Below are 230,686 nucleotides of genomic sequence, written 5' to 3'. Positions count from 1 at the left end.
CAACATCATCCCGGGCTTGGAAAAAGAGCTTGAAGGCCGCGCTGCTGGCGACAAACTGAACGTCAAAGTTGCCCCGGAAGAGGGTTACGGCGAAGTTCAGGAACAGCTGATGCAAGAAGTGCCGCGCGATGCGTTCCAAGGCGTCGAGAGCATCGAGCCGGGCATGCAGTTCCAAGCGCAAACTCAAGGCGGCCCGTTGATGGTTACCGTCAAGAAAGTCGAAGGCGACACCGTCGTTGTAGATGGCAACCATCCGCTGGCGGGTCAGCACCTCAACTTTGACGTTGAGATCGCGACCGTTCGTGAAGCAAGCCAGGAAGAAGTCGAGCACGGCCACGTGCACGGCGAAGGTGGCGTCGAGCACTAAACAGCTCGAAGCGATCAAGGGGCGGCCACTGGGCCGCCCTTTTTTGTGGGCGATAGGGTGCTAGTCGTTCGGAATCAGCACGAGCTGACCGTAGCGTACGCTACGCGATGACGTCACTTCATCGGAAAACTGCTTTAGTGCGCTCCCCTGCCCCTTCAATAGTGCCACTTCTAGGCAGCTATCGTGGTTGATGTGCACATGCAGCGTCGAGAGCGTTAAGTCGTGGTGATCGTGGGAGTGGCGGGTCAACCGTTTGGAAAGATCCCGCGCCGCGTGGTCGTATACATACACCAGCGCGCCCATGCACGGGGCTTCGGGCGCAACCTGCTCTTTGGCCTGCGTCAACCCACTGCGCGTGAGATCACGAATCGCCTCTGAGCGATTTTGATAGCCGCGCAGCGCCATCAGCGCATCGACCTCGCCTAACAGCTCCTCATCCAGCGTTACCGTTACCCGCTGCATACCCTCTCCTTCGCCGGTCTCTCATGGTGCATCGCCGCAACTTCCAGCGCTGTTAGTATGATGTTATTGTGAAAACATCATACTAACAGCCTAAAAGGTGACTCATGCGTCGCACTATCATACTGGCTCTGGCGGCCACATGCGTAGCACTAAGCACGCCAGCGTGGGCCAAAGACCAGTTAGTGCTCGCCATAGGCGGCGAACCGGAGCAGGGGTTCGACCCACTGCTCGGCTGGGGCCAGTACGGTAACCCGCTCTTTCAATCCACGCTGCTCAACCGAGGGCCGGATTTAACGCCCCAGCCAGGACTCGCCACGACATGGTCGCTGTCGGACGATCGTTTGACCTGGCGGCTCACGCTACGCACGGATGCCCGGTTTTCCGATAACACGCCGCTAACCGCAGAGGATGTTGCCTTCACGTTTAGTGCCGCCGCCAAAGCAGGCGGCAGAGCCGATCTCAGCGCCTTAGCGAGCGCCCGGGCCGTGGATGGCAATACCGTCGAACTGACTCTCAAGGCACCGCGCATTACGTTTATCGACCAGTTGATGACGCTGGGAATCGTTCCCCACGCCGAGCGAGACAATGGCTATGACGACGGGTACGGCAGACAGCCGCTGGGATCGGGCCCTTACCGGTTAGTCGAGTGGCAGGAGGGTGAGCAACTGATCGTAGAGCGCAACCCCTATTTTTACGGCCCTGCGCCGATCTTCGAGCGGCTAGTGTTCCTCTTCACCGATGAAGCTGCGACGCTCAGCGCCGCCCACGCGGGTCAGGTCGACCTGGCCGCCATCCCCCCGGCTCTGGCTGAGAACATTCCCGATCCGATGCGGCGGGTCATCATGGAGAGTGTCGATAACCGGGGCATTCTGTTTCCCATGCAACCAGACGAGGGCCAGCACGCCACCAACGGCGCCCCGATAGGGAATGACGTCACGTCCGACCTCGCCATTCGCCAAGCGATCAATCTCGCACTCGATCGGGAAACGCTTGTGGACGTAGCGCTGAACGGCTTTGGGCGACCTGCGTTTGGCCCTGCTGATGGCCTACCCTGGAGTCATGGGGATGAGCAACTCGCCACCCCTAACCTAGCCCGCGCGAACGCCCTACTGGACGAGGCGGGTTGGAAGCGCAAACAGGACGACGGGCTACGTTATAAAAACGGCCAACCGGCCCGCTTTCGTCTTACCTATCCCAGCAGCGACACCACCCGCCAACAGCTCGCTCAGGTGAGTGCCGAGATGGTGCGGCCGCTCGGCATCGAGATGCAGCCCACCGGCCGCCACTGGGACGAAATTCAACGGGAAGCCCTCCATCAAGATGCCATCGTGTTTGGTTTTGGCAGCCAAAGCCCTCAGGAGGTGTACTACCTCTTTCACAGTGCTCACGCCGGGGTCGGCTTCTATAACAGTGGCTACTACGCTAACGAGACGGTCGACCAACACCTGGAGGCAGCCCAAGCGGCGGCTAGCGCCGAAGACGCCTACCGGCACTGGCAAGCGGCCCAGTGGGACGGCACTACGGGCTATGGCGTACAGGGCGACACGAGCTGGGCGTGGATGGTCAATCTCGCTCACGTGTACGCCACCAACCGCTGCCTGGACCTTGGCGACCTGGGCGTTGCCCCGCACGGCCACGGCTGGCCGGTGACCGCCAATCTGCTCGAGTGGCGCTGGACGTGCGATTAGCGGTATGGCTCGCACACCGCCTTCTGCGGCTGATGCTCGTTCTGCTGTGCGTGGCCGCAGTGTCGTTTGGGTTGATGATGCTTTCCCCCATCGACCCGGTGGATGCCTACCTGGGCCCACAAATGGCTCAGGTCAGCCCAGAACAGCGGGCGCTGATTGCCGAGCGCTGGGGGTTTGACGCCTCACCAGCCGTGCAGTTTCGCCACTGGCTGCAGCAGTTGCTTAGCGGTGAGCTGGGCTGGAGTCATATCTACCATCAGCCGGTCAGCGATGTCATCGGCCAACGCGTTTATCGCTCGTTTCTCCTGCTGGGTGGCGCTTGGCTGCTCTCTCTTGCGTTGGGCATCTTGCTCGGCATCGCGGCTGGGAGCAACGAGGGCTCCTGGCTGGATCGTCTGATTAGCGGCTACGCCTACCTCACCGCGTCGACACCCACGTTTTGGCTTGCCATGCTGGCACTGCTGCTTTTTTCGGTCACGCTGGGGTGGACGCCTACCTGCTGCGCAGGGCCAACCGGCGTGCTGAGTCAAGAGGTCACGCTACTCACACGCCTTCATCACTTGCTGCTGCCTACCCTTACGCTGGCACTATTAGGTGTCGCGACCCTCACTCTTCACACGCGCGCCAAGATGGTGGCGTTCATGCGTTCAGACACTGCCCTTCACGCCTTTGCCCAAGGCGCTAGCCGTGTCGATATCGCCTGGCGCCACGGCCTGCGCCACGCCAGCCTTCCCGCGATTACTCTGGCGTTTGCTTCACTGGGCGAACTGTTTGGCGGTTCGCTCTTGGTCGAACATGTCTTTGCTTACCCAGGTCTTGGGCAAGCCACCGTCGCGGCAGGATTACGCAGCGACGTGCCGCTGCTGCTCGCCATAGCGCTTTTCACCGCCCTCTTCGTCAGCGTAGGGAATCTGGCGGCCGATGGGCTCTCTCGATTGACCGACCCGCGGACTCGGCGGAGCCATACCAATGAGTAGCCAGCCGCGTTTGATCGCGGCAGACTATGCCGCTTTACTGGCCCTGCTCGCCCTACTGCTACTTGGCAGCACCGCTTGGCTCGGGGATAGCCCGACACGGATGCAGTTCGCGGCGCGGCTGCTGCCACCCAGCCCCGAGCACTGGCTAGGCACCGATGCCCTCGGGCGTGAGGTTTGGGCGCGAACCCTGGCGGGGCTTGCCTTGAGTTTTCAGGTAGGGTTGAGCGCTGCCTTGCTGGGCACGCTGGTTGCGTTGAGTCTCGCCAGTCTTGCCATGCTGTCCCCCCTGCTGGATGCGTTAGTGAGCCTGCTGATCGATACGCTATTGAGCGTGCCACACCTGCTGCTACTGCTACTGATCGCCTTTGCGCTGGGTGGCGGCACGGAGGCGGTCATCATCGCCGTGGCGCTGACCCACTGGCCGAGCCTTGCCCGCGTACTCAGGGCCGAGCTACGCCACGTTCACCATGCGCCCTACGTGGCCATCTCCCGGGGGCTGGGTAAAGGTCAAGGGTTCATCATCAGCCGTCATTTGCTGCCTCATGTGCTACCCCACTGTCTCGTGGGCGCGCTTCTCCTCTTTCCCCACGCCATTTTGCACGAGGCCGCCCTGACCTTTTTAGGCGTCGGCCTCGACCCGACGCAACCCGCCATCGGCGTTTTACTCGCAGACGCGATGCGCTACCTGACCGGCGGCTACTGGTGGCTGGGGGTATTTCCAGGGCTGGGGTTACTGCTCATGGTGTTGGCGATTGGACGCTTCGCCTCGATGCTGCGCGAAGTGCTAGCGCGCTAGCGATTGTGACCAAGGAGTTTGCCATGTTGACCATCGACCGTCTGACCGTGCAGCTGCCTCACTACCCACGCTGGTGGCGGCGAGAGTGGACCTCCTGCATCGACTCACTGTCACTCCACTTACAAACTGGCGACGTGCATGCTGTCGTGGGGGCCTCCGGGGCAGGGAAAAGCCTATTGGCCTACGCCATTTTAGGGCTTCTGCCCCAACCGGCACGGGTCACCGGCGACGTGTTCTTCCAGGGGGAGAAACTGACACCGACCCGCCAGAAACGGCTGCGAGGCCATCAGTTGGCGCTCATTCCTCAGTCGTTGAACGCGCTTGACCCGCTCGCCCGCAGCCAGCATCAGGTGCGCTGGGCGGCCCAACGAGCAGGGCTCAGTCGCCCTGACGCTCAGCAGCGCGCCGATGGGCTACTGCGCCGCTACCAGCTCGACCACGCGGCGACTCACTACCCCCACGAGCTATCAGGCGGCATGGCGCGCCGAGTGCTCATCGCCATGGCCCAGGCGGGCAGCGCACGCTTGGTGATTGCCGATGAACCCAGCGTGGGTCTGGACCCCATCCAGCGCGATCGTGTGCTGGCAGCGCTCAAGGCGTTGGCGCGAGAAGGCAAAACGGTGCTGCTGATTACCCACGACCTGCGCCATGCGCTCACCGTGGCTGATAAGGTCACCGTTATGCGCCAAGGCCAAGCGCTGGAAACCGCACCTGCGCAGGCTTTCCAAGGCCAGGGCGAACAGCTGACGAGTGACTATGCTCGGGCACTCTGGCAGGCGCTACCGGATAACGCGTTCACCACATACGCCTCCCCACCTCAGCCCATGGAGCCAACGCTTGCTTGACGCCCATCAGCTATCGTTTCACTTTTCGCCACGCCAGCCGCTACTGGAGAAGGTCTCGCTACACCTGGCCCCTGGAGAGTGGCTCGGACTCAGCGGCGACTCAGGCGCAGGGAAATCGACGCTGGGCAAGCTGTTGGCAGGCCAGCTCACGCCCCATCAAGGCAGCGTGTGGGTAGATGGCTCGCCGCTGCCCAGACGTGGGCTACGCCCGGTGCAGTGGCTGCCGCAATCGCCGGAGCTGGCGGTCAATCCGCGCTGGCGGGTCGGTCAAATCCTCAAAGAAGCCTGGACGCCGCCCAGTGACCTGATGGCGGCATTTGGCATCGAGCCCGAATGGCTGACACGCTTTCCCAATGCTCTCTCGGGCGGGCAGCTACAGCGCGTGTGCGTGCTGCGCGCCCTCGCCCCTGGCGTGCGTTACGTGGTGGCCGATGAAATATCCACCATGCTGGATCCCATCTCGCAGCTAACGCTCTGGCAAGCACTCGACGGATACGCCAAGCGCCATGCCCTTGGCATCATCGTCATCAGTCATGATGCAGCGCTGCTCGACCGGCTATGCCACCGGCGCTACCACTTGGCCCACGGCCGATTAGGCACGACGCTCGAAGCGCCATAACCCCAGACCGATCACCAGAGTAACGCTCAGCAGCAGCCATGAGCCGATGGCCACGCCCTGCCACTGCGACCAACGCCAGAACGGCTCTAGCCAGAAACCGCCAACGCTCGCCCCCAGGTAGTAAAACACCAAATAGAGCGCCGAGGCGCTGCCTCGCGCCCCTCGGGCATAGCGCCCCACCCAGCTAGACGCCAACGAGTGGGCCATGAAAAAGCCGAAAGCGTTAATGGTCAAACCGAGAATGATGAGCGCCAGCGAGTCCGCCAGAGTAACGGCGGTGCCTAGCATGAGAATCACGATGCCCGCACTCATGCAGCTGGCGGGGGAAAAGCGCCCTGCCAACTTGCCTGACACTGTCGAGCCAAAGGTACCGCCTAGGTAGGTGAGAAAGATCAGTCCCAGGCCGCTCGCCGCCAGTTGATACGGCGCCTCCGCCAATCGGAAGGTGATGTAGCTATATTGATTGATAAAAATCAGGAAGTTGATACCGCCCAAACAATAGGCAGCGAGCAGCACGGGGGAGCGCAGATGCCCCAACAGATCCGTCACTGCATCGCGCAGGTGGAAGCGTTTAGGCACGAAGGCTTGGCTCTTGGGCAGCAACCGCCAAAAGAGCACACAGCCGACGACCGTCATGGCCCCTACCGCGAGAAACGCCGCCGTCGGCCCACCGATCGCCGCTGCCCCACCGCCCACGATACGCCCGCTGATCCCGCCTAGTGAGTTGGCGCCGATGTAGAGCCCCACGGCGCTCAGCAAGGCGGTTTTATCGAACTCGTCGCCCATCCAGGCAATCGCTACGGCGGGCAAGCCGCCGAGCACGAAGCCCTGCAGCAAACGCAGTACCAGTAAACTTTCGAAGGTCGGTGCAAAGGCTAGGGCAAGCGACAACCCGCCGGCCAAAAGAAGGGTGATGCGCATGATGCCTTCACGGCCAATCGCATCGGAGAGCGGTCCAAACACCAGCAGTGCCAGGGCCAACGAAAGGGTCGACACCGACATCAGCAAGCTGACGCCCAGTGTCGACACCCCGTAGGTCTCTTTGAGGCCCGGCAACAACGGTTGTGGCACGTACAGATTGATAAATACCAGGAACGACCCTAAACATAGAGCCGCCGTCGCTCGCCACCAGGCGCGCGTTTTTGCTTCAATCATGTCCTTTCCAACAGTAACCGACGCCGCCAGCGCGCATTTACGGCAGGAAGCGACTGCTTAGCTGGGCAAGGTTGGTCGGCTCCAAGGCACGACGCGACTGCCAGTAATAGCGCCGCCAATAGCTATTGTCCAAGCTGGAAATAATCACGCCTTTCGACGTGGACGCATGGAGGAAATAGCCATTTCCGACGTAAATGCCCACATGGTTGTAGCGTCCGGGTGGGCGGAAGAAGACCAGATCGCCCGCCTGCAGCTCTTGGCGGTCGATCGGGCGTCCCTCATGCACTTGATCGTAGGTAGAACGGGGTAGCTCAACATCAAAGGTATCGCGGAACACGTTTCTGACCAGGGCCGAGCAGTCGATACCACGTTCGGTGGTGCCACCAATGCGATAAGGCGTTCCCGCCCACCGCTGGTGCTGCTCTAACAGCGCTTGGCGCACCACTGTTGGTGGTGGCGTCTGCAAACTGCGAAGATGCGCATCAATCGGGTCAACGGGCGACATTTGAGGATCGGCTCCCTCCATGCCCGGAAGCGACATCGAGAAATAATCCTCGGGGGCTTCCATGCCCTGGCGCGAGGCGGAGCCTGCACAGCCAGCTAACAAAGCAACGACGACACAAACACTCACAACACGGACAGCGGTCACAGCGGGGTGTGGCGACGCAACCATGCGATTAACCTCGTGACAGAATGAAAAATGGAAAAGACCCAAGCATGAGAAAACTCATTTTTTACAAACCCTGGACTATAAGCCAGTTATCCTATGCTTGGCGAGTCTAATGTAAGATTCGCTGATCCCCGGGCAACGTATCGATATGCAGCGGCGCGAAATGGCGCGGCTTGTTGCCGGGAAAATCCAGGCTCGCCCAGGGGCCGGCAAGCACCGGCGCACCGCACAGCCACGCCACCAGCGCTTGACGAAACCCGGCCAAGAAACTCTCTCGCTCAGGCGTTTCGCCCATGAAAAACGAAAAGCCGGCGTACATGCCTGCCGCATACTCCTGCCAACCAGCATAGTGGTCTGCCGCCAACTGGTAGGCGCGGTCGAGCACGTTCGCAAACGCTGGCTTGTCAAGCCAACCTAGCTGCCGTGCCGCAATGGCAAGATCCACGAGTTGGGCAATATCCCAGGCGGCCATGTCAACGTCATTACAACCATCTTCGTTGGTGCTCACTCGGCGCAGACGCAGCAAGTGGTGACGCTCCTCTTCGCCGCAGTCGCCGGACTCCAATATGGCGATTTCCGCCGCCAACCGCTCCGGGTTGAGCGTATAGGGCGCGTAGTTGATCTGATACTCCTGACGGTCCCCAGCTTCCAACATGAAGGTCAAAAATTCCTGCATGTCGTCGGCACTGGTCAGGTGGTAGTGGCTCTCGACCCATTCGCGAATGTCGGCGCACTCGCGCGGACTTTCCAACTGCGGCTCGCTCCACACCGCGCTGTTCAGCGGCCCTACCAGCGACATCGCAGTGAAGTGGGTCAACGTTGGCCGCTCACCCGGCTCGCACCAAGCATCGGGGCGCCAATCCAACCAATGGAACAGGCTGCCTGGGTCTTCCAGATGCCACGCGATTTCATTGATCAACGAGTCATGCTCGGGCTCGGGCAGGCAGCTCTCCCAGGCAAACCAGGCCTCTAGCAGGCGTTTGGGCGTGGCATAAAAACGGCACAGGCAGCTGCGCAGGGCGCTGGCGTGCTGCATGAGCGGTTCGCGCTCGAACAGGCCGCTGTCGAGCGCCATGTGCAGGTAGAACGCAAACTTCTCGGCCATGTGAATCGTGGCGGCGTGACGACTGACCCCTTTCACCGCGTTACGCTGTTTTAGCTCATCAGGCGTGGGCTGGCCAAAGCGCGTTTGCGACGGAGGCAGTACGCCATGCACGGCATCTGCCGCGAGCTGGTTGAGGTGGTGCGCCTGGGCAGGAAGCCAGTAGCGCGCCAGCACCTGATGACCTTCATCCGCATGCAGGCCAAGTGAATCTTGTAGGTAGACGGCGGCATCCGCGCGGCGCTGCTCGGCTATCGGGGCCAAGGGATTGAGTTGACGCAGCATGACATCCGGCTCGCGTACGCCAGCCAGGGCGAGCAGCCAATGGTGAGCCGTGTTGCGCCAGGCCTTGATACGCGTGCGCGAGGATTGCCGCGTCGGCTCGTCTAAAAGTGCAGCCAGCGAGTGCTTCCAGGGACTATGGGCAGCGTGCATTAACAGCTTGTGGCGGGCGCTGGGTGTCATCCCCCGCCGATCGACGCCCTCGAAGAGGCTTTGCCCGCGCAGGTAGGCTTTCAGCACTGCGTGCCAGTCGTGGTAACGGCGCCCCACGAGATCAGCCGCATGGGCCGCTAGGTCGTCCGCTTCCGCCTGGCTTAGCCAGCCACAGCAGGCACCGGCCCAGGCGAGCTCCACTAGCCGCAGCCAGTCCCAGGCGGCCCACTCCAACGGCTCGCCCTGATTGACGAACGTCGTGAGCACCGGTGCGTAGGGAGCATCGTTTACTGCCCCCCGCTGCCACTCTTGACGCTGCGCGTGATCCATGGTCAGAAGCTCGCGGGCTTCGATATCCCAGCGCTGACGTTCACCTTGAGCGCTTAGCCAGAGCATCACTTCCAGTAGCTGCTCACGGTCGTAAATCTGCCAGACACGCTCCAACCACTGAGTGGCGTCGGGCCAATCAGCAGCGCTGGCCGGATAGCACATCACGGGGCGAAACAGAGCACCTAGCCGCCAAGGCTGCGCTTCGGCGGGCTGCGGCCAGAGCGATGTGGGAGCGTCGCGCTGGGCAAGCGCGGCATCCAGCGACTGCCAGGTCACTCCCTCCCCCTCGCTCTCCAGGTTGGACAGCGCTTGGCAAGCGTCGATGAAGCGGTCGTCGGCACCGGTTTCCCAACCTTTGGCCCCCAGCGCGCGACGTAGATCCGACAGCCACGCTCGCTGATCGCTGTAGTCCGACGTGATGCGTCGTATGAGATGGTGTGCCCAGTTCGTCGCCTGCGCTTGGCTCAACCAGCCCGCCGCGCCCGCCAGAGCGGCCCACTCCAGCGCACCCAGCAGCTGATCGGCACTGCCTGACGGTGCGCCCAATGCAAAAAACAGCTGATCCGCCAACGCGCCACGATCGGCAATACCCAGCTGCAGCAAGCGCTGTTCAGCCGCTACCGCATCCACCGCCAGTGGGTGCGGTGTAAAAGCCCAGTCACACAGCACCAGCTGTTGGGCCCACCAGGTATTTAGTGCGTCGACCAAAAGACACCTCGAACAAGAAGCAGAAAGCGATCAATGAAAACCGTACAAAATAAAGCAGCCTGATAAGGCTGCCCAAAGACGCATAGTGTAACGGAAACTATTGCCAAGACCGATAGCAGCCGCACAAAACAGCGCTGCCCGGCACAAAGGCCGGGCAGCGGGTACCACTTAGGGGGAGAAGCGCTAAGCGCTTTTGACTTTACTGATCACCCATAACAAGACCACCGCCCCAACGGTCGCCGTCACCAGCGAACCGATGAAGCCGCCCGCCTGCAGCCCCAGCAGACTAAACAAGAAGCCACCTACGAGGGCGCCGACCACCCCCACACCGATGTTACCGAGTACGCCAAAACCGCCGCCACGCATGATGTTGCCAGCGATCCAGCCAGCTAAACCACCAATGATTAACCACGCAATAAAGCCCATACTACCTCCTTGGTTTCACTCAGCTTGGGGTTTTACCTTCAAACTATTCTTCCACCTATGCTTGTCCTACCATAGCACACGGCGCTACTGTTCTGCCCATTTGTTGCCTTTGCCCACAAGGATTCCCTTATGATTCCCGACTCCCTTAAACAGCTACTTAGCCACGTTGATGGCCATCAACGGGCCCATTGGGAAGGCCGTGACGTCGCTCTCTTCAACATGGCCTGGGGGGAAATGGCGATCAGCCTTCAGGGCGCTCAAGTGCTGCACTTTCAGCCAGCAGACGACACCGGCTGGCTGTGGGTGACGCCAACGCCGCAGGCGCTACCGGGCGCGATCCGTGGCGGCATCCCGCTCTGCTGGCCCTGGTTTGCCGACGAGCGCTACGCCGATGAGAGCCCTGAGCGTAACGGCCCCTTCCATGGGCTTGCCCGCCACGCCATGTGGCGTCTGGACGCCGTTGACGACCACGCCGAAGGCATCGAAGTGCACCTGTCACCGGAAGAGCGCTTACATAGCCAGCTCACCGCCCGCGTGGTCATTCAAGCCAACGCCCAGCGGTTAAACGTTGAGATCATCAGCGAAAACATTGGCGATGCCCCGATCAAAACCAGCGGCGCACTGCATACCTATCTGGCCGTTAATGAGACGCACCAGTGCCGCTTAGAGGGCCTCGCGGGTGCGCGCTATTTGGATAAGCTGCGTGACTTTGCTGAATCTGAGCAACAGGGCACGCTGGCCATTCGTGGCCCCGTCGACCGTATTTATCATACCAATGAAGCGGTGCTGCTCAACGACGGCCAGCGCACGCTGCGCATCGGCAAGCAGTCCAGCGACTCCACGGTGGTCTGGCACCCGGATAGCGATCTGCCCAGCGACACGCCCGCCGACGCCGCCAAACACTTTTTATGCGTCGAGGCCGCCAATACTCGCCTTGATCCGGTTTGGTTGGTACCCGGGGCACAGCACCTGCTAGGGACGACAATAAGCCGCGGTTAATGATCGGTTCATCAAGGATTTGCTATGATCAGGCCATAAATATCCCCCCAAAGGAGAGACGATGGATCCACAGCAATGGCTGGAAGCAGCCACGCTTGCCTTTAACCTGATCGGCATGGTGGTGTGCTTGGTTGGCTTAACGCTTGCACAAAAAATGCAGCGCCGCTGGCCCGGCTATAGCCTCGCGGTCGTCGGTTTTATCATTGCGACCCTGCCCATGCTCTCCCAGCTTGTCTTGATGTGGCAGCGTTAACGCTCGACTACCTTGCCAAGATGCCCCACCCGATGAAGGAAGCGACAGGATGCGCCAGCCGTTAAGCCGCGAATTGAGCAACATCTTAGAGCGAAGCCGAGACCGGCAGCTGCGGCTGGCGGTAACGGGCCTTTCGCAAGCGGGTAAAACGGCGTTTTTAACCTCGCTGGTAAACCAACTACGCCATGCGGGCGTAGAAGCACAGTTAGACCTGCTACCGGTTGCCCGTGAAGGCCGCCTGCTAGGCGCGCAGCGTTTAAATCAGCCGGACTTAGGCGTGCCACGTTTCCCCTATGACCCCGGCATGGCCTCGCTGAGAGATACACCGCCGCGCTGGCCCGAGCCCACCCGCGGCATTAGCGAGCTGCGTTTACAGCTGCGCTACCGCCCTGCCCAACAGGGCTGGTTTACGCCGGATATCGCTCACCTGACGCTGGATCTGTTCGACTACCCCGGCGAATGGCTGCTGGATTTGCCGCTGCTGCAGCACGACTTCTATAGCTGGAGCCAGAGCCAGGCCCAGCACGAAGGCCCACACCGCCGGGCACTGTTTAGCGAATGGCTGGCCGAGGCAGAGCAGCTAGACCCCAGGGCAGAAGCCGATGAAGCGCAGCTCGCCACGCTTGCCGAGGACTACGCGTTGGGCCTGCGTCGCGCCAAGCAGGCGGGCTTCTCTGACCTGCAGCCGGGGCGTTTTTTGCTGCCCGGCGAGCTGGATGGCGCACCGGTGCTGCAGTTCTTCCCGCTGCCCGGATTAGATACTCCCAAAGAAACCCTCGACGCCCTGCCCGAATCGAGCCTCTACGCCACCCTGGCGGCGCGTTTTCGCTACTATCAGCAGCAGGTAGTTCGCCCCTTCTACCGCGACCACTTCCGCCGCTTTGACCGCCAGATCGTGCTGGTGGACGTGCTGGGCGCGCTCAACGCCGGGCCGGAGCGCTTTGAGGATCTTTCCCGCGCGCTGCAACAGCTGATGAAGAGCTTTGATTACGGCAAGCGCAGCCTGCTGACCCGCCTGTTCGCGCCGAAAATTGACCGCCTCGCCATTGCCGCCACCAAAGCGGACCACGTGACACCCGACCAACACACCCACGTGGTGCAGCTGTTAGAAGCGCTGCTGGCGGAGCCATTGAAAGACTTACGCTTTGCCGATATCCCGGTGAAAGCGCTGTCGTTGGCGGCCATTCGCGCCACCGAGGCCCGCGAAGTGCTTCATGATGGTAAGCGAACGCCAGCGCTGAAAGGCACCACGTTAGAAGGTGAAGACGTGCTGGTGTACCCCGGCGATGTGCCCAGCCGCCTGCCCAAAGCCGATTTCTGGCAGCAGCAAGGGTTTGATTTCCCCAGCTTCCGCCCGATGCCCGCCGATAGCGAGGCACTGCCCCACATCCGTATGGACGCCGCGATTGACTGGCTGATTGGAGACAAACTGACATGAGCAACCCTCAGCCCCGCCGCGACTTCCAAACCGAAGCGCCGCCCGAACCTACCCAGGAAACCCTGCGCCAGCATGAACGCTTTGCAGCGACTGAATCACACCAGCCGCTGGCGACCCAAGCCGAACTCAAAGCGTTGCCGGAAGAGACCCTTGGCGCGCCCCGCAAGCGCCGCTGGGGGTTAATGTTCGCCTTGGCAGGCGGTGCCACACTCGGCACGGTAGAGCTTGCAACCGGCATTCCTGACGCGCTGTCCCAGTCTCAGTGGATGGCGATGGCGTGGCAGCTGTTTGGGATTAGCCTGATTGGCTTGGGCGGCATATCGCTTCTCAAGGAGCTGGGCCGTTTGCGGCGCTTAAAGCGGCACGATCAGCTACGGGCCAACCTAGCCGAGCTTCCCCAGCGCTCCAGCCAGCAGGCCCAGGCGATGGCCGTTCAGTTAAAACAGCAGCTTGCACTGAGCAACGACGACCCGCACTGGCTGGCCTTTCAGCGGGCGTGCCAGCCTCACCATAGCGGTGAAGAGATTCAAACCCTGCTGCGCTACCACCTGCTAGCCCCCCGTGATCGGGAAGCTCAGCGGTTGATTACGCGCATGTCGGGGGAAACCGCCATCATGGTGGCGGTTTCCCCGCTAACTCTGGTGGATATGGCGCTGGTGGCGTGGCGCAGCCTTGCCATGGTGGATAGGCTGAGCCGCCTGTACGGCCTGGAACTTGGCTACGCCAGCCGCCTGCGGCTATTTCGCCACGTGCTGCATAACATGGCGTTTGCAGGCGCCAGCGAACTGGCTACCGATGCCAGCATGGACATGCTCTCGCTGGACTTGGCAGGCCGCCTTTCGGCAAGAGCCGGCCAAGGCTTAGCAACGGGGCTGCTGAGCGCCCGTCTCGGTATGCGCGCTCAGCGGCTGTGCCGCCCGGTGGCGTTTACACCAGAAGAGCAGCCTAAACTAGCCGATCTTCGCCAAGACCTCTGGCGGCAGATCAAGCGGCTAGATAAAGAGCCCGCCCCTGCCGCACGCAACAGCGATTAATACCGCTTACCCAGCGGCTCAAGCCAGCCGCTGCTCGGTTTCAGCATCGAACAGCACCGCCCGGGACATATCGACCCTCAGCGCCAAGCGCTCACCGGGCGACACCTCACACTTCGGCCCAACCCGCGCGGTAATCTCCTGCTCGCCCAGCGGCAGGCGCAGCAGAATATCGGCACCGGTCGGCTCCACCACACTCACCTTGGCTTCCAACAGCGTGCCTTCAGCTTGCTCGCTCAGCCGCACATCCTCTTCGCTGAAATGTTCAGGCCGCAGGCCGAGAATCACCGGCTTGTCGAGCTGCTCCACTAGCCCTGCCGTATGGCGGGCCGCTGGCCACGGCAGTAGCAGGTCGGCTTCGTCGGGGGTGGCAATGCGCAGTGCATAGCCATCGCCGTCGGCTTCCAGCGTAGCGCGGATGAAGTTCATCGATGGTGAACCCATAAAACCCGCTACGAACATATCCACCGGGTTGTTATAGACCTCATCAGGGCTGCCTAACTGCAGAATATGGCCATCACGCATCACCGCGATGCAGTCCGCCAGGGTCATGGCTTCTACTTGGTCGTGGGTAACATAGACGATGGTGGTGCCTAAACGCTGGTGGAGCTTTTTGATCTCGGTGCGCATATCCACGCGCAGCTTGGCGTCCAGGTTTGAGAGCGGCTCGTCAAACAGATAGACCTTAGGCTCCCGCGCCAGGGCGCGCCCCATGGCCACCCGCTGGCGCTGGCCGCCGGAGAGCTGGGCGGGCTTGCGCTCTAACAGGTGGGAGATCTGCAGCAGATCGGCCACCCGCTCCACGGCGGCTTCCCGCTCGGCCTTGGGCACTTTGCGCATCTCTAGGCCGAAGCTGATGTTTTGGCGTACGGTCATGCTGGGGTACAGGGCGTAAGACTGGAACACCATGGCAATATCGCGCTCGGCGGGGGTGCGCCAGGTGACGTCTTCGCCGTCGATATAAATATTGCCGCTGGTGACCGGTTCAAGGCCTGCGATGGCGTTCATCAGCGTGGATTTACCACAGCCGGATGGCCCCACCAGAATCAAAAACTCGCCGGAATCGATGGAGATGCTGACATCTTTCAGCACCCGCTCGCTGCCAAACTCTTTGCGTACGTTGTGAATCTCTAACGCTGCCATTATCAAAATCCTGTTCTAAGGGAGCTGGCAAGACACGCATTGGCACCGGTCAGATCACCCCTTGGCGGGGGCGCTGTAAACCCTTCCCTGGGCGCTACTTTCGCCGTCCTGGCGAAAGACCCCTGCTACGGGGAGATGCTGACCTCTACCTGCGACTGCCATGCACCTAGTTGTTATTAGCCCTTTACGGAGCCTGCCGTCAGCCCACGCACGAAGTATTTACCCGCCAGCACGTACACCACCAGGGTGGGCAGCGCGGCAATCATGGCGGCGGCCATATCGACGTTGTATTCGCGCACGCCGGTGGAGGTGTTCACCAAATTATTGAGCGCCACGGTCACCGGCTGGGTGTCGTGTGCCGAGAACGCCACGCCGAATAGGAAGTCGTTCCAGATTTGGGTGAACTGCCAAATCACCGAGACCACGATGATAGGGGCGGACACCGGCAGCAGGATGCGCCAGAAAATACGGAAGAATCCGGCACCGTCCAGCTTGGCCGCCGAGACCAGCTCGTTGGGAATGCCCACATAGAAGTTGCGGAAGAACAGCGTGGTAAAGGCGATACCAAACACCACGTGCACCAGGATCAGCCCCGCCCGCGAGCTGGAAAGCCCCAGCCAGCCCAGGGTTTGTGCCATGGGCAGCAGCACCACCTGAAACGGGATAAAGCAGCCAAACAGCATCAGCGCAAACACCAGCTCAGAGCCTTTGAAGCGCCATTTGGTCAGGGCGTAGCCGTTCAGCGCCCCTACGGCGGTGGAGATCAGCACCGCAGGAATGACGATGGCAAAAGAGTTCCAGAAATAACCGCCCACGCCTTCGCAGCGCATGCCGGTGCAGGCTTCGCCCCAGGCTTTTGTCCAGGGGGCCAGCGTTGGGTTTTGCGGTAACGACAGCAGCGTACCGGCGCTGATTTCGCTCAGCGGCTTAATGGAGGTCATCAGCATGACCACCAGCGGCAGCACGTAGAACAGCGCAGCGATGACCAGCACCGCGTACAGCACGCCCCGCCACAACTTGGCCGCAGGCGTTTGGCGACGAATCACATTAGCCATGTTTGCGGCTCCTTAATTCGGAGTAGAGGTAAGGAATCAGGATGGCCAGCACACCGCCGAGCATCAGCATGGCACTGGCAGAGCCCAGGCCGATTTGCGCGCGGTTAAAGGCGTGGGTGTACATAAAGGTGGCGGGTAAGTCCGTTGCATAACCCGGCCCGCCGCCGGTAAGTGCCACTACCAAGTCAAAACTCTTGATCGCAATGTGGGCCAGAATCATCACCGCGCTGAACACCACCGGGCGCAGGCAGGGCATGACCACCCGCCAGTAAATGCGCGGCAGGCTCGCGCCATCGAGCTGGGCAGCTTTAATAACGCTATCGTCGATACCGCGCAGACCGGCGAGAAAGAGCGCCATCACAAAGCCAGAGGCCTGCCAAACGGCGGCGATCACCAAGGTATACACCGCCATATCCGGATCAACGATCCAGTCGAACTCGAACGACTCGAAGCCCCAGCTGCGCACCATGGCCTGGATGCCTAGCTGCGGGTTCAGCAGCCACTTCCACACGACCCCCGTGACGATGAACGACAGCGCCATAGGGTAGAGATACACCGTGCGTAGCGCGCCCTCCTGACGAATCTTTTGATCCAACAGCATCGCCAGCAGCGCACCCAGCACTAAACAGATCACGATAAACAGCGTACCAAAGATCATCAGGTTGGTAGAGGCCACCCACCAGCGCTCGTTGGCCATCAGCCGCGCATACTGGCCAAACCCGACAAAGTCGTAGCTGGGCAGCATGCGCGAGCTGGTGAGTGATAGAACAAAGGTCCACAGCATAAAGCCGTAAACAAAAAACAGAGACACCGCCACCGAGGGTGCCAGCACTAGCCTTGGCAGCCAGGCCTGCAGCCGACCAGAGGCCGTTGGCCGCAACGCGGTGCGCGTTGGGGTTTCGCTCATGGGGAATTCCTCGCCAGTCAACCGCTAGCGCCGCCGTTGCGGCGGCGCTGGTTACGTACGTTCAGCGCGTGCTTGCGCTATTGCCAACGCTGCCGCGCTTAAAACGAAGCGGCTTCTGCGGCGCTGACCAGTCGCTGGGCAGCCTCTTCGGCGGGCATATCGGCGTCGTTGAAGTAGTTGGTCACAACGTCAAAGATAGCCCCCTGCACGTCGGCACGAACGGCCATACCATGGGCCATGCTGGGTACTAACCCCTCCTCTTCAGCGGTACGTTGGAAATCAGCCATCGACTGCTGGGCGCAGCTGTCGAACTCGCTCATATCCAGGTCAGGACGTGCGGGAATGGAGCCTTTGGCAAGGTTGAAGGCTTCCTGGAAGGTGGGCTCTAACACCAAGCGCGCTAGCGTGTGCTGAGCTTCACGCTCGGCATCATCGGTCACGCGGAACATCGCCAGGCTATCGATGTTGAAGGTAAAGGCGTCTTCGGTGCCCGGAGCGGCGGCGCACAGGTAGTCTTCACCGGCGGTCAGACCCGCGGCGGTGAATTCCCCCTTCGCCCAGTCACCCATCAACTGGAAACCGGCCACGCCTTCAATGACCATCGCGGTGGCAATGTTCCAATCGCGGCCCGGCATGCCTTCATCCATCAGCTCGCGCAGGCGTTTGAAGTCTTCCAGTGCGGCGACCATCTGCTCGCCGCCCAGTGCTTCTGGGTCGAGCTCCACCAGCGCCTGCTGATAGAACTCAGTGCCTTGGCTACCCAGCACCACGCTTTCAAACACGGTGGCGTCCTGCCAGGACTGGCCACCGTGGGCTAGCGGCACAAAACCCGCTTCACGAATGGCTTCCCCGGCGGCAAACAGCTCGTCTAGGGTGGTGGGCATTTCTACGCCAGCGGCTTCCAGCACGTCCGGGTTGGCCCACAGCCAGTTAACCCGGTGTACGTTCGCGGGCACGGCTACGTACTGGCCGTCGTAACGCATAATATCGGCCACAATCTCTGGTAACAGGTCGTTCCAGCCTTCGGCATCCGCCACTTCATTTAAGTCACCCAGCAGGCCAAGCTCGCCCCACTCCTGAATTTCCGGGCCTTTAATTTGCGCGGCGGAGGGTGGGTTACCTGACATGGCGCGGGATTTGAGCACCGTCATCGCGGTTTCACCGCCACCACCGGCTACAGCAAAGTCCTGCCAGCCGTAACCTTCGGCTTCGAGTAGCTCTTTGAGGACGTTGGCCGCGCGGGCTTCACCACCGGATGTCCACCAGTGAAGTACTTCTACATCGCTTGCTTGGGTAGTGCCTGCGGCCATGGCGGTGCCTGCCGCTAAGGCCAGTGCGAGGGCGGATTTTTTAAACGTGGGCAACTGCTTAATCAGCATGGGTAGCTCCTGCTATTGTTGTTATCGCGAACACCAGCCCTGAAAGGCTTGGCGGCTAGCGCTGTTGTAATGCCGTGACACACGCGGTGTAAAACGGCTTTTAGCAGAGTACGACAGCGAGCCGCATAACGGGAGTTACCGAGTCCTGCATAGTATTACAAGTCTGTAACACTTGATTGGCGAGGCAGCGTTAGCGTGGCCAATAAGCCGCCTGCGGGGTGATTAGCAAGGGTAATATCGCCCCCATGGGCACGGGCGATATGCCGGGCAATGCCTAGCCCCAGGCCGCTTCCACCGGTGTGGCGGCTTCTGGAAACCTCCAGGCGTACAAAGGGTGAAAACACGCGGCCAAGCTGATCCTTAGGGATGCCAGGGCCACTGTCTTGAATATGTAGGCGCACCACGCCCGCCTGCTCTTCCAGCGTTACCCTCGCCCGCTGGCCGTAAAACACCGCATTTTCTAGTAGGTTCGCCAAGCAGCGCTTCATCGCCAGCGGTTTGACCGTGAGTGGCGCCACCTGCCCTGCCACCTGCACTTCGCCCCCCTGCAAGCGCAGCGCCTCGGCCAGCTCGGCCGTTAGCGCGTTGAGATCCGTTGGCTGCGGCTCTTCATGCAGGTCTAACCCCTTGACCGAGGCGAGCGCGCCTTTGACCAGCTCGGATAGCTCATCCAGCGAGGCGCAGAAGCGTTCGCGCTGAAGCGGGTCATCGAGCATTTCAGCCCGTAAGCGCATTCGGGTAATCGGCGTTTTTAAGTCGTGGGAGATCGCTGAGAAGAGCCGCTCGCGCTCCTCCACCTGCTCGCGAATACGCCGCTGCATACGGTTAAACGCCACGGCGGTGGCCGCTACCTCCTTGGGGCCGCTCTCTTTCAGCGGCGGGCTGTCCAGGTCATCGCCGAGCTGACGTGCCGCCCGGGAGAGCCTTGCCAGCGGCCGCGTCACGCTGGTGATGCCCAATAGCGACAGCGCCAGCACGGTGAGTAGCACGACGATGCCCGCCAGCAGTCGCTCTTCTGAGAGCCAGCGGTACCCGCTGAAAATATCCGGCACGCCCAGCAGCGTGGCGACATAGAGCCAGGTATCCGGGGCAAGCTCCAGCTGCACCACCAGAATGGGCGGCGAAAGGGGTTCCATTAACAGGCTGTGCTGGCCCCAGCGGGGCGGCAGGTCGTAAAGCAGCACTTCATTATTGAAGACCCGTAGGGTTTCCGGGCGGGAGAACTCCACCACTACATCGTCAATCGAGAGCTGCTGGGTCAGAATGGTGCGCACGTTGTTCACCACCACCTCTTTTTCCGGGCCGCTGCCGATGTCCGCCACGGGAATACGCCGCTCGTTCACGCTAACAAAAAAGCGCGTACCGCCCATGCTGCGCAGCTGGTCGAGCACGATATGCCGATAGTCCACCGGCAGCGAACGGAAGAATTTCATGGTGGAGGCGATGCTAAACGCCATGTTGCTGGAGAGCTCATCGAGCTGTTCGAGCTGGCTGGCGCGCACCTGGGAGGTCCAAATGGTATAACTCGCCACCTGAGCGGCCAGCACCCCGGCAATCATAATAATGACGAAGCGCCCGCGCAGGCTGCCGGGCAGCCAGTGCGAGTGCCGTTTCAGCCAGCGTCTCCACGATGTCACGACGCCGCATCTACCCTGGCCGTGAGCACGTAGCCCGCCCCGCGTACGGTACGAATAAGCTGTGAATGCTGGGCATCTTCGCCTAACCGCTGGCGCAGCCGACACACGTGTACGTCAATCGAACGGTCCAGCGGCGGCGCATCGCGGCCACGGGTCAGGGTGTAGAGATCATCGCGAGTAATCACCTGGGTGGGGCGCTCTAAAAACACCTGGAGCAGCTGAAAATCTGCCCCGGAAAGCGCGGTGCGCTCGCCGGTGTGATCCACTAATTCCCGCGTCATTCGGTCGAGCTGCCACTCACCAAAGCGTACCCAGCGCGCTTCATGAGGGGCGGCCGCCGGGCGCGTGCGGCGTAGTACCGCTTTAATGCGCGCAAGCAGCTCGCGGGGATTGAAGGGTTTGCCGATATAGTCGTCGGCCCCTAATTCCAGCCCCAAGATACGGTCGGTATCGTCAGCGCTGGCGGTGAGCATGATGATGGGGGTGTCGTTGGTTTTGCGGAGCTCACGGCAGATGGTAAAACCGTCATCCCCCGGCATCATCACATCGACGATCAGTAAATCCGGCGTGTGTTCGGCAAGCTGTTGGTAGAGCGCATTCGCCCCCTCTGCGGTCAGCACGTGGTAACCGTGCCGCCCCAGGTAATCCGCCAGCAGCTCGCGAATTTCCGGGTCATCGTCGACCACCATCAAGGTCGCAGGCGTGGTTGTCATCGTGGAAAGCGCCCCTAAGTTATTATCGTTTTAAGGGCTAGATGATGGTGGAGCGCTCCGCCTACCGCAAGCGGCTATCGACTAAGGTGGCAGAGCGAAAATGACAGCGACAAATGCTAAAGCCCAAAGCGCTGCTTCAGGAATAACGCCACCGCTGCTTCGCCGTGGTGGCTGATCCGCTGGGCTTCTGGCACGCGATCGAACAGCGCCGGATGAGCGTTGGCCATAACCTGGGCCTCGCCTGCCAGGGTGAGCATTTCGGTGTCGTTGAGGTTATCGCCAAAGGCTAGGCAGTCGGCGGCGGTGAGCCCAAGCGACTCCAGCAACGCCGCTAGCGCCACGCCTTTATTCACCCCGCCCGCCATGATCTCTAGCGAGTCCACCGTAGAGTAGGTAATGTGCAGCCCATCGCCATGCGCCGCTTGGGCCTGAGCCTCCAATTCTGCGAGCGCGTCCGGGTCGCCTAAATAGAGCACTTTACCCACGCCGTTGGCGTCCATCTGCTCCGGTGGCACGACCTCATAGCGAAAGCCCGTCGAGGCGTGTAATGAAAGCAAGTGCGGCGCTTCGGCATCCACATGCCAGCCCGCTTCGCGGTAAAGGCTGAGGCGCACTTGGGGCGGCCGGGGTAAATGAATCAGCGTGTGGGCGTGATCCGGGTTGAGGTGCGACGCGCTCACCAAGCCATCGTCCGGGTCGTGGGTGTAAGCCCCGTTGGTGCTAATCAGGTGAGCAGGCACGCCCAGCTCATCGCGGAAGACGCGCATATCGTGGTAGTGGCGGCCAGAGGCCAGCGCCAAATGGTGCCCCTGCCGAACCAACTCTCGGAGCACCTCCACGGTGCTGTCATGTAACCGGTGGTCGCTGCCCAGCAACGTACCGTCCAGGTCGGAAACGATCAGGCGAGGGGTCATCAAAGCGCTCCTTGTGCGTTAGCAGGGTTAGCGTGGCAGTTCGCTCAGCTTAACCGATTCAGCCAACCGTAAGTAAGTCATTGACCTGCCGTCGCCGTCGCCACTTCCCCAGGGGCAACGATTGGCGCGGCCAGTGGGAATCCGTATAGTGGCAACCTACTCTCGCCAACTGATTGAACACATGCTTCAAAACAACTCCCTGCTTGCCCAGCTCAAGCAACAGATCCGTGAAACCACCCCGCGCGCTGAAGGGGTGATCAAAGCCACAGAAAAAGGCTTTGGTTTTCTTGAAACTGATAGCGGCGAATCCTATTTCGTGCCGCCCCCCGCCATGAAACAGGTCCTGCACGGCGACCGTGTGGAAGCCGTGATTCACGAGAACGGTGATAAAAAGTCGGTTGAGCCTGAAAAGCTTATTGAAGCCGGTTTAGACCGCTTCGTTGCTCGCGTGCAAAAGCGCGAAGGCCGCCTCGCGGTGGTGCCGGATCATCCCTCGATTCGCAACGTTCTAAAAGCACGCATCAAAAACAGCCTGGATGAAGACTCGATTGCCGACGGCGATTGGGTCGTGGCGCGTTTGGTGCGTCACCCGCTAAAAGAGAACGACCGCGGCTTCTTCACTCAGATTGATGAGCTAGTGGCCAAAGCCGATAACCCGGCCGTACCGTGGCGCGTGACGCTTGCTCGCCACGCACTGGAGCAAGAGTGCCCGGATGCCGGCAGCGACTGGCCGCTGCACGATGAAGGCCTGACGCGTGAAGACCTCACCGAGCAGCCGTACTTCACGATCGACGGTGAAAAAACCCGCGATATGGATGACGCGCTACACGTAGTGGCACGCCCGGAAGGCGGCTGGCAACTGAGCGTGGCGATTGCCGACCCCACCGCTTATGTGGAAGAGGGCCATGCTGCCGACCTGGAAGCCCGCGTTCGTGCATTTACCGTGTACCTGCCGGGCCAGAACGTGACCATGCTGCCCGAGCAGTTGGCGGATGACCTGTGTTCGCTGTGGGAAGGCCAAGAGCGCCCTGCCCTGGCCTGCACGCTGAACATTAACGCCGACGGCAGCCTGGGGGACTACCGCTTCTTCGCGGCCAACGTGAAGTCCCACGCTAAGCTGGTGTACGAGCGCGTCTCTGATTGGATTGAAGGCCAAGGCTACTGGGCACCGGCAGATAATATTGCTGAGCAGCTACACGCCCTGCGTGAGCTGACCGAAGCCCGTACCGCGTGGCGTAACGAGCACGCGCTGGTATTTAAAGATCGTCCTGATTACGTGTTTGATCTGGATGAAGCGGGCAACGTGCTGGGGATTCATACCGAAGACCGCCGCATTGCCAACCGCATGATCGAAGAGTCGATGATTGCTGCCAACGCCTGCTGTGCGGACTTCCTGGCCAGCCATATCGGCCACGGCATCTTCAACGTGCACCGCGCTTTCGAGCCGGAAAAAGCCGAAGCGGCACAAGAGTTCCTGGCGACTCAGGACATCGAAGTGGCTCAGGAAGCGCTCACCGAGCTTGCCCACTATAAAGAGCTGAAGCGTGCGCTTGAGAGCCGCGACGACGCTTGGCTGGATGCGCGCCTACGCCGTTTCCAGGGCTTCACCAGCATGTCGGCCCAACCTGGCCCGCACTTCGGCCTGGGTCTGCCCGCCTACGCCACCTGGACCTCGCCGATTCGTAAGTATGGCGATATGGTCAATCACCGCTTGATCAAGCGCGTGCTGAAGGGCGAGCAGGCACCGGCAGAAGCCAGCCAGCAGCTCACCGAGCAGCTCACCGAGCGTCGCCGCCTGAACCGCATGGCCGAGCGCGACGTGAAAGATTGGCTCTACGTGCGCTACCTGACCCCGGCCGCGCAGAATCAGGACACCTTCGATGCAGAGATCATGGCGATCAACCGTGGCGGCATGCGGGTTCGCCTGATCGAGAACGGCGCGACGGCGTTCGTGCCCGCCCCCTTGATGCACAGCGACCGCGATAAAGTGGTCATCGATGACAAAGAGGGCCGCATTCAGATCGAAGGCGAAGAGCGCTTCAAGCTGGGCGATAGCCTGCGCGTATCGCTCACGGAAGCCCGCGAAGAGACGCGCTCGCTGGTTGCCAAACCCGCTGCCTAAAACCACGGGGCATTTGCCAGCAAGCGCTAAACGCCACGGCCATGCCGTGGCGTTTTTATTTCCGCCGCGCGGTGACGTTGTCGCAGAACTGACTTATTTCTACCCTAAGGTAATTCGATGACACTCATGTGGCTCGGAGGTTACCTTGCACATCGCCGATGTGACCATGTTCCACGCCCCGGCAAGCGGCGGCGTTCGCACCTATTTACAGGCCAAGCATCGCGTCCTCTCGCGCACACCCAACCTCCGTACCAGCCTGCTGGTGCCAGGGGCTGAGCGTGATAGTTTGGGCGACCACCACACGCTACCAGCGCTGCATCTGCCTCTTGGGCAAGGCTATCGATTCCCGCTGCGCCGCCGCCCTTGGCGTGATGCCTTGGTAGACCTCTCCCCCACGCTAATCGAAGCAGGCGACCCTTACGTCACCGCTTGGGCCGCGCTGGAGGCTGGCCAGCGCTTGGGCGTGCCGGTGGTGGGTTTCTACCACTCCGATTTACCCCACTTGATGGGTGACCGCTTTGGCCGCCATGTTCGCCAACGGCTGATTCGCTACGTGGTGGACCTGTACCAGCGCTTTGATAGCGTGCTGGCTCCCTGCCACGCCATGGCCAACCGACTCACCGAGTGGGGCGTGCCCAACGTGCGCGTGCAGTCGTTAGGGGTTGATTTAGAGCAGTTTCACCCTTCACGGCGCGACCCCGGCTTCCGTACGGCCATGGGTATTCCTGCGGATAAAAAGCTGCTGATCTTTGTCGGCCGTTTCTCGCGAGAAAAGAATATCGACGTACTACTCGCCACCATGCGGGCGCTTGGCAGCGACTACCACCTGCTGCTAATGGGACCGGGCATGCCGACTCAAGTGCCTAGCAATGTCACAGTGGTCAACCGCTGCTGCGGTAGCCATGAAGTGGCCCGCGCGCTTGCCAGTAGCGATGCGCTGCTGCATGCGGGCACCCGCGAAACCTTTGGACTGGTGGCCCAGGAAGCGATGGCCAGCGGCCTGCCGGTGATTGGCGCGCGGGCGGGCGCGCTGATCGAGAACGTACCGCTGGGCGCGGGCGTGCTCTGCCAGCCGCTTGACCCTGACGCGATGACGGACGCCTGCTCCGCGCTGTTTAGCAACGATATTGCCGCCAGCGGACGCTACGCGCGCCATTTTGTGGAGCGCCAGTTTAGCTGGGACAGCGTCATTGGCTCGCTGCTGACGCACTATGTCGATCTATGCGGACTCGAACAGCCCGATGCCCGTGCCGTCCGCCGCTAACGCCCAACGGCTGCTGCGCTTTCGTCCGCTACACGGCGCTCTGCTGCTGGCTGCCCTGGTAGCGCCGCTGGTGCTCACATCGCTTGCAGGGGGCAGCCAAGCGTTTGAGCATGTGGCGCAGTTTCCCATTGGCCTACTGGTTCTGATGATCGCCATGGCGGCGCTGTGCTGGAACTTGAACGCTGCCCGGCTACGCCTGATGCTGAACGGCCGCGCTGGCCAGCTTGGGCAGCGGGGCGCGCTGGGCATCGAGCTGGCGGCGAAGTGCGCGCTCTGCGCCACGCCAGGCGGTAGCGGCGGCCCGGCCACTCTGCTGTTACTACTTGCCCAGCGGGGATTTTCGCCCTCAAAAGGCACCGCCGTATTTCTCATCGACCAGGGGTGCGACCTGCTGTTCTTTCTACTGATGCTGAGCGGTTTGGTGGCGATGTCGGTTTTCGGTGATGCCCAGTGGCCACACCAGGGCTTGGTTCAGCTCTCGTTACTGGGATTGGCGCTGTTAGCGGTGGGCGTCTCGCTGATGATGGGGTACTTACCCAGGCTGCTGCGTACTCGACGCCAGTGGCTGGCCTGGCTACGTCCTAGCCGCAGGCGCTGGCTGGTCCGGCGGCTGTTACGCTGTCGCCATGCGCTGCGTATGACGCTGGCGCTACCCAAAGCCACATTGGCAGCGATGCTGGCACTCACAACCCTACACTGGCTGCTGCGCTACAGCTTGCTTTACCTAGCGGTGATTGGCATCGGGGGGCATGCCGACTGGCTCTGGACGTTTTTAACTCAGATGCTGGCCATGGCCGCCAGCCAATTCAGCTTTCTGCCTGGCGGCGCAGGAGCGGCTGAAGTGGGGGTCGGAAGCCTGTTGCTTCCCTTGATGGGCCGGGAGCAGGCCGCTGCCGCCGTGTTGGTTTGGCGGCTGATTAGCTACCACTTGTATCTTGCCGCTGGCGCGCCGCTGCTACTGCTCTACAGCGCGCGACTGCTGCGTCAGCGCTAGCCACCTCACCGCTTGACTTAACCTCCTCAAACGCAAAAAGGGCACCCGAAGGTGCCCTTTTCAGCGTCACGAAGAAAGTGCGCGGCTTACCAGCCGGTCACTTCTTTCAGCGCGTCGCCAATTTGCGCCAAAGAACGAACGGTTTTCACACCGGCGTCTTCAAGAGCCGCAAATTTCTCATCGGCAGTACCTTTACCGCCAGAGATGATGGCGCCCGCGTGGCCCATACGCTTGCCAGGAGGTGCAGTGACACCGGCAATGTAGGAAACCACCGGCTTGGAAACGTTGGCCTTGATGTAAGCCGCGGCTTCTTCTTCGGCGGTGCCGCCGATTTCACCGATCATCACGATCGCTTCGGTTTTCGGGTCCTTCTCGAACATCTCCAGGATGTCGATGAAATTAGAACCCGGAATCGGGTCGCCGCCGATACCGACACAGGTAGACTGACCGAAACCGTGGTCAGTGGTCTGCTTAACGGCTTCATAGGTCAGAGTACCAGAGCGGGAAACGATACCAACGCGGCCCGGCTGGTGGATGTGACCCGGCATGATACCGATTTTGCACTCACCGGGAGTGATCACGCCCGGGCAGTTCGGGCCGATCAGGCGTACGCCCAGCTCGTCGCATTTTACTTTTGCGTCGAGCATATCGAGGGTCGCGATGCCTTCGGTGATGCACACGATCAGCTTGATGCCAGCGTTCGCAGCTTCAAGGATCGAGTCTTTGCAGAACGGTGCCGGTACGTAGATCACGCTGGCTTCTGCGCCGGTTTTCTCGACCGCTTCTTTCACGGTGTTGAAAACAGGCAGGCCCAGGTGCGTCTGGCCGCCTTTGCCCGGCGTAACACCACCGACCATTTGCGTGCCATAGGCAATCGCCTGCTCGGAGTGGAACGTGCCCTGGCCACCGGTGAAACCTTGGCAGATGACCTTGGTGTTCTTATCGATCAGGATGCTCATTACTTGCCCTCCGCTGCTTTTACAACCTGCTGAGCCGCGTCGGTCAGACTGGTAGCAGCGATGATGTTCAGACCGCTAGACGCCAGTTTTTCAGCGCCCAATTCAGCGTTGTTACCTTCCAGGCGAACGACCACCGGGACGTTAACGCCCACTTGCTCAACGGCACCGATGATGCCTTCAGCAATCATGTCGCAACGAACGATGCCGCCGAAGATGTTCACCAGAACGGCTTTCACGTTGTCGTCAGACAGGATGATCTTGAACGCTTCTGCGACGCGCTCTTTGGTCGCGCCGCCGCCAACGTCCAGGAAGTTAGCGGGCTTGCCGCCACTCAGGTTAACGATGTCCATGGTGCCCATAGCCAGGCCTGCGCCGTTCACCATGCAACCAATGTTACCGTCGAGGGCGACGTAGTTCAGTTCCCACTTCGCCGCGTCGGCTTCACGCTGATCTTCCTGGGAAGGATCGCGCATGGCCTGCAGGTCCGGGTGACGGTACAGGGCGTTGCTATCCAGGCCCAGTTTGGCATCCAAGCAGTGCAGGTTGCCTTCGTCAGTGATGACCAGCGGGTTGATCTCAAGCAGTGCCAGATCTTTGTCGTGGAACAGCTTAGACAGACCCAGGAAAATCTTGGTGAACTGCTTCACCTGATCGCCTTCCAGACCCAGCGCAAAGGCCAGCTCGCGAGCTTGGTAGGGCTGTGCGCCGACCAGCGGATCGATTTCAGCTTTGAGGATCTTTTCCGGCGTCTCTTCGGCGACGGTTTCAATCTCAACACCGCCTTCGGTAGAGGCCATGAAGACCACACGGCGGGTAGTACGGTCAACAACCGCACCCAGGTAGAGCTCGTCTGCGATGTTGGTGCAGGTCTCTACCAAAATTTTAGCAACCGGCTGACCTTTTTCGTCAGTCTGGTAAGTCACCAGGTTTTTACCCAGCCACTGCTCGGCGAAGGTTTTAGCTTCTGCCGGGTCTTTAATCAGCTTAACGCCGCCCGCTTTACCGCGGCCACCAGCGTGAACCTGGGCTTTAACCACCCACATGTCACCGCCGATTTTTTTGCACGCTTCTACTGCTTCTTCGGGAGTGTCCACGGCAAAGCCTTTGGACACTGGCAGACCATAATCAGCAAACAGCTGTTTGCCTTGATACTCGTGAAGGTTCATCGATTCATGCCATTGGTTGCATGTGACTCGAACGATGGTCAGCTGGCTCGACAGACTACCTGTAAAGCACTGATCATCCCCGTACTTTCAGTTTCCTACAAGCTACCGCGCAGGGCTGAAAGTGTTGCGCCACCTGACGGTGGCGCTTGGTTGTTGCTTAGCGAATTACTTACGCTTCTTACGGTTTGCCATATGAATCGCATGGCCTTCTACCGCAAGTGCCGCTTCGTGCACGGCTTCCGACATGGTCGGGTGCGCGTAGCAGGTCAGCGCGAGGTCTTCAGCGCTAGAGCCGAATTCCATCGCGATCACGCCCTGGGCGATCATTTCACCCGCGTGCTGACCCACGATGTGCATGCCGAGGATACGATCCGTTTCCGCATCGGCAATGATCTTGGCGCTGCCTTCGGTGGCGTTGTTCGCCATGGCACGACCGCTGGCCGCGAACGGGAAGCTGCCAGTTTTGACTTCGATGCCCTTCGCTTTGGCATCTTGCTCGGTCATACCCACCCACGCCACTTCCGGGAAGGTGTAGATTACGTTCGGGATGGTGTCGTAGTTCATCTCGGCTTTGTGGCCAGCGATGATGTCCGCCACCATGATGCCCTCTTCAGACGCTTTATGCGCCAGCATCGGACCGCGTACACAGTCACCGATGGCGTAAACGCCCGGCACGTTGGTGCGGCACTGGTCGTCGACGAAGATAAAGCCACGCTCGTCCAGCTCGACGCTTACACCGTCAGCGATCACGCCTTTGGTGTAGGGGCGACGGCCAACGCAAACGATAAGCTTGTCGAAGGTCATTTCCTGTTCGCCGTTGGCATCGGTGTATTTGACGACGACTTCGTCGCCTTTCGCTTCCGAACCGGTCACACGGGCGCCCAGTTTGATGTCCAGACCTTGCTTCTTGAGCAGTTTCTGGGTCTCTTTGGCAATTGCGGTGTCGACCATCGGCAGGAAGGAGTCCATCGCTTCCAGAACGGTCACTTCAGAACCTAAACGGTTCCAAACGCTGCCCAGCTCAAGGCCGATAACACCAGCACCGATAACGCCAAGACGCTTCGGCGTTTCCTGGAATTCCAGTGCGCCGGTAGAATCGACAATCAGGCCTTCGGTCAGCGGGGTCGGCGGAATTTCCACCGGTACGGAACCTGCTGCGATGACGATGTTGTCGGCGTCGTAAGTGGTGGTGTTGCCGTCGAGGTCGGTCACCTCAACCTGCTTGCCAGAAACCACTTTACCGGTCCCTTCGATGGCGGTAACGCCGTTAGCCTTGAACAGGCCAGAGATGCCGCCGGTCAAGTTCTTAACGATCTTGTCCTTGCGCGCCATCATCTTCTTGACGTCCATGGTGACGTCACCGGCTTCAATACCCATGTCGTCGAAATCGTGCTTGGCTTCGACGAACTTGTGCGACGCTTCAAGCAACGCTTTGGACGGGATACAGCCTACGTTCAAGCAGGTGCCGCCGTGTACGACCTTACCTTCTTTACCGATCCATTTTTCAACACAGGCGGTTTTCAGACCCAGCTGCGCAGCGCGAATAGCCGCTACGTAGCCACCAGGGCCTGCACCGATAACGATCACGTCAAACTTGTCAGCCATGTTGGCTCCTTTAGCTTGGTAGCCTCCTCCCGGTGGGATGACAGCGGGAAGGAGGCTGAGTGCGATTAACTAAGCGTGCTCATGAATAGCGAAGGCGGATCAGCGCGCTTCGTTATACGTCCAGCAGCAGACGAGCCGGGTCTTCCAACAGCTCTTTAATCGTAACCAGGAATTGTACCGCGTCTTTGCCGTCGATCATGCGGTGGTCGTAAGAGAGTGCCAGATACATCATCGGGCGAATCTCGACCTTGCCATTGACCGCCATCGGACGCTCCTGGATCTTGTGCATGCCCAGGATCGCAGTTTGCGGCGGGTTGATGATCGGCGTCGACATCAGCGAGCCAAAGATACCGCCATTGGTAATGGTGAAGGTGCCGCCCTGCATTTCGTCGATGCCCAGCTTACCGTCACGCGCCCGCTTACCAAAGTCGACGATCGTCTTCTCGACGTCGGCGATTTTCATGCTGTCGGTATCACGCAAAACCGGTACCACGAGGCCGCGATCCGTCGATACGGCCACACCGATATCTTGGTAGCCGTGGTAAACGATATCGGTACCGTCGATGGAAGCGTTGACATCCGGGAAGCGCTTGAGAGCTTCGGATGCGGCTTTCACGAAGAAGCCCATGAAGCCGAGCTTGGTGTCGTGGGCCTTCAGGAAGGTATCTTTGTACTGGGCACGCAGCGACATTACCGCGCCCATGTCCACTTCGTTGTACGTGGTCAGCATGGCAGCGGTCTGCTGAGCCTGAACCAAACGCTTGGCGATGGTTTGACGCAGACGGCTCATCGGCACGCGCTTCTCGGCACGCTCACCCTCGACCGCTGGCGCAGCAGCGGCTTTGGCAGGCGCAGAGGATTTGGCCGCTTTCTTGGCCGAGCCATCTTTAACGGCTTTCTGAACGTCTTCTTTCAGAATACGGCCGCCTTTGCCGGTACCTTCGATCTTGGACACATCCAAATCGTGCTCGGCCACCATTTTTCGTGCCGCCGGTGCGAGAATCTTATCGCCGACTTTCTCGTCAGCGCCTTCGTCATCGCTGCTGGAAGTATCGTTAGAAGCCGGTGCGCTAGCTTCATCGCTACCGCCACCTTCAACGAAGGTCGCCAGAATCGCTTCAGACTCTACTTGGCTGCCCTCTTCGGCCTTGATCTCTTGCAGCGCGCCGTCAGCCGGTGCTACGACTTCCAGCACGACTTTGTCGGTTTCGATGTCGGCGAGTACTTCGTCACGCTTGACCGCTTCGCCGACCTTCTTGTGCCACGTGGCGACGGTGCCTTCCTGGATGGACTCAGGGAAGCTAGGCGCTTTTACATCGTGCTTTTTACCGCCGCCAGCAGGCTTAGACTCTGCTTTTGATTCGGTTTTTTCAGCGCTGCTATCGCTAGAAGCGCTCTCTTTAGAAGAACTATCTTCTTTGCTGCCAGACGCGCTGCCTTCGCCAATTTTGCCCAATACTTGCTCAGACTCGACGGTCTCGCCCTCTTCGGCCATTACGTCGGTCAGGGTACCCGCTTCCGGTGCGACGACTTCGAGCACCACTTTGTCGGTTTCGATTTCAACAATCAGCTCGTCGCGTTCGACGCTGTCACCCGGCTTTTTATGCCACGCGGCCACAGTGCCTTCGGCAACGGATTCCGGAAAGGTTGGCGCTTTGATCTCAGTAGCCATGTCGTTTCCCTTATGTGTTCTCTAAACCCGGTGGGCGCTTATAGATTAAAAGCGTCTTCCACCAGCTGGCGCTGCTGTTCAGTGTGGACGGACATGTAGCCCGCTGCCGGAGCAGCCGAGGCAGGACGCCCTGCGAATTTCAACTCACGCCCAAGGCCGTCTTTCAACATATCGGCCACGGTACGCATGTGGTGCTGACTGGAGTACCAGGCGCCTTGGTTCAGCGGCTCTTCCTGACACCACACGATGTCTTCCACATTGGCATACGCCTGGAGCACTTCCAGAAGCTCTTCTTTCGGGAAGGGGTAGAGCTGCTCTAGACGAATGATCGCCGTGTCGTCACGCTCGTTTTCAGCGCGCCAGTTAGCCAAATCGTAGTAGACCTTACCGGCACACATGATGACGCGGGTGACGTTGTCGGCGTCGAGATTCGCTTGATCCGGCAGTACCATGTGGAACTTGCCGTGGGCGAGATCTTCCAGGCTCGACACTGCTTCTTTGTGGCGTAGCAGCGACTTCGGCGACATGACCACCAGCGGCTTGCGCAGCGGACGAATCACCTGGCGGCGCAGCAAATGGAAAATCTGCGCAGGCGTCGTCGGTACGCACACCTGCATGTTGTGCTCGGCGCACAGCTGCAAGAAGCGCTCTAAACGGGCTGAGGAGTGCTCGGGCCCCTGCCCCTCATAGCCATGAGGCAGCAGCATGGTCAAACCACACAGACGGCCCCACTTGGTTTCACCCGAGGAGATGAACTGATCCACCACCACCTGGGCGCCGTTGAAGAAGTCACCGAACTGCGCTTCCCAGATGACCAGGTCATTCGGGGCGGTGGTCGAGTAACCGTATTCGAACGCCAACACGGCCTCTTCCGAAAGGAACGAGTCGTGAATGGTGAAGCGCGGCTGACCATCGGACATGTTTTGCAGCGGCACGTAGGTCGAACCATCTTTTTGGTTGTGCACGACCGCATGGCGGTGGGAGAACGTCCCGCGACCTACGTCCTGGCCGGTGATACGGATCGGATGGCCTTGGTCCAGCAGCGTGGCGTACGCCAGGGTTTCTGCAAAGCCCCAGTTGAGCCCCATGCCGCCCGCCTGCATTTTGCGACGGTCTTCATAGATCTTGGCAACCTGGCGCTGAACGTCGACACCGTCCGGAATGTCGCACATCTTCGCGGCTAGCTGCTGAAGGCGCTTCATATCGAAGGTGGTGTCGGCATCGCCGGTCCACTCGTGGCCAAGGTACGGCGCCCAATCCACGAACAGCGACGTGTTCGGCTCTTGCACCAGGGCGTTGGCCACGTGGTTACCCGCCACGAGATCATCGCGATAGGTTTCCACCATCGCTTTGGCGTCCTCTTCCGAGATAACGCCCTGCTCTACCAAGCGCTGCGCGTAAAGCGTGCGCGAAGAGGGATGATCTTTGATCTTGGCGTACATCATCGGCTGAGTGCCTGACGGCTCATCCGCCTCGTTGTGACCACGGCGGCGGTAGCACACCAGATCGATCACGACGTCTTTCTTGAACTGCTGACGATAATCCAGCGCCACTTGGGTGGCGTGAATCACTGCGTCAGGGTCATCGCCGTTGACATGGAAAATCGGCGCCTGAACCATTTTGGCAATGTCAGTACAGTATTCCGTAGAGCGAGCATCCAAGGGGTTCGAGGTGGTGAAGCCCACTTGGTTATTGATGACGATATGCACCGTGCCGCCCGTTTTGTAGGCACGGGTTTGAGACATCTGGAATGTCTCCATCACCACGCCCTGACCGGCGAAAGCGGCATCACCATGGACGTTGATGGGCAGTACTTTGCTGCCTTCATCGTCGTTACGACGATCCTGGCGGGCGCGTACGGACCCTTCGACCACCGGCGCAACGATCTCCAGGTGCGACGGGTTGAACGACATGGCGAGGTGGACTTCCCCACCCGGTGACATGACGTTCGAGCTAAAGCCCTGGTGATATTTCACATCGCCAGAGCCACGCTCGATGACTTTCTTGCCATCGAACTCGTCGATCAGATCCGCCGGGTTTTTACCCAGGATATTGACCAGCAGGTTCAAGCGGCCACGGTGAGCCATGCCAATGACGACTTCTTTGGTGCCGTAGCCACCGGCGCGCTGAATCAGTTCGTCCATCATTGGCACGAACGACTCACCACCTTCAAGACCGAAGCGTTTGGTGCCTGGGTACTTGGACGCCAGGTAGTTTTCCAAACCTTCCGCTGCGGTCAAGCGCTCCAGTACGTGCTTACGCACATCGTCGCTGAACTTGGGCGCACTGCGGACAGACTCGAAACGACGCTGCAACCAACGCTTCTCTTCGGTATCGACGATGTGCATGATTTCGCAACCGATGGAGCGACAGTAGGTCTGCTCCAGCGCGTCGACGATGTCACGCAGCGGCGCTTTATCAATACCCAGGAAGAACGAACCGGTTTGAAACTCGGTGTCGAGATCAGCTTTAGAGAGCTGGTGGAACGACAGGTCGAGGTCGGGAACGGGGGTGGGATTACGCAGCCCAAGCGGGTCGATATTGGCCTTCTGATGGCCACGGAAGCGATAAGCGTTGATCAGCTGCAGGACTTTGACCTGCTTTTTGTTCTCACCGCTGTCGGGGGCGGCGGCTACCCGGCCCGGGCGGCTTTCACGGCCCAGTTGGTAGAACTGATCACGAATGGGGCTTAGTGGAACATCGTGGGAGGCACTGCCCTCAGGACGCGGCAGCTGGTCAAAATAGCTGCGCCACTCGTCTGAGACAGAATCAGGATCGGCGAGGTACTGCTCGTAAAGCGCTTCCACGTAGTGGACATTGCCACCACTAACGTGAGAGGAACGCCACATCAACTCCATTATGCCTTGTTGCATCTCTCGGTCACCCTGCACTGATGGGGTGGTATCGGCATCGCTGCATGCGCGCAACGACATCGCTATTGCCCTGCCGGCGGGGCGGGACGTTTGCCGGCGGCGCCGACCGAAGGCCGGAAGCCCTTGTTCATACACGTATTTGCGACGCGTTTCTCACTCAGTTCATGCTCAAAAGCCGGTACTTAAAGCACCGGCTTTTAAACTTGACTGGTCACGGTGCGACGCGTCGCCGCACCGTGACAGCCCCTATGATAACAAGCGAAGCGCTACGATTTAAGTAGCTTTATGCTGCAACTTACGTGGTAGACGCTTTTTCTTCATAGGATTAAGTAGTTACGTTGCGTCCGCGAGCAACATTTCACGAATTTTACCAATCGCACGGGTCGGGTTGAGCCCTTTCGGACACACGGCGACGCAGTTCATGATGCCACGGCAGCGGAAGACCGAGAATGGATCTTCCAGGCTGGTCAGGCGCTCACGGGTTGCAGTATCGCGGCTGTCGGCCAGGAAGCGATAGGACTGCAGCAGCCCCGCTGGGCCTACGAACTTGTCCGGATTCCACCAGAACGACGGGCACGACGTGGAGCAGCACGCGCAGAGAATACACTCGTACAGTCCGTCGAGCTTGTCGCGCTCTTCCGGCGACTGCAGGCGCTCAATGGCCGGTGCCGGGGTATCGTTCTGCAGGTACGGCTGAATACGCTCGTACTGCTTATAGAACAGCCCCATATCGACCACCATATCGCGGATGACCGGAAGGCCAGGCAGCGGGCGGAGTGTCAGCTTGTTGTTTTTCACAACGTCTGACAGCGGCGTGATGCACGCCAAGCCATTTTTGCCGTTCATGTTCATGCCATCGGAACCGCACACGCCTTCACGGCAGCTACGGCGATAGGCCAGACCGCTGTCTTGCTCTTTCATCAAGTGCAGAACATCCAGCACCATCAGATCGCGGCCTTTGGTATCGACCTGAAACTCCTGCATATAAGGTGCGGAGTCGGTTTCCGGATTGTAGCGGTATACGGATACCTGAAGATTGGACATGGTGACTCCCTCTCGTCGGTGCGGAGATTAGTAGGTACGAACCTTGGGCTCGAACGTATCGACGGTTTTCGGCTTGAAGTTGACGTCGCGCTTCTTCAGCTCTTTGCTGGCCGGGAAGTAGAGCGAGTGTTTCAGCCAGTTGACATCATCACGGTCAGGGTAGTCGTAGCGCGAGTGGGCACCACGGCTCTCTTTACGCTCGAGGGCAGCAATCGCCGTTGCTTCTGCCACTTCCATCAGGTTGTCCAGCTCCAGCGCTTCGACACGAGCCGTGTTGAACGCGTTGGATTTGTCCGGCAGGTGCGCATTGGCAATGCGGCCACGCAGGTCCGCCAGCTTTTTGACACCTTCTTGCATGTTTTTCTCTTCACGGAATACACCGAAAGAGTTCTGCATGATGTCTTGCAGCTCGGCTTTCAGCGCCGGAATGCTTTCGCCACCCTCTTCGGATTCGTTCCAGCGCGTGATGCGCTTCATGGCGAACTCGATGTCCGACTCGGAAGCGTCGAGGTATTCGATACCTTCGTTCAGCGCGCCTTCGATGAACATACCCGCCGCACGGCCGAACACCACCAGGTCGAGCAGTGAGTTACCGCCTAGGCGGTTAGCACCGTGAACAGATACACACGCCGCTTCACCACAAGCGAACAGGCCGTTGACGATACGATCGTTGCCGTCGTCGTCTTGGGTGATGGCCTGGCCATGGATGTTGGTCGGAATACCGCCCATCATATAGTGGCAGGTCGGCACGACCGGAATCGGATCTTTCGCCGGATCGACGTGAGCGAAGGTTTTAGACAGCTCTACGATACCCGGCAGACGCTTGCCAAGAACTTCTTCACCAAGGTGATCGAGTTTCAAGAAGACGTGGTCGCCCTTCTCGCCACAACCGCGGCCTTCGAGGATTTCCATGACCATGGAGCGTGCCACGACGTCACGACCTGCCAGGTCTTTGGCGTTGGGCGCATAGCGCTCCATGAAACGCTCCCCGTCTTTATTGATCAGGTAGCCGCCTTCACCACGGCAACCTTCGGTCACCAGGGTACCCGCACCGTAAATACCGGTCGGGTGGAACTGCCACATTTCCATGTCCTGCATCGGGAAGCCAGCGCGCAGCGCCATACCAATGCCGTCACCGGTATTGATCAGAGCGTTGGTGGTAGAGGCGTAAATACGGCCCGCACCGCCAGTGGCCAGAACCGTGGCTTTCGATTTGACGTGCACCACTTCACCGGTTTCGATGCACATGGCGATACAGCCTACTACATCACCACTGGCGTTCTTGACCAGGTCCACCGCGTACCACTCGTTCAAGAAGGTGGTGTTGTTCTTGAGGTTGTTCTGGTACAGAGTATGCAGCAGCGCATGGCCGGTACGGTCGGCTGCCGCACAGGTGCGAGCCGCCTGGCCGCCTTCGCCAAAGTTTTTCGACTGACCGCCAAACGGGCGCTGGTAGATACGGCCGTTATCGAACCGCGAGAACGGTAGGCCCATGTGCTCCAGTTCGAAGACCGCTTTGGGGCCTTCGGAACACATGTATTCTGCGGCGTCTTGGTCAGCAATGTAGTCGCCGCCTTTGACCGTGTCGTACATGTGCCAGCGCCAGTCGTCGTTCGGGTCGGCAGACGCGATGGCACAAGTGATGCCGCCTTGAGCGGAAACCGTGTGAGAGCGTGTCGGGAACACTTTGGACAGAACGGCTGTCTTCTTACCGGATTTCGCCAGTTCAAGCGCAGCACGCAGGCCAGAGCCACCGCCACCGATGATAATGGCGTCGAATGTCAGGCTACGAAGGTTAGACATGTATCAAGCTCCCCACAGAATTTGAATGCCCCACACCAGATACACGAAGATGGCCAGAATGATCAGCGTCTGGGCACCCACGCGCAGGCGAGTGGACTTGAGGTAATCGGTGGTGACTGTCCACAAACCGATCCAGGCGTGCGCGGCGATCGAGATAAACGCCAGCAGCGAGAAAATGCGCATCCAGGTTTGCTCGAACAGACCGCTCCAGGTGTAGTAATCCAGATTCGGATTGAGCAGCAGGTAGGCGACCACGAAAACGGTGTAAAGGGCCAGAACGACCGCAGAAACACGCTGCATTAGCCAGTCAGACAGCCCGCTGCGCCCAAAACTTGTGATGTTGGTTACCATACCCAAACTCCTGCCAGAATGATCAGAACTGCGCTTACTACGACGGTCGCCTGCGCTTTTTTCACGCCACCTTCTAATGTCACGCCAATGTTGGCATCCATCAGCAGGTGCTTGATGCCCGCGACGAAGTGGAACGCCAAGGCAGACAGCAGCCCCCACGCAACGAACTTGGCGAAGAAATTGTTAGCCAAGGCGCTGCTGACAGCGTCGAAGCCAGCCGGAGATGACAGGGATTTACCCAACGCCCAAAAAGCGAAGATCAGGCCAACGAACAGGATGACACCCGTGATACGGTGTGTAATCGACGTTAGCGCCGGTAGTGGGAAATGTATCGTGGTTAGGTCTAGGTTTACGGGTCGTTTGCTATTCACGGCGTTATACACACTCTCTTGGCCCGCTCTGCGACAGGTCGGGCATAGCCCGAGCGGGCAGTGGTTGCTGGAAGGGGCTCGGCCGTTGCCAAGTCGGGCACGACCACCTACCTGCCGGTCGCGCGCCGTGGATTATAAGAACCTTAGCCCCTGCTGACAAACCGATCTCAGGCTTAACTCGACCATGGTGCAAGAAAAATGCCGCCTACCCGAGTCGATTTTGCGATGCAGCATGGTTATAGTGACAGCAGATTGATGGTTTGATAAGCCTGTTAACGTATCGTCAATCCTCTGGCACTTCGCTACTATGAACCCTCTATTCATCATATACAATAATTGTTCAAAACAACAATGTCTGTACAAGCGTTACTAGCGCTTAGGCTAATTGACAAAATGTCGCACACTTCTATAGTGGGCAAGCCTTTTCGCCGGCGCGGTATGCGAAACAACGACTTTACGTCCCAAACCGAATTCGAAAGGAGGCCAGCATGGCTGACAGGAAAGCGACATTGACGGTAGACGGTCTTGATAAAACGATCGAGCTGCCCATGTATTCCGGCACACTTGGCCCCGACGTCATCGACGTGCGCGGCCTAGGTGCTGAAGGCCTGTTTACCTACGACCCCGGCTTTATGGCCACCTCTTCCTGCCAGTCCGCAATCACCTATATTGATGGCGGCAAGGGCGTACTGCTGCACCGCGGTTACCCCATTGATCAACTGGCGAAAGAGTCGAACTTTGTAGAAGTTTGTTACACCCTGCTGTTTGGCGAACTCCCCAACGACGAGCAGTACGCTGATTTCGAATCGCGCATTCGCAATCACACCATGGTGCATGACCAGATCAACAACTTCTTCAAAGGGTTCCGCCGCGACGCGCACCCGATGTCGATTCTGTGTGGTGTCGTAGGCGGCCTAGCAGCCTTCTACCATGACCACATGGACATCACTCAAGAGGAAGACCGGGTCATCAGCGCTATCCGCCTGATCGCCAAGATGCCGACCCTGGCGGCCATGTCGCACAAGTACAACGTGGGTCAGCCGTTCAACTACCCGCGTAACGATCTGAGCTATGCAGAGAACTTCCTCTACATGATGTTCAGCAATCCGTGCGAAGAGTACAAAATCAACCCGGTCTACGCGAAAGCCATGGACCGCATCTTCATGCTGCATGCGGACCACGAACAAAACGCTTCGACTTCGACCGTTCGTTTGGCGGGCTCCACCGGCGCTAACCCGTTTGCCTGCATCAGCGCGGGTATCGCCGCCCTGTGGGGTCCGGCCCACGGCGGCGCGAACGAGGCCGTGCTGAACATGCTCGACGAGATCGGCGACGACTCAGAAGAGAACATTCAGCGCTTCGTCGACAAAGCGAAAGACAAGAACGACCCGTTCAAGCTGATGGGCTTTGGTCACCGCGTGTATCGCAACTTCGATCCGCGTGCCAAAGTGATGAAAGAGACCTGTGATGAAGTGCTGGCCGAACTCGGCATGGCCGACGACCCGCAGCTCAAAATCGCCAAGCGTCTGGAGCAGATCGCGCTCGAAGATGAGTACTTCATCGAACGTAAACTGTACCCGAACGTCGATTTCTACTCGGGCATCATCCTGAAAGCCATGGGCATTCCGACCAACATGTTTACCGTAATCTTTGCGGTGTCGCGCACCATTGGCTGGATCTCTCACTGGCATGAAATGCTCAGTGAAAGCTACAAAATCGGCCGCCCGCGCCAGCTGTACGTCGGTCACGAAAAACGTGACTATCCTAGCAAGTGATTTGGCGGCTAACGCGCTAATGCACGCATAGGATGACAAAGGCCACCCAAGGGTGGCCTTTTGTTTGCTCGTACCTTCTACCAACAACAAAGGTGTTTTATGCGATTTATCAAAACCGTTGCGTTTATCGGTCTTGGCGTCATGGGCTACCCCATGGCGGGCCACCTCGCCAAGCAAGGTCTCACCACACGGGTTTATAACCGCACCGCCAGCAAGGCGGAGGCATGGGCCAACACATTCGGAGGCACAGCCCACGCGACGCCTGCCGAGGCCGCCAAAGGGGCCGACCTAGTGCTGGTCTGCGTGGGCAACGACGACGACGTGCGCCAAGTGACTACCGGCAGCGACGGCGCCCTGAGCACCATGGACAGCGGAAGCTACCTTGTCGATCACACCACCGCATCGGCAGATTTAGCGCTGGAGCTAGAGGCTGCGTGCCGGGAGCGCGGCGTAGCATTCATCGACGCCCCTGTCTCAGGCGGGCAGCAAGGGGCGGAAAACGGCGCCCTCACCATCATGTGCGGTGGCGAGCAGGCTCACTTCGATGCGGTCGCCCCCCTTCTGAACCACTATGCACGTGCCGTGACGCTCATGGGTCCTGCCAGTAGCGGTCAGCTCACGAAAATGGTGAACCAGATCTGTATCGCTGGACTGGTACAAGGCTTAGCGGAAGGCCTGCACTTTGCCGAACAGGCCGGCCTCGATCAGCACCAGGTGATCGACGTCATCTCCAAAGGCGCCGCTGGCTCTTGGCAAATGGAGAACCGCCACACCACCATGATCGCCAACGAGTACAACCATGGCTTCGCGGTGGACTGGATGCGCAAGGATTTGGGCATTTGCCTAGAGCAGGCGCGACGACTGAACGCCACTCTCCCCGTCACCGCCCTGGTCGACCAATTCTATGCGGACGTACAGCGTATGGACGGTGGCCGTTGGGACACGTCCTCGCTGTTAAAACGGCTGCGCAAGCCAGAATAACGCTTGACTTTCGGGCACTGCCACTCTGGACAGGGTTTTCCACACTATCTGTGGATAACCCTGTTCACAACCACTAGAAAACGTCCCACAATCGCCATGAACAGTGACCCAGCCTTAAATTGGTTATTTTTTAACCTAACATAAGTTACTGATTTAAAAGGGTTTAAGGTAAATCGCTGATTTTTTGCGTCATATTTATGCGGTTGTGCACAACCCGTTTCATCGAGACGCAAAAGTGGACAAGTCAAGCACAATATTGACAAAAAACGCGTGAAATGGACGCAAGTTCTAAACGGCGGGAATGCAAAAAAGGCAAGTGAGAAGACTCATTGCTATTTGCGAATTAGACTGTTTTGAAGAAGCAGATAAACGAGGTGGCGTCCCATAGGGGGTTCGAACCCCTGTTCCCGCCGTGAAAGGGCGGTGTCCTAGACCACTAGACGAATGGGACGTATCTGACCTGAGATATCTTGGACAAAACAACACCAATGGAAATTGATGTTGGTGGAGCCTAGCGGGATCGAACCGCTGACCTCAACACTGCCAGTGTTGCGCTCTCCCAGCTGAGCTAAGGCCCCACATGTCGTGAAGACGGAGCGTATATTACTGATTCGCCTGATCTTCGTCAAGCGTATTTATCGAAGAAAACGCCACGCTTTCTCACTAGGGGTCACGTGGCGCTCCTCGTGTGCAGGGAAGATGGTCAATTACAGGTCGCGATACTCTTTTTCAAAGCGCTTCGCCTGCTTTTTGGACACGCCCCCAAGCACCTCGATGGCGTTGCGCAGCCGAGCACGCGTCACGTCGGAGCCCAGGATGGCCATCGCGTCCATGACCGACGTACTAGACGTGCTTCCTGTGATGGCGATGAACACCGGTGCCAAAAAAGCCTTCATCTTGAGATCGAAGTGCTCCGCCAATGCTTTCACCTCGGCCAATAGCGCCTCTTTATGCCATGCAGGCACGGCTTCAAAGCGCCATACCAGGAACTGCAGGAGCTTGACGAGCTCCTCGTTCTCGAGCTTGACACTCTCGAAGTCATCTTCGCTAAGCGCCGGTAAGCCCGAGAAGAAGTGCCCCGCTAGCGGAACGACCTGGGAAAGCGTCTCTACTCGGGGACGTACTTGCGGCAAAATCTGCTTCACGTACGCATCGTTGAACGCCCATTCACGGAGCGCCTGCAGCAGTGCGTCGTCATCCAAGTCTTCCCGAATATAGACGCCGTTCAGCCACGTCAACTTCTCCAGATCGAACACGGGCCCACCGAGTGAGACACGCTGAATATCGAATTCCGCCATCATCTCGGACAGGCTGAATTTTTCACGCTCATCGGGCATCGACCAACCCATACGGCCCAGGTAATTGGTCACGGCCTGAGGTAAAAAGCCCATGCGGCGATAGTAGTTGATCGACGTGGGGTTTTTACGCTTGGAGAGCTTGGACTTATCCGGATTACGCAGCAACGGCATGTGACACAGCTGCGGCATGTCCCAGCCAAAGTACTCGTATAGCAGTTGGTGCTTCGGCGCTGAGTTGATCCACTCTTCACCGCGCAGCACGTGGGTAATGCCCATCAAGTGGTCATCTACCACGTTAGCCAGGTGATAGGTTGGCATGCCGTCAGACTTCATGAGGATTTGCGCATCGACCTGCGCCCAATCCACCTCGATGGTGCCGCGCAGCATATCATTCACGACGCATACGCCCTCGCTGGGCACGTTCATACGTATCACGTACGGCCAGCCTTCCTGCTCACGGCGCGCCTGCTCGGCGGCCTCTAGGGCCAGATCGGCGGGCTTCAGCGCAAGATGAAGCCCCGCTTCTTTACGCGACTCCCGCAGCTCGTCCAGCTCTTCACTCGTGCGGTAGCACTTGAACGCATGTCCGGCGTCTAGCAGCTGTTGAGCGTGCACTGCGTAAATATCACCCCGCTCGCTTTGACGGTAAGGGCCATGGGGGCCGCCAACATCGGGCCCCTCGTCCCACTCCAACCCCAGCCAGCGCAGGGAATCCAGAATCATCTGCTCGGATTCAGGCGTGGAACGCACCCGGTCGGTATCTTCGATACGCAGAATGAACTGGCCGCCATGCTGACGAGCAAAGCAGAGGTTAAACAGCGCAATATAAGCAGTGCCTACGTGCGGATCTCCTGTGGGAGAAGGCGCGATGCGAGTGCGAACGGTCATCAACGGATCCTTTTGGCAATGAAGCGTGGCGCCATTATACGCACCCTTAGAACAACCAACAGCCTTAGCAAGGGAACGAGTTCGACTTAAAAGCGTCTGATCGGATGCTCAAGGATCGTCGATAGGAAGATGCGCGTTAAAGCACAATCGCTTAGTATGGCGTAGTACCTATGATTCGTGTTCATACATGAGAAAGAGTTGCGCCTTTCTCGATATGATCAGAGCGCCACCTTACGGGTGGAAGTACATTCAACGAGCTGATTTGGCTCATCGACAGGAAAATGAAATGGAATCGCTAGGCTCACGTATCAAGCAACTGCGGCTTAGGGCCAAGCTCAACAAAGCTGCCCTTGCACGTAAAGTTGGCGTGTCAGATGTCACCATTTCTTACTGGGAGTCTGGGGCGATCAAACAGATCGGCCACGAGCGCTTGGTCGCGCTGGCTGATGCCCTTGATTGTTCGCTGGCTACCCTGCTAGAAGGCGACAGTGCACCACAACTGTTAACCCTGAGCCATACGGGTCCCCTCCCCTGGGAACAGGTTCAGGCAACGACCATTACCGTACCGCATCATCTGCCGTTAAAGATCGACTGGAAAGCGCCTTGCGTGATGGCGACTCCTGGCAAAGACACGGATTTTTCACCCATTGCATCCGGTGATTTACTCCTGCTCGGCCCGACGCATGTGTTCCACAAAGCAGGCCATTACTTGGTACAACGTGATGACCGCTTCGTGATCGAACACTTTGCGAAAGCCCCCAGTGACACCTCTATCCATGCCGTGCTGTTGGCACACTGGTGTCCTGCCTAAAGCAACTACCTCCCCATCCCTTTAGTTGTCCTCAATCACCTCCACCTGGTCGCGTGTTCGTCTTGGTTCGTTGCCAATCAAGAAACGGCGCGAGTAGGTGGCTATCTGTCCTAACCCATGGCGGGATTGGCTCACTAGCTCTCCCGCCAAATATTCGCCTTCCGGCCCAATGCGTGCCTGTACGCTTTCCGGCTGAACGGTGGCTTCGCCTAGCTGTACCGTAACCAAGTAGCCGCCATCCGGGAGTCCGCTGCCCGAGCCAAACGGCCCCGCTTCGAATCGGCCGCCGTCAACCCGCGTCCGCGCCTGCCAGCGGACACGACTAAGCTCTCTTTCGACGATCACCTGCACTTGAGCGCTATCCGGCAAGTTGGTCTCTCCTTGCACCATGAGGCGACGATCCAGCCTTAACGATGCCGTGGTAGAGATCGCGACCTGCAGCGGCTCCATTGACTCAGTCGGTTGCTCTGGCTCCGATGCACGCTCCTCGGCAACCGAGGTCGGCTGTGACTGGGCCACCTCCTCTTCCGGCCCGCTGCAGCCGTTCAATAGCAGGGTGCCTACCAGCGCCACGCCAATACTACCGAGCGTTTTCCCCATAACGACTCCTCTTGTTAATGTTCCGCCCACGACAGCCCAAGGCATACTCTCACCATACCGCTTTCGACCGCAAAATACGCAAAGTGATGCAAGGGTTTATAAGAAGAACGATCTGCTGTGCCATTATTGATACTAGCCTTTTCACATCGCCCCCTTTGATAAGCCACGCATCATCGGGCGACACTGCCCTATTAACGTTTGAGCGGTACGCCCAGCTTTGTACTGTTCAGCCCTTCTTGCGTACAATTGCAAGCTAACGATACCCCTCCGACTACATAGCCACGGCGTACCACCTCTTTTCGTGACACGGCAAGAACGTTGACATTGGTACATGAGTGGTCCTCCGAGCAAGACATATAGACAGCATCCTACTGATGCAAGTGATTGATATGACGACACAACACCCAGCAAACGCGGCCCGCCGATTCTCCGTCGCCCCCATGATGGATTGGACGACCCGCGATTACCGCTCCTTCGCACGCACGCTCACCAAGCGGGCGCTGCTGTATACCGAGATGGTGACCACCGGGGCGGTGCTGCATGGTTCTCCCCGCGAGCGCTTTTTGGGATATAGCGAAGTGGAGCATCCCATTGCTTTGCAGTTGGGAGGCAGCGATGCGGGTGAGCTGGCAGAATGCGCGGCGATTGCGCAGGCGTGGGGCTATGATGAGGTCAACTTAAACGTTGGCTGCCCCAGTGACCGGGTGCAGAACAATATGATTGGCGCGTGCCTCATGGGCCACCCCGACAAAGTGGCCGCTGCGGTGAAGGCCATGCAGGCGGCGGTGTCGATTCCGGTCACGGTGAAGTGTCGTATTGGTATTGATGACCAGGATGAAGACGCGGATTTAGCGCGGTTTATTGATATTGTGGCCTCAGCGGGCTGTGAAGTGTTTACCGTGCACGCCCGCAAGGCATGGCTGCAGGGGCTGTCGCCGAAAGAGAATCGCGATATCCCACCGCTGAATTACCCCCGCGTGCATCGGCTAAAGCAGAGCCATCCTGAGCTGCATATTGGTATCAATGGCGGTATTAAAACCCTGGCGGATTGCCAAACACAGCTTGAACAGGTGGATAGCGTGATGGTGGGTCGTGAAGCGTACCAAAACCCATGGCTATTGACGGGTGTGGATGAGCAGCTCTTTGGCGAGCAGGGCCCTGCCCGTACACGTTTGGAAGCGGCCACGGCGTTTCGCCCGTATATACAGCAGCGGCTGGATGAAGGGGCCAAACTGAACCACATTACTCGGCATTTGTTGGGGCTTTTCCAGGGCTGCCCTGGCGGGCGTCGATTCCGTCGTCATCTCTCGGAGCACGCACATAAAGAGGGTGCTGGCTTACGCTTATTTGATGACGCGCTTGGCCTGGTTCGTGAGCCGGAGTTCGAAATGGAGGCTATTGAATAGAATACGACCGACCAGCCCGTGACCTGACGGCCAACGGGCTGGTGGTTTGGCTAACGCCCAGCGATGCTATCGCTGGGCGTTTTCTTTTGAGGGCTACTGCGCGCGAACGCCTTGCTCAATACGCTCGCCTACTTCTTGATCAATATTACGCCAGTACTCAAAGGCGCGCTCCAAGACTGGCTCAGTCACGCCACCGGAAAGATGCCCCACCACATTGGAAACCAAACGGTCGCGCTGGGCATCGTCCATCACCTCACGCACCAATGCGTGCGCTTGGCTCCAGTCATCGTCGTCTTTGCGCAGCGTATACGCGGCACGCACGAATTGCCCATCCGTCGACCACACCGCGTCTTCCGGATAGCGCTGTCCGTCGGCCTTGGGGCCGCCTTTGCTATTGGGCGTGTACACCGGGTCGGTGGCATGACGAATGCGCATCGCACCACCCTGACCGTAGCTATGCACGGGGCACTTGGGCGTATTGACCGGAATATGCTTGTAGTTCACCCCCAACCGCGCACGGTGAGCGTCGGCGTAGGAAATGGAGCGCGCTAACAGCATTTTATCCGGCGAAAGCCCGGTGCCCGGCACCATATTGTTGGGCTCGAACGCGGCCTGCTCGATCTCGCTATGGAAATCCGTGGGATTGCGGTCTAGCGTCAGCTTGCCCACTTCGATCAGCGGATAATCCTTATGCGACCACACTTTGGTAAGGTCGAAGGGGTTAACGCGGTAGGTCTTGGCATCCTCAAACGGCATGATCTGCATGTGCAGCGTCCAAGTCGGGTAGTCGCCGCGCTTGATCGCCTCGAACAGATCCCGGCGGTGGTAGTCCGCATCGCTACCGGCCATCTGGTCGGCCTGCTCTTGGGTCATGCACTTAATGCCCTGATCGGTTTTAAAGTGATACTTCACCCAAAACCGCTCACCTTCCTCGTTCACCCACATATAGGTGTGGCTGGAGTAGCCGTTCATATGTCGCCACGTGGCGGGCACACCGCGGTCGCCCATTAGCCACGCGACTTGGTGGGCAGATTCGGGCACCAACGTCCAGAAATCCCACTGCATATCGTGGTCCCGCAGGCCGTTATCTGCGCGGCGCTTTTGGGAGTGGATGAAGTGCTGGAACTTCATCGGGTCGCGCACGAAGAACACGGGGGTATTGTTACCCACCATGTCGAAGTTGCCTTCTTCGGTGTAGAACTTAATCGAGAAGCCACGAGGGTCGCGCCACGTGTCCGGGCTACCGCTCTCGCCTGCCACGGTGGAAAAACGGATCAGCACATCGGTCTTTGTGCCTGGCTGCAGGAAGGCCGCCTTGGTGTATTGGCTGACGTCGTGAGTGACTTCGAAGTGGCCAAACGCGCCGCTGCCTTTGGCGTGGGGCTGGCGGTCAGGAATCATTTCCCGGTTAAACGCCGCCATTTGCTCCATCAGGTAGTGATCGTGCATGACGATCGGGCCATCCGCGCCTACCGATAGCGAATGCTCATCGCTCGATACCGGAATACCTGCTTCATTGGTGGTGGGATGCTGGCTACCACTGCTCATTGCTCTTCCTCCTTGTCACGCTCGACATGGCACGGTCTGTACCACTGGAAAGCACCGCTCGTTGCTGCTTTTTTAACGTAAGCTAAGGCGGCACCCACACAGGTATAGTCAACAAGGCGGTATCGCGCCATCCATGGCGCTGGTTGCATGGCTATTAGCCTAATAGCATTTTCCTATCGAAGCGTATTAATACATTGCGTCTGGCGGAGGCGTTAGGCTGGATTGGAAACTCTCGATCGCCGTTTCGGCCTCTTCGATTTCGTCGAAGCGGGCGATGTGGTAGAGCGCTTCCCCTTCGTTGGCAAGCGGCAAGCGGCTCATGCCGATGACGATACCATCGGCCATGGAGCGTACTTCATCTTCGTCGTTACCGAACGGGTCCGCTACCTTGCCCAGCACTTCGCCCTTGGCCACCCGTGCCCCCAGGCGCACTTTGGGGCGCAGGATGCCGTCGATGGGCGCGCGTGCCCAGCTTGAGCCATTGGCCAGCTCAGCCGGGGCCGGTGCTCGGCGGCGCTGCTCGCCTGTCAGCATGCCCAACCGGCGCATAACGCGCAGAACGCCCTGTACGCCAGGGGCGATAGCCCACTCATCGAAGCGCAGCGCCTCACCCGCTTCATAGGTGAGCACCGGAATACCGCGGCTTTGGGCGTAGTGGCGCAGGCTGCCTTCGCGCAGTTCCGCGTTCAAAATGACCGGCGCGCCAAAAGCGTCGGCCATACGCTCGGTTTCGCTGCCCGCACTCAACTGTGCACGGATTTGAGGCAAGTTAGTGCGGTGAATGGCCCCCGTATGCAAATCGATGATATGGGTGGCATGATCGACGATCTCCTCCCGGAACAGCGCCGCAATGCGGCCACCCAGCGAGCCCTTTTCACTGCCCGGAAAGCAGCGGTTCAAATCCCGGCGGTCAGGGAGGTAGCGAGTCTGCTGAAGAAAGCCAAAGACATTCACCACCGGCACCGCAATTAGCGTACCGCGCAGACTATTGATCGCTTTCGAGCGCAGCAAGCGGCGGACGATCTCCACACCATTGATCTCATCGCCATGAATCCCGCCGCACACCAGCATCACCGGCCCCTCTTTGCGGCCGTGGACCACTTCGACCGGAATATGCAGCGGCGTATGGGTATACAGGCGCGCCACCGGCACGTCGATCTGTAAACGTTGTCCGGGCATCACAGTATGCCCAGCTAGAGAGAAAGGTGCTCGCGCCATTGCCATTCCTTACACGTACGTTGAGACAGAGCCTGACACGCCAAAACACGGTGCCTCAGGGTTTTAAAACAGCGTTTCTAAATCGATCTTATACGCTTTTCAGCATCAAGTAACGCGCTTGATAACCTACATTATCAACTTAACCCGCTATCCATACAGTTTTGAATGTAAAAAAGCCGTCACATCAGATAAAATAGTGCCATTCTGTGTTGATATTGAGGTAATGGTTTCATGGCAAGAAAAACCAAAGCGGAGGCTGCTGCAACTCGCGAAGCGCTGTTGGATGCTGCTGAAGAGGTGTTTTTCGCAAAAGGCGTTGCACGCACGTCGTTAGAGCAAATCGCTCGCCATGCTGGCCTTACCCGAGGCGCCGTTTATTGGCACTTTAAGAACAAAGGCGACCTGTTCATGGCCCTGGTGCAGCGAGTGCGCATGCCGTTCCAATCGCTGATGGAAGAGGTCAATAACGCCGACCCAACCGTATCGCCGCTCGATGCCATTCGTCTTGCCTGCCACGCTGGGTTGAACCGTTTGGAGCAGCCCTCCCACCAGCGCATCCTTTCCATTTTGCTGCATCGCTGTGAATTCTTTAGTGATATCAATCCCATCGAAATGCAGGACGAAATTGCGGAAGAGTGCTTCGACGAGATGCTCGTGGTGTTTCAGCTCGCCCAACAGCAACAGCTTTTACGCGACGATGTCACGCCGGAGGTGGCCACGCGGCTCATGCAGTCCACGCTGGGCGGCCTGTTCCACGACTGGCTGCGCAACCCGGATGCCTTTTCGCTTCGCGAACGAGGCGGCGAATTGATCGATGCCCTGATGGCCATGCTTCACCGCTGAGCTGACTCTTCCTATTGCGTTGCAGCATAGCGGACTATACTGAGCGTATCCGTTTTGACAGGTACCCCGTATGGATGCGTTAGAGTTTGTTCGCGTGCGCGAACTGGACATTGCCGTTCGCATCTGGAACCCAGATGCACCACGCACGTTGATCGCCTGGCACGGGCTTGCCCGTCACGGCGGCGACTTTGCTGCGCTGGCAAGAGAGCTGGGCAGTGAATGGCGAATCCTCGCGCCCGATACCCCCGGACGAGGGTTATCGAGCTGGTCGCTGTTTCCCGCTCACGACTATCTCTACAGCCACTACCTCACCATCGCGATCGCACTACTGGATCACTATCAGCTCGAACAGGTGGACTGGCTCGGCACGTCGATGGGCGGCCTGTTAGGGATACTGATCGCGGCTAACGAGCAGCATCGCGCGCGTATTTCACGGTTGATCCTCAACGACGTAGGGCCAGAATTGAACAAAGAGGGATTGATCGCTCTGTCGAGCTACTTTGGCGTGACGCATCGGTTCAACAACTTTGCCGACTTAAAAGCGGAACTCACCAAGCATTACGCTAGCTTCGGCATTACTCGCGACGAGGAGTGGCGAGAGCTTGCCCTTCATAGTGCCCGCCGCCTGCCCGATGGCAGTTGGACCTACCACTTCGACCCACGCATCGGCGAGCAGTTTATCCACGACACGCCCAGGGACACCTGGGCGGACTGGGCCAATATACGCTGCCCGATCATGGTGATTCGAGGGGAGACATCGACCCTGCTCGACGCCGAGACGCTTCCCAAGATGGCGGAGGCACAGCCTACGTTGACGACGTTGACCGCAGCGGGCTGTGGTCACGCGCCGATGCTCAATACGCCTGAGCAGGTCACGCCCATTCGCCACTTCCTCAACGAACCGGCACGTGCACATCGCGCAGCGGCCCCCAGCACCGCCGTTTCGTCCTCATTACTGAGTTGGCTGACGAAGCAGTGGCGGCGCTGGTTTCATTAACCCAAACAGAAGTCAGGTAGAGTAGCCGTTAGGGTGATGCTTGTGCTGCAAACGAAGCTTGTTGATACGCACGCGCGTGTCCAAGTAGTGCTGCTCTAAAACGCTTCGGTACGCACCCTCCTCAGCAAGATATTTCACCAGCACACGGCGCTCCCCTGGCTGCGGGCAGTCCCCGGCTTTGCAGTGCAATTTGACCGTACTGTTGGGCTCATTGAGCAGCGTAGCGCTGGCAGATTCATCGTTTTGGCGCTCTGCCACCACGACGGTAGCGCCCAGCAGGCAGCGACGTTTGAAGGGTTGATAACGGTGCAGCCCACGCTGCAACACATGGCATACAGCGGCGGCCATGGGAGAAGCCACCGCGAGCGCAGCCCACACCACCAGTACCCCCACCGGCACCCTAAGCATGCCCAGCGCCATCCAGCGCAGGGCCAGGAGCTCAACGGCAAGCGACAGCGCCCCGGCAAAGAGCACTAAGACGCTGAGCGCTAGCGTGGCGGGCACGCCAGCAAACCCTAGCGAGACGAGCGTGCTGGCCATGTGATCATCGCGCAAGCTGTCGTGTTCGAATAGCTCCAACGGCGCTAGCCGAATGAGCACCAGCAGCCAATAGAGCGCAATGAGCACTAATGAAAAGGTAAAAACGATGGTAGGAAACTGCAGAGCAGCAGAGATAAGCGTTTGCATGGCGTGTTCTCCTCTGAGCGCGTTGCCCAGTCTTGTTTTCGCCTGACCCAAGCTCTATTTATTGGCGTTTATTAGTACAAGCTGAAAACGCTGGTCACTACTAGCGTAGCTTATCTTAATCGCTTATGAAGCGGCAGATTTGCCCCACATCATAACGCTGGCAAAAAAACGGGCGCCCCGTAAAGGGGCGCCCGTGGTAGGCCTGGCCAGATAGGTTACGCCTTATCGTGGCCGAGCTCCGCTTGCTCTTGACGCTCCTGGTTCGGATGGCACTTGCGGTAGAGCCAATCCGATACTGCGGCAATCATGGCGTAGAAACTGGGAATGAACAGACTCCCCAGAATCGCTACGGATGCCATCCCCACGGCGACCGTGGTACCGATGTGGTGACTACTTACGTCACTGGCACCGGTCGCCAAGGCCAAGGGCAAGGTACCGAAGACAAACGCCAGCGACGTCATGACGATCGGACGGAAGCGCAGTTCTGCTGCGGTAATCGCCGCTTCGCGAATCGATTTACCCAGCTCTTTACGCTGCAGCTCGGCAAACTCGACGATCAGGATGGCGTTCTTCGCCGCCAGACCGACCACCACTAGCATGCCGATCTGCACATAGACACTGGTATCCAAACCACGCAGCACGATCCCCCCAATACCGCCAAGGAATGCGAAAGGCGTGGCGGTCAGTACCGCCAGCGGCAACGACCAGCTTTCGTACTGCGCCGCTAGGATCAGGAACACCATCAGGATACCGAACACGATCGCAAGCGTTGCCGTATTCCCCAGGTTGGATTCCTGATACGCCGTACCGGTCCAGCCCATGCCCCAGTTATCGCCCAGCGTCTCCTGCACCACTTCTTCCATGGCTTCGATGGCCTGAGCCGAGCTGTAGCCCGGTGCCGGGTTACCCTGGAACTGCGCCCCTGCGTAGACCCCAAACCGTGACACGACCGCAGGCCCCGTCTGGCGTTCGAGGGTGACGAACTCAGAGAGCGGGATACGCTCGCCATTACCGCCGCGCACGTAGACGTTGTTGACGTCTTCCGGCGTTTTACGGAACTCGTCTTCGTTCTGTAAGTACACCTGGAAGTTACGGTTTTGGTAGCTGAAGTAGTTCACAAACCCGTTACCAAAGGTGTTCGCCAGCGCCGAATTGATATTCTCAAGCGCGACGCCGTAGCTGAGCGCTTTTTGCTGGTCGATTTCTGCTCGGTAAGAGGGCACGTTTACGTTGAACGTCGTGAACACTCGGTTCAATACAGGGTGCTGGTTCGCAGCCTGCATGATTTGCAGCGAGGCTTCATACAATTCCCGAGTAGACGCCCCGTCGAACGACTGCAGGTAACCGGTGAAACCACCGGTGGTAGACAGTCCCATGATCGGCGGCACGTTGAAGGCCATCGCCGAACCGCCATCGATACTGGCACCCAGCTGCATGATGCGGCCAACCAGCTCATTGGCAGTGAGCTCACGCTCCGCCCATGGCTTCATGTTGATGAACATGATGCCGCGTGCGGTATTCACCGCGCTGGACAGAATGTCATAGCCCGCCACCGCAGAAGAGTACTCGACCCCTGGAATCGCTTCGATCTGCTCGCTCAGCTCCGCCATGTATGCCTGGGTACGGCTCAGCGAGGCAGCATCCGGCAAGGAGATACTCGCCAGCACGATCCCCTGGTCGGTCTCGGGCACCAGTGTCGAGGGCGTGTTGGCGTAGAGCCAATAGGAGCCCGCGCCCACTGCCACGGTGAGCGCCAACGCCAGCACCCAGAAGCGCACCAGCTTCTTGACGAACCACATGTACACGGCGGTAAAACCGGCAAAGAAGCGGTCGAACAGACGCAGTGGCGTGCTAATGGCACGCCTAAAGGCCGACTGCTTGGAATGGTGCAAGTTGTGCTTGATGAAGATCGCCGACAGGGCTGGGGTAAAGGTCAACGCCATCAACGCCGACAGCGCTACCGAAATGGCCACGGTGATCGCAAACTGCTGATAGATCTGCCCGGTAAACCCGCCCAGGAAAGCCACCGGCACGAAGACCGCCGCCATGATCAGTGACGTGGCGATAACCGGCCCGCCCACTTCCTTCATAGCGCGGATCGTCGCGTCACGAACGCTGATATCGTCCTCTTCGCTAATGACCCGCTCGACGTTCTCGACCACCAGTATCGCGTCATCCACCACGATACCTATCGACAACACCAACGCGAATAGCGTCAGCAGGTTGATTGAGAAATCGAATAGATAGAAGCCTGCGAAGGTACCGATCACCGATACCGGCACCACCGACATGGCGATGACGGTAAAGCGCCAGTTCTGCAGGAAGATAAACAGAATCACGATAACGATCAGGAATGCTTCGATGAACGTCTTGATGACCGTTTCGACCGAGGCATCGATGAACAGCGTCGTATCATACGGAGTTACGTACTCCAGGCCCGGCGGGAAACGCCCGGACAACTCCTCCATGGTAGCGCGCACCGCATCCGCGGTTTCCAGCGCGTTGGCCCCCGGCTGCTGGTTGATAATGATCGGCGTCATGGCATCGCCGTTCAAACGCGCATCGACACCATAAAAGGAGGCACCCAGCTCGATCCGTGCGACGTCTTCCAGACGCAGCGATGAGCCATCGGGGTTGGTACGCAGGAAGATTTCGCGGAAGTCGTCAGTGCTCGTGAGACGTCCACCGGCGGTAATCGTATAGGTATAGGCGCGCGGCTCGCTTTGTGGCGTAGCGGCCAAGTTACCGGCGGGGATTTCGGTGTTCTGAGCACGAATGGCACTGGCCACTTCGCTAGGCGTAAGGTCGTACTGCGCTAGCTTGTCAGGGTCCATCCAGATACGCATGGCAAACTCGCCACCGCCAAGTACCTCGGCATTACCCACCCCAGGCACTTGGCGCAGCTCATCGAGAATATTGAGCGTAGCGTAGTTCTGCATATAGATCTTGTCATAATCACCGCTCTGGGAGGTCAAGGCCACCAGCATCAGGATCGAGTCTGACCGCAGCTCGACGGTCACTCCCTGAGACTGGACGGCCTCGGGCAGCTGCGATAGTGCCCCCTGAACACGGTTATTGACGTTGATCGTATTGATGTCGCCATCCGTGCCGATGTTGAACGCCACGCTCAGGCTCATGGTGCCATTATCGGCGCTGTTGGAGGTCATGTAGAGCATGTCCTCGACGCCGTTAATCGCCTCGGCCAGCGGCGCAGCGACCGTCTGTGCCACGGTTTCGGCATCCGCCCCTGGGAACTGGGCCTGAACCGATACCGTGGGCGGCACCACGCTAGGGTACTGCTCGATCGGCAGCACTCGCATGGCCATCACACCTACCAGCGTGACGATAATTGCCAGTACCGTGGCAAAAATCGGGCGGCTGATAAAGAAGTTAGAGAAATTCATTATTGCGCGCCCTCTTCCCCTTCAGCAGCGGGTTGTGCGCCGTCGGCTTGTTGCATCGCGTCGGCGGCTTCCGCTTCTTCCTGGGCTTCTTCTTGCTCGGTCTCTTCCACGAGGTCAGCAGCGTCGCCACTAAACGACTGAGGGTCGATCACGACGCCCGCCTCCAAGCCAGCCGGATCGCCGACGACAACGCGGTCACCTGGCTCCAAGCCATCGCGGATGATTTGCCAGGGGCCTGCGACTTCGCCTAACTGAACGGTGCGTTCGCGAGCTTTGTTCTCGTCATCCAGCACGTAGACCAGCGGGCCCATCAGACCTTGGGTCACGGCAATTTCCGGCACGGCCAGTACGTCGAAGCGTTTCAAACCTTCGATGCGCACGCGTACGAATTGGCCGGGCAGTACCGCGCCATCGGGATTGGCAAAGGTCGCCGAGGCCTGCACGGTGCTGGTGCCGGTATCCACGCGGGAGCCGAGGAAGTCCAAACGACCTTCCAGCTCGCTGCCTTCACTACCATCCAGCCCAGGCACCTGTAGGCGAGCGGTGATTTGGGAAGCATCACCGTCGTTGCCAAGCTGACGACGCAGCTCGAAGGCATCCCGCTGGGGCAGTTGGAAGCGCACTTCCAGCGGATCCAGCGGCGTGATCGTGGCGAGCTCGGTGCCCGAATTCACCAGGTTACCGACGTTGATCTGGCTCAAGCTGATCATGCCGGACACCGGTGCCGTCACGTTGGAGTAGCCTAAATCCAGATTGGCGCTGGTCAGCGCCGCTTCCGCCTGGGCCACGTTGGCTTGCGCCACGCGCTGCTCGGCAAGCGCTTGGTCGTACTGCTGGCGGCTAACGGAGTTTTGGCTCAGCAACTGCTCGAAACGCTGAGCATCCCGCTGGGCACGTGCCAGCTCGGCGCGAGCGCTTTGCAGGTCGGCTTCACGCTGGTTGACGGTCGCCTGATAAAGGTCAGGCTCGATGGTATAAAGCCGGTCGCCCTGCTCCACCATTTGGCCCGGCTCGAAGTGGCGCTCTTCCAGAAACCCGCTCACCCGCGCCACCAGCGTCACTTCGCTGTCGCTGCGTAGCAGCGAGGGGTAGGATTTATCCAGCGGTATGTCTTGACGCGCTATCTCAGCGACTTCCACCGGGTGGGGCGGCGCTTCCTGCTGGCTTTGCTGCTCTTGTGGCTGCTCCTGACCACATGCCGTGAGCGCTAACGCGGCGATCAGCGTCACTAGACTCGCTCTACCTGAGTGAATCACTCTTTTCATGCGTCGATTTCCCATTCATTTTTCTAAACATTGACCGATCGCCACGGGGGCATGCACAACGAAGATTAGGCGCCTGGGGTGGGCGGCGCGCCAATGTCCATCGCGCGCTGGTACGCGTCGGGCTCGTTGCTTTCCGGTAGGGTGAAGTTGACGTCATCGCCGGTGAGCCATGCGTTCACTTCTTCGATGGCGTCCACGTCGAGCAGTCCCGCCTGCTGGCGCAGCGACAACAGATTCACGACGTAGTCGTAACGCGCTTCAGCGTAGTTGGCGATGGCGTTATAGAGATTCTGCTCGGCATTCAGCACGTCGACGATGTTACGCGTGCCCACTTCATAACCTGCGCGCGTCGCTTCCAGAGCGCTGCGGTTGGACACGATGGCCTGCTGGCGCGCTTCGACCGTTTCGACGTTGTTGCTGACCTGGGTGTAGAGCGAGCGAACCTGCTGAATCGTGGTGCGGCGCTGAGACTCGAAGTCGTACTGACTGCTCTCTAACTGGAACGTGCCCTGACGAATGCTGGCGCTGGTACTGCCGCCGGTGTAAATCGGCACGTTCGCTGACACACCGACCTGAGCGGACGTGTCGTAACCGCTGACCAGCTCGCTATCGCTGTCGGCGTACTGGTAGTTGGCAAACGCTTGCACGGTGGGCAAGCGACCCGCGCGGGCCAGCTCTACCCCCACACGGGAGACTTCGATACCCGCCTGCTGGGCAAGTACCTGCGGGTTGCGCTCCAGAGACTGCTCGACCCAGTAGTCACGGTCGGTGGGCGTCGGCAGCGCGATGGGCATGCTGTCGCCCAGGGCTTCGATGCTGGCATAACGCTGCCCCGTGAGCTGCTCTAATACTTCAAACGCCACTTGCAGGTTGCTCTCGGCGGCAATTCGATCGGCGCGAGATTGATCGAAGCTCGCCCGCGCTTCCTCTACCTCGGTAATCGCGATCAGGCCGACTTCGAACTGCTCGCGGGCCTGCTCGAGCTGGCGACCAATGGCACGCTCTTGGGCCAAGCGCGCTTCTAACACTTCGTGGGCGCGTAAAATATCGAAGTAGGCACTTGCCACATCGATCAGCAGTTGCTGCTCGGTGGCGGCCAGCAGATACACCTGCTGATCAATCTGACGCTCTGCCTGGTTGACTTCCTGGCGCGTGACCGCGTTGAACAGCGCCTGGGTGGCTTCTAGCGTCAAGGAGACAGTGTTATAGCTATCGTCACTGACGCCGACGCCAGCGCTGGAACCCGCTCCAGCACCGGTGCCAGTGCCTGCACTGCGGGCAGAGCCCTGGCTCTCGAATTGCTCGTTATGCGTAGCGCTACCGGAGGCATTCACCTGCGGCAACAGTCCGCCACGTGCAACGTCTCGTGCCGCCTCGACGCTGGAAAACTCAGACCGTGCAGAGGCCAGGGCAGCGTTGTTATTCAGCGCATCACGGGTAATGGTCACCAAGTCGGCCGCTTGGGCAGGCAGGATGAACGAAGACGTGAGCACTGCTAACAACAGGGGGCGAAAGGGGGCATTGACTGCCCAGTGTGCTAGTCGCATGGGATTGCCTCTAGGTGTCAACGTAAGACGGCGCGGCAGAGCGCCATTCTGAAAGAGTGGCATTATAGTTACATTCATGTATGTATGCTAGACTTGAACTTGCCTGATTTGTGTGTACAACACTGATGTCAAGCGGATCCTTCCTTACCTTAGTCCAAAGCATCGTTGGTGGGCGCACTTTTGCGACCACGCTGGCGATATTGCCGCGGATCGACGCCCCATTTCTGTAGACGTGAGGCCAGCGTCGTCGGCTTCATCCCTAACAGTTCCGCCGCCCCTCCCGCTCCAGACACTTTGCCCTTTGCCGCTTTCAACGCTTTTAGCGCATTGCAGCGCTGCTGGTGACATAGCGCTTGCTCGGTGAGCGGGTGTTCAGGTAGCGCGCTATGATCTTGCGCCGGTATGTTGAACGTCGTATGACGGGATAGCGGCTCTGCCAGTAGCAAATCATCAAAAGAGAGCCGCTGATCCTGGGTCACGATCACCTGACGTTCGATCACGTTCTCCAATTCACGAATATTGCCCGGCCATGGGTAACGAGCGAGGACCTCTAGCTGAGCTGGCGGTATTCGCACGCCCGGCTTATTGAATTTCAGGCAGGCGCGATGCAAGAAGTGGCGCGCCAGCAGCGGGACGTCTTCGATACGTTTTCGTAACGGGACGGAATCGATGGGAAAAACGTTCAAACGGAAGTAGAGATCCTCGCGAAACTGACCGGCATCGATCATCTCTTTTAGCTCGCGGTTGGTCGCCGCAATCACCCGCACGTCCACTTCGCGGGTGCGGTTATCCCCCACCCGCTCGAACTGCTGGTCCTGTAGCACGCGCAGCAGCTTGCTTTGTAGCTCCAGCGGGATCTCCCCCACTTCATCCAGAAACAGCGTGCCGCCGTGGGCCAGCTCAAAGCGCCCTGGCCGGTCCTGCACCGCACCGGTAAACGCGCCTTTTACATGGCCAAAAAACTCACTCTCGAAGAGGTCACGAGGAATCGCGGCACAGTTCACACGGATCAGCGGCCGGTCGCTGCGGCTACTGCCCGCATGAATCGCCCGGGCAATCAGCTCTTTGCCCGTGCCCGATTCACCGCTAATCAGCACGTTCGCGCTGGTGGGGGCTACCATGGCGATCTGCTGCACCAGCTTGGCGACCGCTGGGCTGTTGCCGACGATATTACGATGATTCACCTCGGCTTTAATCTCTTCTTGCAGGTACTGGTTCTCCAGCTCCAATCGGCGCTTGAGCGACTCCACCTCTTCCAGTGCATCGCGCAGCTGCTGCTCGGCCCGTTTACGTTCGCGAATATCGCGAAACAGCACGACGGCCCCCACTAGTCGGCCCATTTCAAAGATCGGTGTGCTGGTGTACTCCACGGGAATCGCCTCGCCGTTTTTATGCCAGAACACCTCGTCATCCACATGGTGCACTTGGCCATCGCTAAACGAGGCATGGATGGGGCACTGCTGTACCGGAAAGTGGCTGCCATCGGCGTGGGTGTGGTGAAACATTAAGTGCGCATCGTGGCCCACCATATCTTCCGTGCTCCAGCCGAGAATGCGTTCGGCAGCCGGGTTGACGAACGTGGTTTTCCCCTCCGCATCCAGGCCATAAATGCCTTCCCCGGCGGCGCTGAGAATCAGCTGGTTCTGCTTTTCGATACGCTCGAACACCTGCTCGACCCGCTGCCAACCCACCTCCCCCTGGCGGTGCTGGCGGCTGAGCTCAGCCTTGGCGCGGCGCTGCTCGGCTTTATTGCGATCAATCACCGTCAGCAATAGCTGTGAGGAGTCGTGTAAGCGCTGCCCATAGACCTCGACACGGCGAGGCTGGCGGACGCTATCCAACAGCACTAAATCATCCGACCAGCCTTGGCCGGTCGTCAGCACCTCATCGGTAAAGCTGACCCATAGCGGCAATGAAGCGCTTAGACGGTGGCTAAAAGGAGTAGCGAGCGGCTGCTCGTGATGAATCAACAGCAGTTGACACGCTGCGGTATTGGCATCAATTAAGCGGTCGCTCAGTGGGTCAATAATCACCATGGCCAACGGCGTGTGGTGAGCCATCAGCGTTAAGGACGGGTGAGCGTCATCTTTCAGGGTGGCAGCGTGCATCGCAGGCTCCTCATTTGCCAGCAGGATGTCGCTTACTCCATACAAACAACGGGCCAATCACGAACTTTCGTTATTTAAACAACGAAATATCGTTATCAACGAAATATCGTGAGTTTTTGCTACTCGAAAAATGCCGCCATGAAAAATATTAAATATTTGATTTTATTGTATTAAATCCAAAATAAGACGTTATGGCACGTAAGTCGCTATCTACTAAGTAGCGCCGCAGGGACACGTTTCGCACCAAGACGGCGCAGCTTAAAGCCCTTTTGCTCCTGTGAGGTGAACGTCCATGAAAGAGAACAACGACCACAGCAGTCTTGGCAACCCGTTTGATCATCGCCAATCACTGATTCACGGACGGCAGTGCGATTGTCATCAGTGCCACTCTTCCCAACCCAGTATTATTACATCCTCTACTCAGCCAACCGCGAAAACAGCGGCGCCCACGCCGAATAGTGCCGATGATGTGATGGATCGCATGGTCGAAAGCGCTTTGGTGCGCGGTATGTTTGGCCATAGCGATATGCACCGCCGCCAGTTTATGAAGCTGGTAGGTGGCGGCACGGCCGCCGCAGCTCTGGCGAGCCTGTTCCCCCTAGATTCGATTAAAGCCGCGGTGAAAGAGAGTTTAGGGCCGCTTGAGAAAACCCAGCTTAATGTCGGCTTCGTTCCCATCACCTGCGCCACGCCCATTATCATGGCCCACCCTATGGGCTTTTATGAGCGCTACGGCCTGGATGTCTCGGTGATTAAAACCGCTGGCTGGGCGGTAGCGCGGGACAAGTCCCTCAACCGCGAATACGACGCGGCGCACATGCTAACGCCCATGCCGCTGGCGATGACCCTCGGTGCAGGCTCTACCCCAGAGCCGTTCATTATGCCCGCCGTAGAAAACATCAACGGCCAGGCGATTGTGCTACATAACGACCACCTGGATAAGCGCGACCCGCAGCAGTGGAAAGGCTTCACTTTTGGCGTACCGTTCGAGTACTCCATGCACAACTTCCTACTGCGCTACTACGTGGCCGAGCACGGCTTAGACCCGGATCAAGATATTCAAATCCGCGTAATTCCGCCGCCCGAAATGGTCGCCAACCTGCGGGCAGGCAACATCGACGGCTTCTTATCCCCCGACCCCTTCAACCAGCGCGCGGTGTTTGAACGCATCGGCTTTATTCACCTGCTGACCAAAGAGATTTGGGACGGCCACCCCTGCTGCGCCTTTGCCACCAGCGCCCGCTTCGCCCGCGAAAACCCGAACACCTATGGCGCACTGCTGCGGGCGATTATCGATGCTACCCAGTACTCTTCAGACCCCGCTAACCGCTCAGAAATTGCCGAAGCCATTGCCCCGACGAACTACCTGAACCAGCCGGTCACGGTGATTGAACAGGTACTCACCGGGCGATTTGCCGACGGTTTAGGCGGCGTGCAGAACGTGCCGGACCGCATCGATTTCGACCCCTTCCCCTGGCACTCCATGGCGGTGTGGATCCTGACGCAAATGAAGCGCTGGGGCTATATCGAAGGCGACGTGGATTATCAGCAGATTGCCCGGGATGTGTACCTGGCCACCGATGCCCAGACCGTGATGCGCGAGCTGGGGTACGAAGCGCCCGAAGAGACCGCCCGCAACTATCAAATCATGGGTAAAACCTTTGATTACACCCAGCCTGAAGCGTATGTCGACAGCTTCGCGATTCGGAGGAGCTAACCATGGATCGCACCACCACCGAATGGAAATTAAGCTTGAACGCCCGCGCCACGATTCTCGCCATTATGCTGCTCGTGGTAGGCCTGGGCGTCTGGGAAGGGTTGAATCAATCGCCCTTGATGGGCGGCGGCGAGGCGCTAAGCGAGTACGAACAGCTGCTGGCCGGGGCCGATGAGAGCGCCAAAGTACCGCCGCCCTCGGAAATCGCCGTGAAAGCGTGGCAGGAGCTTTCTAACCCTTTTTACGATGCAGGCCCCAACGACAAAGGCATTGGCATTCAGTTGGGCTACTCGCTCTACCGCGTGCTCAGCGGCTACCTGCTGGCCGCGCTGGTGGCGATTCCGATTGGTTTCTTAATTGGCATGTCGCCCCTGGCGTACAAAGCGCTCAACCCGTTTATTCAAGTGCTGCGGCCTATCTCGCCGCTGGCCTGGATGCCGCTGGCGCTGTTCATCATTCGCGACTCTGAAGCCTCCGCCATCTTCGTGATCTTTATCTGCTCGATTTGGCCAATGCTGCTTAACACTGCCTTTGGCGTGGCGGGTGTGCGCAACGACTGGGTGAACGTGGCCCGCACCCACGAGCTGTCGTCGCTGCAAACGGCCTTCAAGGTGATTCTACCTGCGGCCGCACCCACCATTCTGACCGGCATGCGGATCTCCATCGGCATTGCCTGGCTGGTCATCGTGGCTGCCGAGATGCTGGTGGGCGGCACCGGCATTGGCTACTACGTCTGGAATGAGTGGAACAACCTCGACCTGACCAGCGTGATCTTCTCCATCCTGATGATCGGCGTGGTGGGCATGCTGCTGGATATGTCGCTTGCCTATCTTGCCCGCTTTGTCACTTACGCCGAATAAGGAGCCGACCATGAGTCATGCTTTTGTAGAGGTACAGAAAGCTGCCAAGCGCTTCCCCGGCGCCACTAAAGAGGCAAAACCGCTAACGGTGTTTGAGAACATTAGTTTTCAGCTCAAGAAGGGCGAGTTTGTGTGCATCATCGGCCACTCCGGCTGCGGCAAATCCACCATCATGAACGCACTCGCCGGGCTGGATCAGTTCTCTGAAGGCTCCATGGTGATGGAGAACAAAGAGATCAGCGGCCCTGGCCTTGAGCGTGGCGTGGTGTTTCAAAACTACAGCCTGCTGCCCTGGCTCACCGCGCTTGAAAACGTTCGCTTTGGCGTACGCGCCCGCTGGAGAGCGTGGAGCGACCGGGAAGTCACCGACCACAGCATGAAATACCTAGAGATGGTCGGCTTGAAAGAGGTGGTAGACCGAAAGCCCTCCCAGCTCTCTGGCGGTATGCGCCAGCGGGTGAGCATCGCCCGGGCGTTTGCCACCAAGCCCAAACTGCTGCTGTTGGATGAGCCGTTCGGCGCGCTGGATGCGCTGACCCGGGGCGTCATTCAAGACGAGCTGATCAAAATCTGGAGCCAGGATCAGCAGACCGTGTTCATGATTACTCACGATGTGGACGAAGCGATCTTACTGGCCGACCGCATCTTCTTAATGACCAACGGCCCCCAAGCGCGTATCGCCGAAGCGGTGGAAATTGATCTGCCAAGGCCCCGCCAGCGGGCGGAGATCGTCAAGCATCCGCACTTCTACACGATTCGTAACTACTTGGTCGATTTCCTGGTGAACCGCTCCAGCGAGCTGCGCACCCAGGAGTTCGACGGCCAAGGCCTGCGCTACCCGACGCCGGTGAATCCGGTACAGCTAGCGTCTGCAGACACCACTACACATTCAACCCCGGCATCCCCTGCCACCGAACCACAAGAAAACCTAGTGAAGTTCACTCCCAAGGAGGTCCGTCATGGATAAGCTCGAAATGCGCCATACCCTGCTGGCTGCCAAAGCCCGCAAAAAAATGAGTTGGGATGATATTGCCAGCGCCGTCGGCATGTCGCCGGTGTGGGTCGCCTCTGCCTGCTACGGCATGAACAGCGCCAGCGCCGATATCGCCCATAAGCTCTGCGACGTACTCGAAGTGGATGGCGACGTGGCCACCGCGCTCACGGCCTTCCCCACAAAAGCGTGGGATGAAGCCATCCCCCAAGACCCGTTCGTCTATCGCCTCTACGAAGTGGTCGGCGTGTACGGCGAAACGCTGAAAGACGTGGTGCAGGAGAAGTTCGGCGACGGCATCATGAGCGCCATCGACTTCACCATGGAAGTGGACAAAATCGAAGACCCGAAAGGCGACCGAGTACTGCTGACCCTGAACGGCAAATTCCTGCCTTATAAGTCCTGGTAACGTTAATAACGCTTGCTTAATCGTGTTCCAGCAGCGTTACGCTGCGCTCGACCCCACTGCGGTAACTGGCACCAAACAGCAGCAGATGGTTAAGCAGTGGGTAGAGTTGAAACAGCGCTTCACGCCTCGGCCAGTCGGCCGGGGCGTTGCCGTTCCAGTAGGCCTCGAAAAATGCGTCACCGGGGGAGCCGAACAGCGTCAGCATGGCCAGGTCGGTCTCGGGGTAGTGGCGATAAATCGCCGGGTCGATCAGCGCTGGCCCGCGGGGCGTGGTCAGTACATTGCCCGACCACAAGTCGCCGTGAACCAAACTCCCAGGAGCATCCGGCAACCAGCTTTCCAGCTGTTCGGCCTGCTGTTCGATACGGCGACGTAGCGCGCTATCAAGCAAACCACGCTGAAAACAGGCCTCGCAAAGGGGGAGCAGGCGGCGCTCGCGCTGAAACTGCCGCCCGTCAGCCAGTGGCGCATTGGGCTGCGGGGTCAATCCGCAGGCGTTGTCTTCATGCCAACCGTGGGAGGCGCCTATCACGCCGTGCAGTTGGCGAAGGCCCTCTCCCAGCGCGGTCGCATCCTGCTTGTTGGCGGGCTGAGTCTCCAGGGCTTCCATCACTAGCCAGCCTTCCGCTTGGCCGAGCACTTCGGGAATGATGAGCGAGGTATTGGCCCCGGCCAGGGCGTGCAGCCCTTCTGCCTCGCCCCTGAGACGCTCGGGATCGTCATGCTTCACAATCACCCGCCCCTGGCGCGTGGCTAACGTATATACCGCCGCACTGTCGCCCCCGCTTAGCGGCTCTAGCTCGCCGGTGGGCGCTATATCGTGAGTAGTGAGCAGGTGGCGTAAGCTAGCCTCCATGGCATTCTCCGCTGCGTTACCGTGGTTGAGTGGATCACGGTACAAGGCTATCGGCCATGGAGGCAATGGGTGGTTACAGCGTATGGCGCTGCCCTAGCGCGGCCAAATAGCGCTGATAGGCCCCTTCATAGGCGGCCACACGCTCGGCATCAGGCTCCGCTAGCGAGGCCGCATCCAGATGCACTAAACGCTCGCAGAGTGATGCCAGGCTAACGCCCTCGGGCTGTAAATCGCACCAGGCCGCTTGAATGGCTGCCCCTAGCGCGGCGGCATCGGTAATCTCGGGGCAAATCACCTGGGTGTTGGTAATATCAGCGACCATTTGCCGCCACACCGGGCTTTTCGCCCCGCCGCCAATCAATCGAATCTGGCTAGTGCCCGCCGCCAGCTCGCCCAGCAGCTCCAGCCCATAGCGGAGGCCAAAGGTTGCGCCCTCCATCACCCCACGGCAAAGGTTGGCCTGGGTCATATTCAGGCTGGTCAACCCGAGAAAATCGCCGGTGGCATCGGGCAGCATGGGCACCCGTTCACCGTTAAAAAACGGCAGCACGGTGACGCCCTCGGCACCAATCGGGGCGCTGGCGACCTGTTCACCAAAGGTAGCCAAGTCCAACCCAAACAGCTCACGCACGCGAGTCGTTGCCGAGGTCACGTTCATGGTGCAGATCAGCGGCAGCCATCCCCCGTGGCTGGCACAAAAATTCGCCACCATGGCGCTGTCACACACCACGGAGTTAGGTGAGTAAGCACACACCGTGCCGGAAGTGCCCAAACTGAGCGTGACCAGCCCCTGGGTAATATTGCCGGTGCCAATCGCCCCCATCATGTTGTCGCCACCGCCGGAGGAGACCACCACGTTATCGCCTAGCCCCAGCTCCTGAGCCACTAACGGGCGCACGCGGCCAGCGGGTTCATGGGCGTCAATGATCCGAGGCAGTACACGGTCAGGGTCGAGTTCTGGCGCAATGGCGGCAAACACCTCTTTTTGCCAGCACTGGGCGCGGGTATCAAAGTAACCGGTGCCCGAGGCGTCGCCTGCCTCGGTAACCCGTTCGCCGGTCAGCCAAAAATTCAGGTAGTCATGGGGCAGCAAGAGCGTAGCAATACGCTGGTAGGCATCCGGCTGATGCTCGCGTAACCAGGCCACTTTTGAGGCGGTATAGCCCGTTTGCAGCACCAGGCCCAGCTTCTCCAGGCAGCCCGCCTCGCCCCCCAGCGTTTCCACTAGTGCGCTATTTTGAGCGCTGGTTTCGGTATCGCACCAAAGCTTGGCGGGATACACCGGCACGCCATCGGCATCGAGTGCCACCATGCCGTGCTGCTGGCCAGACACGCCAATACCGCGCACCTGCTTGGCATCGATCCCGGCGCGCTCAATCGCTTGAAAGAACGCGCCCTTGAGCGCCGCCAGCCACTCCGCGGGTGCCTGCTCCCGGCGGCCATGCTCCCCTTCATCCAGGCGGTGCGGGCGGCTGCCCTCGCCCAGAATGACGCCCCGTTCTACATCCACTACCACGACTTTGGTACTTTGCGTACCGCAATCCACCCCGATATACATCACAACGTTCCTTTGGACGCGACCAGAGCCTCAAGAGTAGCCCGTGCGCCTCGTTCATGCAGCGACTTCAGCGCCTCCAGGTAGGCGTTAATGAAGCGAGGCTGATCCGCCAAGTCGCCAAACAGCTCGCGGTTTTCCACGAAGGCCGCTGGATGGGTGCGGTTATTGGCGGCAATGGCCATTAACGGCTCGCGCAAACGGTCCACGATCTCAATGGACTGACCCTGCTCATCGACGCCTTCGGCGTAGCGTGCCCAGCTGGCCACCACGGCGGCGCTGCGCTCAATCTCACCGCCCTGGGCAAGCTGCTGGCGAATCACCGGCACTAACCATTTCGGAATGCGATCCGAGCTTTCGGCGCACAGCCGCGCCAAGGTGTCTCTGATTTGCGGGTTCGCAAAGCGCCCGATCAGCGTCAGCCGGTAGGTTTCTAGATCCACCCCCGGCACGGGGGCCAGCGTCGGCGTGCCCTCTTCGCGCATGTAGCCGAGCAAGAACTCGACAAACAGCGGGTCTTGGCACACCTCATGGGCGTAGCGGTAGCCCGCCAAATAGCCAAAGTAGGTCAGCGCCTGGTGGCTGGCATTGAGCAGGCGCAGCTTCATGAGTTCGTACGGCTCGACATCCTCAACAACTTGCACGCCGACCTTCTCGAACGCTGGGCGGCCCAAGGGGAAGTGATCTTCCAGCACCCACTGGGTAAAAGGCTCACACACCACGGGCCAGGCATCTTCAACGCCAAAGCGCTGGGAGAGCTCTTCGATATCCGTGGGCGCGGTCACTGGCGTGATGCGGTCCACCATGGCGTTGGGGAACGCTACCTCAGCGGCTAGCCAGTCGCCCAGCTCCGCACTGCGGGCGCGGGCATAGGCGCTGAACATGCGCTTGGCGACATCGCCGTTGCCTTGAATGTTATCGCAGGACATCACCGTAAACGGCGCAATACCCCGTGCCCGGCGGCGTACCAGGGCTTCCACCACCAAGCCAAAGCTGGTGGAGGGGCGCTCAGGATGGGCGAGATCGTCGCGCACCTGGGGGGCGTCCAAGTTGAATTCTCCGGACACCGGATGAAAGTTGTAGCCGCCCTCCGTAACGGTGAGCGAGACAATTTTGATGGCGGGGTCGGCCATGGTCTCGATGACCGCCTCGGGGTCTTCCGGGGCAAACAGGTAGTTCACCATGCTGCCAATCACCCGAGGCTGATATTCACCGTCAGGGTGCTTGACCACGAGGGTGTAAAGGTAGTCTTGTGCGGCGAGGGCCTGCTGCATGCGTTTGTCGCCGGGCATGACCCCCACGCCCACAATGCCCCAATCCAGCGCTTCGCCTTGGTTCATCAGCGCATCCATGTACATCGCCTGATGGGCACGATGAAAACCACCGACGCCAATATGGACGATGCCAGGCGTCACGGCCTGACGATCATAGGTCGGCGTCTCAACCGCCGCGCTGAGGGCACCCACATTGTGGTTATTAAGCTGGGTCATCGTCACTCTCCGGGTTATTGGCTGGGCAAGCGCGTCCTAGCGCCAGCGCTGGTCAGGTGGCACGCTGCTGGTTTTTACCAGCGCGGCGTTCAGCATGTCTTTTTGGTGGGTGCGCTCAAGCGCGCCGCTGTGGTCTTGGCCCATACAGAGCCAGCGGTTCACCAACCGCTCTACGAGCACGTCATCATCGACGTCGATCATTAGCGTCCAGTCGAACAGCGCGTGCAGTGAACGCCACGGATCTTGGTTCAATAGCAGATAATTGCCTTCCACAATCACAATGCGATGCGCGGGGGTAATTAACCGCCCACCGGCACGGGCAAGGTCCAGCGGCCGATCAAAGACCGGCACAGCCACTGGCTTATCCGCCCGACGGATGCGCATCAAATCGTGATGCAAGCCCTCCACATCGAAGGTGTGGGGCGCACCTTTCACAGGCAGCTGTTCATCGCCCAGTACGGCGTTATCAAAGTGGTAGCCATCCATCGGCACCACCGCCGCCTGCCCTGGGCGCAGCTGATTAATCGCCTCGCAGAGCAGCGCGCTGCGGTAGGATTTTCCGGCCCCCGGCGGCCCCGCCAGGGCAACCATAAAGCGCGCCTTGCCTTCGGCGGCATCCAGCAGTTGGTGGCTTAACGAAACAAGATCAGGGCTCATGGGCGTCTTAGCTCATCCAGTTGCCGCCATCGACGTTGAGGGTCTGGGCGACGACGTAATCGCTATCCTGGCTGGCGAGAAACACGGCAGCGCCGGTGTGATCTTCCGGCAGCCCCATACGGCCATAGGGCACCGCCTCGCCCACTAGGCGCTTTTTCTCGCCCAATGGGCGGTTCTCGTAGCGAGCAAACAGCGCATCGACCTCTTCCCACATCGGGGTATCCACCACGCCGGGGGCAATGCCGTTGACGTTGATACGATGCTTGATCAAATCGAGTCCGCAGGACTGGGTCAGGCTAATCACGGCGGCTTTGCTGGCGCAGTAAACACTCACTAGCGGTTCGCCACGTCGGCCCGCCTGAGAGGCCATATTGATAATTTTGCCTCCCTGACCTTGGGCCACCATGGCGCGGGCCACGGCCTGCAGGGTGAAAAACATGCCTTTGGTGTTCACCGCAAACTGTTTGTCAAAGCTGGCTTGGGTCACTTCCAGCACCGGCGCCATATCGAACACCGCCGCGTTATTGACCAAAATATCAATGCCACCAAAGCGCTCGGTGACGCTCTCCACCATGGCATCGATAGAGCCTTGGTCGCACACGTTCAGCACCACGCCCATGACCCGCTCGGCGCTGGCATCCTGCTGCAGCGTGGTGAGTGCGTCTTCGATGGCCTTGGCATCGATATCGGCCACCACGACACTGGCCCCTTCGGCCAAATAGCGCTGGGCAATGGCGAGTCCGATGCCACGGGCACCGCCAGTAATCACGGCACGTTTATTGAGCAGTTTCATTGTTATCTTGTCCTTGCAGATGTAATTGCCACTCGTCCACTAAGGCGCGAAGCCCGCGCATATGGGGCAAAATTCGCCAAGCACCCGCCGCGAGCAGGCGGTTAGGCTGCTCGTCGTCGATATGGCTGGCGCCCACAAAACCAATCACCCGCATGCCGGCGGCATGGGCAGCGGTAACGCCTGCCACGCTATCCTCAACCACTAGGCAGCGGCTGGGCGGGCAGCCAAGCTCATGCGCCGCCAAGCGGTAAATCGCCGGGTCCGGCTTAGGGTTATCGACCTGCTCGGCCGTGAAAATCGGCACATCGCCCAACGCCTCTTCCAACTGCGTTGTCGCAAGCGATGCCAATACGCGGCAGCGGCGGCTGTTGGAGACCACGGCCTTAGGTAAATCGAGACTACTCACGGCGTCGTGAACCCCCGCAATCGCGGTGAGTTCTCGTGCCAGGCGCGCTTCTATGGCGCTATCGACCCGCTCGGAGGCATCGGGCGGCAGCTGATGGCGGCTTAACTGCGCCAAGTGCTTTAGGATGTCGGCGGTCGTCATGCCCAGGGCTTGGCTGAGCAGCGTGGGAATATCCAGATCCGGCAGCCACTGCACAAGGTGGGTTTCCAAGGTCTCTTCTGCCAGGGCTTCGCTATCCACCAGAACGCCGTCGCAATCAAAAATCAGCGCTTTCATACCTGCGCCCCTGGCGCAGCAGGCTCGGTAGCCGCACGGTTATCCTGGCGGGTCAGGCTGGCCAGCGGGTGCTGTGACAGGCTCTCTAGCGCCAAGCCTTGTGCGTCGAACAGATGAGCACGCTCGGCGGCAAAGCCAAACTGCACGGTATCGTTCACCCGGTAGGCCACGTCGCCATCGGCCATAATGGTGATCAGTAGCTCGCCCATCTGCACGTACAGCGAGGTCTGCCCGCCTAAGCGCTCCAACACTTTAATCTGCCCACTCAGCGGGCCGTTTTCATCCAGCTGTAGATGCTCAGGACGAATACCCAGCTCCAGCGCTTCATCGCTGGCGAGCTGTTCACCCGCCACAGGGATAGTGCAGGGCCGCCCGCCGGGCAGGCGCACGGTGACGCCATCATCACCAATGGACTGCTGTTCGACGCTGAAGAAATTCATCTTGGGCGAGCCGATAAAGCCTGCCACAAAGCGGTTACGCGGGTGGTGGTAGAGCGCCATGGGCGAACCCACCTGCTCCACCACGCCATCGTGTAGTACGACGATTTTATCGGCCATGGTCATGGCTTCTATCTGGTCGTGGGTCACGTAAATCATCGTGGCATCCAGCTCTTCATGCAGCCGCGCCAGCTCGATACGCATCTGCACCCGCAACGCCGCATCTAGGTTGGAGAGCGGCTCGTCGAACAGGAAGATGCTGGGGTTGCGCACAATCGCTCGGCCAATCGCCACCCGCTGGCGCTGCCCGCCGGACAGCGCTTTGGGCTTGCGATCCAGCAGCGGTTCAAGCTGAAGGATCTTGGCAGCTTCCAGCACCTTGGCGCGGCGCTCCTCTTTGGGCACCCCAGCCAAGCGCATGCTGAAGCCCATGTTGCCCTCAACGGTCATGTGCGGGTACAGCGCGTAGCTTTGAAACACCATCGCCAAACCGCGGTCGGCGGGGCCCACCTCGTTCATGCGCTTGCCATCGATGAGAATATCGCCGTCGCTGGCGCTCTCCAGGCCTGCGATCATGCGCATCAGCGTGGATTTACCGCAGCCCGAAGGGCCTACGAACACCACGAACTCACGATCGTTAACGTCGAGATCAATGCCCTTGATGACCTTGGTGTCGCCAAACTGCTTAGTAATGTTCTTGAGTTGTAAGGTTGCCATGGGGAACTCCTTTACTTGACGGCGCCAAAGGTCAGGCCGCGCACCATTTGTTTTTGGGTCATCCAGCCGAGGATTAGGATGGGGGCGATGGCCATAGTAGAAGCCGCCGATAGCTTGGCCCAGAACAGCCCTTCGGGGCTTGAGAACGAGGCAATGTAGGCGGTCAACGGCGCGGCTTTCGACGAGGTGAGGTTGAGACTCCAGAACGCTTCGTTCCAGCTCAAAATCACCGAGAGCAGCCCGGTCGACGCAATCCCTGGCAGGGTCAGCGGCAGTAGCAGGAAGAACACTTCCTGCAGAGTGGAGGCACCGTCCATCCGGCCCGCTTCGAGAATGTCTTTGGGCATATCTTTAAAGAAGGTGTAGAGCATCCACACCACGATGGGCAGGTTCATCAAGGTATAAATAATGATCAGCCCGGTACGGGTATCCAGCAACCCGACATCGCGGAAAATCAGGTAGATAGGCACCAGAACACCCACCGGCGGCAGCATTTTGGTGGAGAGCATCCACAGCAGCGTACCCTTGGTGCGCTTAGTGGGCAAAAAAGCCATGGCATAGGCTGAAGGAATAGCGATAAGCAGCGCTAAAAACGTAGAGCCAAACGCCACCGCGATGCTGTTCAGCGCGAAACGGGCATAGCCCGAGCGTGCCTGCACCTCCTGATAGCTTTCCAGCGTGGGCGAAAAGAGAAAGCTGGGGTCGGCTATCGCCGCCGTCTCGGTTTTAAAACCGGTCAGCACCATCCACAGGATAGGGAAAAAGATAATCAGCGCGATCGACCAGCCCAACAGGGTCAATACCAGTTGCCGGATGGGCAACGAGCGAGTGTGTGCTGGTGCACTATTACGATGAGTTGTCATTGAAATGCTCCCAAGACGCCCTGGTGCCGGGGTCAGTCTTCTAAGTTCTTAGCGACCATACGGACAAGGAAAATCGCGACGATATTGGCCAGAATGATGGCGATCACCCCACCCGCCGAGGCCATGCCCACATCGAAATCCAGCAGCGCTTGGATGTAGATCAAATAAGCCAAGTTGGTGGTGGCGAGCCCAGGCCCACCGGAGGTAGTGACAAAGATCTCGGCAAAAATCGTCAGCAGGAAGATCATTTCAATCATGATCACCACGCTAATCGCCCGCTTTAGGTGCGGTAGCGTGATAAAGAAGAAAATCGCCAGCGGCCCCGCGCCATCCATCCGCGCGGCTTCCACTTGGTCTTCATCCAGCGATTGCATCGCCGTCAGCAGGATCAGTAGCGCAAACGGCAGCCACTGCCACGAGACGATGATGATGATGGAGGTCAGCGGTAGCGATGAGAACCAGTCCAGCGCAGGAAGTCCCAGCGACTGTGCTAACCACGCCAACACCCCGTTAGAGGGGTGCATCATCATGTTTTTCCATACCAGCGCGCTCACCGTTGGCATGACAAAGAAGGGAGAGATCGCCAATACGCGGGCTATGCCCCGCCCAGCAAAATCCTGTTGAAACAGAACCGCTAAGAGCGTACCGCCCACCACGGTAATCACCAGCACCCAACCCACTAGCAGCAGCGTGGTGCCCATGGCCGACCATAGCGCGGGGTCGGTCAGCAGGTACTCATAGTTTTCCAGCCCGGCGAAGCCGGTCATCTCGGGCATCAGTAAGTTGTAACGCTGGAAAGAGAACCAGATGGTCATGCCTAGGGGCACAATCATCCAGAGCAGGAGCAGCGTTACGGCGGGCGCTTGAAGCGAAAGCGTTCTCAGCCCGCCGACCGTACGGCCAGAAGCACGTGTTCTATTCATGGAAATACCTGCAAGAAAACAGACCTGCGAGAACCACCAAAAACGCCTGCCCGTGGCCGGGCAGGCGCAGGAGTGCATTAACGTTCGATGTAGCCCGCCCGCTGCATCGTGCGCTCAGTAGCACGCTGGGCGCTATCTAGCGCCTGCTCAACCGACGTATCGCCGGTCAGCGCCGCCGCAATGGTTTGGCCTACCTGAGTGCCAATCGATTGGAACTCAGGAATACCCACAAACTGCACGCCCACATAGGGGTTCGGCTCTAGGCTAGAGTCGGTGGGGTCAGCCTCTTTAATGGCGTTAAGTACGAAGCCAGCAAACGGCGCGGCTGAGGTGTACTGCTCGTTAGCATAGGTGGATTCACGAGTACCCGGCGGTACGCTGGTCCAGCCGTTAGTCTCACCGACAAGCTCGATATACTCTTCAGAAGTGGCCCAAGTAATGAACGCTTGAGCTGCCTCTTTATGCTCAGAGGAGGCTGGGATAGCCAGTGCCCAAGACCACAGCCAGTGGGAACCTTTGGGAGTTTCCGCGATGGGCGCGGGCGCAAAGCCAAGCGTACCGGCTACGTCGGATTCGCTCTCGTCGTAGAGCTTGCCTGCCGCCGAGGTAGCATCGACCCACATGGCGCAGTTACCGCGTGAGAAGAGCGCTAAGTTCTCGTTAAAGCCGTTGGAGCTGGCGCCTGGCGGGCCGTAGTTGCTGAGCAGGTCTACGTAGAACGAAATCGCGTTATTCCACGCCTCAGAGTTCAGCTCCGGATTCCACTGCTCATCAAACCAGCGGCCGCCGAAGGTGTTCACCAGCGTCGAGACAAAGGCCATGTTCTCGCCCCAGCCCGGCTTGCCGCGCAAACAGATACCCGCCAAGCCCTCTTCGCTACCATGGAGCTGTTCGGCCCAGTCACGCACCTGTGTCCAGGTGGGCTGCTCGGGCATCTCAATACCAGCCTGCTCAAACAGATCGGTGCGGTAATACATCATCGAGCTTTCCGCATAGAACGGCAGGGCGTGCAGCGTGCCGTCCAGGCTTAAGCCGTCGCGTACCGATGCCAGCAGATCGTCTTCGTTATAGTCATCGGGCAGGCTGTCCAGCGGCTCAAGCCAGCCGCGTTCCGCCCAAATGGGCACTTCATAAGTGCCGATGGTCATCACGTCGAACTGCCCACCGCCGGTGGCAATATCCGTGGTCATACGCTGACGCAGCACGTTCTCCTCAAGCACCACCCAGTCCAGCGTGATATCCGGGTGCGCTTGCTCAAAGGCATCGGTCAGGCTCTGCATAATGACCATGTCATTATTGTTCACCGTGGCGACGGTGATCTCAGTTTGAGCCTGGGCTTGGCCAGCTACCGCAATAGCAGTTGCTAGGGTCGTGACGGGCAAATGACGCACGAGACGCATACAGCACTCCTCTTGGCAAATATTGGCATTGTTGTTGCCTTGATCTTATTGATCACCAACCGAACAAATGATCGTATGCGAGCCAAAAAAAAGCAAAGCTTGCCGCGTTAGACTTTACGCTAATTCATTCAATCGCTTGCATGTTGCAACCGCGAAGATAGCGCTCACTCCATCGCCTCGAGGATATGCCGCGCAGCGATCTCATCGGTGATCAAGCCCTTCAGCCAGCCACCGCGCAGTGCGGCTAAAATGGCAGGCGCTTTATCCCGGCCACCGGCAATCCCCACCATGAGGTGCTTTCCAAAACGCTCCAGCGGCAGGCTGGTCACACGCCGGGTAATCGAGCAATCGATCACCTCTCCACGCCGGTTCAGCGGCCAACCCAGTAGCTCTCCCACCGCTTCGCGACCCAGCAGCTCATCTAGCTCGCTTTCGCTAATGAAGTGGTCTTGAAAAAGCGTGGCCTGGCGGTCAATACGGCCAATGCCGATAAACGCCGCCTCTGACTCTCGCGCTACATCGGCGATCGCTTTGAACAAGCGCTGGGACAGCATGGCCTCTTTTTCCGCCAGCGACTCCGCCACTACGGGTGCAGGCAATAAAAAGCGCTCGCCGCCGGTTTTATCCGCCAGCACCATCACGGCGTCGTAGCGGTTGGCGGAGCCATCCCGTGCCACGTTGCCCACCAGCGAGACAAACCGATGCTGCGGCCGCTCCACGCGGCTTAGCGCTTCCACCGCTGCGCGCACCGAGCGCCCGGTCCCCAGCGAGAGCGTCAGCGGCTCGCTGCGCTCCACCAGCCGCGCAATGCGCTCGGCCCCCGCCACGGCCAGATAGTACGCGCCGCTTTCGGGGGCCTGGGTGTCCGCAGGCACCACGTCGCAGTAGGCCAGCTGAAAGCGCTCCCGCAGCGCGCTGCCCAGCGCCATACAGGTTGAGATGGGGTGATCGATATGCACTTTTACCAACCCCTCTTGGCGCGCCAGGGCCAGTAAGCGTTGGACGCCAGGGCGTGAGACGCCAAGCTGAGTGGCAATCTCATCCTGGGTCATGCCGCCCACATAGGACATCCAGGCGGCCCTGGCTGCTTGGTCGAGCTTTACTTCAAACTTATCCATGGAGAGGGTCGCCGCCTTGTCGTTAAAAAAACCTCATCATACAAAGCCTTCGCCAAGACCAGTAGTGTCCTATCCGCTAACATAAGCGCCTAACGACGTATCCCGATGCACAGAGGTCGCTGCTATGTATAAACTTGCGTTTTTCGTTCCCATTGAGAATGCCGACAGCGTCAAACGCGCCGTCTTCGACGCGGGTGCCGGTCGAATCGGCAACTACGAGCATGTTTGCTTTCAGACCCGAGGCACCGGTCAGTTCCGTCCGATGGCAGGCGCCGAGCCGCATATCGGACAGGTCGGCACGCTAGAAACCGTCGAGGAGTTCAAGGTCGAGCTGGTCTGCGCCGACGAGCATATTCAGGCCGCTATTGCGGCGCTCAAACTGGCGCATCCCTATGAAGAAGTCGCCTACGACGTGTGGCAGCTCGCCGACCTTTAAGCCGACTAGGCGCTACCCACATAGCGCTCGCGATCTTCGGGCGTGATTTTACTGATATGCAGCGGAAACACGGCGTTTTCGCGGTCGGCAAAGTAGTGGCGCAGCGTGCGCTCGATGGTGGGGAAGGCCAGCGCGTCCCAAGGAATCTCGTGCTCCTCGAATAGCGCCACCTCCAGGCTCTCTGGCCCGGCACCAAAGCCGCCCACCAAATCCGCGCGAAAGATCATATAGACTTGGTTGATATGCGGAAGATCGATCAGCGTGTACAAGTCACCTAGGGTGACCTCCGCGAAGGCCTCCTCCCAGGTTTCCCGCGTGGCGGCCTGCTGGGTGGTCTCGGCGTTCTCCATGTACCCCGCCGGTAGCGTCCAGTACCCTTTTCGAGGGGAGATCGCTCGCTTGCAGAGCAGCACTTTGGAGCCGCTCACCGGCAGCGTACCCGCCACGATGCGGGGATTTTGATAGTGGATCGTGCCACAGCCGTCGCACAGGTAGCGGGGGCGGTCGTCTCCCTCGGGAACGGCAAACCGGACTTTCTCACCACACTGACTACAAAAGTTCATCGCGTTTTCTCTACGGCTGGTGGGTCGAGGCATCAACGTGCTTGACGATGATCACCGTGGCTGGGTAAAAGAGAGCAAAGTAAAGAGACTCCTATGTTAGAGAAACTGCGCAAACGGCTGCAACAGCATACCCCTCAACGGCTAGACCATGTAGCACTGCCGGAAGCTGCCGTGCTCATGCCGATTGTTGAGCGCCCTGCCCCCACCCTACTGTTTACTCGCCGAGCCAGCCACTTGAATACCCACCGTGGCCAAGTCGCTTTTCCTGGCGGTAAACGTGAACCGGGTGACGCTGATCTATATGCCACGGCGTTGCGGGAAGCAGAAGAAGAGATTGCGTTAGCCCCTGGCCTGGTACAGCCCCTGGGGCGGCTGTCGGACGTCATTTCGCTGCACGGCATTCGCGTGACGCCCTGGGTGGGTATCATTCCGCCGGACCTACCGCTGGTGGCGGATCCCGCGGAGTTGGACGCCATTTTCGAAGTCCCGCTCAGCCACTTTTTAGACGACCAGCGTACCCATACCGATGTGATCACCGTCGATGGCGTTGCCCACTACGTGCCCAGTTATCACGTCGATGGCCACGTGATCTGGGGCTTATCTGCGATGATGCTGGTGGAGCTGCTGGCCGAGGGGTTTGGTATGGAGATTGACCTGTATCAGCGCCCGCCCGGTGCTTTGCGCCACTACCCTGAACGTCGTACCCCGACTAGCCGACGCTCGGCCAACGCCGAGCGCGCGCCCGTGACGAGAACCACGAAATGATTGCTTCGCCTGACATCGACACCCCGGCCCTCGATCCCCACGCCCACCTAGCGCTGGTAGACGCGCTGGTGGAACAGGGGTGGTATGTAGGTAAAGGCGTGATCGACCCGGCGCTTTGCCAAGCGCTGCACCGGGAGATTCATCAGCTGGCCGAGCTGGACGCCCTGGACGAGGCGGGTATTGGCCGCGGCCAGCAGCATCACTTGCGCAAAGACATACGCGGCGATGCCATCCACTGGCTAGACCGAGAAAGCGACGCCCAACGCCGCTATCTGGATGCCATGGCAGCGCTACAGCAGTCTCTCAACCAAGCGCTGTTTCTGGGTCTGTTCGAGTACGAGGCCCACTTTGCTCATTACCCTGCCGGTGCCTTCTACCAGCGTCACCTAGACAGCTTTCGCGGGCGGGCCAACCGAGTGATTTCTACTGTCGGCTACTTGAATCCCGACTGGCCGAGCGACGGCGGCGGTGAAATGGTGATTTATCATCCGGATGACCCAACGCTAGAAGTGGCCCGCGTGGTGCCCGAAGCCGGCACCTTTGCCTGCTTTTTATCGGAAACCATTCCCCATGAAGTGCTGCCCACCCGCCAGCCTCGCGCCAGCATTGCGGGCTGGTTCCGCCGCAACGCATCGATGGGCGGCGTGTTGGACCCTGCGCGCTAAATGATGAGCGAGACGTGTCCCGTGAGTGCTGACAGAGCGGCCGCCCTGGCGGCGAAAGTAGCGGCCCTGGAAGCGCGCAACGCCGCACTCGAGGAGGAAAAGCGCCACTATCAGTGGCTGGCCGAAAGCACCACGGACCTGATCTCCCGTCACGCCCGGGACGGCACGTTTTTGTATGCCTCCCAGGCCGCGCGGGAGCTGCTGGGCTATGAACCCGACGAGCTCATCGGCGTCTCCGCGTACCAGCTGTTTCACCCAGCCGATTTGAGCGACCTGCTCAACAAGTCGCCGCGGGTGTACTACCACGACGGCTTCTATCAGCAAACCTACCGTTTCCGCGCCAAGGCGGGCCATTACGTATGGTTCGAAACCACCAGCCGCACTCGGCGGGACGCCGAGACTGGCGAATTGATCGATATCCTCTGCGTCTCCCGAGACGTCGGGCGTCGTATCGAGGCCGAAGCCACTCGGGAGCGTTTGGCACAGGTGGTTGAATCCACCACCGACTACGTGCTGTTTTTAGGGCCCAACCTGCGGGTATTCAGCGCTAACGAAGCCGCTCGCCGCTGCTTTGCCTTACCCAACGAAGCGTCCACTGCGCTCAGTGAGCTATACCAAGCCGAGTCGCTGTGCTTGTTAAATGAGGTGGTGTTTCCCGCCGTGGAGCGTTACGGCTCCTGGAGCGGGGAATTGGAGATGCGCACCGAGCACGGCAGCGTACCGGTGCTCAGCGTGGTACTGGCCCACCGCAGCCGGGGAGCCGAGCCTGGCCACTACGCCCTGGTCAACCGCGATATTAGCGCTCGAAAAGCCGCCGAATCCCAAGCGCGTCGCCATCAAGAGCAGATTGCCCACGCTAACCGGTTAGCCGCCGCAGGCGAGCTTGCCTCCAATATCGCCCATGAGCTAAACCAACCTTTAGGTGCCATTGCCAACTATACCAGCGGCGCGCTGCTCAAGTGCCAACAGCAGCCCACACCGCTTGCCAGCGAGCTACAGCTGCCTCTGGAGCGCATTGACGAGCAGGTACAGCGCCTTGCTCAGCGGCTGCGTCATCTGCGCAGCTTCGTCCGTAAGCGCAGCCATCACGTGCGCCCACTGGCGCTGGCCGAGGTGGTCGCGGCTGCCTGTCGCCTCTGTGAGTGGCAGTATCAGCAAGCATCGATCGAGCTCGTGGTACGCCTGCCCGATACGCTGCCGCGCGTCTACGCCGACCCGATTGCCCTGGAGCAGGTCATCGTGAACTTACTGCTGAACGCGCTGACCGCCAGCCGCCGAGTGAACGACGCCAAGGTGGTCTTCATGAGCGCCCGGCGAAGCGGCCAGCGCCAGATCACCCTAAGCGTTGAGGACGAGGGGCCAGGGGTGGAACAAGCGCACCAGCAGACCATTTTTGACGCTTTCTTCACCACCCGCGAGGAAGGGTTGGGCATGGGGCTGGCCATTAGCCGCACGCTCATGGAGAGTATGGGCGGCGCCCTCTCTTTGCGCGACGAGAGTGCCAGGGGCGCCTGTTTTGACGTTTCACTGCGAACGGAGACCGATGCCTAATGCCCTCGCCTACTCCTTTATCGACGCCCCCTAACGTCATTGCGGTGATCGACGACGACGACGCCCTGCGTGACTCTCTTGTCTGGCTGTTGGAATCGGTGGGGCTCACCCCCCGCGCCTTCGCCAGCGGTGACGCTTTTTTTGCGGCCTCCCACGATGACTTAGGCGCTCTACTGCTGGACGTGCGCATGCCGGGCATGAGCGGGCTGCAGGTGCAGCAACGGCTAATCGACCAGCAGGCCCGCCTGCCGATCATCATGATGACCGGGCATGGCGACGTGCCCATGGCGGTGGCGGCGCTAAAAAATGGCGCGTTCGAGTTCATCGAAAAGCCTTTCAACCACCAGCAATTGATCGACGTCGTGCAGCGAGCGCTCAGCAGTGCCGAGCAGCAGCACCAACGCCAGCAGTCGATAGCGCAGCTAAAAGCCTGCTTCGAGACGCTTCGCCCGAAAGAGCAGCGCATTGTGGTGCACGTGGCGGAGGGGATGACGAGCCGGGAAATCGCCGACCATATGGGGATCAGCGCCAAAACCGTCGAGGTGTATCGACTGCGGGCGATGAAGGCGATGGGAGCGGCCAATGTGGCCGCCCTCGTGCGTCAGGCAGTGGCACTGTCGCTAGTGCCCGCACTTCCTCCTGCCCCAGGGACGCGTGATTAGCTCAGCGGTACGATCTGGCCGTTGGCTTCTTCCAACACGCGGCTCACCTGCTCGTAGTTGGCACGACCTTCCCCTTTATGCTCTTCGATCAGGCTCACCACGTTCAACAGCGTTTCCATGCCAAAGGCCTGCTCATCGGTCGCCGTGAACGCCTGAATGTAGGCATCGTCATTGGCGCCCCAACCGAGCTTGATGGGCGCGTCGATGATGTTCACCTGGGTGCCCACCGGCACACGCCAAAATACCGACTCGATATCCTCCGGGTGCATACGGATACAGCCGCGGCTAGCGCGCATGCCAATCCCATCCGGCTGGTTGGTGCCGTGGATCAGATAACCGGGAATATCCAGCAAAATGGCATACTGGCCCAACGGATTGTCTGGGCCGGGCGGAACGACCGCAGGCGGTGGATCCCCCCGCTCGGCTGCCTCGCGACGGATCGACTCAGGCGGATACCACGCAGGGTTTTCCAAACGCATGGTGGTTTCGGTGATACCGAGCGGCGTATTGTAGGCATCGCGGCCAATCCCGATCGGATAGGTTTCGACGCGGGGCGCTTCTCCGTCTTCGACCTCGGGATAGTAGTACATCCGCAGCTCGGCCACGTTGATTACGATCCCGGTGCGAGGTTCATCAGGCAGAATGAACTGGCTGGGGATGGTGACCTCAGTGCCCTCGCCCGGCACCCAGATACTGACATCCGGATTGGCCATGCGGATCTCTTCGTAGCCCACGTTATGCTCCCGGGCGATATCCAGCAGCGTATCCTCTTCGCTGGCGGTGACGGTATATACCTCACCGACCATGTTGCCTGATTCGGGCAACAGAAAGTGGCCTTTCGGCAGTTCGGCGTCACTGGCCATCGCGCTGGCCGTCATCAGCCAAGTGCTGAGTGCCACAACGCCACTGGCTAAGCGCTGTTTCAACGGCTGAAACGACAGTAAGGGGGCAGTCAGGGTCATGAAGTCTCCTTTATATGCAGCCGCCGCGCTGCGGCAAGCCTGGATGGCTATGAATATGCCCAGCCACGGGCAGCGGGTCAATTCGCCAGACTGTCGCAGCGCGTTTAACGTCGCCGCCGCTCTTTCTTGATATGGATTAAGAGTGCGCCCTAATGATTGCAAAGAGGGCTTCAACGCCTACCTTGAGAAGTGTCCCTGCACAGCGAGGTGCCGGGACACTTCGGACGAAAAGAGGTGCCACTCGCGTGTGCCCTCTTCATCACCACGCAAGGAGCAATCACGATGAAACCGACTTTTCTCACGACCCTCATTCTTCCCGCCCTGATGGCCACGGCAGGTATCGCTCAAGCCAATGAGGGCAACACGGGTACGGAAGCGTCTTACCTGACCAATGCCCCAGACAACACTTTCCACTCCGATTCACTGACGGGCAATCAAGTACGCAGCAGCGTTGAAAACGACGAAGACATCGGCACCATCAACGACTTGATCATCGACGAGGATGGCAAAATCAACGCCGTGGTCGTCGGTGTAGGCGGTTTCCTGGGAATGGGCGAAAAGAATGTCGCCATCGAGTGGGACTCCCTGGAACTGACGAAAGGCGAGAACAATGAGGAGTACGTGATTTCCGTCAACGCCTCGGAAGAAGCGCTACAGGATGCGCAAGCGTACGAGCGCGAGGGAGACCTGCACACGGAGCGCGATACCGAGATGAACAATAGCGACGAAAACACCATGGACGAGACACAAAGCTAATCTCGTCATTGGGTCTTCTAGCAGCCATTGCTCGCAAAAAGGGCCTTGCCACTTGGCAAGGCCCTTCTCGTCTTCAGGGCAGTGCGGCGGGAAAGCCGCTGCCCAGGGGCAAAGGTATTAGCCTTTCAGCTTGGCTGACATCGTGATGTCAGCTTTGAGAACCTTGGAGACCGGGCAGTTGGCCTTGGCGGTTTCTGCGGCTTCCTGGAAAGCAGCGTCATCGGCACCGCTCACGCTGGCTTCCACGTCCAGGTGAATGCTGGAAATATCGAAACCCGCATCGCTTTGTGACAGCGTGACGCGCGCCTGGGTATCGATCGCATCGGCCGTATAGCCTTTCTCGCCCAGAATCATCGACAGCGCCATGGAGAAACAGCTGGCGTGTGCGGCGCCAATCAGCTCTTCGGGGTTAGTGCCCGGTTCGCCTTCGAAACGCTGCTTGAAGGAGTAACCTGCATCCAGGACACCGCTTTCAGTGGCGACCTTACCTTGGCCATCTTTCAGACCACCTTCCCAATGTGCGCTTGCTTTACTATCCATTCTGTTCTCCTTTCCTAGGGTAGTGTGCTTCTCGCAGGGTGAACGCAGGGTTACGTTCGGTGCTTGTTCAGCGTAGCTGATTCTAGGCGGTGATTCTACGACCCTCGTCTTACGGTGCGCTGACCGTCGCCAACGATGGCGACGCCTCCGAGGCACTGGCCTGCAACGACTGCATGGAGCGCTCACCGTGATCGTCAAAAGGCGCGCTAGCATCGATGGTCAACTCGACCCGGCGATTCGCGGCCCGCCCTTCTGGCGTATCGTTGGCGGCAAGCGGCCGCGTTTCGGCAAACCCTTGGATGATCAAACGCTCGGGGGCAATGGCACCGGAATTCACCAGGACGTTGGCTACCGACGCGGCGCGCATCGCCGACAGATCCCAGTTACTGCGAAACTGCGCGGTGCGAATAGGGACATCGTCGGTATGGCCATCAATCGATACGGTACCGGTCAACTCCCCCAACAGCACGGCAAGCTCCTGCAGCAAGCTGGCAAACGCGGGGGTCACCGTAGCGGTTCCCGAGTCGAACGTGCCGTTTTCGGCAATGCGTACCACCACGCGGTACTCATCCACCGTAATCTCCGCTACGCCTTCAGGCAGGGCGTCTTCGAGCAGCGACTCGACGCTGCCAGCCACTTGCAAGCTGCGCTGTCGCTGCTGGGTTTCCAGCATGCTACGCATCGACTCCAACTGCGGCTGCTGTTGCATGGTACGCTGGCGCACCTCTTCGATGAGCGTTCGGTCCGGCGTCGCAGGGGAGAAGTTTTGCATCACCGCACTCGTTCCCATGGGAATCTGCATGGCTTCGATATCCCGCTGCACCCCAAAGGCTTTGGACAGCTCGTCCGCCACGCGGCGAAACTTCTGCGCGTCGATTTCGGCAAACGACAGCAGCAGCACGAAGAAGCACAGCAGCAGCGACATCAGGTCGGCGTAGGTCACCATCCATGCGGGAATGTTGGTCTGCTTTTGTGCCATGGCCTACGTTCGCTCGCTTGCCGCACCGCGCTCTTCGCTGCTCTCGGCAGTGCGATGCTCTGGCGGCAGATAAATGGTCAGCATCTGTTCGAGTACCCGCGGGTTTTTGTCGCCCTTGATGGCGAGAAGCGCATCTATCCAAAGCTCCTGCATTTTGGATTCTTGGTTCATGCGCACCCAAAGCTTGTCGGCCAGGGGGGTGGCGATCATCGTTGCGATCATCGCGCCATACAGCGTGGTGAGCAGCGCGACTGCCATGGCGGGGCCGATGAGGGAAGGGTCTCCCATATTCGAGAGCATCTGCACCAGCCCCACGAGCGTGCCGATCATGCCCATGGCGGGCGATACTTCACCGAGCGCGGAGAAGACTTGGCCACCGGCTTCGTTACGCTCGAGCGTCAGTAGGCGCTCTTTCTCCATCATCTCCTTGATCATGTCGGCACTAAAGCCATCGGCCAGCATTTGTAGCCCTTTCTTCAAGAACGGAGAGTTTACGTCTCGGCTTTCCAGCGCAATCATGCCTTCTCGACGGGCGACCTTAGAAAGCTCCACCAACTCGTCGATACTCTCTTGAATACTGGGTAACTGAAACTTGAAGGCTCGCGCCGCTGCTTTAAACGCAAACTTGAACTGTGTGATGCTGAACTTGGCGAGCACCACGAATAAACTGCCGCCCACCACCAATAAAAGCCCGGTAGGGTTCATAAACACTTCCGGCGACGTGCCCATGATGACAGAGGCACCTACCAGCACGGCAGCTCCTACCAAGCCAATCAGCGTTGCGAGATCCACGGCGTTTCCTCAACGAGTATCCATTGCCCTACTACGATTGGCTGAGACAGTAGAGACTCCCACCATAGGCGTCAACGCCAAATTCGTGACATGACAAATATTGACAAATCTATTTACTGACTTGTACATACTTCGCTTTCATACGCTTTATGGATAAGCTGACGGCCACTCAACCCCGTGGTTTTCTACGTAAGGACACACCATGTCATCGGCCGATGCGCTGCGCCTTTTATTACTCTCTTCGTTATGGGGGCTATCGTTTATCTTCATGCGGGTCGCAGCGCCCGAGTTTGGCCCTCTGCCGCTGGTGTTGGTGAGAATGGGGATTGGCGCCCTACTGCTGCTACCGCTGCTGTTGAGCCTGCACTACGTGCGTCTGATCTGGCAGCACAAAGGGCCGCTGCTGCTACTGGGAGTGGTCAACCATGTCTTGCCTTTCTCGCTGCTGGCACTGGCGACGACGCGGTTAGAGGCGGGGTTTACGTCACTGATTAACGCCACCACGCCGATTTTTACCGCGCTGTTAGGGGCCGCCTTCTTTGCGACGCCCGTGCAGCGCCAGCAGTATCTGGGGTTGGCGCTGGCGCTATTGGGCGTCTATGTGCTCTCCGCCAACCGGCTGGACTTCGGTTTGGGCGGCGATGGCTGGTTCATCATCGCCGTACTGGGTGCGACGTTCTGCTACGGCTTGGCGGGCAACTACTCCAAAACGCGCCTTAGCCACTTGCCTACCCGGGTACTTGCCGCTGGCAGCAGCGCCATGTCGGCGCTGGTGTTACTCCTTCCTGGCGTGCTGCTATGGCCCAGCGAGCCCATCAGCCCCCTGGCGTGGGGCAACGCCCTGGCACTGGCCATGCTCAGCACGACGCTCGCGTTCTTGCTGTACTTTGGTTTGCTGGCAAGCGCCGGGGCAACGGCGGCGTCGACGGTGACGTTTCTCGTCCCCGTCAGTGCCCTGCTGTGGGGCTATTTGCTACTGGATGAAACGCTGAGCCTACAGGTCGTCACGGGTATGGTGGTTACTCTACTGGGCACCGCGATTGCCACGAAGCTTTTGCGCTTCAAGCCTCGCGGGGCGTTACGGACACCGCATCCCCCACACGAATGACACTGCCTTCACCCGCCGTTAACGTGGCGTTTTGACCAAAGTGCGCGCCTTTCAAATGAGGCTGGGTATTCAACGCCAAGAGCGTTTTGAGCGGCTCGGCCTGAGTGGGAATCGTGCCTGTGTGCTGATCGACGGTAGTGATCTTGCAGCGTTGGCAGGGTTTGCGCAGAGTGAGTTGGTAGATTTCACCCTTGATCGTTGCCCAGCGATCCTCTTGCCAAGCCTCGTCGGCGTCTACCACGATATTGGGGCGAAACCGGTTCATGGGTACCGGTGTATTGCCGCCCGCCACCAGCGCGCTGTTCAACGCATCCAGGGAACCGGTAGTGGTGATCAAAAAGGGATAGCCATCAGCGAAGTAGGTGTGGGCTTCCCCCCCTGCCAGAAAATCCTCTTCCACCGCTCGGGTAAAGGTCGTGGCGAAGCGGACCAGGCTAATGCCTCGGGCCTGCTCACCCAGCGCAGCCTCCAACCATTCGGACACTGCCTCGCTCTCCGGCAGCGCTTTACAGTGATCATTCCATACCGATACCAGCCTCAGGTTACCCCCGGGCTCTGCCAACGAGATGGATATCGGCTCGACGCTGGGGTGAGAGAGCACCAGGGCTTCCGACGTCAACGCCACGGATACCGTCGCCAGCGCGGGCAGCTGCCGCTGGGTGACAAAGCGCTGCTGGGCATCCACCAGCATCCACCGGCGGTCCCAAGCAAGGCCGTGGGCATGAATCTCGCTCTGGGTTACATCGATCCCCTGCAGGGATTTCACCGGGTAAACCGTTAATTGCGTAATCTTCACAGCGGCCTCGTACGCTTTGGGCATGGCAGAATGAATCGCTAGCCTAACGGGGTTATCGTAAGCAGCCAAACAGTTTTTAGCGCGGACGTTAAAGCGTGCTCCCTGCCTCGATGCGGTATCCCAAATCCACCACTTTCTGCTCCAGCGCTTCGCCACGAATGCGCGCCAGTAGCGTCTTGGCAGCCGCTTTACCGATGGCTTGACGAGGAGTCACGACACTCGCCAAGCGTGGCGTCATCGCCTGCCCAACGTCGTGGCCATGGAAACCGGCAATGGCCATCTGCTCTGGCACGGCAATGCTCTGGCGCAGGCACTCGAAATAGGCCCCCACGGCGACGTCATCGTTGGTACAAAAAATGCCGTCCGCGTCGGGGTAGTCGCGCTGAATTTCCTGCATCAACGCGGCACCCACGGTGTAAGAGGAGCGCTGACTGCTCTGTAGCGTCACGGGGGTAAGACCCCGCTCTTCCATGGCTTGACGATACCCCAGCTCGCGCTGACGGGTACGCTCATCGAGCCGAACGGCGAGGTAGATCACCTGACGACGGCCGCGGCGAATCATCTCGCTGACCATGTCGTAAGCGGCACGAACGTTGTCGTAGCCCACCGCCTGCTGCAGCGGCGGACGGTGGGTATCCATGATCTCGACGATGGGAATACCCGCCGTTTCCAGCATGCGCAGGCTGCGCGGCGTGTGGTCACGATCAGATAGAATCACCCCATCCACATTATAGGAGAGCAGCGAGGCAAGGCTGCGCTCCTCCAGCTCCTGACTGTAGCCGTAGTGGGAGAGCATCAAGTGATAGCCCGCAGGCTCGGTGTAGGCTTCGATCCCCACGATGACGTCGGCAAACACCTGGTTGGTCAGCGAAGGAACCAGCACGCCGATGGAGTGGCTGGTGGCACGGGAAAGCAGGTCGGGGGCGCGATTGGGGATGTAGCCAATTTGCTCGGCAATGCTGAAAATGCGCTCTCGAAGACCTTCCGACACCGTTTCCGGGTCGCGCAAACAGCGGCTGACGGTCATTTTGGTGGCACCAACGCGATCAGCAATATCTTGTAATGTAGGGCGTTTTTTCTTCAATGGCGTCGCTGCCTTGTACAGTGGATGGCGCTCGGGCCCTACCATAACGAATAGCAGGGCCCGTCGCCTATCCCTCCCTTTAGCCTAATGAGCGGTGCGGCTCTGGCACGAGCGTGGCACGAAAACGCTCGACGATCACTTCGGGCGTCAGGCTGATGGAGAGCGTCACGGCCTCATCTGCCTGGGGCGGTTCCAAATCGGCCAGTTGGCTGGCCAACATGCTGTCGCCCTTGAAAAAGTGCCCGGCGCGCGTTTCCAAGCGCTCGCGTAGCAGCGCTTGGGTGCCTTCTAGATACAGGATACGCAGCGCGCTATCCCCTTCTCGCAGACGGTCGCGGTAACGCCGTTTGAGGCCGGAACAGGCAATCACCACCGATTCGTCCCGCGACTTGTAATCGGCAAACAGCCCAGCCAGGGTCGCCAGCCAGTCGCGGCGGTCATCGTCGTTCAGCGGCGTCCCACTGGCCATCTTGGCCACGTTGGCGGGCGAATGATGATCGTCGCCATCGATGAACGTGGCCCCCACACTGGCCGCTAGCTGCTGACCAATGTGCGACTTGCCCGACCCAGAGACGCCCATGACGAGAATACGATGCGAGCCGTTATGAGCTGAGTAAGTAGTCACACGCGACTCCTATCAGTTACCGCGTACGGCGGTGAGGTCAGGTAACCAAGTCACGATGCTTGGGAAGGCAATCAGCAGCACCAGCACGACCAGCAGCGCCGCGTAGTAAGGCAGCATGGCTTTGACCAGCGACTCCATAGAGACCTTGCCCACGCCACAGCCCACATAGAGGCAGGTGCCCACCGGCGGCGTGAGTAGGCCAATCCCCAGGATGAAGGCCATCAGCACGCCAAAGTAAGCGGCATCCACCCCCACCGAGGTGACGATAGGAGCCAGCATCGGCGCCATGATGACCATGGCCGGCGTCAGGTCCATCACGAAGCCGACGAGCAGTAAAAGAGCCGCCACGATCAACAGCAGTAGGAACGGCTCTTGGGTAATCGCCTGAACCTGACGCACCAGCGTTTGCGGCACCATGTTGATGGTCAAGAACCAAGCAATGACGGTGGCAAAGGCCAGGAGCATCATTACCATGCCCGTCAGCCTGGCCGTGCGAATCAGCATGCCCATGAGTTCACTGAGCTTGAACTCCCGGTAGACCAAGAGCGAAATCGCCAGCGAATAGAGCAGCGCCGCCACAGCGGCTTCTGTTGCAGTGAACACGCCGCCAATAATGCCGCCAATCACGATCACCGGCAGCACCAGGGCCAGCCACGCGTCTTTGAAGGCTTTCCACAGCACGTCCCAGCGGAATTTACGCACCCCGCCACCCTGTTTGTTGGCCAAAATGAAGGTGGTCACCATCAAGGCCGCGCCGATCAGCAGCCCCGGGACGATACCGGAGATGAACAGACGGCTAATGGAGGTTTCCGTGACGATGCCGTAAAGAATCAGCGGGATGGAGGGAGGAATAATGATCCCGATCACCGACGAGACGGTGTTAATCGCCGTGGCGTTGGCAGCGGTGTAGCCCTGCTGCTTCATGGAGGGAATCATCATCGAGCCGGTGGCCGCCGTATCGGCCACCGCCGAGCCGCTAATGCCGCCAAAGAACATCGAGCCAGTGATCGCCACTTGCCCCAGGCCACCGCGCATGAACCCAACCAGCGCACCGGCCAGTTCCATCAGACGGCGCGCGATGCCGCCGTTACTCATCACTTCACCGACCAAGATAAAGAACGGAATGGCCAGCAGCGGGAAGCTATTCACCCCACGGATGGACTGCTCGATCATGATGGAGAGCGGAATATCGGACAGTACCGCCATCACCAGCGCCGCTACCCCTAAACCAAAGGCGATAGGCAGGCCAATGATGATCGACACGAATAAAATAATGAGAAAAATCCATAGCATGACGCTTACTCCCCTTGCGCGTTAGCCGAAGGGCCATGTGGTTGAACAATGACGCGCACGCTCATCCAAACCCGCCACAGCGATACGGCAGCGATAAAGATGACACACAGCACGAGGGAAAGACTGACCAAACTCAGCGGCACTCCCATGATGGCCGAGCGACCGCTGGAGCGCGCCAGAACCTGATAGCCACCAAATATCATGACCAGCATCAGGCCAGTAATAATCAGGTGCTGCAGGCAGTAGAGCATATGCGCCAAACGCAGCGGCAAACGCCGCACCAGTGCATCCACGGCAATGTGCTCATAGCGGGCGAACGCGGCCGCCGCACCAATGAAGACCAGCCAGATGAATAGCATGCGCGCCAGCTCGTCGACCCAAGGCAGCGAGTGGTTGAACAGCGAACGGCCCACCACATTGCTCGACACCGCCACGATCAACGCGACCAAAATCGCGCCAATCAAATACTCCATGCCAAGCGTTAACCAGCGAAACAGCGCCGGGCCCTGGCGCGTTTCGGTATCGATTTCCAGCAGCTTGCGATTGGGATCGTCCAGGTAGACCGACGGATCTTCCATCGCGGGCGCTTTCAAAGAGGATTCAGCATTGGAAGGTGTTGAGGAGGGTGTCATAAGAACTCCAAGGGGCACTGACAAGTCGGGCAGGCACAAAGGCCTGCCCGATGGCGCGCTTAATGGTGCGTATTAGTTGCTGCTGTCTTCGACGATCTGCTGAATTTCAGCGATCAGATCTTCGCCAATGCGCGGCGCCCACTCTTCGTAAACGGGCTGCACGGCGTCTTGGAACGCGGCCAGCTGCTCATCGCTCAAGCGAGTGATCTGCATACCACGCTCTTCTAACTGCTCACGAGACCAGTCGTCGTACTCAGCGGAGAGCTGAATTTCGTACTCGGCAGATTGACGCGCAGCTTCCAGTACCAGCTCTTGATACTCGGGTGCCATGCGGTCCCAGGTACGCTCGGACAGCATCATGATGAACGGGGTGTAAACGTGGCGGGTTTCGGTGCCGTAATCCTGCACTTCATTGAAGTTGGAGGTCAGGATGGTGCTCCAGGGATTCTCCTGACCATCGACGACGCCCTGCTCTAGCGCAGAGAAGAGTTCACCAAAGGCCATCGGCGTGGGGTTAGCACCGAGGGCTTCCCAAATCGCCAGGTGCACCGGGTTCTGCATGGTACGTACGCTCAAACCGCGAACGTCCAGGCCTGCCACGTCTTCCGGCGACTCCACCGGGCGTGCGCTGTTGGAGAGCTGGCGGTAGCCGTTCTCGGAGAGGGCCAACGCTTTCAGGCCAGTACCTTCGAACTTATCCAGCATTTCCTGAGCCACGTCGCTCTGCATGACGGCCATGGCGGCTTCACGGCTGGGCAGCAGGAACGGCAGGTCAAAGACGGAGAGCTCTTCGACGTAGCTGGTGGTGGCCGAGCTGGAGGGATACGTCATATCCAGCGTACCGGTCTGCAGCATTTCCATCATTTGAACGTCGTCACCCAACTGGCTGTTGGGGAACACGTTGACCGTAATGCGGCCTTCGGTACGCTGCTCCAGAATTTCGCCAAAGTACTGGCTAGAGAGAAACTGCGGAGACGTTTCCGATAGGCCAATGCCCATACGAAGCGTATGGCTACCGTGGTCGGCCACGATATCCCCTTCGATGGCCGGCGGGTCGGAAAGCTCGGGGCTCTGGGCATGCGCCATGCCAAAAGTCAGGGTCGTTGCGCCCACTAGGGTAAGCGTGCTGCGCCAAATCGCTGTCATGACGTTATCTCCAAACATTCATTGTTGTTAAATGATGAGCGGTTGAGTGCTGGGTTGCTGAGCGTTTATCTGCCAACAGGCTAATGGCCTTTCATTAGCATGATCGAATAACGCCTCCGCATGAATGTTGCCGCTAACCAGCGGTTTCACACTTTCCTTGTTACCGGTAACATTCAATAAGCGAAGGCTAGCGACCGCTAGGCGGGGTGTCAAAACAAAACTGCTAACTTACGACCAACGTCTAGGGATAGCCACTCATCGTCTGGCGCGCTACATTACTGGCTATGCATCCCGTCCTGGAGTCCACATGCCTGCGTTAGACCCTTGCAGCGAATTGGAGCTCGATCATCAGCTCTGTTTCGCCCTCTATTCAACGTCGTTGACGATGACCAAGATCTACAAACCGCTTTTGAAAGAGCTAGGGCTGACCTACCCGCAGTACCTTGCCATGCTGGTGCTGTGGCAAGAGGATGGTATTACCGTTGGCTCATTGAGTAAGCGGCTGCTCACCGACCCCGGCTCGCTGACCCCGTTGCTCAAGCGCCTGGAAGCGGACCAGCTGCTGCGCCGTCAGCGCAGTGTGCAGGATGAGCGCGTCGTCGAGCTGTTCCTGACTGATAAAGGCCATGCGCTGCGCGAGCAGGCGCGCCATATTCCAAGCTGCATCGTCAACGCGAGCGAGAAATCGGTGGAAGCCTTGACGCAACTCAAAGAGGATCTCGTTCAACTGCGCGACAGTCTGCAAAAAGCGAAATAGACACGGTCGTTTCGCCAGCGGAACATACTTTTATGGCAATTAACTTGCGCGCAAAATAAAGCTGAACTAAATTAAAACCCGTTTTGCACCAACGCGTCACACACCCAACGATTGATGAACAGGAGATACCCGATGTCGATTGAAACTATTGCTTATCGTGCCCACGCCCATGCGACTGGCGGCCGTGAAGGCCATGCCAAATCCTCCGATGGCGCGCTGGACGTCAAACTGAGCACACCTAAAGAGCTGGGTGGCGCAGGTGGCGACGGTACCAATCCTGAGCAGCTATTCGCAGCGGGCTACTCCGCCTGCTTCCTGGGCGCGCTGAAGCACGTGGCCAGCCAGGAAAAAGTCAAGCTGCCTGCTGATACACAGATCGATGGCAGCGTGGGCATTGGTGCCATCCCCACGGGCTTCGGCATCGAAGTGGAGCTAAAAATCAGCTTGCCGGGTCTTGAGAAGGACGTCGCGCAGGCGCTGGTCGATAAAGCGCATATTGTCTGCCCTTACTCTAACGCGACCCGTGGCAACATCGACGTCACCTTGACGCTGGTGTAAACCGCCTTCCCCGCCACCTTGCCTATCGGCAGGGTGGCGGCTGTGTGATCTTTCCCACTTCTCTCTTGCCGTGCTGACTTCGCCGCGGCCTTCCCTTCACCACCCCGCATATTTTTATTTAACGAACTCAAGGTCTACCCTTGTACCCAGGTTTTACGTCCCCATAAACCAGGGACAACTTAGCAAGCTAGGCAATTGGCACTGCTCTTTTCACCTGTTCAACAGCGAGGCTACTATGAGCGATACGACCTACACGCCACCACGGGTATGGAAATGGGAGCCGGGTAACGGCGGCAAGTTTGCCAATATCAACCGTCCGGTGGCAGGCGCGACCCACGAACAGCCGCTGCCCGTTGGCAAACACCCCTTACAGCTCTATTCGTTGGCGACACCCAACGGCGTCAAAGTAACGGTCATGCTCGAAGAGCTGCTCGAAAAAGGCGTCACTGCCGCCGAGTATGATGCTCACCTGATCCAAATTGGCGAAGGCGACCAGTTTGGTAGCGGCTTCGTTGAGGTCAACCCCAACTCGAAGATTCCAGCACTGATGGATCACAGTGTGAACCCGCCCCAGCGCGTATTCGAATCAGGGGCCATCTTGCTTTATCTCGCCGAGAAGTACGGTGAATTCCTGCCGTCGGATCCTGCCAAGCGTACCGAGTGCCTCTCTTGGCTGTTCTGGCAAATGGGCAGCGCACCGATGTTGGGCGGCGGCTTTGGTCACTTCTACGCCTACGCGCCAGAGAAATACCAGTACCCGATCGATCGCTACACCATGGAAGTCAAACGCCAGCTAGACGTGCTGGACCGCCACCTCGCCGACAACCGCTTCATGGCAGGCGACGAGTACACCATTGCCGACATGGCGATTCACCCCTGGTACGGGGCACTGGTCAAAAACCGCGTGTACGACGCCGCTGAGTTCCTCGAGGCACACACCTATACGAATGTGCTGCGCTGGACCGAAGAGATTGACGCCCGCCCCGCAGTACAGCGTGGCCGCATGGTAAACCGTACCTGGGGTGAACCCAGCGAGCAGCTTCACGAGCGTCACGACGCTAGCGACTTCACTGAAAAAACCGAAGACAAGCGTTAATTCGCGTATTAGGAAAACGCACGATGTTCGATCCGAAATACGCCCAGCTGATATTTTCATGCCTGATGGCGCTGTTCATGTCATGCATCATGTCGCTGGTGATTACGCTGTATAACGTGGGACTCGTCGAAGGGATCGTGATGATTTGGCTCAAGGCGTGGCTGTTTGCCTTTGCCGTCGCGCTGCCGGTGATCAACCTAGTCTCCCCCATCGTGCGGCGGTTAGTGAAGCTACTGATCAAGCAGCCACACTAATCGTCGACACACGAAGAGACCCAAAAAGAGAACGGGGCCTGCTCATCGCAGGCCCCGTCGTTTTATGTGGCAACCTGCCACCGTATGTCGCGCGTATTAAAACTGATAGCGCACGTTGGCCGTGACGCTGCGGCGGTCGCCGTAGCCACAGTCGCCGCCGTCATAACGACACCAGGAGACATACTCTTCATCCGTGGCGTTTTTCAGGTCCACCGAGAAGTCCCACTCGCCCATGGTGTAACCCACCATCGCATCATACAGCGTGCTGGAAGGCACCACGGGCGCACCGCCAGACCCCACGTTGTCGCCGACATAACGAACGCCCGCCCCAATACGCCAGTGACTACCCACATACAGTCGGTTCCACCAGGAAGCCTGCTCTTCGGCCACGTACGGTAACCGCGTACCGGTGCTGTCGTTGGTGGCGTTCAAGTTGGTGTAGGCGAGCTGGGTTTCGAACTGCTGCCAGCGCTTGTTCACCTGCAGTTCCCAGCCATCGACCACGGCACCTAGCTGCTCTACGCCGCCTGGGGTAACGCCGTCGCTAATACGGTTTTGCTGCGTGATGTCAAAGTAGGCGGCACTCACGGCCAGCGATTGATCTGGAGAGACGTACTTGAAGCCAACTTCTTCTTGGTCGCCGGTCGTAGGTTTCAACGGGCTCGGATTGGCCGTTCCGTCGGTGCCCAGGTTCATGGCGAACGCTTCCGAATAGCTCACATAGGGCGAGAAGCCGTTATCGAAACGGTACATCAGCCCCACGCGCCCCGTGGTTTCGCCCTCATCGCTCACCGTATCCGGTCCAGACAGCGCCAGCGTGCGGTTCTCTGCCCAGTCACGACGCAGGCCTGCGGAGACGACCACGGGCCCTACTTCGATGTGATCCGCTAGATACACGCCCACCTGCTCGATTTCATTATCCGGGCGGTCGGTGGGGTTCAGTGAGCCCAGCTGCAGGTTGCCATACTGGGGGTTGTAGACGTTGAACTGCCCACCTCCACTGGCCACTGAGCTGTAGTTATCCTGAGACCAGCGGGCGTCCTGACGGTCGATGCCTGCAATGAGGGTGTGCTGAGTATTGCCAAGTGCGAACTCGCCTTCCAGCCGGGCATCCATATTGAGAATGCGCGTTTCGGCATCGGCGGTGAAGATGGTGCGGTTGACGTTACCGTCGGCATCGGGAACGCTCGGAATATCGATCCAGTGTTCGCGGGTTTCGGTGCTGGAATCGGTGTAGCGCGCGGTGGCTGCAAAGGTCCAGTCATCGTTGAGCTGGTGATCGACGAATAGCGTCGTTTCGGTTTTTTCGCGGTCATAACGATCCCAGCCGGGCTCGCCCACGAACCGCTCAGAGCCAATGAACCCACGCGACCCCGGCTCCAACGTGCCCGCCTGGGGCAGAAACTGCGCTGATACCTGGCCTTTATTTTCCTGGCGATTGAGCAGCAGCGTAATGCTGGTCTCGTCGCTGGGACGCCAAGTAAACGACGGCGCAAACAAGTAGCCATCATCCTCGACGTAATCGACTTGGGTGTCGCTATCACGGGTCAATGCCACCAAGCGATACAGAAATTCACCGTCCTCATCTGCCGCGCCGGTGACATCCAGCGCCAGCTGCTTGCGGTCATAGGAGCCGTACTGCGCCCACACTTCTCCGCTGCTCTCCTCTTGAGGCAGTTTCGAAACGCCGTTGATGATGCCGCCTAGATCCGCTTGGCCATAAAGCATGGAAGATGGCCCACGTAGGACCTCGACGCTCTCGAGTGCGTATACGTTGGTACGCACGGTGTTGTAAGAGCCATACACCTGGCGCAAGCCATCCAAATAGCGACCTGCGTCTAGCCCGCGCACTTTGGCACTGTCGCCACGGGTATCGAAGCCAAAGTTGCCTGCATACACGCCGGGGGTATACAGCAGCGCATCTTGAATGTTTTTGGCACCGCTATCCTGGATGAACTCTTGGTCGATGACGGACATGGCATAAGGTTGCTCGGCCAGCGGCACATCCAGCTTACCGACGCTGGGTTCGCGTTCGGCATCGCTGTAACCAAAGCGGCCCGCTGCGTCAGCAGTGACTTCCACCGTTTCCAGATTAACGCGGTCAGAGGCATTTTCTTGTGCGCTAACTGCCGATACCGAAGTGGCAGACGCTAAGGCGACCGCGACGCTCAGCGCCCGCAGTCGAAAGTGAGGAGTGGTTTTCATCATGTTAGATCCCGGAGCAAATATTAATATTAATGATAGTAATTTTTATTCACGGGAAATATAGGGAGTTGTACAAACGTTGTCAATGACGCCGAATGGCTAGTTGAAACGCAAGCGACGATACGTTAAACGCAAACGCTTATCACTCACAAAGCCTCTGCCGACGCTCGGCAGAGGCGATATTGTGGCGCGGGTGGACGTACAACCGGAGAGATTACTGCAGACGAGCGTTATTGAGGGCGTAGTTCCACACCCGGTAAAAGTAGAAGATGTAACCGAGCCCCAACGTAAGAAATGAAATGACCATCCATAAAATGATATGGCCAACGTTGCTGAAGATATTGATATCACACACCATTTTCCGCTCGATACCCGTTGCGTTATCGACCACGCGGGTGCGGTTGATTACGAAACGAGCAAACGAGTAAGGAAAGAAAAACAGTGCAATGCCAAAGGTAATCAGGGTCAGTACCACCCAAATCAACAAATGGCCAACGATGTCCAAGATCGAGAGATCAGCTTTAACGTTCACGGATTGCCCTTACACAGTAGGAGAGAAAGGCGCGCAGCGTACCACCATGGCGGCTAGCCGTGAACGGCATAGCGCTATCGACAGCTAACGCCCCATCGCTAGGGGCTCTGCACACCTCGCAGGCTGGTTTCCCCCGGTTGGCTGCTGCGTTTCACCACGCTCAGCGAGCCATCGGTCTCCAACACCACCGCCTGAGCGGCATCGAGATTGGCCAAGCCGCTACTCCGTACCGCAGAGCGTACTTCATCCCGCGTCACCCGTGCCTTGCGCAGCGCGTCGAGCAACAGCTCACCCTCGTACAGCAACAAACGCGGCTCGCCGGTCACTAACCGCTTGACCCAGCTCACGCGAACGCTCAGCCACGTGATCAGGAATTGAAGAAAAATCAGCAGCCCCAACGCCAGCGCGCCTTCTGCCAGCGCCACGTCTTTCGACAGCAGTACCGTTGCCAACGTAGAGCCCAACGCGACCGTCACGATCAAATCAAAGGCGTTCATTTTCGATAGCGTGCGATTGCCAGACATCCGCAAGAAGACAACCAACACCGTGTAAGCAAGCACGCCTACGACGAGGGTACGGGCCAGACTTTGCCACCCGCCAAAAAACACCATGTCCATATGCCACTCCTCCTGAGTGAAGAAACCTATTCCTTACACAGCTCAGGGTAGCAACCATGGTTTAGGAGTGCGACGCCCACCACTGGGCATACGAACTGTTATGAGGCGCCAGGCCTCCCTCATCGGGCGCGCCATCTTCCCACCAGACAGGACCACGCTCGCCCAAGGCTTCCTTGGCCTCTTGCACCGACTGACGCGCTTGACGCAGCGCGTCGTCGTCCCCTTGCTGCTGGGCGCTGCGTACCGCCCGACGCGCCTTCATCAGCGCTTTGATATGGACGCGCTTCTGCTCTTCCGTGAGGCGGGGGTCGGTGCAGCGCCAAAGTCGGTTTTTAGCGACGAAATAGCGGCCATCCGGTGTGTGAGGGTACTTATTAGCCATCTCGAATCACCTTACCCCGTCGTTAATCACTGCCCTTGCAGGAGATTATCGGATGGCTTAGAAGCGCCGTGTCAGCGTAACGGCGCCAAACGTGTCCTGCTCATCCTGACCATCGAATTCGCGGGTGCGCTGAACGGCGGCGTACGTCACCTGCCACGCATCCCAAGCCAATGCTAACCCGGCAGATGCCTCGGCCACCCACTCGTTGCGGTCGACCGAGTGGCTATCACGGAAGGTATTCCCATCGAGCGTCAGGTTTTGTGCCATGTAGTACCCTTCCACGTTCGCGAATAGGTACCACTGCCAGCCGCTAGTGCCGTTCAACTGATGACGACTGCCAGGATTTGGCGTCAGCGTGGGAATACCCTGCGCATCGTCTCCCCAGCGTACGCTGTAGCCTGCACTGGCGTAGGTGTACAGGTTCCCCAACGCCGCACCAACGCTGGGCCCATGGGAAAACTGCTTTCCGGCCAAGGGGGCATCGTGCCACCACTGGCGACGCATGGTCAGGTTGAGGATGGCCTCATCACCGAGCTGGTTTCGCCACCCGCGCGGACGGTCGCTATCGGTCACCCGGTGCACTTCCCGCTGAATGCTATCCGCTTGAGAAGAAGGTCCGACCAACCCCACGTCCAAGTGCAAATCCGTAGCCTGCTGCCAGCGGCCGACCGCTTTATCCTCATAAAGCGATACGCCACCGTACACCAACCCAGCGTAGGGGCGGTCATCTTCGATCAAGTCACGACGCTCGATCACATTGGGCGTGTAGATTTGATGCACCAGACGATACGAAGCGCGATCCGCTTCACCAATGAGGCTATCCGGTAACGCCGTGGCCAAACGCTGGGTCCAGCTCTGCGGCTCCGGGGTAAACATCCAATTCAGCTCGAAGCCACTGGTAAAGTGGCCATCGTCGCTGCTGGCGAAGCCATCATTTTCCAGCTTGACGGACAGCGCGCTATCGTCGGCCAACGCCATGGTGGGTAACAGGCCCATGGGTAGCACGAACGGCAGGATCGCTTTGTAGAACCTTAGCGGGTGACGCTTTGGCTGTTGAAAACGCGTATCGCAGCGTGCAACGCTGCGTGATATAGCAGATGGCATCATGCTCATTCCTTGAGTTGAGGGCTAAAACGGGCAAATACGAACGTAGCGGGGAGCAACAAACATTGCTGATTGTATGTAATCATGCAAATAGATAGCAAGCTACATTCTAGGAATCACCCATCATTAACGCGACTTCCTGTTCAGACCGACCACACGTCTTTAAAACCTAGCACAACATGGTTCAGCGCTCCCGCAATAGCCACTGCGGGGTCATCTCATGCTGACCATTGTCGTCGGTGATGAACAACGATCCATCGCTAATCATCACTGCCCAGTTAATCGCCCGGGGCAAATCTGCTGCTACGGTGGCCAGCGTTTCTTGGGGCAGCCCGGCGACGTGCACGTTCTTCAACGAGGCAACGGCAGGCAGCACTTTGCTTTCCCAAATATCCACGCGACCATACGCCAGCAGCGAGACCCGCTCTGCCCGGCGCGAGCACCAGGTCAAACGTTCGGCATCGGGTAGGCCGACTTCGATCCAGTGAAGCACGCGACCATCCAGGCTCTTTTCCCAAAGCGCAGGCTCGTCCACATCGGAAAGCCCGCGCCCAAACCCCAACGATTCGCTGTACCAGAGCAGGTAAGCAATCAAACGTGCGCAGAGACGCTCTTCGGTTTCTGAGGGATGACGGGCCACGGTGAAGCGCAGCGTCTCGTAAACGCTACGATCCAGATCGGTCAAGTTAACATCGACTTTATAAGGGGTCGCGCTCAGCGCCATGGCAAAGGTCTCTCTCGAAAGAAGGGGCGCGCCAGTGTAGCGGATTTATCCCCATCACGCCGTGTTGCGTTCATCGCGAAGCAGCGTGGCGTTTTTCAACGTTTCCTCTTCGTGCATAGGTTCGCGCCAGGCCTCCTTCAGCGCGGCGTCGTACCAATCCTGCATAGCGGGAAGCGCCAACAGGCGCTGCACATAAGCAAGGGAGGCGTCACTCAGCGGCAGATTGAAGGTTTGTATCCGAAACGCCACAGGGGCGTAAAACGCATCCACCGCCGTAAAGTGTTCGCCTGCCAGAAACGGGCCGCCAAAACGCGCAAGCCCTTCTTGCCACAGGGCATCTAACCGAGCCATATTGCTTTTCAGCCCTGGGGAAAGCTCGTTCATGGCCACGCGTACGCCACAGTTCATCGAACATTCGTCGCGCAGTGCGCCAAAGCCGCTGTGCATCTCGGCACTGGCCGAGCGCGCCCAGGCCCGCGCCCCACGCGCTGATGGCCATATGTTTGGATGTGTCTCGGCCACGTACTCGACGATCGCCAACGAATCCCACACGGCCACATCGTGCTCACTATCGACCAAACACGGCACTAAGCCCGACGGTGAAAAGCGCTTGAACGTGGTGTGACTCTCCCCAAAGCCACCCTCAAACGGCATGAGGTGCTCATTAAAGGGGATCTCCAACGCTTTCAGCAACACCCAAGGGCGCAGCGACCAGGAAGAGTAGTTCTTGTTAGCGATATACAGATCGAACATGCCACGCTCCTTACGGTGAACATCACAGTGACTGGCCCTATCGTGCTGCCTGCACCAGTGTATTACCTCCGAGCCCCATTAATACGCCTCCGCCAATCCGTTGAATCAACCGGGAAGAGCCATGAGACGTTTGCAGCCATGCGCGAAGCGGGCTGGCCAATAGCACCACCACCACATCCGCTGATGAGAACAACAGATTGGTGGCAATGCCTAACCAAAGCAGTTGCCACGCGACCGGCATGGCAATATCGGGCTGCACAAATTGCGGCAGAAACGCCACGAAGAAAAGCGCCGTTTTGGGGTTAAGCACTTCCACCAGAAAGCTATCGCGCAGTACCCGCTTGGTTGAGGCGAGCGGCAGTTCGTCACTGCTCGTGCGAATGCCTTGTTGCCATAAACGCACGCCCATCCAGAGCAAATAGAGTCCACCGATGATTTTCATCGCCAGATAGGCAGGTGGAATGGCCGCAAACAGTAGCGCTAACCCCAGTGCAGCGGCGATAACATGTACATAGCAACCAAGATGCACCCCAGCCACCGCCAACCAGCCCGCCCGTCGGCCACGTCCCAGCGTTTGTGCTGCGGTGTATAACATCGCAGGCCCGGGTAAATAGGCAAACCCCAGCGCGGCAAGAAGAAAGGCGGCCCACTGCATCGCGGTCACTCCGGCATAGTAAGAAATAGTAAGCCTGAGAATAAAATAAGGGATGACGCATGCGCCACCCCTCAAATAAGTAAAACTCGAAAAAAGAGAGCTTAGAAATTGGGTTTACGCTTTTCGACAAAGGCACTCATGCCCTCTTTCTGCTCCTGGCCTGCAAAGCAGAAAGCGAACAGGCTGGTTTCCAGCGCCAGGGCGCTATCCAGATCTTGGTCCATGCCGTCATGAACGGCTTGTTTGGCTCCGCGAACCGACTGCGGCCCGTTGCCCTTCAGCTGTGTAGTCAGCTCTTCAACATAGCTCTCAAGCTCTGCCTGGGGCATTACGCGGTTCACGAGACCAATGCGCAGCGCTTCGTGGGCATCAATTTTGCGCCCGGTAGTGACCAAATCGATCGCCATGGCGGGGCCGACTCGGCGCGGCAGGCGTTGGGTACCGCCAAAGCCAGGAATGACGCCTAACAGGACTTCCGGCTGGCCGAAGACAGCGTTGTCGCTGGCGACGGCCCAGTCGCAGGCCAGCGCCAGTTCGCAGCCGCCGCCAAGGCAAAACCCGTTCACCAGCGCGACCACCGGCACGGGCAGTGTTTCAAGTCGCTTGATGGTACGCAGTGCCTGGCTGGCAAATGCGCGGGCCTCTTCGGGGGTTTTATCACGCATTTCAGTGATGTCTGCCCCGGCCACAAAGGATTTTTCACCAGCGCCGGTAATCAATACCGCCCGCAGGTTGGGGTGCGCTTCAAGCTCGACTAAATGCGCTTCCAAAGCGCTGAGCACGTCGCTATTCAGCGCGTTCAGGGCTTTGGGGCGATTAATGGTCAGGCGCACTACACCGTCGTTATCAACCTTCTCGATCACTGCGTCGCTCATGGTGGCTCCTTGATTGTTATTGCGCTTGTAAGTGATGACCACTCAACCCTAGCGAACGCTTGGTTGGGTGGCAATCACTTCTTTTGTCGCGCTTCAATCCGGCAGTTGGCTATTCGTAGATATAGAACCCACGGCCGCTCTTACGGCCCAGGTAGCCTGCGGCCACCATGCGCTTGAGCAGCGGGCAGGGGCGATATTTGGGGTCGCCAAAGCCTTCCTGCAGCACGTCCATAATCGCGAGGCATACATCCAGGCCGATCAAATCCGCCAGCGCCAGCGGCCCCATCGGGTGGGCAGCACCCAGCTTCATGGCCTCATCGATGGCTTCCGGCGTCGCGGTGCCTTCCTGCACGATAAACGCGGCTTCGTTAATCATCGGCACTAGCAAACGGTTCACGGCAAAGCCCGGCGCGTCGCCTACCGGCACGGCGGTTTTGCCCAGCGCTTTGGCCAGCGCTTCAATGCGCTCGACGGTGGCATCCGAGGTTTGCTCAGCACGGATCACTTCCATCAACTTGAGTACCGGCACTGGGTTGAAGAAGTGCATACCCACTACTCGCTCCGGACGCTCGCATACAGCGGCCAAGCGGGTGAGAGACAACGAGGACGTGTTAGAGGCCAGGATGGCATCGCTGCTCAGATGGCTGAGATCGCGAAACAGCTTCTCTTTCAGCGCAGGCTGCTCAGGGGCGGCTTCGATAATCACGCTGCAGTCGCTGAGCGCATCGAGCGCCGTGGTGGTAGAGAGTCGAGCGAGTGCTTCTTGCTTGCCCTCTGCGGTCATCTTCTCTTTGGCAACGAGCTTCTCGAGCCCTTTATCGATAGCGCCTTTGGCGCGGGTGAGCTGCTCGTCGGCGACATCGTACAGCCGAACGTTAAAGCCACTGGCGGCGACCACTTGGGCAATGCCCTGCCCCATGGTGCCTGCGCCTACCACGCCGATCCGTTGTTCGCTCATTGCTGCCCCCCTGACTGGTGCTGCTTGGCTTCTTCACGCAGCACGAATTTTTGAATTTTGCCCGTCGATGTTTTCGGCAGCTCGCTAAAAATCACCGTTTTGGGCACCTTAAAGCTCGCTAAACGCTCACGGCAGTGGGCGATGATATCCGCCTCGGTGACCTCGCCGTAGCCGATTTTTAACTTAACAAACGCACAGGGCGTTTCGCCCCACTTTTCGTCCGGCTTCGCGACGACCGCCGCCTCTTCAACCGCCGGATGGCTGTAAATGGCATCTTCCACTTCGATGGTGGAGATATTTTCACCGCCGGAGATGATGATATCTTTCGAGCGGTCCTTAATCTCGATATAGCCATCGGCGTGCCACACCGCTAAATCACCGGTGTGGTACCAGCCGCCCTCTAGCGCTTTTTCCGTCGCCTCGGCGTTTTTGAGATACCCCTTCATCACGTTGTTGCCGCGCATCAAGATCTCGCCCATGGTTCGGCCATCTTTAGCGACGGGTTCTAACGTCACCGGGTCGGCCACGCAGAGCGCTTCCAGCATGTGGTAGCGCACGCCTTGGCGGGCCTTGATTTTGGCACGGGACTCCAAGGGCAGCTCGTTCCACGCATCACGCCAAGCGCATACGGTCACCGGGCCGTACACTTCAGTAAGCCCGTATACGTGAGTGACTTCGATACCCAGCTTTTCTACCCCGGCAATCACCGAGGCGGGCGGCGCGGCACCGGCGGTGGTCACTTTTACCGGATGATCAAACACCCGCTTTTGGTCGGCCGGTAGGTTCACCAACCCATTGAGCACAATCGGCGCGCCGCTGAAGTGGGTGACGCCCTCTTCGACGATCAGGTCCGTGATGCGTTTGGGATCGACTTTGCGCAGGCACACGCTAACGCCCGCATTGGCGGCAATGGTCCAGGGGAAGCACCAGCCGTTGCAGTGGAACATCGGCAGCGTCCACAGATACACCGGGTGATGGGGCATGGCCCACTCGAGAATATTACTCACCGCGTTCAGGTAGGCACCGCGATGGTGATACACCACGCCCTTGGGCTTGCCGGTAGTGCCGGAGGTGTAGTTCAGCGAAATCGCCTGCCATTCGTCGTTGGGCAGCCGATAAGCGTAATCAGCGTCGCCCTCAGCCAGTAGCGCTTCGTACTCCAACTCGCCAATGCCTTGGGTGTCGCCCAAAAACTCGGGGTCGGCTACGTCAATAATCAGCGGTTTGCTTTCCAACTTGGCAACCGCCGCTTGAATCACCTCGGCAAACTCAGGGTCTACTAGAACCGCCTTGGCTTCGCCGTGGGCCAGCATATAGCCAATCGCATCGGCATCGAGGCGAATATTGAGCGTATTCAGCACGCAGCCCGCCAATGGCACTCCGAAGTGCGCCTCGAACATCGCGGGAATATTGGGCAGCATGGCGGCCACCGTTTGCCCGGGCTGAATGCCGCGCTTTTCCAGTGCCGAGGCTAGCTGGCGGCAGCGCGTCCAGGTCTCGGCCCAGGTGCGGCGCGTTGCGCCATGCACGACCGCGGGGTAGTCCGGGTAGATGGCCGCCGAGCGCTCAATAAACGTGAGCGGTGAGAGCGGCACATGGTTGGCGGCGGTCGGCGGTAAGTCTTGTTCAAAGATGGAGGTCATGATCGGTTCCTGCACTCTCGCTGTTGTTATAGGACGTTTTATTATTGGACATTCATAACGAATACCGCCGCCCATAAGGCGGCGGTGGCGTTAGTGAGCCGCGCTATCGAACTGGCTAAAACACTGCCAGCCGGCCTCGATCACGGCACGCTGGGCGCGGCCAACCGGCAGCCATTGGTGAATGGCAAACTCGGCGCTGCAGAGCTTGGTGCGGTAAAACGGCTCATCGCTGCCGCCTTTTACAGCCTGTTGGGCGTGCAGCGCCGCGATGCCCATTTGCCAAGCGCACAGCACGTGTCCGGCCAGGTTCAACAGTGGCGTGGCATACGCCTGTACGGCATCGGGACCGTGTTCAGGGTCGCTGCCCTGCTCCAGCACCAAGGTCATGGCAGCGCGCAGGTCGTCAGCGCCCGCCGCGAGCGCACTGCCCATGCTGGCCAGCGACGCTTCACCCCGCAGCGCTTCGGCCGTTTTATGCACCTCATCGATCAGCGCAGAGAGCGCCGCACCGCCGTCTCGTTGCAGTTTGCGGCCCGCCAAGTCCAGCGCTTGAATGCCGTTGGTGCCTTCATAGATAGGCGCAATGCGCGCATCCCGCAATAGCTGGGCCGCGCCGGTCTCTTCCACGTAGCCCATGCCGCCGTGTACCTGCACGCCCATAGAGGCGATATCCACCGCTTGGTCGGTCGAGAAGCTCTTCACAATCGGAATCAGAACATCGGCGCAGGCCTGGGCAGCTTGGCGTTCGGCGTCGCTCTCTGCGCGGCGAGCGATATCTAACTGCCCGGCACAGTAGAGCGCCAATGCACGCAGCGCATCAGTACGGGCACGCATGGAGAGCAGCATCCGGCGAACGTCAAAGTGGTCGCTAATGGTGCATTCGCTGCCGCCCCGCTGTTTGGGGGAGCGGCCCTGGGTACGGTCATGAGCGTAGGCAAAGGCGTGTTGGCAGGCGCGTTCGGCCACGCCAATGCCTTGAATCCCAACTTTATGGCGCGCCTCGTTCATCATGGTGAACATATGGTTCAACCCGCGCCCTTCCTCGCCGACGAGGTAGCCCACGGCACCGCCGTTTTCCCCAAAGCTCAGCGTACAGGTGGGCGAGCCGTGAATGCCGAGCTTATGCTCGATGGAGGCACAGGTGACGTCGTTACGCTCGCCGAGCGTGCCGTCGTCGTTCACCAGAAATTTGGGAACCAGGAACAGCGAAATGCCCTTATTGCCTTCCGGGGCATCCGGCTTACGGGCAAGGACGAGGTGAATAATGTTCTCAGCGGCGTCGTGTTCGCCCCAGGTGATGTAGATCTTTTGGCCGCTAATGCGGTAGTGCTCGCCTTCCGGCACGGCTTTGGTACGCACTTTGGAGAGGTCCGACCCTGCTTGAGGTTCGGTGAGGTTCATGGTGCCGGTCCAAGTCCCTTCGACCAGCTTGGGTAGATAGATGGCTTTGAGAGCATCGCTACCGTGGTGGGCCAGCGCTTCGATGGCACCGGCAGTGAGCATCGGGCACAGCCCCAGGGCCATGTTTGCGCCGTGGAGCATCTCCTGTACCGCGCTGGCCACCACTTCGGGTAGGTTCTGCCCACCCAGCTCTTCAGAAACGCCAATACCGTTCCAACCGCCTTCAACATAGGCGTGATAGGCGGCGGCAAAGCCTTCTGGGGTGGTCACACTGCCATCAGTGTGGCGCTTAGCCCCCTGACGATCGCCGGTGCTGTTGAGCGGGGCCCACACATCGCCCGCCAGCTTCGCGGCCTCTTCCAGAACGGCCTCGACGAGATCTGGCGTGGCCTCTTCGAACCCTGGTAGCGACAGGGAGTGGTGGGCTAACATCTCTTCGAGCACGAAGCGAAAATCACGAACCGGGGCGGCGTAATAATTCATGGTAAAACCTCAGGCGACGGCGGTAAAAGTAGTAAAAACACTATCGCCGATAGTAGTTTCCCTAGTCTCACCACACTATTAGCTTAAGGTCTCACCTGTCGCCGCCTCAGCGGCTTATTTGCGCACCTCGGTTTCCACGTCATCGTAGTAGGTGATGTGGCTCTCGTCTTCTTGGGGCGGCCCCACTACCGGCTCAGCCACGTCGACTTCGGGCACGACGTCGGAAAGGTCTTCCAGGTGCTCGTGTTCGAGCGCCCCTTGTACCAGCTCTTCGGTCACCACCAGCTCAGCACCTGCGGCGGTCATCGGCGTAGTGGCCGTAAACGGTGCCACCGGCACCGGTGCCGGGCGAACGCTACGACGCCAGCTAAAGAACAGCACGAAGAACAAACTGAGTGAGCCAAACGCCCAGAACAGGCCCGCATCGCCCATGGCGGTCATCACCGGCGAGATCATCAGCGGGCTGATGGTGGCACCAATCGAGTTGATCAACAAAAGTCCCTGGCTCATCCGCACCAAGGCACCAGCAGGCGCACGGTCGGCAGCATGGCTAACGGCCACCGGGTACAGCGCGAACACGCCACCACCCAACAAAAAGAGCAGCACGGCGAGCAGCGGCGTGGAGAGCGGCAACCACAGCATCGCCGCTGAAATCACCACGCAGAAGGCGCTGATACCAATCAAGACCATCTGGCGATCATGGCGATCCGACCAGCGGCCAATGGGGTACTGCAGCAGCATCGCCCCCATGATAACGACGGCCATCATTTGGCCGACCTGATTGACGCTCATGCCAATGCGCTGCAGGTAAAGCGGCAGCAGCGTGTAGGCGGCAGCGACCACCATGCCAGAACCGAGGCTGCCCATGACGCCGGTGGGGGTCATGGTGATCAAACGGTGCGGCGGTAGCGGTTCGGCGTGCTCGATGAGCGGCGACACCCGGGGAATCATCGCCATGGGCAGTACCGAGAGCGACGCCAACAGGCCAATCACCATGAAGGGCGCGGTGTCGCCCATGGCGCTGGTGATACCGAGCATGAGCTGCCCCAGCACCCCGGCGGCGTAAAGAGAGATCATATAAAGCGCCAGCAGGCGGCCGCGCACTTTCTGGTCGCCCGCCGTGAGCAGCCAACTCTCGATGACCAGATAAACACCCACCGTGGCCCAGCCGCCGATCAAACGCAGCGCAAACCATGCCCAAGGTTCGAAGAAAAGGCCTTGCAGCAGTACCGTCACCGCGACCAGCGAGGCAAAGCTGCCGTAAGCGCGAATATGACCAATGCGCAGCAGCAGGCGGTCGTTGACCATGGCACCCAGGGCTAGGCCGATGAAATAGGCCGACGAGACAATCCCGATCACCGTCGCCGATTCGCCCGCTGCGTCCAAACGCACGGTAATCAGCGTAGCGAGAAAGCCATTGCCAATCCCAAGAATAAACAGCCCTAATAGGGGCGCTAGCGCCATGGCCAGCAGTTGCCGCGACATGCGTACCTCACCTTGCTCAATGGATGAATCGTTGCCGTTAACACGCCATCACATCGAACAGGCAAGAAAACGGGCGCGCAATTATTGCTTTCAGAGGCGCAAAGTCAATGCTTTTTCGCCCCTTGTGCAAGCAGATTAGTGTTTTCTAAAAATTACCACGTCATTGCCAGTAAATTCGACTGTTAACCCCTGATCAGCCGCCCACCAGCGGAAGGTTGCTTCGCTAAAAAAACTGACATGGGTTGGGTCGTTGATGTAGTGCCAACGGGCGAAGGCTTCTTGGCTCGCCACTCGCTTGGTCATCAGCCCAAGATAGCCGCCGCGGTCGAGTTGCGCGACACGCTCACCCAGCACCTCGCCCGGCGTCGCCAAGTGCTCGACCACTTCGGTGGCGGTAATGAAGTCATACTGGCGGGTAAGCGACACGGCATGGGGCGCGTAAAAGATGTCGTACACGTCCATCTCAAAGCCCGCTTCCTCGAACATCACCGAGAGCGTGGGCCCGGGGCCACAGCCAAAATCCAGCCCTTTTGCCCCTGGAGCCAGCTTTGCCGCCAGCGGAGTGAATAAACGCCCCAAAAAGCGCCGATATCCCGTATCCTGCGGCGAGTTTTGGTGCTGGTCGTACTCGGCTTTTTCGTCAGCGGCACTTAAATGCTGCTCACTAGGCACAAACACCAGCGCACACGTGGCACACTGGTAGTACTCGCGGCGACGGTCTTGGTGGTACAGCGCAGGCTCCTGCGCGTGGCATAGCGGACAGCGTCGCATCATCGTATTCTCTGGTTTTTACGTTTGTATGAAGGAAAGAGGCATGCTCTCAGGTCTGGATCATCTTGTGGTTACCGTGACCGATATGGGTCGCGCAGTGGATTTTTACTCTCGCGTACTGGGCCTGGATGTGCGTTATCGGGACGCACAGCGCGTTGACTTGATGCTGGGTGACACGGCCCTGCGCTTGCACCAAACCGATACCGATATCGCGCCCATTTCAGCCACGCCGACACCGGGCAGCCTGGATTTATGCCTGCGCTGCCAGCTACCGCTGGACGAGTTCAAGCAGCACCTGGATGCGCTGGCCATCGAAGTCGAGCTTGGCCCCGTCGCTCGCCAGGGGGCTAGCGGCCCCATCGAGTCGCTTTACCTGCGCGACCCCGACGGCAACCTGCTGGAAATCTGCCGCCCGGCAGCCCGTTAAGTATGCCCCCGACGTGGGCGGCCTGCGGGTGATAAGTCGCCCCGCCCACGCTATCATAGCGGGCAGTCAAAGTGTCCGCTGGATGCTGGAATAGACCTGATCAAAGAAGGAACGCCCATGCGCGATGACGCCCCGCTGGAAGGTGAAGTGGTCGACCGCCACGCCACGCCGGACGAGACCTCCGCCACCACCCCGCCCCCGGACACCACCATGGCCATGGTGAATTATGCCCTCTATCTCGCCAGTTTTGTGGTGGGCTTTACGTCACTGATCGGCGTCATCATTGCCTACGTGTACCGTGGCAAGGGTCCGGCTTGGCTGGATGAACACTACCGCTACCAGATTCGCACCTTCTGGATCGGCCTTCTGTACGGCAGTGTTGCCACCCTGCTCACGCTCATTCTGATCGGTTTCCCCATGCTGCTCGCGCTGGCCGTGTGGTTCATCGTGCGCTGCGTGAAAGGGTTCAAGGGGCTACAGGAAAAACGCGCCCCCTCCAATGTCGATAGCTGGTTGCTGTAACCCATGACCGAACAGGTAACCCCTTCCACGACGCGCTTTCAAGCCCGCGCCATTGCAACGCTATGGCGCACGCTCTCCCGCTGGCCGGTGCGCTGGCTCTGGCGCATTGCGGCTCTGGTGGGCCCGCAGGTGTACCGCTTTAGCAAGCGCGAGCGCCAGGTGACCGAGATCAATTTAGAGGTGGTCTACCCCGACGCGCCTGCCAGCCAACGACAATCCCTGGCCAAACAGAGCCTTCAGCACTCCACCGCGACAATGCTGGAACTCGGCCACGCCTGGATGGCCCCGCCCGAGAAGGTAGAAGCCAGTATTCTAGCGGTACATGGCCGCGACAAACTGGACAGCGCCCGGGCCGAGGGGCGCGGCGTGATCGTGCTGGCTCCTCACTTTGGCAACTGGGAAGTGCTGAACTTTTGGCTCTCCAGCCACTTTCCGTTTACCGCCATGTACGAACCGCCCAAAATCGCTGACTTAGAGCCGATTATCCGCCATGGCCGCGAGCGCATGGGCGCGAAGCTAGTACCCACCAACCCGCGAGGCGTGGCGGCGCTGCTCAAAGCGCTGAAGCGTAGCGAGGCCATTGGTATATTGCCGGACCAAGAGCCGGATTGGGGCAGCGGCGTGTTTGCGCCGTTCTATGGCCGCGATGCCTATACCGCCACGCTGTTACCCAAGCTGGTGGCGCGCACCCAAGCGCGGGTAGTCACCGGTGTGGCCCTGCGCATTCCTGGCAAAGGCTTCGAGATTCACTTTCTCGATGCCGACGAGCAGGTGTATAGCGAGGAGGATGCCACGTCCGCCACCGGCGTAAATGCCAGCGTCGAAGCTTCCATTGCGCTGGACCCAGCGCAGTATCAGTGGGAGTACAAACGCTACCGCAAAGTGGTGGAAGAGCAGCAAGGGCTGCCTAATGCCAACGACTTCCGTCTCTACTAGCGAGGATGGACATGACTGAACGATACCTCCCCAAAGAGGATACGCGTCCGCCACAAATTATTTATGCGCTTTATTTGGCAGGGCTCGTCACGGCCAACGTCACCCTGTTGATTGGTGTGATCATTGCCTATGTCTACCGTAAAGAAGCGGCCCCCTGGCTGCAGGCGCACTACCGCTATTTGATCCGCACGTTCTGGATCGGCAGCCTCTACTTTATCGTCACGTTTACCCTGAGCCTGATCTTTATCGGCACGCTACTCTGGCCGCTGCTGGTGGTATGGCTCGGCGTGCGCTGCATTATCGGCTGGGTGGCGGTGCGTAAAGGCCAGCCACCAGCACGGCCGGGTAGCTGGCTCTGGTAGGTACGCTCCATTACTCGTCGCTGTGGCGCGCGTACACGTCATCCAGTCGTTCGATGTCATCCTCGCCCAGGTAGCTACCGGACTGCACTTCGATCAGTTCCAGCGGAATTTTTCCCGGATTCTCCAGGCGGTGTAGCGCGCCAATGGGGATGTAAGTGGACTGGTTTTCGCTGACCAAAAACGTGCGCTCGTCCACCGTGACCTTGGCCGTGCCGCTGACCACCACCCAGTGTTCGGCGCGATGATGGTGGCGCTGTAGCGACAGCCGCGCCCCAGGACGCACGGTAATATGCTTCACTTGGTAGCGCTCTCCGTTGTCCATGGCTTGAAAGCTGCCCCAAGGGCGATGTACCTGCGGCGAAGTATGCGGCTCGCTGCGCCCGGCCTGGGCCAACGCCGCAACGAGCTGCTTGACGCCCTGCGCCTTGTCGCGCCGGGCCACCAGCACGCTGTCCGAGGTCTCCACTACGATCAGGTCTTCAACGCCCAACGTGGCCACCAAGCGGTGGTTCGCTACCACTAACGAGCGCTGGGTATCGCTCAATATTCCATCCCCGGTGACCACATTGCCCGCCGCATCGGGCGCATGGGTCGCCATTAGCGCGTCAAAGCTGCCAATATCGCTCCATTGGGCATCCAAAGGCACCACGGCCGCTTGGGCGCAGTGCTCCATGACCGCGTAATCGATCGATTCGCTAGGGCAGCGCTGAAACGCCTGCTCATCCAAGCGCAGAAAATCCAAGTCACGGTGGGCGCGGGTTACAGCCTCTTGGCAGGCGGCCAGCATCGCTGGCTGAAGCCGCTCGAGCTCCGCCAAATAGCGGGAGGCGCGCAGCAAAAACATGCCGCTATTCCAGAGCGTGTCACCCTGCTCAAGCAGCGCTTTGGCATGCTCGAACGCGGGTTTTTCGATGAATGCTGCCAGATGGTGACCCTCCCCCAACGCGTCACCGCAGGCAATGTAGCCGTAACCGGTCTCTGGATGGGTCGGCACCACGCCAAAGGTCACGAGATAACCCTGCTCTGCGAGCGGTTCGGCACGCCGCACGCTATCGATAAACGCCGCTGCATCGCCAATAACGTGGTCAGCGGGTAGCACCAGCAGCAGCGGGTCTTCGCCGGATTGCCGCGCCAACAGGGCCGCGCAGGCAATCGCCGGGGCGGTATTGCGCCCTGCTGGCTCTAGCACGATCTGGCCCTCCTGCTGGGCTTCACGCAGCTGTTCGGCCATCAAAAAACGGTGCGAATGGTGCCCCATCAGCATCGGCGGTAGCGTCGTCAAGCCCTCAAGGCGAGTGAGCGTTTGCTGAAGCAGGCTCTGTTCGCCGGTTAAGCGCAAAAACTGTTTGGGCATCTGCTCTCGGGAGAGCGGCCAAAGCCGGGTGCCGCTGCCACCGCTCAAAATAACCGGTTGAATCATGGTGTCGTCCTTGGTGATAGTGCCGAGGGGCCAAAGTCCTGCTGCAGCCAGTGGCGCAGCTGGCTCATTCGCGGCGCATCCTGCGGGCGCGCTATTGGAGGCAGCATACCCTCCACGAAACCGCGCTGTTTAAACGGTGCCAGCAACGCCGGGTCGCCGCTAATGATATGCACCGGAACCGCGGCACTGGCGTCATCGCCGGTAATCAGTGGTGCGGGCTGATGGTCGCCCAAGACAATCAGCAGCGTCTGCTCATCGGCCACTCGCGCGGCCCAGCGCCCGGTCACGCTAACAGCGTAGTCCACCGACCACGCGTAGTGATCGCGAATTCGCTCCAAATCTCGCCAAATCACTTCAGGCGGATCGCCTGCGTTTTCCCAAGGCGCATAGATACTCCCATCACCCACCAGCGACCAGTTTTCCAGCACCGGGAGCACCGGCGTCCAGGGCGCATGGCTGGAAATCAGCGCGAGTTGCGCAAAAACCGGCTCGTCGCCCAACAGCTCGCGCTGGGTATAGTCCAGGGTAAATTGATCCGGCATGGTCACCCAGTTGAGCGGCGGCCCGGCGTAGGGGATATCCTTCGCTGCGGCGATTTGGTCGAAGCCGTAGGCCTGCCCCTCTGGCCACGCCAACGTAATCGCGGGCATCACGCTGAGTGTGCGCTGACCGGTGGCATGAAAGTCATCGATCATCGTCGAGTGGCCGCTCTCCAGCATCAGCCGATACCAGAGCTGATTGTCGATCCAGCGACCACTCAGCGTCGTCGCATGGGCAAGCCACGACTGCCCACCGCGGATGGGAGATTCCACCAGCCCCGACACCACGTGCAGGCCACGGTTGGATAACCGACGCTTAAGGTCTTCCAACGTAAGCAGCAGCGTTCGGTTATAGCGCGGATCATCGAGAGCAGACACGCCGTAGGACTCGATGAACGTCAGCAGTACGTTCCGTCCAGCCAAGCCTGGCAAGGCCTGCGCCGCTAACGGAGACGCTTCTAACTGCTCACTGAATGCCTGCCGGGCCCGATGGGTATCGAGGATCTGCGCCCATTGAAAACGGGAGGTCGTGACCATCGGCAGCGCGGCATGGGGAACCAAGCGGTGGTGATTCGCCTCTAAAATACTCATACCTAAGCTACCCACCAGCAACACGCTGGCTGTGACAACCACCCCACCTCGGCCCTTAGGGGGGCGAGCAGGCAGTAATAGGCGCAGCATCAGCCACAGCAAGCCAAGGAGCAGCATACCGCCTAGCAGCATCAGGAAAATTGCCGCCAGTTGGCCTACATTACCCACTAGCAGGTGGTAAATGGAGCGTACCAGCGGCACATCCAGGTAGAGGTTGAGCGGCCGCCCAAATGCCGTATAAGTCGCCGCCTCCCCCAAATTGGCCGCCGTGGCCAGTGCCAGGGCACTAACGACCCCGATACCCACCCAGCGCCGCCATGGGCCAGGGGGTAATAGCAGCATGGCGGAGGCGATGACCCATGCTTCCCATGCGATCAAAGGAGATAGCGTGCCAAAACGCCACCACAACGGGGCGACCAATAGCACGTTCAGCGCACAGGCCGTGACAAGGAGACGAAGCATTCATTCCACCACTAGCGTTGTAGAGAGCATCAGCGGTATAACCGATTGACGGCGTACGCGCGTCGCTGCGTTTAATCTCAATATTTGACCCAACTTGTTAAGCGTATAGTTTTTGTTTAAATATTTCACACAATGACGTGTTGTCCACTCTATCAGGTCACGAAAGGAACTCGCCCATGGGTTGTCGTAGGACTGCAAAATGGATGTTATCACTGAGTTGGGCACTCGCCCTGCCCGCCACCGCTAGCGAAGACGCCGTATTTCAACAGGTCGTGGCGCGTGCCCAACAGTTAGCCAATGCCCCCTATGAAGCGCCCGAGTCTTCACTGCCCGAGGCACTGCAATCGCTTAACTACGATGGCTACCGGCAAATTCGCTTCAATCCCGAACGTGCCTACTGGCACGACGACAGCCCCTTTAGCCTACAGCTCTTCCACAGCGGGTTTCTATTTCAAACGCCGGTAGCGCTGAACATGGTCGAGAATGGCGACGTCGTCCCTCTCGACTTTACCACCGACGATTTTCGCTACGATGGCGACGCCAGCGAACTGCTCGAACATGATTTGAGCGGCAGCGGACACGCCGGTTTTCGTCTCCATTATCCGCTCAATAATCCCGACTACGCGGATGAATTCGCCGTCTTTCTCGGCGCCAGCTACTTTCGTCTGGTTGGCCAGCATCAAGCCTACGGGTTATCCACACGAGGGTTGGCGATCAACACCGCCTCGTCTCAAGGCGAAGAGTTCCCGGCCTTTCGCGAGTTTTGGTTGGTCACGCCGGACAGCGACGCCGAGAGCGTCACGCTGATGGCATTGATGGATAGCCCGTCGCTGAGCGGTGCCTACCGCTTCACCCTCACTCCCGGCGAGCACACCGAAGCGGAAATAGAAGCCGAGATCTTTGCCCGTGACGATATCGAAAAAGTCGGGATCGCCCCGCTGACCAGCATGTTCACCTTTGGGGAAGCAAGCGCCCAGCGGCCGGATGACTTCCGCCCTCAGGTGCATGACTCCGATGGCCTGCTGATGCATACCGGGCAAGGCGAATGGATCTGGCGACCGCTAAGCAACCCATCGGCCGTACGCGTTTCAAGCTTTACCGATGACGCACCCCAAGGGTTTGGCCTCATGCAGCGCGAGCGCGACTTTGATCGCTACCTCGACCTAGAGGCCAACTACCACCGCCGCCCCAGCCAGTGGGTCGAGCCACTGGAGGCGTGGGGCAAAGGTCACGTTGAGCTGGTGGAAATTCCCACGCCGGACGAAACCCACGACAACATCGTGGCCTACTGGGTCGCTGAGGACGCGCTCAAGGCTGGCGACACTCAGCGCCTGCATTACCGCACCTATACCCTGAACGAACAGCCTGAAGGGCACGCTCTGGGGAAAGTGATTCGCACCCGTCACGGCAGCGCCGCCGTGCCGGGTGAAGCGGACTCGCCTTCCGCCGAGCAGCGCCAGTTCGTGGTCGATTTTGCCGGCGGTGCTTTGGAGGCACTGTCGGCCGATGCGGAACTCACGCTGGATATCAGCGTGCGAGAGGGCGAAGCGTTACTGCCCCAGGTCAAAGTGCTGCCCAATAGCGGTCGACGCGCCACGTTCAGGCTGCCTCCCAGCCGCCAGCCCAGCGATATCCGTCTGCGCCTGATGCGCGACGGTGAGCCCGTAACCGAGACCTGGAACTACGTGTGGTATCCCGATGCGTGATGTGCCTACGCTGACGCCCTCCATCCCGTGGCTCAACGCTCGGCGTGCGCTGCTGGCCACGCTGGTCATCGGGTCCAGCATCGTAGGCTGTCTAGCGATGGTCCACGTGGTCGACAACCTTGCGCTGGGTTGGCAAATCGCCATGCTGACGCTGTTTGGCCTCACTTTTAGCTGGATTGCGCTGGCCTTTTGGGGAGCCGTCTGTGGTTTCGTGATCTGCGCGTTACGCCTTGACCCCCTCAGTCTCAAACGCGTGACGACAGAGCGCCCAACCGCCAGCCGTTTGGTCAGCCGCACGGCGTTGGTCATGCCGATTTACGCCGAACCCCCGATTCCCACGATGGCGGGGCTTGAAGCCACCTGCCGCTCGCTGCTTCAGCAGCCCAGTGCACAGGGCGAAGACACCGCGCGCGTGATCGGCCAGCACTTCGAAGTGTTCATTCTCAGCGATACCCAAGACCCCGCCCAAGCCGACGAAGAAGCCGCTCACGTGGCTGCGCTACAGCAGCGCTTGGCGGGGCAGCTCGCGGTGCATTACCGCCGTCGCCCCAACAATCACGGGCGTAAAGCGGGCAATATTGCCGACTTCTGCCGCCGCTGGGGCCGCCGCTACGACTATATGATCGTGCTGGATGCCGATAGCCTGATGAGCGGCGACACCCTGCTGCACATGGTGCATCAAATGCAGCGCTACCCCACCGTAGGGCTGATTCAAACCGTGCCAATTCCCGTGGGGCAACGCACGCTGTTTGGCCGCTTTACCCAGCTTGCCTCGGCGCTGTATAGCCCCATGCTGGCAGCGGGCCAGAGTTTTTGGCAGGGCGACGCCGCCAACTACTGGGGACACAATGCGATCATTCGTACCCGCGCCTTCATGGCCCACGCAGGGCTGCCAACGCTGTCCGGCAAACCGCCGCTTGGGGGCGAGCTTTTAAGCCACGATTTCGTAGAAGCGGCCCTGCTAAGGCGTGGCGGCTGGCAGGTACTGCTGGATACCTCGGCAACGGCAGCGCTGTCTCGACGTAACCTCCATGCCAGCGCGTCGCGCAACAGCTTCGAAGCCATGCCCAGCAATCTGCTCGATTTTGCCAAGCGCGACCGGCGCTGGCTCCAGGGCAACCTCCAGCACCTGCGCCTATTGACGGGCGCTGGCTTCCACATCATCAGTCGCCTGCACTTCTTCTTTGGTGCATTTGCCTACTTATCCTCTCTGGTGTGGCTGGGATTGCTAGTGTGCACCAGCCTCATGGTGGGCTACCACGCACTCGACGGTGCCACAGAGCCACTGTTGCCCAAGGCGCTATCCCTATGGCTATTGAGTACCACGCTAGGCATGCTGATGGCTCCCAAGCTGCTCGGATTACTGCTGACTATCTGCCAATGCCCCCACGCCTTTGGCGGGCGCTTCAAGCTGGTGGCCAGCACGCTGCTCGAGATCGTGTTTGCCGCGCTGATTGCGCCGCTGATGATGGCGTGGCACAGCTTGTTCATCATCAACGTGCTGATTGGCCGCGCCATCGACTGGCAAACTCAGCACCGGGGCGAGCGCTCGTTGAGCTGGCGTGAAACCTGGCGGCATACTGGGTGGATGACGCTCTGTGGGGTGCTGTGGGCAAGCCTGATGGCGCTGTTCTCTCCATCGGCGTTTGGTTGGCTGACCCCCGCTTGGCTTGGCCTCGTGGCCGCTGCCCCGCTGGTAAAATACTCAAGCAGCGGCACCTGGGGCGGCGTGGTCAGCCACCGGCTAGGGCTGCTGCACACGCCCAGCATTAGCCTGACACCGGCACTGCTCAAGGACTTTGCCGACCTGACGGCGCGCAGCTCTCAAGCGCTGGATACCCGTGGCGATCTCACGCTGAACGTGCCCCCCAACGAGCTGTATGGCGATATGCCTTGCCAACTGTTAAAACCCGGCAAGTCCTCTCAAGAGCCAGCCGTTTCCCGGGCGAAGGAGCCCCATTAGATGCCCTCTACGCTTCAACAGCTTCGTAGTGCCAGCGGCTTGGCCCGCTCCTTGTTCATATACTGGCGGCCTGGGCGGCAGCGCAGTTTGAAGCGGCTCTACCAGCCCTTTTTAGCACCGGGCGATATCGCCTTCGATATTGGCGCGCATTTGGGCGACCGCAGTGCCGCCTTTCAGTCACTGGGGGCGCAGGTCATTGCGCTAGAACCCCAGCCAGCGCTGGCCAAATGGTTTCAACGGCTGCTAAAAAGTCCCCATATCACCTTACTGCCTCTGGCGGTTGGCCCCGCCCCCGGCCATGCGGACATTGCCATCAGCGTGGGCAACCCTACGCTCTCGACGCTCGCTACCGAGTGGCGTCGCCAAGTCGGCGAGCGTAACCCGGGCTTCCAGCGAGTACGCTGGGAAGAGACGCTACGGGTGGAGATGACCACTTTGGATGCGTTGATCGACCGCTACGGCGAGCCTCGATTCATCAAGATCGACGTGGAAGGATTCGAGGCGGAGGTGCTGCAGGGGCTTAACTATCCCGTGGCCGCGCTGTCCGTGGAGTTCGTGGCGGGCATGCTCGAAGTGAGTCACGCTTGCCTAGCGCAGATTCAGCGCCTGGGCGACTACCGCTTCAACGCCATTGCCGGTGAGCAGCGCCAGTTCCGCTTCGATACCTGGCTTACGCCGGACGCCATGGCCGCATGGCTTGCCGAAGGGGCCGATCAGCTTGCCTCGGGAGACATTTACGCCTGTCGCAGCGACCACGCGCTATTATCAAACACGTGTGCCAAGCCCGGCGCGGCCCTTGGATGACACACGTTAATCACCCTATCGCAAACGGGATGTTCATGGTTTATCACTGGCAGCACCTGACCGCTCCTCAGCTTCACGCCCTATCGCCACGCGACCCGGTCGCGGTCATTACTCTGGGGGCCATCGAGCAACACGGCACCCATCTACCGCTGGGCACCGATCTCATCATCGGTGAAGGCTTGCTGGCGGCGATGCTGGAACGGTTGGACGCGCAGGATGCTCGCGTGGACGTCGTGTGCCTGCCCGCCATGGCCGTGGGCACCAGCGATGAGCATGCAAGCTTTCCGGGCACGTTGAGCCTACCCGCCCCGCTGGCCATTGCCACGCTTGAAGCCTACGGCGAAAGCATTGCTCGCGCTGGCATTCGCAAGCTCGTACTGATCAACAGCCACGGCGGCAATAAAGCCGTCATGGATTTAGCGGCCCTCACACTCCGGCGGCGCTGCCATATGCGCGTGGTCAAAGCGACCTACACCCGGCTACCGCCACTGGAAGGCGCGATGAACGCCGATGAGCTGCGTTACGGGCTGCACGGCGGGCTGCTCGAAACCGCCATGATGCAGCATCTGGCACCGCAGCTCGTCACTCTAGACGGCTATTCCCCCACCGCCCCTGCCACTCCTGCGACAGGCGCGCTGGTGAGCCCCGAAGGCAGCGCCGCCTTTGCCTGGTTAGGGGAGGATTTAAGCGAGCACGGCGTGGCCGGGGATGCCAGCCACGCCAACGCTGCACTGGGTAAACGCCTCATGGATCACTACGCCATGCAGCTTGCCCAAGTCGTTACGGAAACCGCACAGCTACCGCCGCTGGAAGTACCCGCGGCGGGCAGACGTTAACGACCGCGGCTTTCGAGCACTTCGTCCAAAAAGTGGCCCGCCCGGTTGGCTTTGGCACTCAGGTAACGGTGGTTGTGGTCCGTCACGCTGCCATACAATGCCTGGCGGGACACCACCTCGATACCGCCCTCTTTCAGAGCTGACATCTTCAGCGGGTTATTGGTGAGTAGCTGCACTTGCTCGATATTCAGTGCATTCAGCATGTCCACTGCCACGGCGTACTGGCGCTCGTCATCGCCAAACCCCAGCACCTGATCAGCATCTACGGTATCCAGGCCGCTATCCTGCAGGGTGTAAGCACGCAGCTTGTTCGCTAGACCAATGCCACGCCCCTCTTGGGCCAGATAGAGCAGCACGCCGCCCCCCATGGCCTGGATATCCGCCACGGCATTGCGAAGCTGCTCGCCACAGTCGCAGCGCAGGCTGCCAAACAGATCGCCGGTCAAACAAGCGGAGTGCATCCGCAGCGGCACCGGGCCTTCCAGCGCCTCGACCTGGCCAATCACGACCGCCACGTGCTCGCGCAGGCCATCCGGCTCACGGAACAGCACAAAGCGGCTGTTCGGGGCGTCTTCCAACGGAATACTCGCCTCGCTCACTCGCTTCAGCATGCCTGGTGCGCCCGCCAAGCACTTCTGCGCCTCGTCAGCCTTGACTTCTAACAGCCGCCCTTGAGCAATTTGCTCGGCAATATCGGCATGGGCGTCTTCGCTGACCACTGCGGTCAAAGCAGCGGGGATCAGCAGCGCACGGCGCATTAATGCCACGGCGCCCCGTTCGGCGGCCCCTGCGGGTTTCAGTCCGCTCAATAGCGCGCTGGGTTTGCTGCCGGAGTGGGCAACGGCCAACTGATGCAGCTCACGTTCGCTCACCTGCTCCGCCAGCGGTAGGCAAGCGGCTTCTGCAGTGAGCGATAATCCCATGGCTTCCAAGCGGTGGCGGGTGAGTACCAGCGCAGGACGCGCCCCGGATAAATGGGCCAGGGTATCCACCGAACGGCTGCCCTCTAGTGCTTGAACGAGAAGGCGCTGCTCACCGTTGCTGATCACGACCGGTAAACCACGACGAATATCGAAAATAGCGCGTTCAATTTGATACATGTAGGCCTCCAGGTTGCCTAATGATATGGGCAAAGGTTGCTTGCGTTGGGCAACATGGCCCCGCATGATCTGAGGTTATTTTCAGTGTGGAGGCGTCATGCCCGACTCCAGTAGTACATCCCATTCGATCGATATTGATACCGCGTGGCAGTGGCTGCTCGCTCAGCGCGAGAGAATTTCCAGCACGGCGGCGCTGACGGTCACCAGCGACGGTCGGTGGCACTCGCCACACACCGTGACGCCTCAGGCCGAGATGCTGTTGGACTGCCTGACGCCGCTGGCGTTGCGTCCCCACTGGGTAGTCGCCCAGTTGGGGCAGAGTCTGGATGGTCGAATTGCCACGGAAAGCGGGCACTCCCACTACATCAACGGTCATGACAGCATCGTCCATTTGCACCGCCTTCGCGCCCTGGCCGATGCGGTGCTGGTCGGTGCGGGTACCGCTGCCGCCGACAATCCCCAGCTCACCGTACGCCACGTCCACGGCTGCCATCCGACCCGGGTGGTACTTGATCCGCGCGGGCGCGTGCCAGGCGATTTGGCGCTGTTTCGCAGCAGTGACGTCGAGACCCTGCATATCACCGGGCCAGACGCGATGCCTGCACCGAGCCACGCGGAGCGCTGCGTGCTGCCATTGAACGCCCGCGGGCAGTTCGAGCCGTCGGCGGTCGTGGCACTGCTGGCGACACGCGGGCTTAAACGCGTGCTGGTAGAAGGCGGCGGTGTCACTATTTCTCAGTTCATCGAAGCGCAGTGTGTCGACCGTCTGCACCTGATGGTGGCCCCGCTGCTGATCGGCTCCGGCAGGCCCGGCCTGCAAATGACGCCCATCGAGACGCTGGAGAGCGCGCTGCGCCCCACGATGCGCTCGTTCCGGTGTGGCGATGACATGCTGTTCGACGTGGAGCTGGGTGCCGTCTAACCCACCGGTCGGGGCTGGGTTAAACGAGGTCGAGCCAGACGAAGGGGTTGCGTGAGCGCGTTTGGCAAACGCTACCCAAATGCCCGGCAGGCTGGAGAGCAGCACCAGCACGCCATACGCGAGCGAGATCGCCACCCCTTGAGCAGCGGGCAGACCGACCAGCACCCAAATACCCGCTGCGGCTCCTTCCCGCAGCCCCCAACCGGCAATCGAGAGAGGCACTAACATGGCCAGCAGCAGCACCGGTGCCAGCGCCAAGATGTCCAGAGCGGGCATCTCGCTGCCAATGGCACGAGCGGCGCAGACCATCACCAGTCCGTAGCTGATCACGATGGCCAGCGACGAGGCCAACTGCAGTGGCCATACCCGGCGCTCCAGCAGGCCGCGACGCACATCCCGCCCCAGCGCGACGCACCAGGACGGCAGCGTCGGCCCACGCTCGCGGCGACACCATATTCCCAGCGCGGCAACCACCAGTATCAAGGCGACCACCCACGCAGCCAGAACGAGCAGACCCGTACTGCCCAGAGCAGCGTGCCACAGCGACGAAGTGAGCAGTGCCACCAAGGTCAGCAGCGCCACCGCCATTTGCCCAGACGCCCGCTCGATCACCACCGCCCGCCAAGCGCTACCCTTGGACGTAGCTTGACGAGCATGACGGTGGGCACGTCCAGCATCGCCCAACACGCCGCCCGGCAGCAGCTGGTTGACCAGCAGCGCCAAGTAGTACTCGCGCAGGGCGTACCGAAAGCGCAGCGGCACATCTACCCGGCCGGCGGTGAACTGCCAGCGCCACGCGCTGAGTATCACCTGTAGTACGCTGACCGCCAGCGCCGCCAGCACCCACTCGGGCGCTAGGCGTGTCACCTCGGCTAGAACGGCAGCGGGCTCTACCCATAGCGCCACGGCCACCAACAGCGCCACGCTGACGATGCCGCGCTGCACCCAAGGCCGACGCAGAAAGTGCCCGGCAGGCATGGGCTAGCCCTGCTCCGCTGGCAGCGCCAGCAGATCACGATGGCCCACCCAAACGCCCACTTGCCCACGCTCAACGGCATCCAGGCGCGCGGTGCGCCACTCGGCGATCCGAGTAGCGGCGTCTGGCGCCTGCTCGGTGGCCGCTTCCGCCCAGCCATTGATCAGCGAGCTGACGAGCGGCTGCTGCTCATGGCTCCCCGCGGCGAGCTGCCAAGGCGTAGCGGCCTCTTCCACCGCGTACCCCTGCTCCGCCATGGCGTGATAGAGCGCTCGGTGAGCCTCGCCGCCTAACGCCTCGCCCAGCCCTTTATCCCGCTGCTGATGGGCGTTGAACAGCCCCAGCACAAAGCGGTCTTCCGGGTCGTCGATGGACTGCTGATCCGCATCGGTAAAGCACCACTCGCCGGTGACGCTCAAGCTCACTAGCAGCGCTTGACGATGCGCGGCACACTGCTGTGCCAGCGTGTCGATCCACTGCTGAGACACCAAGTCGATGAGCGCTGAAGCAGTGACGACATCCGCCACTTTCAGTGCCGAGTGATCGAGATTCGCAAGCGACGCGCAGTGGGTTTCCACGTTCAGCGGCTGGCCCGTCGCATCATGAAGCGGCAGGGCACGACGGCGCGCCTCCCGTAACAGGGCGTCGTCGTGGTCGAACAGCGCCCACCGCTGCGCAATGCTCAGCCGAGGCGCGAGAAACTGCATATTGCTGCCCCGTCCGCAGCCTAAATCTGCCAGCGATACCGGCGCTTCGCGCATGGATAGCCACGCATCGAGCCGGTTGACCAGCGCTTCACTGCGGGCGTGACTATCTACCGCTTCCCGCAGCGTGAGCCAGCTGGCCGCAAATTGGCTGCCCGACGAGAGGTCGGGCATACCTGTGCCATTCAACGCCTTGGCGAACTCAACGCCAGCGGCCTGCCAGTCGTTGAGAGCGCCTCGCGCCACCGCTACCCCGGCACGTAGTTCGGTACGTAGCGCCTCATGGGTGCAGAAGTTAGCAATCGCAGCGCTAAGTGCTTCCACATCGCCAGGAGCGACGCTGATGCCTGCGCCTTCCGGTAGGGTATCGCGCAGGGCGCCGCCAGTCGTGGTAATCACCGGCAGCCCGTGGGCCAACGCCTCGGTGACCACCATGCCGTAACCTTCGTACCAAGAAGGCAGCACCAGCGCATGGGCACGTTGGTACGCGGCCTCCAAGGTGTCGGCATCGCACTCACCGTGGAGAGTGACGCGCTCCGCAAGCCGATGTTCGTCAATGAGCTGCTGCACGCTAGCGCTAAATGCTGTATCGCGGTCCCCTCCGTAGCAGTCACACTGCCACTGGTCGCTATTCACGCGCGCCAGCGCCTTGACCAGCACATCCTGTCCCTTGCGCGGCGTGAGCGTGGCCACGCACAGCAGGCGGATGGGTTCACCCGGCGCAGGTGCGGGGCTGATCGGCGCGTGAGCAACGCCCGGCTCGACCACCGTAATGGGCGCAGTAATGGGCAGCGAGTAATCGCTGGCCAGTTCACTCAAACGGCGGGCGGTGAAGCGGCTAGTGACGATGACCCGCGCCACCTCCGCCAGACCCGTCAGCTCGCTGCGATGAAGAGATTGCTGCTCGTCACTTGAGAGCCCTTGTTCATCGCCCAGCGGGTGATGCAGCAGCGACGTGATATCCAGCCGATCCGCATGGCGGGCCACCACATCGGGCAGTGCGCCCATGGCCAAGCCATCGATAATGACGCGCTCGCCATCGGCTAGGGTTTCCAGCGCGCTATCAAGCGCACGTTTTGCCGTTGCATCGGCCTGCGGAAAGCGCCCGTCCAGGCCGACCACGTCCACCTGAAGGCCCTGTTCGCGCAGTGCGGCAACGATCTGCGCATCGTAGATATAACCACCGGTACGCTGGTCCGGATCACCTGCTACTAGTAAGGTAAAGCGCTGGCTCATAGTGCCCCTTCGTAGCTGGCCCAGGCCACATGAGATTCATGTAGCTTGATGTCCATTTGCGTCAGGCCTTTGGCGGTCTCGCCCATACGGCCCGCTTTGATGGCAGCGGCGAGCTGGTCAAAAATCACTTTCGCCATGAACTCCGTCGTGGTGTTCTGGCCGTTAAACTCACTGACCTCATCGAGGTTGCGATAGTTGTAATTGGCCAGCACTTCTTTGACGGTCTCACTGGCGAGGCCAATGTCGATCACCAAGCCATCTTGATCCAGCTCTGGGCGCTGAAATACGACATCGACCACATAGGTAGCGCCGTGGGTGCGCTGGGCCGGGCCAAAGATCTCGCCTTTGAAGCTGTGGGCAATCATGAAGTGATCGCGGACGCATAAACGGTACATGGCAACTCCAGTCGGAAACTAACGGTTAAGGGGTTTAGGGGTAGCGAATTCGGTGGCAAAGCGCCGTGCTCTGTGGACTAAACAGCGCCGGGGCTCGTTCAGGAAAATCGATAAAATCGCACTCGCTGCTGATCAACGCCTCCAGGGCGGGGTCCGCCAACAGACGTAGCGCCACGCTCAAGCGGCGGCGATAGTTCCAGCGCGGTTGCAGCTTGGCAGGCAGCTGACCCACTTGGCTCGCGCGCAAAGTCAGCCGCTGGGAATGGAAAGCCCCGCCGAGGGGCAGTGCCACCTCCCCTTGGCCAAACCAGCTCATCTCGATAACACGCCCTTCATTGCCGACCCGTTCCATGGCCAGACGCAGACCATCCGGGTGGCCGCTGGCGTGAATCACGCAGTCTTGATCGTTGGGTGCTTGTTCAGGCAGGGAAAACGGTACGCCGAGGGCGCGGGCAAGAGATTCACGCTCGGGATTGATATCGACCAGCGTGACCTCGACCCCCGCAATGCGCGCACACAAATACGCCACCAGCGCCCCCACCACGCCTGCGCCCATCACGCAGACGCGCTCACCCAACATGGGGTTGGCATCCCACACGCCGTTGAGGGCGGTTTCCATGTTGGCAGTGAGCACGGCGCGCTGGGCAGGTACGTCATCAGGGACCGGCACCACACTGTCGGCAGGCACTACGTAGTGATTCTGATGGGGATAAAGACAAAACACGGTTTTATCGAGAAGTGAATCAGGGCCGTGAGTCACACGACCCACGCTGCAGTAACCGTACTTTACCGGGGTGGGGAATTCTCCGGCCTGGAAAGGAGCGCGCATCCGCTGAGTTTCGCTTTCCGGCACGCGGGCATGAAACACCAGAGATTCCGTGCCGCGGCTCACGCCGCTATACAGGGCACGAACACGCACTTCTGATGTATCTATTGTGGGCAGCTCTTCCTGCTGCAGTTCGCCGTGACCTGGGTGCGTTACCCAAAAGGCCACCGCCGTATCAGGCGCCGACATGACATTTCCTTATCGTTGAAGCGCTGTTTCCATCCGTTGATCTTAACGTTACTAAGATATGGCGACTTTTCAATGGCTCACCTATAGCTTAGCGTAGAAAAGCAATCGGTCTATTAACGCTTGCCAACCTTCAACATTGTTTAAGTGGGGAACTTTTTGGGATGCTAACCACCATACACCCTATACAATAATGGTACATAGATAAATTATTGCATCACTAATTTCAACTGCGGACGACCGCGCCGCTTCGTGAGCCACCATGCCGCCTGTTTCTAACTCCTCCTCCTACCCACTGCCCAAGCGGCTGTTCAGCAGTCTCGAGCTGCTAATAGGCGCGCTGTTTCTCGTGGGTATGGGCATGCTGCTCGCGCCGCTCATGGCAAGCGCCGCCAACTGGTGGGCAGCCGGTATCTTCTATACGCTCATCAGCGGTTTGATCTTGGTGTTTTGGCCCCATGGCCCGCTAGGTTGGGCCAACCGGGTGACACTAGGACGCGCGGTGCTGGTCGCTCTGGTTGCGGGCGCGCTGGTGAGTGACGCTTTCATCGATGCCATTTGGCTATGGCTGGGTGTCTCGGTCATCGCTCTACTACTGGACGGCGTGGATGGTTGGATTGCCCGCCGCACCCGAAGCCACTCGCCTTTTGGCGCGCGCTTCGATATGGAACTGGATGCCCTGCTGATCATGCTGCTCTGTGTTGGCTTGATCATGGAAGAGGGGCTGGGGCTGTGGGTGCTGCTGATTGGCGGCATGCGCTACTTATTCGTGGCCGCTAGCCTTCTCTTCCCTTGGCTGGATGCACCGCTTAATGAGAGCTACCGCCGCAAAGCCGTGTGCGTCTGGCAGGTCGTGGCGATGCTGTTGGCGTTAACGCCACTGACTTCGCCTTTGTTAGCAGGGCTGCTTGCGTTTAGCGCGTTAGTCACGCTGGTTTACTCTTTCGGCGTGGATGTTAAGTGGCTGTATCAACATCGCTAATTCTAATCGGCGTTAAATAATGCGTCTTTAAAAAGCCGCCTGACGTTTTCAACCAGGCGGCTTTTCATTTAACCACTATGCAACTAAACGTCAAAACACCAACAAAATCAGCTAGTAGACACATTGTTAGCCAAAGCTATGTTTGTTCGCTATTACAAACTTTATTTTTCGCAAACCGCCTTGTTACCAGCCAAAAACCTGATAGGATTCAGCGCTATTCAATATTTTCCTTTTACACTCAAGTAAGCATTTTAAAGATCGCGTTTTATCTAAAGAGCCTATCTACCATGACGCCTGTTGCGCTACTGTTTCTTGCGGTTTCCATGTCGGCGGATGCATTCGCAGCCTCCATCAGTAAAGGCGCCGAACTCAGCAAGCCCCGCTTCCGACATGCCCTGGGTATTGGCTTGGTGTTTGGCATCATCGAAGCGATGACACCGGTGCTGGGCTGGGTGGCTGGCAAGGCGTCTCAACAGTACGTCGAAGCCTGGGACCACTGGGTGGCGTTCACCCTACTTTTCATCATTGGCCTGCACATGATGCATGAAGGGCTGAAAAAAGAAGAAAAGGTAGCACACCGCAAACAAACGCTATGGCTGCTGATACTGACGGCTACTGCCACCAGCTTAGACGCCATGGCGGTAGGCGCTAGCCTAGCGTTCATCGACGTGAACATCATTACCACCAGCCTCGCCATTGGCCTTGCCACCACCGTCATGGCATCCATGGGAACGCTGCTAGGCCACAAACTGGGCAAATACGTTGGCCACTGGGCAGAACTTGTAGGTGGCGTTGTATTGATTGGGATTGGAGTAATGGTGGTGGTGGAGCATACGGGAATTTTATAGGCTTACCGTCATTCGCTAAATTCAATAACGCCAGAACGGTTAGCGATTTAGCAACTCTACTTAAGCGCTTTTATAAAAAAACGGGTGGCCAATTGCCCCCCCGTTTTTTATTAATGAGCTGCCAACGATTCTTGAACCACTTCACCTAAAGAAGCAATAGCCGCATTGCGCTCTTCAAACGATGCCTCGGTTTCGGTGATATAAAACACCACGACCGTAGGTGCCTGCTCCGGCGGCCAAATAATCGCGGTAATGGAGCGTGAGCCGTAACCGCCTGCGCCGGTTCTGTCCGCAATTATCCAATCAAACGGCATGGCGGCACGGAACAGGCCATCCGCCACCGCATTGCCCTTCATCCACGCTTCCAACTGCTGGCGAGACTCATCTGATAACACATCCCCAAGCACTAGCTTTTCCAGCGTGGCTAGCATGGCGTTGGGCGTGGTGGTGTCGCGCTCATCCCCTGGCGTGGCCTCGTTTAGCTCGGTCTCATAGCGGTCTAGGCGGGTAACGGGGTCATCCATACTCCGCACGAACGCCGTGATGGCTTCCGGCCCACCTAGCGCTTGCAGCACCAGATTAGCAGCGGTGTTGTCGCTGGTGGTCATGGTGGCATCGCACAATTCAAACAGCGTCATCGGCTTGTGGCCCGCGTACTGCTCGGTGACCGGCGAGTAAGTCACCAACTCCGATGCTTCAAAACTGACCTCGGTTTCCAGCGCCAGCTGCCCCTCATCCACCTGCTCCAGCAGTGCGCCGCAGGCCAGGGTTTTAAAAGTGCTAGACATGGCAAAGCGCTCATCCGCATTCACTCCCCAGCGCTGGCCTGTGGCTATGTTGTGGGCAGCAAAGCCAATGCGCGCATCCAGGGTTTGCTCAATGCGCTCAAGCTCAGCGTTAATACGATCCTCCTGCGCCATAACAGTGGCAGAAGCTAAAAGTAAGCAAGCCGACAGCGCAGCACGCATCCAGCGTGGTTGACGGTGATTCATTGTGTGCATTCCTAAGCAGTGTGGAAAATATTGGAGATGAGTGTAGCGCTATTCTGGCTAAGGGCTAAAACGCATGAGCAGCTCCGGCTCTCCCGTGTGCTCATCTAACTGCTCGCCCATTGGCACAAAACCCCGCGCTTCATAGAAACGGATACTAGGAGCGTTCTGGGCATAAACAGTTAACTGCAGCCACTCCCTGCGGCGCTTGGCATCTTCCAGCAGCGCACTGCCCAAGCCGTTGCCCTGCTGGTTGGGTTGCACAAAAATGGCGGCCAGCGTGTTTTCGTAAAGGCTGTAAAAGCCCACTACATGCCCCGACGCTTCAGCCACGTAAGTCTCTGAAGCGGGAAGATACACATCTCGCATCGCGCCCTGCTTCGATTCCCAAAAGCGGGGCGCGATAAAATCATGCGCTTGAACCGACGCCGACAGCCAGATAGAGAGCACGGCCTCCCTCTCGTCGGCCTAAAAGGGGCGTATGCGATAGTCGGTTGTAATTGCGTTCATGCTCACACCTGCTGAAGTGCGCTGTGCAGCGCCTGTAGGCTCTCTGGAGAGGCATCAAAGCGCTGGCAGTGGCCCGACTCCTGCTCCCAGGCGGCAGCTGAGTCCATATGAAGATGCACCGCTACCCTGGCAGTGATCTCACCTTCTAATAACCCGGCAGGCACCCACATCCAATCGCTACCGCGCAGTTGGTTGGGTACCGGGCTGCCGCATGTCGCGCAGAAATCGCTTCGGTAGCCGCTTTCACGCTGATAAGAACGGATATTCCCCTGCCCCGAAAGCCACTGGAACTGCTCGCTCTGCACAAAGGTGGCCGCATTAGCAGCGGCACCGGTTGCCTTACGGCATAACGAACAGTGGCATTGGTACAGATGAGGCAGCTCGCCTGCAATCTTAAACGCCACTTCCCCACACAGGCACTCGCCTTTCATTTCCTTCTCCTTAAGGAATTTTTGATACACCACCGCTTTCGCGCTACTCCACGCTGGCGTTATACAAGATCACCTCATCCCCTGCGCCATAGCCACTAATCACCGCCGCGCGGGAGACGCCCAGCGTGGATTGATACAGTTTCTCTGCGAAGTTGCCTTCCGAGGTGGTCACCATTACCGCCCCCACGCCACAGCCCTGGCGGCGCACGTGGGCTTTGAACGGCGCTAGCGACTCTACAATAAGCTGTTTACCCAGCCCCTTACCCGCCGCATCTGGGTGAATGCCGATTTGTTCCAGCTCGATAATGCTCTTTTCCCGAAAACCGTTCTTCACGCACCAAAGGATATAACCGCGTACTTGGCCTTCCACTTCGACCACGTAGTAAACGCCCCTTGGGTAAGCGTTAAACGACGCCTCTATCCACTCTGCGTGGTTTTTCTCGCGGGGGAAACAGGCCTGATACACCTGGGCGATGGCGGCAATATCGGTTCTTTCTGCAGCTCTTACGGTCACTTTAAAATCCTTTTTCCGAGACTTACCTCATGACTTTCTCAAAGCCAAAAAACTCAAGCTTATGCGCCTTACTACCCCGCTCTTCATCATCGGGTAAGGGGTAATAACGGTTATAAAAAGAGACAATCTTAAAACCGCACTTATTGACATAAAAGTGGATGTTTCGCTTTTCAAAGTAAGGCGTGTGGGTCATCCATACCCGTGTTTGCGGGTATGCCTGTTCGATGGCTTGCCAAGAACGATAGCCCACGCCACGCCCGTGGGTGCTGGGTAAGAGATAAAACAGATCCAGCGCGTTGTGTTGGGTGGCTTCGTCAATGGTCACAATCGCGCCGCCCACTTTCACGCCGTCTAGCAATATGTGATGCACCACGGCATCTGGCGCGGTAAGAGAGTTGTCGATATCGGCGTCGGAAGGAAGCAAGCTCGCTTCCACTGCGCCAAACGTCTCTTCCACTGCCACGCTAAACGAGGCTTTTAACTCTTGCTTGAACGCTTCAAATGCCGATGCGTCTGCCAACGCCAGCGTGACGTTAGAGATATCTTCCATGGCTGCGCCTATATGCTCAATGAGCGTGATTAACCAACCGTTTAGGCTAACCGCTGCCATGACGTTTTGCTATACCACGCTCAAGAAGCCGACGACTTAACGACTTTAATTCTGAATCTCGGTCACCACATCGGTCTTAACCGAGTTAGCGATAAAGCACTTTTCATGGGCAGCATGATGAATCTGCTCAAGCGCCTCCATTGAGGGCGGATCTCCTGCAAACACCGCCTTTGGCCGCAGCGTGACTTGGGTCATGGCGATCTTCCCATCGCGGCCCTTCTCCATCACACCCACTGCGTTATCCAGGTAGCTTTCCACGACAAAACCCTGCTGCCCGGCGATGGCGAGGAAGAACAGCATATGGCAACTGGACAGCGAGGCCACAAACGCCTCTTCCGGGTCGACGTTGGCCTCGACCGAATAAGGCAACGGCACCACATGAGGCGATGACGACGCAGGCACGCGAACGCCGCCATCAAACACCCACTCGTGCCCACGGCTATAGCGCTGATCTAGAAAGGCTTCATCGGCCCCACGGGCCCACTGAATAGAAGCGGTGTATTCGGCCATTTGGGTTCCTCTGGTTCATTGAAAGCTGCCACTAGGGTCAGCATGGGTAGCTTCTGACATGATCTCAGAATTGTGCTCATTGATCTTCTCTCGTTCACCACCTTCAAAGCGGATCGTCTACGATGGGAGCATGAACGCCGATGGCCTTGGGCAGTCAGAACCACATCACAGCAGGAAATGACACTAGGAGAGTGAGATATGCAGACGATTGAGCTAGGCGGCGTCAGCGTACCCCGTATCGGCCAGGGCACCTGGCACATGGGCGAGGATGCCGGGCAGCAGAAGGCTGAAATCAGGGCGCTGCGTGAAGGCCTAGACCTGGGTATGACGCTGATGGATACCGCCGAGATGTATGCCGAGGGCGGCGCTGAAGAAATCGTGGGCGAAGCCATTCGCGGACGGCGCGATGAGGTGTATCTCGTCAGCAAGGTTTACCCGCACAACGCCAGCACCCAGGGTGTTCAAGCCGCCTGTGAGCGCAGCCTGCGCCGATTGGGCACCGATACGATTGATCTATATCTGCTGCACTGGCGCGGCCAGTACCCGCTGAGCGAAACCGTGGAAGCGTTTGAGCGGCTGCGCGAACAGGGCAAGATCCTGCGCTGGGGCGTGTCAAACTTCGACGTTGACGACCTAGAAGAACTAAACGCGCCCGCGTGCGCCACCAATCAGGTGCTCTACAACCCCGAAGCACGGGGCATTGAGTACGACCTGCTGCCCTGGCAAGCACAACGCCACATGCCGCTCATGGCCTACTGCCCGATCGGGCAAGGCGGCGCGCTACTTCGTGACGCTACTCTGCAACGCATCGCCGACAAACACAGCGCCACCCCCGCGCAAGTCGCCCTTGCCTGGGCACTGCGACACCCCGGCGTGATCGCGATTCCTAAAGCCGTAAATCTGGACCACCTCAAACAGAACGCTGATGCAGATAAAATCAGGCTAGATGACGAGGACCTGGCACAGATGGATGCCGCCTATCCGCCGCCAACGCGTAAGCAGAGCTTGCAGATGGTGTGAGGAGAAACCACTAACGGCCTAAAACATCAGACCCCAACGGCCCAATGCAGGAGCGCGGTACTTGCCAACGCGCTGGTTGGGGTTCTGAGAGCGCATCAAGCCTTTGCTTTGCCAAGCCATTAACCCAGTCAAGTTAAACGCTGCAAGATAAACGACACGCGTTCTTCTAAAGTGGCACGCGGAACGTCCAACGTTTCGTAACCCCATTGCGCATACCACTGCTTCATCCCCTCGAATACTTCTATAGCCTCTTCAAACGTTTGGTCACGCTCTGAATCGGTAGCGTAAATCTCTTCCCATGGCGGCAGAAGAAAGACAACGGGGTTATAAGGGAATGCTTCGACATGGTGGGCGATGTCAGCCCGCGAACGCGCACCCGCGGCATCCAGCATGTACAGCGCATCCAGTACCCCACGATCAAAAAACGTGGCCTGATCGCAGGCAGCGACACGCCGGTACTTTTCAATATCCGCATTCAAGATTTGCTGAGCAAAATCGACAGGGTCTGGCCGGGGCGATAACCCCGCCGCCAACCGATCTTTGATAATGCGGCGGGCAGACTCTGGCAAAGTGCAATAGCCGCGCGCCGCTAAGGTATCAAGAAGAGATGTTTTGCCACCACCGGGGCCGCCGGTGAGTACGAATTTCTGGTTCATCACGCTTATACCCACGACAACAAAAACCGCAGCACAGCGACACCGCCAAGTAGCGGAAACTCGACCGCTGCACAGCCTACAATTTATTCCGCTGCGATACCTTTCGAGGCCGCACCCAACCGGCCACCAAAGAGCCCAGCACGATGAGCACGCTGGCGCTCACGACGGCGATAGTCGCCTCGCCGTAGCCTGCCAGAATCAGCAGCACCACGGAGATCAGCGGCGCGCTATACGCCAGGGTGCCCAGTAGCTGAATATTCCCGTGCTTGACGCCATAATCCCAGGTAAAGAAGGCAATTCCCACGGGGCCAAGCCCTAACCCCACGACACCCACCCATTGCCGCCAGCCGCTCGGCCAGACCGTCTCTTCCCACAGCACATGGCAGCCGAATGCCAGCAACGCCGTTACCCCGCAGAACCAGCCCACGGCATCGGTAGGCACGGAACGCACCCACCGGCTGAGCACGGAGTAAGACGACCAGATCAACGCACACGCCAAGGCGACCAAATAGCCAGGCAAGTACTCCCACGCAAACCCACCGGCCTGGCGGCTGATCAACAGCCAGCAGCCCAGCAGAGCCAGCAACGCCCCCACGATAGACTGAGCCCGCAATCGCTCGCCCGGCAACAGCGCCGACAGTAGCACGATCAGCAGCGGCCAGAGGTAAGCCAACAAGCTGACATCTACCGCTGGCGCCAACGTCATCGCCTTGAAATAGGCAAAGTGATAACCGAACAACCCGCCAATCCCGATACACCAAGCTATCAACGGCTGCCGGGTATAACGAATGCCCGTATGCCCAGCGAGCCCCCATCGACCCATCATCAGCAAAAACGCAATGCCAAAGGTCATGGCCATAAGCTGAAACTCAGGAATGTCGCCGCCAGATAACTTGGTCAGCAACGCCAGCGTGCCCCAAAGCAGCACAGAAATAGACCCAATCCAGGTAGCCGCGTTTACGTTTGGCATATGGCTCTCTCCCCTTACATTCTCTCATTCGCTGTGTCGGAAGAGCGTAATGGAAGGGGCTAATGGGGGCTTTCGCGTTCTAGCGGCTTTATGTCGGAAAACGGCGAAAGTGGCTGGGCGGTTTGCCAAAGTGACGACGGAAGCGCTCGCTGAAGGCCGACAATGACGTATAGCCCACCGATTCCGCCACCCGCTGGATACTGAGGTCTGACTGCTCCAACAGCCGCCATGCCTCGTTCATACGTCGCTCTAGAAGGTATTGATGAGGCGTCGCGCCGACCTGCTGGCGAAAAAGATCGTTCAACTGGCGAATGCTCAGATGCGCGGCGCTGGCCACCTCCGCCATGGAAACCGGCCGATGAACGTGGTTTTGCAGAAACTGTTGCGCGGCGTGCACCCGGCGGTCCAACTGGCATCGGCTGCCGTGGCGCTCGTGCAGCAGTTGGATCAGCAATAGCAGCATATGATGCTGAGTCGCGTGCGCTACCGCCCCACCCAAAGCTTGGGCATGCAGAAAGTGAACGTAATGGCGCAACGACGCATCCAGCTCCACGAAATGCGGCAGTCTATCCAGAGAGGGCGCCAGCCGCTCGGGTACATCGACCACCAAAAACCGATTGGCCGAAGTGGCCGCAAAGCCATGGCTGCTGCCTGACGATATGATCGCCGCACGATGTTGCGACACCTCCCCCGCCCTGGCATCGATAGTGAGAAACAGCGTACCGGTTAGGGGAAGCACCAACTGATGATGATCGTGGGCATGACGCGTCACTTCATCATCGTAGGTGCGTATGTGCAGGGCGGTATCAGGCTGTCTCATGGCCTTACTCAAGAGTGGTGGGCACTTTGGGCGGTACCTTACCATCGGTTCTTATCATCTTCCGCTACCAGCGCCAACCATGCCTGGGGGTTTGATTCGGGACCGCTGGTGGCCAAATACCGAGTACGGAGAGCAGGTAAAGTGTTTCCTGAAGGGCAGCCCCATCTTCCTCGGAAACCAGGGCGGCCTTGTGGCTCTTCCCTATGATGACGATGGATTGGTGAGATTCGGCACAGTCTCGTCGATCAACCGATATAAGTTGCTGCGCGCCTCAATGGCTATGATTCCAGTCATGACGCACCTCTTGCGTGTTCAAATTTTCACCGAGTGTACGCGAATGCCAAGACGAACGCCCCGCATAACGCTCTGTTATGTGCCTGTTTTATCGTACTTTTCTTGGACGATTCTCATTGCTGACTCAGCAGCAACGCTGTAACTTTCAAACTCTTGCTTGTAAAAATAGAAAAACGCGACCCCAAACTCGGCTAACTCAATAAATATAAAGTTATTTGTAGAGTGGAAAAAGTGAAAATCTTTGTTTGTAGTGTGGATAACACAGAGAGAATTAAGTCTTTTTACTTTTGATTTCACGCTTAACACTTGCAGTGCAGAACGAAGATTCGAGAAAACTTTTGAGGGGCTTGTATCCATAGGACCTTGAAACATTGCTATTGGCATTTTGCCAATAAAAGGTATGTATTCCGCGCCTTTTACCTTGTTTAGACTTCTTCTAAGGTCAAGAACTTGGAATTTGTATTCTAGAATTTCTAACCACAAAACGATTAACTCTAAGGTCTCTTGAGAGAATTCTTGCTTGCTCACATCATTTTTTTCAAATTCATGCTTCAAATGCCTTTCCAAGTAGCCAAGCAGATTCGAATTGCAATCTTTGCATGCCGGTAGCGTCGTCTTGTTGTACGTTTGATAAGCGCCGTTAGTCGTTGTATTGAATGTTCGTTTTGTACAACGATTATAGACCCACTGAGGAATCACATGCTCTCTAGTCAATTGCTCTGGAGAACCGCAAATTATGCATATGCCTGCGGAGTGATTTGCAATTATTGTATCGATTACTTTCTTCTTATTTGCCCTGATTTTCTTTCTAAGCTGAATCAATTTCAACTGAACACTCATTTCACAAATGACTCCTAACTCACTCAGGCACATAACGCCGCCAACACGCGCAGCTTTGTAGTGAAGGCGAAGCCGCAACGAAAAAGCTGTCGCCGTGCTTGGCCTTGTTATCTTCTGCTTGCATACAGTTTGGCAAGCTCCTCATAATTTTCGATCACATGTGAATTTGCATGAACTGCCCTGTGACAGTTGGCGCACAAAACCGCCAGATCGTTCAGTGTAGTTCGCACCGGTGTCGCAGCAGCTGCAAGCGGGTTCCTGTGATGAACCTCGTATGCGCGTTCAGCGAACGGCTTTGGATGATGGGCGGACGCCGAAAACCCACATATCTCGCAAAATAAGCTTCCATGTTCTTTTCGAAACGCAGACAGCTTGTCGCGGCGTAGCCGCGATGAACGCTCACGAGCATAGTGAGCGCGGAGCTGTTGTTTCCCCTCAACAACACCGGCGGCTGGGAAGATATCTATGGGTGCCCCCCACAGATGTATCAGCGCCGCCATCTCATCGTCTGACAAGTGAAAGACTGTACCACTTGGAACCGTAATGATAGTTGAAGAGGCTAATGTAACGTCATCCTTTGCGATAGACCTCGCGACCATGCCCTCGTCAGTTGAAAGGCGAACCTCGCTGAGCTGAATACCGGTCTTGAACTCAGTGGGGCTCAATTCGTCCGCGACCCACAGATCATCACCAAGCGCTTCCGGGTGCTTCACTTCCTGAGCTTGCGTTGGCTCCTCGACTACCCGACCAACCGCTACAGCGCCAGCATCGCTGCCTGCGCGCCAAATAAATACAGGGTCACCAACCGAAATTTCTTTGATGTAACGGTTCGTACGCCAGTAGATCAGTTGCGAGTAGCGCGAAAGGTAATCGTCAATATCAAAACGATTCGGATTCCCTTGAAATATCCACGCCATGAGCTACATGCTCCAAAGAAGATAACGCCCGCTTAAGCGGACGGAAATAGTTGGCTAAAATTGTGAGGAACGAACAATAGCCAATTGTTGACGTTCCGTTTAAAGCGCTTGTTAGCCGTAGTAGCTAGCTAGTACCTATTTTTATTAGAAAAACCAGCGATTAACAAACCTATGGTCAAGGCACCTAGTAAAGCTTCAGAACCAGCCAAAATTTTCAAAACTTCCGTATTAGGTGTTATGTCACCATACCCAAGAGTACTAAATGTAACTACTGAATAGTAAAAACTATCAAAAAGGCTCAAATCATAATCATTTCCACCTTCATCAACCCAGCCTACTGCATTATAAACACCAGCATATGAAGATATAACAAAGGCTGCGAAGAGTATTATTCTTAAAGGCCTCTCACCGTACCCCCAAACCAAATTATCCACCATTGAAACAAGCCATTTAAATCGGTACTTAATCAAAGAGAATAATGAGTTAGGTGTTATATATTTTTTGATTTTTGACACTAGGGCTTTCTTTATTAAAGAAGGGATTCCTGATATTTCACACCTCCCCTTAATGTAGGAGTCCAATACTTTAGTAAGCCTGCCGTCAAAAATAATTCCCTTAAATCTCTCGCGGTCTATGCTGTAAGGATGAAAGTAAGACTTTCTTTCAAATGCTCTTTCTTTATAGTAACACTCAGATGCTTCTTTCGTTAGACCATTGACCTGATAGGCTGCTCTGAACATCCTGTAAGTAATAGCTATTTCTGAAGGTTCAACATTTTTGTCTGGTTGAAAAGTGACTTCTCTCATCTCTGTGTATTTAATGAATGGTTTAACTCTCGATTCTTTAAAGCCCATCCTGTAAACATTTGAGCTTTCAAAATGCAATTCGTTTATATTGGTTTTTTCAAAATAAAAGTCTTGAAGCTTCGAATCTTTTACTAACAACTTATCAAGCCAGCATTCATGAAAAGTATAAAAGTGTACTGATGCACTCACGAATGTCAGCTCTCTGAAGGAGGAATAACTTATAGTTTTCCATGAAGAACCATATCCATGCATATCACCTTTTATTGTTAGAAAGTCTAAGTCACAGAAATCAAGGTTTTTGCCTCCTATTGAAGCACGGCTACCTAGGCAGACCTGCCCCAACTTCAAAAGTGTATAATCTCTAAAAAGATGGGCTTGAGTTACACATCCTGAAACATTGATCCCAGAGCATGATCCGCGAATAAACTTATCTGAAGTTTGCTTATTAACCTGATCCCATATAAAAAAACGCTTTCTTCCGAGCTTTCTTTTCGCCCATTTGAAATAAGGTTCAATTTCACCAAGTATTTCAATATCACTTTGCCTTTTTTGCCACCATTGCTTAGCTTCATTCTCTGTGCCCTCGTAACATTCAATTAAGGTCTTTTGAGAATAATCAGTTCTTCGAATAACAACTTTATTCTTTCCTTTAAAGATGTCTCCTGTCGGTACAATTCTCAGTACAACATCCGTATCAAAAGGTAAGCTTTCCAGCCAATCACTAAAGCCAGGAAGAAGCTTCAATAAGTAGTTGAATAGTCTTGGCAAGTCATTATTTGCTCGCCATTCATTAAACTCATGTGGCTGCATAGACCATAACTGTTCAGTGTTTTTGTTAAAATCTGACATACTCACCATACTATAAATTATTTTCTAAAACGGCTAACGCTTGGGCTCAGCGGCCGATTTGGAGGCGCATCGCGCCGGAAAAGCGGTCCGCTGCAGCCCCTTGTTAGGCTTTTTCTCAGCGCTTCAACCTTCGAAGCCAAGTGTCCCATGATTCAATACGAACTGGTGGAGTAGAGGTCGTTTCATAATCATGCCTCTTTTTACTCTCTTCTAAATCATTTACAGTTCTACCACCAATTACAACAGTGCGAATATTTACATCCTTTTCAGGATCAACTCCTTTGCAAGAGTTCGGTCCAACAAACGCGTTGTGAATCAAATCACCCGATAGGACTTTAAGCCTTCTTTCATGGGCGTCTTTACGAAATGGTTCATAATTCCGATAAACCACTCCAAGCCTTTTTTGGATCTGTTCAGCAGCGTCACTAACTTTGTGATTAAACGAGGCATAATGGTTCGAGTTAACTAGGTTAAATTCTGCACCTTTTACTTCAACTAAGGTAATATCCATACGCGACCTGCCTGAAAAGATCACAAAATCCACAGCACCATCAGCTAACGGGTATTCCGAAAAACATATGTACTCTCCATCGCCAACATAAGCTTCGGCCATGAGGGAAAGATCTTTTTTAATCAGCCTTTGGATTTCTTGCTCATTAGCGCGAGATTCTATTAGTTCTGAAATGGAATCCTTTGCAATCATTGACTCCATAATTTCAAATTTACGAGCAATTACGGCCGGACTTTCAATGTGCACAGATCCCCTGAAAGGATCCCTCTGGTATCTAATCTGGTCAGCCTGCTCGTAGACCGACCTGTTCTCTACACTTCTTTCAGAAAGCTCTTTTTCATCACCGGCAATCAGCTCAACTACCTTTTCTCTTTTTATAGACTTCCACTGGGTAGTTGGGATCAGCGTTACCACATCAAATGTATCGAACTCAGCTAGGTCTCTTTCGTAATGCTCAATAAAAGTAGCACTTTGAGTCACCAACCCTTTTCTAATAACCGAGTCTATTATTTTTTCTACGGCATTCGTGACTGATTGCCCATCATTGAGATCACCCAAATCAGTCAAAAGCACGACAACGCCTTCGCTTCCCACATAGGTTCGCACCCGGCAAATCCCACCACAGGAATGCATTTTACTATTTCCAAAATCATGAACCACATCTGAAACTTTCAAACCAATAACACTCCTTACTTATTAGACCTAACAGTGATTATACGCCCTGCCATCAAACCTCAATGAACGTGACATCACAATGACTGAGGTTTCATAGCCACCAAATTGAATCTACCTCATCGATTCTACAGCGTACAAAGAGAATTTTGGCGATGTAGCCAAAATTCGCGGGCTTGCGCGTTTTGCTCGTCTCAATAATACTGTTTTTATGAACAGCATTATTGAGGCATTCTCCTACGAAACTGATGGAACGCGTCAAGGTGGCCCTGTGGGCCAAACGTCATAGCTTCCGTACTGAGAAAACCTATTGCTAATGGATTCGCTTTTACATTAGGTTCAATAAATTACGACACCCTGCCCACTGACAGATCATGAAGTGCGGCAATTTTTAGGGTATCTGGCAAACGACAAATACGTGGAGGCGGTTACATAGAAGCAGGCGCTTAGTATCGTCGTGTTTCGGGCTCTTATCGATTTCGCAGTAGCCCATTACCAACCATTTAGAAAATAAACCCCTCTTGCATCTCCCCCACCCGCCTCCTACACTCCACCCACGAACAGCTTGACGGGGTGCCGGTGATATCCGGCTGAGATGGCGCAGGGTGAGCTTTTGGCTACCGAGCGCTGGTCCCGCTGAACCTGATCCGGCTAATGCGCTGCTTTATGAATAGCGGCGCGGGTACCGGCGTAGGGATCAAGCGATGGCCGCGGCGCACCTTTACGCCACCCTTCCGTGCCACTCCCTCGATCTTTCTCGCCTGCCCTCCGGATCATTACCACCGGAGGCATACAATGGGCTACCGCTTTACCGATCTCACCACCGCTTGCCAGGACGATTGGCGCGCTTATATCGAGCACGATTTCGTGCTCCAGCTGGGCACCGCTAAGCTGCCAGAGGCGTCGTTTCACCACTACCTGAAGCAGGATTACCTGTTCTTGATCCACTTCGCCCGCGCCTACGCGTTGGCCGCCTACAAAAGCCCCACCCTCGCCGATCTTCGCCAAGCCCACGAAGGCTTGAAAGCCATTGTGGATGTGGAGCTGAGCCTGCACGTGGGCTTTTGCCAGGAATGGGGCATTAGCGAGCAGGAGCTTGCCGAACTCCCAGAAGCCCGCGCCACGCTGGCCTATACCCGCTATGTGCTGGATACCGGCAACCGCGGCGACCTGCTGGATTTGCACGTGGCACTGGCTCCGTGCCTGGTGGGCTACGGTGAAATCGCCAACTGGCTGAACGCGCAACCTTCCACGCTGCGCGGCGCGCAGAACCCGTTCGATGCCTGGATCGCCATGTACGAAGGCGAGGAGTTCCAAGCTGCTATGCAAGCGGAGCTTGCGTGGCTCGATGCCCGCTTGGCTGATGTCACCCCCGCCCGCTTTCGTGAGCTGAGCAAGATCTTCCGCGATGCCACCCGCCTGGAAATCGACTTCTGGCAGATGGGCTTAGACCTCTCTGAATAATGACCAACAACGACAAGGACACCGTCATGACCAAGACCGTCAAAAGTAAAACCGCGCACTTTTTAGCCGAAACCGCCCAGGTAGATGCCGCCGCCGTGGCCCCGCTGCCCGGCTCGCGCAAGGTGTATGTGGAAGGCTCGCGGCCAGATATTCGCGTGCCGTTTAGGGAAATCACCCTCTCTCCCACCAAAACCAGTGGCGTGGATGAACAGAACCCGCCGCTGCTGGTGTACGACACCTCCGGCCCCTACACCGACCCCAGCGCCAACATCGATTTGCGCCAAGGCCTGCCGGAACTGCGCCGCGCCTGGATCGAAGAGCGCAACGACACCGAGTTTCTGGATGGCCCCACCAGCCAGTACGGCCAGCGCCGCGCCAACGACCCCACGCTGGCACAGCTGCGCTTTGATCTAACCCGCACCCCGCGCCGGGCAAAAGCGGGCAAGAACGTGACCCAGCTGCACTACGCCCGCCAGGGCATCATCACGCCGGAAATGGAGTTCATCGCTCTACGAGAAAACCAGCGCCGCCAAGCGTTGGGGACCGCAGAGGTGGAGCGCATTCTGGGCCATCAGCATGCGGGCCAGAGCTTTGGTGCCAGCCTGCCCAAGGAGATCACCCCGGAGTTCGTGCGCGATGAGGTGGCTCGTGGGCGGGCAATCATTCCCAACAACATCAACCATCCGGAAAGCGAGCCGATGATCATTGGCCGCAACTTCCTGGTGAAGATCAACGGCAACCTGGGTAACTCGGCGGTCACGTCTTCCATTGAGGAGGAAGTGGACAAGATGACCTGGGGCATCCGCTGGGGCGCGGATACCATCATGGATCTCTCCACTGGCCAGAACATTCACGAAACCCGCGAGTGGATCATCCGCAACTCGCCGGTGCCGATTGGTACGGTGCCCATCTATCAGGCGCTGGAGAAGGTCAACGGCATTGCCGAAAACCTCACCTGGGAGATCTTCCGCGATACGCTAATTGAGCAGGCGGAACAGGGGGTGGATTACTTCACCATTCATGCGGGGGTGCTGCTGCGCTACGTGCCGCTTACCGCCAACCGCGTCACCGGCATTGTCAGCCGTGGCGGCTCCATCATGGCGAAGTGGTGCTTGTATCATCATCAGGAGAGTTTCCTGTATACCCACTTCGAGGAGATCTGCGAGATCTGCAAGCAGTACGATGTGGCGTTCTCGCTGGGCGACGGCTTGCGCCCCGGCTCGATTGCCGATGCCAACGATGAAGCGCAAATGGCGGAGCTGAAAACCCTAGGCGAGCTGACCCACATTGCCTGGAAACACGATGTGCAGGTGATGATCGAAGGCCCCGGCCATGTGCCCATGCACCTGGTGAAAGAGAACATGGACAAGCAGCTGGAGTACTGCGATGAAGCGCCCTTCTATACCCTTGGCCCGCTGGTAACGGATATCGCCCCCGGCTACGACCACATTACCTCCGGTATTGGGGCGGCGATGATTGGCTGGTTTGGCTGCGCGATGCTCTGCTACGTCACGCCGAAAGAGCACCTGGGCCTGCCCAATAAAGACGACGTGAAAACCGGCATCATCACCTACAAGATTGCCGCCCACGCGGCGGATTTGGCCAAGGGCCACCCGGCGTCGCAGCGGCGCGATAATGCGCTCTCTAAGGCGCGCTTCGAGTTCCGCTGGGAAGACCAGTTCAACCTGGGCCTAGACCCAGACACCGCGCGGGAGTACCACGATGAAACCCTGCCGAAGGATTCCGCCAAGGTGGCGCACTTCTGCTCCATGTGCGGGCCAAAGTTCTGCTCCATGAAGATCAGCCAGGAAGTGCGCGATACCTACCGCGACCGTACGCCGGAAAACGCCGCTGAAGGCGATGCCGAAGCGGTGAAACGCGGAATGCAGGAGCAGGCGGAGAAGTTCCGCCGGGAAGGGAGTGCGCTGTACCAGGAGGTGTAGCCCTTAAACACAACAACCGGAGCCAATGGCTCCGGTTGTTTGTTCTGCGCAACAAGCATTACTTTTTCTTCTTGGCGCCCTCTTTGGCATCGCCCTTGCCTTTTTGCAGTTCGCCTTTGGCTTGCTGGGCTTTACCTTTGGCTTCGGTTTTGCTGCTACCGGTGGCCTTGCCTGCTGCTTCTTTTACTTTACCGGCGGCTTTGTTGGCCGCACCTTTCGCTTTATCTTCTTTGCCACTTGCCATGACGAACACCTCTAATCCGTTAGTAGGGAAATAGTCGCACGCCAAGTATGTAGCTACGTTAGCGCCGACTCCCTTTCAGAGTAGCTCTTTGTTAAAAAGTTGCCTCAACTTCTTTCGGGCAAGCGCGTGGGCTCCCAGCGGTTCAGAAGATAATGCAAGCAGATCATTACCGACAGCGTGCCGATCAGCGCCACGCTCATGGAAGAGAAGCGGTAAAGCGCGCTGTAGACTAGGTCTTGCTGCGGCCCTAACGACTGGCCGAAGAGAATCCCCATTGTGGTCAGCCCACCAAACCCAATGCCTGAACCGCCACCTTCTAAGATATGCTCCCTTGCAAACAGCATTAACCCCAGCCAATAGAGCAGAATCACCAGTAGAAAGTGGTGGCTTTGGGTGTAGAGCGCCAGCTGCATCACCAGTGCGAGATTACAGCCCAGCAGCGTGCCTACCGCACGTTTTGCTGCTGATACCTGAGCGCCGAAATAACCCAGCGTGAACAGAATCAAGATGGTGGCCATTTGCGCTGAGAGCGAATCGCGCAGGTCAAACACCTGAAACACCACAAATGAAAGCGTGGCGGTGATGCCGCCAATCAGCGTTTCATGGCGGATTTGTGCCACCGTTTTAGTGCCTCTTGGCGGCGGCTGGCGTGGCTCCACATCGGGAAACAGGGTGTACATCAGCATGGCGATAAACACCGCCAGCACGCTGGCCATGAGATTACTGGCCAGCAGATCACTTAAATCCACCCCCGGATAGCTGGCAAAGTGCAGCAGAATACTTAACGTCAGCACCCCGTTGGCACCAAACAGAAACAGCGGGCCTTTGGCCATCAAGTTAAAGCGCAGCAGAAACAGGCCCAGCACCACCAGCGTCATCACCACGGGCATATGTTTTAACAGCCCGACGACCAGGCTTACCTCCAGCACGTTGAGGCTCACGTTGGAGAGAAACTGGCGAATGATCGAGCCATTTAACACCGGCACCAAGCCCAACAAAAACATCGGGAAGACGGTAAAGAAGACGCCGTAATTCCATCCCATCAGTTGGCTGATGATAAACCCCAGCGTGCCACCACCCGCGACTCGTAGGCACTGGCGCAGCCCGTTCTGGCTAAGCGCCGAGGGATTGGGAGCCGAACGAGTGGCGGGTGTCGCCGCGTGTGGCTTTGAAGTAGCCAACGATCTCGCCAAGCGTCTAATAAACATAGTGCAGCCAGCTAATGAGATGCGCCTGCAGCCAAGCAAACGGCTTTGCCAAGGCGTGCTCGCCGGGCACTAATTGCACCGTGGCCCGCGCGCCGCTGGGCGGGAGTTCTTCCAGCGGTTCATCCAGCACGACGTGAATACGCACCCGCTGGGCGTCGCGCACCCATCGGTCAGAGGTAGGAATATCCACCAGTTGCCCGTCGGCGGCCTGCTGCCCTTCTCGCACACCGGCATCGAACGCGCTCACGTGGCCTGCAAAAATACGCCCCGGCAGCGCATCGAAGACGATCTTTGCGTCATCACCAGGGGCCACGTGGCGCAGGCTTTTTTCGCGAAAATCAGCCACCACGTCGACATTGCTGGCCACCAGCGCCACGGCTGGCTGGCCTGCCTGCACGTAATCCCCCGGCTGGAGCTGAAGGTTCGTCACTTCACCCGCTTCCCGCGCTCTAACCGTGGTACGCGCGATATCCAACTCGGCCTTCTCCAGCGCATTGTTAGCCTGGCGCAGCCGTAGGTTGGCATCGCCCTCTTCGCCTAGCTGTACTTCCAAACTATCGATTTGCGCACGAGCGGATGCTACGGCAGCTTGGGCCGTATGCTCAGCGGCCACTTGCTGTTCATACTGCTGGCGGGAGATACCCTGTCGCCCCAAAAGCGCCTCGGCACGGCGGCGCTCGCCGCTGCGCTCATCAAACGTGGCCTGAGCTGATGCCAGCGAGGCCCGCGCCGCCGCCAGTTCGGCGGTTAGCCGAGCGTTCTCCTGCTCAGCTTGCTCGCGATTCAACTCCGCCTGCTGCCGGGCAAGCTCGAACGGTGCCGGGTCCAGCCGAAACAGCACATCACCCGCTTCTACCCGCTGGTGGTCACGCACCACCACGTCTTTCACCGGCGCGCTTAGCTCCGGCGCAATCCGCGTCACGGGCCGCATCGCCCGCGCCTCCGGGGTCATGGGCATAAAACTATCGGCGAGTAAGAAATAAACAAACAGCACCACAAACGCCGCCAGGGCTATTTTCACCCAGCGGGTAAATCGTTGATCAGGGGTCATTAGCGTTTCTCGTTCACTGTTCCCAAACGGTCATGGCCCTTGGGTCGCGTTAGATGGAATACTTTAGTCTAACAAACTTATTAGCACGCTAACAATATGGATTTAAAAAACCCGCTGCCGAGTCTTGGCTCAGTCAGCGGGGTATGACGTAACCCGTTGTGGTCGCTGCTCGCTTAGAAGCGGTAGCGTAGGCCAATGCTGTAAGCGTCTAGATCATAGTCTGCTTGGCTCAGGTAACGAGTGACATCTGCGCTAATCGCCAGGGTGTCGGTGACATCGACTTCTGCGCCTGCACCGAAGGAAACGTCGTCATCGCGGCCGCTCTCGTTCAGGCCAAAACCACTGGCGGTTAGTTTGACTTCCGAATAGCCTAGAAGACCAAACAGGCGGGCGTTGTCGCGAAGCGGAACGATACCTTTCAAAAAACCGCCCACTAAGTAGTCCAGTTCAACGTCTAGCCCATAAATGTCGTCTGAGCCGCCAGTGGCCCCGTGAAACTCAACGGCCAAGTACTCATCCAGCTTCATGCCTGCCACCAAACGCAGGCCCACTGAATCATAGCTCTCGTCTATACCCTCAAAATCTAACGTCCATGCCATTGCGTCTGCGCCTACGTACCCCTCGGGGTAGCCCGCATCAAAGGACTGCGCATGGGCGGCGGCGCTCACGAGCAGAGTAGAGGCAATCGCAAGCGCTTTGGCTGATGTTTTCATGTTATTCCCTTGGTTTTAATACTTTTAGCGTCGTAAACAGCGGCGATACATTAACTAAAATTAATCGTCGTTGCAAAAAAACCCCGCTGCCGAGTCTTTGCTCAGTCAGCGGGGTCGTATTCCCTTGAAGCAGCGCTTGCGCGCTAGAACATCAGAAGCGGTAGCGAAGGCCTATGCTGGCCGCATCAAAATCGTAGGCGGATTCGTCCAGGTAGCGCATGTAATCGGCCCCAACGGAGACGTTCTGCGCAATGTCCATTTCGGCACCCGCACCGTAAGAGAGGCCGCTTTCGCGATTGTTGCTGATCTCGACTTCGGAGAAACCCGCAAGGCCATAGAGACGGAAGTTGGGCGCCACGGGGATGATGCCTTTGGCATACGCACCCGCTAGGTGGTCTAGATCGGCACCGCGATCCGAGCCGCCGGTGCCCAGGTGGCCTTCCAGGGCGAAGTAATCATTGAACTGAGCACCGCCGCGCAGGCGCAGGCCGACGTCGTCGCGGGAGTCGCCGCGCTCAGGGTTCAAGCTCCAAAACATGGCATCGCCACCCACGTATCCTTGTGGGTATTGGAAGGACTCTTGGGCTTGGGCGGATGCCGCGAACGCACCTGCACCCGCCAAAAGCGCTGCAGAGGTCAGTGATAGTACGGTCATCTTCATGGGGATCACCTCAGTTAAAAAACAGTGTTTCCTTACACTTCGAAGTGTGGCCCAGCCCCCTGAAGAACGCAATTCACCCGCTCACGCTTGCATCGAGTTTCCTTTTTTCTTGCGCTGTTCATGACGTTTTCTAGCGCCCTTTCGACAGGCTCAGTATGACGATGCCCCCGACCACCACCGCGCCGCCCACGAGCTGGCTAGGGCTGAGCATTTGCCCAAGCACCAGATAGGCGATTAGCAGCGACGCCACCGGCTCGAAATTCATCACCGGCGCGTTGCGGGCCATATCCAGCCGGGGCACGAAAATAAACAGAATCGAGAACCCGCTGCCGTAGAGCAGCGCCAGCAGCGTTAGCCCTACCCAGCCGGTGCTGTTGTCCGGCAGGCTCATACCGCCCGGCACAGCTCCTAAAAACCCACCAACGATCATGGCGATAAACACGGTTTGCATGGTCAGCAGGCTACGCAGCGTGCTGCCTACCCCGGCCAAACGATGCTCGGTCACCCACAGCGCACAGGCAAACGCGAACGCGGCAAATAACCCAAAGCCAATGCCTGCCAGCCACTCCGGCCCCATTGCATCGGCGTTGGCCACCCAACTGGGGATATCCAGCACCACCAACAGGCCAATCAAAATAGTGCCCATAATTAAGCAACTGCGCAGCGATGGCCGAGGCCCGCCCAGCGCCCAGCTAATGAGCGCCAGTTGAATAGGAAAGGTATTCACTAGCAGCAGCGCAATCACCACCGGCAAGCGCGCCACAGCGGAATATAAGCTGACACTTTGCAGGGTAATAAGAAGCCCCACCGCGAGCTGCCAGCGCCACGCTCCCGGAGGCAGCCAAAGGCGCTTTTTCTGAAGGATGACCAAAGAGAGCAGAATCAAGCAAGCCACGCCTGAGCGCATCAACACCGCCAGAAGCAGCCCCGTGCCGTTATCAAACGCCAACCGGGCTGAGACGTGGTTCGCAGCGAACATCGTCGCCACCGTCATCATCAGCAGAATGGCAAGATGACGGGGTAATAGGTTGGGGCTAGAAATCGAGGACATAGGAACAAAAGGGCTCACGATGGGTTATATAAGGAACAGGATGCCGACATTTTACATAGAAGGCTAACTAAATTCTTCGCTGATTTTCCGCGTCGCAGCATGTTAAACTAAAGTCTATCCCCTTACCTCCTAACTACGTTACAAAGGTTGTTATGAACGCACCGGTGCTGGTTATTAACTGTGGCTCTTCTTCTATTAAATACGCTTTGATCGATGCTGACCCGCAGGCACCACGCTTAGCCGGGCTAGCGGAGCGCTTAGGCAGCAGCGACGCCCGCTTGAAAGGTAAAAACAGCGCCGGTGAAAGCTTTACCCAGCCGCTGCCGAATGCTGACCATGCCGAAGCCCTCAACGCCATTCTGGAGCGTTTGGAAGGCCGCGTGCCGGGTGCCGTGGGCCACCGTATCGTTCACGGCGGCGAGCACTTCACCCAGGCTGCCCTCATTGATGACAGCGTCATCGAGGCCATCGAAACCACGGCAGCTTTAGCACCGCTGCATAACCCCGCTAACCTGGCGGGCATTGCTGCGACTCGCAAGGTGTTTCCGAAACTGCCGCAAGTGGCCGTGTTCGATACCGCCTTCCACCAAACGCTGCCGCCCCGCGCCTACCGTTACGCATTGCCGGAAGCGCTTTACACCGAGCACGGCATTCGCCGCTACGGTTTCCACGGTACCAGCCACGCCTTTGTGAGCCAGCGCGCTGGAGAGCTGAGTAGCCGTGGCGCGGGCGGCTGGCTGACAGCCCACCTGGGCAACGGCTGCTCTACTGCGGCGGTGTGGAACAACCAGAGCCTGGATACCAGCATGGGCCTGACCCCGCTGGAAGGCTTGGTAATGGGCACCCGCAGCGGCGACGTGGACCCCGGCCTGCATGCCCATCTGCATCGCCAGCTAGGCTGGTCGGTAGACGAGATCGACAACGTGCTTAACAAGCAGAGCGGCCTGCTGGGCCTTTCTGGCCTGACCAACGATATGCGCGAAGTCGAAGACCAAGCCATGGCCGGGCACCCTGGCGCTAAGTTGGCGTTAGACGTTTTCTGCTACCGCATCGCCAAGTCGTTGGCCGCGCTCTCCTGTGCACTGCCTACGCTCGATGGCGTGATCTTCACCGGCGGCATTGGCGAAAACTCGCCCATCGTGCGTCGTGAAGTGCTGGCCCTGCTGCCCCACTTTGGTTTCAGCTTAGATGAAGCGGCCAACGAAGCCACCATCCGTGGCAAAGAGGGCAGGTTGGATAGCGCCGGTCACCAAGGCCCGGAAGTGTGGGTAATCCCCACCGATGAAGAGGGCCGCATTGCCATGGAAACCCGCCACTGCGTGGAGACCCCTGAATGAACAGCTCCCCCGAGCAACCGCAAGCCATTCTCCTGGTACCCACCAACGTTGGTGCCGGGCTAACGTCCGCTTGTCTTGGGTTGATTCAAGCGCTCGACACCATCGGCTTGAAAGCCGGTTTTTTAAAGCCGTTCATGCAGAACGAGTTGAACGGCCCCGGCCTGGATCGTTCCACGGCGCTGGTATCGCGCACGCTAAGCCAGCGCCCGCCCTCGCCCATTTCCCAGGCGCGTTTAGAGCGACTGCTGCGCGACGACCAAACCGACGAGCTGATGGAAAACGTCATCGAGCTCTACGAGCAGGTGGTGCAGCAGGCCTACCGAGACGGCAGCGCGCTGGATCTGATCGTGGTGGAAGGCGTGGTGCCTACGCAGCACACCACCTACGCGACTCAAACCAATGCGCAGCTCGCTCACGCTCTAAACGCGCGAATCATTCTGGTGGGCACTGGGGATCTCAACGAACCCCAGGCGCTGGCCGAAGAGTTGGATATGCACGCCCGCAGTTTTGGCGGCGTCAGCTCTAGCCGCACCCTGGGCGGCATCTTGATGCGCATGAAGAACCTGCCCTACGGCCAGGAAGATGACCTTTCTGCCGCGCCGGGCACCATCAAACCGCAGCTGGAAGAGCCGGTACTCAACGAGCTGCGCCGCTACTCCCCGGCACTGGCCACCGACCGTTTCCACCTGATTGGCGTAGTGCCTTACAGCAAAACCCTGAGTGCCCCGCGCACGCTGGACGTGGCCCGGGCGCTGAATGCCAAGGTGCTCAACGAGGGCGAAGCCGCCAGCCGCCGCGTGCTCTCTACCAGCCTGTGCGCCCGAAGTGCGGCCAACGCGCTGCATATCTTCACCCCGGGCAGCTTGGTCGTGGCCTCCGGCGACCGTGACGACGTGGTGCTGGCCTCCGCGCTGGCGACCATGAACGGCACCCAGCTGGCGGGCGTGCTGCTCACCAACGGCTTCTTGCCCAACGAGGGCATGATCGAGATGTGCCGCCCGGCGCTGAAAACCGGCCTGCCGGTGCTGGCGGTAGAAACCGACAGCCTGACCACGGCGCAGAACCTGAGCCAGCTCAGCACTGAAATCCCCATGGATGACTTCGAGCGCGCCGAGCAGGTGGCCCGCTACGTGGCTGCCCACATGGATTTGGAGTGGCTGAAAGCCAAGCTGAGCCGTGGCTACACCCGCCGCCTTTCGCCCTCAGCGTTCCGCCACCAGTTGGTGAAGCTCGCTCAGCAGGCCAAAAAGCGCATCGTGCTGCCGGAAGGCGACGAGCCGCGCACCATCGAAGCGGCAATCATCTGCCAGCGCCGCGGCATTGCCGACTGCGTGCTGTTGGGCAAACGGGAAGATATCGAGAGCGTCGCCCATCACCGTGGCCTCACGCTGCCCGATGCGCTGACCATCATCGACCCGGAAAGCACCCGCGCCAGCTACATTGGCCCGATGGTGGAGCGCCGTCGCGGCAAGCTCAACGAGCTGACCGCCGAAGCGCAGCTTCAGGATAACGTGGTGCTGGGCACCATGATGCTGCAGCTTGATGAAGTGGATGGCCTGGTGTCTGGCGCGGTTCACACCACCGCCAACACCGTTCGCCCAGCGTTTCAGCTGATCAAAACGGCCCCTGAGTACAATCAGGTGTCGTCGATCTTCTTTATGCTACTGCCGGAACAGGTGGTGGTGTACGGCGACTGCGCGGTGAACCCAGACCCGGACGCCGAAACCCTGGCAGAGATCGCCCTGCAGAGCGCTCGCTCTGCCGAGGCGTTTGGCATCGAGCCGCGCGTGGCGATGATCAGCTACTCCACCGGCGACTCCGGCACCGGTGCGGATGTGGACAAAGTGCGCGAAGCCACTCGCATCGCCAAAGAGCGCGCGCCGCATCTAGCCATCGACGGCCCGCTGCAGTACGACGCCGCCGCCATCGAGAGCGTAGGCAAGCAAAAAGCCCCCGACTCCCCCGTGGCAGGCAAGGCCACCGTGTTCGTGTTCCCCGACCTTAACACCGGCAACACCACCTACAAAGCGGTGCAGCGCAGCGCCCGCGTGGTGAGCGTTGGCCCGATGCTGCAGGGTCTGAACAAGCCGGTAAACGACCTCTCCCGTGGCGCGCTGGTGGACGACATCGTCTACACCATCGCTCTCACCGCGATTCAGGCCAGCCAGCGGGAAAGCTAGCCACTCGCCGCGTGCTATACGCGCTAAAAGCAACGCCCCGAACAGTGAACTGTTCGGGGCGTTTTAGGTTTTGCGTCAGGTTGAATCGTTGGGATGCATCACGCCCACATGGGCACCATGGCTTCCAGCACCATCACTAAGCTCATGGCGGTAATGGTCAGAATCGACACGCCGAACACCTTCTTCGCCCAGCGAACGTCGTCCTCTAGCCGGTAGCCGCATAGCGCCAGATAAAGCCAGTAACCACCCATGGTGAGCGCTACACATAGGTAGCCTGCGCCTGCTTGGCTAGCCAGCACCAGCGCCAGTGACGCAGGAATGAACGCCACGATATAGCCCAGAATATGGTGCTTGGCCCGCTTAATGCCGTGCACCACCGGCAGCACCGGGATGGAGGCGCGACGGTAATCCGCATAGCGGAAAATCGCGATGGCGTAGGAGTGCGGCATCTGCCACAGGCAGAAAATCACTAGCAGCATGAACGCGCCGCTGTCGAACTGTCCTGTGACCGCGCAGTAGCCCACCACCGGCGGCATCGCGCCGGAAAGGCTGCCCACCAGCGTGCCGTACTCGGAGTGGCGCTTCATATAGAGGCTGTACACTCCCACATACACGCCCCAGCCGATTACTGCCAGCGCCACCGTTAAGCCGTTGGTACCCAGCGCCAAGCAGACCACGCCGGCCACCCCCAACAGCGCTGAAATCCCCAGCGCCTGGGTGATCGAGATGCGGCCCTTGGCCAGCGGGCGATGGCGCGTACGCGCCATCAGTGCATCGATATCCCGATCAATCACGTTGTTGCAGGCGCAGCCCGAGGCGATGACCAGGGCAATGCCCATCATCACCGAGGCAAAGGTGACCCAATCGAAGGTACCGTGGGCGGCTAGGAAGTAGCCGCCCAAGGTCGCAATCAGATTGCCACCGATGATCCCCGGCTTGGTGAGCGCCAGCACGTCGCGCCAGCGGCTCGGTGCCACGTTCAGCCGATCATCATGTTGAGATGCAGATGCTGCATGATCCATAACGAGCCCCCTACCACCAGGACGAGTATCGTCAGTGTGAAAACGAAGGACATGACGTTCCAGCCTTCGTCGGCCTTGGTATTCATATGCATAAACATGACCAGCTGAACCAAAATCTGCAGCACGGCTGTTATAGCGATGACCACCACCGTCGTGGCGGTGCTTAACGCACCGCTCATAACGACCGCGAACGGAATCACGGTTAGCACTAAAGATAGCAGAAGCCCCGTCACATACGATTTAACGCTGCCGTGGGATGACGTTGAAGATGATGAATGGCTCATGTCACAGCACTCCCATCAGATAAACGAACGAGAACACGCAGATCCACACGATGTCCAGGAAGTGCCAAAACAGGCTGAGGCACAGAATCCGTGGACGCGTCATCGGGGTGATGCCCTTGGTCGAAAGCTGCACCAACATCACCAGAATCCACACCAAACCAACGGTGACGTGAAGGCCGTGGGTGCCGACCAGGGTAAAGAACGACGAGAGGAACGCGCTCTGATCAGGGCCGTAGCCCTGATGAATCAGATGCTGAAACTCGTACACTTCCATGCCGACGAACGCGGCACCCAGCAGGAAGGTGATCGCCAGCCACGCTTTTACTTGGCCGACGCGCTCGGCGTTCATCGCCAGCACGCCCATACCAAAGGTGAAGCTACTGAACAGCAGCAGGAAGGTTTCCACCAGCACGAAGGGCAGCTCGAAGATATCCGCCGCCGTGGGACCGGCAGCCGTGCCTTTCATCAGCACGGCGTAGGTAGCGAACAGTGACCCGAAGATCACCAGGTCACTCATCAAGTAGACCCAGAAGCCAAACACTTTCGTGCCGGTCGCGTCGTGGTGCTCATGGGGCTCGGCTGCGGCGCCATGATGTAGGGTATCGGTGGCCATTACACTCGTGCCTCCACATAGTTGGTCTGTTCACGATCAGACGCTGCGCTACTCGGCGCAGAGGTTTTGCGCTTTTCGTGCTCGCGCTCGATGCGCGCCACTTCAGCGGCGGGCACGTAATAGTCGATATCTTCGTTGAATACACGTGCTAGGAAACTTACCACCGCACCCAGCGCGCCGACGGCGGCCAGCCACCAGATATGCCACACCAGCGCAAAGCCTAGAATCAGCGCGAAGAAGCTGATGACCGGCCCCGCCACGGTGTTACGCGGCATGTGAATATCGGTGTAGGGCGCTTCGTCCAACTGCTCGTTACCCCGCTGCTTTTGCGACCAGAAGCTGTCGATATCACCGACTTCCGGCAGGCGCGCGAAGTTGTAGAACGGCGCAGGCGACGAGGTCGACCACTCCAGCGTGCGGCCATCCCAGGGGTCGCCGGTCAGGTCGGCATTCAGATTGCGGTCGCGGATGCTGACCCAGAACTGAATGATGGTGCAGGCAATCCCCATCATGATGATCACGGCACCTACCCAAGCCAGAATCATCCAGGGTTGCCACTCAGGATTCGCGTAGGACTGCATACGGCGCACGGCACCGAAGAAGCTCAGCACGTAGAGCGGCATGAACGCGACGTAGAAGCCGATGAACCAGCACCAGAACGAGCGCTTGCCCCACTTCTCGCTCAGCGTGAAGCCGAACGCTTTGGGGAACCAGTAGGTCAGGCCCGCCATCATGCCGAATACCACGCCGCCAATGATCACGTTATGGAAGTGGGCAATGACGAACAGGCTGTTGTGCAGCACGAAGTTAGCCGCCGGGAGCGCCAGCATCACGCCGGTCATACCGCCTAGGGTAAAGGTGATGATGAAGCCAAGGGTCCACAGCACCGGCGAGGTCAGCTCAAGGCTGCCGCGGAAAATGGTAAACAGCCAGTTGAACACCTTCACCCCGGTGGGGATGGCAATGATCATTGTCATGATGCCGAAGAAGGCGTTCACGTTGGCACCAGCACCCATGGTGAAGAAGTGGTGCAGCCACACGATAAACGACAGCAGCGTGATGGCCACCGTGGCCCAGACCATGGTTTTGTAACCAAACAGACGCTTGCGCGCGAAGGTGGCGATGACTTCAGAGAACACGCCAAAGGCCGGCAGAATCAGGATGTACACTTCCGGGTGACCCCAGGCCCAAATGAGGTTGACGTACATCATCATGTTGCCGCCAAAGTCATTGGTGAAGAAGTGCATACCGAAGTAGCGGTCAAGCGTTAGCAGCGCGATGGTCGCGGTCAGAATCGGGAACGAGGCAATGATCAGGACGTTGGCGCACAGCGACGTCCAGGTAAAAATCGGCATGCGGAACAGGGTCATGCCTTTGGTGCGCATTTTCAGAATGGTAACGAAGAAGTTGATGCCGGTGAGCGTGGTGCCTATCCCGGATATTTGCAGTGCCCATATCCAGTAATCGACCCCCACCCCAGGGCTAAACTCTATCCCCGATAAAGGCGCGTAAGCGAGCCAGCCGGTTTTGGCGAACTCCCCTACCACGAGGGAAATATTGACCAAAATCGCCGACACGGCGAACAGCCAGAAACTCAGGTTATTCAAAAACGGGAAAGCAACGTCGCGGGCGCCGATTTGCAGGGGCACCACCAGGTTCATCAGACCGATGACCATGGGCATCGCAACGAAGAAGATCATGATCACGCCGTGGGCGGTAAAGATCTGATCGTAGTGTTCAGGAGGGAGATAACCTGCGGCCCCACCGGCCGCCATGGCCAGTTGCGTCCGCATCATGATCGCATCGGCAAAGCCGCGAAGCAGCATGACCAAGGCCACCACGAAGTACATGATGCCGAGCTTTTTGTGGTCGACGGAGGTAAACCACTCGTTCCACAGCCAGCCCCATTTACGGTAGTACGTCAGTGCGCCCAGTAGCGCGGCACCCCCAATCGCCATGAAGGCGGCAACGACCATAATGATCGGTTCGTGATACGGAATTGCTTCTAACGTGAGTTTTCCAAACATGCTTAACCCCCCGCTTCAACGCTTGTGGGATGGCCGCCCAAGGCGTGGTCATCACCTGCATGCTGATTGGTAACGTGGCCGATCGCGGCCTGCTGTTGAGAAGCGCTGGCGCTCTCTAGCTCGCTGGATTCGCCATGGCTATCGTGGGTATCACTGATGGTGTCACCGTGGTTTGCATGACCACCGTGCCCACTGCCGTCACCACTGTGGAAGCTGCTGACGATCGACTCATACAGCTCGGGCGTGACCGCCGAGAAGTACTCCACCGGGTGATACTCCGTCGGCTGCGCCAAGGCTTCGTAACCATCCGGGAAGGTCAGGGTGTCATCAGTCGCACGCACGTTTTCCACCCAGGCATCGAATTCCGCCGGAGAGGTGACGTGGGCATCGAAGGTCATCCCAGAGAAGCCAGCACCGCTGTAGTTGGTGGAACGGCCGGGGTAGACGCCCTCTTCGTCGGCAATCAGGTGAACGTCGTTATCCATGCCCGCCATGGCGTAAATCTGGCTGCCTAAGCGTGGAATGAAGAAGGCGTTCATTACCGAGCCAGAACTCACTCGGAAGCGCACCGGGGTATCTACCGGGAAGGCCAGTTCATTGACGCTAGCAATGCCCTGTTCGGGGTAGATGAACAGCCACTTCCAATCCAGCGCGACGGCTTGGATCTCCATGGGTTCCACGTCGCTTTCCAGCGGTTTGTGGGGGTCCAGGCTGTGGGAGGTTTTAAAGGTGAGAAAGGCGAGTACGGCAATGATCAAGCAGGGCACGGTCCAAACGGCCGCTTCGATGGCGTTGGAGTGCGCCCAGTCCGGCAGATACTTGGCGACGCGGTTACTGCGCCGGTAGCGCCAGCCAAACAGCAGCGTCATCACGATGACCGGAATGACCACGATCAGCATCAGCCCAAAGGAGGTCAAAATCAGCGAGCGTTGCTCGACGCCAATCTGCCCCTTGGGATCCAGCAATGCAGAACTGCAGCCCGTTAACAGCAAGCACAATACGACGAGCACAAAGGTGCCTCGCCTGCGCCAGTGGGTAGGTAGTTGCATGGTGTGATCTCATCAGAGAGTTGTCTAAAACAGCCTGCTGCTTGGCGGACGTGTAGCCAACTAAGTAGCAAGCTAACTATCACCCCATACTTTTCCCAGAACAGTGAGCGCAACTGCGTTGCTCCGGGAAAAATATGCGCCACCTTATGGGGTTGGTGGCGAGCCTTGGCCGTGCACCTTGCGTGCATCAACTAAGACTAAAGTATTTTCTATTGATCTGGGTCAATCAGAAAGAGACGTTATGCCGCACCCTGCGCACCCGTTGGGTGCCAAGCAGCATCCTCTCTGTTTAGGCGAGCGTGACGCTCAAGGTGGGCAGTGGATGGCGCTCCAGCAGGCCAGGGGCTCGCTCATCGTCAGTGACGACGATATCGAAATCCTCCAGCGAGGCAAAATAGGCCGGGCGCACCACGCCAAATTTGCTGGCATCGACCACCAACAGCCGCTGCATCGCCGTGGCAATGGCCGCTTGTTTGGGCCCGACTTCATGAAAATGAAAGCAGCTTACGCCTCGTTCGCAATCCACGCCTGCGGCAGAGATCAGCGCCTTGTTAATGCCTAAGCGCTCGATGGCGGCGCCCATACCGTCGCTGCCAAACGATTGGGAGGAGGCATAGAACAGCCCGCCCAGCAGCACCAGGCGCACGTTGGGCAACCCGGCCACGGCGTTGGCCACGTTGAGCGCATACGTCACTACGGTTAATTCGCGGAAGCGGCTGAGCTGGCCCAGCAGCGGAATCAGTGTGGAGCCGCAGTCGATGAACAGCGTATCGCCCTCTTCGATAAAGCTGGCTGCACGCTGGCAAAGCCGCTGCTTCACTTGGTAGTGACTCGCCTGTTGTTCGGTCAAATCATACACCGGCGTCACGCCCGGGTAGCTGGCCATCACCAGCCGCCCACCCAGCAGACTAATGGCTGACGGCTGCGTTGAAAGATCCCGACGAATGGTCATTTCGGAGACGCCGCACAGCTCGGCGGCATCGCGAAGATGCAGCGTTCCCCCGCTAGCCAACGCTTCTTGCAACATCGCCATGCGCTGTGCGCTCCGATCGTTCATGTCCGGCATCTCCTTATGATTCATTTTGTTATCAGCACTAAGCCCTACCAGGCGCTCTATGCTGAGCTAGCCCCTCGCTGATTTCCACTGCTACGCACGTTTATCACCCGCACATGATGCGCTTATCACATTTAAATAGCGTTGATGTGACAATACTTGCAAATCAACGTTAAAAAAATAACACTCAATGTTATAATTTTAACATCAACGCCAGCCCACACGACCCATAACGTCGGAACGCCAGCCCCTCTGGCCCCGAGATACAAACCTGTTGAGGCTTCCATGACTGCTCTATCCCACTCTCGTTCTTCTTCGTTCGTCACGCTTGGCGCTGGCGTTTTACTGGCCAGTGCTGCCGTAGCAACCCCTGCGTTTGCCGACGATGCCGAGCCGCAAACCCTCGACCGTCTGTGGTCGTTTGCCAACGTTTCAGTCAACTACCTGGACTGGTCGAACGGCACCGAAGCACGCACCGCCAGCAACGCGGCGAAAAGCGACTTTACGTTCGTTGAAATCGAAGGCGGCGTCGGCTTTAGCTGGGGCGAATTCTACGGCTTCTTCGATTTCGAGAACCCGACCAACGACCAGTTCGACCAAGCCAGCGGCGGTAAAGACAACTTCCGTACTGCGGGTAAAGTGACCTCTCACATCTACTTGGGCGACAGCCCGCTGTCGATTTATGCCCACCTGTACGATTTCCGCGACTACGGCTACGAGTCTCGCGAGCAAGACCAAATTCTCGGCTTGGGGTATCGCACCACGTTCGACAACGGCCTGTGGTTCAAACCGTTCATCGGTGCAGCCCGTGTGCAGAGCAATAGCTACACCGGCATGAACGGCTTCATGGCTGGCTGGGTCGCAGGCTACGACTTTACCGCCCTGAACCAAAACTTCAGCGTGACCAACTGGCACGAGCAGACCTTCGGCCGCGACGACGAGTACCTGACTCAGAACTACGTGGGCGACAAAGCAGGCAGCGTCGGTACCAACGGTGCGCTGAGCCTGTGGTGGCACCCGTCCGATCTGATCACGACGGGCGTGCAGTACCGCTACTCAGAGAATAAACTGGGCACCCCGGACGCTTATCAAAACGCGATGATCTACTCAGTGAAGTTGAACTTACTGTAATCGCTCACACTCCTCACGATCCGAAGGTACTCCCATGACCCTCATCATGAGCTTGGTTGGTATGGTCACCCTGGTGGCCATCGCCCTGATCTTCTCTTACGACCGCAAGTCGATTCGGCTGCGCACCGTGCTGGGTGCCTTCGCCATCCAGGCCGGTATTGGCGCGTTCGTGCTGTACGTGCCGTTCGGCCAGGCGGTGCTTCAGGCCATCTCGGCAGGCGTTAGCCAGGTACTGGTGTACGCCAACGACGGTATCGGCTTCCTGTTTGGCGGCTTGGCCGATGTGGAAAACGTCGGTTTCGTGTTTGCCATCAAGGTACTGCCGGTCATCATCTTCTTCTCGTCGCTGATTGCCGTGCTCTACTACCTGGGCATCATGCAGTGGGTCATTCGGATTCTGGGCGGCGCGCTGCAAAAAGCACTGGGCACCTCACGTACCGAATCGCTCTCCGCGACAGCGAACATCTTCGTCGGCCAAACCGAAGCACCGCTGGTGGTGCGTCCGTTCATTGCCCGCATGACGCCTTCGCAGCTATTTGCGGTGATGTGTGGCGGCTTGGCATCGGTAGCCGGTTCCGTTTTGGCGGGCTACGCGGCGCTGGGTATTCCGATGGAGTACTTGGTCGCGGCCTCTTTCATGGCGGCGCCGGGTGGCCTGCTGTTCGCCAAGCTGATCATGCCGGAAACCCAAGACGCTGAAGACAGCGACAGCGTTTCCAAGGTCGATGAAGAGCTGAAAGAGCAGGACGACAAACCCACCAACGTGCTGGATGCAGCGGCCTCCGGTGCAACGTCTGGCCTAATGCTGGCAGCCAACGTCGGTGCGATGCTGCTGGCGTTCATTGGCCTGATCGCGCTGATCAACGGCATTTTAGGTGGCGTTGGCGGCTGGTTCGGCTTTGAATCGCTGAGCCTTGAGCTGATTCTCGGCTGGCTGTTTGCGCCGCTGGCCTTCCTGCTGGGCGTGCCCTGGGAAGAGGCGACCCTGGCGGGTTCGTTCATCGGCCAGAAGCTGGTGGTCAACGAGTTCGTGGCCTACATCAACCTGGCCCCCTATATCGATGGGGAACAGGTGGTGGCGGCAACGGGTCAGATGATGACCCCGCACACCATGGCGATTCTCTCCTTTGCCCTGTGCGGCTTTGCCAACCTGTCGTCCATTGCGATTCTGCTGGGCGGCCTGGGTAGCATTGCCCCCACGCGTCGCAAGGAGATTGCCCGCTTCGGTGTGAAAGCCGTCTTGGCCGGTACGCTCTCTAACTTGATGTCTGCTTCCATCGCCGGCTTCTTCATTGCGCTGAGCAACGTCACGGCGTAACGCAGCGAGTACGACACCATGCAACGGGCGCTGCTATGTTTTCGCAGTGCCCGTTTTGTCTTTTATTGATTTGCGAGAATTTCATGAACGCGACTGCCTCCCCCCAGCTCACTCAAGCCCAACTCACCCAAGCCGCTCGCCAAGCGTTGACGCTGATGGATTTGACCAGCCTGAACGACAGCGACACTGACAGCGTGATTGAAGCGCTGTGCCAGCAGGTGAAGACGCCGTTCGGCAACCCGGCGGCGGTTTGCGTTTATCCGCAGTTCATCGTCACCGCCGCCCGCGCCCTGAGTGCCCACAAGTTGGACGGCCAAGTCAAGATTGCCACCGTGACTAACTTCCCCCACGGCGGCGACGACATCATGGGTGCTGCCCGTGAAACCCGCGAAGCCGTGGCGTCTGGCGCCCACGAAGTCGACGTAGTGTTCCCCTACCGCGCGCTAATGGCAGGCGACGAAGAGACCGGCCGCGAGCTGGTAGAAATGTGTAAAGCCGCCTGCGGCGGACAAGCGCAGCTAAAAGTGATTATTGAATCTGGCGAACTCAAAGCGCCTGCGCTTATCCAACGCGCTAGCGAGCTGGCCATTGAAGGTGGCGCGGACTTCATCAAGACCTCCACTGGCAAAGTGCCGGTGAACGCTACCCTGGAAGCCGCCGAGATCATGCTCAAGGCGATTAAAGCCAGCGGCAAAGACGTTGGCTTCAAAGCCGCAGGTGGCGTACGCAGCGCCGAAGACGCCGCCGAGTACCTCGCGCTGGCCGCTGATATCATGGGCCCGCAGTGGGTCACGCCCGAGCACTTCCGGTTCGGTGCATCCAGCCTGCTGAATAACTTACTGAACACGCTAAACGGCAATGCTGATGCCGTGACGAATGGAGGCTACTAAATGCCGTCTAACGCTTCTCACCACGCCCTGCTCCCCCAAGAACTGATTCGCCTGAAGCGCGACGGCCAGCCGCTGCCCGCTGAAGAGATCAAAGCCTTCGTACAGGGCATCGCCGACGACCGCATTAGCGACGCGCAGATTGGCGCCTTCACCATGTCGGTGTTTTTAAACGGCATGAGCCGGGAAGAAGTCGTGGCGCTGACCACCGCCACCCGGGACTCCGGCCACGTGATGCAGTGGGATTCGCTCAACCTGCCCGGCCCGATTGTGGACAAACACTCCACCGGCGGCGTGGGTGACCTGGTATCGCTGGTGCTCGGCCCGTGGGTCGCCGCCTGCGGCGCGTTCGTGCCGATGATTTCTGGCCGTGGCCTGGGCCACACCGGCGGCACGCTGGATAAGCTGGAATCAATCCCCGGTTACGACCCCTACCCCGCGCCCGAGCGCTTCAGCGATGTCGTAAAATCCACCGGCGTGGCGATCATCGGCCAAACCGGCAACCTCGCCCCGGCGGATAAACGCATCTACGGCGTGCGTGACGTGACCGCCACCGTGGAATCCATTCCGCTGATTACCGCTTCCATCCTGGGTAAAAAGCTGGCTTCCGGCCTGGACGCTCTGGTCATGGACGTTAAGGTCGGCAGCGGCGCGTTCATGCCCACTCCGGAAAAATCCCGCGAGCTGGCGAAAAGTATCGCCAACGTCGCGACCCAAGCGGGCACGCCCACCACTGCGCTGCTCACCGATATGAGCCAGCCGCTGGCCCCCTGTGCCGGTAACGCGGTAGAAATCGTCGAAACCCTGGCGCTACTGCGCGGCGAGCGCTCCAACAGCCGCGTGATGCAAGTCACCCGCGAACTCGCCGTTGAGATGCTGATTGCGGGCAAACTGGTGGCCAACCGCGAAGAAGCCCTCACCAAGCTGGATAAAGCGCTCACCTCTGGCGCGGCGGCGGAAGTCTTCGCTCGCATGGTGCGCGAACTGGGCGGCCCTGCCGACTTTATGGAGCGCTCGGACAGCTACCTGGCCACCGCCCCGGTGATTCAAGCGGTGTACCCCGAGCAGAGCGGCATCGTCCAGCGCTTCGATACCCGCGCCGTGGGCATGAGCGTAGTGGAACTGGGCGGCGGTCGCCTGCGTAACGACGCCAGCGTCGATCACAGCGTCGGCTTTAGCGATATCGTCGAGATCGGCGACCGTGTGGATAGCCAGCGCCCGCTGGCTATCGTCCACGCCCGCACCGAAGAGGCCGCCGCTCGTGCCGCCGCCCAGCTACGCGCGGCGGTCACCCTCGGTGACGCCGAGGCCACCGCCGACACCCTGCTGCAAGAGACCTTCCGAGGAGAAGCCTAATGCGTCGTGCCGTTGTCTTAGTACTCGACTCTTTTGGAATCGGTAGCGCGCCAGACGCCGCGACCTTTGGCGACCAGGGTGCCGACACCCTGGGCCACATCGCCGCTGCTTGCGCCCGTGGCGAAGCGGATACCGCCGAGCGTTCCGGCCCGTTGAAGCTCCCCAATATGGCCGCGCTCGGCCTGTTCCACGCCCACCGGGATGCCACCGGCAGCGTGGCGGAAGGCGTCAGCCTGCCCGAGCAGTTGAACGGCGCTTACGCCCACGCCAAAGAGATCTCCAGCGGGAAAGACACCCCTTCCGGCCACTGGGAAATTGCCGGTGTGCCAGTGCGCTTCGACTGGGGTTACTTCAGTGACAAAACCGATAGTTTTCCCCAAGCGCTGTTGGACAGCATCGTCGAGCAGGCAGACCTGCCCGGCGTAATCGGCAACTGCCACGCCTCGGGCACCGAAATCATTGCCCGCCTGGGCGAAGAACATATCGCCACAGGCAAACCTATCGTGTACACCTCGGCGGACTCCGTGTTCCAGATTGCCGCCCACGAAGAGCACTTTGGCCTAGAGCGCCTCTACGCCCTGTGCGAAACCGTGCGCGAACTGCTGGAGCCGTACAACATTGGCCGCGTCATCGCCCGCCCGTTTATCGGCGACGACAGCCAAAGCTTTGCCCGCACCGGCAATCGCCGCGACTACAGCATCGAGCCGCCGACCCCCACCGTGCTGCAAAAGCTGGCTGAAGCCGGCGGTGAAGTGGTGTCGATTGGCAAGATCGCCGACATCTACGCCCACTGCGGCATTACCCACAAGGTCAAAGCCAGCGGCCACGACGCGTTGATGGAGGCCACCCTGGCAGAAGTGGCGCGAACCGCCAACGAAACCAGCGACCGCCCGACCATGATCATGACCAACTTCGTCGATTTCGATTCGGTCTATGGGCACCGCCGGGACGTGCCGGGCTACGCCGCTGCGCTGGAGCACTTCGATGCCCGCCTGCCGGAGCTGCTCGCCGCCCTTAACGACGACGACCTGCTGCTGCTCACCGCCGACCACGGCTGCGACCCCAGTTGGGAAGGAACCGAGCACACCCGCGAATACGTGCCAATCATGGTACGCGGCGCAGGCTTCACCCCCGGCCCGCTGGGCGAGCGCGGCACCTTCGCCGACATTGGCCAAACCCTCGCGGCGTTCTTCGCCGTCGATGCCATGGCCGATGGCGAGAGCTTTTTACCGAACGCGGCATAAAGGCCGATCACCCATTATTTGCACGCTAATGTGCACAGCCAGCATCAACCCGTAGCGGGGGGGCTTTCGCCAGGGCCGGAAAGTGTTCCCAACAATTCCGGCATTTCCGCCATCCATGGCGGTCAGATGGCGAAAGTAGCGCCCAGGGAAGGGTTTACAGCGCCCCCGCCTAGGGTGGTTCTGGCTACTAATTTTTGCAGAGGAGTGTCTCATGGCTACCCCACATATCAATGCCGAAAAGGGCGATTTCGCCGATACCGTACTGATGCCCGGCGACCCGCTGCGCGCCAAGTACATCGCTGATACGTACCTGGAGAACGTGCGCCAAGTGAACGATGTGCGCAATATGTTCGGCTACACCGGCACTTATAAAGGCCGCGAGATTTCCGTAATGGGCCACGGTATGGGTATTCCTTCCGTCTCCATTTACGCCAAAGAGCTGATTACCGATTACGGCGTCAAGTCGATCATTCGCGTCGGCTCCTGCGGCGCGGTACGCGACGATGTCAACGTGCGCGACGTGGTGATTGGCATGGGCGCCTGCACCGACTCCAAAGTGAACCGCATGCGCTTCAACGACCACGACTTCGCTGCCATCGCCGATTTCGAGCTGACCAGCCACGCCGTTGCGGCCGCCAAAGCGCAGAACGTGCCGGTCAAAGTCGGCAACATCTTCTCAGCGGACCTGTTCTACAACCCGCAAACCGACATGGCCGAGCTGATGAAGCGCTACGGCATTGTCGGCGTCGAGATGGAAGCCGCTGGCCTGTACGGCGTAGCTGCCGAGTTCGGTGCCCGCGCACTGACCATCTGCACCGTGTCTGACCACATTCTGAAAGGCGACTCGCTCTCCAGCGCCGACCGTCAAACCACCTTCAATGACATGATGGTGATTGCGCTCGACACCGTTCTGCGCGACGACGCTGCCAACGCTTAACCGCTTGGGAACAAGCGCCCACTGAGAGGATAACGTCATGAGCCGTGCGGATCAGGCCCTGGTAGACACGCTGTTGACCACCCTGGGCAACGCCTACGCGCCCTACTCCAACCACCCGGTCGCTGCCGTCATGGAGTGCCCAGATGGTCAGCAGTTTGCCGGTAGTAACGTGGAAGTGGCCCACTACAAAGGGCTATGCGCCGAAGCCTCGGCCATTTCTGCCATGATTACCGCTGGCCAGCGCGAGCTTGCCAAGGTGTACGTGATGGGCCCTGGCGAGCATCTCTGCACGCCCTGCGGCGACTGCCGCCAGCGCATTCGCGAGTTCGCCACCCCCAGCACGCAAATCATGGTGCTCTCCAAGCAGGGTGACGTGCTAAAAACCTACACCATGGACAGCCTGCTGCCCGATGCTTTTGGGCCGGAGCAGCTGCCGGAACGGTGATGCAAAAGCACTTGAAAAAAACGGGCAATTATCTGCCCGTTTTTTAGTGCTCATATATTTTATATAAAGATTAGAGTTCGCATTAAGCCATCGCGGCTGTACTTCTCAAAGTAGCATCATCTTTATCAAATCCTACCCCCTCTAACTCTTTCCATACTAAAGATTATTTTTATAGACAGCGCCAGCTTTCATAATAAATAAAAGCTGACAATCCGGATCTGTAAGCACAGTAATGTCCTCAAGAGGGTTATTTTTTAGCACTATCACATCCCCTCTCGCCCCCGGAATGATCTCACCAAAATCGCCTGTGTGCCCATAGGCGTCGGCGGCATGGCTGGTTGCAGCACGAATCAGCTCGTCGCTGGGCACCACATCTTTACGCAAATGGAATTCGTTGAGCTGATGGCGCTGCATCCGACCAAGCAGATCAGAGCCGTAAAGCATTTTAACGCCATACCGTTGAGCCATTTCCAATGCTTTGCCGCCAGCATCCAAAACATCATAAACCTTGCGCTGTAAGTGCTCGGCCATCCCCGCCTCTACACCCTCCTTCGCTAAAGCATCATAGGTGCAAAGCGTCGGCGTTAGGTAGGCGTTGTGCTCAAGAAATAGTCGGCAACTCTCTTCGTCCATTAGGTTACCGTGCTCGATAGTCTTGACGCCTCTTGGGATAAGCCGGTTGATTGCCCGAGCCGTATAAGCATGTGCCATGGTATGAATATTTGCGGCGGTGGCCTCTTCCACAATGGCGTCAATTTCCTCAAGCGAAAATTGCGTGCTGTCGATACGGTCAGTCGGTGAAGAGACGCCGCCTGAGGCCATAATTTTAATCTGGGTGGCTCCCTTGCGAATTTCATCTCTAGCGGCCCGACGCACTTCGCTGACACCATCGCAAACGCGACCTAACCCCGCACAGCAGAAGCAGCCCTCAAAGGTTTGCTGCCCTGGGCCGCGCATATCAGCATGGCCACCGGTCTGGGAGAGTGCATTCCCTGCGTACATGATGCGCGGACCGACCAGAGCGCCTTCGTCTACCGCTTTGGCAAGTCCATAATCTGCTCCACCGGCATCGCGCACGGTAGTGAATCCGCGCATCAACATAGCTTCCAGCAGCTCGCTTGATTTGGCACCGACATAGAAAGGCGAGAGCGTCTCAAGCAGTGCAAAATTGGGTGTGATTGCCGTAACGTGAACATGCGAATCAACCAAGCCGGGCATCAGGAAGTGGCCCTGAATATCGATGACTTGATCATCACTGTCCTCTAGCGGCGAATCGCTAACATCGGTGATACGGCCGTCCTGAATGCGCACCTGCTGGTTGGCGAGTACCTTTCCGTTGCGCGTGTCGATAACGTTGGCATTAATAAAGCGTGTAGTTGTCATAAGTATTCCTTTTGAGTGTTCTTGTGAGAGTGGCGTTAAAACATCTTTTGCGGAAGGTAAAGCGAAAGCGCTGGAATCAGCACAATCAGCAACAGGGCAACAATATCCATGACGATGAACCAAGTGACGCCCTTGAACACTTCAGACAGGGTGACACTATTGCCCAAGGCACCTTTAATGACATACACATTCAGCCCGATAGGCGGAGTGACCAACCCCACTTCAAGCAGCTTGACGACGATGATCCCGAACCAGATCAAGTTAAGGTCAGCACCCTCTACTAAGGGCAAAATCAACGGCAGAGTAAGCAGTAGCAGGCCAATGGAGTCGATAAACATACCCAGCACTAGATAAATCAGGGCTACCGCGAGAATGATCCACCAGGTCTCCGTGCTAACACCGAGAATCAACTCGGAAAAGGCGGCGGGTACGCCGCTCATGGCTAGAAAACGGGTGAAAAACAGCGACCCGATGAGAATAATGAAAATGCTTGCCGTGCTCACCGCCGTGCGAATCAGCGCTTCCCGAATGGCTGAAAAGGTTAGCGTGCGCCGCGCCAAGGCAATCAGAGCTGCAATGGAAGTACCCACAGCCCCCGCTTCGGTAGGTGAGAAAATACCCAGAAAAATCCCGCCAAGAACTGAGCCGATCAGCAGCGGCAACGGCCAGATATGCTTAAAGGCATCCCACTTCTCGTCCCAGCTAGAGCGTACATCGGTGTTGCCCGCCAGGTTGGGATTAAGCTTGGTGCGCACCATGATCATGGCAATGTAGAGCAGCGCTGAAAGTACACCGGGAATGAATCCCGCCATAAACAGTTGCCCCACCGACACCTGGGCATAAACGCCATAGAGAACCAGCAACACGCTTGGGGGAATCAGCGAGCCTAGTGTTCCAGAGGCGGCGACGGTACCAGTGGCCAACCCCTTATCGTAATGATGCTTGAGCATTTCGGGCACGGCAATCCGTGACATGGCCGCCGATGTTGCTACGCTAGAGCCTGAGGCGGCGGCAAAGAAGGCAGAGGCCATGACACTGGAAACAGCCAGACCGCCAGGCAAGCGCGCAAGATACAGACGCATGGCATGAAACAGGCCTTGGGTCATGTTGGTGCTGGTGCACAAATAGCCCATAAACAGAAACATAGGTGCTGCGGTCAGCTCCCAGGTACCTGCAAAATCAAACGGCGTGGCAGAAATCATGCCCCAGGCCACGCGCATGCTGGTCATTTCGCCAATGCCGATGATCGACACTAATCCCAGTGCCACGCCGATTGGCACGCGCAGGGCGATAAGGGCCAAGGCGATGGCAATGCCTGCCACACCTATCTCGATATTACTCATTAGGAAACTCCTAGAAGGCTCGGCGTTGTTGCAGCGCCTTAATCATGTTGGCGAGAATGGCCAGGCACATGGCTGCAAAGCCAGCCGGTAACGCCCAACGACTGGGCCATAGATAGAAGGTAAAGTTGGCCATGGCAGTTTCCATTCGAACCGTGGCGCGAACCGCATCAAGATAGCTCTGATAACAGAGCATGCCGAAATAGAGGAGCCCAAGGGTGCTGGCAAACAGGTAAAGTACCAGTTGGGCACTAGGCGGAAACCTGCCTACCAGCACATCCACGCTGATGTGTTCACGCTGAAGCTCCACATAAGCAAGCGGCAGAAAGACGACGGCGACCATGTAATAAAATGAGACAAACTCCAGGGTGCCGGTAAAGGACTTTCCGAATAAGTAGCGCAGCCCTACGTCCAGTGAGACATGCAGCGCCATTAGCACCAGAAAGAGGGCCGCCAGCACCATAGCACTTTTGGCGACCCACTGGCTTAGTGATTCGACATATTTGGCCATCATACGGGCTCACTCCTTTTCGGATCCGGGGCAGAAAAACCCAGCTCTAACAGGGTTTCTTTCCAGAACAGCAGCATGTCGCGGTAGAGTTCGGGGTCATCACGCCAAATGCTTTGCGCCCCCATACCTCGCATCATGCACAAAGTGGCGTTCAGGGCGACGCGATTCTGATGTGAGGTGTGCTTGGAACTGGCGACCAACTGCTCCCAAATCTGCTCCAATGAGTCATTGAACTTTGCGGCCAGCGGTACCAGCACTTTCATGATATCGGGGTCGGTTCGGGCATTTGTAAGGTATTCGAGAGTCACCATGTATAGGTCACCTTTGAAATGCTCATGTAGCGCTTTAAGCAAGCTGTCAAAGTTAAGCTCCCCTGCTTTAACCTTTACGGCCATCTCCCTTACGCTTTCCACTTCGCGACTCAGCAAATCCTCGAGCGCCGCCTGCATCAGCAATGTTTTGGAGGGGTAATGGTGAACTAAAGCGCCACGGGACACGCCCGCCTGACGCGCGACATCCACGGTTGAAGTGGCACGAATGCCCTTCGCGAGAATGCACTCGATAGTCGCTTGGGTCACCCGAGCCTGGGTTTGGCGTGAGCGTTCTTCTTGATTCTGTCGCTTCGTCATAGCGAACCCTTATTTGGCCCAGGCCGCCTCAAAGAGGCGGCCTCAGTATTGCCGTATTAATAGATTCCGTAGTCAGCAGGAAGCTTATTGTAGATCTCTTCCATGGCCAGTTCGGCCAAGGCCTCTCCGTCTTCGCGATCAACTTCGCTGATTAAGGCATCCCACTTTTCGTAGGTCGCGATAAAATCATCAATCAGCGCTTCGGGATCTTCAACACCGTACTCATCACGGGCTTTATCGTAGACATTGGCCAAGGCCTCATCGCGGAAAGCCTCCACGGAAGCCATCAGATCCTCTTCGGGCTCGTAGATGTTGTTGCCATGGGCAGCGGCTTCTTCCAGCGCGGATTCAGAGGCATTGAGGAACTGGACGATCATGCGTGTCATTGCGTTGGCCGTCGCTTCTTTAAAGACATCGCGCTCTTCATCGCTGAGGCTAGCCCAAAAGCCCGAGTTGAAACCCCACTGAGGGCCAGACCAATACATGCCTGTCGGCAGCAGCGTGGTGTGCTCGGCGACCTCCCAAAGAGACCGGTCGATCAAGTCATTAGGTGCATTCGTTGCGCAATCCAATGACCCTCGATCAAGACCACTGTACATCTCACTGGAAGGCACATTAACCGGCGTTCCTCCCGCCTGTTCGACCCAGGCAGAAACAGTCGAGCCTGCAGTACGAATACGCTTACCCCGTAGCTCGTCAATATTGCGGACGGGCTCGCGGCAGAACAGCACATAAGAAGGCGTGTTGTAAGCACCCAGGTAGACAATATCCAGCTCCTCCCACTCGGCTAGCTGAGTGGGATTATTCAGGCTGAAGTCTGTCACTGCCAGAATGCCAACCAGCGGGTCATCATAGTTAAAGCCCAACTCCTGCACGGCATTCGCTACCGGCATTTCAGAAGGCGTGTAAATAGCGGCATGGTGAGCCACCTGAACCACGTTATCTTGGATACCCTGCAGGTTAGCCCGCGGTGCCAGCAGTACGGTACCTGTATAAACTTCCGGCTGCAGTTCGCCGTTCGAGAGTTCCTTGACCATTTCTGCCCACTCGATGTAACCGTAACGGGAGTGAGGGTGTTGCTGGTCGTAGAACGAATTGGCAATGAAGGAGGTTGCGGCATGGGCCGAAGAAGCAACGGCAGGCAAGACCAGCGCCGCAACAGCGAGTGTCAGCGTATTACGAGTAAATTTCATATAGTTTCCCGAGCCGATTAATCGGCTGCTTTTTTCTGTTGTATTGTTTCATCTCGTTGACACGTCACCAGCTATGGAGCGTGTTCATAATTTAATCTAGACTTCAAATAATAAAAAAACAAGCAGGCCTGTTTGTTTTTAACATGACCAGTTTCGCGGAGAAAGGTTAAGTAATGAAAGTAAAGGAAAATCCCACTCGGCTTGATAAAGCGGGCACCTGGCGAGGGATTCGCATGATGCTCCCTTTGGCGTTTTTTACCATCGCTTTTGGATTGGCGTTTGGCGTTGCCGCCGTGCACCAAGGACTGGCCGCTTGGGAGGCGATGTTAATGAGCCTTTTTGTCTTCGCGGCGCCATCGCAATTTGCGGCCCTAGAGATGTGGCATTCGCCTCTGCCACTGCTTGCTCTGGCAGCGGTCACGCTCGCGATTCACACTCGGCATATGCTAATGAGCGCGGCGCTCTACCCCTGGCTCAAAGCGTTACCTCAACGCCAGCAATTCGCGATGGTGATTCTGCTGACAGACTCCAATTGGGCGATGGCACTGGGCGAGTATCAGCGCGGTGAGCGAAACCTGGGCATTCTTCTAGGTGGTGGGATCGCGTTGTGGGGCTCCTGGGTCGTCGGCACGGCGGTAGGGCTAGCCTTTGGCGGAGGCATTACCGAGCCAGAACGCTTCGGCCTTGATGTTATTATGCTGTGCTTTCTGCTGATGATCGTTGTGGGTGGCAACCCTAGAGCAGTGATGGCCCTGCCCTGGCTAGCCGCAGCGGCGAGTGCATTAATGGCGCACTGGTGGTTGCCGCCTTACCTACATGTGATGGTGGGTGCCATTACTGGTGGCGTGGTAGCCGCGCTATTGCCTGGACGCTGGTTCAGGGAAAGCGCCTCATGAGTTCATCATCAGTGTGGCATTCGTTGATAGCCATCACGCTAATGGTAGTCATTGCTTATGGCTCCAGAGTGCTGGGGCTAATGGTCATGTCGCATGTACCGCTAGGCCCTCGGGTGCGGCAATTCGTCGATGCCATGTCTAGCTCAGTGCTGATTGCCGTTATTACGCCCATCATCGTACATGGTGACGGCGGCGTTCGGCTCGCAGCCATTGCGGCGGGTACGATGGCGGTAGTATTGAGAAGCCCGATGGTATCGATTGCCATGGGTATGCTTTGCGCTGCGGGTTGGCGCTGGTGGTTTCAAATGTAGAGCGCATTGTTAGTTCAACCGCCATCAATATCCATTTCAAACTAGGCACTAAGCCCGCACTAACCACTTTCCCGCAGCACTAGCGCCACCGGCAGCGAGACGTGCCGGGGCGCTTTTCCCGCCAGCGCTTCGCTCAATAGCTCGACACTCATCGCCGCAATGGCCGCAATATCCTGGCGAACGGTGGTTAATCCGGTGGCTAGGGTAGGCAGGTCGTCAAAGCCGGTAACGGCCACGTCTTCGGGCACACGAATATCGCGATCTTCCAGCGCGGCGACACAGCCGAGTGCCAGCTCGTCAGTGGCGCAGACCAGCGCATCGAACGGTAGCTGCTCAGCGCCTTCCTGATTGAGAAAGCGATTGAGATGGCGGTAGCTGGTCAGGGAGTCGGAGGTAAACCGATGGGGCAGGTTCAGCAGCTGCTCGCTCAGCCCCGCCTCGGCCATCGCGTGTTGATAGCCGGAAAGGCGGCTGTGGGGGCGCGGCACGTCTAACTCCCCGCCCACGAAGGCAATACGCGTTCGCCCTTGTTCGATCAGATGCTGAGTGATCTGGTAGAGCCCGGAGACATCGTCCGGGGCCACCGAAAAGCCCTCCCCCGCATTGCCAATGCGCACGAACGGTATGCCTGCCGCACGCAGTACGCTTGGGCGCTCGTCCTCCCCGGTTTCCCCTAACAAAATCGCGGCGCCCGCCCGTTCGGGCAGCTCATGGGTTTGGTCGTGATGAAAGAAGATCGGCACCATACCCTGCTGGTGCAGCGCGACGGTCAGGTGCTGATAGAGCAGAATATAGTAGGGGCGCAGCTCGATATCCTGCCGCCCAAGGGAAATTCCTACGACAGCGGCTTTGCCGCTGATGAGCTGCCGGGCTGCCGCGCTGGGCTGATAGGCCACTTCGCGGCTGATGTTGAGAATCTTGTCGCGCAGCGCGTCGCTGATCCCCGGCTTGCCGTTCAGCGCCCGGCTTACCGAGGCAATCGAGACCTCGGCACGCCGGGCAATTTCACGAATGGTGGCGGTTTGTGCACTCGGTTTGTTCTGTTTCATGCCATGCCTCAGCCAGTCGGGCCCTGATTGTACAAAAAGCGGGGCCGAAAAGCGCTGAATGCACGGACGCTAACGCCGCTCGCGCTACCAGCCACGCCGTCCCAGTCGCGCCAGCTCGCTATCCAACTGCTGCACCGCCTGCTCCGGCGTGACGCTGCCGGACAGCGCATCGTGCACGCGGTTGAAGATCGCGTTGGAGACTCGCGGGTAGGCATCGCCGGTGACGCTGGCCGGACGCGGTACGCCGTTCATCACCGTTTCATACAGTTCTCCAATGAACGGATGCGCGGCCAGTACCTCGTCGTCTTCGTACAGCGCTGGGCGCGTGGGGTTGCGGCCAAACTCGATGGCGTGGGCTTTTTGCTGCGCTTCAGCGGTGAGATAAGCCACCAGGTCAGCGGCGGCCTGGGGCTCATCCGAATAGCGGGACACCGCCCAATTCCAGCCGCCCAGCGTCGCGACGGACTCGCCCTCTGGCCCGCTGGGCAGCGGCGCCACGCTGAATTTGTTCTGAATCGGCGTGCCGTCCGCTTGGCCCAGCGACCACACGTAGGGCCAGTTACGCATGAACACCGCGTTGCCCGCCTGGAAAACGCCGCGAGCCTGCTCTTCCATGTAGTTACGCACACCTTCTGGACTGATATCCCCCACCCAAGAAGCCGCTAACGCCAGCGCTTCCACCGCCTGGGGATTGTTCACCGTGACCTGCCCCTCGGCATCCACGAACGTACCGCCGCCGTAGCTCGCCACCCACTCCAGCGCGTTGGTGGTCAGCCCTTCGTAAGCGCGCCCTTGAAAGACGAAACCATGCATGCGCTCGTTACCCGCTTCCCGCTCGGCGTTTTGAATGCGTCGGGCGGTGTCGGTCATCGCTTGCCAGGTAGTTGGCACCTCGGCGTCATACTGCTCGAGCAGATCATGACGGTAGTAGAGCAGCCCGGCGTCGGTAAACCACGGCAGTGCGACCAGCTTGCCCTGCACGGTGTTGTTCTCCATCAGCGAGGGGATAAAGCCTTCTGCTGCACCTTCCGGCAGATAATCGTTCAAATCCACCAGATGCTCGGCCAGCAGGCCCGGCCAGACGATATCCACCATCAGCACGTCGACATCCTGGGATTGGCTGCCCAACAGCTGTTGGTAGAGCGACAGTTTTTCGGTGGCCGACGCAGGCGTGGTGACGATATTGACCTGGTGGCCGTTGGCCTCGGCCCAGCGCTGGGAGAGCTCGGGGCAGAAATCCGCCGCCCCACCGTCGCCGCAGGCAACGGTAATTTCGGCGGCCATGGCAGGCAGCGCCGTGGGCAGCAGGGTCAGCAGTAGCAGCGGTGTTTTCAGTGGTTGGCGCATCGTCGCGTCCTCATTTTGTTATTGGGTGTCGTACGTTTAAAGATGCGTGTTGCAACGTGCTCGTTAGCTGGCAATCGCCATGCTGCGATCTTCCAGACTGGACACAAAGCAGGCGTCTAGCACGGTTTGAATGGCCGCACCGCGAGCAAAATCGGGCTGGTCGTTCTCGCCCGTGCGAATGCTCTCGATGAAGCGCTGATAAATGCTGGGCGTGGGCGGCGCCTTGACCGTGCTCCAGCGGGCAGGATGCACATCGTCGTTCAGGCACACCTGTACCTCGTCTTTGGAGGCATCCAGATCCACGCGGATGGCGCCTTTATCACCGTGAACGCTCAGCGTTAACGAGTTGTGGTGGCCAGTGGCCCAGCGGGTCGCTTGGATAGTACCCATGGCACCGTTGGCAAAGCGTACGCGCATCAGCGCGGTGTCGTTGGCGTCCAGCACGTAGTCGCCAATGCGGTTATCCGGCGCTTTATCGAAGCAGGTGAGTTCGCAGTTGACGCGGGTGATGTCCCCCACTGGGAAGCTGGCGAAATCGACGATGTGTACACCCACATCCCCCAGTACGCCTTTGCTGCCGTGGGCTTCCGAGAGCCGCCATAGCCATTGGCTCTCCTGATCCCAGCGGCCCCAGGCGTTGCTCACCAGCCAGCTTTGGCGGTAGCTGGCGTCCACATGGCGCACGGTGCCAATGGCGCCGCCGGTGACGAGTGCGCGGGCGTGCTGAATGGCAGGGGCGTCCCGGTAGCTCAAGTTGACCATGTTGATGACGTTGGCGGCCTGGGCGGCGGCGGCCATCTCATGGGCATCCTCGGCGTTGGTGGCTAGGGGCTTTTCACACAGAATGTGTTTACCTGCGGCAATGGCAGCCAGCGACGTGACCTTGTGCACGCCATCCGGGGTGACGTTGCTCACCGCGTGGATATCGTCCCGGGCCAACATGGCGTCCAAGTCTTGATACACATCGGCAATGCCGTAGCGCTCGGCAAACGCCTGGGCTTTGGGATAGTCGCGATCGCAAACCGCCACGACCTCAACGCCTTCGATGCGGCCATAGTGCTTGGCGTGTTCGCCCGCCATGCTGCCTGCGCCAATAATTGCGATACGAATCATTTGAAGCCCTCCTCGCCGGGTTTGTGCAAGCTTTCACCTTTGATCTCGACCGGGTTGGGCGCCTGGTCGGCGGGCACGTTGGGGCAGCTATCGATCCAACGGGAGCCTTCCGGCTGTGCCCAGACAACGGCATTTTTGAGCACCCGTTTCACCTGCTCGTCGTAGTAGATCGGGTAGGTTTCATGGCCGGGGCGGAAGTAGAAAATCTTGCCGTTGCCACGCTTGTAGGTCAGGCCGGAGCGGAATACTTCGCCACCCTCGAAGGCGCTGATGAAAATCACCTCATCCGGATTCGGCACCGCGAAGGGCTCGCCGTACATTTCGGTATGGGGCAGCTCTAGATAATCCCCCAGACCTTGCACGATGGGGTGCCCAGGATTCACGACCCAAAGGCGCTCACGCTCGCCGGCTTCCCGCCATTTCAGCGAGCAGGTAGTCCCCATCAGCCGTTTGAAGATTTTGGAGTAGTGGCCGGAGTGCAGCACGATCAAGCCCATGCCCTGCAGCACGCGTTTTTGCACCCGATCAACGGTCTCTTCCAGCACGTCGCCGTGGGCGGCATGGCCCCACCACAGAAGCACGTCGGTATTCTCCAGCGTCTCCTCGCTAAGACCTTGCTCTGGGTCTTGCAGCGTGACGGCGGTGGCGGACAGCGCCTCTGACTCATTCAACCCATCGGCGATGCACTGGTGCATGCCGGTTGGGTAAATGCGTGCTACCACCTCGTTGGTTTGCTCGTGGACGTTTTCGCCCCACACGGTGACTCGTAGTGTCATCGCTCTCTCCCAAGCGTGTTCGTGTATCACTTCACCAGCCGTTTCGACCGGCGCCTGGGCAAAAAAGTAAACGTTTACGTTATTAGAGTAAACGTTTACTTATTAGCTTTTAGTCGCATTCAACGACACAAGAAGCGATTAGTCATCGCGGTTTTCGGCCACTTGCTCGACATCCACGATGCCCGAGCGGCTCACCGCGACTTTCCAACGGGCAAGGTAGGGAGAATCTTCACTGCCGGTTTCGCGCACCACTAGATTAAAAAGATGGCGGCGCTCGACGCTTTCCCGCACCGCTTGGCCCTCTTTTAAACGGTAGATGTGGTGCTTCTCTTTGCTCATTAGGCGAGTCAGCATCGAGAGGTCGATATGCAGCGTTTCGCGGGTGTGTTCGTAACCGCTGAGAAAACGGGTGGGCGACATGTGCGAGCTGGAGCGGTAGTGCATCACCACTTCGTCCCGCTGGGCGACGGTGCGCCGTCGCATCTGTTGAATGTCACGATCCAGCGCGGCGTAGCGTTTGTAGTCGAACCACTCAAGCTGCCGCCCCACCAGGGCGTTACGGGTGGGGTCGATGTACTGGCGGCGCCATTTGGGGCGGCCACGGCGCAGCCAACGCCATAGCGTATTACGCAGGTCGTCTTTGAACACCTCCCGCAGCGCATAGAGCAGCGCCATGGCCAGTACGAATAGCGCGGTGATATCGCCCAAGGCGCTGCGCAGTTGCAGTACGCCCAGCGAGACGAAGGCCATCACCACCGCCGTGGCCAGGGCTTTCACTGCCTTTTGTTCGCCGCTGCCCAGCTCCAGGGCTCGCTGCTTGAGGGTGATGGGGTGTTCGATGAGCCGCCGTAGCAGACGCATTTTATTCGACATGCGGGTCGGGTCGTCCACCACCCGCTCGGCGTTATACTCCTGGGCCTCTCGGTACTCCCCTTCGCGCTGGCAAATGGTAATGAAGCGCCGCTTGATCTCGCTGAACGCCCCTCCCCTCGGCATGTGGGCAACGAGCGCCAATAGCTGCTGCTCCGTGAACCAAGAGAGGTAGTTATCGATATTGGCAAAGTACTTGTAGAGCCGTTCGTCGCTGGGTGGGTTGCGCCGCAGGCGTTTGAGAATGCCGTCGCTCAGATCGCTCATCTCGGCGAGCTGCTCGCTCAGCGCGTCGGCTTTCTCTTGCCAGGCGGCGGGGTCATCGCTCGGTTCACGACGCAGCTTGCGGGCGTCGGAGAGCAGCGTTTGCGTGGTGCGCTCCAGTGCTCCCACGTATTGGTAGGCGTAAAGGCTAAGGCTCAAGCGGTAAGAGTCGCTGCCTAGCTGATTGCGGCTGGCGAGCCGACTGTGCACCAGCGGCAGGTGGTACTCGTCGCTGTAGTAGGTTCGCGAGACGCTGATCGCGCCATGGTAAAATGCCTCTTCGGAGATGACGTGGGTGCTCAATCCAAGCTCTTTGGGCACGAATAAGTAGACATCGAGCGTATGCGAGGTTTCCTCTTTCAATCGCCGCGACAGGCGCAGCTGGAAGCTATTTTTACGCTCAACGTTGATCACCTCACGAATCTCCTACTTCATTGCCAAACACGATGATATACCATGGTTAATTCGCCATAGTGGTCTGCTATACAGAGGCTACGGTTTACTACTTCGCCTTGGAGCTAGGGAATGTCCATCGCCCGTTTTTCCCCCTTTGAGCTGCTGCTGCTCAAAAGCCGCAGCCAAGTGGATACGGCTACCCTGCTACTGCTGGGGTGGGTGCTGGTGCACCGCCAGCACGTCTCGGAAGGTCAGCGGCGCCGCCGCTTGGCCCAGGTGACGGCGCAGTTTCGCCATGGGCACGAACTGGGGCCCGTGATGAGCATTGCCCACAGCCAAGATCTGCATGCCATCCAACTGGCTGCCGAGGTGGTACGCAAAGAGTGCTCTAAAGAGCGTAGCCTGAGTGTGATGCACCAAGCGATTACCGTGGCGACGGACGACGGCGATATTTCGTTGGCCAATCATTACATTCTGCGGTTTTTAGCCGATTTGTTAAACGTGACGCCCACGACCCTGGGCACCCTGTTCCAAGAGCTGACCGGCAAGCCGCTGCGCCCGCCGGAGGACCCCAGCCGCGACGCCTACTGGCAAACGCACGACCCGGCCTACTATGCCCACAAAGCGCAGGAGGAGGCCGACGCCGCTCAGCGCGAGAAAGCATCGCAAGAGAAGGCCGAGCAGCAACAGCGTTCCAAAACCGACAAACAGCAAGAAAAGAAGCAGAAGCAGCAGGAAAAAAAGCAGCAAAAAGAGGAGGCTCGCCGCGCCAAGGCCCGAGCGGAGCAGTCCAGCGCCGACCAGGCCCGAGCCGAACAAGCCCGCCAGGAGCAGGCCCGGCAAGAGCGCCAGCGTCAAGAGCAGGCGCGCCAGGAAGAGGCGCGGCGCCGCCAGCAGCGAAGTAGCCCGCCGCCGCCTGATCGCACCACCCGCGCGTTAGCCGTGCTGGGCTTGACCCCTGGTGCCAGCAAAACCGATGTGCGCCGCGCGTATCGTCGCATGGCCCAGCTCCATCACCCGGATCGTTTCTACTCCGAGAGCGAGCATCAGGTGGCGCTGGCCTCGGCGCGTTTTCAACGCATCAAAAATGCCTATGATTATCTGATGCAAACCTACTAATCGTTACGCTTGGAGAGAGACTCCCTGGATTATGCGCGACCTGTACCAACGCCTCGCTCTGACACCGGATGCCAACGACCAGCAGATCAAGAGTGCCGTGGCCCGCTGCCCCAATAGTGCGCTGCGCCAGGATGCCACGTCCGTGCTCGCCGTGCCGCCTCACCGGGAAACCTACGACACGCTACATCATACGCTGAGCGACATTGGCCGCCTGCGCGCTCGCTTGGGTCTGACCCACGGTGCCCATTGGCAGGGCGACGTGGCCAACGACTTCTCTCTGCCGCCGGATCACGCGATCTCCCGCCACGATGAGCTGGTCGATCGCGTCAGCCATGCGGTGTCACTCTACAACCGCTGGCGCCGCCTGCGCGGGCCATGGTTACTCATCGCCGTTTTCACCGTGGGGGCGGGCATAGGCCTCGCTCTGGGGTTTGCCTTGAGCGTGGGGCTTGGCCTGGGTTGACGCGCCGCGGCGCTCCCGCTCGTCTTGGCGAATTTCCGCCTGAGTGGGGCGCGGTGCGGGCTTCGGCGGCGCCGGCTTTTTATGCGCCTCGTCTGCCGAGGAGGAAGCGCCCTCCTCACCCCGCTCCAGGCTTAGATCGGTACCGGAGGTGTCTTCCATGCGCGACTCGGAGCGCGCCTCCATGCTTACACTTAAACGCGGCACGCCCAGGTCGATCTCTTGTGCTTCCATGCGCTGCTTCAGCAACAGATTGAAGGCACGAGAGACATCCCACTGCATTTCCGGCGCGGTGCGAAAACGCATCCGCAAAATCGGGCAGCCCTCTTCAAAGCCCTGCACGCCCTGCATCTCCAGCGGCGACCAGATGTAGTGGCGCATCATCGGGTCTTTACGCAGCTCCTGGGCGGTCTCCTGCATCAGAGTAATCGCATCGTCGATTTTCATGTCGTAAGGAATACGAATACGCATCAGCGCGATGCCGAACTGGCGGGACATGTTGTGGATCGACTCGATACGACTGAAGGTGATGATGTGCACCACGCCATCCAGATCTCTCAACCGCACGGTGCGCAGCGTCAACCCTTCCACCGTGCCCATGTGGCCGTTGATCTGGACGAAGTCGTCCACCGCCAGCGAGTCTTCGATGAGGATGAAAATACCGGTGATCAAATCCTGCACCAGGGTTTGCGCACCAAAACCGATGGCCAGACCGATCACACCGGCACCGGCCAGCAGCGGCGTGACGTTCACCCCGAGATTGGCTAGCCCCGCAATCGCCGCGATGATCAGAATGGCGACGAAAATGACGTTGCGAATCATCGGCGTGATGGTCTGCGCCCTTGCCTGATTCACCCGCCGGCCGCGCGACCGAGCCGACGATGTCAGCGCCCGCTGAATGGCCGTATCGGCAAAGATCCACACCAGCCAAGCCAGTAGGATCGTCGCCCCCAGGCTCACCAGCGCTTGCCCGATCCGGGCGCTCGCGACGGCCTGCTGCCCCAGGCCAAACAGCGAGCCACCCCACACCTGCATGGAGAGCTCGGCAAAGACCATCCACGCACAGAGGTGTGCCAGTACGAAACCAAAGCGCTCCAAACGTTTGCGGTACTGGCTAAAGCGGCGACGGTGGCGGCGTTTGTTGAGCCGCTCCGCTTGACGGCGCAGCAGGCCCGTCACCACCAGCGTCAACACCAGTAAACTGGCAGAGACGATGGAGCGTGCCAGGGCCGTGCCTACATCGCCCACGGTAATGAAGATCGCCAGCAGCGAGCCGCCCACCATCAGTAGCGCGGGGATATGCCAAAGCCCGCCCAGGGCACGAATCATCTCGACGGCGGTGCTGGCATCGCGGCGCTGCTTGTAGGGCCGGTTGCAAATCAGATGGCGAATCGGCCGTTGGAATTTGAAGATAAAGCGAGCCGACAAGAGCGCAGCCAGCATGTTGGCCAGCACCGACACGAGGCTGGAGAGTTCGGCCCCCAGCAGCTCGACCAGCCGCGTGGAGTTCACCGCATCGCCCAAGGCAATCAGTGCGCCGATGACAAACAGACCGCGCAGCGCTTTGTGTTGCAGCACCTGCACCGCCGGGAAGCGATGCCCACGGCTGAAGAAGGCGATGACGGTCTCAAATACCACCGAGAGTGCCCGGCCGCACAGGCAGATGTAAGCCACCACGAGCACCACGGCGCGACCGGGGCTGTAGGGGAGGATTTGCCCGATACCAAGCGTAATGGCAAAGGCCAACGTCCACGGCAGCATGCGACGCAAAAAGTGCACCGCCAGCAGCCACGCTTTGGGGTCGCGGGGAAGGTCCAGCGGCCAGTGACGACGCGTGGCGACCAAACGGCCAAAGGCAATCATCACGACCAGCAGCACGCTCCAAACGAAGGCCAACACTGCACCGTCGGCCACCGCGCGAATGGCTTCGCCCTGGTCAGCGTCATCGTTCAACGCGCGTAAATCATCGGCCCCCTGCACGAGCTGGCGAGACCACTCGTCGATGGGAGAATCCCCCGCCTGGGCCTGTTCGCCGATGTCGGTCAGCGTGTCGGCCAGCGCCCCCAGCAGGCCCTGGCGGACGACGCCATCCTCCTCTGCGGCATCGGTACTCACCTGCAGCTCGCGTAACGATGCCACCAGCGCGGTGCGCTGCTCTTCGTTTTCGAGCATCGAGATCACGTCGCTCAGCGACCGTTGAAAATCCTCGTTGCTCACCTCCGCCTGCTCCGACGAATCGTTACCGGTCAGATTCGGCAGAGACACACCCTGCGCAAGCGCTGGCGCGTTCAGCAGCAGGCTGAGCACCACGCCGACGATGATCTTGGTTATCCAGTGCTGTCGCACACGTTACTCCCGACATAGACCGGCCACGGGTACCGGTGATTGACGTTGACCACGTTGATGACGCTCAGCCTCAACGCGTGATTGTGATAGGCTGGCCCTTCAAACGTTCACCTCAAGGATACCGAGATGACGCTGCAAGCCCCACCCAAACGCGTAAATAAAGATGGCCAGACTCGCTGTGTCGGTGTCGAAATCGAGTTCGCTGGCCTACCGCCCCGCGAGACGGCCGAACTGGTGCGCACGCTGTTTGGGGGGGAGCTTAACGTGGTCAGCCCCCATCGGCTACAAGTGGAGGGCACGCGGTGGGGAGAGTTCGGCATCGAACTGGATACCCAGTATGCCCACCCCGATAAAGCGCTGCTGGAAGAGCATCATGAAAGCGATAGCGAATGGGCGCGCCAGCAGCATCAGCGCCGGGTCGAGTTCCACCAAAAAACCCGCGAGCTGATCGGCGATATGGTGACCGGATTGGTGCCCACCGAGATCGTCTGTCCGCCCATTCCCTGGGATGAACTGGACACCCTCGATACGCTCTTCGAAACGCTGCGGGAAAAAGGCGCCAAAGGCACCGATGCCAGCCTGCTCTATGGCTTTGGCTTGCACCTCAATCCCGAGGTAGAGCGCCAGGAGGTGGATTACCTGCTGGCCATGATGCGGGCGTATCTGCTGCTGGCTAGCTGGCTGCGCGAAGAGATCAAGGTCGACATCACGCGCGAAGTGCTGCCCCACGCCAACCCGTTTCATAAAGAGTACGCCCTGAAAGTCCTGGACGCACGCTACCAGCCGGATTTGGACACCTTCATCGACGACTACTTGCACTACAACCCCACTCGCAACCGAGAGCTCGACCTGCTGCCGCTGTTTGCCCATTTGCGCCCCGACCACCCCCACGAGCTGCTGCATGGCGAACTCACCAAGCCGCGCCCGACCTTTCACTACCGCCTGCCCAATGCCCAGCTCTCCCAGCCAGGCTGGGGGTCGGTGGTAGAGTGGAATCGCTGGGTGGAGGTCGAGAAGTTAGCCGCCGATGACAAGGTATTGCGCGCCCGCTGCGATGAGTACATCGCCGAGCACAGCAAGCCCTGGTGGGCACGCTTGAAAGCCGCGCTCTTGAAGCCATTCGGCAACGCCTAACCCCCGCTTATTCTCACAGACAGACGAGACGCCCACTGCATGCCTCGACCGCTGATTGGAATCACCACCTCGGATCGTAAAAGCCAGCTTGCCTGGTGCTTTGACTGGTTTGCCGTCTGGCGGCATGGCGGTAAACCGCTGCGCCTGTCCCCCTCTCGCCCCATGCCCGAGCATCTGGACGGGCTGATCATCGGCGGTGGCGACGATATTCAAGCGCAACTTTACGGCGGCGAAGTCCAGCTCGACGTGCGCTTGGACCCTGCCCGGGACGAACTGGAACTGAGCCTGCTCAACCGGTTCATTCCGCAAAATACGCCGGTGCTGGGCATTTGTCGCGGAGCGCAACTGATCAACGTCCATTTGGGCGGCACGCTGGACCCCGACATCTACACGACCCATGAAGGGCTAAAACGTCGGCGTACCGTACTACCTCGCAAAACGGTCGACATCGTCGGCGGCAGCCAGCTGTATCAACTGCTGGGCGTGACCTGGTGCCGGGTGAACAGCCTGCATCATCAAGCCGTCAATCGGGCGGGGGAAGGCATTCAAATCGTCGCTCGTGACCGCGACGGGCTGGTACAGGGCATCGAATCAGAAGCCCACGATTTTCTCATCGGCGTGCAGTGGCACCCCGAGTGGCTGATTTTCAACCGCCCCCAGCAGCGCCTCATCAGCGCGCTGGTGGCGGCTGCCCAACGGGGGCGCGACCGGATTAAGCGTTGAGCACCGCCAGCGCCGCCTCGTAATCCGGTTCGTTTTTCAGCTCACTCACCAGCTCGCTATGTAGCACGCGGTTGTCTGCATCCAGTACGACGACCGCGCGGGCACACAGCCCTTCCATGCTGTTGTTACTTAGCGCCACGCCCCACGCTTCCTGGAACTCCCGATGGCGGAAAGTTGAGAGTGTTTCAACGTTATCCAGCCCTTCGGCCCCGCAGAAGCGCTTCGCGGCGAACGGCAGGTCTGCGGATACGACGAGAACGATGGTGTTGTCCAACTTGGAGGCCAGCTCGTTGAACCGCCGGGTGGACATCGCGCAGGTCGGGGTATCGACGCTGGGAATGATGTTCAGCACCTTACGCTTACCCTGATAGGTGGCCAGCGTGACGTCTTCCAAGTCGCTGTTGGTCAGCGTCATGGCTGGGGCCGTTTGACCAACGGCTGGTAGCGTGCCCGCCACGTCCATCGGCGCGCCTGCACGTGTAATCTGTTGCATATCAAGCTCCTAATGTATGGTAAAACGGTCGTCAAACAAGACGTTTCAGCTTACAGCGGAATGACCTGATTCGGCTATCTTTCCACCGCCGCGATACGATAACGAGAATGCCATGGCCTCTTTAGTCATCATCAAAACCGGGGATGCGTTCCCTGAAGTGGTCGACCAGCACGGTGATTTCGAGCAGCTGTTCATTCACCGGTTACACGAGGCGCTTCCCGAGGGCGTGACGCTCAAGGTGTGGGATGCGCGGCTAACGGCGACACCTCCGGACGACATCGTCGGTGCCGTGATCACCGGTTCGCATAGCATGGTGAGCGAGCAGCCCCCCTGGAGCGAGGCGCTCAAGCCGTGGCTGCGGCAGGCGCTGGCCGATAACCTGCCGCTGCTGGGCGTATGCTATGGTCATCAGCTCATGGCGGCGGCCTTTGGTGGCGTCAGCGACTACCACCCCGCCGGGCGCGAATCGGGCACGCGCACGGTGCGCTTGACCCAAGCCGGCTTGAAGGACCCCCTCTTTAGTCAGCTACCTGGGCATTTCGACGCGCACCTTACCCATGCCCAGTCGGTGATGCAGCTACCCCATGGCGCCACCATTCTGGCTCACAACTGCCACGACGCCCACCAAGCGCTTCGCTACGGGCCGCGCCAATGGAGCGTGCAGTTCCATCCGGAGTTCTCACCGCCCGTCATGCGTGCCTACATCGAGCGTCAGCGCACTGCCCTGCGCGACCAGGGTGACGACCCAGACCAGCTACTCAGTGAAATTAGCGAGACGCCAGAAGCGACCAGCCTGCTGCAGCGTTTTATCAGTTTTATTTAACGCTTCTGTTGATCTCGCCGTGACGCCAGCCGATCTGCCAGCCGGGTCGGCTCGGGCAGCTTGGTTCGCCCAAGGCAGCGCATCACCCACTCAAGGGAGGTATCCAGCGACAACCGATGCCCCGGCGAGACGAATACCGGCTTGACGTTCGCCCGCGAGCGCAGCACGGCACCGATCACCTCTTGCCCGGCCAGGAGCGGTACCCAATCGCCTCGCGCGTCTCCGACCGCTGCATGCGTGCCGGTTAAGCGCGACTTGGCGATACCGATGGTAGGCAGATCGAGCCAAAGCCCCAAGTGCGCGGCTACGCCCAAGCGCCGAGGGTGAGCGATGCCTTGGCCATCGACCATCACCAGCTGTGGCTGAGTCTTAAGCTTGGCAAATGCCCCTAGGGCGGCGGGGATTTCACGAAACGACAGCAATCCTGGAATATAGGGCATGCGGGTAGGCTCGCGATGCACCACCTGCTCGACCACTGGCAGTTGAGGAGCCGCCTCGGGCGACCACGTCAACACCACCACTGCCGCCCGCGTTACCGCACCCCCTTCCTCAAAGCCAATATCCACCCCCGCGATATACCTTACCGGGTCGAGGCGATCACGGCTCTCCAACCGTTGGGCGAGCTGTGACTGAAGGGCAATGGCCTGTTTGGGTGACAGGTTCCATTCGTGTAGCGCAGCGTCCATGCAGGCTCCTTGTATCGAGGTAATGAACGTTTAGCGTAGCCAAAAAAAATCCCCCTACGCCAGCAGGCACAGGGCCAGTGGCATAGGGGGAGGTGACTCACCGATCAGGCGCTATCCAGCGCCTAGCGCTGAGTTACGCACGTTCGCGACGGCGAACCGGCGCATCGCCATCGTCACGACGACGGCGCGGTGCGCGTTCCGGCGCACGGTCTTCGCTGATTTCCAGCGGGCGACCGGCCACACGGGCACGAGCCATTTTCGCCAGGATGGTGGAAGGCAGACCGCTGGGCAGCTCGACCACGGAGAAGGCATTACGGATATCGATACGGCCGATACGCGCGCCTTCGATACCGCCCTCGTTCGCCAGCGCACCGACCAGTTGGCCCGGCTTCACGCCGTCTTTATGGCCCACGGAGACGCGGTAGCGGGTCATGCCTTCGCTGGGCGCACTGGAGCGCTCGCGACGGGCACCACCCGGCTTGCCCGGTGCGCCATCGCGCGGGGCACGCTCTTTGCGCGGTGCCTGAAGACGACCGATCGGCGCTTCGTCGGCACGGGCCATGGCGGCAAACGCACAGGCCAGCTCAACGGCGTCATGCCCCTCTTCCACCAGACGCTCGACCAGTGCGCGCTGCTCTTCAGCACCTTTGGTCAGTGCCGCCACTACACGGTGATGGAACACGTCGTCACGGTGAGCGCGAATAGCGGCTTCGTCAGGCAGCGGCATTTCGGTCATTTTCTGACCGGTAGCCTGCTCCATCCAGCCCACCTTGCGGCCTTCACGGAAGCCCGCGAAAGTGATCGCAATGCCGCTACGGCCCGCACGACCGGTACGACCGATACGGTGGGTGTAGGCTTCTGCATCCTGCGGCAGGTCGTAGTTGATGACGTGGGTGATACGCGGAACGTCGAGGCCACGGGCCGCTACGTCGGTCGCGATCAGCACGTCGACTTTGCCACGCTTCAAGCGGGTAATGGTGCGCTCGCGCAGGCTCTGATCCAGGTCACCGGACAGGCCAGCAGCGTTGACGCCACGAGCGGTCAACTGCTCGACCAGCGTGGTACAGGCCGCACGGGTACGCACGAAGACGATCGCGGCATCGACCGGCTCGACTTCAAGAATACGCGACAACGCTTCCAGCTTGGCACCACCGTCCACGCGCACGATGCGCTGTTCGATGTTTTCGCCCGTCGTGGTACGCGATTCAATCGCGACCTTCACCGGGTTGACCAGATAACGGTTGACGATGCGCTCGATTTCCGTCGGCAGTGTGGCCGAGAAGAACACGCGCTGAGCATCTTTCGGGGTATCGGCAACCACGCGTTTGACGTCGTCTATAAAGCCCATGCGCAGCATTTCGTCGGCTTCGTCGAGCACCAGCGCCGAGAGGCCGTCCAGCTTCAAGCTGCCACGATCCAGGTGATCGATCACACGGCCCGGCGTGCCGACGACCACTTGCGCGCCACGCTTCAGCGCGCCTAGCTGTTCACGGTACTCTTGACCGCCACACAGGGTAGCGACTTCCAAGCCCTGAAGATTTTGACCATATTTACTAAAAGAGACGGCGACCTGCTGAGCAAGTTCGCGGGTCGGTGCGAGTACCAGTACTTGGGGCTCGCGACGCTGCATGTCGAGACGCGACAGCAGCGGCAGTGCGAAGGCGGCGGTTTTGCCGGTGCCGGTTTGTGCTTGGCCCAGCATATCGCGGCCTTCCAGCAACGCAGGAATCGTCTGCGCCTGAATAGGCGAAGGAGTTTCGTAGCCCTGTGCTTCAACAGCAGACAGAACGGCAGGCAATAGAGCCAAATCGCCGAAGCTCGGCGAGGCGACAGAAGTCGAGGTCATTAATCACACCTTGGTAGGCCGGCTGAACCGGCAAAAAACATCGTAAGCGTCTCTGACTCTGTTTTATGCAGCGCGTAACGGTGCGCAGCAAAAGAACAAGGCTCCGCATAGCGGATATCGTCATCAGTGGAGTCGGAGACGCCGGTCGCACCTAGCATTCGGTTGGCAACACCGCGTTGCGGGCCAACCGCTGTGGCGACCTTCTGCGCCGATTTCACCCGTTTGGTGAAATGCTGGAGGCGCGCCATCTTCACAGCAATGAACATCTGCAATGAATGAGATGTTCCCGCAAACGTTTCGACTGGCGTGGCACATCAGGCTCAGCGTCAGTGAAGAACGTTTATCGTCGTGATGGAGGGGTCAACACATGCGAGGAGAGCGCATCCTAACACCGCCAATGGGTTCTGACCAGTCTTTTTGATTTAACCCATATCAATACCGGGGCTTGCACATGTGACTATGTCGTCTAACCTGAAAGGTGCCCGATGACGTTCACGAACTTCAAGGAGTGATGCACATGAACTGGGATCAAATCGAAGGCAGATGGACGGAAATGAAAGGTAAAGCTCGCGCCAGCTGGGGCGAACTGACCGATGATGAACTGACGCAAATCGGCGGCAAGAAAGACCAACTCGTTGGTAAGCTCCAACAGAAATATGGTTTGGAGCGCGAAGAGGCCGAGCGCCGTGCGGATGACTGGGCGAACGGGCTCTAAGCCCCTCCACTTTCCACGTCCCTTCCCTACGAATTCACATACCGAATTCACTCACAGGTAGCATGACGCTACCTCTTGATAGCCACATGGAGAGAAGCTATGCGTAAATCGATTCTGACGACTGCAATTACGACTGCCCTATTCGGCGGCATGGCGTTTGGCGTCCAAGCGCAAACGGAACCCCAGGGCATGTATTCGGCCGACGACATTCTTGATGCAGAAGTGTTCTTTGCCGACGGCTCTGAGGAAGAGATCGGTGAAGTCGACGATATTCTCTTCGATGAAGAGATGCGTATTTCAGCACTGGTCATCGAAAGCGGCGATGTGCTGGGTCTGGGCGGACGCGAAGTCGTGGTCGAGGCTGACCAGTTCACTCTGGAAACGCACACCGAAGATGATGGTGACACCGAGCACCGCATCATGCTGGATGCGACGGCCGAGGACGTCGAATCCTTCCCCACGTATGATCGCGACTGGTGGGAGCAGACCAAAGCCAACGCGCAAGACGCTTGGCAGAGCACCAAAGAGGGTGCCCAAAGCGCTTGGCAAACGACCCGTGACGCCGTCGATGCCGACGAGTGACACGCTAGCGATGGGCCACTTTGCGCAGAGTGGCATCGTCGCCCCGTAGCGTATAGTCGATCAAAAAAGGGCCACCCAAGCGGGTGGCCCTTTTTAATATGTGCATCACTGGGGACGTGAGTGCCGACGTATTCCCTGCCCCGGCAAACGTTCACGGTCGTGAGGACGCATGAAGTCCAGCCATGGGCCCGCCGGCACGATACGCGTCGGGTTGATCGTGTCGTGGCTGTAATAGTAGTGGCGTTTGATGTGATCCATATTGACCGTCTCGGCCACGCCCGGCCATTGGTATAGCTCGCGTACGTAGTTGGAGAGATTGGGATAATCTTCGATACGTTTGAAATTGCACTTGAAGTGACCGAAGTAGACCGCGTCGAAGCGAATCAGCGTGGTGAAAAGGCGAATATCCGCTTCGGTCAGCCACTCACCCGCCAAATAGCGATGCTCCCCAAGCCGCGTCTCCATGCGCTCTAGCGCATCGAACAAGGCCGTGACGTGCTTTTCATAGACCTGCTGATCCGTGGCAAAACCCGATTTGTAAACGCCGTTATTGATGTGGTCGTACACGTCATCGTTCACATCATCGATGACGCTGCGCAAATCGTCTGGATAGAAGTCCAAATCATTGCCCGTCAGCTCATCGAAAGCGCGGTTGAAGATGCGTAGCAAATCGGCGGATTCGTTGTTGACGATGGCGCTGCGCTGCTTGTCCCATAACACTGGCACCGTGACCCGCCCCGTGTACGTTGGGTCGGTCATGGTGTAGAGCTGATGGTGATAGTCAGCATGGTTGATAGGGTCGCCACTCGACCCTTCGTCTTGATGGTAGGTCCAGCCGTTTTCCAACATCAGCGGGCTCACATGGGATGCTCCGATCAGCGGCTCGAGCCCTTTCAGTTTGCGCATGATCAGCGCCCGATGCGCCCAGGGGCACGCGAGCGATACGTAAAGGTGGTAACGATCGGCCTGAGCCGGATAGCTCTCGCCTTTAGACGTCTCATCGCTGCCCACCCAGTCGCGCAGCTGCGCGGATTCGCGAACGAATTCCCCGCCGTGCTTTTTGGTGTCGTACCACTGATCGACCCACTCGCCGTTGACTAACAGTCCCATCGGGCGTCTCCTGCATTGAACGTTATAGAGGTGTATGACGTTCAGCATACCCCCGACGGAGTCAGGCTCAAGCGGATGTTTTACGGCCGTTCATTCGAGGGAATCGAACGTTGCTCGCACACCTCTCTCACTGCCCGCTTCAAAGCCGCGGCCATGGCATGGGCTGCCGGGCCCGCACGATCACGATCACGAAAAATAAGCTGCACGGGCACTTCACGAATGCCCCCAGCACTGAGCGGCAGCGGCTTCAGCTCACCGCTGGCCAGCTCGTCGGCGATACGCGTTTCCGGAACCCAGGCAAACCCCAAGCCGCGCCGCAGCATATCCAGCGACGTTCCCACGTGACCGACCGTCCAGCGCTGCTCGGCTTTTAGCCAGCCCGCGTTGGTGGATTGACGCAGCGCCGAGTCACGCACCACCAGTTGACGATGCTGGGCAAGATCACGCAAATCCAGCGAGCGCCCCAATTGATGCAGCGCGTGACGAGGATGCGCTACCGCCACGAAGCGCACATTAACCAGTGGCTCGCCCAAAAATCCTTGGGCCTCGATACCAGAGACCACTAGGTCGGCGCGGCCGTCGTATAGCATTTCCGTCCCCCCGTTCAGCACGCTTTCATGGAGCTGAACGCGCACCTGGGGATAGGTTTCCGAAAAGCGCTCCAACGCTTTCGCCTGAGCAGCCACCGGAAAAATTTGGTCGATCGCCACCACGACTTCGGCTTCCAGCCCCGCTGCCAAGCGCGAAGCGACGTCTTCCAAAGACGCCGCGCTTTCGATCAACTGGCGCGCACGGCGAAGCAGCAGCTCGCCTGCTTCGGTGAGGCGCACCTGCCGACCCACCGGTTCGAGCACCTGGATACCCAACTGCTCTTCCAATTTATGCACCGCGTGATTCAGCGTGGAGGGGCTTTTATGGATCGCCTCTGCCGCTCGTGCAAAGCCACCATGATCCACCACGGCGGCCAGCATCTGCCACTGCGCTAGTGTTACCCGAGACATTTCGATTTCCTCGACGCTATACAGCGAAACAATCCGCTTCATCTTCGAAAAAACATCCCTAGAATGCCAGGAAAAGACGATGAGTACCTGTCTGTTATCGAATTTCGTTGCATCGCCACGCTGGAATACACTCTGCAAACCGCACAAAAACGTAAAGAAACATTAAAATACAAAAAATTACCTTTTTGATATGAGCGGCGTGGCGTGATGACACTATTCATCCATTGAGAGGACTCAGTGTGTCAGCGTCGAATCATTAACACGGGTTATGGACGTACGGAGAGAAGGCTTACACGCTGATAGCTTGGCAAAACTCCATTTTAATTAGACGCACGTTATATTTATCTTTCACAAGCTTTAATTTACGTCTATGGTAAGGATGACGACACCGTTTTAACCCGTTGAGCTGGCCGCCGCCTCTCGGTTACTTTTGTTAGCAAACGGTGTTCATGGCTGAATAAGATGCCTTTATATTTCCGTTATTCAGCGGAAGTATATTTTGTGTATGGATGTACAGTCTATTCACCCCCTTCTCCTTGGGGTATGGTTCCCGAGTTTGCTTACTTTCATGTTACTTTTATTTCACGAACTCGGCGGCCTATTTACCCATGTTGCGAATCCTCCATTCGCTGCCTCGCACGCATAAATTATTACTGTTACCCGTGGCCACGATGGTCACCGTGCTGGGCGCACAAAAACTCATCACTACCTATCACGACCTGAACCAACCCCAAACACCGCTGGAGAGCGTGCTCGTTCCGCTTCCCAGCGATTCTGCTCCCGGCGTACCGTCGCTTCGACAAGAGCGCACGCCAGTCGCAGAAGCGATCGACCGCGCTTCCCGCGCTCTCGACGCAACCCGTGAACATATCCCCCTGAGTGAACTCACCGCCACCGAGATCGTCGATCTCGACATGATCACCAGTGCCGAAGCCTCTATGGCGAGCGATGCCGCCCCAGGCGACGCACACGCTCAGGTCACGCTGGACGACAGCCTGCTGGATGATGGCGCACTACACATGGCCATCGTGCTAGGAACGATCACAAGCGGCATGCTCAATGTCGACGACTCCGTCGAAATCGCTGATGCCACTTCTTATGAAGATTACGGGGTTGAGCTGTACGAAGACGACGTCTCTTTCCTCGAATTGGAACTGGCGGCCGATGAGCCGTTCGTGCCCGAGTGGGAAACCCACATCGTCGAATCTGGCGAAACCTTTGCCGTGTTGGCGCAAAACGAGTTGGGGTTGGGGTATAGCGAAGTGCTCGCCCTGCTGGACGACCTGCCCGATCCTCGCATGCTGACCCACTGGCGTGCGGGCCACAGCTTCGACTATCAGTTGGACGAAACGGGTCGCCTCCTGGCACTGCGAATGATGAAGAACACCCGGGAAGGCGTTTTGCTAGAGCGTGACAGCGACCATTACGCCATCACTGCCATCGAGCGCCAGGGCGAACCTGTACAGCGGCTTTATGCCGGCAGCGTCACGGGCAGTTTTGCCCGCTCAGCCCAGGCCACCGGTTTGAGCAGCAGCTCTGTCACCGAGCTGACGCGCATTTTGCAAAAGAAGTTAGACTTCCGTCGCGACAGCCGCCGGGGGGATCAGTTTCAGGTCTTGGTGGAGTCTGACATGATCGATGGTGAGACCCTCGACTCCCGCGTACTGGCCGTGAAATACGATGGCGAGCGCATGGATCTGACCGTCGTGCGTAACGCCAACGACGATAATTTTTACACGCCGGAAGGCAGCAGTCTCGACCCGGCCTTTGCCCGTCGCCCCTTCGAAGGCAGCTATCGTCTCAGCTCCAACTTCAATCCCCGTCGTCTACACCCGGTGACCGGTCGCGTTAGTCCTCACAACGGCACCGATTTTGCGATGCCCATTGGCACTCCCATCACTGCCCCTGCCAACGGCCGCGTGGAGCGTGTCGGTAACCATCATGCTGCCGGTCGTTACATCGTCGTGCGCCATGACAACGGCTACCGCACCCGCTACCTGCACTTATCCCAGCCGCTGGTCAGCCAGGGCGAGCGCGTCACGATGGGTGAGCGTATCGCGCTGTCCGGTAATACCGGCCGCAGCACGGGCCCTCACCTGCACTACGAAGTCATCGTGAACAACACGCCGGTCAATGCCATGACGGTCGAGCTGCCGGAGAACACCAGCCTTAGCGGCGACACGCTGGTTGCGTTCCAACGCCAAGCCGAACCGATGCTAGCGGCGCTGGAAAGTGGTGAGACCGGCACTATCAGCGTGGCTAACTACCAGCGCGACACTGAAAGTGACGAGAGCATTCAATAGCCCCGTCACATGCTAGACGAAAAAGCCGCCCCACTCTCGGGGCGGCTTTTTTATAGGGCAAGAAAACGACTAGGCCGTTTCGAGGGCTGCCAGCAGCGCCGCATCACGGCGGTAGATATCCTCTCTAAACACCACATCGCCCTCGCGATTGGGCCACGCGGTCAGGTAGTGCAGCGCTACCGGAATACGGGTAGGCAGATTCACGTTTTGGTCGCTGCGGCCACTGTTGATCAGCGAGCTGAGCTGATAGCGGCTGCCGCTGTCCTGCAACAGAAGCTGGGCAAATTCCGTCACACCTTCTACCCGAACACACCCCGAACTCAACGCCCGATGATCCCGCTGGAAAAGCCCTCTTGCTGGGGTATCGTGCAGGTAAATCATGTCGTCGTTCGGAAAACGTACCACGACACGCCCCAAAGGGTTACTACTGCCCGCGACCTGGCGAAGCATCACCCCTCCCGGCCGCTGCCAATCGATCGTGTCGGCATCCAGTGTTTCCCCAGATAGGCTGACGACCTGAATATTCTGCCGCGTGAGATACGCCGTATCTTGGCGCACCCTTGGCAGCACGTCTTCACGCATGATGGTCGGCGGGATCGTCCAGCTCGGGTTGACGGTCAAATGGCTGATGGAAGAGTGGATGATCGGCGTTTCTCGACTGGGCGATCCGACGACCACACGGGCATCCCAATGCTCCCCGTTAGGGCGCGTGTAGTGCAAACGATAGCCTGCAATATCGACCCAGACGTTCGGTGTGCGATCTAGCGAGGGGCGAATCCAGCGGGCGCGTTCGAGGTTAATGCGCAGTTGGTCTACCCGCGCGGAGACGGGCATGTTCAGCGCCAATCTCGTGCGCTCGCCTACCACACCATCCTCTTGCAGCTGGTGGCGTCGCTGAAAGCGCATGACCGCCTGTTCGAGTTCCCTATCGAAGGTGCGCCGGTCACCGCCCGCTGCCTGTACACCAATCATCGGGTAGGCGCTGCTATCCGCCGCCAGCAGGTGGGGCTCTCCCCACAGCGTCAAGCGCTGGCGAAGCGTTTGCACGTCATCATCGATATCGCCGGGGCGCAGCGACTCGTCACGCCCGGGCAAATAGGGCACGCTGCCCTGCTCGGCCAAGCGACGATAGTGCGCCAACGCGTTGCGAAGCTGGGCATACGCTGCCGTATCCGGCCGCGCCAGCGACAGCGCCTGCTCCACCTCTCCCCCGTCGACGGCCTGCACGACACGCGGCAGCGCATAGCGCCGCTCTGGGCGGGGCAGGTCCCAATTCGGCTCGACGCGCCTAGGATCCACTTTGCCAATCGATAAATGATCCAGCGCCAGCAGCAGCGAACGGGTGGCGCGCACATCGAAGCGTGCTTGTGCCTGCTCGTCTAATTGCTGACTTTGCTGGAAATCGCCCAGCAGCGATGAGGCTTGGTAATCGTCGGGTGTGAGCCCGTCATCCACCAGGGTATTCAACGCGCTGACGAGGGATTCGACGCGCTGCAGCTCTTGCCAGGCAGGCTGACCGCCGCGTAGTTCATAGAACGACGCGATGGGTAGCGATGCTTCTTGCCGCTGAAGTTGCTGCGCGAGGGCTTGCTGCAATGCGGCGCTGGTGGGTTCATTGGCAGTGGCCATTACCGGGCAGCTCAGCGCCAGACAGAGCGCTGCCCCTATCGCCCATCGTCTTAGTGGCTGGTGGTCGTTCATCGCCTCTCCTTGCGTTACTATGCTGCGTTGTAATGTGGCGTCACTCTTTTTGCTTAACGTCGTATCAGCAGTTCCCGTTCTGATACACGTTTTTTTCATCATAGCCGCTTACGCTGACGCGTGGTGTGTCGACTTCATTACGCTTTTGACCTCTTTGGCAGGATAACGCCCCATGCTTTTTCGTTCACGCATGACCACTGTACTGTTTTCGTTACCCATCGTGTTGTTTTCTACCACCCTTCAAGCCGCCAGCTTTTTCTCTCAAGTGGCCGCCGCGCCGCCAGCGGGAGTATCCCCTCTACATCATCAGTTACTTCAGCTAGCCCCCGACGCCACACCGGCAGCCCTTCGGTTGGCGGCACAGGCATTGAGCTGTGCCGACCCTTCCGCCGAGCGCTTGGCCGTCATCGACTACTCGCTGCCCTCCACGGAACCCCGCATGTGGGTGTTCGACCTTCATCAGCACCAGTTGCTCTTCGAAGAGCTGGTGTCCCATGGTCAGGGATCTGGCGACGCGGTAGCCAACGCCTTTTCCAATACACCGGACAGCCATCAATCCAGCCTCGGTCTTTTCCGCACCATGAATAGCTACTACGGTCGCAACGGCTATTCACTACGTCTGGATGGCCTGGAGCCACAGGTCAACGACTTGGCCTTCGAGCGAGCGATCGTGATTCATGGCGCCGACTACGTCAGTAACGACTTCATTGCCCAAACGGGCCGCTTGGGTCGCAGCCACGGCTGTCCGGCCGTGCGTGAAGACATCACCTATCCGCTGATCGACAGCCTCAAAGAGAACCAGTACGTCTTTGCTTACTACCCCGATGAAGAGTGGTTAGCCACGTCTGCGTTTTTACGCTGCGAGACAACGACGCCCATGCACGTGGCCCAGATGAAATAGCGCAGCCACTGAGTATGGCAGCGCTCCTGTTTTATGACGACAAGGGGTTGATTTTCATCAGCAAGGGGGAGTCTTCCCAGGCAAGCAAGAACACCTTCTGCAATACTTTGTGACAAAACATCACAAACTGCATCACCACTGAAGGTATCCGCCATGTTTGCCTTTATGCATCCCTATCAAACGATCCGTCGTCTGGAGCAGCAAGTCGCTGAGCTGCACGCTCAGTTGGCCCTGGAGAAAAGTGCACGAGGCTACCGCACGATCAGTTTGATGACACCTCTTGAGTCGATCAGCATGCTCCAGGCCAAGGGCGCAGACATGCTGATGTCCCTCGATGCGGGTGCGGAACATCACGCCGAGCAGCTCGCCAGCGAGCGCGCAACGCTCACCGATCTTTTCACGCGGCTACATCATGCCGAGAAAGTCGCTCAACGTTTGCAGCAGCAAGGCCAACGACACCAGCAGGCGGACACCCATTATGCGGCGCCGCTGGCCAGCGAAACAGCCTTGCATGAACTGCGCGGCCTCAGTGTCGAGTTGGCTCGCATGGCGGGACACACCCGGGCGCTGGCCATGAGCACGGCGCTGGAAGCGGCCCATGTGCATGACGAACCCTGCGGCTTGTCCGCCGTGGTGAGCGACATTCAACACCTAGCGGATCACACCCAGCAGCTAGGTCACCAGTTGGATCACTGGGTCGAACAAACCGCCGCTATGCTCAAAGAGGATGCTCGCGTCCTGGCCCACCAGCGCGAGACAGCCAACGCGCTCGCTCAGGCCGCGCACGAGGCCGAGCAGATGATCGAACAGCTCACCGACCAAGCGCGCCATATGTACAAGGTCATCCATCACAGCACCACGACTGCCTGTTTGCACGCGGCCAAACTGGAGCATGTCGTGTGGAAAAGCCGCCTCTACCACCAGCTGCTGTCGGCCTCCTTGGAAGAGGAGCCGCTGACCGACCACCACCACTGCAGCCTTGGCCGCTGGTACTTGACGGGTGAAGGCCAGCGTTACAAGCAGAGCGATGCCTACCGAGCCCTGGCCGTTCCCCATCGTCGCTTCCATGAAAGCGGTTTGGACGCCCTGCGCTATGCGCGCCAAGGCGATCATACCGGCCAGCTCGCCTCGCTGGCACTCATGGAGGAGGCCAGCGTAGCGCTCGCCAAACAGCTGGACCGTCTGATGGAGCATGCCGTGTTTGACCTGCCCCTGCCCCAGCAGCGACCGTCGCCGCTGGCCGACGCTCCCTAACGCATGGACGTGCAGATCGTCCCTTCCGTCCGCGCGCTTTTATGCCATGCTAAAGGCACTCCTATCACAGACGGTAAGGACGACGATGGCATCGGTAAAGAAGCTCGACCTTGCGCTACAGGGTGGCGGTGCCCATGGCGCATACACCTGGGGGGTGATCGATCGCCTTCTGGAAGATGACCGCATCGAGATCGAGGGCATCAGCGGCACTAGCGCTGGCGCGATGAACGGCGTCGTGATGGCCGATGCCCTTACCCGGGGCGGAAAACAGGCGGCGCGACAGGCACTGCGAGCCTTTTGGCAGGCGGTGAGCCGAGCGGGAATGACCAGTCCCATTCGCCGCTCCCCGCTGGATGTCCTTACCGGCAATTGGAGCCTCGACCACTCGCCGGGCTATATCGCCATGGACTTGATGACGCGCCTGGTGTCGCCCTACCAGCTCAACCCGCTCAATTTGAATCCGCTGCGCGATATCGTGGCGGCCCACATCGATTTCGAACGCGTGCGTCAGTGCGACCAGCTCAAGCTCTTCGTGGCCGCGACCAACGTGCGTACCGGAAAACAGCGCGTCTTTCGCCGCGAAGAGATGAGTGTCGACGCCGTCATGGCATCTGCTTGCCTACCGTTCATGTTTCAAGCGGTAGAGATCGATGGCGAAGCGTATTGGGATGGCGGCTACATGGGCAATCCGGCGCTCTTCCCGCTCATGGAGGAGTGCAGCGCGCGGGACATTCTGCTGGTGCAGATCAATCCCATTCGTCGCGAAGAGCTGCCCACCTCGGCCTCGGCGATCATGAATCGACTCAACGAGATCACCTTCAACGCCGCGCTGATCAAGGAGGTACGTATGATCGCGCTGCTTAAGCATGCACTCGACGAGCAAGGCATCGAAAACTGCTATCAGCAAGCACTGTTCCACCGCATAAGTGGTGATAAAGCCCTGGATGACCTTTCGGTCTCAAGTAAGCTCAATTCCGAGTGGCCCTTTCTCTGCCACCTGTTCGAGCAAGGCAGAGAAGCGGCGGAGAAGTGGCTTGCCACACATTTCGATGCTCTGGGGCATGTGTCGACACTCGATATCGATGCGGTTTACCTACACGAATAAGCGCTGCCACGCCCAGCCCCTGCCCCAACTTAGCGCACGCTGCCCAAGCAGAGTGCGCTAACCAAGCGTCGAGCGCCCTGCGCTTCCCCACCTTTGCCACTCATCGAAGGTGTTCCCTTTGTAGCAAAAAATTTAACCATCTGTTTTGATTCATATAAAACAGCGATGGCGGAGTATTTGCTTATTTTCCCATCATGGTGATAGGCGTGGACCAGGCCCAACAGGGTACGAGTGCGTCGAACCTGACCTTCAACGGTGAAGGCATGTTCCCGTAACCACGTAACGCCTGCGCGTTGCGTCTCGGCAAACTCGTTCATACGCTGTGAGGCCACTCCCATGGACATACGCAACAAAGCCAACCGTATTCGGCTACTCAACTTCTCGACGCCGCAAATGCGGGCGTTTCACCTCTCCTGGTTTGCATTCCACATCTGCTTCTTTGGCTGGTTCGGTATCGCGCCGCTCATGGCCGTGGTGCGCGAAGACCTCGCCCTGACGCAAACCCAAATCGGCAATACCATCATTGCATCGGTGGCGATCACCGTGATCGTTCGCTTGTTGATTGGCGTGCTTTGCGACCGAGTCGGACCACGCAAAACCTACACCGGACTGCTGGTACTGGGGTCCATTCCTGTCATGGGGATTGGCCTCGCCGATAGTTTCGAAACGTTCTTACTGGCGCGTTTGGCCATTGGCGCCATCGGCGCATCGTTCGTCATTACCCAGTACCACACCACCCTCATGTTTGCCCCTAACGTGGTGGGCACGGCCAATGCCACCAGCGCTGGCTGGGGGAATCTTGGCGGCGGAACCACCCAAATCGTCATGCCACTGATCTTTGCCGGCATGCTGATGCTAGGGGTCAACGAAGCGCTCGGCTGGCGTCTGGCCATGGTGGTGCCCGGCGTCGTGCTGTTCTTCACCGGCATTGCCTACTGGCTGTTCACACAAGACGCCCCCAACGGCAACTTCAGCGAGCTGCGCGCGCGCGGTGAATTACCTTACGCCACCGGTGAGCACGGTGCCGCCCAAAGCTTCCTGGCAGCGGCGAAGGATATCCGCGTGTGGGCCCTGTTCGTGGTGTACGGGCTCTGCTTTGGCGTCGAGCTGACGATCAACAACATTGCCGCCATTTACTTCTTCGACAAATTCGACCTGACGCTCGCCACTGCCGGGCTGATCGCCGGGCTCTTCGGCCTGATGAATATCTTCGCGCGCACGTTGGGCGGCGTGTTTTCTGACCTGTTCGCCAAGCAGGGCGGACTCAAGGGACGCGTGCGCTGGCTCTTCATTGCCCTGGTGTGCGAAGGCATCGCGTTGGTCGCATTCTCACAGATGCATGTTCTCAGCCTCGCCATCGGCATCATGCTGGTGTTTAGCCTGTTCGTCCAAATGGCCGAAGGCGCTACCTTTGGCGTCGTACCTTTCATCAATAAAAAAGCCTTAGGCGCCGTGGCCGGTATCGTCGGGGCGGGTGGCAACGTAGGGGCCGTATCAGCAGCGTTCCTGTTTCGCAGCGAAAGTTTGAGCTACCAGCAGGGCCTTTTCTATTTGGGATTGACCGTGCTGGTGCTGGCCTCCTGCGTGCTGGTGGTCCGCTTTAGCGACGCCACCGAAGCCGAAGAGGCCAGCGCGTACCGTGACGCGGCGGGCGACGATGCGGGAGCAGGCGCGCTCTCATTACGCTAATATTAATTAACACCGCCCCTGCATGCGCATCGCTGTGGGGGCGTTTACCTTTTGGCGGCGAGTATTAAGGAAATCAACATGTCTTCTGCCCAACAGCTCCTCTTCACCGCCCTGCGCTGCGACATCGATAACCTCCACCATCTCGCCACGACCGCCGATATCGTGAGCGATATCAGTCAGTTCATTCATGTGCTGCAGCGCGAACGCGGTGCCTCGACGATTTATTTGGCGTCCAAGGGCAAACGTTTCAAGACCCGCCGAACGAGTTACGTGCAACATAGCCAAGCGGCCGAGGCCTCGATGCGCCTACGCTTGGAAACGCTAAGCCAAGAAGCGCGGCCACAAGCCACCGCACGCTTGCTTCGACGCATTTCCGCCGTTTGGCTGGCACTGGATGAACTCGACGCGCTGCGCCAAGCCATCGATACCTTTCATATCTCACCCGATGCGGCCACGCAGGCCTTCAATCACCTCATCAGCGGTTTATTGGCCATCGTCTTCGAAGCCGCCGATACCGCAGTCGACCCCGACATCACCCGCGCCCTGGTGGCGATTTTCCACTTGATGCAGGGGAAGGAGCTTGCTGGACAAGAGCGCGCTTGCGGTGCTTTTGGGTTCACCTTGGGCCACTTCGATAACGCCCATCGTACGCTGCTCAACCAGCTCGTCGAGGCGCAGCAGCGCTGCTTCGATACGTTTGCCGAATTTGCTACTCCAGAAGCGCTGAGCGCTTGGCAGCAGTCGCTCTCACCCCGAACACTGGCCGGTATTTGTCAGTTACGCGACATCGCTTGCCAGCGTTCGCACCATCAAACGGCCTCAGGCAATACGCTAGGGGAAACCTGGTATGAGCTGACCACCCTACGGATCGATACCATCAAGACGGTAGAAGACACGCTGAACACCCAACTCACGGCTCTTTGCCATCATAAAATAGCTCACGCCCAGGCCGCTCTGGACCAGGCTAAGGCCACCCCCGACACGCCGCTTCCGGCCCCGTGTGAACAGCTTCTTGCCCTCACCCCGTCTCAGCCGCTGGGGGATTTGACCGCCAGCGCTCTCAATTCGCCCTTGAGCCGCTCGCTGCTGGAGTTGACGCATGCCCAATCGAGCCGGTTACAGGGGCTCAGCGACGAGCTGGAAAATACCCGCAAAGCGCTGCGCGAACGCAAGCTGATCGAACGGGCCAAAGGACTCATCATGGCCCACCAATCCATGAGCGAGGAGGAGGCATACCGCTTTCTGCGTAAAACCTCGATGGATCAAAGCAAAAGCATGGCCGATATGGCACGTTCGATCCTAGATCTCTCTGCCATGCTGCAACGTCGGCAAGAAAAATCCTAACGCGGAAGCGCGTTTGCAACCTCGTTGGGTTTTAGCCATGCTGAAACTTCCCCTATTTGCAAGGAGAGCCTAGGATGCATGATCGCGTACTGTTAATTACCGGCGCTTCCAGCGGTATTGGCGCTGCCACCGCTCGCGCAGCGGCCCGTGAAGGGTATCAACTGGTGCTGGCCGCGCGCTCTGCCGACAAGCTAACCTCCCTTGCCCAGGAGCTAGGCCCAGAGAACGTGCTGACGTGCGAGGTCGATGTCACCGACCTGAAGCAGCAGCAGGCCATGGTGGAACACGCCATCGAAACCTTTGGCCGAATCGACGCTGTCTTTGCCAATGCGGGCCGCGGCGGCTCGCCAGGCGGCTTTAGCAGCGCCGACCACGACGCTTGGCGAGAGATGATTTTGACCAACATCTACGGGGTTGGCCTGACCTTGCAAGCCTGCCTGCCGGAGTTGAAACGCCGCCAAGGGCACGTGCTGCTGACCGGCTCGGCAGCAGGCCGCACGACCATCCCAGGCTCCATGTACAGCGCCACCAAATGGGCGGTCACGGGCATTGGCTACAATCTACGCGAAGAGCTGCGCGGCACCGGCATGCGGGTGACGCTGATCGAACCCGGCATGGTCGACACGCCCTTCTTTGATGAACCACCCGAGTACGCTCTGCAAGATCGTGATATCGCCAATGCGGTGATTTACGCGCTCTCACAGCCGCCTCATGTGGATGTCAACGAGATCTTGGTACGCCCCACGCCCCCCAAAGCGTGATGTTCACGTGACGGCGGCTTGCAATTGCCCGGAACTGCCCACATAAACGCAGCATTATGAAGCGTGCTAACGAATCACTGCACGCACCATGCACGTTTATCAGGTGATTTATGAGCCAACTTGCGAGCACCGCCCTCTCCGTTCTAGACCTTGCGCCCATTCGTCAAGGCGGCAGCGCGGGGGAAACGTTCCGTGACAGCGTATCCCTGGCCCAGCATGCGGAATCGTTGGGCTATCAGCGCTACTGGCTAGCCGAGCACCACAACATTGCCGGTATTGCCAGTGCCGCCACTTCGGTCTTGATAGGTCATGTGGCGGGACAAACATCGTCCATCCGCGTGGGCAGCGGTGGCATTATGCTACCGAACCACCCACCGCTGGTGATTGCAGAGCAGTTTGGCACGCTGGAGACACTGTACCCAGGGCGCATCGATCTGGGCTTAGGGCGCGCCCCTGGTTCTGACGGTGCCACCATGCGAGCGATGCGCCGCCATGCCCATGCAGGCGTCGACGATTTTCCCGAGCGTTTAGAAGAGCTGCGCCGCTACCTTGGCGAAGAAGACCCACAGCAAACCGTCAAAGCGGTGCCCGGCCAGGGCACGCACGTGCCCATTTGGCTGCTGGGTTCTAGCGGCTACAGCGCCCAGCTCGCCGCCAAACTGGGCCTTCCCTTCGCGTTTGCCGCCCAGTTCGCCCCCGGCTATCTGTTCGAGGCTCTGCGCCTCTATCGGGATAACTTTCGCCCGTCCGAGCATTTAGACGCGCCTTATGCCATGGTCGGCTTGCCGGTCATGGCGGCTGAAAGCGACGAAATGGCGCACTACCTGGCCACCACCGCGCAGCAAAAATTCTTGAATTTGATCCGCGGTAAACCAACTCAGTCACTGCCCCCCGTAGACGCACTGGATTGGTCGCCCATGGAGCGCGCTCAGGTAGAACAGTTTTTGGGCGCGGCCATCATCGGTGGCCCTGAAACGGTCAAAGCACAGCTAGAGGCGTTTCAAGAACGTACGGGGGCGAACGAGCTGATGATCAATAGCGATTTCTACAGTCACGCGGACCGCCTGCGTAGCTATGAAATCGTGGCTCAGGTGGCCCGTTAAGCCGCGTGTCTCACCCTTTGGCGACCAGAAAGGCACCCGCAGCCATCATCAATGAACCGGCTGTACGATTGGTGCCTTTCTGGGCGCGCTCGGACTGGAAGAAGCGCCGCGCAGACGAGGCAAACGACGCGACCAACATCAACCCCATCATTAGCCCGAGCAACGTCAAACCGACCACGAGGATCATATCGCTACGCTCGAGCACGGTCAGGTCGATGAAGGTCGGTAAGAAAGCGATGTAGAACAGGATGACTTTGGGGTTGGACGCTGAAATGAGAAAGCCCTGAAGAAAGCTCTTCGCGCTATCCCGACGCCAAGCACCGCTACTGGCTGGGAAGGCCTCCAACGTCTGCGCCGTGACTTCGGCCGTCCACATTTTCCACCCTAGGTAAAAGAGGTAGGCGGCACCGGCGTAGCGTAGCAGCGTGAAGGCGCCTCCCCAGTTCTCCGCCAAGGCAGCCAGCCCGTAGAACGCGAGCAGTAGGTAGATCACATCGCTGACCGTCATGCCTAGGGCCAGCGGTAAACAGGGCCGCGCGCCTGCTGACATTCCTTTGGCCAGCAGAGCAAAAATACCCGGCCCGGGCGTCACGGCGAAGACAAAGATCGCCAAAAAGTAGGTCAGTGCGCTCTCAACGGTCATGGCCGTGTCCTCTCGCGGTCCAGTGGTTCACTGATCAACGTACCAGCGGCACAGTTCTCTCCTCGATTGTGCTAACGTCGCTCATGACGACATTAACGGAAGAAACCTCATGTCCAGCCTTCAATTTTCCCCGATGACAGCCAACGAGTTCGCGCTCTTCTGGCCTACGTTTCAGGCCATTGTAGCCGCCCAGGAAACCTACGCGATAGATCCAGAGATTCGTCAAGAGGAGGCTTTCGCGTTTTGGTGCCAAACGCCGCTCCTAAGCATGGCCGTCAAAGATGAGCATGACGAGCTACTGGGCAGCTACTACTTGAAAGCCAACGCCGCAGGCCCCGGCCGCCATGTGTGCAACTGTGGCTACATGGTCACCCCCAACGCGCGGGGCAAAGGCGTCGCCAGGGCCATGTGCGAACACTCTCAGCGGGAAGCGTTGGCGCTGGGTTTTAAGGCCATGCAGTTCAACGCCGTCGTCGCCAGCAATCAGGTGGCCGTCGCGTTATGGCAACGCCTGGGCTTCGAGATCGTCGGCACGGTACCTAACGCCTATCGGCACGCCTCCTTGGGATTTGTGGATACCCATGTCATGTACAAAGCGCTGACCGCCCATTAAGCGTTCTTCCCGCCCACGGCAGCATGGCCCCGCTTATGCTGCCATTCAACGCTGCAAAAAATAACATTGTCTCTAGTGATTAACCCTGACTTTCGCACGCTATCGTGACGATACATAAACATCACACGGCTGCCGCTGAGGGGCGTGTGGCGATACGTTATGTCGTCTTAATTCACTTAATGAAACAATGGTCGTTTGATTTTCGATAAATTAATGAAAACAATCGTTTAAAACAAGATATCTAAATAAAAACAACCTCTGCGTGCCCATAAGATTTCACTGCTATCTTTTAAATCCCACGTTAACACTACGTCAGGTGTTGGGATCATAAAGGGAACGGACATGCAAAAAATATCAGTAAAAACCCTGATAGCGGGCGCACTCGTCGTGCTTTTAATCATGCTGATGGGCGTAGGGCTCCTTGGCTATTTGGGCGAACGCAAGGCGGCCACCTATCTAGAAGACGTCAATAATATCAGCGCACTACAATCGAGTTCGGCGGCTAGGGCAGAGACCAACCTCATGGAAATGCGAGTTCGCTTAGAGCGTCTGTCTCAGCATTACCAAAATGGGTTGATGGCCAACGTCGACGATGCACTGACTTCTGCAAAAGAGAGCCTCGCCGTATCGGACGCTAGAATCGAAGCGATGAATAGCGTTCCCACTGGCCCTGACGACGAGCGCTTCTCCTACCTCTCCACGATCAATGACACCTATAACGCTGCAGCGACAAGCGAACTTAGGTCGATGCTTGCCAGTGCGGATATCGAAGGATTGATCGACTATAAAGAAACCATCAATCCCGCTTTTTTAGCCTTTGGTCAGGCGGTGGGCGACTTTAACCGCTTTGCGCTGGACTATGGCGATACCCGAACGGCAGAGACCCTGCGCGATAGCCAAGTTCTAGGTATGACGGTCGGCTTTTTGGTTGTGCTAGCCCTCGTGCTCTATATCACGATGCAAGCAACGATTAACAAATATCTGCTCACCCCTTTACAGCGCGCCGTCAACATTTGCGAAAACATCGCTAAAGGCGATCTCACCAGCACGATTGAAGACCGTGGCAGTAATGAGATAGGCCGCCTTTACGCAGCAATGGATGATATGCAGGATCGACTCGAAGAGATGATCAGCACGCTCAATCAAAGCAGTGAAGCCGTGGCCAGTAGCTCTAAGCAGATCGCTGGAGGCAGCCAGGACTTAGCATCGCGAACGGAACAGCAAGCCGCCGCACTGCAGCAAACCGCAGCCAGCATGGATGAAATCTCTTCGATCGTCCGTCAGAACTCGGATACCGCCGAGCAGGCCGAACGGCTCACGAAAGCGGCCGCCAAGAAAGCCACTAGCGGTAAGCAGGCTTCCGAGCACACCAGCCAGCTAATGCGTGAGCTCGAAGAAACCTCCCACAAAGTGCACGACATCATTCAAGTCATCGACTCGATTGCTTTCCAAACCAACATTCTCGCGCTGAACGCCTCGGTGGAAGCCGCTCGGGCGGGCGAGCACGGACGCGGCTTTGCCGTGGTCGCCAGTGAAGTACGCTCGCTAGCCACCAAAACGTCTACGTCTTCCAAAGAGATTCGTCAGCTGATCGAGGACATTTCACAGCGTATTGCGCAAGGGGCCGAACAAACCACGCGTAATGGCCAAAGCATGGCGGACATCAACGCGTCAATCGTACAAGTGACGGAAATGATGCAGGAGCTAGCGCTGGCCGCGAAGGAGCAGGATTCCGGTATCAGCCAGGTGAGTACGGCGGTGTCTCAAATGGACGCGGCGACACAAGAGAACGTCTCGCTCGTCGAAGAAACCAGTACGGCGTCTGCCTCGTTGCAGGACGAAGCCGGCCGCCTGGCCGAACTCGTGAACGAGTTCAAATTGAAGCGTCTGGCGCACACCCTGCGCGACAGCCAAATCCCGCTTGCCGTGCAGCAAACGTTCAAAACGTCTTACGCCTCGCCGCTGGCGGCGGCTGCTCCTTCCCGGGTCGCCGCCACGCCAGAGTGGGAAGCGTTTTAACCCATTGCGTCGATGGAAAAAAGGGCCAGCTTGCTGGCCCTTTTGTATGGCAAGCACAGATGTCACTTGCTTAGAACCACACCTTTGCAAATAAGTGTGAAAAAAGCGATCCACACCTCTCAATATCACTCTCATTGTGTCGATAATGTACAAGCGAGGCTCCCCTCCTCGCCAAGCATACCCCCTACTTTTCCCGCCTATGAGAGTAATCAACATGCGAAATTTATCTGTCAAACATACGTTGGCAGCCGTACAAGGGTTAATGCTGATTGCCCTGCTGGCCATCGCAGCGACAGGTATCATGTCCAAATTGAGTGTGATGGAGAGCTTGCGCGAACTCGATGAGGTAGCCGCCCAGCAAGTGGCGTCGATCAATCGTGCAGAAGTCAATTTAATGGAGCTGCGCTTACGCTTGGCCCGCTATACCGCTTACGTAGAAAGTGGTGACAATGCCTCGGCACAGGAAGCGCTTGAACTCGCACGCGCAGCGCTGGAGCGTGCGGATGCACGCTTTGCCGAGTTCACCGCCATTGAGGTACCGCCCACCGCCGCACGCGCACCGCTAATTGCTACCATCGACCGTTATTATCCGCAGATGATCAACGACGCCTTTCGTAGCGACTTAGCCGCCGCTAACTACTCGGGCCTCGTGCGTCACCGCGAACGTTTCAATGAGGAGTTCAGCGCACTGACTGACGCGATTCGTGCGTTCAATACCCGCGCTCAAGCCCTTGCAGCCGAGAACATCGCTCACGCTGAGCAGAGCCATACCGTCACCCTGATCGTTAGCGGCGTGCTGATCGCATTGGCGCTTCTGTTATCCCTGGGTGTTCAACTGGGGATCAATCGTATCATCGTCCGTCCGCTACAGCGCGCGGTGGAGCTGTGTGAGCATATTGCCAAAGGCGATTTGACCAGCCAGATCGAATCTCGTGGCAAAAACGAAATTGGTCGGCTCTACATTGCCATGCACGACATGCAGGGCAAGCTGCAAACCATGGTAGGCACGCTTTCGCAAAGCAGCACCGCTGTTGCGGCGAGTTCTCGCCAAATTGCCGGCGGCAGCCAGGATCTCGCCTCACGTACCGAACAGCAGGCAGCCGCTCTGCAACAAACCGCTGCCAGCATGGATGAGATTTCCTCCATCGTTCGTCAAAACGCCGACACTGCTGCTCAGGCCGAGCGCCTGACACAGGATGCTTCCAGAAAAGCGGCTCACGGCAAGCAGGAGTCGGAGCAAACCAGCGTGCTGATGCGCGAACTGGAGGCCAGCTCGCAGAAAGTCAACGAGATCATTCAGGTCATCGACTCCATCGCCTTCCAGACCAATATTTTGGCGTTGAACGCCTCGGTGGAAGCTGCACGCGCGGGGGAACACGGCCGTGGTTTCGCCGTCGTAGCGAGTGAGGTGCGCTCGCTGGCAACGAAAACCTCCAACTCCTCGAAAGAGATTCGTACGATGATCGAGGATATCGCCAGCCGTATCGCGCAAGGGGCCGATCAGGCGCTGAAAAATGGCGAAAGCATGGATGACATCAACCAAGCCATCGTACGCGTCAACGATATGATGCAAGAACTGGCGCTGGCAGCGAAGGAGCAGGAGTCCGGCATCAGCCAAATCAGCACCGCGATTGCCGAGATGGATTCCGCCACCCAGGAGAACGTCTCTTTGGTAGAGGAGACCAGCACCGCATCGGCTTCGCTGCAAGACGAAGCGTCCCGACTGGCAGACCTGGTCGCCGCGTTCCGGCTCAACGGCACCAGCCGCCACGCGGCGCTTGCTCAACCCGCTTCTGCGCCTGCCCAGCGTTTACACGCTCCCTCGCCAAGCAAGAGCGTAACGCAGCGCCAGCGCCCCACCGCTGAGCCCGAGTGGGAAGAGTTTTAACTAAGCCTTATGCCCACGCGGCCTCCGTTGACCCCGCCGATTCGTGCCATAACAAAAATTACGCTAGGGTCTTCTCATTACCACAACGTGCTTGGCCCACCCATGCCTAACCACTCGTCCCTTTTGAGGCGTGTTTCTCTACGCACACGCATCATTGGCCTCATCACCTCGTTAGTGGTCGCCATTACGCTACTGCTGAGTTGGGTCGCTTCCCGGGAAGCGGCCATTCAGCTCGAGGCGAATATTGGCTATAGCAGTGCCGATACCGCTTACCAAATGGTGGATAAGCTCAACCGCAGCATGGATGCGCGGATCAAAGAAGTGCGCCTGCTGCTGGGTATTCAAGAGTTTGCCGACCGCACCGATCGCTTCTCGGTACGCGCCCAGCTCGAACACCTGCAGCGCAACTATGACGTGCTTTCCTGGATTGGCGTGACGGATGCCACTGGCCTGGTCGTCGCCTCTACCGGAGGAGTTCTCGAAGGGACGTCGATTGCTCAGCGGCCCGTATTTATCGAGGGACGGCAAGCACTGTGGGTGGGCGACGTGCATGATGCCGTCATGCTGGCCCAGCTACTTCCCAACCCCACTGGCGAGCCCGTTCAATTCGTCGATATCGCCGCGCCCCTTTACGACCAACGCGGCACCTTTACCGGCGTGTTGGGCGTACACCTGAGCTGGGAGTGGGCAACGCAGGTGAAGAACTCCATGTTTTCCCCACAGCTTCGCGCACAGCAAACGGAACTACTCCTGCTCTCTTCTCAAGGCAGGATCATTCTCGGGCCGGAGGAGCTCATCGGTGAATCGCTGGCGTTCCTGGAGAACGCTTCTGATAGCCCCATGCCTGCGTGGTCCATCGAAACCTGGCCAGACGGACAGCGCTATGTCACGGGCGTAGCCCGAAGCCAAGGATTTGGAGACTTTCCAGGTTTGGGCTGGGTCGCCGTGAGCCGACAGCCCGTGACCAACGCTTTTGCGCCCGTCGAGCAGCTTTACGAGCTCATATTAGGAACGGGGCTGCTGGTGGCGCTGATGTTTTCCATCATTGGCTGGCTCGTCGCGTCCCGTTTGGTCGCACCGCTGACGCGCCTTGCCCGGGCGGCCGACAACATTCAAGCGGCCACCCACCGCGGCGTCATCACCCTGGAAACCGGCTCTCCCGAGCTGAAGCGGCTATCGACCTCCATGCGCGACATGGTGGAGCGCTTGATCGACCAGCGTCAGACCATTAGCCGTTTGGAAGATTTGGCCAACACCGATCCGTTGACCGGGTTGCCTAACCGCGCCTTTCTAACCCAGTACCTACAGCACACGCTGCCTGACGCACATCGCCAGCAGCAGAGTGTGATCGTCCTGCTATTCGACTTGGATGGCTTCAAACGGGTCAATGATGAACTTGGTCATCACGCGGGGGATTTGTTGCTGATCGAAATCACTCAGCGCCTCAAGTCAACGCTACGCAGCGGCGATGTGGTGGCCCGTTTAGGAGGCGATGAGTTCGTGATGATTCTCAAAAGCACCGCCGAGCACAGCGCCTATCTTGCAACGGACGTGGGTCAGCGGCTGCTACAACGTATAGCAACGCCCGTTCTGCTGCCCGGCGGACACCGAGCGCAAGTCGGCTGCAGCTTGGGCGCCGCATGGTGGCCTCAACATGGCCACGATATCGAGCAGGTCATCCAACTGGCCGATATCGCGCTCTATCAAGCCAAAAACAAAGGAAAACACCGACTGGTCATTTATGAGGAAGCGCATTGAAACATGCCTGCCGCTGCGCTTCGGCGGCGACGCTGCCAAGGGCGCTCAGGTAAGCGATATTCCGCTCGGGAATGGCGGCCGTGTCCCCATAAAACGCGATGGCTTTCTCGACACTGGCCTCGCGCAGCACGTGCACCATGGCATGGGGTGAACGGTTCGAGTAGTTGGCAGCATCATCGGGGTCAGCATCGTCGAAACAGTAGTCGGGATGAAACGTGGCTAGCTGATATACCCCTTCGTAACCCAGCTCAACTAGCAGGTTGTCAGCCATGTCGACGTAATCCAGGTAATGATCGAAGCTCTTGAACAGCGTCGGGAAGACGATCAGCGTGGTTTCGGTGTCAGGATGCTCATCGAGCCACGCAAGCTCCGCCGCCAGCTCTTCGAGCGCCACCTGTAACTTTTTGGAACGCACGACTTCCACACGGATCGTGTCGTTCTCCAACTCCCGCTTGGCGAAAGGGCAAATGTCGTGCCCTACGATAAATTGGCGCACCCACGCGAGTGTCTGTTCCACGACTTGCTGATCGGCTTCTTGCGTCATACCCACTCCCACGGTGGCCTTCTTTCCTGCATTCATTCAAGTGGCGAGTGCCACGCGCTGGCCCACAGTGTACAGGGATACCCTGGCAAATACGTCAGGCGTGCTGCTGGTAACGAGCCAACGCGACTTCGTAAGATTTGTGGATATGGTCATCCATCAGTGCCCGTGCAGCGGTGGCGTCGCGCTGAAGCGCCAGTTCGACCAATTCGTGGTGCTGTTCATCCAGTTCTTGGCGGATGGTGGGCATCTTTGGCCCTAAACGCCGATAGCGGTCGAACTGGTCGTGCAACTGCTCAATAAACCGTAATAACCACACCGAACCACAAGGTGCCACGAGCGTGCGGTGAAACTGAGTGTGCAGCCGTTCCCACTCCTCGCCTTTATCCAAGGTAATGTCGGCGCGCTTGAGCCGATGCGCTGCCGCCAGCAAATCGGCTTCCCATACGGCATCGCCGTGGGCAATGGCCCGCTCTAACGCCATGCCCTCCAACTCGGTGCGCAGCCGGGCAATGTCATCGAGCTCTTCGCGGGAGAGCTTGGGTACCCTGAACCCGCGCTGATTCTCCTGCACCAGCAGCCCATACGCCGCCAGCTTGTTCAGCGCCTCACGGAGCGGACTGAGGCCGACTTGGTACTGCTCTTTCAGCGCGTTGATGGCGAGTTTCTCACCCGCTTTGAAGCGACCGCCGACCAAGTCCCGACGCAGCACATCATAAATAGGGCTTGAGGCGCTGCTAGTGGGAAGCTGCATATGCTTGTTCATTCCGGAGTCCTTTTGCATACCTTTGCCAGGGATCGGTTAACGAAAAACCCATGGTGACGTGTTGACGCCTCTTGCGGGGCTCACCTATATTCTATTTTAGATAAAATAATCGATTTTTTAATCTACAAACGATAAACAGGGCACTCTTTTTATGTTGCTGACCCCATGGCCTACTCTTCAGGCGTTAACCCCATGAAGCAAACCGCACTCTTTTGGGCATTTTTCCGCGTCGGCATTTTCGGCTTTGGCGGCGGACCCGCCATGATACCGCTGGTGAGAGCGGAAGTCGTGACACGCCACCAGTGGCTCACGGATGAAGAGTTTGCCGACGTGCTCGCCATTGGCAACACCCTACCCGGCCCCATTGCCACCAAAATGCCCGGCTACATCGGTTATCGCGTGGCAGGCACCAGCGGCTGCGTTGCTGCGGTCATCGCCGTCATTTTGCCGATGATCGTTGCCATGATTGTGATGCTAGGCATTTTTAGCCGCTACCGCGACGTGGGTTGGATACGCGGCATGGGGCAAGCGGTCGTTCCCGTGGTCATGGTCATGATGGCTCAGCTTACCTGGGACTTCTTCGATAAATCCAAAGCCGCCCTGGGCTGGCTTGTCAGCCTCGTTATGGCGGTCATCGCAGGTGGCGTGATTTATTGGCTCGGCGTTCACCCCGGCTGGGTGATTGGGGCCATTCTGCTCGCCGCGCTGCTGCGTCCTTCCGATAAAAAACGCGCGGAGGGTGCCGCATGATTTATTGGGATCTCTTTTTAGCGTTTTTCATTCCTAACATCATTGGCTACGGCGGTGGCCCCGCCATCATTCCGCTGATCGAAGCGGAAGTGGTAGGCCGCTACGGCTGGATGACCTCACAGGGCTTTGCTGAAACCTTGGCGCTCGGCAATGCGCTCCCTAGCCCAATCGCCACCAAAATGGCGGGCTATGTGGGCTACGAGGTCGCCGGCATTGGTGGGGCGTTCGTGGCCGTGGCTGCCACGGTGGTCCCTTCCCTGCTGCTCATGCTTGGCGCACTCGGGCTTCTCTATCGCCACCGCGACTCCCCGCGCGTCAAGCGCATGAGCCAGTGGGTACGCCCCGTCATTGCCATAATGATGGCGTGGCTTACCCTCGGTTTTTTCACAGAAAGTATGGCGGCAAGCGGCCTCCTCCACACGCTGATTATCGGTATCGTGGCCGCGATTGCGCTTGTGCGTTTCAACACCCATCCCGCTTTTGTCGTTATCGGCGCCTTGGTGTATGGAGGGATTTTGTTAGGCTGATAACCTCTCTTAGCGCCCTCCTTCACGAGAAAGGACTCCCATGCACAACAACGCTCTCTATTACCCCAGTGCCTCACGTCGTATGGCCACTTTCGGCAAACGCGGTATGGTGGCCACCTCTCAGCCGCTCGCCGCCCAGGTAGGTATCACTATTTTGCAGCAAGGCGGCAATGCCATTGATGCGGCGATTGCCACCGCCGCCGCGCTCACTGTGGTAGAGCCTACCTCAAACGGCATTGGCAGCGACGCCTTCGCAATTGTGTGGGTCGATGGAAAGCTACATGGCCTCAACGCCAGCGGCCCTGCTCCGCAGGCGGCCACCATTGAGGCTTTGAAAGCGCTTGGCCATGACGCTATGCCTAACCATGGCATGTTGCCGGTTACCGTGCCTGGCGCGCCTGCGACCTGGGCAGCGCTCTCTGAGCGCTTTGGTAAACTGCCCTTTGCGGATCTGCTAGCGCCTGCCATCGCGCTGGCAAAAGAGGGCTTTGCGGTGACGCCGGTGATCCACCAAATGTGGGAAGAGGCCTTCCATCACTACGCGACCTACCCCGACGCTGCCTTCCAACCCTGGTTCGACACCTTTGCCCCCAAAGGCCGGGCACCACGCCCTGGCGAGTTATGGTCCGCCCCTGACCACGCGAAAAGCTTAGCCGCGATTGCCAACACAAACGCCGAGGCGTTTTATCGCGGTGAACTGGCTGAGGCCATCGATACGTTCTCCCGCGAGCATGGCGGCTTAATTCGTAAAGAGGATTTGGCCGCTTACCAGCCCGAGTGGGTCGACCCGATTAGCGTGCGCTACCAAGGCCATGATATTTGGGAAATTCCACCGAACGGTAGCGGTATGATCGTGCTGCAAGCACTCGGCATGCTGGAACGGTTAGACCAGTGCCCAGGCGATGCGGTTGAAACCCTACACCGACGAATTGAAGCCACTAAACTTGCCTATATGGATGGCTTCAAGCACATCACCGAACGCAGCGCGATGGCCCCCACCACCGAGCAAATGCTAGATGATGCCTACCTCACCGCACGCGCTGCGCTGATCGGTGATCAGGCCGTTGACCCGGCGCACGGCAACCCGTTGCAAGGCGGCACCGTCTACCTAGCCACAGCTGACGACGAAGGCAATATGGTGTCGTTTATCCAAAGTAACTTTAAAGGCTTTGGTTCTGGCATGGTGGTTCCCGGCACCGGGATTAGCCTGCAAAACCGCGGCTGGTCGTTCTCGCTAGATCCTGAGCACACGAATGCCCTGGCTCCCGGCAAGCGCACCTACCACACCATCATTCCAGGCTTTATCACCAAAGATAATCAAGCCGTTGGGCCGTTTGGCGTCATGGGCGGCTATATGCAGCCTCAGGGCCAAGTGCAGGTGGTCACCGCCATGATTGAGGATCAGTTAAACCCACAGGCCGCGCTGGATATGCCCCGTTGGAAATGGACCACCGGCAGAACCGTGGAAGTGGAAGCCGACTTCCCCAACCATTTAGCGCTGGCCCTCGCTCGGCGCGGCCACAAGATTGTTAAGGTGGCGGATTCGATTAGCTTTGGCCGTGGCCAAATTATTCTCCGTAATTCTGATACCGGTGTGCTGCAAGGCGGTACTGAACCTCGCACCGATGGGGCCGTGCTGCCGCTGTAGCGCTTTTCACCCCATCACCTGCTGCCCTCTCAGGGGCAGCAGGCTGGCTATCAACGCCAAAGCACCGCATCATGGCGGCCTACTGATGCTGGTGCTCCTTACTTTTCGATGTTGCTAACGCCATGATGCCGTCTCCTTCCTCACCTTCCCCCTCTCCGTTTAGCGGCTTCTTTAGCGTGTTTCGCTATAGCCGCCGTGCGCTGGCACTGGTATGGGACACCTCCCGCTGGATGATGCTGGGCTTGGCGCTTTGCACGCTGGTGGCTGGCGTGCTGCCCGCTGTGGCGGCTTATGTGGGCCAGTTGATTGTCGATGGCGTGCTGGCGGCGATGGAAAGCTATGAGTCGGCGAGCAACCCTGACTTATGGGCAACGCTCACTCCAGTGTTGGGGTTAGTGGCGTTGGAAGGCGGTATCATTGCCCTGATGGCGTTGGCCCAGCGTGGCCTCTCGGCCCAGCAGTCGCTGTTAAGAGCGCTGCTCGGGCAGAAAGTGAACGTGATGATTTTGGAAAAAGCGGGCACGCTGTCGCTGAGCCAATTCGAGGATTCGGAGCTTTATGACCAGCTCACCCGCGCCAGGCGTGAAGCCTCGACCCGCCCACTAGCGCTGGTCAATAAAACCTTTGGGCTGCTGCAGAACGCCATTTCCCTCGGCAGTTTTGCCTTCCTGTTGGTGCAGTTTTCTCCCTGGGCACTGCTGATCTTAGTGGTGGGAGCGCTGCCAGTGTTTCTTTCCGAAGCGAAATTCTCCGGCGATGCCTTCCGGCTATTTCGCTGGCGCTCGCCACAAACCCGCATGCAGATGTACCTGGAAACCGTACTGGCTCGTGAAGACAGCATTAAAGAGGTCAAACTGTTTGGTTTAGAGCAGCGCTTTCTGCAGCGCTACCGAGATATCTTTCATCAGCTGTTTGCCGAAGATCGCCGCTTGACACTGCGCCGAGAGGGTTGGGGGTTCGTGCTCGGGCTATTGGGTACGCTGACGTTCTACGCGGCCTATGGCTGGGTCGTCGTCGAAACCGTTATCGGCGCGCTAACGCTGGGTCAAATGACTATGTATCTGATGGTCTTCAAGCAGGGGCAAAGCGCACTGTCCGCCAGCCTTACAGCCGTGAGCGGCATGTATGAAGATAACCTCTACCTCTCCAACCTCTACGAATATCTGGAACAGCCCACCGAGACCGATACGGGCCATGTGACCCAGGGCGTCATCCCCAACGATGGGCTACGTTTCGAGCAGGTGAGCTTTGCGTATCCCGGCGGCCGTGAGGTGCTGCACGATATTTCGCTGCATATCGTCCCCGGCAGCAGTCTTGCCCTAGTGGGTGAAAACGGATCGGGCAAAACCACCTTGATCAAGCTCTTGACCCGGCTCTACCGTCCCACAAAAGGTCGAATTTTGCTAGACGGCAGCGACCTCAACGAGTGGGACACCCAAGCGCTGAGGGCACGGGTGGGCGTAATTTTTCAGGACTTTGTACGCTATCAGCTCACCGTTGGGGAAAACCTTGGGGTAGGCGACACCACCGCCTTCGATGATCAGCAGCGCTGGCAGCAGGCGGCGAAAGACGGGCTGGCCGATCACTTCATCAAGCGCATGCCCGACGGCTACCAAACCCAGCTAGGGCGCTGGTTTAAAAACGGCCAAGAGCTCTCCGGCGGCCAGTGGCAAAAAGTGGCACTCTCCCGCGCCTATATGCGCAAAGAGGCCGATATCTTAGTGCTAGACGAACCCACTGCCGCCATGGATGCCGCCGCCGAAGCGGATGTCTTTGCCCGCTTTCGTGATCACAGCCGCGACAAGATGACGATTTTGATCTCCCACCGTTTTTCGACCGTCCGCAGCGCCGACCAAATTATCGTCATCGACCAAGGGCGCATCATCGAACGCGGCACCCATGAAACGCTGCTCGACGCCAACGGACGCTATGCGTCGCTGTTTCATTTGCAGGCGGAGGGGTATCGATAAGTGGTTAGTTAAGCTGCTATCGAAAAGCACGTTAAGTCTCATTATTCATCATTAGCCAAAGACTCTTACAACGTGAAGAAAAGTGACATTTCCCCTCGCACTATCGACTGACATCATTGCCTCGTTTACTTTACAACATATCCCATGGCTCATTTTTCGAGGCAACGAAAATGAACAACCGCCTACACTCCATCAGCGTTAAATACTCTGTCGCTTTTATTAGCGTTGCGCTGGCGTTATTGATTATTTTTATTGTCGACTTGCTTCTGGTAAATAGCGTTCAACATCGCATGTTGGAGTTTAGCCAGCGGTTCGGGCCAGCCACTGCTGCCGTGATCAATGCTGACCGTGACCTGCATCAAGCCCGTATTGCCGAAGCGGAGTACGTCCTTGTGAGCCCCGACAGTAGAGAGTCTGCCGAGCTAAAAGCGACGTTCGAAGAGAATGTCCAACAAGCGTTAGACGGTATGCATCGATTTAAAGAGATCATGCAACAGCAGCCTCACATACTCGAACAACTTGCTCTTTTTGACACTTTATTTAACCAGTGGAAAACCACATCTAACGCGGTTTTCGATACTCACCAGCGTGGTGATTTAAACTCAGCATTACAATTACACAAGCAGGAATCACTCACGACCTTTAATGCACTAAGAGAACTCTATAACACGGCTGGTGAAGCCGTCGTAGACGTCGCGAGTAATACCGAAGCGGCAACGGTTGCAAAAGTAAAACGCCAGGAGTGGATAACAGGAACGTTCTCGGTCGCTGTTTTCCTAGTGGCTATCTTCATTGCCTTGGCAGGCCCCATCACCATGTCACGGGCGATTCGCCAGGTGACGGCACGCATCAAGGACATCACCGAGGGCGAAGGCGACCTTACCGCGCGCATTCAAAGCCAGCGCCGGGATGAAATTGGCGAGCTTGCCCAACAGTTCAATGCCTTTATCAACCGCATCGACGACACGCTACAGTCCGTCAGCCGAAGCACCGTGAGCCTTCAACACGCCTCGACTGAAATCGCCAAGGGTAGCCAAGAGCTCGCCTCGCGCACCGAACAGGCCGCGGCCAACTTGCAGCAAACCTCTGCCTCTATGGAGCAAATAGCGGCGGTGGTGAACAATGCTTCGGAGTCTGCCCAACAAGCCAACCAGCTTGCACTATCAACCCGCGACATTGCACATCAAGGTCTGAATGCCATGCAGGGCGTTCAGAAAACCATGGGCAGCATTAGCGAGTCGTCCAGCCAAATCGGTGAAATCGTGACTATGATTGAAAGCATTGCCTTTCAAACGAATATTTTGGCACTTAACGCCTCAGTGGAAGCGGCACGAGCGGGAGAGCATGGTCGGGGCTTTGCCGTCGTCGCACAGGAAGTGCGTATTCTAGCCAGCCGCACCAGCGAAGCATCAAAGAGTATTTCAGAGTTAATCAGCACTTCGTCTGAGCGAACACTCTCTGGTGTATCCCAGGTTAAAGCAGCTAGCGATACGTTACACAGCATGATGCAAAGTATTGAACGTGTCGCCGATGTGGTCGCAGAGATCAGCGCAGGTGCCAAAGAGCAGAGCGTGGGCATTGGTCAAGTCAATGACGCGGTGAACGAACTGGATAGCATGACGCAGCACAATGCCTCGATGGTGGAGGAGTCTAGCGCTGCCGCCGCTGAGCTGCGTGAACAGGCAGATCGACTGAGCGCATTGGTGGGCTCTTTTAAACTGAGCAATATCCCACCCATCGTTGATTCAGGGCGTCACGTATCTCTTGATCAAACTAATAAAAGCACACTACAGTTAGCCTCAACGCTACCTAGAAATTTGGTTCGTCAGTCTACCCCTGAATGGGAGTCTTTTTGATGATGCCCACTAAGCCAATCGTTTAACCCTATTCATCTCTGCGTCTTCAGGCTCCTCCCTGGCACCTGAAGGCGCTTTTGCATTGCCGACTCAGGCATTGCGTCAGTGCGCTGGCAATAACACTTACTTAAAACGCTGCGCGTACCTATTTGAAAGGACATATCATGCCGCCCAGTGCGTTAGTGATTGATGATGACGTCGATATCCAGCTGCTAGGCAAAATGTTGCTAAGCCGCCATGGGTTTGACGTTGCCACCGCCGGATGCTTGGGAGAGCTGGCGCGTAAACCTACCCTACTTAACACTAACCTAATCGTGCTGGATTTTGGCTTGGGCGATTTTACCGGGCTGGATATACTGGATTATCTCTATGATCTAAAAATGAATGCGCCTATTTTGCTGTTAAGCAGCTGCTCTGATGAAATTGCCGCGCACGCAATTGCCGAAGGTAAATCTAAGGGGCTAAAGATGCTGGGCTTTTTACCTAAGGCCAAGCTAATGACCGGCCTTAGCGCGTTTATCGAGCAAATTGAGTCATCGCCGAAACCACCCTCGGTGGGCGAGCTGGCCCAGGCGATCAAGCAGCAGCATATTTGCCTAGCACTGCAACCAAAGGTATCGCTGGCGACAGGTGCAGTTGTGGGCGCAGAGGCCTTAGTGCGCTGGGAAGATCCAACGCGCGGTACCATTTACCCTGATAACTTTATTCCCCTGGCCGAAAGAAGCGGACTGATGGTGCCGCTGACTTGGTGTATTTTAGAGCTCTCGTTTGCACAGCTGGCTGCTTGGCATGCCCGTGGGTTGCCGCTAAGCATCGCCGTTAACGTGCCTGCAGAATTTATCAAAGCCGAAAAAATGCTGTCGATGTTCGATACGCTCTGTAGCAAGTACCCCATCGATATGACCAAGGTCACGTTGGAGTTGACGGAATCCGTCGGCGTGGAGTGCTTGGGTTATGCTCGACACGTCTTGGATGAACTACGTAAACGGGGATGCAAGTTAGCGCTTGATGACTTCGGCACGGGTTACTCATCGTTAACACAGCTCTACCGACTGCCGTTTGATGAGTTAAAAATTGATCGAAGCTTTGTATCCCTCATCGATAGCGAGCCCAGCGCTCAAGCCATTACGCTCTCCATTGTCGAGCTTGGCGCGCGTCTCGGGATGAGCGTCGTGGCAGAGGGGATTGAAAACGCAGAGCAGCAGGCGCTGCTCGCCAAAGCGCACTGCCCCGTTGGGCAAGGCTACTTCATCTCTCGCCCTCTCTCGTCAGTGCAGTTCGATGGGTGGTTGGATCATCAAATGACAATCGCTAAGCGCGCCTAGTCGCCGCCCCTGGTCGACAACACCCAGCGCTACCCTGAGTAGCGCTGGTATGGCCTCAAGCTGCCAACAATCCTTGCGCCAACAACGCTTGCTCGGTCGTGAGTTTCAGCGCTTCTAGCGCGTCCAACAACCCCGTCACCGATGTATCGTTGTCATGGCTGGCGCTCTTCTCCAGCATGGCGGCTTTCTCGGCAATGGCGGCACAGCCTAGCGAGGCAGCCGCTCCTTTGAGTGAGTGCGCTTCCTTACGTAAGGACTCACTATCCCCCGAAAGCCAGCACGCTCGTAGGCGAATCAAACGCTCCTCCAGCCGGGTCAAGAACGCGCTCAACAGCGCATTGAGCGATGTGGGGTCGAACGCCTCCTGCAGCTCAGCGCAAATCTTACGATCCAATACCTCCGGCACGTCCGCGGCATCCTGTAGCAAACTCCCCTGCTCGCTGGCGGAGCGCTCGCCTGACTCGACACTTTCCTTGGGCAGCTCAGCGCTCGGGACGTAGCGACTAATCAGTTGATACAGCTCTTCCCGGGTGAACGGCTTGTTGATCATGTCGTCCATCCCGCTGTCGAAGCAGCGCTCACGGTGTTCGGGCATGACGTTTGCCGTCATGGCGACGATGGGCAGCCTGGGCAGCGCGTTCGCGGCCTCAAAAGCCCGCCAGCGCAGCGTGGTGTCAGGACCATCCAGAATCGGCATCTGCATATCCATCAACACGAGGTCGATGGCCGTATACTCTTCTTGAAGCTGCGCCAACGCCGCCTGACCGTTATCGGCAATGGTCACCCGCTGCCCAAGCTGCTCCAACATGACTTTTGCGACGGTCTGGTTAATGGGGTTATCTTCCACGATCAGGATATGGTGGTTATCTGCCAGCGCCGCTTGCTGCTCGCTGCGGTGATAGACCTCTATCCCTTCTGTTTCCGGCAGCGCGACCGTAAACCAGAAGCGGCTACCCAAACCTACTTGGCTAGTCACACCGATCTCACCATCCATGGCGTGAACGAGCCGCTTACAGATGGCGAGCCCCAGTCCCGTCCCTTCGTGGCGCCGCGCAATCGAGGTATCTACCTGGGAAAAAGCGGAGAAGAGACGCTCCTGATCTGCCGCCTCAATACCGCACCCCGTGTCGTACACCTCGAACAGCAGTCGATGGTCATCCCCTGGCGAGGCGTGAAACTTCACAAACCCCTCTTCGGTGAATTTCAGCGCGTTGTTGATTAGATTCATCATCACCTGACGTAGGCGAGCGATATCCCCCACCACGAACCGAGGCAGCGACGGGTCGATGGAGTAGTTGAACACAACCGGCTTGCTTTTTTCCTGCAGCACATAGCCCGTACAGAGCGACTCGATGCATTCGCGCAGGTCAAAGGGACGAGCGTCCAGATCAAGCCGTCCGCTCTCTATCTTGGTGTAATCCAGAATATCGTTGATCACGGCGCGCAGGCTCTCAGCGCTGCGTTTGAGTGCTGACAAGTAGGCGTGAGCCTTGGGCGTGTGCACTTCGTCACTCAATAGATCGGCCATCCCTACCACCCCGTTGAGCGGTGTGCGAATCTCATGGCTCATCACGGCCATGAACTGGGACTTGGCTTGGCTGGCGATTTCAGCGCGCTTGGCCGTCTCTTTCAGCTCTCGGCTCTTCACCTCTAATGCCTGGGCTTTACGAAGGCTCACTTTTCCTTCGATGAGCAGGGCGCGAACCAATAGACCGCCCGATAACATCAGCGAGAGCAGAATGATCAACGCCAACCCGTAGAGCTGCGTCATCTTTTCGCGCTCAAGCGTGCGCAGTCGCGCCACGCTTGCGTTGGTCTCTATCAAGATGGTGCCGGTAATTTGCTGTAGTTGAACCGTGCGCTCCATGACGTGACGAATGAGTTCGTCGTTTAGCGCGCTGGCATCGTCCCATAGCGGCTCGATCAAATGGTCGATGTCATGAATCACGGCGGCCGCCTTTTCTACCAGCGCATTCACACCCTCGATCTTTGATACCGCTAAATTGATCTCTCCCTGCTGAAACAGCGTCTTGCGGCTAAACAATATTTCAAAGCGCAGCAGCAAATCCTCGCTACTCATATGACCCAGCTGGCTATCCACCAGCGTCAGATGAAACTCGCGCACTTCCCTATCAAACTGATACCCCGTCCACACGAGGTTTTCTAACAGACGATTTTCGATGGCGTGCTGACGTTGGAAGATGACGCCACCCGTAATGATGGCAGATAGAAAAAAGAGGATCGCTGAGAACGTAGCGACCCTCACACGGCGCGAAAAGTAGTGCCTAATAATGGGTAGCATGGCGTTTACCTAACAATATTGCGCCCGCTACTCGACCTCGATGCGCTTGACCTGCCACACGGAGCGGGTAAGGATCTCTTCGTTCAAGAGCGAGGGGTTTTCATCGAAGGGATAAATGATGAATAGCGGCCCGTGATCACGAATTCTCAGCGGCTGTCCATCGGCCTGCATGGCCAAAATGACGTCATGTTCATAGAAATCACTGACCGGTACCGTGGAGGAGTAATCATTGAGCGCCACGACGTTCAACTGCTCCCCTTCAACACCCACGGCGTCTAATAACGCTCTTCCCAGCGGCCCTTCAAAACTCACGACGCCGTCATGCCACGGCGTGCTAGTGACGGTGGTACGCTGCGTGAGCGCTTCTAGCATCGCTTTATCGAAATGCGCTTCGTTACCCACATTGGTGTGAGTAATGTTGCCCGTCACTTCTAAAATGACGCTGCCGGTCGGCGCCTCGAGCGCCTGCGCCACATTGAAGAAAAACGCACCGGCTAGGAAAACAAGAGCTTTATTAATCAGACGCTTAGCCATTTTTCACCTCCTAGGTTGTAGGCGAATTATAGCGCTACGACTTAAGCGTTAACTGTAAACCTTTGTGTCGCTACCCCTACCTAAACTAGAATTAAGGCATGAGTTCTATCCCCATTGGTGTGAGGTTTATCACACGATAAAAATAGGTAACTCACCATGCATATCGGCGTGCTGGAAGATGATCTCGACCAACAAGCGTTCATTGAGCAGTGCCTGCTTTCTGCAGGGCATCGAGTCTCGCTCTTTGGCAGGGCAAGTGAATTAAGGCGCGCAACGCAGGAGCAGCGCTTCGATTTCCTCATCATCGACTGGCGCCTGCCGGATGGCTGCGGCATGGACGTGGTCAGCCACTTGCGACAAAACGACGGTTGGCGTGGCCCCATTCTGTTCATTACCGCAAGCCAGGGGGAAGACGACGTGGTCAAAGCGCTGGAACAAGGCGCCGATGACTTTCTAGCGAAGCCGCTGCGCCCCAAAGAGTTTCTCGCCCGCGTCAGCGCCTTGGGTCGCCGCGCCGGTTACGACACACCCCGCCCCTCTGCCACCTGCCCCAGCGCTTTCTCAATCAATACCGATGAGCACACCATTTGCGTCGATGGCCATGCCGTTGAATTGACCGAACGCGAGTACCGTCTGGCCACGCTGTTCTTTTCCAAAGTGGGTGAACTGTTGAGCCGTGCTCATTTACTGGAATTGGTTTGGGGCATCAAAGGCGATGTCTCGACACGCACGGTGGATACCCATGTCAGCCGTTTACGCCGCAAGTTAGAGTTGGACGGTCGGCACGGGCTACGCCTTCGCAGCGTCTACCAATCGGGCTACCGCATGGAAGTGTGCAGCATCTCTACCGTAGAGCAAGCGGCCAATTGACATAAAAAAGCCGACCTTGCGGTCGGCCAAAAGCTGATGAGAGTCTGCAGACTGGCAAATTGCCTGCAGCGATGCCTGGGGAAGGCATCGCCAAAACGCTGGTTCAAGCGGCTTGGCGATGCCCTCTCAGGGCGCTAACACCGATCGAAGACGACCCCTTCTGTGCATGACGCCCTTTGCGAGAGTAGCTGCCTTTGCCTTTCTTAGGCGTTTGCTGCTGCATTTTGAACATGGGCGTACGTAATTGTGCCTTTAGCGCGTTATTGCGAACCTTATGCTGTTTCACACTGTACTCCTGGTTTATTAAGAGACGCTTAATAAGGCGGCGTGTGTTAGCCGCCGCCCTTAGGAACACCCGCTGCGCCAACAGTTCCCGTTGCCGAAGCGGTTTTACGATAGCGTTTTCCTAATGACCTAACGGCTGGTCGTCCCACTGTGGAGCAAAATCGGGATTTGCAATACGCTCATGGCGATCCAGTTCAGCAATCTGCGCCATTTCTGACTCGCTCAGGGTCAGTTTGAAGGCATCGATGTTGCTTTGAATGTTACGCGCCTTAGTGGACGACGGAATGGTCAGGTAGCCCAGTTGATGGATCCACGCCAAGGTCACTTGCGCCGGGTTGGCCCCATGTGCATCCGCAATGCGCTGCAGCGCAGGCTCATCGAGCACTTTGCCAACAGCGAGCGGCATAAAGGCCGTCACTTTGATGCCGAGCTTTTCGCAGTGCTGCACTAAGCGGCGATTTTGCAGGAACGGGTGAACCTCAATCTGGTTCGTAAAGATCTCACCTTCGCCTAAGATATCCACCGCTTCATCGAGCTGTGCAATGGTAAAATTCGACACGCCGATATGGTGCGCTTTGCCCGCCTGCTTCACTTCTTTCAAGGCGGTTAAGTAGTCTGCCATGGGCACCGCATCGTTCGGCGACGGCCAGTGGATAAGCAGCAGGTCTACATAGTCGGTGCCCAGCTTTTCCAGGCTTTCATCGACGCTGGCCTTCAGCGCGGCGGGTTCGAGCTTGTCGAACCACACTTTCGTGGTCAGAAAAATCTCTTCACGGGGAACACCGCTAGAGGCAATCGCTTTGCCAACGCCCGCTTCGTTATCGTAAAACTGAGCGGTATCGATATGGCGGTAACCTGCCTCCAGGGCCGCGTGTATGCTCTTCGTTAACGTATCGCCTTCCAAACGAAAAGTACCAAAACCGGGGTTCGGAGCGTCGTTGTGCATCCCTTCTCTCCTTTGCTTCATTTGATAGCGTGTTAATGAATATGGGGAGAGCACTCTGGGACTTCAACCCTGGCTTTTAACATTTTTTCGTAAAAAAACGACATCCGCCATCAGGCCTGCTGGCAAGGCAGCACTTTTGCGCCCGTCGCAGCTGGGCTATGGGCCACCATACTGACCACACTGCCCACCATGATGAGGCAGGGCGATGGCAGCGGTTGAGCGGCGAGGCGTTCGGGCATATCGGCCAACGTGCCTACCAGGGCCTGCTGCTCGGGCTGGCTGGCGTTGGCCACCAGCATGATAGGCCACGTATCGGGCAGGCCCGCTTGGCGCAGGCCGTGGCAAATGGCGGCCACTTTGGAGAGCCCCATGTAGAACACCAGGGTCTCATCTTGACGCGCCAGCGACGCCCAGTCCGGCATACCGCCTTCCCGGCATAGCTGCGCCGTAATAAAACGTACCTGCTGGGCGTGGCCGCGATCGGTGAGTGGTATCCCCATCCCCGCCGCTGCGGCGGAGGCGGCGGTAATACCCGGCACAATCTCGGCGGGCAGCCCGGCCTCGGCCAGAGCCGCTAGCTCTTCGCCCATGCGCCCAAACACGCCAGGATCGCCGCCCTTCAAGCGCACTACCGATTTGCCTGCCTGGGCCAGGGAGACGATCAGCTCACCAATCTCCGCCTGAGGCATGCTGTGATGGCCGCTGGCTTTACCAACATAGTAGCGCTCGGTGCCCGGAGGAATAAGCCCTAGCGCTTCGTCTCCAACAAGGCGGTCATACACCACTGCGTCTGCCTGCATCAGCAACCGTGCGGCTTTCAGCGTCAGCAGCTCCACATCGCCGCTGCCCGCGCCGACCAAATAGACGGTGCCTGGGTGGCACTCACCGCTTAACGGCAAGCGCAAGCGCGTGGCGGTATCGCGACTAAATGGCGCCCACGCCCGCTGACCCAAGCGCCACAGCGCTTCAGGCCACTTCTGTGTTAGCTGTTTGCTTAGCGCGCGCATGGGGCCGCTCCTCTTCAAGTATCGCTTTTAGTTCGGGTAGGCAGCTGCCGCACTGGGTGCCGCAGGCCAGTCGTGCGCCTAACGCTTCAACGCTGGTATCGCCCGCATGAATCGCTTTCACAATGCTGGCTTGGCCAACCTGGTGGCAGCTGCACACCACCGGTCCGGTATCCACGGCACCATCGTCGCACCCGGCCAGCAGGCGTCTACGGTGCTGTGTCTCCAGGGTAGCGTCCTTGAAGCGCGCTTCAAGCCAGGCAAGCCCGGGCAGTTCGTCGGGTGGTCCCACCATCAACCACCAGCGTAGCCGCCCGTTCACTACGCCCGCTGCGCGCAGCCTACCCGTTGCCGGGTCGTCACACCACAAAGAGACAGGCACGCCGCACCACGCCTCCACCTGCGCCAGCCAATCCTCGACCGGCTGGCTATCCGCTAGCTGCCAACGGATGCAGCTTGCCATCGGAATGCGCGCCCAGTAGTCGCTGCGACACCAGGGCGATGGTGGCGTATCCAATTCGTTGGCTAGCAGCAGCGTCGCCTGCCAAGCAACGGGGAGTTTGCCCACCGCCACCGCCCCTTGCTTGGCTTCCGGCTGCCCGGAGAGCGGGTCGGTATACCCTTGAATCAGTGCACCGCTGCGGCCCTGCTTGGTAAAGCAGTCGGTCCAGTGCATCGGCACGAACACTTCGCCTCGGCGCTGGGCGTTGGAAACCCGCACCCGCCCACGGTACTCCCCGGCGGCAGCGGTCAACGTCGCCAAGCTCTGATCCGTAACGCCTGCCTGAGCCGCATCGTCTGGGTGCAGCTCCATGAACGGTTCGGCGCGGTGGTTCATCAAACGCGGCGAACGGGCGGTACGCGTCATGGTGTGCCACTGATCCCGCACGCGACCGGTATTCAAGCGCAGCGGGTAGTCGTCGCTCAGCGGCTGCGCCGGTGGGCGCGGAGTAATCGGCAGCAGTTTGGCTCGGCCATTCGCCGTAGCAAACCGGCCATCTTCGAACAGCCTTGCCGTGCCGCGAGGAGCCTGCTGAGTCACGGGCCACTGGATCGGTGCGAGCGCATCATAAGCCGCTTGGCCCAGGCCTACCAGCCCTGAGATATCGAACAGCCGCTGGGTCTCGCCGCTATTCTCATAGCCAGAGAGGCGTGCGTGCTCATCGAAAATCTCCCACGGGTGGGTGTAATCGAAGGCTTCCCCCACGCCCAAGCGTTTTGCCACTTCACAGAGTATCCACCAGTCGTGCTTCGCTTCGCCAGGAGGAGGCAGCATCCCCCGCTGGCGGGAAATTCGCCGCTCTGAGTTGGTCACCGTGCCATCTTTCTCCGACCAACCCGACGCGGGCAGCACGATATCCGCAAAGGGCAGCAGGTCAGTATTGGCAACGCACTCCGAGACAATTACCAGCGGGCATTTTGCCAACGCCCGGCGCACTTTCTCCCCGTCCGGCATGCTTACCGCTGGATTGGTCGCCATCACCCACAGGGCGGTAATCTCGCCGCGCTCGATGGCATCAAAGAGTTCTACCGCCTTGTAACCTGGGGCGTCAGGCAGTGCCGGAGTTAAATGCTTTGTAGCCCAGAAGCGGCTAACTAACTCGCGAGCGCCCGGCGTGTGGTAATCCATATGCGCCGCCAGCTGATTGGCCAGCCCGCCCACTTCTCGCCCGCCCATGGCGTTGGGCTGGCCGGTGATCGAAAACGGCCCCGCCCCCGGCAGGCCGATTTTCCCGCCCGCTAGGTGGCAGTTGATGATCGCGTTGCACTTATCGGTACCGCTAGAGGATTGATTCACCCCCTGAGAGTAGAGCGTGACCACGTGGAGCTGGCTGGCAAACCAGTAATAGAAGGTTTCCAGGCGTTCAGGATCCACATCACATTCGCGAGCAACGGCTTCCACGCTGCCTGCACTCTGCTTGGCAGCGCCCAACGCGTCGTCTAACCCCTCGGTGTGGCGTTCTAAGTACACGGCATCCAATCGGTTATGGTCGTCCATCCACGCCAGCAGCCCGTTGAACAGGTACGCATCGCTACCCGGACGAATACCCAGGTAAAGATCGGCCATTTCACAGGTGTCGGTCACGCGGGGGTCGATCACCACGACCCGCATCAACGGGTTGCGCTCTTTGGCTATCTTCAAACGCTGATAGAGCACCGGATGATTCCAGGCAAGGTTAGACCCTACCAGCACTACCAGCTCCGCCTCTTCTAGGTCTTCATAGCTGCAAGGCACCGCATCGGCACCAAAGGCGCGCTTGTAGCCCGCCACGGCAGACGCCATGCAGAGACGCGAGTTGGTATCCAGGTGAGGAGTGCCCAAGAAGCCTTTAAACAGCTTGTTGGCAACGTAATAATCTTCGGTTAATAACTGGCCAGATAAATATGCCGCCACCGACTGCGGGCCATGGGCACTGCGCTGCGCCTGCAAGCGTTCGGCGGTGGTGGTGAGCGCCTGCTCCCAAGAAACCTCTTTGCCGTCCACGCGCGGCTTGAGCAACCTCCCCTGCTCGCCCAAGGTTTCGTGCAGCGCGGTGCCTTTTACGCACAGGCGGCCGTAATTAGCTGGGTGCTCGCGGTCTCCCTCGACGGCGATGAGCTGCTCGTTCTCCAGCGTGGCGGTAACGCCGCAGCCGACGCCGCAGTAGGGGCAGGTGGTTCGGGCGAGCCGATTGGCCTGTGGCATGGCAGTTTCCTCCGGCGTTAAAAAGCAAAAAGCGCCCAAGCCAGCCTCGAAAGAAGCCTGCCTGGACGCCGTTGTCTCAGGGGCACCGCTTACCGGGTGCCGTACTCATCAGTGATTTGCTGCAGTTGGTATTATTCGACGCAATTAGTCGTTGTGATCGTTATGGGCAAAGACCCTGCACTGAGCCGTTGTTGCTTGTTACCAGAATAACTGCAAACCCTGCGCCCACGCTGCGCTAAAACCACTAAAGCATTTAATAAACAATCACTTAAAAACACACTCTGCATTTCTACTACTCGCTAAAGGAATGTTCTTTGTCGAATAAGCGGTTGAAGAGAGTGCATTAACCGCCGCTTAAGCACCAAATTGGGGCAAGCCTAGCTAACCATGAGCGGCCTGCCGCCTCCTCAAAAACGCTTAATACGCTGATTAGGCTGAATTAAACCCACCGACGGCAAAAGCTGGCGGGCTTTTTGCTCACCATAAGATAAGACAGTTCGGCAGCCAACGGCGGTTGCTGTGCGTTATCAACGACGCCAACGGGCAACGACGCCCCTGATACTCCCTTCTTGAAAGGGCTGTGTCAGGGGCGTTTTTTTATTTGCTGAACATTACGTTTCAACCACAGGAGCTACCTATGGAAACCGCTTCCCGGTGCTCACCGAACGAACACCTTGTCATTATCGGTAACGGCATGGCTTGCCACCGACTACTTGAAGCGCTGGTTAAACATTCGCAGCGCCCCCGCCGTATCACAGTGGTGGGTGAGGAGCCGGTACCTGCCTATAACCGCATTTTGCTCTCTCCTTTACTGGCGGGCGAACTGGCGCCTGAGGCGCTCACTCTGCAAGACGCCGCCTGGTACGCCGACAACGACATCACGCTGATGCTTGGCGACCGCGTGACCACCATCGACCGCGAACGCCGCCTGCTTATCACGCACCGGGGAGACACCTTAAGCTATGAACGATTAGTGATAGCCACTGGCTCGCGCCCCACGCTGCCAGCGGTGCCTGGTATCACGCTTGACGGTGTTCATACGTTTCGTGACCTGCGCGATGCCGACGCCTTAGAAGCTATTGCTCAGCAAGGCGTCAACGCCGTGGTGATTGGCGGCGGCTTACTTGGATTGGAAGCCGCTGAAGGGCTGCGCAAACGCGGCGGTAGCGCGCTCACCGTCAGCGTTCTGCAGCGCAGCGGGCGGTTGATGAATCGCCAGCTAGACACCACCGCCGCCCAATTGCTGGAAGCCACGCTGCGCGAGCGCGGTATCACTATTGAAACCGGCGCATCGCTTGCTGCCTTGGAGGATAACGGCCAAGGGCAGGTGCAGTCGGTCACACTGAGCGATGGCCGGAAGCTAGCTGCCGACAGCGTGATTGTGGCGGCGGGTATTACCCCCAATGCGGAACTAGGCCAGCAAAGCGGGCTTATGTTTGACCGCGCCATTGTGGTGGATGGGCACCTCACCACCTCAGACGACCACATTTATGCGCTGGGCGAATGCTGCCAGTTCGAGCAGCACACTTACGGGCTGGTGGAACCCATTTGGCGGCAGGTGGAGGTGCTTGCTGCCGTGCTGTGTGGTGAAACGCCAGCGGCGTATCAAGAAGCCCCCACGGCCACCAAACTCAAGGTCAGCGGTGTCAGCCTGTTTGCCTTTGGCCCCACCGAGGCCGCCGCCAAGCACGAAGAGCTTCGTTACCAAGACCCGGAAACCGGCGACTACTGCCGCCTGCTGCTCCATCAAGGCCGCCTCATCGGCGCGGTGCTGTATGGCGATACCCGCCACGGCCCCTGGTATTTCGAGCAGGCGCTGGCCGCGACCGACTTAACCGCGTGCCGCCACCTGTTGCTGTTTGGCGCAACCGATGCCCAAACAGCGCTCGACAACCATTTCGATAACCCTCTCGACACCCTGTCATCCCCTTTATCTCTCACCCGTGAGGCGGCTTAGCTATGGTGAATCACACAATGTCTACTCCAACCACGTCTTCCAACAAGCAAAAGCTGATCATTGTCGGCAACGGCATGGTCGGCCACCATTTTGCCGAGCAGCTCGTGGAAAGCGGCGCGCTGGCGGGGTTTGAGGTGACGATGTTTGGCGAAGAGCGCCACCGCGCCTATGATCGCGTGCACTTATCCGAGTACTTTAGCGGCCGCGATGCGGAGTCACTGGCGCTGTGCGACGCCGATTACTACCACACCCACGGCATTCAACTACGCAGCGGCGAAGCGGTCACCGCGATTGACCGCGAACAGCAACTGGTGGTGACCGAACAAGGCCACTACGCCTATGACCAGCTCGTGCTGGCCACCGGCTCCTTTCCCTTTGTGCCGCCCATTCCCGGCAACGACAGCGAAGGCTGCTTGGTTTACCGTACGTTGGATGACTTGGATGCCATTCAGGCAGCGGCCAAAAACGCCACCAACGGCGTGGTGGTCGGTGGTGGTCTGCTCGGTTTGGAAGCCGCCAACGCGCTGCGCGGACTGAACCTGGACACCGCCGTGGTGGAGTTCGCCCCGCGCCTGATGCCCATGCAGGTAGATAGCGAAGGCGGCGAGCTGCTGAAAGAGAAAATCGAAGCTCTGGGCGTTCAGGTACTCACCGAGCGGGCCACACAGCGTATTGAACCCGGCGACAACAGCCGCCTGCGGATGGTCTTCCAAGACGACAAAGTGCTGGAAACCGACCTGATCGTCTTTTCCGCCGGTATTCGCCCCCAGGATACGCTCGCCCGGGAGTGCGGCTTGACCATTGGCGAGCGCGGCGGCGTGGTGATCGATGACCAGTGCCGCACCAACGACCCGAATATCCTCGCCATCGGCGAGGTAGCGCTGTGGAATCAGAGTATCTTCGGCCTCGTGGCACCTGGCTACCAAATGGCCAAAACGGCCGTCGCCACGCTGACGGGGGGCGATATTTGTTTTAGCGGCGCCGATATGAGCACCAAACTAAAACTGCTGGGCGTGGATGTCGGCTCAATTGGCGATGCCCACGGCAACCAACACCCTGGCGCCCGGATGTTCCGCTACCTCGACCCGCTCACCCAGGTCTACCGCAAACTGGTCGTCACCAGCGACGGTAAGAAGCTGCTGGGGGCCATGCTGTTGGGCGATAACAGTGTGTATGACACGCTGTTGCAGTACTACGCCAACGGCATCGAGCTGCCTAAGGAACCCGCATCGCTCATTCTGCCCCAACAAAGCGGTGCTGCCCCGGCGCTGGGTCCGGATGCCCTGCCGGAAACGGCGATGATCTGCTCCTGTCACAACGTGACGAAAGGCAGCATCTGCAGTGCCATCGACGCGGGCGCGGCTGACCTTGGCAGCGTTAAAGGCGCCACCAAAGCCAGCACCGGCTGCGGCGGCTGCGCGGCGCTGCTCAAAAGCGTGGTGGATCACGAATTGGAGGCCCGCGGCGTCGAAGTGGATAAATCGATCTGCGAGCACTTCGCCCATACCCGCCAAGGGCTTTACGACATCGTACGTGTCGAAGGCATCAAGACATTCAGCGAGCTAATGGAGAAGCACGGCAATGCCGAGACGCATCGCCTCGGCTGTGATATCTGCAAACCGGCGGTGGCCTCGATTCTCGCCTCCTGCTTCAACGAACCGATTACCGATGCCGCCCACGTGCCGCTGCAGGACACCAACGACACCTTCATGGCCAATATGCAGAAAAACGGCACCTACTCGGTAGTGCCGCGCATTGCGGGCGGTGAAATCACTCCCGATAAGCTGGTGGTGCTAGGGCAAGTAGCCCAGAAGTACCAGCTCTACACCAAGATTACCGGTGGCCAGCGCATTGACCTGTTCGGCGCACGGCTAGAAGACCTGCCGGCCATTTGGGGCGAACTGATCGACGCAGGCTTTGAGACCGGCCACGCCTACGGCAAGTCGCTGCGCACGGTGAAATCCTGTGTGGGCAGCACCTGGTGCCGCTACGGCGTGCAGGACAGCGTGGGCATGGCGATTCAGCTTGAGAACCGTTACAAGGGCCTGCGCGCACCGCACAAGATCAAGTTTGGCGTTTCCGGCTGTACCCGGGAGTGCGCCGAAGCGCAGAGCAAAGACATTGGCATTATCGCCACCGAAAACGGCTGGAACCTCTACGTGTGCGGCAACGGCGGTATGCGCCCCCGCCATGCGGAACTCTTCGCCACCGATTTAGATGACGAGCAGCTCTACCGCACCATCGACCGCTTTTTGATGTTCTACGTACGCACCGCTGACCGCTTGCAGCGCACCTCGGTATGGCGGGAAAACTTGGAGGGCGGCCTGGACTACCTGAAAGAGGTGATTCTGGAAGACAGCCTGGGTATCAGCGATGAGCTGGAGCGCCAAATGCAGCACGTGGTGGATAGCTACCAGTGCGAGTGGGCCAACGCCATCAGCGACCCGGAAAAGCTAAAGCGTTTTAGAAGCTTCGTGAACGATGCACGGCCCGACCCTTCCATCATCATGACTTCCGAGCGCGGCCAGCTACGCCCTGCTTAACCCAGTGACCAAAGAATCGAGGACGACCATGACCGCCACCGCACTTAAACCGACAAACCGCAACGACACTTGGCAGCCGCTCTGCACCAGAGCAGACCTCGTGGCCTTTTCCGGCGTTGCCGCATGGCTGAGCACACCGGAAGGCCCCGCCCAAGTGGCGCTGTTCTATTTGCCCGGCCACGCGCAAGAGCTCTATGCCCTGGATCACTTCGATCCTTTCTCGAAGGCCTATGTGATTGCCCGCGGCATCGTCGGCGATATCAAAGGCAGGCCCGTGGTGGCCTCTCCGATCTACAAGCAGCACTTCCGCCTGGAAGATGGCCAGTGTTTGGAGGAGGGTGAGGTACAGCTACGCACTTGGCGCGTCGCCTT

Annotated in this window: 213 protein-coding genes, 2 tRNA genes, 2 pseudogenes and 1 riboswitch (2 of these 218 only partly in view); of the genes and pseudogenes, 88 read left to right on the top strand and 129 right to left on the bottom strand. The window is 58.6% G+C overall.

The genetic code is table 11. The features are described 5' to 3' along the window. Positions 1–367 carry the 3' portion of a peptidylprolyl isomerase gene (locus NH398_RS05420; RefSeq protein WP_159341564.1) on the top strand. It extends 116 nt beyond the left edge of the window, so the window shows 367 of its 483 coding nt (coding positions 117–483); its start codon lies beyond the left edge, outside the window; the stop codon is at positions 365–367. Between the two features lie 60 nt (positions 368–427). Here NH398_RS05420 and nikR read toward each other — a convergent pair whose 3' ends face one another. Further along, entirely contained in the window at positions 428–829 is a 402-nt protein-coding gene (gene nikR, locus NH398_RS05415) for a nickel-responsive transcriptional regulator NikR (RefSeq protein ID WP_159341563.1), read from the bottom strand. Between the two features lie 104 nt (positions 830–933). On the opposite strand from nikR, the gene NH398_RS05410 reads away from it, so the two are divergent. Genes NH398_RS05410 through NH398_RS05390 form a run of 5 tightly spaced genes read left to right on the top strand, consistent with a single transcriptional unit; the run spans position 934 to position 5,754 of the window. Continuing rightward, the gene (locus NH398_RS05410) at positions 934–2,517 is read left to right on the top strand and encodes an ABC transporter substrate-binding protein (protein ID WP_253017064.1); all 1,584 of its coding nucleotides are present in this window, start codon (positions 934–936) and stop codon (positions 2,515–2,517) included. Next, on the top strand, positions 2,508–3,494 hold the full coding sequence (locus NH398_RS05405; RefSeq protein WP_253017062.1) for an ABC transporter permease: 987 nt from the start codon (positions 2,508–2,510) through the stop codon (positions 3,492–3,494). Before NH398_RS05410 ends, NH398_RS05405 begins: the two co-directional genes overlap by 10 nt. Next, a complete protein-coding gene (locus NH398_RS05400; protein ID WP_253017060.1) occupies positions 3,487–4,290 on the top strand; it encodes an ABC transporter permease in 804 nt (267 codons plus the stop codon). Before NH398_RS05405 ends, NH398_RS05400 begins: the two co-directional genes overlap by 8 nt. Positions 4,291–4,313: 23 nt before the next feature. Further along, positions 4,314–5,135 carry an ATP-binding cassette domain-containing protein gene (locus tag NH398_RS05395; RefSeq protein ID WP_253017058.1) on the top strand — a complete coding sequence of 274 codons (822 nt, stop codon included), beginning with the start codon at positions 4,314–4,316 and terminating at the stop codon, positions 5,133–5,135. Continuing rightward, on the top strand, positions 5,128–5,754 hold the full coding sequence (locus NH398_RS05390) for an ATP-binding cassette domain-containing protein (protein ID WP_159341558.1): 627 nt from the start codon (positions 5,128–5,130) through the stop codon (positions 5,752–5,754). The genes NH398_RS05395 and NH398_RS05390 overlap by 8 nt, the downstream gene beginning before the upstream one ends. Here the strand turns inward: NH398_RS05390 and NH398_RS05385 are convergent. The 4 genes from NH398_RS05385 to NH398_RS05370 form a co-directional block, all read right to left on the bottom strand. After that, the gene (locus NH398_RS05385) at positions 5,728–6,909 is read right to left on the bottom strand and encodes an MFS transporter (RefSeq protein WP_253017057.1); all 1,182 of its coding nucleotides are present in this window, start codon (positions 6,907–6,909) and stop codon (positions 5,728–5,730) included. The genes NH398_RS05390 and NH398_RS05385 overlap by 27 nt on opposite strands. 37 nt (positions 6,910–6,946) lie before the next feature. Continuing rightward, positions 6,947–7,582, bottom strand: coding sequence for an NlpC/P60 family protein (locus NH398_RS05380; RefSeq protein WP_253017056.1), 636 nt, complete (start codon positions 7,580–7,582; stop codon positions 6,947–6,949). A 106-nt stretch (positions 7,583–7,688) separates the two neighbouring features. Beyond that, entirely contained in the window at positions 7,689–10,154 is a 2,466-nt protein-coding gene (locus tag NH398_RS05375) for a YbeU/YbeR family protein (protein ID WP_253017055.1), read from the bottom strand. A 183-nt stretch (positions 10,155–10,337) separates the two neighbouring features. Beyond that, positions 10,338–10,580, bottom strand: a complete 243-nt coding sequence (locus NH398_RS05370; protein ID WP_139525453.1) for a GlsB/YeaQ/YmgE family stress response membrane protein — start codon at positions 10,578–10,580, stop codon at positions 10,338–10,340. A 129-nt stretch (positions 10,581–10,709) separates the two neighbouring features. Here NH398_RS05370 and NH398_RS05365 point away from each other — a divergent pair, with 129 nt between their 5' ends. The 4 genes from NH398_RS05365 to NH398_RS05350 all read left to right on the top strand — a co-directional run bounded on the left by NH398_RS05365 (position 10,710) and on the right by NH398_RS05350 (position 14,304). Then, positions 10,710–11,579: a D-hexose-6-phosphate mutarotase gene (locus NH398_RS05365; RefSeq protein ID WP_253017054.1), complete on the top strand. Its 870-nt coding sequence runs from the start codon at positions 10,710–10,712 to the stop codon at positions 11,577–11,579. Between the two features lie 61 nt (positions 11,580–11,640). Continuing rightward, positions 11,641–11,832, top strand: a complete 192-nt coding sequence (locus NH398_RS05360; RefSeq protein WP_058576924.1) for a hypothetical protein — start codon at positions 11,641–11,643, stop codon at positions 11,830–11,832. 49 nt (positions 11,833–11,881) lie between these two features. Further along, positions 11,882–13,270, top strand: a complete 1,389-nt coding sequence (locus NH398_RS05355) for a YcjX family protein (protein WP_253017053.1) — start codon at positions 11,882–11,884, stop codon at positions 13,268–13,270. Further along, complete coding sequence (locus NH398_RS05350; protein ID WP_253017052.1) at positions 13,267–14,304, top strand: TIGR01620 family protein; 1,038 nt, start codon at positions 13,267–13,269, stop codon at positions 14,302–14,304. Before NH398_RS05355 ends, NH398_RS05350 begins: the two co-directional genes overlap by 4 nt. Positions 14,305–14,322: 18 nt before the next feature. Here NH398_RS05350 and NH398_RS05345 read toward each other — a convergent pair whose 3' ends face one another. The 7 genes from NH398_RS05345 to NH398_RS05315 form a co-directional block, all read right to left on the bottom strand. Next, positions 14,323–15,444, bottom strand: coding sequence for an ABC transporter ATP-binding protein (locus tag NH398_RS05345; RefSeq protein ID WP_159341552.1), 1,122 nt, complete (start codon positions 15,442–15,444; stop codon positions 14,323–14,325). A gap of 176 nt (positions 15,445–15,620) precedes the next feature. Beyond that, positions 15,621–16,499, bottom strand: a complete 879-nt coding sequence (locus tag NH398_RS05340) for a carbohydrate ABC transporter permease (protein WP_253017051.1) — start codon at positions 16,497–16,499, stop codon at positions 15,621–15,623. Next, complete coding sequence (locus NH398_RS05335; protein ID WP_253017050.1) at positions 16,492–17,406, bottom strand: sugar ABC transporter permease; 915 nt, start codon at positions 17,404–17,406, stop codon at positions 16,492–16,494. Before NH398_RS05335 ends, NH398_RS05340 begins: the two co-directional genes overlap by 8 nt. A gap of 98 nt (positions 17,407–17,504) precedes the next feature. Further along, positions 17,505–18,785, bottom strand: a complete 1,281-nt coding sequence (locus NH398_RS05330; RefSeq protein WP_054645203.1) for an ABC transporter substrate-binding protein — start codon at positions 18,783–18,785, stop codon at positions 17,505–17,507. A gap of 155 nt (positions 18,786–18,940) precedes the next feature. Next, positions 18,941–20,344 (bottom strand): ATP-binding protein, encoded by a 1,404-nt coding sequence (locus tag NH398_RS05325; protein WP_253017382.1) that lies wholly within the window; start codon positions 20,342–20,344, stop codon positions 18,941–18,943. A gap of 74 nt (positions 20,345–20,418) precedes the next feature. Then, positions 20,419–21,135, bottom strand: coding sequence for a response regulator (locus NH398_RS05320; protein ID WP_253017049.1), 717 nt, complete (start codon positions 21,133–21,135; stop codon positions 20,419–20,421). Positions 21,136–21,251: 116 nt separating this feature from the next. Next, complete coding sequence (locus tag NH398_RS05315; protein ID WP_253017048.1) at positions 21,252–22,049, bottom strand: Cof-type HAD-IIB family hydrolase; 798 nt, start codon at positions 22,047–22,049, stop codon at positions 21,252–21,254. Between the two features lie 181 nt (positions 22,050–22,230). Between NH398_RS05315 and NH398_RS05310 the strand changes: the two genes are divergently transcribed. The 3 genes from NH398_RS05310 to NH398_RS05300 all read left to right on the top strand — a co-directional run bounded on the left by NH398_RS05310 (position 22,231) and on the right by NH398_RS05300 (position 26,429). Beyond that, on the top strand, positions 22,231–24,171 hold the full coding sequence (locus tag NH398_RS05310; protein ID WP_253017380.1) for an exoribonuclease II: 1,941 nt from the start codon (positions 22,231–22,233) through the stop codon (positions 24,169–24,171). Positions 24,172–24,316: 145 nt separating this feature from the next. Beyond that, positions 24,317–25,435, top strand: coding sequence for a glycosyltransferase family 1 protein (locus NH398_RS05305; RefSeq protein WP_253017047.1), 1,119 nt, complete (start codon positions 24,317–24,319; stop codon positions 25,433–25,435). Beyond that, on the top strand, positions 25,413–26,429 hold the full coding sequence (locus tag NH398_RS05300; RefSeq protein WP_253017046.1) for a lysylphosphatidylglycerol synthase transmembrane domain-containing protein: 1,017 nt from the start codon (positions 25,413–25,415) through the stop codon (positions 26,427–26,429). Before NH398_RS05305 ends, NH398_RS05300 begins: the two co-directional genes overlap by 23 nt. An 86-nt stretch (positions 26,430–26,515) precedes the next feature. Here the strand turns inward: NH398_RS05300 and sucD are convergent, their stop codons facing one another. The 9 genes from sucD to sdhC all read right to left on the bottom strand — a co-directional run bounded on the left by sucD (position 26,516) and on the right by sdhC (position 38,273). Further along, positions 26,516–27,388, bottom strand: coding sequence for a succinate--CoA ligase subunit alpha (sucD, locus tag NH398_RS05295; RefSeq protein WP_044627828.1), 873 nt, complete (start codon positions 27,386–27,388; stop codon positions 26,516–26,518). Further along, positions 27,388–28,554 (bottom strand): ADP-forming succinate--CoA ligase subunit beta, encoded by a 1,167-nt coding sequence (gene sucC, locus NH398_RS05290; RefSeq protein WP_016914526.1) that lies wholly within the window; start codon positions 28,552–28,554, stop codon positions 27,388–27,390. Before sucC ends, sucD begins: the two co-directional genes overlap by 1 nt. Before the next feature lie 165 nt (positions 28,555–28,719). Further along, positions 28,720–30,159, bottom strand: coding sequence for a dihydrolipoyl dehydrogenase (lpdA, locus tag NH398_RS05285; protein ID WP_253017045.1), 1,440 nt, complete (start codon positions 30,157–30,159; stop codon positions 28,720–28,722). 112 nt (positions 30,160–30,271) lie between these two features. Then, positions 30,272–31,831, bottom strand: coding sequence for a 2-oxoglutarate dehydrogenase complex dihydrolipoyllysine-residue succinyltransferase (gene odhB / locus NH398_RS05280; RefSeq protein ID WP_253017044.1), 1,560 nt, complete (start codon positions 31,829–31,831; stop codon positions 30,272–30,274). 38 nt (positions 31,832–31,869) lie between these two features. Further along, a complete protein-coding gene (locus NH398_RS05275; RefSeq protein ID WP_253017043.1) occupies positions 31,870–34,704 on the bottom strand; it encodes a 2-oxoglutarate dehydrogenase E1 component in 2,835 nt (944 codons plus the stop codon). Positions 34,705–35,037: 333 nt separating this feature from the next. Next, positions 35,038–35,748, bottom strand: coding sequence for a succinate dehydrogenase iron-sulfur subunit (locus NH398_RS05270; protein ID WP_016914530.1), 711 nt, complete (start codon positions 35,746–35,748; stop codon positions 35,038–35,040). Between the two features lie 27 nt (positions 35,749–35,775). Further along, the gene (gene sdhA / locus NH398_RS05265) at positions 35,776–37,551 is read right to left on the bottom strand and encodes a succinate dehydrogenase flavoprotein subunit (RefSeq protein ID WP_159341540.1); all 1,776 of its coding nucleotides are present in this window, start codon (positions 37,549–37,551) and stop codon (positions 35,776–35,778) included. A gap of 3 nt (positions 37,552–37,554) precedes the next feature. After that, positions 37,555–37,902, bottom strand: coding sequence for a succinate dehydrogenase, hydrophobic membrane anchor protein (gene sdhD / locus NH398_RS05260; RefSeq protein WP_139525437.1), 348 nt, complete (start codon positions 37,900–37,902; stop codon positions 37,555–37,557). Further along, positions 37,896–38,273: a succinate dehydrogenase, cytochrome b556 subunit gene (gene sdhC, locus NH398_RS05255; RefSeq protein ID WP_217352983.1), complete on the bottom strand. Its 378-nt coding sequence runs from the start codon at positions 38,271–38,273 to the stop codon at positions 37,896–37,898. The genes sdhD and sdhC overlap by 7 nt, the downstream gene beginning before the upstream one ends. 488 nt (positions 38,274–38,761) lie before the next feature. Here sdhC and gltA point away from each other — a divergent pair, with 488 nt between their 5' ends. Both gltA and NH398_RS05245 read left to right on the top strand, forming a co-directional pair. After that, the gene (gene gltA / locus NH398_RS05250) at positions 38,762–40,048 is read left to right on the top strand and encodes a citrate synthase (RefSeq protein WP_139525436.1); all 1,287 of its coding nucleotides are present in this window, start codon (positions 38,762–38,764) and stop codon (positions 40,046–40,048) included. A 99-nt stretch (positions 40,049–40,147) separates the two neighbouring features. Then, positions 40,148–41,029, top strand: coding sequence for an NAD(P)-dependent oxidoreductase (locus NH398_RS05245; RefSeq protein WP_253017042.1), 882 nt, complete (start codon positions 40,148–40,150; stop codon positions 41,027–41,029). 375 nt (positions 41,030–41,404) lie between these two features. On the opposite strand, the gene NH398_RS05240 is transcribed toward NH398_RS05245, so the two are convergent. From NH398_RS05240 to gltX, 3 genes are all read right to left on the bottom strand, one after another. After that, positions 41,405–41,480, bottom strand: a tRNA-Glu gene (locus NH398_RS05240). A gap of 51 nt (positions 41,481–41,531) precedes the next feature. Next, a tRNA-Ala gene (locus NH398_RS05235) sits at positions 41,532–41,607 on the bottom strand. A 129-nt stretch (positions 41,608–41,736) separates the two neighbouring features. Continuing rightward, positions 41,737–43,215: a glutamate--tRNA ligase gene (gene gltX / locus NH398_RS05230; protein ID WP_159341538.1), complete on the bottom strand. Its 1,479-nt coding sequence runs from the start codon at positions 43,213–43,215 to the stop codon at positions 41,737–41,739. A gap of 286 nt (positions 43,216–43,501) precedes the next feature. Between gltX and NH398_RS05225 the strand changes: the two genes are divergently transcribed. Next, a complete protein-coding gene (locus NH398_RS05225) occupies positions 43,502–44,026 on the top strand; it encodes a helix-turn-helix domain-containing protein (RefSeq protein WP_253017041.1) in 525 nt (174 codons plus the stop codon). 21 nt (positions 44,027–44,047) lie between these two features. Here the strand turns inward: NH398_RS05225 and NH398_RS05220 are convergent, their stop codons facing one another. Beyond that, entirely contained in the window at positions 44,048–44,626 is a 579-nt protein-coding gene (locus NH398_RS05220; RefSeq protein ID WP_253017040.1) for a hypothetical protein, read from the bottom strand. 389 nt (positions 44,627–45,015) lie between these two features. Between NH398_RS05220 and dusA the strand changes: the two genes are divergently transcribed. Further along, positions 45,016–46,032 (top strand): tRNA dihydrouridine(20/20a) synthase DusA, encoded by a 1,017-nt coding sequence (gene dusA, locus NH398_RS05215; protein ID WP_253017038.1) that lies wholly within the window; start codon positions 45,016–45,018, stop codon positions 46,030–46,032. Between the two features lie 93 nt (positions 46,033–46,125). On the opposite strand, the gene NH398_RS05210 is transcribed toward dusA, so the two are convergent. Both NH398_RS05210 and NH398_RS05205 read right to left on the bottom strand, forming a co-directional pair. Then, positions 46,126–47,580, bottom strand: coding sequence for a catalase (locus tag NH398_RS05210; protein WP_159341486.1), 1,455 nt, complete (start codon positions 47,578–47,580; stop codon positions 46,126–46,128). Between the two features lie 186 nt (positions 47,581–47,766). Continuing rightward, a complete protein-coding gene (locus tag NH398_RS05205; protein WP_159341485.1) occupies positions 47,767–48,798 on the bottom strand; it encodes a succinylglutamate desuccinylase/aspartoacylase family protein in 1,032 nt (343 codons plus the stop codon). A 231-nt stretch (positions 48,799–49,029) separates the two neighbouring features. Between NH398_RS05205 and NH398_RS05200 the strand changes: the two genes are divergently transcribed. Both NH398_RS05200 and NH398_RS05195 read left to right on the top strand, forming a co-directional pair. Further along, on the top strand, positions 49,030–49,641 hold the full coding sequence (locus NH398_RS05200; RefSeq protein WP_062373572.1) for a TetR family transcriptional regulator: 612 nt from the start codon (positions 49,030–49,032) through the stop codon (positions 49,639–49,641). Between the two features lie 70 nt (positions 49,642–49,711). Continuing rightward, positions 49,712–50,638 carry an alpha/beta hydrolase gene (locus NH398_RS05195; protein ID WP_253017036.1) on the top strand — a complete coding sequence of 309 codons (927 nt, stop codon included), beginning with the start codon at positions 49,712–49,714 and terminating at the stop codon, positions 50,636–50,638. A gap of 12 nt (positions 50,639–50,650) precedes the next feature. Here NH398_RS05195 and NH398_RS05190 read toward each other — a convergent pair whose 3' ends face one another. The 5 genes from NH398_RS05190 to NH398_RS05170 form a co-directional block, all read right to left on the bottom strand. Further along, positions 50,651–51,325, bottom strand: a complete 675-nt coding sequence (locus tag NH398_RS05190) for a hypothetical protein (RefSeq protein ID WP_253017034.1) — start codon at positions 51,323–51,325, stop codon at positions 50,651–50,653. A 215-nt stretch (positions 51,326–51,540) separates the two neighbouring features. Then, the gene (locus tag NH398_RS05185; RefSeq protein WP_253017032.1) at positions 51,541–54,729 is read right to left on the bottom strand and encodes an efflux RND transporter permease subunit; all 3,189 of its coding nucleotides are present in this window, start codon (positions 54,727–54,729) and stop codon (positions 51,541–51,543) included. Next, on the bottom strand, positions 54,729–55,994 hold the full coding sequence (locus NH398_RS05180; RefSeq protein WP_253017030.1) for an efflux RND transporter periplasmic adaptor subunit: 1,266 nt from the start codon (positions 55,992–55,994) through the stop codon (positions 54,729–54,731). Before NH398_RS05180 ends, NH398_RS05185 begins: the two co-directional genes overlap by 1 nt. Before the next feature lie 65 nt (positions 55,995–56,059). Beyond that, entirely contained in the window at positions 56,060–57,541 is a 1,482-nt protein-coding gene (locus NH398_RS05175; RefSeq protein ID WP_159341480.1) for a TolC family outer membrane protein, read from the bottom strand. A gap of 149 nt (positions 57,542–57,690) precedes the next feature. After that, positions 57,691–59,649 (bottom strand): sigma 54-interacting transcriptional regulator, encoded by a 1,959-nt coding sequence (locus NH398_RS05170; protein ID WP_253017028.1) that lies wholly within the window; start codon positions 59,647–59,649, stop codon positions 57,691–57,693. 292 nt (positions 59,650–59,941) lie between these two features. Between NH398_RS05170 and NH398_RS05165 the strand changes: the two genes are divergently transcribed. Genes NH398_RS05165 through cynS form a run of 4 tightly spaced genes read left to right on the top strand, consistent with a single transcriptional unit; the run spans position 59,942 to position 63,626 of the window. Then, positions 59,942–61,366 (top strand): CmpA/NrtA family ABC transporter substrate-binding protein, encoded by a 1,425-nt coding sequence (locus NH398_RS05165; RefSeq protein WP_253017026.1) that lies wholly within the window; start codon positions 59,942–59,944, stop codon positions 61,364–61,366. Between the two features lie 2 nt (positions 61,367–61,368). Then, positions 61,369–62,226 carry a nitrate ABC transporter permease gene (ntrB, locus tag NH398_RS05160; RefSeq protein ID WP_253017025.1) on the top strand — a complete coding sequence of 286 codons (858 nt, stop codon included), beginning with the start codon at positions 61,369–61,371 and terminating at the stop codon, positions 62,224–62,226. Between the two features lie 10 nt (positions 62,227–62,236). Beyond that, positions 62,237–63,193 carry an ABC transporter ATP-binding protein gene (locus tag NH398_RS05155; RefSeq protein WP_253017023.1) on the top strand — a complete coding sequence of 319 codons (957 nt, stop codon included), beginning with the start codon at positions 62,237–62,239 and terminating at the stop codon, positions 63,191–63,193. Next, positions 63,186–63,626: a cyanase gene (gene cynS / locus NH398_RS05150; RefSeq protein ID WP_159341475.1), complete on the top strand. Its 441-nt coding sequence runs from the start codon at positions 63,186–63,188 to the stop codon at positions 63,624–63,626. The genes NH398_RS05155 and cynS overlap by 8 nt, the downstream gene beginning before the upstream one ends. 16 nt (positions 63,627–63,642) lie before the next feature. On the opposite strand, the gene NH398_RS05145 is transcribed toward cynS, so the two are convergent. The 11 genes from NH398_RS05145 to NH398_RS05095 form a co-directional block, all read right to left on the bottom strand. Then, positions 63,643–64,482 carry a fructosamine kinase family protein gene (locus tag NH398_RS05145; RefSeq protein ID WP_253017021.1) on the bottom strand — a complete coding sequence of 280 codons (840 nt, stop codon included), beginning with the start codon at positions 64,480–64,482 and terminating at the stop codon, positions 63,643–63,645. Between the two features lie 73 nt (positions 64,483–64,555). Beyond that, positions 64,556–66,040, bottom strand: coding sequence for a xylulokinase (gene xylB / locus NH398_RS05140; RefSeq protein ID WP_253017019.1), 1,485 nt, complete (start codon positions 66,038–66,040; stop codon positions 64,556–64,558). Continuing rightward, the gene (locus tag NH398_RS05135; RefSeq protein WP_253017017.1) at positions 66,040–67,527 is read right to left on the bottom strand and encodes a mannitol dehydrogenase family protein; all 1,488 of its coding nucleotides are present in this window, start codon (positions 67,525–67,527) and stop codon (positions 66,040–66,042) included. Before NH398_RS05135 ends, xylB begins: the two co-directional genes overlap by 1 nt. A 36-nt stretch (positions 67,528–67,563) precedes the next feature. After that, entirely contained in the window at positions 67,564–68,184 is a 621-nt protein-coding gene (locus NH398_RS05130; protein WP_253017015.1) for a nucleoside/nucleotide kinase family protein, read from the bottom strand. 7 nt (positions 68,185–68,191) lie between these two features. Beyond that, the gene (locus tag NH398_RS05125; protein WP_054640932.1) at positions 68,192–68,977 is read right to left on the bottom strand and encodes an L-iditol 2-dehydrogenase; all 786 of its coding nucleotides are present in this window, start codon (positions 68,975–68,977) and stop codon (positions 68,192–68,194) included. Further along, positions 68,961–69,659 carry an HAD-IA family hydrolase gene (locus NH398_RS05120; protein ID WP_253017013.1) on the bottom strand — a complete coding sequence of 233 codons (699 nt, stop codon included), beginning with the start codon at positions 69,657–69,659 and terminating at the stop codon, positions 68,961–68,963. The genes NH398_RS05125 and NH398_RS05120 overlap by 17 nt, the downstream gene beginning before the upstream one ends. After that, positions 69,656–70,813, bottom strand: coding sequence for a sn-glycerol-3-phosphate ABC transporter ATP-binding protein UgpC (ugpC, locus tag NH398_RS05115; protein ID WP_253017011.1), 1,158 nt, complete (start codon positions 70,811–70,813; stop codon positions 69,656–69,658). The genes NH398_RS05120 and ugpC overlap by 4 nt, the downstream gene beginning before the upstream one ends. Positions 70,814–70,824: 11 nt before the next feature. Further along, the gene (locus NH398_RS05110; protein ID WP_253017009.1) at positions 70,825–71,676 is read right to left on the bottom strand and encodes a carbohydrate ABC transporter permease; all 852 of its coding nucleotides are present in this window, start codon (positions 71,674–71,676) and stop codon (positions 70,825–70,827) included. A 32-nt stretch (positions 71,677–71,708) separates the two neighbouring features. After that, positions 71,709–72,599: a sugar ABC transporter permease gene (locus NH398_RS05105; RefSeq protein WP_062359322.1), complete on the bottom strand. Its 891-nt coding sequence runs from the start codon at positions 72,597–72,599 to the stop codon at positions 71,709–71,711. Positions 72,600–72,676: 77 nt separating this feature from the next. Continuing rightward, positions 72,677–73,999, bottom strand: a complete 1,323-nt coding sequence (locus NH398_RS05100) for a sugar ABC transporter substrate-binding protein (protein ID WP_253017007.1) — start codon at positions 73,997–73,999, stop codon at positions 72,677–72,679. Between the two features lie 164 nt (positions 74,000–74,163). Continuing rightward, a complete protein-coding gene (locus NH398_RS05095) occupies positions 74,164–75,117 on the bottom strand; it encodes a sugar-binding transcriptional regulator (RefSeq protein ID WP_159341466.1) in 954 nt (317 codons plus the stop codon). A 124-nt stretch (positions 75,118–75,241) separates the two neighbouring features. Between NH398_RS05095 and NH398_RS05090 the strand changes: the two genes are divergently transcribed. Further along, entirely contained in the window at positions 75,242–75,553 is a 312-nt protein-coding gene (locus NH398_RS05090) for a YqfO family protein (RefSeq protein WP_159341465.1), read from the top strand. Positions 75,554–75,558: 5 nt separating this feature from the next. Here the strand turns inward: NH398_RS05090 and NH398_RS05085 are convergent, their stop codons facing one another. Continuing rightward, on the bottom strand, positions 75,559–76,116 hold the full coding sequence (locus tag NH398_RS05085) for an NUDIX hydrolase (RefSeq protein WP_089675368.1): 558 nt from the start codon (positions 76,114–76,116) through the stop codon (positions 75,559–75,561). Positions 76,117–76,209: 93 nt separating this feature from the next. Here NH398_RS05085 and NH398_RS05080 point away from each other — a divergent pair, with 93 nt between their 5' ends. Genes NH398_RS05080 through NH398_RS05065 form a run of 4 tightly spaced genes read left to right on the top strand, consistent with a single transcriptional unit; the run spans position 76,210 to position 79,759 of the window. Continuing rightward, positions 76,210–76,881 carry a CoA pyrophosphatase gene (locus NH398_RS05080; protein WP_159341464.1) on the top strand — a complete coding sequence of 224 codons (672 nt, stop codon included), beginning with the start codon at positions 76,210–76,212 and terminating at the stop codon, positions 76,879–76,881. Next, positions 76,878–77,546, top strand: a complete 669-nt coding sequence (locus tag NH398_RS05075) for a 2OG-Fe(II) oxygenase (protein WP_159341463.1) — start codon at positions 76,878–76,880, stop codon at positions 77,544–77,546. The genes NH398_RS05080 and NH398_RS05075 overlap by 4 nt, the downstream gene beginning before the upstream one ends. A 21-nt stretch (positions 77,547–77,567) precedes the next feature. Then, positions 77,568–79,097, top strand: a complete 1,530-nt coding sequence (locus NH398_RS05070) for an ATP-binding protein (protein WP_253017005.1) — start codon at positions 77,568–77,570, stop codon at positions 79,095–79,097. Continuing rightward, positions 79,097–79,759 carry a sigma-70 family RNA polymerase sigma factor gene (locus NH398_RS05065; protein ID WP_159341462.1) on the top strand — a complete coding sequence of 221 codons (663 nt, stop codon included), beginning with the start codon at positions 79,097–79,099 and terminating at the stop codon, positions 79,757–79,759. Before NH398_RS05070 ends, NH398_RS05065 begins: the two co-directional genes overlap by 1 nt. Here NH398_RS05065 and NH398_RS05060 read toward each other — a convergent pair. Next, the gene (locus NH398_RS05060; RefSeq protein WP_253017004.1) at positions 79,756–80,721 is read right to left on the bottom strand and encodes a L,D-transpeptidase family protein; all 966 of its coding nucleotides are present in this window, start codon (positions 80,719–80,721) and stop codon (positions 79,756–79,758) included. The genes NH398_RS05065 and NH398_RS05060 overlap by 4 nt on opposite strands. Positions 80,722–81,003: 282 nt before the next feature. Here NH398_RS05060 and NH398_RS05055 point away from each other — a divergent pair, with 282 nt between their 5' ends. Further along, positions 81,004–81,477: a PRC-barrel domain-containing protein gene (locus NH398_RS05055; RefSeq protein ID WP_253017002.1), complete on the top strand. Its 474-nt coding sequence runs from the start codon at positions 81,004–81,006 to the stop codon at positions 81,475–81,477. A gap of 117 nt (positions 81,478–81,594) precedes the next feature. Here NH398_RS05055 and NH398_RS05050 read toward each other — a convergent pair whose 3' ends face one another. From NH398_RS05050 to NH398_RS05040, 3 genes are all read right to left on the bottom strand, one after another. Next, entirely contained in the window at positions 81,595–82,017 is a 423-nt protein-coding gene (locus NH398_RS05050) for an OsmC family protein (protein ID WP_159341459.1), read from the bottom strand. A 109-nt stretch (positions 82,018–82,126) separates the two neighbouring features. Continuing rightward, the gene (locus NH398_RS05045) at positions 82,127–82,996 is read right to left on the bottom strand and encodes an OmpA family protein (protein WP_253017000.1); all 870 of its coding nucleotides are present in this window, start codon (positions 82,994–82,996) and stop codon (positions 82,127–82,129) included. 3 nt (positions 82,997–82,999) lie between these two features. Further along, positions 83,000–83,788, bottom strand: coding sequence for a MotA/TolQ/ExbB proton channel family protein (locus NH398_RS05040; RefSeq protein ID WP_159341457.1), 789 nt, complete (start codon positions 83,786–83,788; stop codon positions 83,000–83,002). A 202-nt stretch (positions 83,789–83,990) separates the two neighbouring features. On the opposite strand from NH398_RS05040, the gene NH398_RS05035 reads away from it, so the two are divergent. Further along, positions 83,991–84,896, top strand: coding sequence for a DMT family transporter (locus tag NH398_RS05035; RefSeq protein WP_253016998.1), 906 nt, complete (start codon positions 83,991–83,993; stop codon positions 84,894–84,896). Here the strand turns inward: NH398_RS05035 and NH398_RS05030 are convergent. The 6 genes from NH398_RS05030 to NH398_RS05005 form a co-directional block, all read right to left on the bottom strand. Next, on the bottom strand, positions 84,850–85,692 hold the full coding sequence (locus NH398_RS05030; RefSeq protein ID WP_253016996.1) for an MOSC N-terminal beta barrel domain-containing protein: 843 nt from the start codon (positions 85,690–85,692) through the stop codon (positions 84,850–84,852). The two genes, NH398_RS05035 and NH398_RS05030, sit on opposite strands and share 47 nt — an antisense overlap. Positions 85,693–85,780: 88 nt before the next feature. Next, complete coding sequence (gene gntR, locus NH398_RS05025; RefSeq protein ID WP_159341454.1) at positions 85,781–86,776, bottom strand: gluconate operon transcriptional repressor GntR; 996 nt, start codon at positions 86,774–86,776, stop codon at positions 85,781–85,783. 79 nt (positions 86,777–86,855) lie between these two features. After that, entirely contained in the window at positions 86,856–87,356 is a 501-nt protein-coding gene (locus tag NH398_RS05020; RefSeq protein WP_253017378.1) for a gluconokinase, read from the bottom strand. Positions 87,357–87,413: 57 nt separating this feature from the next. Next, the gene (locus NH398_RS05015) at positions 87,414–88,694 is read right to left on the bottom strand and encodes a TRAP transporter large permease (RefSeq protein WP_159341453.1); all 1,281 of its coding nucleotides are present in this window, start codon (positions 88,692–88,694) and stop codon (positions 87,414–87,416) included. Positions 88,695–88,699: 5 nt separating this feature from the next. Then, the gene (locus tag NH398_RS05010) at positions 88,700–89,326 is read right to left on the bottom strand and encodes a TRAP transporter small permease (RefSeq protein WP_159341452.1); all 627 of its coding nucleotides are present in this window, start codon (positions 89,324–89,326) and stop codon (positions 88,700–88,702) included. A 72-nt stretch (positions 89,327–89,398) separates the two neighbouring features. Next, positions 89,399–90,472, bottom strand: coding sequence for a TRAP transporter substrate-binding protein (locus NH398_RS05005; protein ID WP_159341451.1), 1,074 nt, complete (start codon positions 90,470–90,472; stop codon positions 89,399–89,401). A gap of 307 nt (positions 90,473–90,779) precedes the next feature. Here NH398_RS05005 and NH398_RS05000 point away from each other — a divergent pair, with 307 nt between their 5' ends. The 4 genes from NH398_RS05000 (at position 90,780) to NH398_RS04985 (ending at position 93,137) form a co-directional block, all read left to right on the top strand. Then, positions 90,780–91,229 carry a MarR family transcriptional regulator gene (locus NH398_RS05000; RefSeq protein WP_253016994.1) on the top strand — a complete coding sequence of 150 codons (450 nt, stop codon included), beginning with the start codon at positions 90,780–90,782 and terminating at the stop codon, positions 91,227–91,229. Positions 91,230–91,361: 132 nt separating this feature from the next. Next, positions 91,362–91,787 carry an organic hydroperoxide resistance protein gene (locus NH398_RS04995; RefSeq protein WP_285262658.1) on the top strand — a complete coding sequence of 142 codons (426 nt, stop codon included), beginning with the start codon at positions 91,362–91,364 and terminating at the stop codon, positions 91,785–91,787. A 235-nt stretch (positions 91,788–92,022) separates the two neighbouring features. Beyond that, a complete protein-coding gene (gene yghU, locus NH398_RS04990) occupies positions 92,023–92,883 on the top strand; it encodes a glutathione-dependent disulfide-bond oxidoreductase (RefSeq protein ID WP_253016992.1) in 861 nt (286 codons plus the stop codon). Positions 92,884–92,906: 23 nt separating this feature from the next. Continuing rightward, the gene (locus tag NH398_RS04985) at positions 92,907–93,137 is read left to right on the top strand and encodes a DUF2798 domain-containing protein (RefSeq protein WP_253016990.1); all 231 of its coding nucleotides are present in this window, start codon (positions 92,907–92,909) and stop codon (positions 93,135–93,137) included. A gap of 96 nt (positions 93,138–93,233) precedes the next feature. Here NH398_RS04985 and NH398_RS04980 read toward each other — a convergent pair whose 3' ends face one another. From NH398_RS04980 to NH398_RS04915, 14 genes are all read right to left on the bottom strand, one after another. Next, positions 93,234–95,345 (bottom strand): TonB-dependent siderophore receptor, encoded by a 2,112-nt coding sequence (locus NH398_RS04980; RefSeq protein ID WP_253016988.1) that lies wholly within the window; start codon positions 95,343–95,345, stop codon positions 93,234–93,236. 211 nt (positions 95,346–95,556) lie between these two features. Then, on the bottom strand, positions 95,557–95,874 hold the full coding sequence (locus NH398_RS04975) for a DUF6693 family protein (RefSeq protein ID WP_253016986.1): 318 nt from the start codon (positions 95,872–95,874) through the stop codon (positions 95,557–95,559). A gap of 98 nt (positions 95,875–95,972) precedes the next feature. Beyond that, entirely contained in the window at positions 95,973–96,491 is a 519-nt protein-coding gene (locus tag NH398_RS04970; RefSeq protein ID WP_253016984.1) for a YetF domain-containing protein, read from the bottom strand. Positions 96,492–96,552: 61 nt separating this feature from the next. Then, positions 96,553–96,873 carry a hypothetical protein gene (locus NH398_RS04965; RefSeq protein ID WP_253016982.1) on the bottom strand — a complete coding sequence of 107 codons (321 nt, stop codon included), beginning with the start codon at positions 96,871–96,873 and terminating at the stop codon, positions 96,553–96,555. A gap of 57 nt (positions 96,874–96,930) precedes the next feature. Then, a complete protein-coding gene (locus NH398_RS04960) occupies positions 96,931–97,869 on the bottom strand; it encodes a lipid A deacylase LpxR family protein (protein WP_253017372.1) in 939 nt (312 codons plus the stop codon). Between the two features lie 292 nt (positions 97,870–98,161). Further along, on the bottom strand, positions 98,162–98,701 hold the full coding sequence (locus NH398_RS04955) for a YaeQ family protein (RefSeq protein WP_253016980.1): 540 nt from the start codon (positions 98,699–98,701) through the stop codon (positions 98,162–98,164). 54 nt (positions 98,702–98,755) lie between these two features. Then, positions 98,756–99,454, bottom strand: coding sequence for a glutathione S-transferase family protein (locus NH398_RS04950; protein ID WP_253016978.1), 699 nt, complete (start codon positions 99,452–99,454; stop codon positions 98,756–98,758). Between the two features lie 37 nt (positions 99,455–99,491). Further along, complete coding sequence (locus NH398_RS04945; protein ID WP_253016977.1) at positions 99,492–100,109, bottom strand: LysE family translocator; 618 nt, start codon at positions 100,107–100,109, stop codon at positions 99,492–99,494. 101 nt (positions 100,110–100,210) lie between these two features. Beyond that, positions 100,211–100,984, bottom strand: coding sequence for an enoyl-CoA hydratase-related protein (locus NH398_RS04940; protein ID WP_253016975.1), 774 nt, complete (start codon positions 100,982–100,984; stop codon positions 100,211–100,213). Between the two features lie 109 nt (positions 100,985–101,093). Continuing rightward, positions 101,094–101,942 carry a 3-hydroxybutyryl-CoA dehydrogenase gene (locus NH398_RS04935; RefSeq protein WP_253016973.1) on the bottom strand — a complete coding sequence of 283 codons (849 nt, stop codon included), beginning with the start codon at positions 101,940–101,942 and terminating at the stop codon, positions 101,094–101,096. Then, on the bottom strand, positions 101,939–103,585 hold the full coding sequence (locus NH398_RS04930; protein ID WP_253016971.1) for an acyl-CoA synthetase: 1,647 nt from the start codon (positions 103,583–103,585) through the stop codon (positions 101,939–101,941). The genes NH398_RS04935 and NH398_RS04930 overlap by 4 nt, the downstream gene beginning before the upstream one ends. 90 nt (positions 103,586–103,675) lie before the next feature. Then, on the bottom strand, positions 103,676–105,469 hold the full coding sequence (locus NH398_RS04925) for an acyl-CoA dehydrogenase (protein WP_253016969.1): 1,794 nt from the start codon (positions 105,467–105,469) through the stop codon (positions 103,676–103,678). 114 nt (positions 105,470–105,583) lie between these two features. Then, positions 105,584–106,954 carry an MFS transporter gene (locus tag NH398_RS04920; RefSeq protein WP_253016967.1) on the bottom strand — a complete coding sequence of 457 codons (1,371 nt, stop codon included), beginning with the start codon at positions 106,952–106,954 and terminating at the stop codon, positions 105,584–105,586. A gap of 135 nt (positions 106,955–107,089) precedes the next feature. Continuing rightward, positions 107,090–107,728: a class I SAM-dependent methyltransferase gene (locus tag NH398_RS04915; protein ID WP_253016965.1), complete on the bottom strand. Its 639-nt coding sequence runs from the start codon at positions 107,726–107,728 to the stop codon at positions 107,090–107,092. Between the two features lie 40 nt (positions 107,729–107,768). Here NH398_RS04915 and NH398_RS04910 point away from each other — a divergent pair, with 40 nt between their 5' ends. The 4 genes from NH398_RS04910 (at position 107,769) to NH398_RS04895 (ending at position 109,972) form a co-directional block, all read left to right on the top strand. Beyond that, positions 107,769–108,152, top strand: coding sequence for a glyoxalase/bleomycin resistance/extradiol dioxygenase family protein (locus tag NH398_RS04910; RefSeq protein WP_062373496.1), 384 nt, complete (start codon positions 107,769–107,771; stop codon positions 108,150–108,152). A 117-nt stretch (positions 108,153–108,269) separates the two neighbouring features. Continuing rightward, entirely contained in the window at positions 108,270–108,674 is a 405-nt protein-coding gene (locus tag NH398_RS04905) for a DUF4870 domain-containing protein (RefSeq protein WP_159341440.1), read from the top strand. Positions 108,675–108,677: 3 nt separating this feature from the next. Then, positions 108,678–109,610 carry a lysophospholipid acyltransferase family protein gene (locus tag NH398_RS04900; protein WP_253016963.1) on the top strand — a complete coding sequence of 311 codons (933 nt, stop codon included), beginning with the start codon at positions 108,678–108,680 and terminating at the stop codon, positions 109,608–109,610. Positions 109,611–109,621: 11 nt separating this feature from the next. Beyond that, positions 109,622–109,972: a DUF4870 domain-containing protein gene (locus NH398_RS04895; RefSeq protein WP_159341438.1), complete on the top strand. Its 351-nt coding sequence runs from the start codon at positions 109,622–109,624 to the stop codon at positions 109,970–109,972. Between the two features lie 10 nt (positions 109,973–109,982). Here NH398_RS04895 and NH398_RS04890 read toward each other — a convergent pair whose 3' ends face one another. Continuing rightward, positions 109,983–111,392: a mannose-1-phosphate guanylyltransferase/mannose-6-phosphate isomerase gene (locus NH398_RS04890; RefSeq protein WP_253016961.1), complete on the bottom strand. Its 1,410-nt coding sequence runs from the start codon at positions 111,390–111,392 to the stop codon at positions 109,983–109,985. Beyond that, a complete protein-coding gene (locus NH398_RS04885) occupies positions 111,389–112,984 on the bottom strand; it encodes an alkaline phosphatase (RefSeq protein WP_253016959.1) in 1,596 nt (531 codons plus the stop codon). The genes NH398_RS04890 and NH398_RS04885 overlap by 4 nt, the downstream gene beginning before the upstream one ends. A gap of 176 nt (positions 112,985–113,160) precedes the next feature. On the opposite strand from NH398_RS04885, the gene NH398_RS04880 reads away from it, so the two are divergent. Genes NH398_RS04880 through NH398_RS04865 form a run of 4 tightly spaced genes read left to right on the top strand, consistent with a single transcriptional unit; the run spans position 113,161 to position 118,293 of the window. Beyond that, the gene (locus NH398_RS04880; RefSeq protein WP_253016957.1) at positions 113,161–114,690 is read left to right on the top strand and encodes a glucan biosynthesis protein G; all 1,530 of its coding nucleotides are present in this window, start codon (positions 113,161–113,163) and stop codon (positions 114,688–114,690) included. After that, complete coding sequence (mdoH, locus tag NH398_RS04875; RefSeq protein ID WP_253016955.1) at positions 114,683–116,653, top strand: glucans biosynthesis glucosyltransferase MdoH; 1,971 nt, start codon at positions 114,683–114,685, stop codon at positions 116,651–116,653. The genes NH398_RS04880 and mdoH overlap by 8 nt, the downstream gene beginning before the upstream one ends. Next, on the top strand, positions 116,654–117,457 hold the full coding sequence (locus tag NH398_RS04870) for an FkbM family methyltransferase (RefSeq protein WP_253016953.1): 804 nt from the start codon (positions 116,654–116,656) through the stop codon (positions 117,455–117,457). Positions 117,458–117,492: 35 nt separating this feature from the next. Beyond that, positions 117,493–118,293, top strand: coding sequence for a creatininase family protein (locus NH398_RS04865; RefSeq protein WP_253016952.1), 801 nt, complete (start codon positions 117,493–117,495; stop codon positions 118,291–118,293). Here the strand turns inward: NH398_RS04865 and ribA are convergent. Continuing rightward, a complete protein-coding gene (gene ribA / locus NH398_RS04860; protein ID WP_159341432.1) occupies positions 118,290–119,393 on the bottom strand; it encodes a GTP cyclohydrolase II RibA in 1,104 nt (367 codons plus the stop codon). The genes NH398_RS04865 and ribA overlap by 4 nt on opposite strands. Before the next feature lie 97 nt (positions 119,394–119,490). Between ribA and NH398_RS04855 the strand changes: the two genes are divergently transcribed. Further along, a complete protein-coding gene (locus NH398_RS04855; RefSeq protein WP_366070196.1) occupies positions 119,491–120,315 on the top strand; it encodes a RibD family protein in 825 nt (274 codons plus the stop codon). Positions 120,316–120,423: 108 nt separating this feature from the next. Here the strand turns inward: NH398_RS04855 and NH398_RS04850 are convergent. The 4 genes and pseudogenes from NH398_RS04850 to NH398_RS04835 form a co-directional block, all read right to left on the bottom strand. Beyond that, a pseudogene (locus NH398_RS04850) lies at positions 120,424–121,293 on the bottom strand (lysylphosphatidylglycerol synthase transmembrane domain-containing protein); the annotation flags it as partial. 3 nt (positions 121,294–121,296) lie between these two features. Then, positions 121,297–123,231, bottom strand: a complete 1,935-nt coding sequence (locus tag NH398_RS04845; RefSeq protein ID WP_253016950.1) for a glycosyltransferase — start codon at positions 123,229–123,231, stop codon at positions 121,297–121,299. Beyond that, positions 123,228–123,626 (bottom strand): 6-carboxytetrahydropterin synthase, encoded by a 399-nt coding sequence (locus NH398_RS04840; RefSeq protein ID WP_159341429.1) that lies wholly within the window; start codon positions 123,624–123,626, stop codon positions 123,228–123,230. The genes NH398_RS04845 and NH398_RS04840 overlap by 4 nt, the downstream gene beginning before the upstream one ends. Before the next feature lie 34 nt (positions 123,627–123,660). Next, complete coding sequence (locus NH398_RS04835) at positions 123,661–124,641, bottom strand: zinc-binding alcohol dehydrogenase (protein ID WP_253016948.1); 981 nt, start codon at positions 124,639–124,641, stop codon at positions 123,661–123,663. 259 nt (positions 124,642–124,900) lie between these two features. Between NH398_RS04835 and NH398_RS04830 the strand changes: the two genes are divergently transcribed. Together NH398_RS04830 and NH398_RS04825 are read left to right on the top strand one after the other, a co-directional pair. After that, positions 124,901–125,620: a CDP-alcohol phosphatidyltransferase family protein gene (locus NH398_RS04830; RefSeq protein WP_159341427.1), complete on the top strand. Its 720-nt coding sequence runs from the start codon at positions 124,901–124,903 to the stop codon at positions 125,618–125,620. Positions 125,621–125,907: 287 nt separating this feature from the next. After that, complete coding sequence (locus NH398_RS04825) at positions 125,908–126,468, top strand: manganese efflux pump MntP family protein (protein WP_159341426.1); 561 nt, start codon at positions 125,908–125,910, stop codon at positions 126,466–126,468. 110 nt (positions 126,469–126,578) lie between these two features. Here the strand turns inward: NH398_RS04825 and bla are convergent, their stop codons facing one another. From bla to NH398_RS04795, 6 genes are all read right to left on the bottom strand, one after another. Continuing rightward, positions 126,579–127,460, bottom strand: coding sequence for a class A beta-lactamase (gene bla / locus NH398_RS04820; protein WP_253016946.1), 882 nt, complete (start codon positions 127,458–127,460; stop codon positions 126,579–126,581). 57 nt (positions 127,461–127,517) lie between these two features. Then, on the bottom strand, positions 127,518–127,907 hold the full coding sequence (locus NH398_RS04815; RefSeq protein WP_253016944.1) for a GNAT family N-acetyltransferase: 390 nt from the start codon (positions 127,905–127,907) through the stop codon (positions 127,518–127,520). 62 nt (positions 127,908–127,969) lie between these two features. Then, complete coding sequence (locus NH398_RS04810) at positions 127,970–128,398, bottom strand: GFA family protein (RefSeq protein ID WP_253016942.1); 429 nt, start codon at positions 128,396–128,398, stop codon at positions 127,970–127,972. 43 nt (positions 128,399–128,441) lie between these two features. Next, positions 128,442–128,912, bottom strand: a complete 471-nt coding sequence (locus tag NH398_RS04805) for a GNAT family N-acetyltransferase (protein ID WP_253016940.1) — start codon at positions 128,910–128,912, stop codon at positions 128,442–128,444. 22 nt (positions 128,913–128,934) lie between these two features. Next, on the bottom strand, positions 128,935–129,462 hold the full coding sequence (locus tag NH398_RS04800) for a GNAT family N-acetyltransferase (RefSeq protein ID WP_253016938.1): 528 nt from the start codon (positions 129,460–129,462) through the stop codon (positions 128,935–128,937). A 105-nt stretch (positions 129,463–129,567) separates the two neighbouring features. Next, on the bottom strand, positions 129,568–130,032 hold the full coding sequence (locus NH398_RS04795) for an OsmC family protein (protein ID WP_253016936.1): 465 nt from the start codon (positions 130,030–130,032) through the stop codon (positions 129,568–129,570). Positions 130,033–130,230: 198 nt separating this feature from the next. Here NH398_RS04795 and NH398_RS04790 point away from each other — a divergent pair, with 198 nt between their 5' ends. After that, positions 130,231–131,052, top strand: a complete 822-nt coding sequence (locus NH398_RS04790; RefSeq protein WP_253016934.1) for an aldo/keto reductase — start codon at positions 130,231–130,233, stop codon at positions 131,050–131,052. A gap of 128 nt (positions 131,053–131,180) precedes the next feature. Here NH398_RS04790 and NH398_RS04785 read toward each other — a convergent pair whose 3' ends face one another. The 8 genes and pseudogenes from NH398_RS04785 to NH398_RS04750 all read right to left on the bottom strand — a co-directional run bounded on the left by NH398_RS04785 (position 131,181) and on the right by NH398_RS04750 (position 138,390). Continuing rightward, the gene (locus NH398_RS04785) at positions 131,181–131,708 is read right to left on the bottom strand and encodes an AAA family ATPase (protein ID WP_253016932.1); all 528 of its coding nucleotides are present in this window, start codon (positions 131,706–131,708) and stop codon (positions 131,181–131,183) included. Between the two features lie 76 nt (positions 131,709–131,784). Further along, the gene (locus tag NH398_RS04780) at positions 131,785–132,678 is read right to left on the bottom strand and encodes a DMT family transporter (RefSeq protein ID WP_253016930.1); all 894 of its coding nucleotides are present in this window, start codon (positions 132,676–132,678) and stop codon (positions 131,785–131,787) included. An 88-nt stretch (positions 132,679–132,766) separates the two neighbouring features. Next, on the bottom strand, positions 132,767–133,498 hold the full coding sequence (locus NH398_RS04775; protein WP_253016928.1) for a helix-turn-helix domain-containing protein: 732 nt from the start codon (positions 133,496–133,498) through the stop codon (positions 132,767–132,769). Positions 133,499–133,613: 115 nt separating this feature from the next. Further along, positions 133,614–133,792 (bottom strand): annotated as a pseudogene (locus tag NH398_RS04770) (type II toxin-antitoxin system Phd/YefM family antitoxin); the annotation flags it as partial. Positions 133,793–133,867: 75 nt separating this feature from the next. Further along, positions 133,868–134,632, bottom strand: coding sequence for an HNH endonuclease (locus tag NH398_RS04765; protein ID WP_253016926.1), 765 nt, complete (start codon positions 134,630–134,632; stop codon positions 133,868–133,870). A gap of 107 nt (positions 134,633–134,739) precedes the next feature. Further along, positions 134,740–135,549, bottom strand: coding sequence for an EVE domain-containing protein (locus tag NH398_RS04760; RefSeq protein ID WP_253016925.1), 810 nt, complete (start codon positions 135,547–135,549; stop codon positions 134,740–134,742). A gap of 128 nt (positions 135,550–135,677) precedes the next feature. Continuing rightward, positions 135,678–137,204 (bottom strand): potassium channel family protein, encoded by a 1,527-nt coding sequence (locus NH398_RS04755; RefSeq protein ID WP_253016923.1) that lies wholly within the window; start codon positions 137,202–137,204, stop codon positions 135,678–135,680. Between the two features lie 115 nt (positions 137,205–137,319). Continuing rightward, a complete protein-coding gene (locus NH398_RS04750) occupies positions 137,320–138,390 on the bottom strand; it encodes a Shedu immune nuclease family protein (RefSeq protein ID WP_253016921.1) in 1,071 nt (356 codons plus the stop codon). Positions 138,391–138,946: 556 nt separating this feature from the next. Further along, positions 138,947–139,101: riboswitch (TPP riboswitch) on the top strand. A gap of 81 nt (positions 139,102–139,182) precedes the next feature. Here NH398_RS04750 and tenA point away from each other — a divergent pair. Then, complete coding sequence (gene tenA / locus NH398_RS04745; protein ID WP_253016919.1) at positions 139,183–139,851, top strand: thiaminase II; 669 nt, start codon at positions 139,183–139,185, stop codon at positions 139,849–139,851. Between the two features lie 26 nt (positions 139,852–139,877). After that, complete coding sequence (gene thiC, locus NH398_RS04740) at positions 139,878–141,794, top strand: phosphomethylpyrimidine synthase ThiC (protein WP_253016917.1); 1,917 nt, start codon at positions 139,878–139,880, stop codon at positions 141,792–141,794. Between the two features lie 58 nt (positions 141,795–141,852). Here the strand turns inward: thiC and NH398_RS04735 are convergent, their stop codons facing one another. The 6 genes from NH398_RS04735 to NH398_RS04710 all read right to left on the bottom strand — a co-directional run bounded on the left by NH398_RS04735 (position 141,853) and on the right by NH398_RS04710 (position 146,722). Beyond that, positions 141,853–142,038 (bottom strand): CsbD family protein, encoded by a 186-nt coding sequence (locus NH398_RS04735; RefSeq protein WP_159341408.1) that lies wholly within the window; start codon positions 142,036–142,038, stop codon positions 141,853–141,855. Positions 142,039–142,142: 104 nt separating this feature from the next. Next, the gene (locus NH398_RS04730) at positions 142,143–143,219 is read right to left on the bottom strand and encodes a DUF2955 domain-containing protein (protein ID WP_253016915.1); all 1,077 of its coding nucleotides are present in this window, start codon (positions 143,217–143,219) and stop codon (positions 142,143–142,145) included. 16 nt (positions 143,220–143,235) lie between these two features. Then, a complete protein-coding gene (locus NH398_RS04725) occupies positions 143,236–144,297 on the bottom strand; it encodes an HlyD family secretion protein (protein ID WP_253016913.1) in 1,062 nt (353 codons plus the stop codon). 173 nt (positions 144,298–144,470) lie between these two features. Continuing rightward, positions 144,471–145,010 (bottom strand): porin family protein, encoded by a 540-nt coding sequence (locus NH398_RS04720; RefSeq protein WP_253016911.1) that lies wholly within the window; start codon positions 145,008–145,010, stop codon positions 144,471–144,473. Between the two features lie 151 nt (positions 145,011–145,161). After that, a complete protein-coding gene (locus NH398_RS04715; protein WP_253016909.1) occupies positions 145,162–145,671 on the bottom strand; it encodes a porin family protein in 510 nt (169 codons plus the stop codon). A 130-nt stretch (positions 145,672–145,801) separates the two neighbouring features. Then, a complete protein-coding gene (locus NH398_RS04710; RefSeq protein ID WP_253016907.1) occupies positions 145,802–146,722 on the bottom strand; it encodes a DMT family transporter in 921 nt (306 codons plus the stop codon). A gap of 152 nt (positions 146,723–146,874) precedes the next feature. Between NH398_RS04710 and NH398_RS04705 the strand changes: the two genes are divergently transcribed. Beyond that, a complete protein-coding gene (locus NH398_RS04705) occupies positions 146,875–148,059 on the top strand; it encodes an acetate kinase (RefSeq protein WP_253016905.1) in 1,185 nt (394 codons plus the stop codon). Next, on the top strand, positions 148,056–150,239 hold the full coding sequence (pta, locus tag NH398_RS04700) for a phosphate acetyltransferase (RefSeq protein WP_253016903.1): 2,184 nt from the start codon (positions 148,056–148,058) through the stop codon (positions 150,237–150,239). The genes NH398_RS04705 and pta overlap by 4 nt, the downstream gene beginning before the upstream one ends. 98 nt (positions 150,240–150,337) lie before the next feature. On the opposite strand, the gene cyoE is transcribed toward pta, so the two are convergent. From cyoE to NH398_RS04670, 6 genes are all read right to left on the bottom strand, one after another. Continuing rightward, a complete protein-coding gene (gene cyoE, locus NH398_RS04695; protein ID WP_253016901.1) occupies positions 150,338–151,261 on the bottom strand; it encodes a heme o synthase in 924 nt (307 codons plus the stop codon). Beyond that, complete coding sequence (gene cyoD / locus NH398_RS04690; protein WP_044629017.1) at positions 151,219–151,545, bottom strand: cytochrome o ubiquinol oxidase subunit IV; 327 nt, start codon at positions 151,543–151,545, stop codon at positions 151,219–151,221. The genes cyoE and cyoD overlap by 43 nt, the downstream gene beginning before the upstream one ends. Position 151,546: 1 nt before the next feature. Beyond that, positions 151,547–152,158: a cytochrome o ubiquinol oxidase subunit III gene (gene cyoC / locus NH398_RS04685; protein ID WP_159341399.1), complete on the bottom strand. Its 612-nt coding sequence runs from the start codon at positions 152,156–152,158 to the stop codon at positions 151,547–151,549. Then, complete coding sequence (gene cyoB, locus NH398_RS04680) at positions 152,158–154,185, bottom strand: cytochrome o ubiquinol oxidase subunit I (protein WP_253016899.1); 2,028 nt, start codon at positions 154,183–154,185, stop codon at positions 152,158–152,160. Before cyoB ends, cyoC begins: the two co-directional genes overlap by 1 nt. 2 nt (positions 154,186–154,187) lie before the next feature. Beyond that, complete coding sequence (gene cyoA / locus NH398_RS04675) at positions 154,188–155,234, bottom strand: ubiquinol oxidase subunit II (RefSeq protein ID WP_253016897.1); 1,047 nt, start codon at positions 155,232–155,234, stop codon at positions 154,188–154,190. A 289-nt stretch (positions 155,235–155,523) separates the two neighbouring features. Then, positions 155,524–156,291, bottom strand: a complete 768-nt coding sequence (locus tag NH398_RS04670) for a DeoR/GlpR family DNA-binding transcription regulator (RefSeq protein WP_159341396.1) — start codon at positions 156,289–156,291, stop codon at positions 155,524–155,526. A 282-nt stretch (positions 156,292–156,573) separates the two neighbouring features. Here NH398_RS04670 and NH398_RS04665 point away from each other — a divergent pair, with 282 nt between their 5' ends. The 7 genes from NH398_RS04665 to cdd all read left to right on the top strand — a co-directional run bounded on the left by NH398_RS04665 (position 156,574) and on the right by cdd (position 163,606). After that, positions 156,574–157,419: an outer membrane protein OmpK gene (locus NH398_RS04665; protein ID WP_159341395.1), complete on the top strand. Its 846-nt coding sequence runs from the start codon at positions 156,574–156,576 to the stop codon at positions 157,417–157,419. 34 nt (positions 157,420–157,453) lie between these two features. After that, positions 157,454–158,737: a NupC/NupG family nucleoside CNT transporter gene (locus tag NH398_RS04660; RefSeq protein ID WP_159341394.1), complete on the top strand. Its 1,284-nt coding sequence runs from the start codon at positions 157,454–157,456 to the stop codon at positions 158,735–158,737. A gap of 83 nt (positions 158,738–158,820) precedes the next feature. Next, the gene (gene deoC / locus NH398_RS04655; RefSeq protein ID WP_159341393.1) at positions 158,821–159,627 is read left to right on the top strand and encodes a deoxyribose-phosphate aldolase; all 807 of its coding nucleotides are present in this window, start codon (positions 158,821–158,823) and stop codon (positions 159,625–159,627) included. Beyond that, positions 159,628–160,980 (top strand): thymidine phosphorylase, encoded by a 1,353-nt coding sequence (deoA, locus tag NH398_RS04650; RefSeq protein WP_253016896.1) that lies wholly within the window; start codon positions 159,628–159,630, stop codon positions 160,978–160,980. It begins immediately after the preceding gene. After that, entirely contained in the window at positions 160,980–162,224 is a 1,245-nt protein-coding gene (locus tag NH398_RS04645; protein ID WP_253016894.1) for a phosphopentomutase, read from the top strand. Before deoA ends, NH398_RS04645 begins: the two co-directional genes overlap by 1 nt. A 211-nt stretch (positions 162,225–162,435) precedes the next feature. Beyond that, complete coding sequence (deoD, locus tag NH398_RS04640) at positions 162,436–163,161, top strand: purine-nucleoside phosphorylase (RefSeq protein ID WP_159341390.1); 726 nt, start codon at positions 162,436–162,438, stop codon at positions 163,159–163,161. A 37-nt stretch (positions 163,162–163,198) separates the two neighbouring features. Continuing rightward, the gene (cdd, locus tag NH398_RS04635) at positions 163,199–163,606 is read left to right on the top strand and encodes a cytidine deaminase (protein WP_253016892.1); all 408 of its coding nucleotides are present in this window, start codon (positions 163,199–163,201) and stop codon (positions 163,604–163,606) included. Between the two features lie 156 nt (positions 163,607–163,762). Here cdd and NH398_RS04630 read toward each other — a convergent pair whose 3' ends face one another. From NH398_RS04630 to NH398_RS04610, 5 genes are read right to left on the bottom strand one after another with little or no spacing between them, the layout of a single operon-like run. Next, positions 163,763–164,989 (bottom strand): amidohydrolase family protein, encoded by a 1,227-nt coding sequence (locus NH398_RS04630; RefSeq protein ID WP_253016890.1) that lies wholly within the window; start codon positions 164,987–164,989, stop codon positions 163,763–163,765. A 35-nt stretch (positions 164,990–165,024) separates the two neighbouring features. After that, the gene (locus NH398_RS04625) at positions 165,025–166,332 is read right to left on the bottom strand and encodes a TRAP transporter large permease (protein WP_253016888.1); all 1,308 of its coding nucleotides are present in this window, start codon (positions 166,330–166,332) and stop codon (positions 165,025–165,027) included. A gap of 10 nt (positions 166,333–166,342) precedes the next feature. Then, complete coding sequence (locus NH398_RS04620; RefSeq protein ID WP_253016886.1) at positions 166,343–166,843, bottom strand: TRAP transporter small permease; 501 nt, start codon at positions 166,841–166,843, stop codon at positions 166,343–166,345. Further along, positions 166,840–167,469 (bottom strand): TetR/AcrR family transcriptional regulator, encoded by a 630-nt coding sequence (locus NH398_RS04615; RefSeq protein WP_253016884.1) that lies wholly within the window; start codon positions 167,467–167,469, stop codon positions 166,840–166,842. The genes NH398_RS04620 and NH398_RS04615 overlap by 4 nt, the downstream gene beginning before the upstream one ends. A 56-nt stretch (positions 167,470–167,525) precedes the next feature. Then, entirely contained in the window at positions 167,526–168,662 is a 1,137-nt protein-coding gene (locus tag NH398_RS04610; RefSeq protein ID WP_253016882.1) for a C4-dicarboxylate TRAP transporter substrate-binding protein, read from the bottom strand. A 173-nt stretch (positions 168,663–168,835) separates the two neighbouring features. Here NH398_RS04610 and NH398_RS04605 point away from each other — a divergent pair, with 173 nt between their 5' ends. Continuing rightward, positions 168,836–169,558 (top strand): AzlC family ABC transporter permease, encoded by a 723-nt coding sequence (locus tag NH398_RS04605; RefSeq protein WP_253016880.1) that lies wholly within the window; start codon positions 168,836–168,838, stop codon positions 169,556–169,558. Continuing rightward, positions 169,555–169,869 carry an AzlD domain-containing protein gene (locus NH398_RS04600; RefSeq protein WP_253016878.1) on the top strand — a complete coding sequence of 105 codons (315 nt, stop codon included), beginning with the start codon at positions 169,555–169,557 and terminating at the stop codon, positions 169,867–169,869. Before NH398_RS04605 ends, NH398_RS04600 begins: the two co-directional genes overlap by 4 nt. 59 nt (positions 169,870–169,928) lie before the next feature. Here NH398_RS04600 and NH398_RS04595 read toward each other — a convergent pair whose 3' ends face one another. From NH398_RS04595 to NH398_RS04575, 5 genes are all read right to left on the bottom strand, one after another. Beyond that, a complete protein-coding gene (locus NH398_RS04595; protein ID WP_253016876.1) occupies positions 169,929–170,918 on the bottom strand; it encodes a LacI family DNA-binding transcriptional regulator in 990 nt (329 codons plus the stop codon). Between the two features lie 84 nt (positions 170,919–171,002). Beyond that, a complete protein-coding gene (locus NH398_RS04590; RefSeq protein WP_253016874.1) occupies positions 171,003–172,265 on the bottom strand; it encodes an ABC transporter substrate-binding protein in 1,263 nt (420 codons plus the stop codon). A gap of 63 nt (positions 172,266–172,328) precedes the next feature. Then, positions 172,329–173,378: a Gfo/Idh/MocA family oxidoreductase gene (locus tag NH398_RS04585; protein ID WP_253016872.1), complete on the bottom strand. Its 1,050-nt coding sequence runs from the start codon at positions 173,376–173,378 to the stop codon at positions 172,329–172,331. Beyond that, positions 173,375–174,154, bottom strand: coding sequence for a ThuA domain-containing protein (locus tag NH398_RS04580; protein WP_159341385.1), 780 nt, complete (start codon positions 174,152–174,154; stop codon positions 173,375–173,377). The genes NH398_RS04585 and NH398_RS04580 overlap by 4 nt, the downstream gene beginning before the upstream one ends. Positions 174,155–174,292: 138 nt before the next feature. Further along, positions 174,293–175,702: a hypothetical protein gene (locus NH398_RS04575; RefSeq protein WP_159341384.1), complete on the bottom strand. Its 1,410-nt coding sequence runs from the start codon at positions 175,700–175,702 to the stop codon at positions 174,293–174,295. A gap of 111 nt (positions 175,703–175,813) precedes the next feature. On the opposite strand from NH398_RS04575, the gene NH398_RS04570 reads away from it, so the two are divergent. Together NH398_RS04570 and NH398_RS04565 are read left to right on the top strand one after the other, a co-directional pair. After that, the gene (locus NH398_RS04570; protein ID WP_253016870.1) at positions 175,814–176,803 is read left to right on the top strand and encodes a DnaJ domain-containing protein; all 990 of its coding nucleotides are present in this window, start codon (positions 175,814–175,816) and stop codon (positions 176,801–176,803) included. A gap of 31 nt (positions 176,804–176,834) precedes the next feature. Next, positions 176,835–177,266: a hypothetical protein gene (locus tag NH398_RS04565; RefSeq protein WP_159341382.1), complete on the top strand. Its 432-nt coding sequence runs from the start codon at positions 176,835–176,837 to the stop codon at positions 177,264–177,266. Here the strand turns inward: NH398_RS04565 and NH398_RS04560 are convergent. Next, entirely contained in the window at positions 177,183–179,609 is a 2,427-nt protein-coding gene (locus NH398_RS04560; RefSeq protein WP_253016868.1) for a mechanosensitive ion channel domain-containing protein, read from the bottom strand. The genes NH398_RS04565 and NH398_RS04560 overlap by 84 nt on opposite strands. A gap of 126 nt (positions 179,610–179,735) precedes the next feature. Here NH398_RS04560 and NH398_RS04555 point away from each other — a divergent pair, with 126 nt between their 5' ends. Then, a complete protein-coding gene (locus tag NH398_RS04555; protein WP_159341380.1) occupies positions 179,736–180,743 on the top strand; it encodes an amidoligase family protein in 1,008 nt (335 codons plus the stop codon). 39 nt (positions 180,744–180,782) lie between these two features. After that, positions 180,783–181,466: a type 1 glutamine amidotransferase gene (locus tag NH398_RS04550; RefSeq protein ID WP_253016866.1), complete on the top strand. Its 684-nt coding sequence runs from the start codon at positions 180,783–180,785 to the stop codon at positions 181,464–181,466. On the opposite strand, the gene tpx is transcribed toward NH398_RS04550, so the two are convergent. Further along, positions 181,456–181,959 (bottom strand): thiol peroxidase, encoded by a 504-nt coding sequence (gene tpx / locus NH398_RS04545; RefSeq protein ID WP_159341378.1) that lies wholly within the window; start codon positions 181,957–181,959, stop codon positions 181,456–181,458. The genes NH398_RS04550 and tpx overlap by 11 nt on opposite strands. A 112-nt stretch (positions 181,960–182,071) precedes the next feature. On the opposite strand from tpx, the gene NH398_RS04540 reads away from it, so the two are divergent. Continuing rightward, positions 182,072–182,782, top strand: a complete 711-nt coding sequence (locus tag NH398_RS04540) for a glutamine amidotransferase (RefSeq protein ID WP_253016864.1) — start codon at positions 182,072–182,074, stop codon at positions 182,780–182,782. On the opposite strand, the gene nfi is transcribed toward NH398_RS04540, so the two are convergent. From nfi to NH398_RS04525, 3 genes are all read right to left on the bottom strand, one after another. Then, the gene (gene nfi / locus NH398_RS04535) at positions 182,779–183,468 is read right to left on the bottom strand and encodes a deoxyribonuclease V (RefSeq protein WP_159341376.1); all 690 of its coding nucleotides are present in this window, start codon (positions 183,466–183,468) and stop codon (positions 182,779–182,781) included. The two genes, NH398_RS04540 and nfi, sit on opposite strands and share 4 nt — an antisense overlap. A gap of 133 nt (positions 183,469–183,601) precedes the next feature. Beyond that, a complete protein-coding gene (locus tag NH398_RS04530; protein WP_159341375.1) occupies positions 183,602–185,314 on the bottom strand; it encodes a DEAD/DEAH box helicase in 1,713 nt (570 codons plus the stop codon). Beyond that, complete coding sequence (locus tag NH398_RS04525; protein WP_162527871.1) at positions 185,314–185,586, bottom strand: hypothetical protein; 273 nt, start codon at positions 185,584–185,586, stop codon at positions 185,314–185,316. Before NH398_RS04525 ends, NH398_RS04530 begins: the two co-directional genes overlap by 1 nt. Positions 185,587–185,831: 245 nt before the next feature. Between NH398_RS04525 and NH398_RS04520 the strand changes: the two genes are divergently transcribed. Together NH398_RS04520 and NH398_RS04515 are read left to right on the top strand one after the other, a co-directional pair. Continuing rightward, positions 185,832–186,029, top strand: coding sequence for a CsbD family protein (locus NH398_RS04520; protein WP_253016862.1), 198 nt, complete (start codon positions 185,832–185,834; stop codon positions 186,027–186,029). A gap of 99 nt (positions 186,030–186,128) precedes the next feature. Then, the gene (locus tag NH398_RS04515; RefSeq protein WP_159341373.1) at positions 186,129–186,611 is read left to right on the top strand and encodes a PRC-barrel domain-containing protein; all 483 of its coding nucleotides are present in this window, start codon (positions 186,129–186,131) and stop codon (positions 186,609–186,611) included. A 105-nt stretch (positions 186,612–186,716) separates the two neighbouring features. On the opposite strand, the gene NH398_RS04510 is transcribed toward NH398_RS04515, so the two are convergent. Both NH398_RS04510 and NH398_RS04505 read right to left on the bottom strand, forming a co-directional pair. Next, entirely contained in the window at positions 186,717–187,721 is a 1,005-nt protein-coding gene (locus tag NH398_RS04510) for a glutathione S-transferase family protein (RefSeq protein WP_253016851.1), read from the bottom strand. Positions 187,722–187,801: 80 nt separating this feature from the next. Further along, positions 187,802–188,722: a LysR family transcriptional regulator gene (locus NH398_RS04505; RefSeq protein ID WP_159343712.1), complete on the bottom strand. Its 921-nt coding sequence runs from the start codon at positions 188,720–188,722 to the stop codon at positions 187,802–187,804. 608 nt (positions 188,723–189,330) lie between these two features. Here NH398_RS04505 and NH398_RS04500 point away from each other — a divergent pair. Then, positions 189,331–191,025, top strand: coding sequence for a peptidoglycan DD-metalloendopeptidase family protein (locus NH398_RS04500; protein WP_253016849.1), 1,695 nt, complete (start codon positions 189,331–189,333; stop codon positions 191,023–191,025). Positions 191,026–191,094: 69 nt separating this feature from the next. Here NH398_RS04500 and NH398_RS04495 read toward each other — a convergent pair whose 3' ends face one another. After that, positions 191,095–192,726 (bottom strand): L,D-transpeptidase family protein, encoded by a 1,632-nt coding sequence (locus tag NH398_RS04495; protein ID WP_253016847.1) that lies wholly within the window; start codon positions 192,724–192,726, stop codon positions 191,095–191,097. Between the two features lie 172 nt (positions 192,727–192,898). Between NH398_RS04495 and NH398_RS04490 the strand changes: the two genes are divergently transcribed. From NH398_RS04490 to NH398_RS04480, 3 genes are all read left to right on the top strand, one after another. After that, a complete protein-coding gene (locus NH398_RS04490) occupies positions 192,899–193,627 on the top strand; it encodes a murein L,D-transpeptidase catalytic domain family protein (protein WP_253016846.1) in 729 nt (242 codons plus the stop codon). Between the two features lie 153 nt (positions 193,628–193,780). Next, positions 193,781–194,881, top strand: coding sequence for a CZB domain-containing protein (locus NH398_RS04485; protein WP_253016844.1), 1,101 nt, complete (start codon positions 193,781–193,783; stop codon positions 194,879–194,881). A gap of 85 nt (positions 194,882–194,966) precedes the next feature. Next, positions 194,967–195,986, top strand: a complete 1,020-nt coding sequence (locus tag NH398_RS04480) for a patatin-like phospholipase family protein (protein WP_159341367.1) — start codon at positions 194,967–194,969, stop codon at positions 195,984–195,986. A 29-nt stretch (positions 195,987–196,015) separates the two neighbouring features. Here NH398_RS04480 and NH398_RS04475 read toward each other — a convergent pair whose 3' ends face one another. Then, the gene (locus NH398_RS04475) at positions 196,016–196,303 is read right to left on the bottom strand and encodes a hypothetical protein (RefSeq protein WP_159341366.1); all 288 of its coding nucleotides are present in this window, start codon (positions 196,301–196,303) and stop codon (positions 196,016–196,018) included. Positions 196,304–196,322: 19 nt separating this feature from the next. Between NH398_RS04475 and NH398_RS04470 the strand changes: the two genes are divergently transcribed. From NH398_RS04470 to NH398_RS04455, 4 genes are all read left to right on the top strand, one after another. Continuing rightward, a complete protein-coding gene (locus tag NH398_RS04470) occupies positions 196,323–197,675 on the top strand; it encodes an MFS transporter (RefSeq protein WP_159341365.1) in 1,353 nt (450 codons plus the stop codon). A 78-nt stretch (positions 197,676–197,753) separates the two neighbouring features. After that, positions 197,754–199,019, top strand: a complete 1,266-nt coding sequence (locus tag NH398_RS04465; protein ID WP_253016842.1) for a nitrate regulatory protein — start codon at positions 197,754–197,756, stop codon at positions 199,017–199,019. Between the two features lie 74 nt (positions 199,020–199,093). After that, positions 199,094–199,780, top strand: coding sequence for an SDR family oxidoreductase (locus tag NH398_RS04460; RefSeq protein ID WP_159341363.1), 687 nt, complete (start codon positions 199,094–199,096; stop codon positions 199,778–199,780). 110 nt (positions 199,781–199,890) lie between these two features. Then, positions 199,891–200,883: an LLM class flavin-dependent oxidoreductase gene (locus tag NH398_RS04455; protein WP_159341362.1), complete on the top strand. Its 993-nt coding sequence runs from the start codon at positions 199,891–199,893 to the stop codon at positions 200,881–200,883. A gap of 10 nt (positions 200,884–200,893) precedes the next feature. On the opposite strand, the gene NH398_RS04450 is transcribed toward NH398_RS04455, so the two are convergent. After that, on the bottom strand, positions 200,894–201,526 hold the full coding sequence (locus NH398_RS04450) for a LysE family translocator (RefSeq protein ID WP_159341361.1): 633 nt from the start codon (positions 201,524–201,526) through the stop codon (positions 200,894–200,896). Between the two features lie 109 nt (positions 201,527–201,635). Here NH398_RS04450 and NH398_RS04445 point away from each other — a divergent pair, with 109 nt between their 5' ends. The 4 genes from NH398_RS04445 (at position 201,636) to NH398_RS04430 (ending at position 207,804) form a co-directional block, all read left to right on the top strand. Next, a complete protein-coding gene (locus NH398_RS04445; protein ID WP_253016840.1) occupies positions 201,636–202,139 on the top strand; it encodes a GNAT family N-acetyltransferase in 504 nt (167 codons plus the stop codon). 342 nt (positions 202,140–202,481) lie between these two features. Continuing rightward, entirely contained in the window at positions 202,482–204,158 is a 1,677-nt protein-coding gene (locus tag NH398_RS04440) for a methyl-accepting chemotaxis protein (RefSeq protein WP_253016838.1), read from the top strand. Positions 204,159–204,372: 214 nt separating this feature from the next. Next, positions 204,373–206,046: a methyl-accepting chemotaxis protein gene (locus NH398_RS04435; protein ID WP_253016836.1), complete on the top strand. Its 1,674-nt coding sequence runs from the start codon at positions 204,373–204,375 to the stop codon at positions 206,044–206,046. A 102-nt stretch (positions 206,047–206,148) separates the two neighbouring features. Continuing rightward, the gene (locus NH398_RS04430; protein ID WP_253016834.1) at positions 206,149–207,804 is read left to right on the top strand and encodes a diguanylate cyclase; all 1,656 of its coding nucleotides are present in this window, start codon (positions 206,149–206,151) and stop codon (positions 207,802–207,804) included. Here NH398_RS04430 and NH398_RS04425 read toward each other — a convergent pair. Beyond that, positions 207,782–208,348: a DUF1415 domain-containing protein gene (locus NH398_RS04425; RefSeq protein WP_253016820.1), complete on the bottom strand. Its 567-nt coding sequence runs from the start codon at positions 208,346–208,348 to the stop codon at positions 207,782–207,784. The genes NH398_RS04430 and NH398_RS04425 overlap by 23 nt on opposite strands. Before the next feature lie 94 nt (positions 208,349–208,442). Beyond that, positions 208,443–209,111, bottom strand: a complete 669-nt coding sequence (locus NH398_RS04420) for an FCD domain-containing protein (RefSeq protein WP_159341355.1) — start codon at positions 209,109–209,111, stop codon at positions 208,443–208,445. Positions 209,112–209,303: 192 nt separating this feature from the next. On the opposite strand from NH398_RS04420, the gene NH398_RS04415 reads away from it, so the two are divergent. The 6 genes from NH398_RS04415 to NH398_RS04390 all read left to right on the top strand — a co-directional run bounded on the left by NH398_RS04415 (position 209,304) and on the right by NH398_RS04390 (position 217,187). Beyond that, positions 209,304–209,861, top strand: a complete 558-nt coding sequence (locus tag NH398_RS04415; RefSeq protein ID WP_253016818.1) for a chromate transporter — start codon at positions 209,304–209,306, stop codon at positions 209,859–209,861. Beyond that, a complete protein-coding gene (locus tag NH398_RS04410; RefSeq protein ID WP_253016817.1) occupies positions 209,858–210,388 on the top strand; it encodes a chromate transporter in 531 nt (176 codons plus the stop codon). The genes NH398_RS04415 and NH398_RS04410 overlap by 4 nt, the downstream gene beginning before the upstream one ends. A 40-nt stretch (positions 210,389–210,428) precedes the next feature. Continuing rightward, complete coding sequence (locus NH398_RS04405; protein ID WP_253016816.1) at positions 210,429–212,036, top strand: gamma-glutamyltransferase family protein; 1,608 nt, start codon at positions 210,429–210,431, stop codon at positions 212,034–212,036. Positions 212,037–212,158: 122 nt separating this feature from the next. After that, positions 212,159–214,006 (top strand): ABC transporter ATP-binding protein, encoded by a 1,848-nt coding sequence (locus NH398_RS04400; RefSeq protein WP_253016815.1) that lies wholly within the window; start codon positions 212,159–212,161, stop codon positions 214,004–214,006. A 116-nt stretch (positions 214,007–214,122) separates the two neighbouring features. Further along, positions 214,123–215,862 carry a methyl-accepting chemotaxis protein gene (locus NH398_RS04395; RefSeq protein WP_253016814.1) on the top strand — a complete coding sequence of 580 codons (1,740 nt, stop codon included), beginning with the start codon at positions 214,123–214,125 and terminating at the stop codon, positions 215,860–215,862. 164 nt (positions 215,863–216,026) lie between these two features. Further along, positions 216,027–217,187 (top strand): EAL domain-containing response regulator, encoded by a 1,161-nt coding sequence (locus tag NH398_RS04390; protein ID WP_253016808.1) that lies wholly within the window; start codon positions 216,027–216,029, stop codon positions 217,185–217,187. A gap of 55 nt (positions 217,188–217,242) precedes the next feature. Here the strand turns inward: NH398_RS04390 and NH398_RS04385 are convergent, their stop codons facing one another. Beyond that, on the bottom strand, positions 217,243–219,489 hold the full coding sequence (locus NH398_RS04385; protein ID WP_253016806.1) for an ATP-binding protein: 2,247 nt from the start codon (positions 219,487–219,489) through the stop codon (positions 217,243–217,245). Positions 219,490–219,516: 27 nt separating this feature from the next. Next, on the bottom strand, positions 219,517–220,023 hold the full coding sequence (locus tag NH398_RS04380; protein ID WP_159341347.1) for a molybdopterin-dependent oxidoreductase: 507 nt from the start codon (positions 220,021–220,023) through the stop codon (positions 219,517–219,519). A gap of 156 nt (positions 220,024–220,179) precedes the next feature. Here NH398_RS04380 and NH398_RS04375 point away from each other — a divergent pair, with 156 nt between their 5' ends. Further along, positions 220,180–220,893 (top strand): response regulator transcription factor, encoded by a 714-nt coding sequence (locus NH398_RS04375; protein WP_159341346.1) that lies wholly within the window; start codon positions 220,180–220,182, stop codon positions 220,891–220,893. Between the two features lie 103 nt (positions 220,894–220,996). On the opposite strand, the gene arfA is transcribed toward NH398_RS04375, so the two are convergent. From arfA to NH398_RS04355, 4 genes are all read right to left on the bottom strand, one after another. After that, a complete protein-coding gene (gene arfA / locus NH398_RS04370; RefSeq protein ID WP_159341345.1) occupies positions 220,997–221,179 on the bottom strand; it encodes an alternative ribosome rescue factor ArfA in 183 nt (60 codons plus the stop codon). Between the two features lie 120 nt (positions 221,180–221,299). After that, positions 221,300–222,124: a 2,5-didehydrogluconate reductase DkgB gene (dkgB, locus tag NH398_RS04365; RefSeq protein ID WP_159341344.1), complete on the bottom strand. Its 825-nt coding sequence runs from the start codon at positions 222,122–222,124 to the stop codon at positions 221,300–221,302. A gap of 110 nt (positions 222,125–222,234) precedes the next feature. Beyond that, positions 222,235–223,131, bottom strand: a complete 897-nt coding sequence (gene cobA / locus NH398_RS04360) for a uroporphyrinogen-III C-methyltransferase (RefSeq protein ID WP_159341343.1) — start codon at positions 223,129–223,131, stop codon at positions 222,235–222,237. Next, positions 223,091–225,814, bottom strand: coding sequence for a nitrate reductase (locus NH398_RS04355; protein WP_253016804.1), 2,724 nt, complete (start codon positions 225,812–225,814; stop codon positions 223,091–223,093). Before NH398_RS04355 ends, cobA begins: the two co-directional genes overlap by 41 nt. Before the next feature lie 637 nt (positions 225,815–226,451). Between NH398_RS04355 and NH398_RS04350 the strand changes: the two genes are divergently transcribed. The 3 genes in view from NH398_RS04350 to nirD are tightly spaced (at most 28 nt apart) and all read left to right on the top strand, a layout consistent with a single transcriptional unit that may run on beyond the window. Then, entirely contained in the window at positions 226,452–227,771 is a 1,320-nt protein-coding gene (locus NH398_RS04350; protein WP_253016802.1) for an FAD-dependent oxidoreductase, read from the top strand. 17 nt (positions 227,772–227,788) lie between these two features. Then, positions 227,789–230,314 (top strand): nitrite reductase large subunit NirB, encoded by a 2,526-nt coding sequence (gene nirB / locus NH398_RS04345; RefSeq protein WP_253016800.1) that lies wholly within the window; start codon positions 227,789–227,791, stop codon positions 230,312–230,314. Between the two features lie 28 nt (positions 230,315–230,342). After that, positions 230,343–230,686, top strand: the 5' portion of a protein-coding gene (gene nirD / locus NH398_RS04340; protein WP_253016798.1) for a nitrite reductase small subunit NirD. 31 nt of this gene lie beyond the right edge of the window; only the first 344 of its 375 coding nucleotides appear in the window; it begins with the start codon at positions 230,343–230,345; its stop codon lies off the right edge, out of view.

It is taken from the genome of Halomonas sp. CnH100-B, from assembly GCF_024124605.1.
GTDB lineage: Bacteria > Pseudomonadota > Gammaproteobacteria > Pseudomonadales > Halomonadaceae > Vreelandella.
This window is presented reverse-complemented; position numbering and strand designations above follow the sequence as displayed.

Bases quoted from the DNA above. Each gene is read 5' to 3' on its own strand.
- NH398_RS04430 (WP_253016834.1), top strand. From the start codon at position 206,149: ATGCCTAACCACTCGTCCCTTTTGAGGCGTGTTTCTCTACGCACACGC.
- NH398_RS04920 (WP_253016967.1), bottom strand. From the start codon at position 106,954: ATGTCGCGGCAACTGCTGGCCATGGCGCTAGCGCCCCTATTAGGGCTG.
- NH398_RS05055 (WP_253017002.1), top strand. From the start codon at position 81,004: ATGAAACCGACTTTTCTCACGACCCTCATTCTTCCCGCCCTGATGGCC.
- NH398_RS05355 (WP_253017053.1), top strand. From the start codon at position 11,882: ATGCGCCAGCCGTTAAGCCGCGAATTGAGCAACATCTTAGAGCGAAGC.
- NH398_RS04630 (WP_253016890.1), bottom strand. From the start codon at position 164,989: ATGACAACTACACGCTTTATTAATGCCAACGTTATCGACACGCGCAAC.
- NH398_RS04595 (WP_253016876.1), bottom strand. From the start codon at position 170,918: ATGAAACAGAACAAACCGAGTGCACAAACCGCCACCATTCGTGAAATT.
- NH398_RS05050 (WP_159341459.1), bottom strand. From the start codon at position 82,017: ATGGATAGTAAAGCAAGCGCACATTGGGAAGGTGGTCTGAAAGATGGC.
- NH398_RS04985 (WP_253016990.1), top strand. From the start codon at position 92,907: ATGTTCGATCCGAAATACGCCCAGCTGATATTTTCATGCCTGATGGCG.
- NH398_RS05380 (WP_253017056.1), bottom strand. From the start codon at position 7,582: ATGGTTGCGTCGCCACACCCCGCTGTGACCGCTGTCCGTGTTGTGAGT.
- NH398_RS04580 (WP_159341385.1), bottom strand. From the start codon at position 174,154: ATGACACTACGAGTCACCGTGTGGGGCGAAAACGTCCACGAGCAAACC.
- NH398_RS05325 (WP_253017382.1), bottom strand. From the start codon at position 20,344: ATGATTGCCGGGGTGCTGGCCGCTCAGGTGGCGAGTTATACCATTTGG.
- NH398_RS04765 (WP_253016926.1), bottom strand. From the start codon at position 134,632: ATGAGTGTTCAGTTGAAATTGATTCAGCTTAGAAAGAAAATCAGGGCA.
- pta (WP_253016903.1), top strand. From the start codon at position 148,056: ATGAACAGCTCCCCCGAGCAACCGCAAGCCATTCTCCTGGTACCCACC.
- NH398_RS05300 (WP_253017046.1), top strand. From the start codon at position 25,413: ATGCCCGTGCCGTCCGCCGCTAACGCCCAACGGCTGCTGCGCTTTCGT.
- NH398_RS04415 (WP_253016818.1), top strand. From the start codon at position 209,304: ATGAAGCAAACCGCACTCTTTTGGGCATTTTTCCGCGTCGGCATTTTC.
- cyoA (WP_253016897.1), bottom strand. From the start codon at position 155,234: ATGCAACTACCTACCCACTGGCGCAGGCGAGGCACCTTTGTGCTCGTC.
- NH398_RS04465 (WP_253016842.1), top strand. From the start codon at position 197,754: ATGTCTTCTGCCCAACAGCTCCTCTTCACCGCCCTGCGCTGCGACATC.
- NH398_RS04755 (WP_253016923.1), bottom strand. From the start codon at position 137,204: ATGTCAGATTTTAACAAAAACACTGAACAGTTATGGTCTATGCAGCCA.
- thiC (WP_253016917.1), top strand. From the start codon at position 139,878: ATGACCAAGACCGTCAAAAGTAAAACCGCGCACTTTTTAGCCGAAACC.
- sdhD (WP_139525437.1), bottom strand. From the start codon at position 37,902: ATGGTAACCAACATCACAAGTTTTGGGCGCAGCGGGCTGTCTGACTGG.
- bla (WP_253016946.1), bottom strand. From the start codon at position 127,460: ATGAATCACCGTCAACCACGCTGGATGCGTGCTGCGCTGTCGGCTTGC.
- NH398_RS05330 (WP_054645203.1), bottom strand. From the start codon at position 18,785: ATGCTGATTAAGCAGTTGCCCACGTTTAAAAAATCCGCCCTCGCACTG.
- NH398_RS04800 (WP_253016938.1), bottom strand. From the start codon at position 129,462: ATGGAAGATATCTCTAACGTCACGCTGGCGTTGGCAGACGCATCGGCA.
- NH398_RS04405 (WP_253016816.1), top strand. From the start codon at position 210,429: ATGCACAACAACGCTCTCTATTACCCCAGTGCCTCACGTCGTATGGCC.
- NH398_RS05170 (WP_253017028.1), bottom strand. From the start codon at position 59,649: ATGCACGCTGCCACCCTGAAAGATGACGCTCACCCGTCCTTAACGCTG.
- NH398_RS04355 (WP_253016804.1), bottom strand. From the start codon at position 225,814: ATGCCACAGGCCAATCGGCTCGCCCGAACCACCTGCCCCTACTGCGGC.
- NH398_RS04585 (WP_253016872.1), bottom strand. From the start codon at position 173,378: ATGATTCGTATCGCAATTATTGGCGCAGGCAGCATGGCGGGCGAACAC.
- NH398_RS04510 (WP_253016851.1), bottom strand. From the start codon at position 187,721: ATGGGACTGTTAGTCAACGGCGAGTGGGTCGATCAGTGGTACGACACC.
- NH398_RS04950 (WP_253016978.1), bottom strand. From the start codon at position 99,454: ATGTTCGATCTGTATATCGCTAACAAGAACTACTCTTCCTGGTCGCTG.
- NH398_RS05185 (WP_253017032.1), bottom strand. From the start codon at position 54,729: ATGAATTTCTCTAACTTCTTTATCAGCCGCCCGATTTTTGCCACGGTA.
- NH398_RS04450 (WP_159341361.1), bottom strand. From the start codon at position 201,526: ATGACCGTTGAGAGCGCACTGACCTACTTTTTGGCGATCTTTGTCTTC.
- NH398_RS05010 (WP_159341452.1), bottom strand. From the start codon at position 89,326: ATGACACCCTCCTCAACACCTTCCAATGCTGAATCCTCTTTGAAAGCG.
- NH398_RS04505 (WP_159343712.1), bottom strand. From the start codon at position 188,722: ATGTCTCGGGTAACACTAGCGCAGTGGCAGATGCTGGCCGCCGTGGTG.
- NH398_RS04665 (WP_159341395.1), top strand. From the start codon at position 156,574: ATGACTGCTCTATCCCACTCTCGTTCTTCTTCGTTCGTCACGCTTGGC.
- NH398_RS04845 (WP_253016950.1), bottom strand. From the start codon at position 123,231: ATGAGCCAGCGCTTTACCTTACTAGTAGCAGGTGATCCGGACCAGCGT.
- NH398_RS05410 (WP_253017064.1), top strand. From the start codon at position 934: ATGCGTCGCACTATCATACTGGCTCTGGCGGCCACATGCGTAGCACTA.
- NH398_RS04500 (WP_253016849.1), top strand. From the start codon at position 189,331: ATGTTGCGAATCCTCCATTCGCTGCCTCGCACGCATAAATTATTACTG.
- NH398_RS05340 (WP_253017051.1), bottom strand. From the start codon at position 16,499: ATGGCTAATGTGATTCGTCGCCAAACGCCTGCGGCCAAGTTGTGGCGG.
- NH398_RS04995 (WP_285262658.1), top strand. From the start codon at position 91,362: ATGTCGATTGAAACTATTGCTTATCGTGCCCACGCCCATGCGACTGGC.
- NH398_RS04520 (WP_253016862.1), top strand. From the start codon at position 185,832: ATGAACTGGGATCAAATCGAAGGCAGATGGACGGAAATGAAAGGTAAA.
- NH398_RS04410 (WP_253016817.1), top strand. From the start codon at position 209,858: ATGATTTATTGGGATCTCTTTTTAGCGTTTTTCATTCCTAACATCATT.
- NH398_RS04350 (WP_253016802.1), top strand. From the start codon at position 226,452: ATGGAAACCGCTTCCCGGTGCTCACCGAACGAACACCTTGTCATTATC.
- NH398_RS05095 (WP_159341466.1), bottom strand. From the start codon at position 75,117: ATGGATAAGTTTGAAGTAAAGCTCGACCAAGCAGCCAGGGCCGCCTGG.
- NH398_RS04735 (WP_159341408.1), bottom strand. From the start codon at position 142,038: ATGGCAAGTGGCAAAGAAGATAAAGCGAAAGGTGCGGCCAACAAAGCC.
- NH398_RS04425 (WP_253016820.1), bottom strand. From the start codon at position 208,348: ATGACGCAAGAAGCCGATCAGCAAGTCGTGGAACAGACACTCGCGTGG.
- NH398_RS04780 (WP_253016930.1), bottom strand. From the start codon at position 132,678: ATGCCAAACGTAAACGCGGCTACCTGGATTGGGTCTATTTCTGTGCTG.
- NH398_RS04565 (WP_159341382.1), top strand. From the start codon at position 176,835: ATGCGCGACCTGTACCAACGCCTCGCTCTGACACCGGATGCCAACGAC.
- NH398_RS04540 (WP_253016864.1), top strand. From the start codon at position 182,072: ATGGCCTCTTTAGTCATCATCAAAACCGGGGATGCGTTCCCTGAAGTG.
- cyoC (WP_159341399.1), bottom strand. From the start codon at position 152,158: ATGGCCACCGATACCCTACATCATGGCGCCGCAGCCGAGCCCCATGAG.
- ribA (WP_159341432.1), bottom strand. From the start codon at position 119,393: ATGTATCAAATTGAACGCGCTATTTTCGATATTCGTCGTGGTTTACCG.
- NH398_RS04485 (WP_253016844.1), top strand. From the start codon at position 193,781: ATGTTTGCCTTTATGCATCCCTATCAAACGATCCGTCGTCTGGAGCAG.
- NH398_RS04890 (WP_253016961.1), bottom strand. From the start codon at position 111,392: ATGATTCAACCGGTTATTTTGAGCGGTGGCAGCGGCACCCGGCTTTGG.
- NH398_RS04610 (WP_253016882.1), bottom strand. From the start codon at position 168,662: ATGAAATTTACTCGTAATACGCTGACACTCGCTGTTGCGGCGCTGGTC.
- NH398_RS04710 (WP_253016907.1), bottom strand. From the start codon at position 146,722: ATGTCCTCGATTTCTAGCCCCAACCTATTACCCCGTCATCTTGCCATT.
- NH398_RS05320 (WP_253017049.1), bottom strand. From the start codon at position 21,135: ATGACAACCACGCCTGCGACCTTGATGGTGGTCGACGATGACCCGGAA.
- NH398_RS05370 (WP_139525453.1), bottom strand. From the start codon at position 10,580: ATGGGCTTTATTGCGTGGTTAATCATTGGTGGTTTAGCTGGCTGGATC.
- NH398_RS05000 (WP_253016994.1), top strand. From the start codon at position 90,780: ATGCCTGCGTTAGACCCTTGCAGCGAATTGGAGCTCGATCATCAGCTC.
- NH398_RS04645 (WP_253016894.1), top strand. From the start codon at position 160,980: ATGCGTCGTGCCGTTGTCTTAGTACTCGACTCTTTTGGAATCGGTAGC.
- xylB (WP_253017019.1), bottom strand. From the start codon at position 66,040: ATGTATATCGGGGTGGATTGCGGTACGCAAAGTACCAAAGTCGTGGTA.
- NH398_RS04495 (WP_253016847.1), bottom strand. From the start codon at position 192,726: ATGAACGACCACCAGCCACTAAGACGATGGGCGATAGGGGCAGCGCTC.
- NH398_RS04855 (WP_366070196.1), top strand. From the start codon at position 119,491: ATGCCCGACTCCAGTAGTACATCCCATTCGATCGATATTGATACCGCG.
- NH398_RS05060 (WP_253017004.1), bottom strand. From the start codon at position 80,721: ATGACCCTGACTGCCCCCTTACTGTCGTTTCAGCCGTTGAAACAGCGC.
- NH398_RS05005 (WP_159341451.1), bottom strand. From the start codon at position 90,472: ATGACAGCGATTTGGCGCAGCACGCTTACCCTAGTGGGCGCAACGACC.
- NH398_RS04725 (WP_253016913.1), bottom strand. From the start codon at position 144,297: ATGACCCCTGATCAACGATTTACCCGCTGGGTGAAAATAGCCCTGGCG.
- NH398_RS04480 (WP_159341367.1), top strand. From the start codon at position 194,967: ATGGCATCGGTAAAGAAGCTCGACCTTGCGCTACAGGGTGGCGGTGCC.
- tenA (WP_253016919.1), top strand. From the start codon at position 139,183: ATGGGCTACCGCTTTACCGATCTCACCACCGCTTGCCAGGACGATTGG.
- NH398_RS04980 (WP_253016988.1), bottom strand. From the start codon at position 95,345: ATGATGAAAACCACTCCTCACTTTCGACTGCGGGCGCTGAGCGTCGCG.
- NH398_RS04445 (WP_253016840.1), top strand. From the start codon at position 201,636: ATGTCCAGCCTTCAATTTTCCCCGATGACAGCCAACGAGTTCGCGCTC.
- NH398_RS04830 (WP_159341427.1), top strand. From the start codon at position 124,901: ATGCCGCCTGTTTCTAACTCCTCCTCCTACCCACTGCCCAAGCGGCTG.
- NH398_RS05205 (WP_159341485.1), bottom strand. From the start codon at position 48,798: ATGGCGCGAGCACCTTTCTCTCTAGCTGGGCATACTGTGATGCCCGGA.
- yghU (WP_253016992.1), top strand. From the start codon at position 92,023: ATGAGCGATACGACCTACACGCCACCACGGGTATGGAAATGGGAGCCG.
- NH398_RS04380 (WP_159341347.1), bottom strand. From the start codon at position 220,023: ATGGCTAAGCGTCTGATTAATAAAGCTCTTGTTTTCCTAGCCGGTGCG.
- NH398_RS04460 (WP_159341363.1), top strand. From the start codon at position 199,094: ATGCATGATCGCGTACTGTTAATTACCGGCGCTTCCAGCGGTATTGGC.
- NH398_RS05175 (WP_159341480.1), bottom strand. From the start codon at position 57,541: ATGCGACTAGCACACTGGGCAGTCAATGCCCCCTTTCGCCCCCTGTTG.
- nfi (WP_159341376.1), bottom strand. From the start codon at position 183,468: ATGGACGCTGCGCTACACGAATGGAACCTGTCACCCAAACAGGCCATT.
- NH398_RS04720 (WP_253016911.1), bottom strand. From the start codon at position 145,010: ATGAAAACATCAGCCAAAGCGCTTGCGATTGCCTCTACTCTGCTCGTG.
- NH398_RS04895 (WP_159341438.1), top strand. From the start codon at position 109,622: ATGACTGAACGATACCTCCCCAAAGAGGATACGCGTCCGCCACAAATT.
- NH398_RS04555 (WP_159341380.1), top strand. From the start codon at position 179,736: ATGACGCTGCAAGCCCCACCCAAACGCGTAAATAAAGATGGCCAGACT.
- NH398_RS04885 (WP_253016959.1), bottom strand. From the start codon at position 112,984: ATGCTTCGTCTCCTTGTCACGGCCTGTGCGCTGAACGTGCTATTGGTC.
- NH398_RS04865 (WP_253016952.1), top strand. From the start codon at position 117,493: ATGGTTTATCACTGGCAGCACCTGACCGCTCCTCAGCTTCACGCCCTA.
- dusA (WP_253017038.1), top strand. From the start codon at position 45,016: ATGACGACACAACACCCAGCAAACGCGGCCCGCCGATTCTCCGTCGCC.
- NH398_RS04935 (WP_253016973.1), bottom strand. From the start codon at position 101,942: ATGAGCGAACAACGGATCGGCGTGGTAGGCGCAGGCACCATGGGGCAG.
- NH398_RS04925 (WP_253016969.1), bottom strand. From the start codon at position 105,469: ATGAATTATTACGCCGCCCCGGTTCGTGATTTTCGCTTCGTGCTCGAA.
- ugpC (WP_253017011.1), bottom strand. From the start codon at position 70,813: ATGGCAACCTTACAACTCAAGAACATTACTAAGCAGTTTGGCGACACC.
- NH398_RS05365 (WP_253017054.1), top strand. From the start codon at position 10,710: ATGATTCCCGACTCCCTTAAACAGCTACTTAGCCACGTTGATGGCCAT.
- gltA (WP_139525436.1), top strand. From the start codon at position 38,762: ATGGCTGACAGGAAAGCGACATTGACGGTAGACGGTCTTGATAAAACG.
- NH398_RS05270 (WP_016914530.1), bottom strand. From the start codon at position 35,748: ATGTCCAATCTTCAGGTATCCGTATACCGCTACAATCCGGAAACCGAC.
- NH398_RS04605 (WP_253016880.1), top strand. From the start codon at position 168,836: ATGAAAGTAAAGGAAAATCCCACTCGGCTTGATAAAGCGGGCACCTGG.
- lpdA (WP_253017045.1), bottom strand. From the start codon at position 30,159: ATGGCTGACAAGTTTGACGTGATCGTTATCGGTGCAGGCCCTGGTGGC.
- tpx (WP_159341378.1), bottom strand. From the start codon at position 181,959: ATGCAACAGATTACACGTGCAGGCGCGCCGATGGACGTGGCGGGCACG.
- NH398_RS04775 (WP_253016928.1), bottom strand. From the start codon at position 133,498: ATGAGACAGCCTGATACCGCCCTGCACATACGCACCTACGATGATGAA.
- NH398_RS05220 (WP_253017040.1), bottom strand. From the start codon at position 44,626: ATGGGGAAAACGCTCGGTAGTATTGGCGTGGCGCTGGTAGGCACCCTG.
- NH398_RS04965 (WP_253016982.1), bottom strand. From the start codon at position 96,873: ATGGCTAATAAGTACCCTCACACACCGGATGGCCGCTATTTCGTCGCT.
- NH398_RS05120 (WP_253017013.1), bottom strand. From the start codon at position 69,659: ATGAAAGCGCTGATTTTTGATTGCGACGGCGTTCTGGTGGATAGCGAA.
- NH398_RS04530 (WP_159341375.1), bottom strand. From the start codon at position 185,314: ATGACCTCGACTTCTGTCGCCTCGCCGAGCTTCGGCGATTTGGCTCTA.
- NH398_RS04970 (WP_253016984.1), bottom strand. From the start codon at position 96,491: ATGGACATGGTGTTTTTTGGCGGGTGGCAAAGTCTGGCCCGTACCCTC.
- NH398_RS04570 (WP_253016870.1), top strand. From the start codon at position 175,814: ATGTCCATCGCCCGTTTTTCCCCCTTTGAGCTGCTGCTGCTCAAAAGC.
- NH398_RS04930 (WP_253016971.1), bottom strand. From the start codon at position 103,585: ATGACCTCCATCTTTGAACAAGACTTACCGCCGACCGCCGCCAACCAT.
- NH398_RS04390 (WP_253016808.1), top strand. From the start codon at position 216,027: ATGCCGCCCAGTGCGTTAGTGATTGATGATGACGTCGATATCCAGCTG.
- deoC (WP_159341393.1), top strand. From the start codon at position 158,821: ATGAACGCGACTGCCTCCCCCCAGCTCACTCAAGCCCAACTCACCCAA.
- NH398_RS05015 (WP_159341453.1), bottom strand. From the start codon at position 88,694: ATGCTATGGATTTTTCTCATTATTTTATTCGTGTCGATCATCATTGGC.
- ntrB (WP_253017025.1), top strand. From the start codon at position 61,369: ATGGATCGCACCACCACCGAATGGAAATTAAGCTTGAACGCCCGCGCC.
- NH398_RS04620 (WP_253016886.1), bottom strand. From the start codon at position 166,843: ATGATGGCCAAATATGTCGAATCACTAAGCCAGTGGGTCGCCAAAAGT.
- NH398_RS05020 (WP_253017378.1), bottom strand. From the start codon at position 87,356: ATGGGCGTCTCTGGGTCGGGCAAGTCGCACATTGGTCAGCAGCTAGCG.
- NH398_RS04420 (WP_159341355.1), bottom strand. From the start codon at position 209,111: ATGAACAAGCATATGCAGCTTCCCACTAGCAGCGCCTCAAGCCCTATT.
- NH398_RS04795 (WP_253016936.1), bottom strand. From the start codon at position 130,032: ATGGCCGAATACACCGCTTCTATTCAGTGGGCCCGTGGGGCCGATGAA.
- NH398_RS05110 (WP_253017009.1), bottom strand. From the start codon at position 71,676: ATGACAACTCATCGTAATAGTGCACCAGCACACACTCGCTCGTTGCCC.
- NH398_RS05165 (WP_253017026.1), top strand. From the start codon at position 59,942: ATGAAAGAGAACAACGACCACAGCAGTCTTGGCAACCCGTTTGATCAT.
- NH398_RS05350 (WP_253017052.1), top strand. From the start codon at position 13,267: ATGAGCAACCCTCAGCCCCGCCGCGACTTCCAAACCGAAGCGCCGCCC.
- NH398_RS05345 (WP_159341552.1), bottom strand. From the start codon at position 15,444: ATGGCAGCGTTAGAGATTCACAACGTACGCAAAGAGTTTGGCAGCGAG.
- NH398_RS05080 (WP_159341464.1), top strand. From the start codon at position 76,210: ATGTTAGAGAAACTGCGCAAACGGCTGCAACAGCATACCCCTCAACGG.
- odhB (WP_253017044.1), bottom strand. From the start codon at position 31,831: ATGGCTACTGAGATCAAAGCGCCAACCTTTCCGGAATCCGTTGCCGAA.
- NH398_RS04400 (WP_253016815.1), top strand. From the start codon at position 212,159: ATGATGCCGTCTCCTTCCTCACCTTCCCCCTCTCCGTTTAGCGGCTTC.
- NH398_RS05085 (WP_089675368.1), bottom strand. From the start codon at position 76,116: ATGAACTTTTGTAGTCAGTGTGGTGAGAAAGTCCGGTTTGCCGTTCCC.
- deoD (WP_159341390.1), top strand. From the start codon at position 162,436: ATGGCTACCCCACATATCAATGCCGAAAAGGGCGATTTCGCCGATACC.
- NH398_RS05400 (WP_253017060.1), top strand. From the start codon at position 3,487: ATGAGTAGCCAGCCGCGTTTGATCGCGGCAGACTATGCCGCTTTACTG.
- nirB (WP_253016800.1), top strand. From the start codon at position 227,789: ATGTCTACTCCAACCACGTCTTCCAACAAGCAAAAGCTGATCATTGTC.
- NH398_RS05200 (WP_062373572.1), top strand. From the start codon at position 49,030: ATGGCAAGAAAAACCAAAGCGGAGGCTGCTGCAACTCGCGAAGCGCTG.
- NH398_RS04625 (WP_253016888.1), bottom strand. From the start codon at position 166,332: ATGAGTAATATCGAGATAGGTGTGGCAGGCATTGCCATCGCCTTGGCC.
- NH398_RS05210 (WP_159341486.1), bottom strand. From the start codon at position 47,580: ATGAGCAGTGGTAGCCAGCATCCCACCACCAATGAAGCAGGTATTCCG.
- NH398_RS04550 (WP_253016866.1), top strand. From the start codon at position 180,783: ATGCCTCGACCGCTGATTGGAATCACCACCTCGGATCGTAAAAGCCAG.
- cobA (WP_159341343.1), bottom strand. From the start codon at position 223,131: ATGCGCGCGCTAAGCAAACAGCTAACACAGAAGTGGCCTGAAGCGCTG.
- mdoH (WP_253016955.1), top strand. From the start codon at position 114,683: ATGCGTGATGTGCCTACGCTGACGCCCTCCATCCCGTGGCTCAACGCT.
- dkgB (WP_159341344.1), bottom strand. From the start codon at position 222,124: ATGCACAACGACGCTCCGAACCCCGGTTTTGGTACTTTTCGTTTGGAA.
- NH398_RS04600 (WP_253016878.1), top strand. From the start codon at position 169,555: ATGAGTTCATCATCAGTGTGGCATTCGTTGATAGCCATCACGCTAATG.
- NH398_RS04790 (WP_253016934.1), top strand. From the start codon at position 130,231: ATGCAGACGATTGAGCTAGGCGGCGTCAGCGTACCCCGTATCGGCCAG.
- NH398_RS05155 (WP_253017023.1), top strand. From the start codon at position 62,237: ATGAGTCATGCTTTTGTAGAGGTACAGAAAGCTGCCAAGCGCTTCCCC.
- NH398_RS05105 (WP_062359322.1), bottom strand. From the start codon at position 72,599: ATGAATAGAACACGTGCTTCTGGCCGTACGGTCGGCGGGCTGAGAACG.
- NH398_RS05225 (WP_253017041.1), top strand. From the start codon at position 43,502: ATGGAATCGCTAGGCTCACGTATCAAGCAACTGCGGCTTAGGGCCAAG.
- sucD (WP_044627828.1), bottom strand. From the start codon at position 27,388: ATGAGCATCCTGATCGATAAGAACACCAAGGTCATCTGCCAAGGTTTC.
- cyoB (WP_253016899.1), bottom strand. From the start codon at position 154,185: ATGTTTGGAAAACTCACGTTAGAAGCAATTCCGTATCACGAACCGATC.
- NH398_RS05315 (WP_253017048.1), bottom strand. From the start codon at position 22,049: ATGACCCCTCGCCTGATCGTTTCCGACCTGGACGGTACGTTGCTGGGC.
- NH398_RS04940 (WP_253016975.1), bottom strand. From the start codon at position 100,984: ATGAGCGACGCAGTGATCGAGAAGGTTGATAACGACGGTGTAGTGCGC.
- NH398_RS05065 (WP_159341462.1), top strand. From the start codon at position 79,097: ATGCCCTCGCCTACTCCTTTATCGACGCCCCCTAACGTCATTGCGGTG.
- NH398_RS04945 (WP_253016977.1), bottom strand. From the start codon at position 100,109: ATGCAGTGGGCCGCCTTTCTTCTTGCCGCGCTGGGGTTTGCCTATTTA.
- gltX (WP_159341538.1), bottom strand. From the start codon at position 43,215: ATGACCGTTCGCACTCGCATCGCGCCTTCTCCCACAGGAGATCCGCAC.
- NH398_RS04470 (WP_159341365.1), top strand. From the start codon at position 196,323: ATGGACATACGCAACAAAGCCAACCGTATTCGGCTACTCAACTTCTCG.
- NH398_RS04760 (WP_253016925.1), bottom strand. From the start codon at position 135,549: ATGGCGTGGATATTTCAAGGGAATCCGAATCGTTTTGATATTGACGAT.
- NH398_RS05145 (WP_253017021.1), bottom strand. From the start codon at position 64,482: ATGGAGGCTAGCTTACGCCACCTGCTCACTACTCACGATATAGCGCCC.
- NH398_RS04705 (WP_253016905.1), top strand. From the start codon at position 146,875: ATGAACGCACCGGTGCTGGTTATTAACTGTGGCTCTTCTTCTATTAAA.
- NH398_RS04490 (WP_253016846.1), top strand. From the start codon at position 192,899: ATGCTTTTTCGTTCACGCATGACCACTGTACTGTTTTCGTTACCCATC.
- NH398_RS04475 (WP_159341366.1), bottom strand. From the start codon at position 196,303: ATGAACGAGTTTGCCGAGACGCAACGCGCAGGCGTTACGTGGTTACGG.
- cynS (WP_159341475.1), top strand. From the start codon at position 63,186: ATGGATAAGCTCGAAATGCGCCATACCCTGCTGGCTGCCAAAGCCCGC.
- NH398_RS04440 (WP_253016838.1), top strand. From the start codon at position 202,482: ATGCAAAAAATATCAGTAAAAACCCTGATAGCGGGCGCACTCGTCGTG.
- NH398_RS05035 (WP_253016998.1), top strand. From the start codon at position 83,991: ATGTCATCGGCCGATGCGCTGCGCCTTTTATTACTCTCTTCGTTATGG.
- NH398_RS04375 (WP_159341346.1), top strand. From the start codon at position 220,180: ATGCATATCGGCGTGCTGGAAGATGATCTCGACCAACAAGCGTTCATT.
- NH398_RS04900 (WP_253016963.1), top strand. From the start codon at position 108,678: ATGACCGAACAGGTAACCCCTTCCACGACGCGCTTTCAAGCCCGCGCC.
- NH398_RS04840 (WP_159341429.1), bottom strand. From the start codon at position 123,626: ATGTACCGTTTATGCGTCCGCGATCACTTCATGATTGCCCACAGCTTC.
- NH398_RS04385 (WP_253016806.1), bottom strand. From the start codon at position 219,489: ATGCTACCCATTATTAGGCACTACTTTTCGCGCCGTGTGAGGGTCGCT.
- NH398_RS04960 (WP_253017372.1), bottom strand. From the start codon at position 97,869: ATGGGCCTGTTACCCACCATGGCGTTGGCCGACGATAGCGCGCTGTCC.
- NH398_RS05180 (WP_253017030.1), bottom strand. From the start codon at position 55,994: ATGAAAAGAGTGATTCACTCAGGTAGAGCGAGTCTAGTGACGCTGATC.
- NH398_RS04880 (WP_253016957.1), top strand. From the start codon at position 113,161: ATGGGTTGTCGTAGGACTGCAAAATGGATGTTATCACTGAGTTGGGCA.
- nikR (WP_159341563.1), bottom strand. From the start codon at position 829: ATGCAGCGGGTAACGGTAACGCTGGATGAGGAGCTGTTAGGCGAGGTC.
- NH398_RS05395 (WP_253017058.1), top strand. From the start codon at position 4,314: ATGTTGACCATCGACCGTCTGACCGTGCAGCTGCCTCACTACCCACGC.
- NH398_RS05195 (WP_253017036.1), top strand. From the start codon at position 49,712: ATGGATGCGTTAGAGTTTGTTCGCGTGCGCGAACTGGACATTGCCGTT.
- NH398_RS04455 (WP_159341362.1), top strand. From the start codon at position 199,891: ATGAGCCAACTTGCGAGCACCGCCCTCTCCGTTCTAGACCTTGCGCCC.
- NH398_RS04660 (WP_159341394.1), top strand. From the start codon at position 157,454: ATGACCCTCATCATGAGCTTGGTTGGTATGGTCACCCTGGTGGCCATC.
- NH398_RS04915 (WP_253016965.1), bottom strand. From the start codon at position 107,728: ATGATGCGACGCTGTCCGCTATGCCACGCGCAGGAGCCTGCGCTGTAC.
- NH398_RS05090 (WP_159341465.1), top strand. From the start codon at position 75,242: ATGTATAAACTTGCGTTTTTCGTTCCCATTGAGAATGCCGACAGCGTC.
- NH398_RS04905 (WP_159341440.1), top strand. From the start codon at position 108,270: ATGCGCGATGACGCCCCGCTGGAAGGTGAAGTGGTCGACCGCCACGCC.
- NH398_RS04955 (WP_253016980.1), bottom strand. From the start codon at position 98,701: ATGGCGCTGAGCGCGACCCCTTATAAAGTCGATGTTAACTTGACCGAT.
- NH398_RS05360 (WP_058576924.1), top strand. From the start codon at position 11,641: ATGGATCCACAGCAATGGCTGGAAGCAGCCACGCTTGCCTTTAACCTG.
- NH398_RS04715 (WP_253016909.1), bottom strand. From the start codon at position 145,671: ATGAAGATGACCGTACTATCACTGACCTCTGCAGCGCTTTTGGCGGGT.
- NH398_RS04870 (WP_253016953.1), top strand. From the start codon at position 116,654: ATGCCCTCTACGCTTCAACAGCTTCGTAGTGCCAGCGGCTTGGCCCGC.
- NH398_RS05075 (WP_159341463.1), top strand. From the start codon at position 76,878: ATGATTGCTTCGCCTGACATCGACACCCCGGCCCTCGATCCCCACGCC.
- NH398_RS05310 (WP_253017380.1), top strand. From the start codon at position 22,231: ATGCTTCAAAACAACTCCCTGCTTGCCCAGCTCAAGCAACAGATCCGT.
- NH398_RS05245 (WP_253017042.1), top strand. From the start codon at position 40,148: ATGCGATTTATCAAAACCGTTGCGTTTATCGGTCTTGGCGTCATGGGC.
- NH398_RS04810 (WP_253016942.1), bottom strand. From the start codon at position 128,398: ATGAAAGGCGAGTGCCTGTGTGGGGAAGTGGCGTTTAAGATTGCAGGC.
- deoA (WP_253016896.1), top strand. From the start codon at position 159,628: ATGCCGTCTAACGCTTCTCACCACGCCCTGCTCCCCCAAGAACTGATT.
- NH398_RS04825 (WP_159341426.1), top strand. From the start codon at position 125,908: ATGACGCCTGTTGCGCTACTGTTTCTTGCGGTTTCCATGTCGGCGGAT.
- NH398_RS04670 (WP_159341396.1), bottom strand. From the start codon at position 156,291: ATGAACGATCGGAGCGCACAGCGCATGGCGATGTTGCAAGAAGCGTTG.
- NH398_RS05190 (WP_253017034.1), bottom strand. From the start codon at position 51,325: ATGCAAACGCTTATCTCTGCTGCTCTGCAGTTTCCTACCATCGTTTTT.
- NH398_RS05335 (WP_253017050.1), bottom strand. From the start codon at position 17,406: ATGAGCGAAACCCCAACGCGCACCGCGTTGCGGCCAACGGCCTCTGGT.
- NH398_RS05130 (WP_253017015.1), bottom strand. From the start codon at position 68,184: ATGAGCCCTGATCTTGTTTCGTTAAGCCACCAACTGCTGGATGCCGCC.
- NH398_RS05125 (WP_054640932.1), bottom strand. From the start codon at position 68,977: ATGAAACTGCTCAATAAACGTGCCGTGATTACTGGCGGTGCCCGTGGC.
- sdhA (WP_159341540.1), bottom strand. From the start codon at position 37,551: ATGTCTAACCTTCGTAGCCTGACATTCGACGCCATTATCATCGGTGGC.
- NH398_RS04785 (WP_253016932.1), bottom strand. From the start codon at position 131,708: ATGAACCAGAAATTCGTACTCACCGGCGGCCCCGGTGGTGGCAAAACA.
- NH398_RS04515 (WP_159341373.1), top strand. From the start codon at position 186,129: ATGCGTAAATCGATTCTGACGACTGCAATTACGACTGCCCTATTCGGC.
- NH398_RS05135 (WP_253017017.1), bottom strand. From the start codon at position 67,527: ATGACCCAGCTTAATAACCACAATGTGGGTGCCCTCAGCGCGGCGGTT.
- NH398_RS04910 (WP_062373496.1), top strand. From the start codon at position 107,769: ATGCTCTCAGGTCTGGATCATCTTGTGGTTACCGTGACCGATATGGGT.
- cyoE (WP_253016901.1), bottom strand. From the start codon at position 151,261: ATGGATCATGCAGCATCTGCATCTCAACATGATGATCGGCTGAACGTG.
- NH398_RS05100 (WP_253017007.1), bottom strand. From the start codon at position 73,999: ATGCGTCTCGTGCGTCATTTGCCCGTCACGACCCTAGCAACTGCTATT.
- NH398_RS04435 (WP_253016836.1), top strand. From the start codon at position 204,373: ATGCGAAATTTATCTGTCAAACATACGTTGGCAGCCGTACAAGGGTTA.
- sucC (WP_016914526.1), bottom strand. From the start codon at position 28,554: ATGAACCTTCACGAGTATCAAGGCAAACAGCTGTTTGCTGATTATGGT.
- NH398_RS04615 (WP_253016884.1), bottom strand. From the start codon at position 167,469: ATGACGAAGCGACAGAATCAAGAAGAACGCTCACGCCAAACCCAGGCT.
- cdd (WP_253016892.1), top strand. From the start codon at position 163,199: ATGAGCCGTGCGGATCAGGCCCTGGTAGACACGCTGTTGACCACCCTG.
- NH398_RS05275 (WP_253017043.1), bottom strand. From the start codon at position 34,704: ATGCAACAAGGCATAATGGAGTTGATGTGGCGTTCCTCTCACGTTAGT.
- NH398_RS05385 (WP_253017057.1), bottom strand. From the start codon at position 6,909: ATGATTGAAGCAAAAACGCGCGCCTGGTGGCGAGCGACGGCGGCTCTA.
- cyoD (WP_044629017.1), bottom strand. From the start codon at position 151,545: ATGAGCCATTCATCATCTTCAACGTCATCCCACGGCAGCGTTAAATCG.
- NH398_RS04835 (WP_253016948.1), bottom strand. From the start codon at position 124,641: ATGTCGGCGCCTGATACGGCGGTGGCCTTTTGGGTAACGCACCCAGGT.
- NH398_RS05045 (WP_253017000.1), bottom strand. From the start codon at position 82,996: ATGGCACAAAAGCAGACCAACATTCCCGCATGGATGGTGACCTACGCC.
- NH398_RS04590 (WP_253016874.1), bottom strand. From the start codon at position 172,265: ATGCGCCAACCACTGAAAACACCGCTGCTACTGCTGACCCTGCTGCCC.